At 76.0% G+C, this 218,386-nt stretch carries 200 protein-coding genes, 1 pseudogene and 1 riboswitch; of the genes and pseudogenes, 111 read left to right on the top strand and 90 right to left on the bottom strand.

Annotated features, from left to right (window positions below; genetic code table 11):
• Nucleotides 1–406: 406 nt before the first annotated feature.
• From WJX68_RS14540 to WJX68_RS14530, 3 genes are all read right to left on the bottom strand, one after another.
• On the bottom strand, nt 407–1,261 hold the full coding sequence (locus tag WJX68_RS14540; RefSeq protein ID WP_340290994.1) for an SDR family oxidoreductase: 855 nt from the start codon (nt 1,259–1,261) through the stop codon (nt 407–409).
• A 53-nt stretch (nt 1,262–1,314) separates the two neighbouring features.
• On the bottom strand, nt 1,315–3,066 hold the full coding sequence (locus WJX68_RS14535) for a P-loop domain-containing protein (protein ID WP_340290992.1): 1,752 nt from the start codon (nt 3,064–3,066) through the stop codon (nt 1,315–1,317).
• Nucleotides 3,067–3,166: 100 nt separating this feature from the next.
• Nucleotides 3,167–3,853 carry a DUF4232 domain-containing protein gene (locus WJX68_RS14530; RefSeq protein ID WP_340290990.1) on the bottom strand — a complete coding sequence of 229 codons (687 nt, stop codon included), beginning with the start codon at nt 3,851–3,853 and terminating at the stop codon, nt 3,167–3,169.
• Between the two features lie 151 nt (nt 3,854–4,004).
• On the opposite strand from WJX68_RS14530, the gene WJX68_RS14525 reads away from it, so the two are divergent.
• Nucleotides 4,005–4,931, top strand: coding sequence for a DUF368 domain-containing protein (locus WJX68_RS14525; RefSeq protein WP_340290988.1), 927 nt, complete (start codon nt 4,005–4,007; stop codon nt 4,929–4,931).
• 15 nt (nt 4,932–4,946) lie between these two features.
• On the opposite strand, the gene WJX68_RS14520 is transcribed toward WJX68_RS14525, so the two are convergent.
• Entirely contained in the window at nt 4,947–6,488 is a 1,542-nt protein-coding gene (locus tag WJX68_RS14520) for a CoA transferase (protein WP_340290986.1), read from the bottom strand.
• Nucleotides 6,485–8,230, bottom strand: a complete 1,746-nt coding sequence (locus WJX68_RS14515; protein WP_340290984.1) for an acyclic terpene utilization AtuA family protein — start codon at nt 8,228–8,230, stop codon at nt 6,485–6,487. The genes WJX68_RS14520 and WJX68_RS14515 overlap by 4 nt, the downstream gene beginning before the upstream one ends.
• A gap of 90 nt (nt 8,231–8,320) precedes the next feature.
• On the opposite strand from WJX68_RS14515, the gene WJX68_RS14510 reads away from it, so the two are divergent.
• On the top strand, nt 8,321–9,211 hold the full coding sequence (locus tag WJX68_RS14510) for a LysR family transcriptional regulator (protein ID WP_340290982.1): 891 nt from the start codon (nt 8,321–8,323) through the stop codon (nt 9,209–9,211).
• 67 nt (nt 9,212–9,278) lie between these two features.
• On the opposite strand, the gene WJX68_RS14505 is transcribed toward WJX68_RS14510, so the two are convergent.
• Nucleotides 9,279–10,646, bottom strand: coding sequence for an MFS transporter (locus tag WJX68_RS14505; RefSeq protein ID WP_340290980.1), 1,368 nt, complete (start codon nt 10,644–10,646; stop codon nt 9,279–9,281).
• A gap of 135 nt (nt 10,647–10,781) precedes the next feature.
• Complete coding sequence (locus tag WJX68_RS14500; RefSeq protein WP_340290978.1) at nt 10,782–11,438, bottom strand: TetR/AcrR family transcriptional regulator; 657 nt, start codon at nt 11,436–11,438, stop codon at nt 10,782–10,784.
• A 126-nt stretch (nt 11,439–11,564) separates the two neighbouring features.
• On the opposite strand from WJX68_RS14500, the gene WJX68_RS14495 reads away from it, so the two are divergent.
• Together WJX68_RS14495 and WJX68_RS14490 are read left to right on the top strand one after the other, a co-directional pair.
• Nucleotides 11,565–12,479, top strand: coding sequence for a shikimate dehydrogenase (locus WJX68_RS14495; RefSeq protein WP_340290976.1), 915 nt, complete (start codon nt 11,565–11,567; stop codon nt 12,477–12,479).
• A complete protein-coding gene (locus WJX68_RS14490) occupies nt 12,469–14,346 on the top strand; it encodes a sugar phosphate isomerase/epimerase and 4-hydroxyphenylpyruvate domain-containing protein (protein WP_340290974.1) in 1,878 nt (625 codons plus the stop codon). The genes WJX68_RS14495 and WJX68_RS14490 overlap by 11 nt, the downstream gene beginning before the upstream one ends.
• A gap of 39 nt (nt 14,347–14,385) precedes the next feature.
• Here WJX68_RS14490 and WJX68_RS14485 read toward each other — a convergent pair whose 3' ends face one another.
• Nucleotides 14,386–15,771 carry a chloride channel protein gene (locus WJX68_RS14485; RefSeq protein WP_340290972.1) on the bottom strand — a complete coding sequence of 462 codons (1,386 nt, stop codon included), beginning with the start codon at nt 15,769–15,771 and terminating at the stop codon, nt 14,386–14,388.
• 62 nt (nt 15,772–15,833) lie between these two features.
• Complete coding sequence (gene gcvP, locus WJX68_RS14480) at nt 15,834–18,716, bottom strand: aminomethyl-transferring glycine dehydrogenase (RefSeq protein ID WP_340290970.1); 2,883 nt, start codon at nt 18,714–18,716, stop codon at nt 15,834–15,836.
• A gap of 174 nt (nt 18,717–18,890) precedes the next feature.
• Nucleotides 18,891–19,000: riboswitch (glycine riboswitch) on the bottom strand.
• A gap of 72 nt (nt 19,001–19,072) precedes the next feature.
• Here gcvP and WJX68_RS14475 point away from each other — a divergent pair.
• On the top strand, nt 19,073–19,372 hold the full coding sequence (locus WJX68_RS14475) for a YiaA/YiaB family inner membrane protein (protein WP_340290968.1): 300 nt from the start codon (nt 19,073–19,075) through the stop codon (nt 19,370–19,372).
• Nucleotides 19,373–19,388: 16 nt separating this feature from the next.
• On the opposite strand, the gene WJX68_RS14470 is transcribed toward WJX68_RS14475, so the two are convergent.
• The 5 genes from WJX68_RS14470 to clsA form a co-directional block, all read right to left on the bottom strand.
• Nucleotides 19,389–19,967, bottom strand: coding sequence for a MerR family transcriptional regulator (locus tag WJX68_RS14470; RefSeq protein WP_340290966.1), 579 nt, complete (start codon nt 19,965–19,967; stop codon nt 19,389–19,391).
• Between the two features lie 239 nt (nt 19,968–20,206).
• Nucleotides 20,207–20,683 carry a bifunctional nuclease family protein gene (locus WJX68_RS14465; protein ID WP_010224693.1) on the bottom strand — a complete coding sequence of 159 codons (477 nt, stop codon included), beginning with the start codon at nt 20,681–20,683 and terminating at the stop codon, nt 20,207–20,209.
• Between the two features lie 373 nt (nt 20,684–21,056).
• Complete coding sequence (garA, locus tag WJX68_RS14460) at nt 21,057–21,494, bottom strand: glycogen accumulation regulator GarA (protein ID WP_340290950.1); 438 nt, start codon at nt 21,492–21,494, stop codon at nt 21,057–21,059.
• A gap of 169 nt (nt 21,495–21,663) precedes the next feature.
• Entirely contained in the window at nt 21,664–22,056 is a 393-nt protein-coding gene (gene gcvH / locus WJX68_RS14455) for a glycine cleavage system protein GcvH (protein ID WP_340290948.1), read from the bottom strand.
• Nucleotides 22,057–22,097: 41 nt separating this feature from the next.
• The gene (gene clsA, locus WJX68_RS14450; RefSeq protein WP_422785707.1) at nt 22,098–22,637 is read right to left on the bottom strand and encodes a cardiolipin synthase ClsA; all 540 of its coding nucleotides are present in this window, start codon (nt 22,635–22,637) and stop codon (nt 22,098–22,100) included.
• A 254-nt stretch (nt 22,638–22,891) separates the two neighbouring features.
• Between clsA and WJX68_RS14445 the strand changes: the two genes are divergently transcribed.
• From WJX68_RS14445 to WJX68_RS14430, 4 genes are all read left to right on the top strand, one after another.
• Nucleotides 22,892–23,419, top strand: a complete 528-nt coding sequence (locus WJX68_RS14445) for an OsmC family protein (protein ID WP_340290944.1) — start codon at nt 22,892–22,894, stop codon at nt 23,417–23,419.
• A gap of 293 nt (nt 23,420–23,712) precedes the next feature.
• Complete coding sequence (locus tag WJX68_RS14440; RefSeq protein WP_340290942.1) at nt 23,713–24,630, top strand: MEDS domain-containing protein; 918 nt, start codon at nt 23,713–23,715, stop codon at nt 24,628–24,630.
• The gene (locus WJX68_RS14435; RefSeq protein WP_340290940.1) at nt 24,627–25,577 is read left to right on the top strand and encodes an ATP-binding protein; all 951 of its coding nucleotides are present in this window, start codon (nt 24,627–24,629) and stop codon (nt 25,575–25,577) included. Before WJX68_RS14440 ends, WJX68_RS14435 begins: the two co-directional genes overlap by 4 nt.
• A 196-nt stretch (nt 25,578–25,773) precedes the next feature.
• Nucleotides 25,774–26,646: an AfsR/SARP family transcriptional regulator gene (locus tag WJX68_RS14430; protein ID WP_340290938.1), complete on the top strand. Its 873-nt coding sequence runs from the start codon at nt 25,774–25,776 to the stop codon at nt 26,644–26,646.
• An 84-nt stretch (nt 26,647–26,730) separates the two neighbouring features.
• Here the strand turns inward: WJX68_RS14430 and WJX68_RS14425 are convergent, their stop codons facing one another.
• Together WJX68_RS14425 and fgd are read right to left on the bottom strand one after the other, a co-directional pair.
• Nucleotides 26,731–27,492 carry an enoyl-CoA hydratase/isomerase family protein gene (locus WJX68_RS14425; RefSeq protein ID WP_340290936.1) on the bottom strand — a complete coding sequence of 254 codons (762 nt, stop codon included), beginning with the start codon at nt 27,490–27,492 and terminating at the stop codon, nt 26,731–26,733.
• Nucleotides 27,489–28,493 (bottom strand): glucose-6-phosphate dehydrogenase (coenzyme-F420), encoded by a 1,005-nt coding sequence (gene fgd, locus WJX68_RS14420; protein WP_340290934.1) that lies wholly within the window; start codon nt 28,491–28,493, stop codon nt 27,489–27,491. Before fgd ends, WJX68_RS14425 begins: the two co-directional genes overlap by 4 nt.
• 330 nt (nt 28,494–28,823) lie before the next feature.
• On the opposite strand from fgd, the gene recQ reads away from it, so the two are divergent.
• The 3 genes from recQ to WJX68_RS14405 are packed head-to-tail and all read left to right on the top strand — an operon-like array spanning nt 28,824 to nt 31,988.
• Complete coding sequence (recQ, locus tag WJX68_RS14415) at nt 28,824–30,671, top strand: DNA helicase RecQ (RefSeq protein ID WP_422785706.1); 1,848 nt, start codon at nt 28,824–28,826, stop codon at nt 30,669–30,671.
• A gap of 7 nt (nt 30,672–30,678) precedes the next feature.
• Entirely contained in the window at nt 30,679–31,434 is a 756-nt protein-coding gene (locus WJX68_RS14410) for a gamma-glutamyl-gamma-aminobutyrate hydrolase family protein (protein WP_340290932.1), read from the top strand.
• Complete coding sequence (locus tag WJX68_RS14405; RefSeq protein WP_340290931.1) at nt 31,431–31,988, top strand: DinB family protein; 558 nt, start codon at nt 31,431–31,433, stop codon at nt 31,986–31,988. The genes WJX68_RS14410 and WJX68_RS14405 overlap by 4 nt, the downstream gene beginning before the upstream one ends.
• Before the next feature lie 16 nt (nt 31,989–32,004).
• Here WJX68_RS14405 and WJX68_RS14400 read toward each other — a convergent pair whose 3' ends face one another.
• The 4 genes from WJX68_RS14400 to WJX68_RS14385 all read right to left on the bottom strand — a co-directional run bounded on the left by WJX68_RS14400 (nt 32,005) and on the right by WJX68_RS14385 (nt 39,698).
• Entirely contained in the window at nt 32,005–34,284 is a 2,280-nt protein-coding gene (locus tag WJX68_RS14400) for a HelD family protein (protein ID WP_340291011.1), read from the bottom strand.
• Between the two features lie 230 nt (nt 34,285–34,514).
• Nucleotides 34,515–36,890, bottom strand: a complete 2,376-nt coding sequence (locus WJX68_RS14395; protein ID WP_340290929.1) for a glycoside hydrolase family 65 protein — start codon at nt 36,888–36,890, stop codon at nt 34,515–34,517.
• Nucleotides 36,887–37,621: a beta-phosphoglucomutase family hydrolase gene (locus tag WJX68_RS14390; RefSeq protein ID WP_340290927.1), complete on the bottom strand. Its 735-nt coding sequence runs from the start codon at nt 37,619–37,621 to the stop codon at nt 36,887–36,889. The genes WJX68_RS14395 and WJX68_RS14390 overlap by 4 nt, the downstream gene beginning before the upstream one ends.
• 73 nt (nt 37,622–37,694) lie before the next feature.
• Complete coding sequence (locus tag WJX68_RS14385; RefSeq protein ID WP_340290925.1) at nt 37,695–39,698, bottom strand: histidine kinase; 2,004 nt, start codon at nt 39,696–39,698, stop codon at nt 37,695–37,697.
• A gap of 94 nt (nt 39,699–39,792) precedes the next feature.
• On the opposite strand from WJX68_RS14385, the gene WJX68_RS14380 reads away from it, so the two are divergent.
• The 4 genes from WJX68_RS14380 to WJX68_RS14365 all read left to right on the top strand — a co-directional run bounded on the left by WJX68_RS14380 (nt 39,793) and on the right by WJX68_RS14365 (nt 47,505).
• Nucleotides 39,793–42,339, top strand: a complete 2,547-nt coding sequence (locus WJX68_RS14380) for a DEAD/DEAH box helicase (RefSeq protein ID WP_340290923.1) — start codon at nt 39,793–39,795, stop codon at nt 42,337–42,339.
• A gap of 129 nt (nt 42,340–42,468) precedes the next feature.
• Nucleotides 42,469–44,613, top strand: coding sequence for a putative bifunctional diguanylate cyclase/phosphodiesterase (locus WJX68_RS14375; protein WP_340290921.1), 2,145 nt, complete (start codon nt 42,469–42,471; stop codon nt 44,611–44,613).
• 301 nt (nt 44,614–44,914) lie between these two features.
• Nucleotides 44,915–45,295, top strand: coding sequence for a hypothetical protein (locus tag WJX68_RS14370; protein ID WP_340290919.1), 381 nt, complete (start codon nt 44,915–44,917; stop codon nt 45,293–45,295).
• The gene (locus WJX68_RS14365) at nt 45,292–47,505 is read left to right on the top strand and encodes a hypothetical protein (protein ID WP_340290917.1); all 2,214 of its coding nucleotides are present in this window, start codon (nt 45,292–45,294) and stop codon (nt 47,503–47,505) included. Before WJX68_RS14370 ends, WJX68_RS14365 begins: the two co-directional genes overlap by 4 nt.
• 1 nt (nt 47,506) lies before the next feature.
• On the opposite strand, the gene WJX68_RS14360 is transcribed toward WJX68_RS14365, so the two are convergent.
• From WJX68_RS14360 to WJX68_RS14350, 3 genes are all read right to left on the bottom strand, one after another.
• Nucleotides 47,507–48,295, bottom strand: coding sequence for an LLM class F420-dependent oxidoreductase (locus tag WJX68_RS14360; protein ID WP_340290915.1), 789 nt, complete (start codon nt 48,293–48,295; stop codon nt 47,507–47,509).
• 41 nt (nt 48,296–48,336) lie between these two features.
• The gene (locus WJX68_RS14355; protein ID WP_340290913.1) at nt 48,337–49,113 is read right to left on the bottom strand and encodes a DUF742 domain-containing protein; all 777 of its coding nucleotides are present in this window, start codon (nt 49,111–49,113) and stop codon (nt 48,337–48,339) included.
• Nucleotides 49,114–49,296: 183 nt separating this feature from the next.
• Entirely contained in the window at nt 49,297–50,235 is a 939-nt protein-coding gene (locus WJX68_RS14350) for an alpha/beta hydrolase (protein WP_340290911.1), read from the bottom strand.
• A gap of 88 nt (nt 50,236–50,323) precedes the next feature.
• Here WJX68_RS14350 and WJX68_RS14345 point away from each other — a divergent pair, with 88 nt between their 5' ends.
• Complete coding sequence (locus WJX68_RS14345) at nt 50,324–51,241, top strand: hypothetical protein (protein ID WP_340290909.1); 918 nt, start codon at nt 50,324–50,326, stop codon at nt 51,239–51,241.
• Nucleotides 51,235–51,588 carry a GntR family transcriptional regulator gene (locus tag WJX68_RS14340; protein ID WP_340290907.1) on the top strand — a complete coding sequence of 118 codons (354 nt, stop codon included), beginning with the start codon at nt 51,235–51,237 and terminating at the stop codon, nt 51,586–51,588. Before WJX68_RS14345 ends, WJX68_RS14340 begins: the two co-directional genes overlap by 7 nt.
• Nucleotides 51,589–51,596: 8 nt before the next feature.
• Here the strand turns inward: WJX68_RS14340 and WJX68_RS14335 are convergent, their stop codons facing one another.
• Nucleotides 51,597–52,805, bottom strand: coding sequence for an acyl-CoA dehydrogenase family protein (locus tag WJX68_RS14335; RefSeq protein ID WP_340290905.1), 1,209 nt, complete (start codon nt 52,803–52,805; stop codon nt 51,597–51,599).
• Between the two features lie 273 nt (nt 52,806–53,078).
• On the opposite strand from WJX68_RS14335, the gene fdhA reads away from it, so the two are divergent.
• Nucleotides 53,079–54,293 carry a formaldehyde dehydrogenase, glutathione-independent gene (fdhA, locus tag WJX68_RS14330; RefSeq protein ID WP_340290903.1) on the top strand — a complete coding sequence of 405 codons (1,215 nt, stop codon included), beginning with the start codon at nt 53,079–53,081 and terminating at the stop codon, nt 54,291–54,293.
• A 37-nt stretch (nt 54,294–54,330) separates the two neighbouring features.
• Here fdhA and WJX68_RS14325 read toward each other — a convergent pair whose 3' ends face one another.
• Nucleotides 54,331–55,161, bottom strand: coding sequence for an NAD(P)-dependent oxidoreductase (locus WJX68_RS14325; RefSeq protein WP_340290901.1), 831 nt, complete (start codon nt 55,159–55,161; stop codon nt 54,331–54,333).
• Nucleotides 55,162–55,215: 54 nt separating this feature from the next.
• Nucleotides 55,216–56,223 carry an ABC transporter substrate-binding protein gene (locus tag WJX68_RS14320; RefSeq protein WP_340290899.1) on the bottom strand — a complete coding sequence of 336 codons (1,008 nt, stop codon included), beginning with the start codon at nt 56,221–56,223 and terminating at the stop codon, nt 55,216–55,218.
• Nucleotides 56,224–56,312: 89 nt separating this feature from the next.
• Between WJX68_RS14320 and WJX68_RS14315 the strand changes: the two genes are divergently transcribed.
• Nucleotides 56,313–57,053: an HpcH/HpaI aldolase family protein gene (locus tag WJX68_RS14315; protein WP_340290897.1), complete on the top strand. Its 741-nt coding sequence runs from the start codon at nt 56,313–56,315 to the stop codon at nt 57,051–57,053.
• Nucleotides 57,054–57,124: 71 nt separating this feature from the next.
• Here the strand turns inward: WJX68_RS14315 and meaB are convergent, their stop codons facing one another.
• The 3 genes from meaB to WJX68_RS14300 form a co-directional block, all read right to left on the bottom strand.
• Nucleotides 57,125–58,108 (bottom strand): methylmalonyl Co-A mutase-associated GTPase MeaB, encoded by a 984-nt coding sequence (gene meaB, locus WJX68_RS14310; RefSeq protein ID WP_340290896.1) that lies wholly within the window; start codon nt 58,106–58,108, stop codon nt 57,125–57,127.
• 83 nt (nt 58,109–58,191) lie between these two features.
• On the bottom strand, nt 58,192–60,402 hold the full coding sequence (scpA, locus tag WJX68_RS14305; protein WP_422785704.1) for a methylmalonyl-CoA mutase: 2,211 nt from the start codon (nt 60,400–60,402) through the stop codon (nt 58,192–58,194).
• Complete coding sequence (locus WJX68_RS14300; RefSeq protein ID WP_340290894.1) at nt 60,399–62,339, bottom strand: methylmalonyl-CoA mutase family protein; 1,941 nt, start codon at nt 62,337–62,339, stop codon at nt 60,399–60,401. Before WJX68_RS14300 ends, scpA begins: the two co-directional genes overlap by 4 nt.
• Before the next feature lie 260 nt (nt 62,340–62,599).
• Here WJX68_RS14300 and WJX68_RS14295 point away from each other — a divergent pair, with 260 nt between their 5' ends.
• From WJX68_RS14295 to WJX68_RS14250, 10 genes are all read left to right on the top strand, one after another.
• On the top strand, nt 62,600–63,085 hold the full coding sequence (locus WJX68_RS14295) for a DUF3237 domain-containing protein (RefSeq protein WP_340290892.1): 486 nt from the start codon (nt 62,600–62,602) through the stop codon (nt 63,083–63,085).
• Between the two features lie 43 nt (nt 63,086–63,128).
• A complete protein-coding gene (locus WJX68_RS14290) occupies nt 63,129–63,749 on the top strand; it encodes a molybdopterin-dependent oxidoreductase (protein WP_340290890.1) in 621 nt (206 codons plus the stop codon).
• A 2-nt stretch (nt 63,750–63,751) separates the two neighbouring features.
• Nucleotides 63,752–64,471: an FAD-binding oxidoreductase gene (locus WJX68_RS14285; protein WP_340290888.1), complete on the top strand. Its 720-nt coding sequence runs from the start codon at nt 63,752–63,754 to the stop codon at nt 64,469–64,471.
• A gap of 33 nt (nt 64,472–64,504) precedes the next feature.
• Complete coding sequence (locus WJX68_RS14280) at nt 64,505–65,440, top strand: alpha/beta hydrolase (RefSeq protein ID WP_340290886.1); 936 nt, start codon at nt 64,505–64,507, stop codon at nt 65,438–65,440.
• 60 nt (nt 65,441–65,500) lie between these two features.
• Nucleotides 65,501–66,967: a M1 family aminopeptidase gene (locus WJX68_RS14275; protein WP_340290884.1), complete on the top strand. Its 1,467-nt coding sequence runs from the start codon at nt 65,501–65,503 to the stop codon at nt 66,965–66,967.
• 132 nt (nt 66,968–67,099) lie between these two features.
• On the top strand, nt 67,100–68,584 hold the full coding sequence (locus WJX68_RS14270; protein WP_340290882.1) for a cytochrome ubiquinol oxidase subunit I: 1,485 nt from the start codon (nt 67,100–67,102) through the stop codon (nt 68,582–68,584).
• A gap of 32 nt (nt 68,585–68,616) precedes the next feature.
• On the top strand, nt 68,617–69,681 hold the full coding sequence (gene cydB, locus WJX68_RS14265) for a cytochrome d ubiquinol oxidase subunit II (protein WP_340290880.1): 1,065 nt from the start codon (nt 68,617–68,619) through the stop codon (nt 69,679–69,681).
• A gap of 5 nt (nt 69,682–69,686) precedes the next feature.
• Nucleotides 69,687–71,438 carry a thiol reductant ABC exporter subunit CydD gene (gene cydD, locus WJX68_RS14260; RefSeq protein ID WP_340290878.1) on the top strand — a complete coding sequence of 584 codons (1,752 nt, stop codon included), beginning with the start codon at nt 69,687–69,689 and terminating at the stop codon, nt 71,436–71,438.
• The gene (cydC, locus tag WJX68_RS14255) at nt 71,435–73,135 is read left to right on the top strand and encodes a thiol reductant ABC exporter subunit CydC (protein WP_340290876.1); all 1,701 of its coding nucleotides are present in this window, start codon (nt 71,435–71,437) and stop codon (nt 73,133–73,135) included. The genes cydD and cydC overlap by 4 nt, the downstream gene beginning before the upstream one ends.
• Before the next feature lie 193 nt (nt 73,136–73,328).
• Entirely contained in the window at nt 73,329–74,792 is a 1,464-nt protein-coding gene (locus WJX68_RS14250; RefSeq protein WP_340290874.1) for a GH39 family glycosyl hydrolase, read from the top strand.
• Nucleotides 74,793–74,862: 70 nt separating this feature from the next.
• Here the strand turns inward: WJX68_RS14250 and fabG are convergent, their stop codons facing one another.
• Nucleotides 74,863–75,621 carry a 3-oxoacyl-ACP reductase FabG gene (gene fabG, locus WJX68_RS14245; RefSeq protein ID WP_340290872.1) on the bottom strand — a complete coding sequence of 253 codons (759 nt, stop codon included), beginning with the start codon at nt 75,619–75,621 and terminating at the stop codon, nt 74,863–74,865.
• Nucleotides 75,622–75,776: 155 nt separating this feature from the next.
• Between fabG and WJX68_RS14240 the strand changes: the two genes are divergently transcribed.
• The 3 genes from WJX68_RS14240 to WJX68_RS14230 all read left to right on the top strand — a co-directional run bounded on the left by WJX68_RS14240 (nt 75,777) and on the right by WJX68_RS14230 (nt 78,413).
• The gene (locus tag WJX68_RS14240) at nt 75,777–76,535 is read left to right on the top strand and encodes a class I SAM-dependent DNA methyltransferase (RefSeq protein ID WP_340290870.1); all 759 of its coding nucleotides are present in this window, start codon (nt 75,777–75,779) and stop codon (nt 76,533–76,535) included.
• 126 nt (nt 76,536–76,661) lie between these two features.
• Nucleotides 76,662–77,642 (top strand): iron-siderophore ABC transporter substrate-binding protein, encoded by a 981-nt coding sequence (locus WJX68_RS14235; RefSeq protein ID WP_340290868.1) that lies wholly within the window; start codon nt 76,662–76,664, stop codon nt 77,640–77,642.
• Nucleotides 77,643–77,651: 9 nt separating this feature from the next.
• Nucleotides 77,652–78,413, top strand: coding sequence for an SDR family NAD(P)-dependent oxidoreductase (locus WJX68_RS14230; protein WP_340290866.1), 762 nt, complete (start codon nt 77,652–77,654; stop codon nt 78,411–78,413).
• On the opposite strand, the gene WJX68_RS14225 is transcribed toward WJX68_RS14230, so the two are convergent.
• Both WJX68_RS14225 and WJX68_RS14220 read right to left on the bottom strand, forming a co-directional pair.
• On the bottom strand, nt 78,406–79,518 hold the full coding sequence (locus tag WJX68_RS14225; RefSeq protein ID WP_340290864.1) for a cytochrome P450 family protein: 1,113 nt from the start codon (nt 79,516–79,518) through the stop codon (nt 78,406–78,408). The genes WJX68_RS14230 and WJX68_RS14225 overlap by 8 nt on opposite strands.
• Nucleotides 79,519–79,556: 38 nt before the next feature.
• Nucleotides 79,557–81,143 (bottom strand): Na+/H+ antiporter, encoded by a 1,587-nt coding sequence (locus tag WJX68_RS14220; RefSeq protein ID WP_340291008.1) that lies wholly within the window; start codon nt 81,141–81,143, stop codon nt 79,557–79,559.
• 101 nt (nt 81,144–81,244) lie between these two features.
• Here WJX68_RS14220 and WJX68_RS14215 point away from each other — a divergent pair, with 101 nt between their 5' ends.
• The 4 genes from WJX68_RS14215 (at nt 81,245) to WJX68_RS14200 (ending at nt 84,210) form a co-directional block, all read left to right on the top strand.
• On the top strand, nt 81,245–81,778 hold the full coding sequence (locus WJX68_RS14215) for a YbhB/YbcL family Raf kinase inhibitor-like protein (protein ID WP_340290862.1): 534 nt from the start codon (nt 81,245–81,247) through the stop codon (nt 81,776–81,778).
• 2 nt (nt 81,779–81,780) lie between these two features.
• Entirely contained in the window at nt 81,781–82,821 is a 1,041-nt protein-coding gene (locus tag WJX68_RS14210; protein ID WP_340290860.1) for a hypothetical protein, read from the top strand.
• A gap of 100 nt (nt 82,822–82,921) precedes the next feature.
• Nucleotides 82,922–83,410, top strand: a complete 489-nt coding sequence (locus tag WJX68_RS14205) for a nitroreductase/quinone reductase family protein (protein WP_340290858.1) — start codon at nt 82,922–82,924, stop codon at nt 83,408–83,410.
• A 44-nt stretch (nt 83,411–83,454) separates the two neighbouring features.
• Nucleotides 83,455–84,210 (top strand): LLM class flavin-dependent oxidoreductase, encoded by a 756-nt coding sequence (locus WJX68_RS14200; protein ID WP_340290856.1) that lies wholly within the window; start codon nt 83,455–83,457, stop codon nt 84,208–84,210.
• Between the two features lie 4 nt (nt 84,211–84,214).
• On the opposite strand, the gene WJX68_RS14195 is transcribed toward WJX68_RS14200, so the two are convergent.
• Nucleotides 84,215–85,864, bottom strand: a complete 1,650-nt coding sequence (locus WJX68_RS14195; protein WP_340290854.1) for a class I adenylate-forming enzyme family protein — start codon at nt 85,862–85,864, stop codon at nt 84,215–84,217.
• A gap of 135 nt (nt 85,865–85,999) precedes the next feature.
• Here WJX68_RS14195 and WJX68_RS14190 point away from each other — a divergent pair, with 135 nt between their 5' ends.
• Entirely contained in the window at nt 86,000–87,085 is a 1,086-nt protein-coding gene (locus WJX68_RS14190; RefSeq protein ID WP_340290852.1) for an AbrB family transcriptional regulator, read from the top strand.
• A gap of 7 nt (nt 87,086–87,092) precedes the next feature.
• Here WJX68_RS14190 and WJX68_RS14185 read toward each other — a convergent pair whose 3' ends face one another.
• Nucleotides 87,093–87,977, bottom strand: a complete 885-nt coding sequence (locus tag WJX68_RS14185; RefSeq protein ID WP_340290850.1) for a TroA family protein — start codon at nt 87,975–87,977, stop codon at nt 87,093–87,095.
• 42 nt (nt 87,978–88,019) lie between these two features.
• On the opposite strand from WJX68_RS14185, the gene pgm reads away from it, so the two are divergent.
• Together pgm and ppgK are read left to right on the top strand one after the other, a co-directional pair.
• On the top strand, nt 88,020–89,663 hold the full coding sequence (pgm, locus tag WJX68_RS14180) for a phosphoglucomutase (alpha-D-glucose-1,6-bisphosphate-dependent) (RefSeq protein WP_340290848.1): 1,644 nt from the start codon (nt 88,020–88,022) through the stop codon (nt 89,661–89,663).
• 14 nt (nt 89,664–89,677) lie between these two features.
• Entirely contained in the window at nt 89,678–90,424 is a 747-nt protein-coding gene (gene ppgK / locus WJX68_RS14175; RefSeq protein ID WP_340290846.1) for a polyphosphate--glucose phosphotransferase, read from the top strand.
• Nucleotides 90,425–90,427: 3 nt separating this feature from the next.
• Here the strand turns inward: ppgK and WJX68_RS14170 are convergent, their stop codons facing one another.
• Nucleotides 90,428–91,915, bottom strand: coding sequence for a carboxypeptidase regulatory-like domain-containing protein (locus WJX68_RS14170; protein ID WP_340290844.1), 1,488 nt, complete (start codon nt 91,913–91,915; stop codon nt 90,428–90,430).
• Between the two features lie 120 nt (nt 91,916–92,035).
• Between WJX68_RS14170 and WJX68_RS14165 the strand changes: the two genes are divergently transcribed.
• Nucleotides 92,036–92,665, top strand: a complete 630-nt coding sequence (locus tag WJX68_RS14165; RefSeq protein WP_340290842.1) for a TetR/AcrR family transcriptional regulator — start codon at nt 92,036–92,038, stop codon at nt 92,663–92,665.
• Here the strand turns inward: WJX68_RS14165 and WJX68_RS14160 are convergent, their stop codons facing one another.
• Together WJX68_RS14160 and WJX68_RS14155 are read right to left on the bottom strand one after the other, a co-directional pair.
• Nucleotides 92,666–93,211, bottom strand: a complete 546-nt coding sequence (locus WJX68_RS14160; protein ID WP_340290840.1) for a dihydrofolate reductase family protein — start codon at nt 93,209–93,211, stop codon at nt 92,666–92,668.
• A 71-nt stretch (nt 93,212–93,282) separates the two neighbouring features.
• Entirely contained in the window at nt 93,283–94,764 is a 1,482-nt protein-coding gene (locus tag WJX68_RS14155) for a mannitol dehydrogenase family protein (protein WP_340290838.1), read from the bottom strand.
• A gap of 228 nt (nt 94,765–94,992) precedes the next feature.
• On the opposite strand from WJX68_RS14155, the gene WJX68_RS14150 reads away from it, so the two are divergent.
• The 8 genes from WJX68_RS14150 to WJX68_RS14115 are packed head-to-tail and all read left to right on the top strand — an operon-like array spanning nt 94,993 to nt 103,239.
• Nucleotides 94,993–95,916 carry a TetR/AcrR family transcriptional regulator gene (locus tag WJX68_RS14150; RefSeq protein WP_340290836.1) on the top strand — a complete coding sequence of 308 codons (924 nt, stop codon included), beginning with the start codon at nt 94,993–94,995 and terminating at the stop codon, nt 95,914–95,916.
• Nucleotides 95,913–96,818, top strand: a complete 906-nt coding sequence (locus tag WJX68_RS14145) for a beta-keto acid cleavage family enzyme (RefSeq protein WP_340290834.1) — start codon at nt 95,913–95,915, stop codon at nt 96,816–96,818. Before WJX68_RS14150 ends, WJX68_RS14145 begins: the two co-directional genes overlap by 4 nt.
• A complete protein-coding gene (locus WJX68_RS14140; protein WP_340290832.1) occupies nt 96,811–97,776 on the top strand; it encodes a 3-hydroxyacyl-CoA dehydrogenase NAD-binding domain-containing protein in 966 nt (321 codons plus the stop codon). Before WJX68_RS14145 ends, WJX68_RS14140 begins: the two co-directional genes overlap by 8 nt.
• Nucleotides 97,773–98,234: a thioesterase family protein gene (locus tag WJX68_RS14135; RefSeq protein WP_340290830.1), complete on the top strand. Its 462-nt coding sequence runs from the start codon at nt 97,773–97,775 to the stop codon at nt 98,232–98,234. The genes WJX68_RS14140 and WJX68_RS14135 overlap by 4 nt, the downstream gene beginning before the upstream one ends.
• Nucleotides 98,235–98,286: 52 nt before the next feature.
• Entirely contained in the window at nt 98,287–99,837 is a 1,551-nt protein-coding gene (locus tag WJX68_RS14130; protein WP_340290828.1) for an ABC transporter substrate-binding protein, read from the top strand.
• A 5-nt stretch (nt 99,838–99,842) separates the two neighbouring features.
• Nucleotides 99,843–100,808: an ABC transporter permease gene (locus WJX68_RS14125; protein WP_340291006.1), complete on the top strand. Its 966-nt coding sequence runs from the start codon at nt 99,843–99,845 to the stop codon at nt 100,806–100,808.
• Complete coding sequence (locus WJX68_RS14120; RefSeq protein ID WP_340290827.1) at nt 100,805–101,671, top strand: ABC transporter permease; 867 nt, start codon at nt 100,805–100,807, stop codon at nt 101,669–101,671. Before WJX68_RS14125 ends, WJX68_RS14120 begins: the two co-directional genes overlap by 4 nt.
• Complete coding sequence (locus tag WJX68_RS14115; RefSeq protein WP_340290825.1) at nt 101,668–103,239, top strand: ATP-binding cassette domain-containing protein; 1,572 nt, start codon at nt 101,668–101,670, stop codon at nt 103,237–103,239. The genes WJX68_RS14120 and WJX68_RS14115 overlap by 4 nt, the downstream gene beginning before the upstream one ends.
• 19 nt (nt 103,240–103,258) lie before the next feature.
• Here WJX68_RS14115 and WJX68_RS14110 read toward each other — a convergent pair whose 3' ends face one another.
• From WJX68_RS14110 to WJX68_RS14095, 4 genes are read right to left on the bottom strand one after another with little or no spacing between them, the layout of a single operon-like run.
• A complete protein-coding gene (locus WJX68_RS14110) occupies nt 103,259–103,876 on the bottom strand; it encodes a malonic semialdehyde reductase (RefSeq protein ID WP_340290823.1) in 618 nt (205 codons plus the stop codon).
• 56 nt (nt 103,877–103,932) lie between these two features.
• On the bottom strand, nt 103,933–104,865 hold the full coding sequence (locus WJX68_RS14105; protein ID WP_340290821.1) for an aldose 1-epimerase family protein: 933 nt from the start codon (nt 104,863–104,865) through the stop codon (nt 103,933–103,935).
• A gap of 28 nt (nt 104,866–104,893) precedes the next feature.
• Nucleotides 104,894–108,433: an AAA family ATPase gene (locus WJX68_RS14100; RefSeq protein ID WP_340290819.1), complete on the bottom strand. Its 3,540-nt coding sequence runs from the start codon at nt 108,431–108,433 to the stop codon at nt 104,894–104,896.
• Nucleotides 108,430–109,647: a metallophosphoesterase family protein gene (locus WJX68_RS14095; RefSeq protein ID WP_340291004.1), complete on the bottom strand. Its 1,218-nt coding sequence runs from the start codon at nt 109,645–109,647 to the stop codon at nt 108,430–108,432. Before WJX68_RS14095 ends, WJX68_RS14100 begins: the two co-directional genes overlap by 4 nt.
• Nucleotides 109,648–109,877: 230 nt before the next feature.
• Between WJX68_RS14095 and WJX68_RS14090 the strand changes: the two genes are divergently transcribed.
• Nucleotides 109,878–110,060, top strand: a complete 183-nt coding sequence (locus WJX68_RS14090; RefSeq protein WP_340290817.1) for a hypothetical protein — start codon at nt 109,878–109,880, stop codon at nt 110,058–110,060.
• Nucleotides 110,057–110,284, top strand: a complete 228-nt coding sequence (locus WJX68_RS14085; RefSeq protein ID WP_340290815.1) for a hypothetical protein — start codon at nt 110,057–110,059, stop codon at nt 110,282–110,284. The genes WJX68_RS14090 and WJX68_RS14085 overlap by 4 nt, the downstream gene beginning before the upstream one ends.
• Nucleotides 110,285–110,288: 4 nt before the next feature.
• On the opposite strand, the gene nhaA is transcribed toward WJX68_RS14085, so the two are convergent.
• The 3 genes from nhaA to edd all read right to left on the bottom strand — a co-directional run bounded on the left by nhaA (nt 110,289) and on the right by edd (nt 114,474).
• Nucleotides 110,289–111,617 carry a Na+/H+ antiporter NhaA gene (gene nhaA / locus WJX68_RS14080; protein ID WP_340290813.1) on the bottom strand — a complete coding sequence of 443 codons (1,329 nt, stop codon included), beginning with the start codon at nt 111,615–111,617 and terminating at the stop codon, nt 110,289–110,291.
• Between the two features lie 334 nt (nt 111,618–111,951).
• The gene (gene eda, locus WJX68_RS14075; protein ID WP_340290811.1) at nt 111,952–112,569 is read right to left on the bottom strand and encodes a bifunctional 4-hydroxy-2-oxoglutarate aldolase/2-dehydro-3-deoxy-phosphogluconate aldolase; all 618 of its coding nucleotides are present in this window, start codon (nt 112,567–112,569) and stop codon (nt 111,952–111,954) included.
• Between the two features lie 60 nt (nt 112,570–112,629).
• A complete protein-coding gene (gene edd / locus WJX68_RS14070) occupies nt 112,630–114,474 on the bottom strand; it encodes a phosphogluconate dehydratase (RefSeq protein ID WP_340291002.1) in 1,845 nt (614 codons plus the stop codon).
• Between the two features lie 156 nt (nt 114,475–114,630).
• Between edd and WJX68_RS14065 the strand changes: the two genes are divergently transcribed.
• The gene (locus tag WJX68_RS14065; RefSeq protein ID WP_340290809.1) at nt 114,631–115,809 is read left to right on the top strand and encodes an ROK family transcriptional regulator; all 1,179 of its coding nucleotides are present in this window, start codon (nt 114,631–114,633) and stop codon (nt 115,807–115,809) included.
• A gap of 13 nt (nt 115,810–115,822) precedes the next feature.
• Here the strand turns inward: WJX68_RS14065 and WJX68_RS14060 are convergent, their stop codons facing one another.
• On the bottom strand, nt 115,823–116,545 hold the full coding sequence (locus tag WJX68_RS14060) for a GNAT family N-acetyltransferase (RefSeq protein WP_340290807.1): 723 nt from the start codon (nt 116,543–116,545) through the stop codon (nt 115,823–115,825).
• A gap of 112 nt (nt 116,546–116,657) precedes the next feature.
• Between WJX68_RS14060 and galK the strand changes: the two genes are divergently transcribed.
• Nucleotides 116,658–117,794 carry a galactokinase gene (galK, locus tag WJX68_RS14055; RefSeq protein ID WP_340290805.1) on the top strand — a complete coding sequence of 379 codons (1,137 nt, stop codon included), beginning with the start codon at nt 116,658–116,660 and terminating at the stop codon, nt 117,792–117,794.
• Nucleotides 117,795–117,944: 150 nt separating this feature from the next.
• Nucleotides 117,945–119,459: a glucose-6-phosphate dehydrogenase gene (gene zwf, locus WJX68_RS14050; protein WP_340291000.1), complete on the top strand. Its 1,515-nt coding sequence runs from the start codon at nt 117,945–117,947 to the stop codon at nt 119,457–119,459.
• On the opposite strand, the gene cobM is transcribed toward zwf, so the two are convergent.
• From cobM to cobT, 3 genes are read right to left on the bottom strand one after another with little or no spacing between them, the layout of a single operon-like run.
• Nucleotides 119,453–120,214 (bottom strand): precorrin-4 C(11)-methyltransferase, encoded by a 762-nt coding sequence (cobM, locus tag WJX68_RS14045; protein ID WP_340290803.1) that lies wholly within the window; start codon nt 120,212–120,214, stop codon nt 119,453–119,455. The two genes, zwf and cobM, sit on opposite strands and share 7 nt — an antisense overlap.
• Nucleotides 120,211–121,422, bottom strand: coding sequence for a precorrin-6y C5,15-methyltransferase (decarboxylating) subunit CbiE (gene cbiE, locus WJX68_RS14040; RefSeq protein WP_340290801.1), 1,212 nt, complete (start codon nt 121,420–121,422; stop codon nt 120,211–120,213). The genes cobM and cbiE overlap by 4 nt, the downstream gene beginning before the upstream one ends.
• The gene (cobT, locus tag WJX68_RS14035; RefSeq protein ID WP_340290800.1) at nt 121,415–123,133 is read right to left on the bottom strand and encodes a nicotinate-nucleotide--dimethylbenzimidazole phosphoribosyltransferase; all 1,719 of its coding nucleotides are present in this window, start codon (nt 123,131–123,133) and stop codon (nt 121,415–121,417) included. Before cobT ends, cbiE begins: the two co-directional genes overlap by 8 nt.
• Nucleotides 123,134–123,256: 123 nt before the next feature.
• On the opposite strand from cobT, the gene WJX68_RS14030 reads away from it, so the two are divergent.
• The 3 genes from WJX68_RS14030 (at nt 123,257) to WJX68_RS14020 (ending at nt 125,424) form a co-directional block, all read left to right on the top strand.
• Complete coding sequence (locus WJX68_RS14030) at nt 123,257–123,619, top strand: YchJ family protein (protein WP_340290798.1); 363 nt, start codon at nt 123,257–123,259, stop codon at nt 123,617–123,619.
• A gap of 66 nt (nt 123,620–123,685) precedes the next feature.
• Nucleotides 123,686–124,870, top strand: a complete 1,185-nt coding sequence (locus WJX68_RS14025; RefSeq protein ID WP_340290796.1) for a CaiB/BaiF CoA transferase family protein — start codon at nt 123,686–123,688, stop codon at nt 124,868–124,870.
• Between the two features lie 59 nt (nt 124,871–124,929).
• Entirely contained in the window at nt 124,930–125,424 is a 495-nt protein-coding gene (locus WJX68_RS14020) for a DUF4188 domain-containing protein (RefSeq protein WP_340290794.1), read from the top strand.
• Between the two features lie 37 nt (nt 125,425–125,461).
• On the opposite strand, the gene WJX68_RS14015 is transcribed toward WJX68_RS14020, so the two are convergent.
• Complete coding sequence (locus tag WJX68_RS14015; RefSeq protein ID WP_340290792.1) at nt 125,462–127,765, bottom strand: molybdopterin-dependent oxidoreductase; 2,304 nt, start codon at nt 127,763–127,765, stop codon at nt 125,462–125,464.
• Between the two features lie 131 nt (nt 127,766–127,896).
• Here WJX68_RS14015 and WJX68_RS25290 point away from each other — a divergent pair.
• Together WJX68_RS25290 and WJX68_RS14005 are read left to right on the top strand one after the other, a co-directional pair.
• Nucleotides 127,897–127,980: pseudogene (locus WJX68_RS25290) on the top strand (mycothiol transferase); the annotation flags it as partial.
• Between the two features lie 44 nt (nt 127,981–128,024).
• The gene (locus tag WJX68_RS14005; RefSeq protein WP_340290790.1) at nt 128,025–128,969 is read left to right on the top strand and encodes a LysR substrate-binding domain-containing protein; all 945 of its coding nucleotides are present in this window, start codon (nt 128,025–128,027) and stop codon (nt 128,967–128,969) included.
• A gap of 18 nt (nt 128,970–128,987) precedes the next feature.
• On the opposite strand, the gene WJX68_RS14000 is transcribed toward WJX68_RS14005, so the two are convergent.
• The 5 genes from WJX68_RS14000 to WJX68_RS13980 form a co-directional block, all read right to left on the bottom strand.
• On the bottom strand, nt 128,988–129,356 hold the full coding sequence (locus WJX68_RS14000; RefSeq protein ID WP_340290788.1) for a fluoride efflux transporter FluC: 369 nt from the start codon (nt 129,354–129,356) through the stop codon (nt 128,988–128,990).
• On the bottom strand, nt 129,353–129,757 hold the full coding sequence (locus WJX68_RS13995; protein ID WP_340290786.1) for a fluoride efflux transporter FluC: 405 nt from the start codon (nt 129,755–129,757) through the stop codon (nt 129,353–129,355). Before WJX68_RS13995 ends, WJX68_RS14000 begins: the two co-directional genes overlap by 4 nt.
• Nucleotides 129,754–131,013 (bottom strand): MFS transporter, encoded by a 1,260-nt coding sequence (locus WJX68_RS13990; RefSeq protein WP_340290784.1) that lies wholly within the window; start codon nt 131,011–131,013, stop codon nt 129,754–129,756. Before WJX68_RS13990 ends, WJX68_RS13995 begins: the two co-directional genes overlap by 4 nt.
• Nucleotides 131,010–131,450 (bottom strand): MarR family winged helix-turn-helix transcriptional regulator, encoded by a 441-nt coding sequence (locus WJX68_RS13985; RefSeq protein WP_340290782.1) that lies wholly within the window; start codon nt 131,448–131,450, stop codon nt 131,010–131,012. The genes WJX68_RS13990 and WJX68_RS13985 overlap by 4 nt, the downstream gene beginning before the upstream one ends.
• A gap of 106 nt (nt 131,451–131,556) precedes the next feature.
• Nucleotides 131,557–132,027, bottom strand: coding sequence for a MarR family winged helix-turn-helix transcriptional regulator (locus WJX68_RS13980; RefSeq protein WP_340290780.1), 471 nt, complete (start codon nt 132,025–132,027; stop codon nt 131,557–131,559).
• Nucleotides 132,028–132,129: 102 nt separating this feature from the next.
• Between WJX68_RS13980 and WJX68_RS13975 the strand changes: the two genes are divergently transcribed.
• Nucleotides 132,130–132,615, top strand: a complete 486-nt coding sequence (locus WJX68_RS13975) for a nucleoside deaminase (protein WP_340290778.1) — start codon at nt 132,130–132,132, stop codon at nt 132,613–132,615.
• A gap of 349 nt (nt 132,616–132,964) precedes the next feature.
• Nucleotides 132,965–133,378, top strand: coding sequence for a DoxX family protein (locus tag WJX68_RS13970; RefSeq protein WP_340290776.1), 414 nt, complete (start codon nt 132,965–132,967; stop codon nt 133,376–133,378).
• Nucleotides 133,379–133,390: 12 nt separating this feature from the next.
• Here WJX68_RS13970 and WJX68_RS13965 read toward each other — a convergent pair whose 3' ends face one another.
• A complete protein-coding gene (locus WJX68_RS13965) occupies nt 133,391–133,858 on the bottom strand; it encodes an SRPBCC family protein (RefSeq protein ID WP_340290774.1) in 468 nt (155 codons plus the stop codon).
• 63 nt (nt 133,859–133,921) lie between these two features.
• A complete protein-coding gene (locus tag WJX68_RS13960; protein ID WP_340290772.1) occupies nt 133,922–134,632 on the bottom strand; it encodes an IclR family transcriptional regulator in 711 nt (236 codons plus the stop codon).
• 79 nt (nt 134,633–134,711) lie between these two features.
• Here WJX68_RS13960 and WJX68_RS13955 point away from each other — a divergent pair, with 79 nt between their 5' ends.
• Genes WJX68_RS13955 through WJX68_RS13940 form a run of 4 tightly spaced genes read left to right on the top strand, consistent with a single transcriptional unit; the run spans nt 134,712 to nt 138,743 of the window.
• A complete protein-coding gene (locus tag WJX68_RS13955; protein WP_340290770.1) occupies nt 134,712–135,902 on the top strand; it encodes a CaiB/BaiF CoA transferase family protein in 1,191 nt (396 codons plus the stop codon).
• A complete protein-coding gene (locus tag WJX68_RS13950; RefSeq protein ID WP_340290769.1) occupies nt 135,899–136,636 on the top strand; it encodes an acetoacetate decarboxylase in 738 nt (245 codons plus the stop codon). The genes WJX68_RS13955 and WJX68_RS13950 overlap by 4 nt, the downstream gene beginning before the upstream one ends.
• Nucleotides 136,633–137,532, top strand: coding sequence for a 3-hydroxyacyl-CoA dehydrogenase NAD-binding domain-containing protein (locus tag WJX68_RS13945; protein ID WP_340290767.1), 900 nt, complete (start codon nt 136,633–136,635; stop codon nt 137,530–137,532). Before WJX68_RS13950 ends, WJX68_RS13945 begins: the two co-directional genes overlap by 4 nt.
• Entirely contained in the window at nt 137,529–138,743 is a 1,215-nt protein-coding gene (locus WJX68_RS13940) for an acyl-CoA dehydrogenase family protein (protein ID WP_340290765.1), read from the top strand. The genes WJX68_RS13945 and WJX68_RS13940 overlap by 4 nt, the downstream gene beginning before the upstream one ends.
• On the opposite strand, the gene WJX68_RS13935 is transcribed toward WJX68_RS13940, so the two are convergent.
• Nucleotides 138,697–139,581 (bottom strand): hypothetical protein, encoded by an 885-nt coding sequence (locus WJX68_RS13935; protein ID WP_340290763.1) that lies wholly within the window; start codon nt 139,579–139,581, stop codon nt 138,697–138,699. The genes WJX68_RS13940 and WJX68_RS13935 overlap by 47 nt on opposite strands.
• 42 nt (nt 139,582–139,623) lie before the next feature.
• Between WJX68_RS13935 and WJX68_RS13930 the strand changes: the two genes are divergently transcribed.
• The 7 genes from WJX68_RS13930 to WJX68_RS13900 all read left to right on the top strand — a co-directional run bounded on the left by WJX68_RS13930 (nt 139,624) and on the right by WJX68_RS13900 (nt 145,652).
• A complete protein-coding gene (locus tag WJX68_RS13930) occupies nt 139,624–140,010 on the top strand; it encodes an SRPBCC family protein (RefSeq protein ID WP_340290761.1) in 387 nt (128 codons plus the stop codon).
• 89 nt (nt 140,011–140,099) lie between these two features.
• A complete protein-coding gene (locus tag WJX68_RS13925) occupies nt 140,100–140,423 on the top strand; it encodes a hypothetical protein (protein WP_340290759.1) in 324 nt (107 codons plus the stop codon).
• A 47-nt stretch (nt 140,424–140,470) separates the two neighbouring features.
• Nucleotides 140,471–140,869 (top strand): hypothetical protein, encoded by a 399-nt coding sequence (locus WJX68_RS13920; RefSeq protein ID WP_340290757.1) that lies wholly within the window; start codon nt 140,471–140,473, stop codon nt 140,867–140,869.
• Between the two features lie 199 nt (nt 140,870–141,068).
• A complete protein-coding gene (locus WJX68_RS13915; protein WP_340290756.1) occupies nt 141,069–142,187 on the top strand; it encodes a polyprenyl synthetase family protein in 1,119 nt (372 codons plus the stop codon).
• Nucleotides 142,188–142,261: 74 nt separating this feature from the next.
• On the top strand, nt 142,262–143,020 hold the full coding sequence (locus WJX68_RS13910) for a class I SAM-dependent methyltransferase (protein ID WP_340290754.1): 759 nt from the start codon (nt 142,262–142,264) through the stop codon (nt 143,018–143,020).
• Nucleotides 143,017–144,621 carry an FAD-dependent oxidoreductase gene (locus WJX68_RS13905; RefSeq protein WP_422785703.1) on the top strand — a complete coding sequence of 535 codons (1,605 nt, stop codon included), beginning with the start codon at nt 143,017–143,019 and terminating at the stop codon, nt 144,619–144,621. The genes WJX68_RS13910 and WJX68_RS13905 overlap by 4 nt, the downstream gene beginning before the upstream one ends.
• Before the next feature lie 23 nt (nt 144,622–144,644).
• Nucleotides 144,645–145,652: a DUF5914 domain-containing protein gene (locus WJX68_RS13900; protein ID WP_340290753.1), complete on the top strand. Its 1,008-nt coding sequence runs from the start codon at nt 144,645–144,647 to the stop codon at nt 145,650–145,652.
• Here WJX68_RS13900 and WJX68_RS13895 read toward each other — a convergent pair.
• On the bottom strand, nt 145,631–146,437 hold the full coding sequence (locus tag WJX68_RS13895; protein ID WP_340290751.1) for an enoyl-CoA hydratase/isomerase family protein: 807 nt from the start codon (nt 146,435–146,437) through the stop codon (nt 145,631–145,633). The two genes, WJX68_RS13900 and WJX68_RS13895, sit on opposite strands and share 22 nt — an antisense overlap.
• Before the next feature lie 66 nt (nt 146,438–146,503).
• Here WJX68_RS13895 and WJX68_RS13890 point away from each other — a divergent pair, with 66 nt between their 5' ends.
• Nucleotides 146,504–146,899 carry a DUF3224 domain-containing protein gene (locus tag WJX68_RS13890; RefSeq protein ID WP_340290750.1) on the top strand — a complete coding sequence of 132 codons (396 nt, stop codon included), beginning with the start codon at nt 146,504–146,506 and terminating at the stop codon, nt 146,897–146,899.
• Here the strand turns inward: WJX68_RS13890 and WJX68_RS13885 are convergent.
• The gene (locus WJX68_RS13885; protein ID WP_340290748.1) at nt 146,884–147,927 is read right to left on the bottom strand and encodes an AraC family transcriptional regulator; all 1,044 of its coding nucleotides are present in this window, start codon (nt 147,925–147,927) and stop codon (nt 146,884–146,886) included. The genes WJX68_RS13890 and WJX68_RS13885 overlap by 16 nt on opposite strands.
• 125 nt (nt 147,928–148,052) lie before the next feature.
• Here WJX68_RS13885 and WJX68_RS13880 point away from each other — a divergent pair, with 125 nt between their 5' ends.
• From WJX68_RS13880 to WJX68_RS13870, 3 genes are read left to right on the top strand one after another with little or no spacing between them, the layout of a single operon-like run.
• Nucleotides 148,053–149,630 carry a flavin-containing monooxygenase gene (locus WJX68_RS13880; protein WP_340290746.1) on the top strand — a complete coding sequence of 526 codons (1,578 nt, stop codon included), beginning with the start codon at nt 148,053–148,055 and terminating at the stop codon, nt 149,628–149,630.
• Entirely contained in the window at nt 149,630–150,499 is an 870-nt protein-coding gene (locus tag WJX68_RS13875; protein WP_340290744.1) for an SDR family NAD(P)-dependent oxidoreductase, read from the top strand. Before WJX68_RS13880 ends, WJX68_RS13875 begins: the two co-directional genes overlap by 1 nt.
• A complete protein-coding gene (locus WJX68_RS13870) occupies nt 150,496–151,386 on the top strand; it encodes an alpha/beta fold hydrolase (protein ID WP_340290742.1) in 891 nt (296 codons plus the stop codon). The genes WJX68_RS13875 and WJX68_RS13870 overlap by 4 nt, the downstream gene beginning before the upstream one ends.
• Here the strand turns inward: WJX68_RS13870 and WJX68_RS13865 are convergent.
• Entirely contained in the window at nt 151,323–151,742 is a 420-nt protein-coding gene (locus WJX68_RS13865; protein ID WP_340290740.1) for an SRPBCC family protein, read from the bottom strand. The genes WJX68_RS13870 and WJX68_RS13865 overlap by 64 nt on opposite strands.
• A gap of 71 nt (nt 151,743–151,813) precedes the next feature.
• On the opposite strand from WJX68_RS13865, the gene WJX68_RS13860 reads away from it, so the two are divergent.
• The 3 genes from WJX68_RS13860 (at nt 151,814) to mtnA (ending at nt 155,067) form a co-directional block, all read left to right on the top strand.
• Complete coding sequence (locus WJX68_RS13860; protein WP_340290738.1) at nt 151,814–153,175, top strand: PQQ-dependent sugar dehydrogenase; 1,362 nt, start codon at nt 151,814–151,816, stop codon at nt 153,173–153,175.
• Between the two features lie 77 nt (nt 153,176–153,252).
• A complete protein-coding gene (locus WJX68_RS13855; RefSeq protein WP_340290736.1) occupies nt 153,253–153,951 on the top strand; it encodes a hypothetical protein in 699 nt (232 codons plus the stop codon).
• A gap of 72 nt (nt 153,952–154,023) precedes the next feature.
• Nucleotides 154,024–155,067, top strand: coding sequence for an S-methyl-5-thioribose-1-phosphate isomerase (gene mtnA / locus WJX68_RS13850; protein ID WP_340290734.1), 1,044 nt, complete (start codon nt 154,024–154,026; stop codon nt 155,065–155,067).
• On the opposite strand, the gene WJX68_RS13845 is transcribed toward mtnA, so the two are convergent.
• Nucleotides 154,997–155,608 (bottom strand): class II aldolase/adducin family protein, encoded by a 612-nt coding sequence (locus tag WJX68_RS13845; RefSeq protein WP_422785705.1) that lies wholly within the window; start codon nt 155,606–155,608, stop codon nt 154,997–154,999. The genes mtnA and WJX68_RS13845 overlap by 71 nt on opposite strands.
• A gap of 143 nt (nt 155,609–155,751) precedes the next feature.
• Between WJX68_RS13845 and WJX68_RS13840 the strand changes: the two genes are divergently transcribed.
• On the top strand, nt 155,752–156,282 hold the full coding sequence (locus WJX68_RS13840; RefSeq protein ID WP_340290730.1) for a hypothetical protein: 531 nt from the start codon (nt 155,752–155,754) through the stop codon (nt 156,280–156,282).
• Entirely contained in the window at nt 156,279–157,310 is a 1,032-nt protein-coding gene (locus WJX68_RS13835) for a hypothetical protein (RefSeq protein WP_340290728.1), read from the top strand. The genes WJX68_RS13840 and WJX68_RS13835 overlap by 4 nt, the downstream gene beginning before the upstream one ends.
• A gap of 31 nt (nt 157,311–157,341) precedes the next feature.
• Here WJX68_RS13835 and WJX68_RS13830 read toward each other — a convergent pair whose 3' ends face one another.
• Nucleotides 157,342–158,121, bottom strand: coding sequence for an SDR family NAD(P)-dependent oxidoreductase (locus WJX68_RS13830; RefSeq protein ID WP_340290726.1), 780 nt, complete (start codon nt 158,119–158,121; stop codon nt 157,342–157,344).
• Nucleotides 158,122–158,328: 207 nt separating this feature from the next.
• On the opposite strand from WJX68_RS13830, the gene WJX68_RS13825 reads away from it, so the two are divergent.
• Nucleotides 158,329–158,688 (top strand): hypothetical protein, encoded by a 360-nt coding sequence (locus tag WJX68_RS13825; protein ID WP_340290724.1) that lies wholly within the window; start codon nt 158,329–158,331, stop codon nt 158,686–158,688.
• Between the two features lie 3 nt (nt 158,689–158,691).
• Here WJX68_RS13825 and WJX68_RS13820 read toward each other — a convergent pair whose 3' ends face one another.
• The 3 genes from WJX68_RS13820 to WJX68_RS13810 all read right to left on the bottom strand — a co-directional run bounded on the left by WJX68_RS13820 (nt 158,692) and on the right by WJX68_RS13810 (nt 163,795).
• On the bottom strand, nt 158,692–159,540 hold the full coding sequence (locus tag WJX68_RS13820) for a CBS domain-containing protein (RefSeq protein ID WP_340290722.1): 849 nt from the start codon (nt 159,538–159,540) through the stop codon (nt 158,692–158,694).
• Nucleotides 159,541–159,595: 55 nt separating this feature from the next.
• Entirely contained in the window at nt 159,596–163,015 is a 3,420-nt protein-coding gene (locus WJX68_RS13815; protein WP_340290720.1) for a proline dehydrogenase family protein, read from the bottom strand.
• Between the two features lie 90 nt (nt 163,016–163,105).
• Nucleotides 163,106–163,795 carry a maleylpyruvate isomerase family mycothiol-dependent enzyme gene (locus WJX68_RS13810; RefSeq protein WP_340290718.1) on the bottom strand — a complete coding sequence of 230 codons (690 nt, stop codon included), beginning with the start codon at nt 163,793–163,795 and terminating at the stop codon, nt 163,106–163,108.
• 123 nt (nt 163,796–163,918) lie between these two features.
• On the opposite strand from WJX68_RS13810, the gene WJX68_RS13805 reads away from it, so the two are divergent.
• Nucleotides 163,919–164,602 carry a DUF4190 domain-containing protein gene (locus tag WJX68_RS13805; protein ID WP_340290716.1) on the top strand — a complete coding sequence of 228 codons (684 nt, stop codon included), beginning with the start codon at nt 163,919–163,921 and terminating at the stop codon, nt 164,600–164,602.
• A gap of 34 nt (nt 164,603–164,636) precedes the next feature.
• Here WJX68_RS13805 and WJX68_RS13800 read toward each other — a convergent pair whose 3' ends face one another.
• Entirely contained in the window at nt 164,637–165,794 is a 1,158-nt protein-coding gene (locus WJX68_RS13800) for an SGNH/GDSL hydrolase family protein (RefSeq protein ID WP_340290714.1), read from the bottom strand.
• Nucleotides 165,795–165,843: 49 nt separating this feature from the next.
• Here WJX68_RS13800 and WJX68_RS13795 point away from each other — a divergent pair, with 49 nt between their 5' ends.
• On the top strand, nt 165,844–166,266 hold the full coding sequence (locus tag WJX68_RS13795) for a hypothetical protein (RefSeq protein WP_340290713.1): 423 nt from the start codon (nt 165,844–165,846) through the stop codon (nt 166,264–166,266).
• A 14-nt stretch (nt 166,267–166,280) separates the two neighbouring features.
• Nucleotides 166,281–167,048, top strand: a complete 768-nt coding sequence (locus WJX68_RS13790) for a PIG-L deacetylase family protein (RefSeq protein WP_340290712.1) — start codon at nt 166,281–166,283, stop codon at nt 167,046–167,048.
• A gap of 26 nt (nt 167,049–167,074) precedes the next feature.
• Here WJX68_RS13790 and WJX68_RS13785 read toward each other — a convergent pair whose 3' ends face one another.
• Nucleotides 167,075–168,016 carry an ATP-binding protein gene (locus WJX68_RS13785; RefSeq protein ID WP_340290711.1) on the bottom strand — a complete coding sequence of 314 codons (942 nt, stop codon included), beginning with the start codon at nt 168,014–168,016 and terminating at the stop codon, nt 167,075–167,077.
• Nucleotides 168,013–168,933, bottom strand: coding sequence for an MEDS domain-containing protein (locus WJX68_RS13780; protein WP_340290709.1), 921 nt, complete (start codon nt 168,931–168,933; stop codon nt 168,013–168,015). The genes WJX68_RS13785 and WJX68_RS13780 overlap by 4 nt, the downstream gene beginning before the upstream one ends.
• A gap of 172 nt (nt 168,934–169,105) precedes the next feature.
• On the opposite strand from WJX68_RS13780, the gene WJX68_RS13775 reads away from it, so the two are divergent.
• Together WJX68_RS13775 and mdlC are read left to right on the top strand one after the other, a co-directional pair.
• Complete coding sequence (locus tag WJX68_RS13775) at nt 169,106–169,327, top strand: hypothetical protein (RefSeq protein WP_340290706.1); 222 nt, start codon at nt 169,106–169,108, stop codon at nt 169,325–169,327.
• A 38-nt stretch (nt 169,328–169,365) separates the two neighbouring features.
• A complete protein-coding gene (mdlC, locus tag WJX68_RS13770) occupies nt 169,366–170,967 on the top strand; it encodes a benzoylformate decarboxylase (RefSeq protein ID WP_340290703.1) in 1,602 nt (533 codons plus the stop codon).
• 10 nt (nt 170,968–170,977) lie between these two features.
• Here mdlC and WJX68_RS13765 read toward each other — a convergent pair whose 3' ends face one another.
• Nucleotides 170,978–172,780: an ABC transporter ATP-binding protein gene (locus WJX68_RS13765; RefSeq protein ID WP_340290700.1), complete on the bottom strand. Its 1,803-nt coding sequence runs from the start codon at nt 172,778–172,780 to the stop codon at nt 170,978–170,980.
• Nucleotides 172,781–172,855: 75 nt separating this feature from the next.
• Between WJX68_RS13765 and WJX68_RS13760 the strand changes: the two genes are divergently transcribed.
• On the top strand, nt 172,856–173,299 hold the full coding sequence (locus tag WJX68_RS13760) for a MarR family winged helix-turn-helix transcriptional regulator (RefSeq protein WP_340290697.1): 444 nt from the start codon (nt 172,856–172,858) through the stop codon (nt 173,297–173,299).
• Nucleotides 173,300–173,320: 21 nt separating this feature from the next.
• Here the strand turns inward: WJX68_RS13760 and WJX68_RS13755 are convergent, their stop codons facing one another.
• Nucleotides 173,321–174,562, bottom strand: coding sequence for an APC family permease (locus tag WJX68_RS13755; protein ID WP_340290694.1), 1,242 nt, complete (start codon nt 174,560–174,562; stop codon nt 173,321–173,323).
• Between the two features lie 63 nt (nt 174,563–174,625).
• Here WJX68_RS13755 and WJX68_RS13750 point away from each other — a divergent pair, with 63 nt between their 5' ends.
• Nucleotides 174,626–174,904 (top strand): YrhK family protein, encoded by a 279-nt coding sequence (locus tag WJX68_RS13750; RefSeq protein WP_340290692.1) that lies wholly within the window; start codon nt 174,626–174,628, stop codon nt 174,902–174,904.
• 5 nt (nt 174,905–174,909) lie between these two features.
• Here WJX68_RS13750 and WJX68_RS13745 read toward each other — a convergent pair whose 3' ends face one another.
• From WJX68_RS13745 to WJX68_RS13725, 5 genes are read right to left on the bottom strand one after another with little or no spacing between them, the layout of a single operon-like run.
• Nucleotides 174,910–175,587 carry a phosphonatase-like hydrolase gene (locus tag WJX68_RS13745; RefSeq protein WP_340290689.1) on the bottom strand — a complete coding sequence of 226 codons (678 nt, stop codon included), beginning with the start codon at nt 175,585–175,587 and terminating at the stop codon, nt 174,910–174,912.
• The gene (phnE, locus tag WJX68_RS13740) at nt 175,584–176,408 is read right to left on the bottom strand and encodes a phosphonate ABC transporter, permease protein PhnE (RefSeq protein WP_340290686.1); all 825 of its coding nucleotides are present in this window, start codon (nt 176,406–176,408) and stop codon (nt 175,584–175,586) included. The genes WJX68_RS13745 and phnE overlap by 4 nt, the downstream gene beginning before the upstream one ends.
• A complete protein-coding gene (locus WJX68_RS13735) occupies nt 176,405–177,166 on the bottom strand; it encodes a phosphonate ABC transporter ATP-binding protein (RefSeq protein WP_340290683.1) in 762 nt (253 codons plus the stop codon). The genes phnE and WJX68_RS13735 overlap by 4 nt, the downstream gene beginning before the upstream one ends.
• Nucleotides 177,163–178,074, bottom strand: coding sequence for a phosphate/phosphite/phosphonate ABC transporter substrate-binding protein (locus WJX68_RS13730; RefSeq protein ID WP_340290680.1), 912 nt, complete (start codon nt 178,072–178,074; stop codon nt 177,163–177,165). Before WJX68_RS13730 ends, WJX68_RS13735 begins: the two co-directional genes overlap by 4 nt.
• A gap of 50 nt (nt 178,075–178,124) precedes the next feature.
• Nucleotides 178,125–179,303: a TIGR03364 family FAD-dependent oxidoreductase gene (locus tag WJX68_RS13725; protein ID WP_340290677.1), complete on the bottom strand. Its 1,179-nt coding sequence runs from the start codon at nt 179,301–179,303 to the stop codon at nt 178,125–178,127.
• 124 nt (nt 179,304–179,427) lie between these two features.
• Between WJX68_RS13725 and WJX68_RS13720 the strand changes: the two genes are divergently transcribed.
• Nucleotides 179,428–180,162 carry a GntR family transcriptional regulator gene (locus tag WJX68_RS13720; RefSeq protein ID WP_340290674.1) on the top strand — a complete coding sequence of 245 codons (735 nt, stop codon included), beginning with the start codon at nt 179,428–179,430 and terminating at the stop codon, nt 180,160–180,162.
• Nucleotides 180,163–180,283: 121 nt separating this feature from the next.
• Here WJX68_RS13720 and WJX68_RS13715 read toward each other — a convergent pair whose 3' ends face one another.
• From WJX68_RS13715 to WJX68_RS13700, 4 genes are all read right to left on the bottom strand, one after another.
• Entirely contained in the window at nt 180,284–181,339 is a 1,056-nt protein-coding gene (locus tag WJX68_RS13715) for an alcohol dehydrogenase catalytic domain-containing protein (RefSeq protein ID WP_340290671.1), read from the bottom strand.
• A gap of 68 nt (nt 181,340–181,407) precedes the next feature.
• Nucleotides 181,408–184,263, bottom strand: a complete 2,856-nt coding sequence (locus WJX68_RS13710; RefSeq protein WP_340290668.1) for a molybdopterin-dependent oxidoreductase — start codon at nt 184,261–184,263, stop codon at nt 181,408–181,410.
• On the bottom strand, nt 184,260–185,066 hold the full coding sequence (locus WJX68_RS13705) for an FAD binding domain-containing protein (protein WP_340290665.1): 807 nt from the start codon (nt 185,064–185,066) through the stop codon (nt 184,260–184,262). Before WJX68_RS13705 ends, WJX68_RS13710 begins: the two co-directional genes overlap by 4 nt.
• A 5-nt stretch (nt 185,067–185,071) precedes the next feature.
• On the bottom strand, nt 185,072–186,421 hold the full coding sequence (locus WJX68_RS13700; protein ID WP_340290662.1) for an 8-oxoguanine deaminase: 1,350 nt from the start codon (nt 186,419–186,421) through the stop codon (nt 185,072–185,074).
• 92 nt (nt 186,422–186,513) lie between these two features.
• Here WJX68_RS13700 and WJX68_RS13695 point away from each other — a divergent pair, with 92 nt between their 5' ends.
• On the top strand, nt 186,514–188,064 hold the full coding sequence (locus WJX68_RS13695; protein WP_340290659.1) for a PucR family transcriptional regulator: 1,551 nt from the start codon (nt 186,514–186,516) through the stop codon (nt 188,062–188,064).
• A gap of 37 nt (nt 188,065–188,101) precedes the next feature.
• Here WJX68_RS13695 and WJX68_RS13690 read toward each other — a convergent pair whose 3' ends face one another.
• Nucleotides 188,102–189,961 (bottom strand): solute carrier family 23 protein, encoded by a 1,860-nt coding sequence (locus WJX68_RS13690; RefSeq protein ID WP_340290656.1) that lies wholly within the window; start codon nt 189,959–189,961, stop codon nt 188,102–188,104.
• A gap of 332 nt (nt 189,962–190,293) precedes the next feature.
• On the opposite strand from WJX68_RS13690, the gene WJX68_RS13685 reads away from it, so the two are divergent.
• From WJX68_RS13685 to WJX68_RS13660, 6 genes are read left to right on the top strand one after another with little or no spacing between them, the layout of a single operon-like run.
• Nucleotides 190,294–190,596 (top strand): urease subunit gamma, encoded by a 303-nt coding sequence (locus WJX68_RS13685; protein ID WP_340290653.1) that lies wholly within the window; start codon nt 190,294–190,296, stop codon nt 190,594–190,596.
• Nucleotides 190,593–190,919, top strand: coding sequence for an urease subunit beta (locus tag WJX68_RS13680; protein ID WP_340290650.1), 327 nt, complete (start codon nt 190,593–190,595; stop codon nt 190,917–190,919). Before WJX68_RS13685 ends, WJX68_RS13680 begins: the two co-directional genes overlap by 4 nt.
• On the top strand, nt 190,916–192,631 hold the full coding sequence (locus WJX68_RS13675; RefSeq protein ID WP_340290647.1) for an urease subunit alpha: 1,716 nt from the start codon (nt 190,916–190,918) through the stop codon (nt 192,629–192,631). Before WJX68_RS13680 ends, WJX68_RS13675 begins: the two co-directional genes overlap by 4 nt.
• Entirely contained in the window at nt 192,631–193,308 is a 678-nt protein-coding gene (locus tag WJX68_RS13670; protein WP_340290644.1) for an urease accessory protein UreF, read from the top strand. The genes WJX68_RS13675 and WJX68_RS13670 overlap by 1 nt, the downstream gene beginning before the upstream one ends.
• Nucleotides 193,298–194,008: an urease accessory protein UreG gene (gene ureG, locus WJX68_RS13665; protein ID WP_340290642.1), complete on the top strand. Its 711-nt coding sequence runs from the start codon at nt 193,298–193,300 to the stop codon at nt 194,006–194,008. The genes WJX68_RS13670 and ureG overlap by 11 nt, the downstream gene beginning before the upstream one ends.
• 1 nt (nt 194,009) lies before the next feature.
• Nucleotides 194,010–194,774, top strand: a complete 765-nt coding sequence (locus tag WJX68_RS13660; RefSeq protein WP_340290640.1) for an urease accessory protein UreD — start codon at nt 194,010–194,012, stop codon at nt 194,772–194,774.
• 76 nt (nt 194,775–194,850) lie between these two features.
• Here the strand turns inward: WJX68_RS13660 and WJX68_RS13655 are convergent, their stop codons facing one another.
• Entirely contained in the window at nt 194,851–196,485 is a 1,635-nt protein-coding gene (locus WJX68_RS13655; RefSeq protein WP_340290638.1) for a purine-cytosine permease family protein, read from the bottom strand.
• 424 nt (nt 196,486–196,909) lie between these two features.
• Between WJX68_RS13655 and uraD the strand changes: the two genes are divergently transcribed.
• Genes uraD through WJX68_RS13635 form a run of 4 tightly spaced genes read left to right on the top strand, consistent with a single transcriptional unit; the run spans nt 196,910 to nt 200,178 of the window.
• Complete coding sequence (gene uraD / locus WJX68_RS13650) at nt 196,910–197,416, top strand: 2-oxo-4-hydroxy-4-carboxy-5-ureidoimidazoline decarboxylase (RefSeq protein ID WP_340290636.1); 507 nt, start codon at nt 196,910–196,912, stop codon at nt 197,414–197,416.
• Complete coding sequence (locus WJX68_RS13645) at nt 197,413–197,715, top strand: hydroxyisourate hydrolase (RefSeq protein ID WP_340290634.1); 303 nt, start codon at nt 197,413–197,415, stop codon at nt 197,713–197,715. Before uraD ends, WJX68_RS13645 begins: the two co-directional genes overlap by 4 nt.
• A 4-nt stretch (nt 197,716–197,719) precedes the next feature.
• Complete coding sequence (gene pucL, locus WJX68_RS13640; RefSeq protein WP_340290632.1) at nt 197,720–198,646, top strand: factor-independent urate hydroxylase; 927 nt, start codon at nt 197,720–197,722, stop codon at nt 198,644–198,646.
• Between the two features lie 32 nt (nt 198,647–198,678).
• The gene (locus WJX68_RS13635; RefSeq protein ID WP_340290630.1) at nt 198,679–200,178 is read left to right on the top strand and encodes a nucleobase:cation symporter-2 family protein; all 1,500 of its coding nucleotides are present in this window, start codon (nt 198,679–198,681) and stop codon (nt 200,176–200,178) included.
• A gap of 116 nt (nt 200,179–200,294) precedes the next feature.
• Here the strand turns inward: WJX68_RS13635 and WJX68_RS13630 are convergent, their stop codons facing one another.
• The 5 genes from WJX68_RS13630 to WJX68_RS13610 all read right to left on the bottom strand — a co-directional run bounded on the left by WJX68_RS13630 (nt 200,295) and on the right by WJX68_RS13610 (nt 205,775).
• Nucleotides 200,295–201,170, bottom strand: coding sequence for a DUF559 domain-containing protein (locus WJX68_RS13630; protein WP_340290628.1), 876 nt, complete (start codon nt 201,168–201,170; stop codon nt 200,295–200,297).
• 113 nt (nt 201,171–201,283) lie between these two features.
• Nucleotides 201,284–202,099 (bottom strand): IclR family transcriptional regulator, encoded by an 816-nt coding sequence (locus WJX68_RS13625; protein ID WP_340290626.1) that lies wholly within the window; start codon nt 202,097–202,099, stop codon nt 201,284–201,286.
• Nucleotides 202,100–202,108: 9 nt separating this feature from the next.
• The gene (allB, locus tag WJX68_RS13620; RefSeq protein WP_340290623.1) at nt 202,109–203,506 is read right to left on the bottom strand and encodes an allantoinase AllB; all 1,398 of its coding nucleotides are present in this window, start codon (nt 203,504–203,506) and stop codon (nt 202,109–202,111) included.
• Complete coding sequence (locus WJX68_RS13615) at nt 203,503–204,237, bottom strand: aspartate/glutamate racemase family protein (RefSeq protein ID WP_340290620.1); 735 nt, start codon at nt 204,235–204,237, stop codon at nt 203,503–203,505. Before WJX68_RS13615 ends, allB begins: the two co-directional genes overlap by 4 nt.
• Nucleotides 204,237–205,775 (bottom strand): NCS1 family nucleobase:cation symporter-1, encoded by a 1,539-nt coding sequence (locus WJX68_RS13610; protein WP_340290617.1) that lies wholly within the window; start codon nt 205,773–205,775, stop codon nt 204,237–204,239. Before WJX68_RS13610 ends, WJX68_RS13615 begins: the two co-directional genes overlap by 1 nt.
• Before the next feature lie 197 nt (nt 205,776–205,972).
• Between WJX68_RS13610 and WJX68_RS13605 the strand changes: the two genes are divergently transcribed.
• The 6 genes from WJX68_RS13605 to alc are packed head-to-tail and all read left to right on the top strand — an operon-like array spanning nt 205,973 to nt 212,100.
• On the top strand, nt 205,973–206,365 hold the full coding sequence (locus WJX68_RS13605) for an allophanate hydrolase-related protein (RefSeq protein ID WP_340290615.1): 393 nt from the start codon (nt 205,973–205,975) through the stop codon (nt 206,363–206,365).
• 19 nt (nt 206,366–206,384) lie between these two features.
• Nucleotides 206,385–207,173 carry a hydroxypyruvate isomerase family protein gene (locus tag WJX68_RS13600; protein ID WP_340290612.1) on the top strand — a complete coding sequence of 263 codons (789 nt, stop codon included), beginning with the start codon at nt 206,385–206,387 and terminating at the stop codon, nt 207,171–207,173.
• On the top strand, nt 207,170–208,108 hold the full coding sequence (locus tag WJX68_RS13595; protein WP_340290996.1) for an NAD(P)-dependent oxidoreductase: 939 nt from the start codon (nt 207,170–207,172) through the stop codon (nt 208,106–208,108). The genes WJX68_RS13600 and WJX68_RS13595 overlap by 4 nt, the downstream gene beginning before the upstream one ends.
• Nucleotides 208,105–209,895 carry a glyoxylate carboligase gene (gcl, locus tag WJX68_RS13590; protein ID WP_340290609.1) on the top strand — a complete coding sequence of 597 codons (1,791 nt, stop codon included), beginning with the start codon at nt 208,105–208,107 and terminating at the stop codon, nt 209,893–209,895. Before WJX68_RS13595 ends, gcl begins: the two co-directional genes overlap by 4 nt.
• Nucleotides 209,892–211,094 carry a glycerate kinase gene (locus WJX68_RS13585; protein WP_340290607.1) on the top strand — a complete coding sequence of 401 codons (1,203 nt, stop codon included), beginning with the start codon at nt 209,892–209,894 and terminating at the stop codon, nt 211,092–211,094. The genes gcl and WJX68_RS13585 overlap by 4 nt, the downstream gene beginning before the upstream one ends.
• 13 nt (nt 211,095–211,107) lie before the next feature.
• Nucleotides 211,108–212,100: an allantoicase gene (gene alc, locus WJX68_RS13580; protein ID WP_340290605.1), complete on the top strand. Its 993-nt coding sequence runs from the start codon at nt 211,108–211,110 to the stop codon at nt 212,098–212,100.
• Between the two features lie 25 nt (nt 212,101–212,125).
• Here the strand turns inward: alc and WJX68_RS13575 are convergent, their stop codons facing one another.
• From WJX68_RS13575 to WJX68_RS13560, 4 genes are all read right to left on the bottom strand, one after another.
• Nucleotides 212,126–212,620 (bottom strand): sodium-independent anion transporter, encoded by a 495-nt coding sequence (locus WJX68_RS13575; protein ID WP_340290603.1) that lies wholly within the window; start codon nt 212,618–212,620, stop codon nt 212,126–212,128.
• A gap of 495 nt (nt 212,621–213,115) precedes the next feature.
• Nucleotides 213,116–213,571 (bottom strand): DUF2795 domain-containing protein, encoded by a 456-nt coding sequence (locus WJX68_RS13570; RefSeq protein WP_340290600.1) that lies wholly within the window; start codon nt 213,569–213,571, stop codon nt 213,116–213,118.
• Nucleotides 213,568–213,702, bottom strand: a complete 135-nt coding sequence (locus WJX68_RS13565; RefSeq protein WP_340290598.1) for a hypothetical protein — start codon at nt 213,700–213,702, stop codon at nt 213,568–213,570. The genes WJX68_RS13570 and WJX68_RS13565 overlap by 4 nt, the downstream gene beginning before the upstream one ends.
• A 263-nt stretch (nt 213,703–213,965) precedes the next feature.
• On the bottom strand, nt 213,966–214,865 hold the full coding sequence (locus WJX68_RS13560; protein ID WP_340290596.1) for an isocitrate lyase/PEP mutase family protein: 900 nt from the start codon (nt 214,863–214,865) through the stop codon (nt 213,966–213,968).
• Between the two features lie 126 nt (nt 214,866–214,991).
• Here WJX68_RS13560 and WJX68_RS13555 point away from each other — a divergent pair, with 126 nt between their 5' ends.
• The 4 genes from WJX68_RS13555 to WJX68_RS13540 form a co-directional block, all read left to right on the top strand.
• Nucleotides 214,992–215,648, top strand: coding sequence for a GntR family transcriptional regulator (locus WJX68_RS13555; RefSeq protein ID WP_340290593.1), 657 nt, complete (start codon nt 214,992–214,994; stop codon nt 215,646–215,648).
• Entirely contained in the window at nt 215,645–216,274 is a 630-nt protein-coding gene (locus tag WJX68_RS13550) for an isochorismatase family protein (RefSeq protein ID WP_340290590.1), read from the top strand. Before WJX68_RS13555 ends, WJX68_RS13550 begins: the two co-directional genes overlap by 4 nt.
• Nucleotides 216,275–217,357, top strand: coding sequence for an LLM class flavin-dependent oxidoreductase (locus tag WJX68_RS13545; RefSeq protein WP_340290587.1), 1,083 nt, complete (start codon nt 216,275–216,277; stop codon nt 217,355–217,357).
• Nucleotides 217,358–217,454: 97 nt separating this feature from the next.
• Nucleotides 217,455–218,386: acyl-CoA desaturase (locus WJX68_RS13540; RefSeq protein ID WP_340290584.1), on the top strand; the 932-nt coding region annotated here is incomplete at its 3' end.

Here is a 218,386-nt window from a genome sequence, read left to right as displayed (position 1 = left end):
GCCCGAAGTCGTCGGTGATGACGATGCGCCGCTCCGGCGCGGCGTCGTCGTCGACGTAGAGCTCGGGGCAGCCGCAGTTGCAGCTGCCGCAGAAGGTGGCGATGTGACGCACTCGGGCGCTCCTCGGGGTCGGTCGGGGCGGCGGGCGGTCGCCCGCTCCGTCGTCAGCGGTCGTCGGTCCGGACACCACGGTTCCCGACGTCACCCGATGGGGTCAACCCGTCACCGTCCGCTCCCCCGCTTCCCCGGCCCCACCCCCGCACTGCCCCCGCGCTGCCCCCCGCGGCTGCGCCGCGCTGCCCCCCGCGGCTGCTCCGCGCTGCCCCCCGCGGCTGCTCCGAGGGGCACTCTCGTTGCCCTCTAAGCCCCGAGGGTGCCCCTGGGAGCACCCGGAGGGTGCGGCGGATCAGTGCTTCGGCAGGTCCGCGGGGTCGGTGCCCTCGATGAAGAAGTCGATGTCGGGGGTGCCGGAGCCGCCGTAGGGGGTCAGGTCGGTGACGCCGTGCGCGGCGAGCACCTCGTCGTCGATGAAGGTCCGGCCGGTCGGGCGCGCGGCGTCGGTGAGCACGGCGACGGCCGCGTCGGCCATGATCTCCGGCGTGCGGGCGCGGTTCTCGACCTCGTCGCCGCCCAGCAGGTTCTTCACCGCCGCGGTCGCGATCGTGGTCCGCGGCCACAGGCAGTTGGCCCGGATCCCGGCCCCGGCGAACTCGTTCGCCCAGCCCAGGGTCAGCAGGGTCATGCCGTACTTGGACAGCATGTAGGGCGGGAAGACGCCCAGCCACTTCGGGTCCAGGTTGATCGGCGGGGACAGGGTGAGGACCTGCGCGTCGGGCGACTCGCGCAGGTGCGGCAGCGCCGCGCGGGTCAGGACGAAGGTGCCCCGCGAGTTGATCGACTGCATCAGGTCGTAGCGCTTGGGGGTGAGGTCGGCGGTGCCGCTCATGTTCAGGGCGCTGGCGTTGTTGACCACGATGTCGACGCCGCCGAAGGCGTCGGCCGCGGTGCGCACCGCGCGGTCGACGTCCTCCTCCACGCGCACGTCGCCGACGACGGCGACGGCCCGGCCGCCCGCCGCCTCGATCTCGGCGACGGCGGTGTGCACCGTGCCGGGCAGCCGCGGGTCGGGCTGGTCGGTCTTGGCCAGGATCACCGCGTCGGCCCCGCGGCGGGCGGCCGCCAGCAGGATGGCGAGCCCGATGCCGCGGCTGCCTCCCGACATCACGATGGTGCGGCCCTTCAGGTCCTGCTGCTCGGTCATGGGTCCTCCGGTGCCGGGTGCGACGGTGCACGATCTGCGCCGGACTGTAACAGTCACATCTGACTGTTTTCTGCGTGACCCGCCACACGTGCCGCGCGCAGCCGGTTGAGCGCGGCGGCGACCTCGTGGCGGCGCGGCACCGCGAGGTCGGCGAGCGAGCCGTGGGCGATCGCCGCCGGTCCGCCGCGCACGAGGTCCTCCTCCAGCCGGTCGAGCGCGACGGCCAGCGGCACGCCGTCGAGGTCGAGGTGGGCCAGTGCGAGCCCGACCCCGGTGGTCTGCGACGCGTCGGCGAGCTGGGCGACGGCGGACAGGTCGACGTCGTCGGCGCCGAAGGTGAGCCGCCCCCGTTCGCGGGCGGAGACGCGCCGCCTGCCCCGGGCGTGCGGGTCCACGCTGCGCGGGTCGAACACGCGGTGGCGGTGACCGGGGAACGCGACGTCGGCGGCCTCGTCGGCGTACCCGGCGATCTCCCGGGCGCGTGCGGTGATCTCCGAGACGGCGTAGTCCTGCAGCAGGATCACCGTGTCGGCGCGGTCGAGGTAGTCCCCCGACCCGCCCATCACCAGCACGCTGGACACCCCGCGGCCGCGGTGCAGCGGGCGGACCCGGTCGACGAACGGGATCAGCGGCTCGGCGGCGATCAGGGCGCGCATCCGCTCGTCGCGGATCATGACGTTGGTCGCCGAGGTGTCCTCGTCGATCAGCAGCACCCCGGCGCCGGCCTCCAGTGCCTCGACCGTCGAGGCGGCCTGCGAGGTCGACCCGGACGCCGACTCGGTGGAGAAGTCGCCGGTCGGGCGCCCCGAGGGCAGGTCGGCGACGAAGGCGCGCACGTCGACGCGGGTCACCGCGCGCTCGTCCTCGGCGCGCACGGACACCACGTCGGCCCGGGCGACGACCAGCTCCCGGCCGTCGCCGGGGACGTGGTCGTACACGCCGGTCTCCAGCGCACGCAGCAGCGTCGACTTGCCGTGGTAGCCGCCGCCGACGATCAGCGTGACGCCCTCGGGCACGCCCATCCCCGTGACGGGGCCCCGGTTCGGCGTGTCCAGGGTGACCCGCAGCGACTCCGGCGCGGCGAAGGGCACCGCGCCGGCGAGCGGGCGGTCGTCGACGCCGGAGGCACGGGGCAGGACGGCGCCGTCGGCGACGAACGCGACGAGCCCGCGGCCGGCCAGCGCGTCGCGCAGCGCGCCCGCGTCCTGCACCGTCGTGACGAAGTCCTCGGCCGCGCCGCGGTCGGCGCTCTCCCACCTCAGCGCGGTGCGCACCGCGCGCGGCAGGTCGGCGGTGAGGGCCTCGGCGGCGGCGTGCCCGGCGATGCGGCGCCCGCGCCCGGGCAGCGGCACCGCCAGCTCCGCGACGACGGTGCCGTCCGCCTCCACCCGCAGCGCACTGCGCTCCAGGACCTCCTGCCCGCCTGCGTCGACCCGCAGGCCGGTGCCGCCCAGGGCGCCACGCAGCGCCCGGGCCAGGAACCCGGACGCCGCCCGGGCGCGCACCGGCCCCGCGTACAGCGCCGCGGGCAGCCCGGCCGTCGCGGCGGGCACGGTCACCCGCAGCCGCGACGGCGGCGCGAACGGGTCGGACTGCACCGACCGGACCTGCAGGTCGAAGCCGTCCATCCGCCAGTGCCCGGCGAGGCCCTTGTAGGCGCCGTAGCCGGCCCCGTCGAGCTCGCGCAGCCGGGCGGCCAGTGCATCGGAGTCACCGCGGAGGGCCCCCGCGTCGGGACGACCGGCCCCCCGCCGGTCCGGCGGCCCCGGGTGGCGGCGCGGGCGGGAACGGTGCGGTCGGGTCATGCGGGTCCTCTCCGGACGGTGCGGGCACGGCGGCCCGCCCGGTGTACCCGCGCCGCCGGAGTCCGAATCGGACCGCGAACCGGGCTCCGGCGGGACCGGGTCAGCGCGCGGCGAAGGCCTGGATCACCAGCTGGTCACCGGGCGGGGTGGCGGCGCAGCCGGTGCCCTCCATCGGGACGAACAGCGAGTCGGTCTCGCCGGGCGGGTAGACGCGCAGGCCGCGCACGGCGGTCGGGCGGCAGGCCGCGGCGTCGTAGTTGGCGACGTTCACCATCCGCAGCGTGGCACCGGCGCTCCCGCCGGGGCCGAGCCGGACCGGGCTGCCGTGCCCGCCCTGCATGGCCGCGGACGGGCCGACCTGGTGCCCGTCGTCGCCCGCGACGTAGGAGACGCCGGGGAAGCCGCGCAGGTAGCAGGTGCGCGAGCCCTGGTTGCGCAGGCTCAGGGTGACGTACTGCGAGCCCGCGGCGCCACCGCCGGCGTCGCGCAGGACCGAGCCCGCGAGCTCGGAGGTGTGGCAGCGGTCGGAGCCGGTGTCGGCGCTCGCGCCGTTCCCGCCCCCGGTCCCGGCGGCGCCGCCCGTGCCGCCCGTGCCGCCCGCGTCGGACACCGGGGCGCTCGTGGTCGCCGGGGCGCTCGACGGCGCCGGCGTCGCCGAGCCGGACCCCGCGGCGCTGCCCGAGGCGCTCGGCCAGTCCCCGCCGGAGCCGCAGCCCGCGAGCAGGACCGCGCAGGCCGCGACCACGGCGGCCCGGCCGGCGGTGCGGCGTGTCGTACAGGCGTCCATGTCTTCTCCCCCGATCGTCATGGTGCGTACGTCCTGTCGGACGTCTCGGCACGCAACCGGTTGCCCGATTCTTGCCATCGCCAACGACGGTTCACCCGAGCGGCGGGACGCCCCACCCGGACCGGTACCGTTCCGTGCCGTGTTGTCGCGTATGTCCGGAATCAATCTGGCCCGGGGGGCGGCGATCGGCGTCGTCGAGGTCGTCCCCGGGGTCAGCGGCGGGACGATGGCGCTGGTCGTCGGCGTCTACGAGCGGGTGGTCGCGCAGGGGGCGCACCTGGTGGGCCGCGTGCGGGCCCTCCGGCCGGGCGCCCGGCCGGCCACGGACCCCGCCGGGGCGCAGCGGCTCGACTGGGGCCTGCTGGTGCCGGTCGCGGCGGGCATGGTGCTGGCCGTCCTCGCGGCCTCGCAGGTCCTCCCCGGGCTGATCGAGGCGCACCCGGTGGGGTCCCGCGCGGTGTTCCTGGGGATGGTCGCGGCCTCGGTCGCCGTGCCGCTGGGCGTCGTCGGGCGGCTGCGAGGCCTGCGGGAGTGGGCGCTGGTGTCCGCCGCGTTCGCACTCACCTACGCGGTCAGCGCCCTGCCCCCGGCCGCGGGCGAGGGCCGCCCGCCGATGCCGCTGGTCGCGCTGGCCGCGGCCGTCGCGGTGTGCGCCCTGGTGCTGCCGGGCTTCTCCGGCTCCTTCCTGCTGCTGGTGTTCGGGCTCTACGAGCCCACGCTGCGCGCGGTGCGCGACCTGGACCTCGCCTACATCGCGGTCTTCGGGCTGGGTGCGGTCCTCGGGCTCGCGACCTTCGTGTCGGTGCTGACCTGGCTGCTCGAGCACCACCGCCGCACCCTCATGGTGATCATGATCGGGGTGCTGGCGGGGGCACTGCGCGCACTGTGGCCCTGGCAGGACGACGCCCGCGCCGTCCTGGCGCCCGACCCCGGCTGGTGGTGGATGCTGGTGCCGGCGCTGCTCGGCGCCGCCGCCGTACTGGGGATCATGGCCGTCGAACGGCGGCTGACCGGCGGCGCGGACGCCGTCACCCGCCCGCTGCCCCGGGTCCCCCGGCGCGCCGGCCCGGGCGCGTAGGCCCGGGGCCGCGGCTCAGCGAGCCAGCCACTCCGGGCGCCCGGAGCCCCGCGGCACGAGCACCGTGCGGTACTCCCCCGGCGTGGCGCTCATCGTGACCTGGTCGGTCACGCCCTGGTAGTGGCCCAGCGGGGTCTGCGCGGTGAACGTCCACGGGTCGAGGTAGGCGTGCCGCTCGCCGGTCCCGGCGACCTCGCGGGCGTAGCCGAGGTCGACCACGCCCAGCTCGAGCATCCACAGCGCGGCCCGCACCAGCGACACCTCCACCGCCCACGACCCGCCCTCGACCGCGCGGCGGCGCAGCGCCGCGGCGATCCCGGCCGCGGTCAGCCAGGACACCACGTAGTCGTTGACGACGAGGATCGGCGAGAGCCGGGGCCGCACGCCCGGGTCGTCGGCCGAGCCGCCCTCCAGCGTCATCATCCCGACCAGGGTCCCGGCGGACTGGTCGAAGCCGACCCGGTCCGCCCACGGACCGGCCGGCCCGTGCAGGGTGTTCGACGCGTGCACGATGCCCGGGCGGACCGCGGCGGCCTCCTGCGCCGACAGCCCGATCCGCGCCAGGTAGCCGGGCCGGCGGTTGGCGTAGAAGACGTCGGCGCCGGCCAGCAGCTCGCGCAGCCGGGCCCGGCCGTCGTCGTCGTGCGGGTCGATCGTCGTGGAGCGGGTACCGACGTTGGCGGTGACGTAGGTGCTGTCGTGCTCGAACTCGGTGGGCCGCCAGACGTTGAGCACGTCGGCGCCGTGCAGCGCCAGCGCCCGCCCGGTGCCCGCCCCGGCGATGACGTGTCCCATCCCGAGCGCGCGCAGCCCGTCCAGCGGCAGGTCGGCCCGGTGTCGCTGCGGGAACGGCTCGGGCGGGGCGTCGCCGATGCGGCGCAGCGTGATCGGCGGGGTCCCGGCCAGCGCGGCGTGCTGCGGGGTGGCCAGCCACTCGCCGGGGGTGCGGGCCATCGGCATGACGATCCCGGCCTCGCTCGCGGCCTGCTCCAGGTCCGCGGCGTCCCAGCGGGCGATCGCCTCGGCCACCCGGCTCTCGGGGACGTCGAGGAAGGTCTCGGCGGCCGCCCGCAGCGCCGGGTAGGGGTTGAGCGGCATCACCCAGCGGTCGTCACGGGTGCGGTGGAAGGAGAACGCCAGCGCCTGCGAGGTGATCGCGGGACTGGCCGCGGGGTGCCCGTTCACCAGCTCCCAGCGGCGGTCGTAGAACGGGCAGAGCCGGTGCGGGGCGCGCCGGACGTCGACGGTGACGTCCTGGCCGTCGCCGCCGCGGTCGCGGTGCACCGCGGCCATCCCGACCGACTTGGCCGCCAGCGCGACCGCGGCGCCGCCGCCGAGGCGCAGCGCGCTGGGCACCACCGGGTCGGCGCCGAGGAACTCCACCCGCCCGCCGGCGTCGGCGGCGGCGAGCCCGACGCAGCCGAGCAGCTCGTCCAGGGCGGCGCCGGCGTCGAAGGCGTCGTCGGTCGCCGGGCGCGCGATCGCGGCGCGGACCCGGTCGGCGACGGGGTCGCCGCCCGGGCCGGTGGCCGTGGCGGCGGGGTCGGTGCGGGTCATGCGGGTCCCTCCACGTGCTTGGCCCGCAGGTACTCCCCCACGGACTTGCCGATCTGGTCGACGCGCAGGTTGGCCGAGCCGCCCGAGCCGAGCAGCCCGGTGAGCACGAGGTGCACCGCGCGCAGGTGCGGGAACTCGTGGCGCACGATCCGCCCGCCCGCCTCCGGCAGCAGCCGCGCGGCCCGCTCGGTGCTCAGTGTGGCGCGCAGCCAGTCCCAGTGCGCCGGGTCCGGCGCCCACACCCCGACGTTGGCGTTGCCGCCCTTGTCCCCGGCCCGGGCGAAGGCGAACGCGCCCAGCTCGACCGGGTCCCCGGCGGGGGCGGGCAGGTCCGGCTCGGGGTGCACCGGCTGGGCGAGCTCGTCCGGGGTCGCCACCCGGCTCGCGCGCGGTGCCTCGACGCGGGTGCCGTCGTCGAGCACGGCGTGGTGGTCGAGCTCGGTCGCGTCGAGCAGGGCGGGCCAGTACTCGATGCGCGGCCACGGCTCGCTCGCCCGCGGGGCGTGCCCGTCGTGGTGGAAACCCGGGAAGCCCTGCAGGTAGAGCGACCCGACGGCGGGGGCGAAGCGCCGCAGCGGCGCGGCCTCGCGCGCGGTGGCGATGACCCGGATCGGCACGGTCGCCGCCCACTGGGTCGGCGGGTCGGTCGCGGCGACCCCCAGCGGGGTCACGTCGAGCTCGTCGACGTGGCCCTCCAGCGCGGCGCGCAGCTGGGCGCGCAGCAGCTCGACCTTGCCCTCGACGTCCGGGGCGGTGGCGAAGAGCATCGTGGAGATCTCGTACCCGATGGGCGCGAACACCGCGACCTTCGCCGTCGGCGGCGGCGGGGACCCGGTGACCGGCGCGATCGCGACCCGGTCCGGGCCCTGCTGCGCCAGCCGGACGCTGTCGAGGTGCACGGTGACGTCGGGGTTGAGGTAGCGCGGGCCCTGGATCTCGTAGAGCAGCTGTGCGGTGACGGTGTCGACGGTGACCGCGCCGCCGTCGCCGCGGTGCTTGGTGATCACCGAGGAGCCGTCGGCGGCGACCTCGGCGACCGGGAAGCCGGGGCGGACCATCCCGGGCACCGAGCGGAAGCCGGAGAAGTTGCCGCCGGTGGCGTGCGCGCCGCACTCGATCACGTGCCCGGCCGTGACGGCGCCGGCGAGCGCGTCGAACTCGTCGGGGCCCCAGCCGTGCCACCAGGCGGCGGGACCGGCGGTCAGCGAGGCGTCGGTGACCCGCCCCGCGACGACGACGTCGGCGCCCGCGGCCAGCGCGGCCGCGATCCCGAAGCCGCCGAGGTAGGCGTTGGCCGCGATCGGGGTGAACCCCCAGTCCTTGAGCGGCGCGCCGGTGTCCAGGTGCTCCAGGCCGTGGCCGTCGGCGTGCAGCGCGCCGAGCCGGTCCGCGACGCCGTCGCCCGCGACGTGCGCGACCCGCAGGGTCACGCCGGCCTCGGCGGCGCGGCGGCGCAGCTCCTCGGCCATCCCGGCCGGGTCGAACCCGCCCGCGTTGGTGACGACGCGGATCCCGCGCCGGGCGATCTCGCCCAGGTGCGGGGTGAGCTGGTCGAGCGCGTAGCCCACCCAGCCGGGCTTCCCGCGCCCGGCCGCCGCGGCGAGCGCGGCCAGGGTGATCTCGGCGAGGTAGTCGCCCATCACGACGTCGACCGGGTCGCCGGCCATGACCTCGTCCAGGGCGGTGTAGCGGTCGCCGAGGTAGCCGGAGATGTTCGCGATGCGCACGGGCCGGGATGCCATGCCGGTCACGGTAGGCCGGTGATCACCGCCCGGACCAGCACCGGGACGGACCGATGCACGCACGCGTGCGTGACCTCTAGGGTCACGCCGGTGGAGCTGTCGCACCTGCGCTACTTCCTCGCCGTCGCCGACGAGCTGAACCTGACCCGCGCCGCGACGCGGCTGCACCTGGCCGCCTCGCCGCTCTCGCGCCGGATCCGGGACCTGGAGCGCGAGCTGGGCACGGTGCTGTTCACGCGCTCGGCCCGCGGCATGACGCTGACGGCGGCCGGCCGCGCGCTGCTGCCCCGCGCCCGCGACGTCCTGGCCCGGGTCGACGCGCTGCCCGGCGCGCTCGCCGCGGCCGACGGCCACCCGGTCGTCGTGGTGGGGATGGCACCGGACGTGACCGCGGCCGTGCGCGACGGGTTCCTCGCGCGCCTGCGTGCGGCGCACCCCGAGCTGGCCGTGCGGCTGCGGCCCGGGTCCACCGCCGAGCTGGCGCGCGCGGTCGCCCGCCGCGACCTGGACCTCGCGTTCGTGCACGGGCGGGTCGAGGACCCGGGACTCGCCGCGCGGCGGGTGGACACCCGCCCGGCCGCCGTCGCCGTCGGGCACGGGCGTGGCTTCGACGACCGCACCGAGGTGCGCCTGGCCGAGCTCGCCGACCTGCCCTACGTCTCGATCCGCTACGACGCCGCCCCCGCGGTCTACCGCGCGACCGGGGAGCTGCTGGCCCGCCACGGCGTGCACCGGCGCATCGAGCTCGACACCCACAACCCGGGCGACCTGACCCACGTCGTCGCGGCCGGGGAGGCGTTCACGCTGGTCGGGCTGGGGTCGGGGGCGACGCACAAGGCGTTCGTCGGTGAGCCGGTGCACGTCCTGCCGGTGACCGGTGCCGAGGTGCGGCTGAGCACCGACGCGGTGTGGCGTGCCGACCGCGCGGCCGACCCGGGCGACGTCGTCGGGCTGCTGGCCGCCGCCGCGGGCGGGAGCTGACCCGCCGCACCGACGCACGCCGGGCCCCGCGGCGGCTGCCACGGGGCCCGGCGGGGCGGTACGGGGATCAGACGCGGGCCGGTGCCCGCTCGCGCAGCTCCTGCTCGGCCTCGATGTCGGCGAGGCTCAGGTGCGCGGTCTCGCGGGCCGACCAGGCCGCCGCCGCGGAGACCAGGCAGATGACCGCGCCGAACACGGCGACCGGCAGCCAGCCGGTGGCGGTGTCCCCGGCGATCGCGGCGGCGATGGTGGGGGCGAACCCGCCGAAGGCGAAGCCGATCTGGGTGCCGACGGCCATGCCGGTGAGCCGGACCCGGGCCGGGAACATCTCGCCGTAGAACGACGGCCAGACCCCGTTGGCGGCGCTGTAGACCACGCCGGAGAGCAGGATCCCGGCGCCGAACACCAGGGCGAGCTCACCGGTGGACACGGCCCACAGGTACGCGGCGAGCAGCACGGCGCTGCCCAGTGCGCCGGCGATGAACACCGGGCGGCGGCCGATGCGGTCGGCCAGCGTCGCGAACAGCGGGATCGCGGCCAGCGCGACCACGTTGGCGCTCACGACGACCCACAGCATCGTCGAGCGCTCCATCCCGACGGTGTTGACCGCGAAGGACAGCGCGAACACCGTCATCAGGGTGCTGACCGAGGCGACGGTCGCGGCCAGGGTGACGCGCAGCAGGTTCGGCCAGTGCCCGCGCAGCAGCGCGGCGATCGGGAGCTGCTCGGCGGCCTTCGGCAGCGGCGCGCCGTCCGGGCCGGTCACCTCGGCGGTGAAGACGGGGGTCTCGTGCAGGGTGCGCCGGATCAGGACGCCGGCGACCATGACCAGCACGCTGGCCCAGAACGGCACCCGCCAGCCCCAGCTGAGCAGGGCGTCCTCGGGCAGCAGCGCGATCGGCAGGAACACCGCGGTCGCGATGATCTGCCCGCCCTGGGTGCCGGAGAGGGTGAAGCTGGTGAAGAACGCGCGCCGGTCCTGCGGTGAGTGCTCCAGCGTCATCGAGTTGGCGCCGGCCTGCTCGCCGCCCGCGGACAGGCCCTGCAGCAGCCGGCAGGTGACCAGCAGCGCCGGGGCCAGCAGCCCGACCTGGGAGTAGGTCGGCAGGAAGCCGATGGCCAGGGTGGCGACACCCATCATCATCAGCGTCGCGACCAGGACCTTCTTGCGGCCCATCCGGTCGCCGATGTGGCCGAACAGCACCGCGCCGAGCGGGCGGGCCACGTACCCGAAGCCGAACGTCGCGAGCGAGAGCAGGGTTCCGGCGACCGGGCTGGAGTCGGGGAAGAACACCTTGTTGAACACCAGCGCCGCGGCGGTGCCGTAGATGAAGAAGTCGTAGTACTCCAGGGCGCTGCCGACCCAGGCCGCGAGCGCGGCCCTCCTCGGTTGCGCCTGCGGCTCGGTGGACGAGGCGGTCGGATCAGGGCTCATGGCGACTCCCGGCGTGTGCGACGTTGCAAGGCACGTGATGACGGCGGCTCCCGGGCGGCGAACCGCTCGCTTATGTACCGTCTGGTTACGTACCGAATAGTGAATTGCGGGTCGCGCGCTGTCAAGCCCCCGGGCTCAGTTGCTGCCGACGTGCGCGGTCAGGTACTCCACGACCAGGTCACCGACCATGCGCCGGTAGTGCGCACGCCGGGCCGGGTCCAGCAGGTCGCGGCCGAAGATGGCCGCGACGGTGTGCCGGTTGGCCACCCGGAACACGCAGAACGAGCTGATCAGGACGTGGACGTCCAGCGCGTCGACGTCGTCGCGGAACAGGCCGGCGGCACGGCCGCGGGCCAGGATCGACTCCAGGACCCCGACCGCGGGCCCGGCCAGGCCCTCGCGCAGCGGCGAGGACCGCAGGTGCTCGGCGTGGTGGATGTTCTCGATGGCGACCAGCCGGATGAAGTCCGGGTGCGCCTCGTGGTGGTCGAAGGTCAGCTCGGCCACGGCACGCACCGCGCTCGCCGGGTTGAGCCCGGAGACGTCGAGCTCGCGCTCCAGCGAGCGGATCCCGGTGTAGGCGCGCTCGAGAACGGCCAGGTAGAGGCCCTGTTTCGAACCGAAGTAGTAGTAGAGCATCCGCTTGGTGGTGCGGGTGCGGGCGGCGATCTCGTCGACCCGGGCGCCGGCCAGGCCCCGGTCGGCGAACTCCGCGGTCGCCTCGTCGAGGATCTCCGCCCGCGTGCGCTCGGCGTCGCGCTGGCGCACGCCGTCCTCCGGTGCCACTGCCATGACCTCGCCCCCTCCACCCCGCCGTCCCCGACCGGACTGTACGGATCCGACCCCCGCCGGCCCTGGCCGACGCGGCCTCCGTCCGGTACAACTAACCGTACGGTACATAGATCTCGAGGAGTGATCATGCGGAACGGCGACGCGGCCGCCCCCACCCGGCCCCGTGTGCGGACCGGCCTGATCGGCGCGGGCATCGGCCCGTCGCTGTCGCCGGCGCTGCACGAGCGCGAGGGCGCCGCGCACGGGCTGGACCTCACCTACCGGCGCCGGGACCTCGACGTCCTCGGCGCCGCGCCGGAGGAGGTCGGCACGCTGCTGGCCCGGGCCCGCGACGACGGCTGGGCCGGGGTCAACGTGACCCACCCCTGCAAGCAGCTCGTGCTGCGCCACCTCGACGCGCTGTCCCCCGACGCGGCCGCCGTCGGCGCGGTCAACACGGTCGTCATCGGCCCGGACGGGTCGCTGACCGGCCACAACACCGACTGGACCGGGTTCCGCGACGGCTGGCGCGACGGGCTGCCCGGCGCGGGGACCGGGCGCGTGGTGCTGCTCGGCGCGGGCGGCGCGGGCGCCGCGGCCGGCTACGCACTGGCCCGTGCGGGCGTGCGCGAGCTGCAGGTCGTCGACGTCGACGCCGGCCGGGCGACCGCGCTCGCCGCGTCCCTGGCGCCGCACCTGGCGCCGGGCGCCGTCGCCACCGGACACCCGCGCACGGCGCTCGAGACGCTGCTGCCCGGCGCCGACGGGCTCGTGCACGCCACCCCGGTCGGGATGGCCGAGCACCCCGGCCTGCCGTTCGCCCCCGAGCTGCTCGCCGGCCGCCCGTGGGTCGCCGAGATCGTCTACCGGCCCCTGGACACGGCGCTGCTGGCCGCGGCCAGGGCCGCGGGCTGCCGGACCGTCGACGGCGGGCGGATGGCCGTGCACCAGGCCGCCGAGGCGTTCCGGCTGTTCACCGGGCTCACCCCCGATCCCGCCCGGATGCTCGCCCACCTCGCCGAGCTCGTGACGGCCGAGCAGGAGGCCACCCGTGTCGCCTGAGCCCACGCCCGCCGGGCCCGCTCCCCGGCTGGCCCTGGCCACGGTGTGCCTGTCCGGGACGCTGCAGGACAAGCTCGCCGCCGCCGCGACCGCCGGGTTCGACGGCGTCGAGATCTTCGCGCCGGACCTGCTCGCCGACCCCGCGCCGCCGTCGGAGATCGGCGCCCGCTGCCGCGACCTGGGCCTGTCGGTCGACCTCTACCAGCCGCTGCGCGACATCGACTCGACCGACCCGGACCGGTTCGCCGCGAACCTGCGCCGCGCCGACGCCACCTTCGAGGTCATGGCCGGGCTCGGCGCGGACACCGTGCTGGTGTGCTCCTCGGTCTCGCCCGACGCCGTCGCCGACACCGACCGGCTCGCCGGCCAGCTGCACACCCTGGCCGGGCGGGCACACGAGCGCGGGCTGCGCATCGCCTACGAGGCGCTGGCCTGGGGCCGCCACGTCGGCACCTGGGACGCCTCCTGGGACGCGGTCCGCACCGCCGACCACCCGGCGCTGGGGCTGTGCCTGGACTCCTTCCACGTGCTGGCCCGCGGCTCGGACCCCGCCCCCGTCGCGGACGTGCCCGGCGAGAAGCTGTTCTTCCTGCAGCTCGCCGACGCCCGCGAGCTGTCGATGGACGTGCTGTCCTGGAGCAGGCACCACCGGCTGTTCCCCGGCCAGGGCGGGTTCGACCTGCCCGGGTTCCTCGCCCCGGTGCTGGCCGCCGGGTACACCGGGCCGCTGTCGCTGGAGGTGTTCAACGACGTCTTCCGCCAGGCCGACCCGGTCCGCACCGCCGTCGACGCGCGCCGCTCGCTGATCGCGCTGGCCGAGGCGACGGCCCGCCGCGCCCCCGGCGGGGCCGGGACCGACCCGGTCGCCACGCCGGCCCCCGCGCTGACCGGCACCGCGTTCGTCGAGCTCACCGCCGGTCCCGAGCTCGGCCGGGTGCTGCGCGCGCTCGGCTTCAGCCGGACCGGGGTGCACCGCACCAAGCAGGTCGAGCGCTACGAGCAGGGCGGCGCCCGGATCCTGGTGAACGCGGCGGGCGCCGCGAACGGGGACGGCGCGGGCGGCAGCGCCGTCGCCGCGATCGCCGTCGAGTCCGCCGACCCGGTCGCGTCCGCGCGCCGCGCGGCCCGGCTGTGCGCCGCCCCGGTCCCCCGGGTCACCGGGCCCGGCGAGGCCGAGCTGGCCGGCGTCGCCGCCCCGGACGGGACCGCGGTGTTCCTGTGCCGCACCGCCGACGACGGCCCCGGCCCGGCCTGGCCGCACGACTTCGTCGCCGTCGACGAGCCCCCGGCGGCCGGGACCGGCATCACCGGCATCGACCACGTCGGGCTCACCCAGCCCTACGACGCCTTCGACGAGGCCGTCCTGTTCCACCGGGCCGTGCTCGGTCTCGACACCGTCGCCGACGGCGAGTTCGCCGCCCCGTTCGGGCTGGTCCGCAGCCGCGCGCTCGCCGACCCGGACCGCCGGGTGCGCCTGGCGCTGACGGTGTCGGTGCTGCGCCGCGGCGGGTGGAGCCCGGCCGTCGCCGACCCCCAGTACGTGGCCCTGGCCTGCGACGACGTCCTCGCGACAGCGGCCGCCGCGCAGGCGGCGGGGGTGCCGCTGCTCCCGGTGCCGGCGAACTACCACGACGACCTCGCCGCCCGTCTGGAGCTGCCCGCGGCGACGCTGGCCGCCTACCGCGGGCTCGGCGTCCTGCACGAGCGCGACGCGCACGGCGACTACCTGCAGGTGTGCACCGAGCTCCTGGGCGGACGGCTGTTCCTCGCCCTCGTGCAGCGCACCGGCGCCCACGACGGGCACGGCTGGACCGACGCACCGGTCCGGATGGCGGCCCACCGCCGGTCCCGGCTCGCCCGCGTCTGAACGGGCCCCGGCCGGCGGCGCCCACCGCCGGCCGGGTGCTCAGGTCGCCTGCTCCGAGGACGGCTGCGCGGCCAGGCGCGCGGAGTAGATCGAGTAGCCGTCGAGCCACCGGGCCACCGCCGTCGCGACGAGCGTCGCGACCACCAGCGGCACCGCGATGCCGAACCCGGTGCCGGTCAGCTCCAGCACGAGCACCAGCCCGGCCAGCGGTGCCTGCATCCCGGCGCCGATCATCGCGGCGGCCCCCACCATCGCGAACGCGCCGACCGGCGAGCCCGGCCACAGCAGCGACCACGCCCCGCCGAGCGCGGCCCCCGCGACGGCCCCGGTGCACAGCGTCGGGGTGAACAGCCCGCCGGACGCGCCGCTGCCCAGGCACAGTGCGGTCACCAGCGGCTTGAGCACGGCCAGGGCCGCGAACAGCAGCAGCGCGCCGCCGCCGAGGAACGCCTGCTCGGCGAGGTCGGCGCCGTTGCCGTAGAGCTGCGGGAACACCGTCCCGGCCAGGGCGAGCAGCCCGAACGCCACGAGCGGCGCGGTCAGGCGCCACCCGGTGCGGCGCGGGCCGCGGTGCGACACCAGGGCGATCAGCCGTACCCATCCGGTGGCCAGCACCCCGATGAGCAGGCCCGCCGGCAGGGCCCAGACCAGCAGCGACGGCGTCGTCGCCGGGGCGGTCAGGCCGGGGTAGACCGGCCCCGCGGGCAGGCCCGCCCACGCCGTGACGGTGGCGGTCGCCGTGCAGGCCAGCGCCGGCAGCACGACCGGCAGCCGCACCGTGCCGACCAGCACCTCGGCGACGAACAGCGCCCCGCCCAGCGGCACGTCGTACACGCAGGCCAGGCCCGCACCGGCGCCGCAGGCGACCAGCAGCCGCCGCTGCTCGACCGTGAGACCGGCCCCGACCGCGAGCAGCGCCGCCCACACCCCGCCCATCAGCTTCGGCGCGGCCTCGCGGCCCAGGGAGGCGCCGAGCCCGACCACGACCTCCGAGAGCACCGCGGTCCCGGCGCTGCGGCGCAGGCCGAGCCGGGCGTCACCGGTCCAGACGGCGTCGTCGACGTCGGTGCGCCCGGGCACGAACCGGCGCAGCAGGTACCAGCCCGGACCGGCGACGGCCCCGGCCAGCAGCAGCGGCCACACCCGTCCCCAGGTGTCGGCGCGCTCGACCGCGGCCAGCAGACCGGTGCCCGCGCCGGGCCCGTACGCCCACTCCGACACCGCGTGCAGCAGCGCCATGAGCGCGATGCCCGACAGCCCGGCCGCCACCCCGGTGAGGACGAGCAGCACCCAGAACCGCACCGTCAGCGGGGAGTCGCCGTCCCCGGTGACGTTGGGCTGGTCGGTCGCCGCCCGCTTCGACCCGATGCGGGTGCGCAGGACGGGGGCGGGGACCCGGCGGCGCTCGCTCGGTCTGCGTGGCACGCCACCATGATCCCCGCCCTGTCCGGACATTCGGCGTCCGGGGCCGTCGCGCGGGTGTCCGGTCAGGCGAAGGCGTCCGGCGGCGGGCAGGAGCAGACCAGGTTGCGGTCGCCGTGTGCGCCGTCGATGCGCCGGACCGGCGGCCACACCTTGCGGTCGTGCACCCCGGGCGTCACCCCCGCCGGGTACGCGGCCAGCTCCCGCGGGTAGGGGTGGTCCCACTTGTCGTCGGCCAGGCAGGCCGCGGTGTGCGGGGCCCCGCGCAGCGGGTTGTCCTCGACCGGCCACTCCCCCGCCGCGACGCGGTCGATCTCGCCGCGGATCGAGATCATCGCGGCGACGAACCGCTCGATCTCGGCGAGGTCCTCGGACTCGGTCGGCTCCACCATCAGGGTCCCCGCGACCGGGAACGACATGGTGGGCGCGTGGATGCCGTGGTCGATGAGCCGCTTGGCGACGTCGTCGACCGTCACGCCGGTCTCCTTGGTGATGGTGCGCAGGTCGAGGATGCACTCGTGGGCGACGCCGCCGTCGGCGCCGGAGTAGAGCACCGGGAAGTGCTCGCGCAGCCGCGCGGCGACGTAGTTGGCCGCGGCGACGGCGGTGAGCGTGGCCCGCCGCAGCCCGTCGGGCCCCATCATCCGCAGGTAGGCCCAGGAGATCGGCAGCACGCCCGGCGAGCCGTACCGGGCGGCCGAGACCGGCCCGACCTCGCCGCGGCCGGGCAGGAACGGGGCCAGGTGCTCCGCGACCGCGACCGGGCCGACCCCGGGCCCGCCGCCGCCGTGCGGGATGCAGAAGGTCTTGTGCAGGTTCAGGTGCGACACGTCGCCGCCGAACGCCCCGGGCCGGGCGATGCCGACCAGCGCGTTCAGGTTCGCGCCGTCGACGTAGACCTGGCCGCCCGCGTCGTGCACCGCGGTGCAGACCTCGCGCACCCCGGCCTCGTAGACGCCGTGCGTGGACGGGTAGGTGATCATCAGCGCGGACAGCCGCTGTCCGTGCTCGGCGATCTTCGCCCGCAGGTCGGCGAGGTCGACGTCGCCCTGGGCGTCGGTCCCGACGACGACCACCCGCATCCCGGCCATGATCGCCGAGGCGGCGTTGGTGCCGTGCGCGGACGCGGGGATCAGGCAGACGTCGCGCTCGTGCTCCCCGCGGCTGCGGTGGTACGCCGCGATGGCCAGCAGCCCGGCGAGCTCGCCCTGGCTGCCCGCGTTGGGCTGCAGCGAGACGGCGGCGTAGCCGGTCAGCTCGGCCAGCCAGGTCTCCAGCTGGGTGATCATCTCCCGGGTGCCGGCGGTGTCGGCCTCGGGCGCGAGCGGGTGCAGGTCGGCGAACTGCGGCCAGGTGACCGGCTCCATCTCCGCGGCCGCGTTGAGCTTCATGGTGCACGAGCCCAGCGGGATCATCGTGCGGTCCAGCGCGAGGTCGGCGTCGGCGAGGCGGCGCAGCCAGCGCATGAGCGCGGTCTCGGACCGGAACTCGTGGAAGGTCGGGTGGGTGAGGTACTCGCTGGTGCGCAGCAGGTCCGCCGGCAGCGCGTCGGCGGTCGCGCCGTCCAGCCCGTCGACGTCGACGCCGGTGACCCCGAACGCCTCCCACACCGCGCGCAGGTGCGCGACCGTGGTGATCTCCGAGGTCGCGACGCCGACCTCGTCGCCGGACGCGTGGCGCAGCGCGATCCCGGCGTCGTGCGCGGCGGCGACGACCCGTCCGGCGCGGCCGGGGACCCGGGCGAGCACGGTGTCGAAGAACCCGTCGTGCACGACCTCGACGCCGCCGTCGCGCAGGCCGGCGGCCAGCACCGCGGCCATCCGGTGGGTGCGGGTCGCGATGGCGCGCAGCCCGTCGGGGCCGTGGTAGACGCCGTAGCAGGCCGCCATCACGGCGAGCAGCACCTGGGCGGTGCAGATGTTGGAGGTCGCCTTCTCGCGGCGGATGTGCTGCTCACGGGTCTGCAGCGCCAGGCGCAGCGCGTAGTGGCCGTCGGCGTCGCGCGACACCCCGACCAGGCGCCCCGGCAGCTGGCGGGCGTGCTTCTGGCCCACCGACAGGTAGCCGGCGTGCGGGCCGCCGAAGCCCAGCGGCACCCCGAAGCGCTGGGTGGTGCCGACCGCGGCGTCCGCACCCAGCTCGCCGGGCGGGGTGAGCAGCGTCAGCGCCAGCAGGTCCGCCGCGACGGCGACGAGCGCGCCGCGCTCGTGCGCGGCCGCGACCAGCGCGGACGGGTCCGCGACCCGCCCGGAGGCGCCCGGGTAGGACAGCAGCACCCCGAAGAACCCGTCGGTGGGCAGCGCGTCCGGCCCCGCGGTCAGGTCGGTGACGACCAGCTCGATGCCCAGCGGCTCGGCGCGGGTGCGCAGCACGTCCACGGTCTGGGGCAGGGTGTCGGCGTCGACGACGAACCGGGGGCTGGTCGAGCGGTTCGCGCGGCGCAGCAGGGTCATCGCCTCCGCGGCGGCGGTGGCCTCGTCGAGCAGCGAGGCACCGGCGACCGGCAGCCCGGTCAGGTCCGAGACCATCGTCTGGAACGCCAGCAGCGCCTCCAGCCGGCCCTGGCTGATCTCCGGCTGGTACGGCGTGTACGCCGTGTACCAGGCCGGGTTCTCCAGGACGCTCCGCCGGATCACCGACGGGGTGCGCGTGCCGTGGTAGCCCAGGCCGATCATCGGCACGGTCACGGTGTTGCGGGCCGCCAGCTCGCGCAGCTCGGCGAGCATCTCCTCCTCGCCGGCCGGCTCGGGCAGCGAGGTCGTGACGGGCCCGGCGTCGCGGATCGCGGCGGGCAGGGCGCGCTCGGCCAGGGCGTCGAGCGAGTCGACGCCGAGTACCTCGAGCATCCGGGCGAGCTCGCCGGGGCGGGGCCCGATGTGCCGCTCGGCGAAGGGCAGGCCCCGCTCGAGCTCGGTCAGGGTCGGACGGTGCTGCTCGGTCGGGCTCACGGCGCCTCCGGAGGTCGGTACGCAGTACGGGCGGGCCGGGGACAGGGCGGTGCGCCCTCCCCCTCTGTCCGTACCCGTGTCCGGGCGCCTGAGAGATTCACCGGAGGCTTCCGGCTTTCCCCGTCGGCGGACGGGCTCCCCGTGTACGTTGCGCCCGTCGCTTTCCAGAGGCGTCTCGACCGTACGGTCCTGGGTGCCTGAGAGATTCCGGGAAGGGGTTGCTCCTTCGGCGCCCGGCCCGCCGCGCGTGTGCACGGCCACCGGGACTCTCCCGCACGGTGTCAACGACTGCCCGGCCAGTCTAGCTGCGTAGTTCTGCGGCGTCGCCGCCGACGACGGCTCGTCACACTTCTCCCATGTCGAACACCAGCAGCCCGAACACCACCCCGGCCACCACCGCCGCGTTCCACACGCAGGCGATGCTCTCCTTCGGCGTCTCGCTCGGCGCGGTCGTCGTCGGGACGGTCTACCTGCCCGTCGACGGCTGGGTGAAGGCCTTCCTCGCGATCGCGGTCCTGTACGCGATCACCTCGGCCTTCACCCTCGCCAAGTGCGTGCGCGACCGGCAGGACAGCCTGACGGTGGTCAACCGCGTCGACCAGGCCCGCATGGAGAAGCTGCTCGCCGAGCACGACCCGTTCCGGTCGGTCGCGTGACGCGCCGCCCGGGGGCTCAGGAGATGGCGCGCCGCGCGCGGCGGCGGGCCAGCTCGTCCTCCGGGGCCTCGTCCACGGTGCCGCCGTCGGCCCGCTCGGCCGGGAAGTCCTTGATCACGCCGGAGATCTCGCGCATCGCGCCGGACACGGCGATGCCGAACACGCCCTGGCCGCCCTGCAGCAGGTCGACGACCTCCTCGGGGGAGGTGCACTCGTAGACGGTGGTGCCGTCGGAGAACAGGGTGATCCCGGCGAGGTCGCGGATCCCGCGCCGGCGCAGGTGCTCGACGGCGATCCGGATGTTCTGCAGCGAGACGCCGGCGTCCAGCAGCCGCTTCACGATCTTGAGGACGAGGACGTCCTTGAACGAGTACAGCCGCTGGCTGCCGGACCCGGCCGCGCCGCGGATCGAGGGGACGACCAGGCCGGTGCGGGCCCAGTAGTCGAGCTGGCGGTAGGTGATGCCGACGACCTGGCACGCGGTCGGCCCCCGGAAGCCGACGAGGCGGTCGGACACCCCGTCGAGGCCCTCACCGACGAGCGGGTCCGGGAAGAGCTCTCCCTGACCCGGCCCCTCGGGTGGTGGCGTCTGCACCGCGCGGTCTCCCTCGGTCGGGACCGTGGACCGGGCCGTACCACATCACGATGGGTAGCGGCTGAGTTCCACGGATGTCATCAGTCGTGATGACGGTAGGCCCAGCGGCCGGGGTGGTCAACGCGGCTCGCCGACCCCGGCGTACCGGACACCCGCCCGGGTCGCAGCACGGGGTCGGTGACCCCCCGGCGAACGGTCGCCGACGTCGGCGAACGGTCGCCGCTGGGCCGTCCGGGTGATCATCCGGGCTGGGCGCCGCGGAAGTCCTCGGGGGACACGGAGTCGAGGAACTCGCGGAACTTCTCGACCTCGTCCTCCTGCTCGTCGGGGATCACGAGGCCGGCCTCGGCGAGCACGCTCTCGTCGGCGTGCACGGGGACACCGGTGCGCAGCGCCAGCGCGATCGAGTCGCTCGGCCGCGCCGACACGGTCACGCCGCCGTCGAAGATCAGCTCGGCGTAGAACGTGCCCTCCTGCAGGTCGGTCACCCGGACCTGCTCCAGCCGCCGCCCGAGCGCACCGATCACGTCCTTGAGCAGGTCGTGGGTCAGGGGACGGGCGGGCTTGACGCCCTGCTGCTCGAGGGCGATCGCGGTCGCCTCCACGGACCCGATCCAGATCGGGAGGTACCGGTCGCCGTTCGTCTCCCGCAGCAGCAGGATCGGCTGGTTCGCCGGGAGTTCGACCCGGACACCCACGACGCGCATCTCGCTCATCAGCCCGCCTCCCCGGCCCTGTCGGGCCTGTCGGACCGCCGGGTGGACCTGCCGGCCCGGCCGCCCTGATCGCCTTGCTCGCCCTGACCCGTGCGGCCGGATACCGCCGGGCCGTCGTCCCGGCCCGTTCCGTGCCACCCGGTCCGCACTGCCACGGACACGTTCCGACGCTACACGGACGAGGCCCCCGACGCGCGCCTCCGGACGGGGAGTGACGGGGTCCGTTCGACGATCGTCACACGCCCGTCGCGCACGGCGTGTCGGCTCGACATCCCCGTGGCACACGACGGCACGGCGCCGGGCTCGACGCCGTGCCGGTGTGGTGCCCGCACGGGCTCCCCGCGGGGTCCGTGCGGTGGTCGCGTGCGGGGTGTCAGCCCCGCGGGCCCGTCAGGAAGACGAGCCGGAACTTGCCGATCTGCACCTCGTCGCCGTTGGCGAGCACGGCCGTGTCGACCGGCTCGCGGTTGACGTAGGTGCCGTTGAGGCTGCCGACGTCGACCACGACGAACTCGCCCGCGTCACGGCGGAACTCCGCGTGCCGGCGCGAGACCGTGACGTCGTCGAGGAAGATGTCGCTGTCGGGGTGCCGGCCGGCGCTGGTGGTCGGCACGTCCAGCAGGAAGCGCGAGCCGGCGTTCGGACCGCGCCGGACGACGAGCAGCGCCGACCCGGCGGGCAGCCCGTCGACACCGGAGACCGACGGCTCGGCGGCCGGCTGCTCCACGTCGGCGAGGAAGTCCGCCCGGAAGACCGACGTGGTCTCCGGTGCGCGCTCCGGTGGCACGTCGCGCGGGTCGTTCGTGGTCACCTCGGGGACTCCTCCTCGCGGATGCGGTACGGGGGTGCGGGTCCGGCGGTCCGGTCCCTTCCGGACCACGGGTCCGGAAAGGTGAACCTACCGGTCGGAGGCGGCGCCGCGATACGGAGGTCGGCGCGCCGACACCGCGTCGTGCGGCGGGCGGTGGTGCGGGCGGTGGTCAGGACCCGTCGGCCAGCTGGCGGTAGGCCTCGGCGTCGAGCAGACCGTCCAGCGAGGCGCCCTCGGCGAGCCGGATCTCGGCGATCCAGCCGTCGCCGTAGGGGGCGGAGTTCACCAGCTCCGGGCCGGCGTCGAGACCGTCGTTGACGGCGACGACCTCCCCGCCCACCGGGGCGTAGATGTCGGAGACGGACTTGGTCGACTCGACCTCGCCCATCGCGTCGCCCGCGGCGAGGGTGTCGCCGACCGTGGGCAGCTGGACGAACACGACGTCCCCCAGCTGGGACTGGGCGTGGTCGGTGATGCCGACACGCACCACCCCGCCGCCGGTCTCGCGCACCCACTCGTGGGCGTCGGTGTAGGTCAGGTCAGACGGGATCTCCGAGCTCACGCGGCGAGCCTAGCCCCCCGGGGGCCCGTGATCGAACCGGGTCAGCGGGTGCGGGCGAGCGGCAGCGGGCGGCGCAGCGCCAGCCGGAACTGCGCGAGGTAGAGCACCCCGGACCACAGGTAGAGCGCCACGCCCCAGACCGCGAAGGCGTAGGCGATCACGCCGACCACGGCCTCGGCCGCCGAGGGGCCGTCGCCGAGCAGCAGCAGCGGGAACGCGTAGAGCAGCACGAACGTCGCGGCCTTGCCGAGGTAGACGACCTCGAACGGGCCGTAGCCGCGGTGGCGCAGCACGAACACGCACGCGGCGAGGACGACGTCGCGGGCGACCAGCGCCACCACCGCCCACCAGGGCACGACGTCGCGGACCGCCAGCCCGACGAGCGCGGCCAGGATGTAGAGGCGGTCCACGGCCGGGTCGAGCATCGCCCCGAACCGGCTGAACTGGTCCAGCACGCGCGCGAGCTTGCCGTCGAGCCAGTCGGTGAAGCCGCCGACGGCCAGCACCGCCACCGCCCAGGCGTCGGCCTCGGGACCGAGCATCAGCCAGAGGAACAGCGGTACCCCGGCCAGGCGCAGCATCGACAGCGCGTTGGGCACGGTCCAGAGGCGGTCGTCGTCGCGCGGGGGGCCCACGGTGTCGTGCACCGAGTCCCGCACCGTGTCCCGGACGGTGTCCCGGACCGTGTCGCGTGCCTCGCGGACCTGGTCGGCGGCCTCGCGGGCACTGCGGCGCACGGCCGCCGCCCGTCCGGTGTCGCTCTCCCCGCCCACGCGGCCAGCCTAGACGTCGTCCCGGGGTGTGCGGACCGCCACGTCGGGGTGAGGATGGGGGGGTGACCGACACCAACATCTCCCTCCGCGACATCCAGGCCCCGCTCAAGCAGCAGTACCGCGACGACCCGGAGTCCGCGGTCATCACGCTCTCCGCCGACGGCGAGCTGGGCGCCGGCGTGGCCTGCAAGGTCTCCACCGGCCAGGCGATGGCCGAGGCGGGCCTGCACCCGGCCACCGGCGGCGACGGCACCCAGCTGTGCTCGGGCGACATGCTGCTCGAGGCGCTCGTCGCCTGCGCCGGGGTGACCCTGCGCGCCGTGGCCACCGCGCTGGAGCTCGAGGTGGCCGGCGCCGTGCGCGCCGAGGGCGACCTCGACTTCCGCGGCACCCTGGGCGTGGCCAAGGACGCCCCGGTCGGCTTCCGCGCGATCCGGCTGTCCTTCGACGTCGACATCCGCGACGGCGACGCCCCCGCCGCCGAGGACAAGGTCGCCACCCTGGTCAAGCTGACCGAGCGCTACTGCGTGGTCCTGCAGACGATCCAGGGCAGCGCGACCACCTCGGTCGCGGTGAACCCGGCGGCCTGAGCCGGTCCGCCGCCGGCCACCGCCGGGAGACCCCTCCGTCCGGGGCACCGCCGTCCGGCGGGCACCGCGGTGCGCCGAACGGCGGTGGGGCGACACCGGCCCGTGTGGGCCGTCCGCGTCCCACCGCCGGTGGTGACCCGCTCGTCGCGTGTCACCGTCGGTTCGGCGCCCCGCACGCTCCGGGGTCTCGGGAGGTCGTCGGCGCCCTCCGTACGGTTGATCCGTCCTGGAGTTCGTGACGGGGCGTACCCGCCGCCGCTGCCGCGGTGAGGGGTGCGCGCGGCAGGTGAGACGTGATCAAGCTGGCGGACGCGCTGTCGTCCGGTGATCACGTGTGCGCGGTCCCGGACAGTGCCGAGCACCTGCGCGAGATCGGCGCGGCCTACGTCGCCCACGGCCTGGCGCGCGGCGAGCGGATCCTGTTCTTCGACGACGGCGGTGCCGCCGACCAGCTCCTGCGCCGCCTCGGCGAGGACGGCGTGGACGTCTCGGTCCCGATGCGCCGCGGCCAGATCGACATCGTGCCCGAGGAGCAGACCCGGGCCACGTTCCGCACCCCGCTGCCCGACGTGCACGCCGGGGTCACCGGTGAGGTCGTGCGCTCGCGCGAGCAGGGCTGGAACGGCACCCGGCTGACCGGGCAGATGCACTCGGTGCTCGCCCCGGGCGCGGCCGGGACGCTGCCGGAGTACGACGGCCTGCTCGCCCGCCTGGTCCGGGAGAGCGCCGGCGCGCTGACCGCGCTGTGCACCTTCGACCACGACCACTTCCCCGACGAGCAGATCGACATCATGCGGGCGCTGCACCGCGACCACGTCCCGGGTTCGACCGCCTACGACGACGGCCTGCTGCGGATCGTGCGCCTCGGCGTCGGGCACGCGCGCCTGGCCGGCGAGATCGACCACAGCAACCGCAGCAAGATCACCTCGCTGCTGCACGCCGCCCTGGACGGCGCGCTGCGCTCGGCCGACGCCGCCACCGACATCGGCCTGGACATGGGCTCCGTGCGGTTCCTCGACGTCGCGACCGCGGTCGCGCTGGTGCACGCCGCCGAGGGCTTCCCCGCGACCCACCGGCTGGTGCTGCACCGGGTCCGGCCCCGCGTGCTGCGCGTGCTGGAGCGCTGCGGCGCGGCCTTCTCCCCCCAGCTCGTGTTCGACGACGACGCGCCCTCCCCCGAGGTCGTGCGCCCGGGAGGCCCGCTCCGGTGAAGGTCAACGCCGCTCCGCGCCCGCCCGGCTTCCGGCACGCGCTGGTCCACGCCGACGACCCGGCCGAGCTGGCCGCCGCCGTCGCACCGGCCGCGCTGGCCGCGGTGCGCGAGTCCGGCGCGCAGGTGGCCCTCGACGTGTCGGCCGAGGCCGAGCAGGCACTGCGGGAGGCGTTCGGCGCCGAGCTCGCGCCGGTCCGGCTCACCGCTCTGACCAGCTCCGCGCGCGAGTCCGGGCAGACGGTGGCCGCCTGGCGGGCCCGCGAGCTGCGGGCGCTGTCGTCCTCGGGGCGGCCGGTGGTCGTGGTGAGCGCCCACGACCCCGACCTCGACGGCGTCGACGGCGGCTTCTGGGTCGAGCTCGAGGCGGCGCTGAACATCTCGCTGGCCGGGCTGCCGGTGACCCAGGTGTGCGCCTACCCGCGGCTGCCGCTGCACGCCGCGGTCGGCGAGTCCGCCACCGCCAGCCACCCGCTGGTGCTGCGCCGGGCCGGGGCGAGCGACAACCCGCGCTTCCGGCCGCCCGCCGAAGTGCTCGCGGCGCTGCCGGTCGCGCCGCCGCACCTGCTCGGCCCGCCGGACGTCACGCTGTCCTACAACACCTTCGAGCTGTCGCGGGTGCGCGACGCGGTCACCGAGGCGGCCCGCGTCTGCCGGCTGGACACGACACGCGGCGAGGACATGGTGCAGGCGGTCAACGAGGTCGCCACGAACGCCGTCGAGCACGGGTCGCCCGAGGCGGGACTGTCGGTGTGGGCCCGCGACGGCGAGCTCGTGTGCGAGGTCACCGACACCGGGGCGATCCCGCTGCCGCTGATCGGCCTGGCGCCGCCGCACCCGTCGCAGGCGCGGGGACGGGGCACCTGGATCGCCCGCCAGCTCTGCGACAGCCTGCACGTGTGGCGGGCCCCGGACGGGACCCACGTACGACTGCTGACCCGCGCCTGACCCGCATCTCACACCGTGGGCGCCTCTCGGCTATCCTCGGGTGCACTACACCGCACGGAGACGCCGCCCGCCGTCCGTGTCGGTGCGGTTCCGTCGTGCCCGCCCGCGTGCGAGACCCGTGGTCTCCCCCGCGCCTCCAGGCCGTGTGCGGAGCCGGCCGCGGGCCGCACGCCACGACCGATCCGGGGAAACGGCCATGTCCGACGATCACTGCCGATCCAGTGAGTCCAGCTCCGAGTCCGACGTCGTCCCGTACGTACGGGTGCTGGGGGCCTTCGGCCTGCGGGCGGGCGACCGCGCGATCCCGCTGCCGGTCGACTCCCGCCGCCTCGTCGCCTACCTGGCCGTGCACCCGCGTCCGCAGCCGACCGCCGCGCTCGCCGCGACCCTGTGGCCCGGCGTCGGCCCGGTCCCGGCCGCCCGGCTGCTCGACGAGGCCGTCGCCGGGGTCGACGTGGCGGGCCTGCTCGCCGCCGACGACCTGGGCCGGCTGCACCTGGGCGACGACGTCGTGGTCGACCTCGCCGAGGCCATGCTGCTGGTCCGCGGGCTGTCCGCGCCGAGCATGCTGCGCACCGTGCGCGAGATCGGCTGCCCGGAGACCGCGCTGCTCGAGGCCGACATCCTGCCGTCCTGGACCGCGCCGTGGATCGCCGTCGAGCGCGAGCGGTTCCGCCAGCTGCGGCTGTCCGCGCTGGAGGGCCTGTCGGGCACCCTGACCGCCGCCGACCGCCACGACGACGCGGTCGCCGTCGCCCGGCGGGCGGTGGCCACCGCCCCGAGCCGGGAGCGCTCGCGCCGCGCGCTGGTCGAGGCGCTGCTCGCCGGCGGCCACGTCGCCGACGCGCTGGCCGAGTACGAGGAGTTCCAGCGGCTGATGCGCAACAGCGTCGGTGCCACCCCGGACTCCGAGCTGGACCGCCTGCTCGCCCCGCTCGACGCCGGCTGGCCGCTCGGCCCGGGCCTGCACCGCCCGGTGCAGCGCTGGGGCGTGGGGATGCCGGGCGCCGCCCGCGGTGCGCAGCGCGGGCGCCGCCTCGCCGCCGGGAGCCCCGCCAGCGGGCGCTGACCCGCAGCACGTACGGGCAGGGGGCGCGGCCGGTGCGGCCGCGCCCCCCTGCTCGTCGCGGACCCTCGCGGGAGCCGCGGAACCTCAGTGGAACTGCGGGCGCCGCTTCTCCGCGAACGCCGCGAGCCCCTCGGCGCCCTCCGGCCCGGCCGCGCAGGTCGCGATCGAGTCGGCCTCGGCCTCCAGCTGGGCGTCCAGCCCGCGCTCCCAGGTCACCCCGAGCAGCCCGCGGATGCGGCCCAGCGCCGCGGTGGGGCCCTGGGCGAGACGGTGCGCGACGGCGGCCGCCTCGTCGGCCACGGCGTCGTCGTCGACGACCGAGGCGAGCAGGCCGAGCCCGGCCAGGGTGTCGGCGTCGAGCACCTCGTCGGTGAGCAGCACCCGGCGTGCCCGGGCCGCGCCGATCAGCCGCGGCAGGGTCCAGGTCATGCCGCCGTCGGGCGAGAACCCGATGCCGGGGTAGGCCGGGCGCATCCGGGTCGAGGTGCCCCCGACGGCCAGGTCGCACGCGAGCGCGACGCTCATCCCCGCCCCGGCCGCCCAGCCGGACACCGCGGCCACCGTCGGCACCGGCGAGGCCACGAGCGGGCGCAGCAGGGCGTGGAAGGTGTCGGCGAGGCCGTGCACGTAGGCGTGGCGGTCCTCGGCACCGGCGAAGGCGCGCACGTCGCCGCCGGTGCAGAAGTTCTCGCCGTCGCCGTGCACCAGCACCGCGCCGGTCCCGGTGGGGTCGAGCTTCTCCAGCGCCTCGGTGACCTCGAGCATCGCGGGGCCGTCGAGGGTGCCGTGGCGGCCGGTGGAGATCCGGCAGCGCAGCACCCGCCCGTCGCGGACGACGGCGCTCACGCGAGCGCCCGCAGCTTCGGCGCGACGTCGGTGGTGAACTGCTCCAGGAACCGGCGCTGGTCGTGGCCGGGCCCGTGCACGACGAGGTGGTTGAGCCCCGCGTCGAGGTAGGGCGTGATCTGGGCGACGGCCTCGTCGGGGTCGGAGGCGACGATCCAGCGCTTCACGACCTGCTCGATGGGCAGCTCGTCGGCCAGGCGCTCCATCTCCCGCGAGGAGTCGACGGAGTTCTTCTGGTCCGCCGTGAGGCTCAGCGGCGCCCAGAACCGGCAGTTCTCCCGCGCGGCGTCGGGGTCGCGGTCGTAGCTGATCTTGATCTCGATCATCTTGTCGATGCCGCCCGCGTCGCGGTCGGCCTTCTCCGCGCCCTCCTGCACCGCCGGGACGAGCTTGTCGGTGTAGAGGTCCATGCCCTTGCCCGAGGTGCAGATGAACCCGTCGCCGAAGCGGCCGGCGAAGCGGGCGACCATCGGCCCGCCCGCGGCGACGTAGATCGGGACGGGCTGCTCGGGCCGGTCGTAGACCATCGCGTCGACGAAGGTGTAGTACTCGCCCTCGGTGCTGACCGACTCCTCGGTCCACAGCGCGCGCATCATCTTCACCGCCTCGCGCAGCCGCGCGAAGCGCTCCTTGAACTCCGGCCACTCGCGGCCGGACACGGCGATCTCGTTGAGCGCCTCGCCGGTCCCGACGCCGAGCGCGACGCGGTTGCCGGTCAGCAGCGCCATCGTGGCGAACTCCTGGGCCAGCACGGCCGGGTTGTAGCGGAAGGTCGGCGTCAGCACCGACGTGCCGATCTGGACCCGCGACGTGCGCTCCCCCACCGCCGCCATCCAGGGCAGCGCGGCGGGGGCGTGCCCGCCCTCGTGCCGCCACGGCAGGAAGTGGTCCGACGCCCACACGCTGTCCAGGCCCAGCTCCTCGGCGAGCACCGCGTACTCGACGAGGTCGCGTGGGCCGAACTGCTCCGCCGACGCCTTGTACCCGATCTTCAGATCCACGCCATCCGTCCTTCTCGCGTGCTCGACCGGCGCCCGGTCCATCGGCGCCGGTGGTCCTGCAGGTCTTGCTACACCCCTCGGCCCTCCCGCGCAGCACCGCCGGGGCCGCGACACCCGGCGGCGGTGACCGGTACCACCCGCCGGCCGCGGTGGGCGGTGCCGCGACCGGCGGCCGGGCGGGGGCGCCGGGGCGCGACGCCTACGATCGACGGCGTGGTCGACCCGGACGAGATCCCCCTCCCGCCCGAGCCCGAGGACGACCCGGACGGCTACGAGGCCCCGCCCGAGGGCTGGGACGCCCCCGGTCCCGCGGCCGCGCCCGCCGCCGCGGTGCCGGTCGTCGAGCGCGTGCACTCGACCGACCCGCACGAGATCCTGCGCCGCGTCTTCGGCTACGACGCCTTCCGCGGCGAGCAGCAGGCGATCGTCGAGCAGGTCGTCGGCGGCGGCGACGCCCTGGTGCTCATGCCGACCGGCGGCGGCAAGTCGCTCTGCTACCAGGTCCCGGCGCTGGCCCGGCCCGGCACCGGGGTCGTGGTCTCGCCGCTGATCGCGCTGATGCAGGACCAGGTGGACGCGCTGCGGGCGCTCGGCGTGCGGGCCGGGTTCCTCAACTCCACCCAGGACGCCGACGAGCGCCGCCTCACCGAGCAGGAGTTCCTGGCCGGCGAGCTCGACCTGCTCTACCTCGCCCCGGAACGGCTGCGGGTGGAGTCGACGGTGCGGCTGCTCGAGCGCGGGCGGATCGCGCTGTTCGCGATCGACGAGGCGCACTGCGTCGCGCAGTGGGGGCACGACTTCCGCCCCGACTACCTGCTGCTCTCCGAGCTCCCGAAGCGCTGGCCGGACGTGCCGCGGATCGCGCTGACCGCGACCGCCACCGACGCGACACGCACCGAGATCGCCCAGCGCCTCGAGCTGACCGGCGCGCGGCACTTCGTCGCGAGCTTCGACCGGCCCAACATCCGGTACCGGATCGTCGCGAAGAACGAGCCGCGCCGCCAGCTGCTGGACCTGCTGCGCAGCGAGCACGCCGGGGACGCGGGCATCGTCTACTGCCTGTCGCGCCGCTCGGTCGAGCAGACCGCGGAGTTCCTCGGCACGCAGGGGATCCGGGCGCTGCCGTACCACGCGGGGCTCGACGCGGGCGTGCGCCGGGACAACCAGGCCCGGTTCCTGCGCGAGGACGGCCTGGTCATGTGCGCGACCATCGCGTTCGGGATGGGCATCGACAAGCCCGACGTGCGGTTCGTGGCGCACCTGGACCTGCCCAAGTCGGTCGAGGGCTACTACCAGGAGACCGGCCGCGCCGGGCGCGACGGCGAGCCCTCCACCGCGTGGCTGGCCTACGGCCTGGCCGACGTCGTGCAGCAGCGCAAGATGATCGACGACGGCGAGGGCGACGCCGCGCACAAGCGCCGCCTGGCCCAGCACCTCGACGCGATGCTCGCGCTGTGCGAGACCACCGAGTGCCGCCGCGCACAGCTGCTGCGCTACTTCGGCCAGAGGCCCGACGCGCCGAGCTGCGGCAACTGCGACACCTGCCTGACTCCGGTGTCGTCGTGGGACGGCACCGTCGCCGCGCAGAAGGTGCTCTCGACCGTGTGGCGGCTGAAGAAGGAGCGCAACCAGGAGTTCGGCGCCGGCCAGGTCGTCGACATCCTGCTGGGCAAGCGCACCCCGAAGGTCACCCAGCACCGCCACGACGAGCTGTCGGTGTTCGGCGTCGGGACCGAGCTGACCGACGTCGCCTGGCGCAACGTGCTGCGCCAGCTCGTCGCGCGCGGTCTGCTCACCGTCGGCGGCACGTACTCGACGCTGCGGTTCACCGACGAGTCGCCGCCCGTGATGCGCGGGGAGCAGAAGGTCATGCTGCGCACCGAGCCGGAGCGCCCCGCCCGCGCGGGCCGCTCCCGCGGCGGATCGTCGAAGCCGGCCGTCGAGATGCCGGCCGAGGTCGCCCCGGTCTTCGAGCGGCTGCGGGCCTGGCGGGCCGCGGCGGCGAAGGAGCAGGGCGTGCCCGCCTACGTGATCTTCCACGACGCGACGCTGCGCGAGATCGCCACCCGTGCGCCGGCCGACCGGGCCGCGCTCGGCACGATCTCGGGCATCGGCGAGGGCAAGCTCGCCCGCTACGGCGACCAGGTGATCGACGTGCTGCACGGCGCCGCCTCGTGAGGGCCCCGTGACCCGCCCGTTGATCGGTGTCAGCTGCTACGTCGAGCGCGCGGACTACTGGATCATGCGCGACGACGACGTCGTGCTGCTCCCGCGCACCTACGTCGACATGGTCGTCGCGGCGGGCGGGGTGCCGGTGCTGCTGGCCCCCGTCGCGGGCGCCGCGGACGCCGTCGACGCCCTCGACGGGCTCGTCGTCGCGGGCGGGCCGGACGTCGACCCGGCCCGCTACGGGCGGTCCCCGGGCCCGCACACCGACCCTCCGCGCACCGAGCGCGACGCCGCCGACCTCGCCGCGCTGCGCCGGGCGCTCCGGCGCGGCCTGCCCGTGCTGGGCGTGTGCCGCGGCCACCAGCTGCTGAACGTGGCCCTGGGCGGCACGCTGCACCAGCACCTGCCCGACGTCATCGGGGAGCGGGCGGCGGCCGTGCACGCGGCGGGCCCCGGGATCTACGCGCCGGTCGACGTGGCCGTCGAGCCCGGGTCGCGGGTCGGCGACGCGCTGGGCGCCGGCCCGGTGCGGGTGCGCTGCCACCACCACCAGGCCGTGGACCGGCTCGGCGACGGGCTGCGGGTCACCGCCCGCCACGGCGGCGTCGTCGAGGCCGTGGAGACCGCGCCCGGCGCCCCGTGGACGGTCGGGGTGCAGTGGCACCCCGAGCGGGTGCCCGGCGACCTGCGCCTGGCCCGCGCACTGGTCGCCGCCGCGGCCGCGGCACGAGGACCGGCGCTGTCCGCGTCCGCGCCTACCGTCGGGCCATGACCGCGACCTGGACCACCCGGCTGCTCGACCAGCTCGCCTTCCAGTGGGACACCGCGCTGCGCCCGCGGCTGGCCGGCCTCACCGACGACGAGTACCTGTGGGAACCCGCCCCCGGCGCGTGGAGCGTGCGCCCGCGCGCCCGGGCCCGCGGCTCGCACGCCGCGGGCGGCGGCGACCTCGTGATCGACTTCGCGTTCCCCGAACCGGACCCGCCCCCGGTGACGACGATCGCGTGGCGGCTCGGGCACCTGGTCGTCGGGGTGTTCGGGATGCGCAACCACGCCCACTTCGGCGGCCCGCCGACCGACTACCTCACCCACCACTACGCCGGCACCGCCGACGAGGCGCTCGCCCAGCTCGACGACGCCCACCGCCGGTGGGTCGAGGGCGTCGCCGCCCTCGGCGACGAGGGCCTGGAGCGCCCGTGCGGCCCGGCCGAGGGGCCCTACGCCGACGAGCCCCTCGCGGTGCTGGTCCTGCACATCCACCGCGAGGTCCTCCACCACGGCGCGGAGGTCGCGCTGCTGCGCGACCTGTACCGCGCCGGACGGTGAGCCCGGCGGCCTCGGGTCAGCCCGCCCGGCCGATCCGCTTGAGCACCGGCGGCAGCTCGCCGCGGTGCAGCACCCCGAGCCGCTGCGTGGCGCGGGTGATCGCGACGTAGAGGTCGTTGAGGCCGCGCGGGGACTCGTCGAGCATCTCCTGCGGCTCGACGACGACCACCGCGTCGAACTCCAGGCCCTTGGCCGAGGCCACCGGGAGCACGACGACCGGGGCCTCCAGCTCGGCGTCCGGGTCGTCGTCGGGGGTCGCGGCGCGGGTCACCCCGGCCGCGTCGAGCACGGCGCGGACCCGCTCGACCCGGGCCGCGGGCGCGAGGACGACGGTGCGGCCGTCGCCCACGGCGTCGCGCTCGGCGGCCACCCGCTCGGCCAGGACCCGCTCGCCCACGGCGCCGCCGGGCAGCGCCGCCGCCCACGGCGCCACGCCGGTGGAGCGCACCGAGGACGGCGGCGACAGCGACGCGTCGATCTCGGCGAGCACGTCGTCGGCGACGTCGGCGATCTCGGCCGGGGTCCGGTAGTTCACCGTGAGCTGTTCGAGCCGCCAGCGGCGGGCCACGAACGGCGAGAGCACCTCGTCCCAGGACCCGGCACCGCCGCGGTCCCCGGTCTGGGCGATGTCGCCGACCAGCGTCATCGAGCGGGCGGGGGCGCGGCGCATGACCATCCGCCACGCCATCGCCGACAGCTCCTGCGCCTCGTCGACGATGACGTGGCCGTAGGTCCACTCCCGGTCGGCGGCGGCGCGCTCGGCGGTGGAGTCGTAGCGCCGCACCTGCATGCGCTCGGCGAGCCGGTCGGCGTCGATGATGTCGGTGGCGCGCAGCAGCTCGGGGTCGAGGTCCTCCTCGAGGTCGAGGACGTCGAGCACGCCCTGGGCGTACTCGACCTCCTCGCGCAGCGCGGCGGCCTCGGCCGCGGCCTGGGCGGCGCCGTCGTCGCCGAGCAGCTCGGCGGCCTCGTCGAGCAGCGCCACGTCGGCCGGGGTCCAGCGCAGCCCGTGCGGCACGTCGTCGCCGGGGGCGTCGCGCTCCAGCAGCACCCGCTCGGCCGCCGGGATCCGCCGGGCCACCGAGTTGAGCCGGCGCCGGTCGGCGAACAGGTCGGTGAGCAGCTGCTCGGGCGACAGCGTCGGCCACAGCTGCTCCAGCTCCGCGGCGACCTCGGTGGACTCGGTGAGCTCGTCGCGGATGTCGTCGACGTCGCGGTGGTCGAGCAGGCCGGACTCGCCGCCCCCGACCCGGCGCGCGACCTGCTGGGCGAGCAGCCGCAGCAGCTCCTTGCGGAAGATCCGCCGGGCCTCGTTGTGCGGCTTGCGCGAGCGCCGGGCGCGGGTGCGGGCCTGGGCGACGGTGTCGCGGTCGAGCACCACGCGTTGCTGCTCGACGACGAGCTCGACCGGGCGGCGCGGGAGCTGCTGGCGGTCGCGCACCGCCGCCGCGACGACCGGCGCCATCTCCGCGCGGCCCTTCAGCTCCGCGGCCGCCGGGCTCTCGGTGCGCCGCGCGTCGAGCCCCGGGAAGAGCTGGGCGACGGTCCCCAGCACCACCGAGGTCTCCCCCAGCGACGGCAGGACCTGCCCGATGTAGCGCAGGAACGTCGGGTTCGGCCCGACGACGAGCACGCCGCGCCGGGCCAGCCGGTCGCGGTGGGTGTAGAGCAGGTAGGCCGCCCGGTGCAGCGCGACGGCCGTCTTCCCGGTGCCGGGCCCGCCCTGCACGACCAGCACCCCGGACGGCTTGGAGCGGATGATCCGGTCCTGCTCGCCCTGGATGGTGGCGACGATGTCGCCCATCCGCCCGGTGCGGGCCTGCGACACCGCGGCCAGCAGCGCGGCCTCGCTGGTCAGGCCGGACCCGGAGCGGTCCCGCTCGGCCTCGGTCATCTCGGCCAGGTTCAGCGGCTCGTCGTCGACGGCGACGACCTCGCGCAGCCGGGTGCGCAGGTGCCGGCGCCGGCGCATGCCCTCGGGGTTCGCGGCGGTGGCGGTGTAGAACGGACGCGCGGCCGGGGCCCGCCAGTCCATCAGCAGCGGCTCGTACTCGTTCTGCTCGTCGAGCAGCCCGATCCGGCCGACGTAGCGGACCTCGCCGTCGTCGGCGTCGAGCCGGCCGAAGGCCAGCCCGTGCTCGGCGGCCCGCAGCGCCGCGAGCCGCCCGGTCAGCATCTCCGCGGCGGCGTCGCGCTGCGAGATCGCCTGCGGGGTGCCGACGGTCTCCTCGCGCAGCGTGTCGGCGAGCCGGCGCGCGACGTCGCGGCGCCGGTCCTCCAGCTGCTCGTAGAGCATCGCCACGTAGCCCTGCTCGTGGACGAGCTCCGGGTCGTGCGACGGGTCACCGGGGGTGGGGACGGGAGTGGGCTCGGGCACGGCGCGGGGATCCTCCACCGAGGGGACGAACACGATCGCGCCACCGGGCCGGGACGGGTCCGGGCCCTGCCCCCGACCGGCGGCGCGACGTATGAACGTACCAGTGGTGCACGATCTTCCCGCGCGGACCGGGCCGCGCGGGGCGCGGCTCAGCCGCGCTGGCGGGGTGCCCTCCCGTAGGGCTGCTCGACCGGCTCCACCCACTCCGGGGTCGGCGTCGGCGCGGTCACCGGGGCCTCGCCGTCGAGCGCGATCGGGTCGCCGTGGTGGCGCAGCCGCAGCGGCGCCCCGTCGGTGAGCCGGTACTCGGTCTCCTCCGGGGTGATCGCGACCCGGATCCGGCGGCCCTGCCACTTCAGGCCGAAGGAGATCCGCGACAGCGACGCGGGCAGCACCGGCGCGAACGACAGGCCGTCGGCCTCGCAGCGCATCCCGCCGAAGCCCAGCACGACCGCGGTCCAGGTGCCCGCCATCGACGCGATGTGCATGCCGTGGTCGGTGTTGCCGGCGAGGTCCTGCAGGTCCACCAGGGCGGCCTCGGCGAGGTACTGGTGGGCGAGCTCCAGGTGCCCGGTGCGGGCGGCCATCACCGACTGGGTGCACGCCGAGAGCGACGAGTCCCGCACCGTGATCGCCTCGTAGTAGGCGAAGTTGCGGCGCTTCTGGTCCTCGGTGAAGGCGTCCGGGAAGATCTGCATGGCCAGCACGAGGTCGGCCTGCTTGATGACCTGCTTGCGGTACAGGTCGAAGTAGGGGTAGTTGAGCAGCAGCGGGTAGCGCTCGGCCGGGGTCTCCTCGAAGTTCCACCGCTGGTGGTCGGTGAAGCCCTCGGACTGCGGGTGCACGCCGAGCCGCTCGTCGAACGGGATGAACATCGCGGTGGCGGCGTCGCGCCAGGACGCGATCTCCTCCGAGTCCACCCCCAGCCGCGACGCCGAGCGCGGGTGCTTGGCGGCGACCTCGGCGGCGTAGCGCAGGTTCTGCTGCGCCATGAGGTTGGTGTAGACGTTGTTGTCGGCGATGGAGGAGTACTCGTCGGGGCCGGTGACGCCGTCGATGCGGAAGTTGCCGGCGGAGTCGTGGCTGCCCAGCGAGCGCCACAGCCGGGCGGTGGCGACCAGCAGGTCCAGGCCGACCTCCAGCTCGAAGGTCGTGTCACCGGTGGCGTGCACGTGCCGCTTGACCGCGTCGGCGATGTCGGCGTTGATGTGGAACGCCGCGGTGCCGGCCGGCCAGTAGCCGGAGCACTCGTGGCCGCGGATGGTGCGCCACGGGAACGCCGCGCCCTTGAGCCCGAGGGTCTCGGCGCGCTCGAAGGCCAGCGGCAGGATCGACTTGCGCCAGCGCAGCGCGTCCGCGGCGGCCTCCGGGGCGACGAAGGACAGCACCTGCAGGCAGAACGTCTCGGTGTCCCAGAAGGTGTGGCCGTCGTAGCCGTCGGCGGTCAGGCCCTTGGCGGGGATGCAGCGGCGCTCGGCGCGGGCCCCGGCCTGCAGGATGTGGAAGGTCGCCAGGCGCACGGCCTGCTGCAGCTCGGCGTCGCCGTCGATCTCGACGTCGGCGGTGGCCCAGAAGTCGTCGAGGTACTCGCGCTGCTCGCCGACCAGGCCGTCCCAGCCGGTGTAGCGGGCGGCGGCGATCGCGGCACGGACCTGGTCGTAGACGGCGGGCAGGCTGCGCCGCGAGGACCAGCCGTAGGCCAGGTACTTCACCACGCGCAGCGTCTCGCCCGGCTTGACCCGCGCGATGACGGTGGTGCGGGCGAGGTCCTCGTTGGCGTCGGTGGACACCTGGAACCCGTCCGGGCCGAACACCTCGTGCTCCATCGCCGCGCCGCAGCGCAGCTCGGACTTGCGGGTGCGGTGCACCAGGGTCGCCCCGGCGTCGCCGGCGCGGGACTGCTCGGGCTCCAGGACGTTGTCCAGGGCGGTGTCCAGGCGCGGGTCGTCGGCGTCGCGGCCGGGCAGCTGCTCGTTGGCGACGAGCTCGGACTGCAGCACCAGCAGGGCGCCGTCGCCGTTGTCGTCGCGCCCGGCGTGCACGACCTCGACCTCGTAGTTGATCGCGGCGACCGCGCGCTGGGTCAGCGACACCATGCGGGTGGAGCGGACCCGGACCCGGCGCCCGGCCGGGGACTCCCACTCGACCTCGCGGTGCAGGGTGCCCGCCTGCATGTCCAGCACCCGCTCGTGGCGGTGCAGGGTGCCGTAGCGCAGGTCGAACGGCTCGTCGTCGACCAGCAGCCGGATCAGCTTGCCGTTGGTCGTGTTGATGATCGTCTGCCCGGACTCAGGGTAGCCGTAGCCGCCCTCGGCGTAGGGCAGCGGGCGGACCTCGTAGAAGGAGTTCAGGTACGTGCCCGGCAGGACGTGCGGCTCGCCCTCGTCGAGGTTGCCGCGCAGCCCGATGTGGCCGTTGGACAGCGCGAACACCGACTCGGTCTGGCCCATCGCGTCCAGGTCGAGGCGCGGCTCGCGGACCACCCACGGCTCGACGGTGAAGGTGGGCAGGTGGTCGGGCTTCACGAACGCTCCAGCAGGTCGGCGAGATCGGTGACGACGACGTCCGCGCCGTGCTCGCGCAGCGCGGCGGCCTGGTCGAGACGGTCGACGCCGACCACGGCGCCGAAGTCCCCGGCGCGGCCGGCCTCCACGCCGGCCAGCGCGTCCTCGAACACGACCGCGGCGGACCGGTCGACACCGAGGTCGGCCGCGGCGGCGAGGAAGGTGTCGGGAGCGGGCTTGCCGGGCAGGCCGCGCTCGCGGGCGGTGACGCCGTCGACCCGGTGGTCGATGAACGTCTCCAGGCCGGTGACCCGCAGGATCTGCTCGGCGTTGGCGCTGGAGGACACGACCGCGGTGGTGAGCCCGGCGTCCTTGACCGCTTCCAGGTAGCGGCGCGACCCCGGGTAGACGTCGACGCCGTCGGTGCGGATCCGCTCCTGCACCAGGTCGTTCTTGCGGGTCGACAGGCCCCACAGGGTCTCGGTGTCCGCCGGGTCCTCCGGCGTGCCCTCGGGCAGCTCGATCCCGCGCGAGGCGAGGAACCCGCGGGTGCCCTCCAGGCGGGGCTTCCCGTCGACGTACGGGCCGTAGTCGGCCGACACGTCGAACGGGGTGAACCCGTCCCCGTCGCGTGAGCGCAGGTACTCGTCGAACATCTGCTTCCACGCGGCGGCGTGCACGCTCGCGGTGTCGGTCAAGACGCCGTCCAGGTCGAACAGGCACGCGCGTGTGCCCTCGGGCAGCCCCAGCATGGCGCGCACGCTATCCGGATCGATGAAGGTCCGTCGCCCCGGGCGGGGCCGGACCCCCCGGTCCGGACGGGCGTCACACCACGGGCGCGCCCAGCGGCAGCACCAACAGGACGAACGGGGCACCGGCGGCGGCGGTCCCCGGCTCGGCCCCGTGGCGGACCTCGACCCGGCAGACCGGGCCCTCGGCCGCGGCCGGGTCGAGCCGCACGTGCACCGCTCCCCCGCCGGTGAGCGGCTCGATCTCCTCGGCGACGCCGCGCCGCACCGCGGCCAGCACCGCCAGCGGCGCGACGCCGGCCGCCGGGTCGACACCGGCCGCGGACGGGTCGTCGAGCTCGGTGTGCAGCCGCGCCCCGAACCGGGTCCGCTCGATCTGCAGATAGGCCCGGACGGCGGCCAGCTCCTCGTCGAGCCGGATCGCGGGCTCGTCGGCCCGGTCCGCGGCCCGGGACAGGTCGGCGAAGCCGAGCAGCAGCTCGCGGGCCCGGGGCGGGTCGGTGCGCACCAGGGAGGCGATCGTGTTGAGGGTGTTGTAGACGAAGTGCTGTTCCAGACGGCGCGACAGCGGGCCGTGCCACGGGCCGTCCGGTGCGGGGGCCTGCGGCACCGCGGGCGGCACGGCCGGCCTCCCGGACGGCGGCGCGGACGGGGCCGCGGCGGGCGGGACGGCGTCGCGGACCCGGATGCGGACGGTCTCGTCGGCGACCGGGGCGCGGTGGGCACCGGGCCGCGCCCCGCGGGCACGCTCCGGGGCCGCCGGGGACCGCCCGGACGTCCCGGTGCCGGTCCCGGTGTCGTTCCGGCTGCCGTCCCCGGTGTCGTCGCCGGTGTCGTTCCGGCTGCCGTCCCCGGTGTCGACGGCGGTGCCGGCTCCGGTGTCGGCGCCCGGGGCCCGAGACGGGTCCGGGGGCCGGGCGGCGCCGGGTGCGGCCGGGTCACCGGTGCGCGGGAGCACCACGGTCCGCGGGCCGTCGTCGCCGGTGGGGCCGGAGGCGCCGGGGCGGCGCAGCGCGACGGTCGGGCGCGACGCGGCCTCGGCCCGGGCCGCCGACGCGGCCGCGACCAGGTCGTCGTCGTGCTCGTCGGGGGCGACCAGCCCGCGCCAGGACGGCAGCGCCAGCCGGCCGGCCGCCGTCCGGCCGCGGTGTTCCACGGCCGCGACCAGGCCCGGGCGCAGCCACCGGGCGTCCTCGGCGATGCCCTCGGGCACCCCGGCCGGCGCCGGTCCGCCCGCGGGGGCGCGCAGCACGGTGCGGGCGTCGCCGTCGGCCGAGCCGATGCCGACCCGCCCGACGTAGCGCAGCCCGTCGGGCTCGGGAAGGGCCAGCAGCACCGCGGCGATCCGCTCGCGCCCGGCGCCGCCCGCGGGCACCCAGCCCGCGACGAGCACCTGACGGTAGCGGCGCAGCGGCACCCGCAGCCAGTTCCGGGTGCGCCGGCCGGGCTGGTAGGGCAGGTCGAGACGCTTGAGGTGCAGCCCGTCGAGGCCGTAGCGCTCAGCGGTGCGCACCACCAGGTCCGCCTCGTCGAGCCCGAACGACGGCGGCACCAGGATCCGCGGGCCCGCCAGCTCCAGGGCCTCCAGCTCGGCGCGGCGACGCCGGTAGGGCAGCTCCAGGGTCCGCCGCCCGTCGCACCACAGCAGGTCGGTCACGACGTAGCCGATCGGCACCTCGGTCTGCAGCGCCGCGTCCGGCGCGACGGTCGCGGTGCGGCGCAGCAGCGGGCCGCGCGAGGGCCGCCCCGCCTCGTCGAGGGCGACGACGGTGCCGTCGAGCACCATCCCGCCCGCCGGCGCCTGCTCGCCGAGCACCGCGAGCTCGGGGAAGGACCCGGTGACGCTGCGCGCGGTCGAGGACAGCAGCCGCACCCGGCCGGGCCGGGCGTAGGCGACGCAGCGGTGGCCCTCCCAGCCGAACTCCACCGCCCAGCGGTCCGGGTCGACGGCGTCGGAGAGCTCGCCGGCCGCGGGCAGCATCGGCGGGACGAGCTCGGGCATGGGCGCGCGGGGGCCCGGCCCGGCGGCGCGGCCCGCGCCCGACCGTCCCGCGCCGTGCGACGCACCGCCCCCCACCACGGCTTCCACGCTATCCCCCGGCCGGGCGAGTGCGGGCGCCACCTCGGCCGTGCGGCGGCCGGTGCCGGGGGTGTCTGCGACGATCGGTGCCATCATGACGCTCACCGACAGGCTGCCGCGCACCTCCGACCCCGCGAACCCCCCGGACCCCGCCGAGCTGGTGGACACCTTCGCCGAGTGGGCGTTCGACGAGCGCGGCCTGTCGCTCTACCCGGCGCAGGAGGAGGCGCTGCTGGAGCTGGTCACCGGGGCGAACGTGATCCTGTCCACCCCGACCGGGTCGGGCAAGTCGCTCGTCGCGATCGGCGCGCACGCCGCCGCGCTGGCCCGCGGCGAGCGCAGCGTCTACACCGCGCCGATCAAGGCGCTGGTCAGCGAGAAGTTCTTCGCGCTGTGCGAGGTGTTCGGCGCGGACAAGGTCGGCATGCTCACCGGCGACGCCGCGGTCAACGAGAAGGCCCCGGTCCTCTGCTGCACCGCGGAGATCCTCGCCAACCTCGCGCTGCGCGAGGGCCCGGGCGCCGACGTCGGCTGCGTGATCATGGACGAGTTCCACTTCTACGCCGACCCGGCCCGCGGCTGGGCCTGGCAGGTGCCGGTCGTCGAGCTGCCGCAGGCGCAGTTCCTGCTGATGAGCGCCACGCTGGGCGACACGTCGTTCTTCGCCGAGGACCTCACGCGGCGCACCGGGCGCGAGACCGCCGAGATCACCTCGGTGGAGCGGCCGGTGCCGCTGCACTTCCGCTACGTGCTCGAGCCGCTGCACGAGACGATCACCGAGCTGCTCGCGACCCGCGAGGCACCGGTCTACGTCGTGCACTTCACCCAGCAGGCCGCCGTCGAGCGGGCGCAGGCGCTGATGAGCGTCAACGTCACCTCCAAGGAGGACAAGGCCGCGATCGCCGAGACCATCGGGGCGTTCCGCTTCACCTCCGGGTTCGGGCGGACCCTGTCGCGGCTGGTGCGCCACGGCATCGGCGTGCACCACGCCGGGATGCTGCCCCGCTACCGGCGGCTGGTGGAGACCCTGGCCCAGGCCGGCCTGCTCAAGGTCATCTGCGGGACCGACACCCTCGGCGTCGGGATCAACGTCCCGATCCGCACCGTGCTGTTCACCGCGCTGTCCAAGTACGACGGGCGCCGCGTCCGCCCGCTCAAGGCCCGCGAGTTCCACCAGATCGCCGGCCGCGCGGGGCGCGCCGGGTACGACACCGTCGGCACCGTCGTCGCGCAGGCCCCCGAGCACGACATCGAGAACGCCAAGGCGCTGGCCAAGGCGGGCGACGACCCGAAGAAGCGCCGCAAGGTCCAGCGCAAGCAGCCCCCCGAGGGGTTCGTCGGCTGGTCGCAGACCTCGTTCGAGAAGCTGCAGCACGCCCGTCCGGAGCCGCTGACCAGCCACTTCGAGGTCACCCACGCGATGCTGCTCAACGTGGTCTCCCGCGGCGGGGACACCTACGCCGCGATGGAGCACCTGCTCACCGACAACCACGAGCCCCGCACGCGCCAGCTCAAGCACATGCTGCGGGCGATCGCGATCTACCGGGCGCTGCGCACCTCGGGCGTCGTCGAGCAGTACACCGTGGACGGTGCGACCCGGCCACGGGCGCGGGTGGTCGACGAGCTGCAGCTGGACTTCGCGCTCAACCAGCCGCTGTCGCCGTTCGCGCTGGCGGTGTTCGAGCTCCTCGACCGGGAGTCGCCGACCTACGCCCTCGACGTGCTCTCGGTGATCGAGTCGACCCTCGACGACCCCCGCCAGATCCTCGCCGCCCAGCAGAACAAGGCCCGCGGCGAGGCGATCGCGGCGATGAAGGCCGACGGCGTCGAGTACGAGGAGCGGATGGCCCGCCTGGAGGAGGTCACCCACCCCAAGCCGCTGGAGGAGATGCTGCACGCCGCGCTGGAGACCTACCGCCGCGGCGCACCGTGGGTCGCCGACGCCGTCCTGTCGCCGAAGTCGGTGGTCCGGGACATGAGCGAGCGGGCGATGACGTTCACCGAGTACGTCTCGCACTACCAGCTCGCCCGCTCCGAGGGCCTGGTGCTGCGCTACCTGGCCGACGCCTACCGGGCGCTGCGCCAGACCGTGCCCGAGCACGCCCGCACCGAGGAGCTCACCGACGTCATCGAGTGGCTCGGCGAGCTCGTCCGCCAGACCGACTCCTCGCTGCTCGACGAGTGGGAGAAGCTCGCCGCGGGCGTCGACGCGGCCGGGGAGGTGCTCCCGCCCGGCGCGGAGGTCGCCGCGGCGCCCACCCCGGCCGGGGTCACCGGCAACGCGCGGGCCTTCCGGGTGCTGGTCCGCAACGCCCTGTTCCGCCGCGTCGAGCTGGCCGCGCTGGGCCGCTACCAGGAGCTGGGCGAGCTCGACGCCGAGGCGGGCTGGACCGCGGACCGCTGGCGCGACGCGCTCGAGCCCTACTACGACGTGCACGACCGGATCGGCTTCGGGCCCGACGCCCGCGGCCCCGAGCTGTTCGACCTGACCGAGGAGAGCGACCGGTGGCTGGTCCGCCAGGTCCTCGACGACCCGGCGGGCGACCGCGACTGGGCGATCACCGCCGAGGTGGACCTGGCTGCCTCGGACGAGGCGGGGGAAGCCGTCGTGTGGGTGACGGCCGTGACCGACGGGTCCTGACCGGCGCCACGCCGGGCGCGCCCGGACCACCAGGTGTAACCCGGTCGGCCCCACCGGGCGCACGGGATCGGTTACGGTGTCCCCCGATCACGAGGGAACTCCCTCCACCGGGACGAACGGGGGCGGTGGATGCAGCAGGCCGACGTCGCCGCTGCCCGGGCCGCCCACGGGCGGGCCCTCGTCCCCGCAGCACTGCCCGCACCGGAGGAGCTGACCCGGCCGTGGGCCGCGGAGCTGGCCCGTCGCTCCGTGCTCCCCCTGACCGAGCTGGCGCCCGTCGTGGCGCGGGCCGCCTCCGCGCTGCGCGGTGCCGCGCTCGCCGAGCGCTACGACCCGGAGGTCCCGGCGGCCGCGGGGGCCGACCTGGTGCGGTCGCAGCTCCACCAGCCCAGCTGCCTCGAGGTGGGGATGGAGCTGCTGGGGGCGCACCTGGAGCCTGCCGCCGACACCGCGGCCCGGGTCCGCCGGATCGCGGCCGTGCTCGCCGCGTTCGCCCGCGGGTTCACCGAGGCCACCCGCCGCCACGTCCTCGTCGAGCACGAGCAGGTCACCCGGGCCGCGCTGGAGGCCCGGCGCGCGGCCGAGGAGGCCCGCCGGCGCTCGGACCTGCGGCTGCGCACCGTCGTCGACTCGGCCGCCGTCGGGATCGTCATCTTCGAGCCGGACGGGCGGATCGTCGAGGTCAACGACGCCGTCGCGGCGATGTTCGAGCTCCCCCCGGCCCGGCTGCTGCGGATGAGCGTCACCGACTTCGTCCCGGTCGACGCGGCCCCGGAGGTGTGGGCCGAGCGCCCCCGCCTGCTCGACGGCTCGCTGGACCGGCTGCGGGTGGTCCGTCCCGTCCGCCGCGGCGACGACAGCGAGGTCTGGATCGATGCCGTGGTCACGACCCTCGGCCCGGCCGGCGGCGGTGAGGGCCTGCTCGTCGCGGTCGTCACCGACGTCACCGAGCAGCTGCTGCTGCAGGAGGACCTGTCCCACCAGGCCTCGCACGACCCGCTGACCGGCCTGCCGAACCGGTCGCTGTTCTTCGACCGGCTCACCGCCGCGATCGCCGCGGGGACCTCCGGCGCCCGCCCGGGCGTCTGCTACCTGGACCTCGACGGGTTCAAGGTCGTCAACGACACGCTGGGCCACCAGGCCGGGGACCGGCTGCTGCAGGTGCTCGCCGGGCGGCTGCGGGCCGCGCTCGAACCGGGCGGGCACCTGGTCGCGCGGATGGGCGGCGACGAGTTCGTCGTCCTCGTCACGGCCACCGCGGACCGCGCCGAGCTCGAGGACGTGGCGACGCTGGCGCTGGGCACGGTCCGCCGCCCGGTGCGCGTCGACGGCCGCGACATCGTGATCTCGGCCAGCGTCGGCGTGGTGCGCCACGACGGCGAGCTGGGCACCGACGAGCTCGTCGCCGCCGCCGACACCACGCTGTACTCGGCCAAGCGGGCCGGGCGCGGGAGGTTCGTGTCCTACGACCGCGAACGCCACCGCGACGAGGTCGCCCGCCTCGAGCTGTCCGCGCAGATGCCCGAGGCGCTGCGCCGCGACGACTTCGTGGTGGTCTACCAGCCGCTGGTGCGCCTGGCCGACGAGCGGACCATCGGCGTCGAGGCGCTGGTCCGCTGGCAGCGCCCGGACGGGCAGCTGCTCGGGCCGGACCGGTTCATCCCGCTCGCCGAGGAGACCGGGCTGGTCGTCCCGCTCGGGCGCCGGGTGCTCGACGAGGCGTGCCGCCAGGGCCGGGTCTGGGCCGACGCGCACCCCGAGCACCCGCTGACGGTCAGCGTGAACGTCGCCGCCCGCCAGGTGACCGAGTCCGACCTGGTCGCCGACGTCGCGGCCACCCTGGAGCGCCACGACTGGCCGCCGGAGCTGCTGCAGGTCGAGCTCACCGAGTCCGACCTCATGGGCTCCCCCGGCCGGCCGCTGGCCACGCTGCGCGCGCTCGACGCGCTCGGCGTGAAGATCGCGATCGACGACTTCGGGACCGGCTACTCCAACCTGGCCTACCTGCGCCACCTCCCCGTGCACCGGCTGAAGCTGGCCGGGCACTTCCTGGCCGGCAGCGGGGAGCGCGACGACGTCATCCTGCGCACCCTGATCTCGCTGGCCTCCGCGCTGGACCTGGAGGTCACCGCGGAGGCCGTGGAGACCCGCGAGCAGGCGGTACGGCTGCGCGAGTACGGCTGCGCGAACGCCCAGGGCTGGTACTACGCGCCCGCGGTCGTCGCGGCACGGGTCCCGGACCTGATCCGGGACCCGTTCCTGCGCGACCTGTAATTCTCGACGACATTCTGGTCGCCCCGCAAGCACCTCTACCAAGTTTCTAGTAAGTGCAGCCCGGGTCGAGTCATGCCCGAGCCGATGACATTCCAACAGCGAGCAGCCCATTCGCCACGCCCTATTGCCGTGCAGTGTCACACGTTCAGACCTTGTGCCTCGTGGGCCGCTCGGTCCCGTGCCACCCGAACGCGACCGTGTCAGTCCGGCACATCGTTCTCTCCACGCCCGGAAATCACTCGAGCGCAGCAGGAGTCGTTCGATCCCGATTTGTAATGTCGATCGGATCAAAGGGGGCGCCATGAGCATCTACAGCAACAACGCTTCGGGGAACTCTCGTGTCGGAATGCAGATCGGGTACGTCGGCGGAGACATCTCGGAGAACAGGGGCCTTCTAGCGGGTGACCCGGACAACGATCGCGCCCCAGACCTCTCTGACCACCTCGACCGACTCGAGATGCTCGTCACCGAACTGCGCGACACGGGCCAGATCGATGGGGACGCAGCCGAACTCGCTAGCGAGGACGTCACGAGCGCACGCAACGTACTGCCAGTGCGCGGGGACAAGGATGCGCGACGGTTCACCGCGCATCTGCGCCGTATCGGCGGGGCGATCACGGCGTCTGCAGCCGTCACGACGGCGGTCGCGGAGGCGGTCTCCGCTGTCCAGGAGCTCTTGTGAGCGCCTTCGACGGCAACAAGTCGGGGACCGAGGGCAACAGCCGGACGGTCAACAACACTGCCGATGGGAACGCGAAGGTCGACACCCAGATCGGGATCGTGCACGGTGACGCCAACTTCTACACGGTTGACGACGATGCCGACCCGAGCGAGAAGTTCGAGAAGGGAGTGAACTTCCTCGACGGAAGCATGCCGCGGCGGGCCGAGGAGGTTATCGAGGAGGCGTTCACCGAGGGTTTCCGATCGAGTCGTGTCTGCTACTACTGGATCATGGCCCTCTTCAGTGATCGATCACTCGATCTACTGACCGAGGACGTTCTCGATCGACTCGCTCTGGCAACGGAGCAAGCCGAACAGTATGCCGAGGATGAATGGACGCTGGCCATCGGGGTGACGACCGGTCTGGTCCGAAGGATCGCCGAGCTCGAGGGCTGCACGGATGTCGCCTACCACGCGGTCGACGATTCGATCCAGCAGTTCGACAGCTTGACACTCGCCCGCAAGAAGGAAGCGCGTCGCCATCTGGAGCGGATCCTGTCCGGAGTGATGCAGGACCGTCTCGAGGCGATGGACCGGGAGCGTGTGGATGCCGCTCGCATGGAGAACGGCCGTCGACGCCGTGCAAAGCTCTTCTTCCACCCCGTCCCGACACCTCCGGTGAGGTCGGAGGCTCCCTCCGACCTCTCAGCCGTCCCTATGCTCATCGTGGCCGGCCCGCTGGCGTCGGCCACGATCTACCTTCTAGGTTTGACCCTGCTGTCCAGTTCGATCGAGGTCGTCCTCATCGTGATGGTCGGCGTCACTCTCGCCGGCGCCGGGAGCGTCCGCTACGTCGCGTACAACTTCCCGCGCCTGATCGAATCCGCAGAAGCCAGTCGCACCCGAGACCGCTACTCGGGTCGGATCGCACGGGACTGGTCCCACCACCACGGTCCGTCCCGGCCCAAAGCAGGGGTGTTCGCCCGTCAGGTCGGCCACATCATCGACTGGTCGTTCTTCAATGAGGCCATCGTTCGGGACGTCGACACGAGCAAGTGGCTCAGGGACTCCAAGGGTATTCGCCGTACCCTGGCGTGTGAGTTGACCGAGCGATTCTGTCACCGCGCGATCATCCCGCAACCCAGATCTGTTGAGTGGCTCGCCAACCTCCACGCGAGCCGACAACTCGCCGCATGGCGCCTCGATGGGTTTCCGACCATCGATCGACCTGCGGAGTCGACGTCGTCCGGGGACGTAATGAAATCGGCGATCGGCCCGACGCTGATGATCATCGGCGCCGTCGCGCCGATCGTAGTACTACGTGCGGCGGCGTCCTCGCAGTCGGCGGCCGGGATGTTCGCCGTCGCGGTCACAGCGTCCGCCTCGGTTCTCATACTTCGTTCGGCCGCTGAGAGGATCACAGTCGGACGGCGGGTCCGGAAAGCGCTGGACCGGCGGTACGAGTTCGAGTCCGAGTCTTACCTGGGATGGGTCGAGAAACTTAAGGAACGACCGACCGACTCCGAGATGTCGGCGTGGCTCGGGCACGACAAGCTGTACATCAAGTCAGCCGCGATGCGCCAGTACGGCCTGTCCAACAGTGACCTGCTCGACCACTTCTTCATCCTGGGTGCGGCCGACGGAGCCCGTTCGGCCCGTATCGCGCACGGGCCTCCCCGTTACACGACATACGAGGTGTGGCTGTTCCTGCTCACCTCAGCAGGGGTTCGGAGGGTTCTTGTCGAACTGGATCTGGTCACCGGTGACCTCAACAACGAGTCACGAATGTCGTTCCGATACGATTCGATTACCTCCGCATTCCTCGATCAGCACGGCGTCGCACCGGGCGCCGGCGACGACCAGGAGGAGTCCGACCACTCGGACATCCTGAAAGCCATCCGATCGGTCAAGGGCAAGCTCGTCCTACACCAGGTCTTCGTCTTGTCGTTGAACAACGACGATTCGCTGCAGCTCGTCCTGGCTAACTTCGATGAATCGCTTTGGGACAAAGTACAGGAGGAGCCGTCGCGGATCGCGCAACTCACTCGGGATGCGTCCGGCGCCGACTCTGCCCTCCGCATCCTGGAGGCCGTCGCGGCGGAAGGCTCTGCGTGGGTAGAGGAGGAGAAGGCCCGTCGCCGCCGGCGCACACTGAACTACACCGGACGGCCACGGACACCTCGCCTTCTGACGACGACCAGCACCGACGGCGGTCTGGTCCCCGTCGCGTGAGTCAGCCCGCGTTGCGCTCGTCGCGCCAGGCGATCCAGTCCTCGAGCCGGGCGAGGTCGTAGCCGCCCTGCCCGTCCTGGCCGACGGTGAACAGCCGCACGCCGGCGTCGTACAGGGCCGGGCCGGAGTCCTGCGGGGAGCCCTCGACGGCGACCGACCGCTCGATCTCGGCGGGGTCGCGGCCGATGTCGCGGCAGTGCCCGTCGAGGACGGCGCTCTTGTGCGTGACGGTGTCGACGTCGCCGAAGCCGTGCCAGATCCCGGCGTGCTCGGCGGTGTAGCGCAGCGTCTTCTTCTCCCCGCCGCCGCCGACGAGGATCGGGATGTCGCGGGTCGGGGCGGGGTTGAGCTTCGTCCAGCGGTCGCGGATGCGGGGCAGCGCGGCGGCCAGGTCGTTCAGGCGCCCGCCCGCGGTGCCGAACTCGTAGCCGTACTCGTCGTAGTCGCGCTGGAACCAGCCGGACCCGATGCCGAGGATCAGGCGGCCGCCGGAGATGTGGTCGACGGTGCGGGCCATGTCGGCGAGCAGCTCGGGGTTGCGGTAGCTGTTGCAGGTGACCAGGGCGCCGATCTCGACGCGCGACGTGGCCTCGGCCCAGGCGCCGAGCATGGTCCAGCACTCGAAGTGCGTGCCGTCGGCGTCGCCGTAGAGCGGGAAGAAGTGGTCCCAGTTGAACACGATGTCGACGCCCGCCTCCTCGGCGGCGGCGACGGTGCGGCGGATCTCGGCGTAGTCGGCGTGCTGGGGCTGCAGCTGCAGCCCGATGCGGACGGGACGGGGGTCGGTCATGTCTCCATCCTGGACCCGCCGGCCGCGGCCCGCCGGTCGGCTCAGAGCCGCCGCAGGCCCGACAGCACGCGGTCCAGCAGCGCCATGCTCGGCCCGTCCTCGGCGGAGGAGACGCCGTGCACGACGAGCCGCCCCTCGACCGCGAGGTCGTCGATGAGCACCCGGGCCACGCCCAGCGGGACCGACGCGAGCGCGGCGACCTCGGAGACCGAGCGGGTCTGCGCGCACAGCCGCAGCACCGCGGCCCGTTCGACGGACTCGGCCTGGGCCGGTGCGGGCCCGGGCCGGGCCGACACCAGCGTCTCCAGCCGGAGCTCGGCACGGACGCGGGTCCGCCCGCCGGTCATGACGTAGGGCCGCACCGGGGCGAACGCGGGGACGGTCTCCGGCGGGGCCCCGGCGACGACGGGCAGCGGCGCGGTGTCCGACCCGCCGTCCGACCCGCCCTCCCGCCCGCGCGGGCCGGCGGGGCCCGCCGGTGCGGGGCCGGCCGCGGCCGCGCGGGCCGCGGCGCGCTCCCCGGCGGCGGCACGCTCGGCGGCCCGCCGGCGGCGGCTGGTCCGGGTCCGCCGGGTCGAGTGCCCGCCGAAGCGGGCGCCGGTGACCCCGACCAGGTCCTCCCCGTCGGCCGCGGTCCCGGCCGCCCCGCCCTCGGCGGTCCCGGGGCCGGTCGCTCCGGGGCCGGCCGGCCCGGGGCCGGTCGCGGGCCCGGACGGCGGGCCGGTCTCCCGGCCGTGCGGCTGCTCCGGGTCGGGCGCGTGCCTGGACCGGGGTGCCCCGAAGCGGGCCCCCGTCCGTCCGATCTCCGACCGTGCCATCCACCCTCCGATCGCCGCGGGCCGCGGCCCGCGGGCGCCGTCGCCGTCCGGTTCGTCCCGCGGCGCGGCGTTGATCACGGTGTGCGACCGGGGAGAGGCACAGGGTGGCGCGTGCCCGCTACCGGGTCGTGTCGCCCGTGTCACAGCCGTGTGACGTCGCCGCGGGCGGGCGGGCCGCACGGCTCAGCGGCGCAGCAGCCGCGCGAACGCGTCGAGGGCGCGACCGGCGGCCCGCTCGGCGGCGGGCACCGCACCGAGGAAGGCGACGTAGCCGTGGATCAGCCCGGGCCCGTCGACGGCGACCACCTCGACCCCGCAGCGCTCCAGGGCGGCCGCCCAGTCGCGGCCCTCGTCGCGCAGCGGGTCGAACTCCGCGGTCGCGACGACGGCCGGGGCCAGCCCGGACAGGTCGGCGGGCGGGTCCGCCCCCAGCGGCGCGACCTCGGCGTCGGCGGGGGCGGGCCCGGACAGCAGCTGCGCCCAGAACCAGGACATGTCCGCGGCGGTGAGGAAGTAGCCCTCGCCGTTGTCCCGGTGCGACGGGGTGGCCGGCTCCGGGGTCAGCGGCGGGTAGAACAGCAGCTGCGCGCCCAGCGGCGGACCGCCGCGGTCGCGCGCGCGCAGCGCGAGACCGGCGGCCAGGCCCGCCCCGGCGCTGTCCCCCGCGACGCCCACGACCCGGCCGGGGTGGCGGCCGGCGACGGCGAGCAGGGCCGCCCACGCGTCGTCGAGCGGGGCGGGGTGCGGGTGCTCGGGCGCGAGCCGGTAGTCCACCGCGACGACGACGGCGCCGGTCGCGTTCGCCACCCGGCGGCAGACCGGGTCGTGGGTCTCGAGGTCCCCGAGCACCCAGCCGCCGCCGTGCAGGTAGACCACGACCGCGTCGCCGCGGTCGGCGCCGGGGACGTAGGTGCGCAGCCCGACCGGGCCGCCCGGGCCGGCGACGGCGTCGTCCTCGACCCGGGCGACGGCCTCGGGCACGAACTCGCGACCCCGCCGGGCCAGCGCCAGCGACCGGTAGTGCGCCCGGCTGGCGACCGGGTCGCCGTCGCGGACCAGGGGCAGGGACCCGGCGGCGGTCAGGGTGTCGAGCAGGGTGCGGAACGCGGGATCGAGCGGCACGGCGTCGACGCTAGCCTCCCGGCCGGGGGTGCGCGGGTGTAGTTGTTCTAGTACATTGCAAACAATGATGTCCGGGGAGGGAGCCACGATGAGCACGTCCACCACCCGCACCACCCGCCGCAGGCTGCTGGCGGCCGCACCGGGGACCGCCCTGGCGGTCGCCGGGATCCTCGCCCTGGTCGCGACCGGCACCCCGGGCCGCGGCAGCGCCCTCGCGATCGTCCTGCTGGGGCTGCTCGGCCTGGGCCTGCCGCTGTGGCAGCTGCGGTCGGGCCGGCCCGACGTCCAGCGGCGCGCCGTGGGCAGCGCCTGGGCGTTCGCCGTGCTGATCTGGTGGGTGCCCGCGGCACGGCTCGCGCCGCAGCTGCCCGGCGCGGCCTGGACGGTACTGGTCCTGTCGGCCGCCGCGGCCGCGTACCTGCTGGGGTACCTGCTGGCCGGGCCCGACGCGTCGAACCCGCCCGCGCCCGCGGCCCGTCCGCCGCACGACGCGGTCCGCACCCCGCTCGCGCCCGGCGAGCGCTACCTGTGGTCGCGCACCGTGCTGTCCCGCCCGACCCTCGCCGTCGCCGCGCTGCTGCTCGTGGCGGCCGCCCTGCAGCTGCTGTCCGGCGCGGGCTCCGGTGTCGTCGTCGCGCTCGTCGCGGTGGCGGTGCTGACGACCGCGCTCTCGGCGTTCGCACGGGTCCGGGTCGACGGCGACGGCGTGCACGTCCGCCAGGCCCTGCTCGGCCGCACGCTCACCGACGCGCCGCTCGACGAGGTGCGGTCCGCGCGGGCCGAGCAGCTCGACCCCGACCGCTTCCGCTGGAACGACTACGGCCCGCTGCGCCGCTCCCCCGGCCTGCTCGGCTACCGGGCGCGCCGCTCCGGCGAGGCACTGGTCCTCGACCTCACCCGCGGGCGCGAGTTCGTCGTCACCGTCGCCGACGCGGCCACCGCCGCCGGTCTGGTCAACGCCGAGCTGGACCGGCGGGCCGAGCGAGGCGCGGTCCCCCCGTGCTGATCCGGGTCGACCCGTCCTCGACGGTCCCGCTCGGCGACCAGGTCGCGGCCTCGGTCCGCCGGGCGGTCGCCGAGGGCCGTGCCGGTGCCGGTGACCGGCTCCCCAGCGCCCGCGAGGTCGCGGGCGCACTGGGGATCAACCTGCACACCGTGCTGCGCGGCTACCAGCAGCTGCGCGACGAGGGGCTGGTCGAGCTGCGCCGCGGCCGGGGCGCGGTGCTGACCGAGCGGGCCACCGGCGGGCGGGCCGAACTGTCCCGGTCGGCGTCCGAGCTCGCCGCACTGGCCCGCCGGCTCGGCCTCGACGAGGCCGACGCCCTCGACGCGGTCCGCGCCGCCTTCCGCTGACGCCCCGCTCAGCCCAGCGGGCTGCGCGGCAGCAGCCGGTCGGCCACGATCTTCTGCTGGATCTCGCTGGTCCCCTCGAAGATCGTCGTCAGCCGGGCGTCGCGCCAGTGCCGCTCCACCTGGTGCTCGGTGGTGTAGCCGTTGCCGCCGTGCAGCTGGATGCCCGACGCGGTCACCTCCGCCGCCATCTCGGTCGCGACGAGCTTGACCATGGCGGCCTCGCGCTCACACGGCTCGCCGGCGTCGAGCCGGTGCGCGACGTGCTGGTAGAACGCGCGGGCCTGCTCCACCCGCGCCGCCATCGTGGCCAGGGTGAACCGGACGGCCTGGAAGTCGCCGATCGGGTGGGCGAACTGGCGGCGCCGCTGCAGGTAGAGGATGCAGTCCTCGACGGCGGCGCGGGCCAGCCCGACCGCGCGGGCGGCGGTGTGCACCCGGGCGACGTTGAGCCAGGCCTGCGCGTCGGCGAAGCCCTCGCCGCCGGCGCCGAGCTGGTCGGAGACCGGGACCCGCACGCCGTCGAACTCCAGGTCCCAGGTGACGAAGCCGTGGTAGCCGATCTTGTCGATCGGGCGCCCGGTGAGCCCCGCCGGGAAGGTGCCGCGCTCCTTCTCCAGCACGACGGTCGCCAGCCCCGCCGAGCGCTTCTCCCCCGGCCCGGGGTCGCCCGTGCGCACCAGGACCTGGATGAAGTCGGCCGCCTTCGCGTTGCCGGTCCAGCGCTTGTGCCCGGTGATCACGAACTCGTCGCCGTCGCGGACGGCACGGGTCTCCACCGCGGCCAGGTCGGAGCCGGCGTCGGGCTCGGACAGCGCGATCGCGCCGATCCAGCGGCCCGCGGCGCTGCGCCGCAGGAGATCGGCACGCCGGTCGGGGTCGGCGACCGCGGTGCCGGCGCCCTGGGCGCGCGCGATGATCGACCCGACGCTCATCCAGGCCCGGGCCAGCTCCTCGGCGACCATGCAGTACTCGAACGCGCCCAGCCCGAGACCGCCGTGCTCGCGGTCGACGGTGATGCCGAAGTACCCGAGCGCGGCCATCTCGTCGAGCAGCTCGCGCGGGATCTCGCCCTTGCGCGGGTCCAGCTCGTTCGCGACGGGCAGCACCCGGGTCGTCGCGAACTCCCGCGCCTGCTTCTGCAGGGCCTCCCGCTCGGGGGTGTGGTGGGGCGGGGTCAGCACCGGCACCGGCGGCTCGAGCAGATCGTCACGGGTCATGGGGCGCAGTATCACCGGCGCACGCGGCGCGGGCCCGCCGGACCTGACCGACCGTGCAGTGCAGCGCGGTCCCGGCGCGGTCCCGGCGCTGTCCCGGCGCGGCGCCGGGCCGATCGCCCGCGCGGATCCCGGGACCATCGGGACGTGCGCATGTGTGCACGGGCTGGGAGAGTCGTCGCTCGGCGGTGCGGCCGGAGCGGGGGCGGCCGGTGCGCGACGCCGAGTGCGCGGCCGTGACCGCGGCCGCGCCACCCGCGCCGAGGGAGGCACACCATGCCCGACAACCGCGTCGTCGTCTACAAGGGTCCCGGCCAGGTCGCCGTGGAGTCGATCGAGTACCCGAAGCTGGAGCTGCCGACCGACGTCGTCGACGGCCTGGGCATCCAGCGCAAGGCACCGCACGCGGCGATCCTCAAGATCGTCACCACCAACATCTGCGGCTCCGACCAGCACATGGTCCGTGGCCGCACCACCGCCCCGATCGGTCAGTCGCTGGGCCACGAGATCACCGGCGAGATCGTCGAGGTCGGTGACGACGTGCTGTTCGCGAAGGTCGGCGACATCTGCTCGGTGCCGTTCAACATCGCCTGCGGGCGCTGCCGGATGTGCAACGAGGGCAAGACCGGGGTGTGCCTCAACGTCAACCCGGCACGGCCCGGCGCCGCCTACGGCTACGTCGACATGGGCGGCTGGATCGGCGGGCAGGCCGAGTACGTGATGGTCCCGTTCGCCGACTTCAACCTGCTGCGCTTCCCCGACCGCGACCAGGCCCTGGAGAAGATCCTCGACCTGACGATGCTGTCGGACATCTTCCCGACCGGCTACCACGGTGCCGTCTCGGCCGGGGTCACCACCGGCTCGACGGTCTACGTCGCCGGCGCCGGTCCGGTCGGGCTGGCCGCCGCGCACGCGGCGCAGCTGCTCGGGGCGGCCGCGGTCGTCGTCGGGGACATGATCCCCGAGCGGCTCGCGCAGGCCCGCAGCTTCGGCTGCGAGACGATCGACCTGTCCGCCGACGGGACGCTGCCCGAGCAGCTGGAGCAGCTGCTCGGCGAGCCGGAGGTCGACGCCGCCGTCGACGCCGTCGGGTTCGAGGCCCGCGGGCACGGCCGCGACGCCGGGGAGGCGCCCGCGACCGTGCTGAACTCGGTCATGCAGGTCACCCGGGTCGGCGGCGCGCTCGGCATCCCCGGTCTGTACGTGACCGGCGACCCGGGGGCCGCCGACGACAACGCGAAGGAGGGCACGCTCGGCGTGCGGATCGGGCTGGGCTGGGCGAAGTCGCACTCGTTCACCACCGGCCAGTGCCCGGTGAAGAAGTACAACCGGCAGCTGATGCAGGCGATCCTGTCCGGCCGGGCGCAGATCGCGAAGGCGGTCAACGCGACCACGATCTCGCTCGACGACGCCCCGCGCGGCTACGCCGAGTTCGACGGCGGCGTGGCCCGCAAGTTCGTGATCGACCCGCACGGCTCCGTGGCGGCCTGACCGCCCGCGGGTGGGCGGGCCCGGCGTGCGGGCCCGCTCACCCCTCGGCGGCGCGGCGGTAGACCTCGGCGGCCGCCCGGGAGAACCCGTCCGGGACGCCCGCCGCGGCGAACGCGTCGGCGGCCTCGTCCATCTCCCCGGCCCACCGCCGGGCCCGCCCGGCCATCCGCTCGCGGGCCGCGGCCAGCGCGCCCGCGTGGTCGACCCCGCTGCGCGCCAGCTCCTCGTGCAGCGCCTCGGTGACCCCGAACGCCGCCGCGGCCTGCTCCAGCGCCAGCCACAGCGTCGGCGCGGCCTTGCTCTGCAGCGCGAAGCACGCCTTCAGCCCGCTCGCCGCACCCAGGTCGGTCCCGGCCGTGCCGAGCACCCTGGCCGCGAACGGACCCGCCTCGAACAGGCCCGCCGCCACGTCGGCGCCCGGACCGGACAGCCACAGGGTGGTCGTGCCCGCCGACCAGGCGGGCGGGCCGATGACCGCACCGTCGCACACCGTGGCCCGGTCACCGAGCAGGGTCGCGATGCCCCGCACGGTGTCCGGGGCGACGGCGTTGGCCTCGACGTACAGCGGCCGGTCGGTGCGCCCGGCCAGCCCGGCCGCGACCAGGGCCGCCAGCTCCCGGGCCGCCTGCGGCGGGCAGATCGCCACGATCACGTCGGCCCGGGCGGCCAGGTCGGCCACGGTCGGCACCGCCTGCAGGTCGGCCAGCTCGGCCCGCTTCGCGGTGGCGTGCGAGCGGCCGGCGTCGGCCCAGATCACCGCGCCCGCGCGGGCCTTGAGCGCCGACCCGAGCGCGGCGCCCATCGCGCCGGGGTGCAGGACCCCGACCACGGGGCGGGCGGGGAGCGGCGCGACGCTCGACGGTGCCATGCGCCGATGATGACACCCCGGTGCGGACCGTCCGGCGGCGCGTGCCGCGCCCGGTCAGCCGGTGGTGAGCGCCGCCGCCATGTCGTCGAGCACCACCCGCGCGGCCGCCGGGCCGGCGTTGAGGTACCAGGTGTCGTCGTCGACGGCGGTGGTCCGGCCCTCGCGCACGGCGGCGAGCCGGGCCCCGACCCCGCCGGTGAGCAGCGACGGCGGCGGGTCGCCCGGGCGGGCGCCGGCGACGCCGTAGAACACCCGGTCGCCGTCGGCGAGCGCCAGCTCCTCGTTCGACAGGTCCCGCGACGTCGCGGCGAAGCGCTGGCTCTGCGGGCGGGCCAGGCCGGCGTCGGCGACCAGGGAGCCGGCGAAGGACCCGACGCCGAACACCCGCACCCGGTCGGGCTGCACGCGCAGCAGCGACACCTCCACCGGGCCGGTCCGCGCGCCGACCGCGCGGGCCCGACCGGCCAGCTCGTCGAGCAGCGCCTGCGCGGCCCCGGCCCGGCCGACGGCGTGCCCGAGCAGCAGCAGATCGGACTTCCAGTTCACGCCGTTGCCCCGGGTCAGCACGGTCGGCGCGATCGCCGCCAGCCGCGGGTAGAGCTCCCCCGTGCCCGCCTCGTTGGCGAGGATCAGGTCGGGCCGCACCGCGGCGATCGCCTCGATCCCGGGATCGGTGCGCGAACCGACGTCGGTCATCGCGCCCAGCGCGGCGGCGTGCTCGCCGAACGCGGTCGCCAGGTAGGCGGGGACGAGGGTGGTGCGGTCGACCCGGGTGGACGCGACCGGGACGACACCGAGCGACAGCAGCCCGTCCAGCTGCCCGGTGGACACGACGACGACCCGGCGCGGCGCGGCGGGGACCACCGTCGTCCCGCCCTCGTGCACGACCGTGCGCGGGAACACGCCGTCGGGCTGCGGCGAGCCCTGGCCCGCGGGCAGCGCGACCGGCGCGGTGCCGTCGCCGCCCGCCGCGGCGGGGGTCTCGACGGCGGCCGCGCCGCAGCCCGCCGTCGCGAGGAGGCAGGCGACGGCGGCCAGGACCGGGATGAAGGTGAGCCTCACCTATCCATCTCAGCGGACGAGCGCCCCGCGCACAACGAGACGGTGATCTCGACTGGCGCGCCCCGACCGGGACACGGCACGGTCGGGCCATGACTTCCGACTCCCTGTTCACCGACGGCGCCGTCGGTGGCTGGCTGCAGCTGCCCTCGCCCGCCGTCGCCGAGATCGCCGGCTCGGTCGGCTTCGACCTGGTCTGCGTCGACACCCAGCACGGCCTGATCGGCGACGACACCGTGCTCGGCATGCTGCAGGCCCTGTCCGCCACCGGGACGCGCTCGCTGGTGCGGGTGCCCGGGCACGGCGGCGAGGCGATCGGGCGGGCCCTGGACCGCGGCGCCGACGGCGTGATCGTCCCGCTGGTCGACACCGCCGAGCAGGCGGCGGCCGCCGTCGCCGCGTGCCGCTACCCGCCCGAGGGGGTGCGCAGCTTCGGACCGGTCCGCCCGTCCTGGCACGGGCGCGACCCGCTGGCCCCCGGACGGGCCGTGGTGATGGTGGAGACGGTCGCGGCGGTGGCGAACCTCGCCGACATCGTCGCCGTCGAGGGTCTCGCGGCGGTGTTCATCGGCCCGTCGGACCTGGCGCTGGCGCACGGGTTCGCGCTGGCTGCGCAGGACGAGGACGGCCCCGACGCCGACCGCTACGCCGAGCTGGTCTCCGGGATCACCGCGCAGTGCACCGCGGCGGGGGTGCCGGTCGGCATCTACTGCGACTCCCCCGCGCACGCCCGGCGCTTCCGCTCGCTCGGCGCCACCTTCACCTTCCTGGCCGCCGAGCAGGCGCTGCTGCGCGCCACCCTGGCCGAGAAGCTGGCCGACGCCCGCGCCTGAGCGTCCACGTCCCGGCGGCGCCCCGTCCGTGTCGCCGGGCGGCGCCGGGCGGCGCCGGGGCGCGCCTGGGCTCAGCCCAGCACGTCGAGGATCCGCTGCGCGGCCAGGGTCGGGGTCAGCGCGCCGTCGCGCACGTCGGCGGTGAGCGACGGCAGTGCCTGCGACGTCCGCGGGTCGTGCAGCACCCGGTCCATCAGCCGGTCGCGCACCATCTGCCACATCCACTCGACCTGCTGGTCCGCGCGCCGGGTGGCGAGCTCGCCGCCCTTCTCCAGCGCGGCCCGGTGCTCGGTGACCTTCTCCCAGACCTTGTCCAGGCCCGCCCCGGTCTGCGCGGAGCACGACAGCACCGGCGTCCGCCAGTGCGCCGAGGTCGGGGTCATCATGTGCAGCGCACCGGCCAGCTCGCGGGCGGCGGCACGGGCGTCCTGCTCGTGCGGGCCGTCGGCCTTGTTGACGGCGACGACGTCGGCCAGCTCCAGGATGCCCTTCTTGATGCCCTGCAGCGCGTCGCCGGTGCGGGCGATGGTCAGGAACAGGAAGGTGTCGACCATCCCGGCGACCGCCGTCTCGGACTGGCCGACGCCGACGGTCTCGACGAGCACGACGTCGAACCCGGCCGCCTCCATGACCACCATCGTCTCGCGGGTGCGCCGCGCGACCCCGCCGAGCGTCCCGGCCGAGGGCGAGGGCCGCACGAACGCGTCCGGGTCGACGGCCAGGCGCGGCATCCGCGTCTTGTCCCCGAGGATCGAGCCCCGGGTGCGGGTGGAGGACGGGTCGACGGCGAGCACCGCGACGCGGTGGCCCGCGCCGGTCAGCCGCGTGCCCATCGCCTCGATGAACGTGGACTTGCCGACGCCGGGCACCCCGGAGATGCCGACGCGCACCGCGTGCCCGGCCTTCGGGGTCAGCTCCAGCAGCAGCTCCTGGGCCGCGCGCTGGTGGTCCGGCCGGCTGGACTCGACGAGCGTGATCGCCCGCGCCAGCAGGGTGCGGTCCCCGGTCAGGACGCCACGGGCGAGCTCGGCGGGGTCGGGGACGCGGGGGGCCATCGGCGGGGGTGTCTCCTCGGGGAACGGGGTCGGGCGCCCGGGCCCGGTGCGGGTCGCGCACCGGGCCCGGGCCGTCGTGCGGGTCAGTCGGCGTAGACGCTGCTGCCGGCCGCCGGGGCGTCCGGGTCGTCGTGGCCGAGCGCCGCGGACAGCTTGCCGAGCAGGTCGACCGCCGCCTCGGCGATGACCGTGCCGGGCGGGAACACCGCGGCCGCGCCCATCTCCAGCAGCTCCGGCACGTCGGCGGGCGGGATGACCCCGCCGACGACGACCATGATGTCCTCGCGGCCCAGCTCGGCGAGCTCGCGGCGCAGCTCCGGGACCAGCGTGAGGTGCCCGGCGGCCAGCGAGCTGGCGCCGATCACGTGCACGTCGGACTCGGCGGCCTGCTTGGCGACCTCGGCCGGGGTCTGGAACAGCGGCCCGACGTCGACGTCGAAGCCGATGTCGGCGAAGGCGGTCGAGATGACCTTCTGGCCGCGGTCGTGGCCGTCCTGGCCCATCTTCGCGACCAGGATGCGGGGCTGGCGGCCCTCGTGGGCGGCGAACCCGGACACGAGCTCGCGGGCGCGGTCGATCGCCGGGTTCTGCCCGGCCTCGGCGGAGTACACACCGGAGATGATGCGGATCTGACCGGCGTGGCGCCCGAAGACCTTCTCCAGCGCGTCGGAGATCTCCCCGACCGTGGCCTTGTCCCGGGCCGCGTCGACGGCCAGCTGCAGCAGGTTCTCCTCGTCCGCGCGCGGGGAGCCCTCGGCGATCTTCTCCGCGGCACCGGTGAGGGCGCGCAGCCGCTCGTCGACGGCCCGGTCGTCGCGCTCGGCCCGCAGCTTCTGCAGCTTCTCGAGCTGCTCGCGGCGGACGTTGGCGTTGTCGACCTTCAGGACCTCGATCTGCTCGTCGGCGTCGACGACGTACTTGTTGACGCCGATCACCGGCTGCCGGCCGGAGTCGATGCGGGCCTGCGTGCGGGCCGCGGCCTCCTCGACGCGCATCTTCGGGATGCCCGCGTCGATGGCCTGGGCCATCCCGCCGGCCTTCTCTACCTCCTCGATGTGCGCCCACGCGCGGCGGGCGAGGTCGTAGGTCAGCTTCTCGACGTAGTACGAGCCGCCCCACGGGTCGACGACGTCGGTCGTGCCCGACTCCTGCTGCAGCAGCAGCTGGGTGTTGCGGGCGATGCGGGCGGAGAAGTCCGTCGGCAGCGCCAGCGCCTCGTCCAGGGCGTTGGTGTGCAGCGACTGGGTGTGGCCCTGGGTGGCGGCCATCGCCTCGACGCAGGTGCGCACGACGTTGTTGTAGACGTCCTGCGCGGTCAGCGACCAGCCGGAGGTCTGGGAGTGCGTGCGCAGGCTCAGCGACTTGGCGTTCTGCGGCTCGAACCGCTGCACGAGCTTGGACCAGAGCAGGCGCGCGGCCCGCATCTTGGCGACCTCCATGAAGAAGTTCATGCCGATCGCCCAGAAGAAGCTCAGCCGCGGGGCGAACTTGTCGATGTCCAGCCCGGCGTCGACTCCGGCCCGCAGGTACTCCACGCCGTCGGCGAGGGTGTAGGCGAGCTCCAGGTCGTTGGTCGCCCCCGCCTCCTGGATGTGGTAGCCGGAGATGGAGATCGAGTTGAACTTCGGCATCCTGCGGCTGGTGAAGCCGAAGATGTCGGAGATGATCTGCATCGAGGGCTGCGGCGGGTAGATGTAGGTGTTGCGGACCATGAACTCCTTGAGGATGTCGTTCTGGATGGTCCCGGTCAGCTTCTCCGTGCTCACCCCCTGCTCCTCCGCCGCGACGATGTAGAGCGCCAGCACGGGCAGCACGGCGCCGTTCATGGTCATCGACACCGACATGCGGTCCAGCGGGATGCCGTCGAACAGCTGGCGCATGTCGAGGATCGAGTCGATCGCGACCCCGGCCATGCCGACGTCGCCCGCGACGCGCGGGTGGTCGGAGTCGTAGCCGCGGTGGGTGGCCAGGTCGAAGGCGATCGACAGGCCCTTCTGCCCGGCGGCGAGGTTGCGCCGGTAGAACGCGTTGGACTCCGCCGCGGTGGAGAACCCGGCGTACTGGCGCACCGTCCACGGCTGGTTGGTGTACATCGTCGGGTACGGCCCGCGCAGGTAGGGCGTGATGCCCGGGTAGGTCTGCAGGAAGTCGACCCCGGCGAGGTCGTCGGCGGTGTAGAGCGGCTTGACGGCGATGCCCTCGGGCGCCTCCCAGGCCGCGGCCGATCCGGTGCCCGCCGTCGCCGGCGCGGTGTCGCCGACGAGGGGCACGTTCGTGAAGTCGGGAATGCTCACTGCGACCCCTCCAGGTGGGTGTACACGTCGTCGAGCACGGCCAGGGCGTCGCAGCCGGCGTAGAGGCAGCCGTCGACCCCGGCGGGCAGCTCGGCCGGGCGCCCCGCGAGCAGGATGCGCGCGGCGCCGGCCTCGCGCAGCGCGGCGGCGGTGTCCGCGGCCCGCTCGCCGTAGACGGCGTCGGAGGAGCAGAGCACGACGACCGGCGTGCCGGCGTCGCGGAACGCGGTCACGACGTCCTCGGGCGACTCGGTGGGACCGGCGTCGGTGGCGTCGATCCCACCGGAGCCGAGCAGGTTGCGGGTGAAACCGGCCCGCGCGGTGTAGGCGGCCAGCGGCCCCAGCGTCGCGAGGAACACCGAGGGGCGGGAGCCGGTCTCGGCGAGCACCGCGTCGGAGCGGTCGCGGTGGGCCTCGTAGGCCTCGAACGGCCGGTACAGCGGCAGCCCGCCGCGCTGCACCGGAGGCGGCAGCGGGGTCCGCTCGACCGGCTTCTCGTGCAGGTCGGGGAACTCCGAGACGCCGGTGAGCGGGGCCTTGCGGCGCGCCACGTCGTTCTCGCGCCGGGCTCGGACCTCGCCGGTCCGCTCCGCGACGAGCCCGGAGTCCAGCGCGGCGACCGCGCCGCCCGCGCCCTCGATCTCCTGGAAGAAGGCCCACGCGACGCCCGCGAGGTCGTCGGTGAGGTGCTCGACGTACCACGAGCCGCCCGCGGGGTCGACGACCCGCGCCAGGTGCGACTCCTCGACCAGCAGGTTCTGGGTGTTGCGGGCGATCCGGCGGGAGAACGGCTCGGAGACCCCGATCGCCGCGTCGAACGGCGGCACGGTGACCGCGTCGGCACCGCCGACTCCGGCGGCGAACCCGGCGACGGTGCCGCGCAGCATGTTCACCCACGGGTCACGGCGGGAGAACAGCGACTCGGGGACGACCGCGTGCTGGCGCTGCGGCACGTCGGTGACCCCGCTGGCCTGCAGCACCCGCGCCCACAGCCGGCGCGCGGCGCGCAGGGTGGCGATCGTGGGGAACTGCTCGGGGGTGGCGGCGTAGCGGAACTCCAGCAGCCGCGCCGCGTCGGCGGTGCCGAGACCGGCGTCGGTGAGGGCGCGCAGGTAGGCGACGCCCGCGGCGAGCGACCAGCCGAGCTCCTGGGCGGCGGAGCCGCCGGCCTCGCGGATCACGGTGGCATCGACGGTCACGGCGGTGACGCCGGTGAACGTGCCGGCGACGCGGCGCGCGACCTCGACCACCGAGGAGACGTCCGGCCCGCTGCCGGCGCGGGCACGCAGGCCGATCGGGTCGACACCGAGCGAGCCGAGCAGCTCGGCGTCCTCGACGCCGTTGCGGGCGGCCAGGTCCAGGTAGGCCTGCGCGGCGGCGACCTGCTCGGTGCCGGCGTCGAGCGCGACACCGGCCAGGTCCAGGTGCACGCCCTCCAGGGCCCGTGCCAGGTCCGCGACCGGCACGCCGCCGTCGCCGACGCGCAGCCACACCGAGGTGACACCGCACTCCAGGTCGGCCAGGACGGCCTCGCGGACCGCGGCCGGGTCGGTGCCGGCGTGGCGCTGGCGGATGTCCCAGCCGTCGGGGACGTGGCCGTCGGCGCGGGCGCCGCGGGTGAACGGGAACGCCCCGGGCACACCGGTCGGCGGCAGGTCGGCGACGTCGCCGGCGTCGTAGAGGGGGGCGACCCGGATGCCGTCGGGCGAGGTGCGGGTCAGGGTGTCGACGCCGGCGCCGAGCTCGGCGTCCGCACCGATCCGCCCGGACTTCCGGACGACCGCGTCGGCGGCGGCGAGCCACTGCTCCCGGGTGACCGGGTCGAACTCCCCGGCCAGGACGAGCTCGTCGGGCTCCACCGGTCCGTCCGGACCGGTCCCGGGACCGTCCCCCGGGCCGGCTGCGCGGTCGACCGCGCCGCGGTCGCTGTCCGTCATCCGCTCTGCTCTCCTCACCGGCCCGCGGGGCGGCCACGTTGCCCGCCGGGTGCCGCCGTCGTCGACGTCACCGAAGTGCAGCGGAGTCTAGTGAGCGGGTGGCGCCCGGGGCATCGGCTGTGGTGAGGCGCGCACGGCCTGTGATGCACCCGACTGGCCCAGCGGGACCGTCCGGCGGCGCCGGTGCGGTCGTCCGGCCGTTCCCCGCCGGTAGTCCTCATGGGTAGCCCCGGTGGGTGCGGGTCGCGCATCCTTGCGGCGTGCCGCCCTCCCCCGCCGTCCCGGGACTGGTCCCGGTCGCCCACGTGCACGTGCTGCTGGACCCGCCGCTGGAGGTGGGGCGCACGCCGTTCGGCCGCGAGCGCGAGATCCCGATCGTCGGCGGGCGGGTCTCGGGCCCCGGCCGCGACGGCGAGGGGCTGCACGGGGCGGTCCTGCGCGGCGGGGCGGACCGTCAGCGGGTCCTCGACGACGGCACCGCGGTGATCGACACCCGCTACAGCGTCGCGCTGGACTCCGGGCACCTGCTGCAGCTGGCGACCAGCGGCTACCGCACCGGGCCGCCCGCCGTGCTCGACGCGCTGCTCGCCGGGGACGCGGTGGACCCGGCCGCGTACTACTTCCGGGTCGTGGTGGACGCGCGCACCGCGGACCCGGACCGGGCCTGGCTCAACACCGCGGTGCTGGTGGCCTCGGCGGTGCGCACGCCGGGCGCGGTCGCCTACGACGCCTACCTGCTCACCTGACCCGGCGGGAACATCGCCGCCCGGTGCGGCATTGTGCACTGACATGCCCCGCGTGACCCGAGGATTCGTCGGCCGCCGGCCGCGTGACCACCGGCTGCCGCCCGGCCAGTACGACGTCGGCGACCAGTGGCCGGTGCTGACCGCCGAGCGCGCCCCCACCCTGGACACCGCACGCTGGACCTTCCGCGTCGACGGCCTCGTCGAGCGGGCGGCGGAGTGGACCTGGGAGGAGATCCGCGCGCTGCCCCGCGAGCGCTGGGACGGCGACATCCACTGCGTCACCACCTGGTCGAAGTTCAGGATGACCTGGAGCGGGGTCCCGGTCGACGCGCTGCTGGAGGCCGCGGGCCCGCTGCCGCAGGCCCGCTTCGTCGTCGCGCACAGCCACTCCGGCTACACCACGAACATGCCGCTGTCCGACGTGACCGGCGGGCGGGCGTGGGTGGCCTTCGAGGCCGCCACCGCGCCCGCCGCGCCCGCCCCGCTGACCCGCGAGCACGGCGGCCCGGCCCGGCTGTTCGTGCCGCACCTGTACTTCTGGAAGAGCGCGAAGTGGGTGGCCGGGCTGCGACTGGTGGCCGACGACGAGCCCGGCTTCTGGGAGCGCAACGGCTACCACGACCGCGGCGACCCGTGGTCCGAGCAGCGTTTCCAGGGGGACTGAGGATGACCGCGACGACGTCCCGGCGGACCCTGCGCTGGCAGGCCGCCACCGTGCTGTCGGTGCACGACGAGGCGCCGAGGGTGAAGACCTTCCGGCTCGGCCTGGAGGAGCCCGCGACGCACCTGCCCGGCCAGTACTACGTGCTGCGCCTGACCGCGCAGGACGGCTACACCGCCCAGCGCTCCTACTCGGTGGCCTCCGCGCCCGACGGCCGCCCGGAGATCGAGCTGACGGTGGAGCGGCTCGACGACGGCGAGGTCTCGGAGTTCCTGCACGACGTGGTGGTCCCCGGCGACGTGCTGGAGGTCCGCGGCCCGGTCGGCGGCTGGTTCGCCTGGGACGGCGACGGCCCCGCACTGCTGGTCGGCGGCGGGTCCGGGCAGGTCCCCCTGGCCGCGATGCTGCGCCACGCCCGCGCCACCGGGCGCCCCGACCTGGTGCGGATGCTGGTGTCGGTGCGCACCCCGCGCGGCCTCTACTACGGCGACGAGCTCGCCGTCCCGCAGGTCGTCCCGGTGTTCACCAAGGTCGCCCCGGACGGCTCGGCGCGCCCCGCCGGGCGGCTGACCCTCGACGACGTCGCCCCGCTGGTGCGCGGCGGGGAGACCGCGTACGTCTGCGGGTCCCCGGCCTTCGCCGCCGCCGCGGCCGACCTGCTCGCCGCGGCCGGCGTCCCCGACTCCGCGATCCGGATCGAGCAGTTCGGCCCGACCGGGGACTGACCGGGGCACCGCCGGATGCGGCAGTATCCCGGCATGACCGTGATGCCCGCCGAGACGTCGTTCCGCAGCGCCGGGGTGCGCTGCGCCGCCTGGCACCTGGCCGCCGCCGACGACGGGCTCGCCGGGGGCCGCGGCCGCCCCTGCGTGGTGATGGCCCACGGGTTCGGCGCGACCCGCGACTCGGGGCTGCTGCCGTTCGCCCAGCGCTTCGCCGCCGCGGGCTGCGAGGTCCTGCTGTTCGACTACCGCGGCTTCGGCGCCAGCGACGGCACCGGCGACCCGGCGCTGGACCAGGACGTCCACCACGGCCGCCACCGCGCCGACTACCACGCCGCGATCGCGCACGCCCGGACCCTGCCCGGGGTGGACCCCGAGCGCATCGTGCTGTGGGGGTCGAGCTACTCCGGCGGTCACGTCGTGCCGGTCGCCGCCCGCGACGGCCAGGTCGCCGCGGTCATCTCGCAGGGCGCGGCGATGGACGGCGCCGCGGCGCTGCTGGAGATCCTGCGCTACGCCGGCCCCGGCCAGCTGGCCCGCCTCACCGGGCACGGCCTGCGCGACGCCGCCGCCGGTCTGCTGCGCCGCCCGCCGCACCGGATCGCGGTGTTCGGTCCGCCCGGATCGCTGGCCGCGATCACCTCCTCCGACGCCGAGGCCGGCTACTCCTCGATCACCGGGCCGTCGTTCCGCAACACCATGCGGGCCCGCGGGGCGCTGCGGATCCCGCTCAACCGGCCGGTGACCGCGGCCGCCCGGCTGCGCGCGCCGATCCTGGTCGTCGTGGCCGCGCGGGACTCGATCGCACCGCCGGCGGCGGTGCGCGCGGTCGCCGCCCGCGCCGGGGCCGGGTCGGAGGTGCTGGAGCTGGCCTGCGGGCACTTCGACATCTACACCGGCGCGATGTTCGAGCGGTCGGTCGCCGCCCAGGTCGACTTCCTGCGCCGCACCCTGGCGGTCGCCGCCACCTGACCGGGTGACACCCGCGCGGGCCGGTCGCCGGGCCCGTCACGCGTGGTTAGCGTGCGGGGCATGGTCGAGACGATCCGGCGGTCGCGGGCACTGGCCGGGGTCGTGGTCGTGCTGGCCGTGCTGGGCGGCTGCGCGGCCGGGGTGCCCGGCGCCGGGCGGTCCCCGGCCGGCACGGCCGAGCGGGCCGCCCCGTGGCCGCAGCGCCCCGTCGTCGACGCGACGCTGGACATGGCCCCGGACCTGTCCTCGGCCACCGGCCGCCAGACGGTGCGCCTCACCCCCGACACCGGGGTGTGCGAGCTGGTGTTCCGGCTGTGGAGCAACCGCCCCACCGTCGTCGCGAACGGCGGCTCCTCGCGGGTCACCGACGCCCGGGTCGACGGCACCCCGGTCACCCCGCGCACCGAGCGGGCCGGGGCCCCCGACGGCGCGCCGGGCACGCTCGTCGCGCTGCCGCTGCCCGGCTGCGCCGAGGCCGGGACGCCGGTCACCGCCGAGCTGGGCTTCACCCTCACCCTCGGGGCGGACTCCGACGAGCGGATCGGGTACTCGCCGTCGGCGGGCACCGCGTGGCTCGGCACGCCCCTGCCGGTGCTCGACCTGGTCCGCGGCCGCGGCTGGGTCCGCACCCCCGCGACGCGCATGTCCGGCGAGACCGTCGTGGCCGAGGACCAGCGGCTCACCCTGGCGGTCACGGCGCGGGCCGGGCAGCAGGTCGTCGGCGCCGGCACCGCGACCGGCACCCGCGACGCCGGCGGCGGGCGGGTCACCCACACCTTCGCCGCCGACGCCGTCCGCGACGTCGCGGTCGCCGTCGGCGCCTACGACCTCGGCACCACCACCGTCGGCGCCACCCGGGTGCACGTCGGCGTCCCTGCGCAGGGCCGCGCGGGGGCGCCGCGCGGGGGCGCGCTGCGCGGCTCCGCGCAGGACTGGCACGACGAGGTCGCGCGCCTCCTGCCCGCCCTGGAGCGCGTGCTGGGCCCCTACCCCTACCCCGACCTGTGGCTGGCGGTCGTGCCCACCCAGAGCGACGGCATCGAGTTCCCGACCCACCTGCAGTTCGGCGACGTCGACGCCGGTACCCGGCCGTCGCTGGCCGCGCACGAGCTCGCGCACTCCTGGTTCTACGCGCTCGTCGGCAACGACCAGGGGCGCGACCCCTGGCTCGACGAGGCGTTCGCCACCTGGGCGCAGGCCCTGGTCGCCGGGCAGCGCGACCTGTACCGCATCGAGGACTTCGGGCCCGGCGAGGTCGCGGGACCGATCGGGGCGCCGATGGCGTGGTGGGACCGCAACGGCGGGTTCGACGCGCTCGTCGACGGCGTCTACGACCAGGGCGCGGCGGCGCTGTTCGAGGGCCGCGACCGGGTCGGCGCGGACCGGTTCGACGCCGCCGTGCGCGGCTACGTCGCGGCGAACGCCCACCGGGTCGCCGCCCCCGCCGACGTCGAGCGCGCCTTCGCCGGGCTGCCCGAGGTCCTGGCGGTGCTGCGGGAGCACGGGGCGTTCGACCCGCCCCGCTGAGCGGCCCGGCGCCGCCCCGCCCGGGCCCGGCGGCGACACGCGTGGCCAGTGCCACCCGGCCCCGTTCCCCGACGATCTTCTACTTCCGGTAGAACTACTACTGGACGTAGAACTTCGAGGCGGAGGTCCGGAATGGACGCGCTCGACCTGGCCCGGTGGCAGTTCGGGATCACGACGGTCTACCACTTCCTGTTCGTGCCGCTGACCATCGGCCTGTCGGTGATCGTCGCGTCGCTGCAGACCGCCTGGTTCCGCACCGGGCGCACCGAGTACCTGCGCGCCACGAAGTTCTTCGGCAAGCTGTTCCTGATCAACTTCGCGATGGGCGTGGTCACCGGGATCGTCCAGGAGTTCCAGTTCGGGATGAACTGGAGCGCCTACTCCACCTTCGTCGGCGACGTGTTCGGCGCCCCGCTGGCGATGGAGGCGCTCATCGCGTTCTTCCTGGAGTCCACCTTCATCGGGCTCTGGATCTTCGGGTGGGACCGGCTGCGCCGGGGGGTGCACCTGGCGTGCATCTGGGCCGCGGCGATCGGGTCGAACCTGTCGGCGTACTTCATCCTCGCCGCCAACGCCTGGATGCGGCACCCCGTCGGGTACGAGGTCGACACCGCGACCGGGCGGGCCCGCCTCACCGACATCGGCGCGGTGCTGGCCAACCCGCAGGCGTGGTCGACCTACGTGCACGTCGTGTCCGCCGCGTTCCTCATCGCCGGGCTGTTCGTCGCCGCGGTGAGCGCGTGGAAGCTGCGGTGCGAGCGGTGGCCGCGGACCGGGCAGGACGCCCCGCCCGCCGGCGAGCACACCCTGTTCCGCCGGACCCTGCGCGCCGGGTTCCTGGTCACCCTGGTCGCCGGGGTGCTGGTGATCGCCTCGGGCGACCACCAGGCCAAGCTCGCCGCCACCTACGAGCCGATGAAGCTCGCCGCGGCCGAGGCGCTGTGGGAGGACGAGCAGTCCGCCGGGTTCTCGCTGTTCGCCGTCGGCGACGTCCAGGGCAGCCGCAACCACATCAACGTGCAGGTGCCCGGCGTGCTCAGCTTCCTGGCCACCGGCAGCCCGTGGGGCGAGGTGCAGGGCATCGAGAACGTGCAGGCGCAGTACGAGGCGCTCTACGGTCCCGGCGACTACCGCCCGAACATCGCCGTCCTGTACTGGTCGTTCCGGCTGATGATGGGCCTGGGCATGGCCGGGGTCGCCGTCGCCGCCGCCGGGCTGTGGCTGACCCGCGGCGGACGGCTGCCCGGCTTCACCCGCGACGGCGGTCCGGCCCCGGCCCGGTGGTGGCACCGGTGGGCCTACCGCGGCGCGATCCTCGCGCTCCCGGCGGCGCTGGCCGCCAACATCGCGGGCTGGGTGCTCACCGAGGTGGGCCGCCAGCCCTGGACGGTGCACGGCGAGCTGCTCACCGCGCAGAGCGTCTCCCCCGGCGTGAGCCTGGGCGAGGTCGCCTTCTCCCTGGCCGCGTTCACCGCCCTGTACGGGGTGCTCGCCGTCGTCGAGGCGCGGCTGCTGTTCCGCTACGTCCAGGCCGGACCGGCCGGCGCGCTGCCCCACCCCCCGGACGACCCCGCCCCCACCCGCGGCGACGAGCGCGCGCCCGCCTTCAGCTACTGACCGGCTCCCGACCCGCCCACAGGAGAGCGACGATGGACCTGCCCACGATCTGGTTCCTGGCCGTGGCCGTGCTCTGGACCGGCTACCTGGTCCTGGAGGGCTTCGACTTCGGCGTCGGGATGCTGCTGCGCGTGCTCGGCCGCGACAGCGAGGACGACCGGGAGGTCGCCCTCGGCGCGATCGGCCCGGTCTGGGACGGCAACGAGGTGTGGCTGATCGCCGCCGTCGGGGCCATGTTCGCCGCCTTCCCGGCCTGGTACGGCGCCATGTTCTCCGGGTTCTACCTGCCCGTGCTGCTGGTCCTGTTCGGTCTCATCGTGCGCGGCGTCGGGCTGGAGTACCGGCACAAGCGCGACGACCGCACCTGGCGGGCCCGCTGGGACGCCGCGATCGCGGTCGGCTCGCTGGCGCCGGCGTTCGTGTGGGGCCTGGTGCTCGCCAACCTGGTGCGCGGGCTGCCGACCACCACGAGCGCGCCCGGTCCCGGCCGCAACACCGTGGTGACGGCGTCGGTCCCGGACCTGTTCCACGGCTACGCCCTGCTCGGCGGCGCCGTCACCACGGCGCTGTTCCTGCTGCACGGCGCGGTGTTCCTCGCGCTCAAGACCGACGGCCCGGTGCGGTACCGGGCCCGCCGGTTCGCGCTGCGCGCGGTCGTCCCGGTGCTGGGGCTGACCGTGGCGTTCCTGACCGCGACGCTGGCCCTGCGCGATCCGTCCTGGACCACCGGTGTGGCCTGGACGTCGGGGCTGGCGCTCGTCGCGGCCGGTGCCGCCCTGCTGCTCGGCCGGGAGGGGTGGGCCTTCACCGCCACCGCCACGGCCGTCGGGGCGCTGTCGGTGGTCGTGTTCGGGCAGCTGTACCCGCAGCTGCTCGTCTCGACCACCGACCCGGCCCACACCCTGACCGTGGCGAACGCGGCCTCGGCGCCGTACACGCTGACGGTCATGAGCTGGGTGGCCGCGGTGTTCCTGCCGCTGGTGCTGGCCTACCAGGCGTGGAGCTACTGGGTGTTCCGGCGCCGCCTGGGCGGCGCGCGGGTCGCGCCCGCCGGGACCGACGGCCCTGGCGCCGGCGCCGTCACGGCGCCACGGTGAGCACCGTGGCCTCCCCCGCGCCCCCCGCCGTCCACGCCCCGCCCGCCGCGTCCGGGCCGCCGGTCGACCCGCGGCTGCTGCGGACCGCGAGCGCGGTGCGCCGCCACCTGGTGGTCGCCGCGGTGTGCGGGGTCGCCGCGACCGGCCTGATCCTGGCCCAGGCGTGGCTGGTGTCGCGGGTGGTGGCGGGGGCGACGCCGTCGTTCGCCCTCGACGGCGCCGTCACCGGCCCGGGCGCGGGGCTCGGCACCCTGGCCGGGCTCGTCGGGGCCCTCGCCGTCGTCGCGGTGGCCCGGGCGCTGCTGTCCTACGGCGCGGAGGCCGCGGCGCTGCGCAGCGCCGCACGGGCGAAGTCGCAGCTGCGCATGCAGCTGGTGCGCCGCCTCGCCGTCACCGGCGCCGACCCGGCCCGCTCGACGGGCGAGGTCGTCACGCTGGCCACCCGCGGGCTCGACGCGCTCGACGACTACTTCGCCCGCTACCTGCCTCAGCTCGTCCTGGCCGTGCTGGTCCCGGTCGCGGTGCTGGTCGTCGTGGGCGGCGCCGACTGGGTCTCCGCGGTCGTGATCGGGGTGACGCTGCCGCTCATCCCGCTGTTCATGGCCCTGGTCGGGATGCACACCCGGGCCCGCACCGACCGGGACTGGCGGCTGCTCTCGCGCCTGGGCGGGCACTTCCTCGACGTCGTGCAGGGCCTGCCGACGCTGGCGCTGTTCCGGCGCGCGCAGGTCGTGGCGGGCAAGGTCCGCGAGACCACCGACGAGCACCGCCACGCCACGATGGGCACGCTGCGGGTGGCGTTCCTGTCGGCGTTCGTGCTGGAGCTGCTCGCGACACTGGCGGTCGCGCTGGTGGCCGTCGAGGTGGGGCTGCGCCTGCTCTACGGCGACCTCGACTACGCCACCGCGCTGTTCGTGCTGGTCCTCGCCCCGGAGGCGTACCTGCCGCTGCGCGAGGTGGGCGCCCGGTTCCACGCCAGCATGGAGGGTGTCGCAGCCGCCCGGCAGGTGTTCGACGAGCTCGACCGCCCCGCCACCGGCGCCCCCGGCGGCACCGGCGCCGTGCCGCCGCCCGCCCCGGCGGGACGCGGGCTGGTCGTCTCCGGGCTGACGGTGCGCCACCCCGGCGCGACGACCGACGCACTGTCCGGGCTGTCGCTGCGCCTGGAGCCCGGCGAGTCGGTGCTGCTGCGCGGCCCGTCGGGCGCCGGGAAGTCCACGCTGCTCGGGGTGCTGCTCGGCACCGTCGCCCCGACCGGCGGCCGGGTCACGGTGTGCGGCCCCACCGGCGACGGCACCGACCTCGCCGATCTCGCCGGTCTCGACCTCGACGCCTGGCGGCGCGGGGTGGCCTGGGTGCCGCAGCACCCGCACCTGTTCGCCGACACCGTCGCGGGCAACGTGCGCCTCGCCGACCCCGGCGCGTCCGGCGCCGCGCTGGCCGCGGCCGCCCGCCGGTCCGGCCTGGACGCCGTCGTCGCGCGGCTGCCGCACGGCTGGGACACCGTGCTCGGGGAGGGCGGCGCGCAGCTGTCCTCCGGCGAGCGGCAGCGGGTCGCGCTGGCCCGCGCGTTCCTGCGCGACGCCCCGCTGGTGCTGCTCGACGAGCCGACCGCCCACCTCGACCCGGACTCGGCCGGCGCGGTGCGCGAGGCCGCCGCGGACCTGCTGCGCGGGCGCACCGCCCTGGTCGTCGCGCACGACGCGGGGTGGGCCGAGCACACCCACCGCACGGTGACCCTCGGGGGCCCGTCGTGACCGGGCCGTGGGCGGTGGCCGGTGCGGTCCTGCGGCCGCGGCTGCGCGGCGTCGTGGGTGGCGCGCTGCTGGGTGCGCTCGCCACCGCCTGCGGTGCCGGGCTGCTCGCGCTGGCCGCGTGGCTGCTCGCCACGGCCGCCCAGCACCCGTCGGTGACGGCGCTGTCGGTCGCGGTCGTGCTGACCCGCGCCCTGGGCGTCGGGCGCGGGGTGGCCCGCTACCTGGAGCGCCTGGTCGGCCACGACGCCGCGCTGCGGGCGCTGTCGGACATGCGCGGGCGCGTGTACGCCCGCCTCGCGGCCACCGAGCCGGTCCGCCGCTTCCGCTCCGGCGAGCTCGTCGCGCGGCTGGTCGGGGACACCGACTCGGTGCAGGACCTCGTCGTGCGCGAGGTGCTGCCGGTGGTCGCCGCGGCGGTCGCCGGGTCCGGTGCGGTGCTGCTGGCCGCGGCGCTGTACCTGCCCGGCGGGGCGCTGCTCGCGGCCGGGCTGCTGCTCGCCGGGGTCGCGGTCCCCGCGGCCGCCGCGGCGCTCTCGCGCGGGCCCGCCGCCCGCGCCGGCGCCGCCCGCGACCGGCTCGCGACCGGGCTGGTGGACCTGCTCGACGGGGCGGCGGACCTGCGGGCCCACGGCGCGACCGGGCGGGCGGTGGCCGCGGTCGCCGCCGCCGACGCCGAGCTCACCCGCACCGCGCGCCGCGACGCCGTCGTGCTCGGGCTCGGCGCCGGGGCCGGTGCCCTGGTCGCGGGCCTGACCCTGGCCGGGGCGCTGCTGCTCGGCGTGGCCGCCGTCGACGCCGGGACGCTGGGCGCGGTGCCGCTCGCCGTGCTGGTGCTGACCACGCTGGCCGCGTTCGAGATCGTCGCGCCGCTGCCGGCGGCGGCGGCCCGGCTCACCGCCGTGCGGACGGGCCTGGCGCGCCTGCTCCCCGTGCTGCACGCCGGTCCCGCCGTCGCCCCGCGCGAGCCGGGCCCGGAGCCGCTGCCGCGGCGCGGGGACCTGCGGGTGCGCGGCCTGACCGCGGCCTGGCCGGGTGCGGGCGGCCCGGGCCCGGTCGTGCTGCGCGACGTCGACCTCGACGTCGGGCGCGGCGAGGTCGTGGCGCTCGTCGGGGCCAGCGGCTCGGGGAAGTCGACGCTGGCCGCGGTGCTGTTCCGTTTCCTGGACCCGCTGGCCGGGACGGTCACCCTCGACGGCCGGGCGCTGACCACCCGCCCGCCCGGCGAGGTCCGCGGCGCCGTGTCCGGGGTCCCCGCCGACCCGCACGTGTTCGACTCGACCGTGCGGGAGAACCTGCGCCTGGCCGATCCGGCCGCCGGCGACGACGCCCTGACCGCCGTGCTGGGGCGGGTGGGACTCGGCGCGCTGGGACTCGACGACGAGGTCGGCGCGCACGGCGCCCGGCTCTCGGGCGGGATGCGCCGGCGCCTCGCGCTGGCCCGGGCCCTGCTCGTCGACCCGGCGGTGCTCGTCCTGGACGAGCCGACCGCCCACCTCGACCCCGGCACCCGCGACGCGGTCCTCGACGACCTGCTCGCCGCCGCGGACGGCCGGGGCGTGTTGATCATCACCCACGACCCGGCGGTCCTGCCGCGCGCCGATCGGGTGTACACCCTGCGCGACAAGCAGGTCCACCGGCGTGACGGGGCTGCGCGCAGCACGGGTGAACCGCAGCCCTACCCTGCTCCGAACGCCTGAACGCGATCCGCGGCCCGGGGTCACCCGGGCGGCCGGGCCCGCTCTCAGGTGGGTCACAGGAGTCCGCTGACACCCTGGGGCCCGGCCGTCGGGGACACCGTGTCGCGACGGCCCGCAGGAGTCAGTACGAAACCGCGCGCGCCGGGCACCGCCCGGACGCCGCGACCGTGTCAGAAACCGAGGTCACCACCCCGTGCGAGCGTCACGCCGTCCCTCCCCGACGACGTCCCGGCCGACACCGCGGCCGGGCGCGTCCCGGACCGTCCCCCGCCGCCGGCCCTCCGGCCTGCGCCGGGCCCCGGCCGTCGCCCTGCTGCTGGCGGGGGTGCTGGCCCTGGCCTCCTGCACCTCGGGCGGCACCGGGGACACCGCCGGTGGCACCGCGCCGTCCTCGGCGCTGGAGGCCTCCGCCCGCGCGGTGGACCTCTCGGGCTGGAGGTGGGACAAGCAGCCCGGCCCGATGGAGATCGGCGTCACCCACACCCAGAACAGCCTGGACGACACCGAGCCGGCCCAGGCCCGCCAGCGCGGCGTCGACATCCTGTCCAGCCTCGGCCAGGAGTACCAGAACCACCACCTCATGGGCTTCGGCACGCTCAACCCCGAGCCGAGGCCCGGTGAGTACGAGTGGGGCTCGCTGGACCGGCGGATGCAGCTGACCCAGGAGACCGGCGGCAAGGCGATGCTGACGCTGTGCTGCTCCCCGGACTGGATGAAGGGCGCACCGCGCGACAGCGGCGCCACCCGCTGGGACCGGCTGGAGAAGGCGCCGCTGCCCGAGCACTTCACCGACTTCGCCAACCTCGCCCGCGAGGCCGTGCAGCGCTACCCGCAGGTCGACCGCGTGCTGGTGTGGAACGAGATGAAGGGCTTCTACAACGAGGCCGAGAACCGCTGGGACTACGAGGGCTACACCACGATGTACAACGAGGTGTACCGCGCGGTGAAGTCGGTCCGCCCCGACGTGCAGGTCGGCGGCCCGTACGTGGTCATGAGCAGCGTCCCGGTCGACTCCGGTGACGCCTCGGACATCCGCGGCGCCTGGGGCGCGCTCGACCAGCGCCCGCTCGACGTCCTGGACTACTGGCTGAAGAACAACGTCGGCGCGGACTTCATCGTCGTCGACGGCTCCACCACCAACCGCGGCCAGCAGGACGCGATCTCCCCGGTCGACGTCGGCGCCGAGAAGTTCTCGGTGATCGACCGCTGGATCCAGGAGCGCACGCAGCTGCCGATCTGGTGGGCGGAGTTCTACGCCAACGTCCCGGCCGACGCCCAGGCCGGCTACGCCACCCCCGCCAGCGCGGTGTCGACGATCGCGGCGCTGCAGGCGATGGCCCGCTCGGGCACCCAGGGCTCGCTGCTGTGGGGTCCGGAGGGCAGCGACTCGCTCGCGTACTCCTCGCTGTGGACCCCCGCGACCGAGGAGAACGGCGGCCAGCCGACGCCGCTGACCGACGCCTGGCGCTGGCTGGTGCCCAAGCTGCGCGAGGGCACGGTCGAGCTGGGCCGGGCCACCGACGGCTCGTCGCTGGGCGGGTTCCGCGCGGCCGACGGCTCGGTGCTGCTCGTGAACTTCTCCGCCGACCCGGTCCCGGTCTCCGGCCAGGAGGACGTCCCCGGCTGGGCGGTCGTCCCGATGACCAGCACGTCCTGACCCCGACGGTCCCCGACGACGACGGGCCGGCACCGCAGCGCGGTGCCGGCCCGTTCGCGTCGGTGGCGGGTCAGGCCTTCGGGCCGCCCGCGACGTAGATGATCTGGCCGTTGACGAACGAGGAACGCTCGTCGACGAAGAACGACACCGTCTGGGCGATGTCCTCGGGCGCGCCGGGGCGCTGCACCGGGATCTCCTTGGCCCGCGCCGCCTTGAACTCCTCCCAGTCCACGCCGATCCGCTCCGCGGTCGCCTTGGTCATCTCCGAGGCGATGAACCCGGGCGCGATGCAGTTCGCGGTGACGCCGAACTTGCCCAGCTCGATGGCCAGGGTCTTGGTGAAGCCCTGCAGGCCGGCCTTGGCCGCGGAGTAGTTCGCCTGGCCCCGGTTGCCCAGCGCCGAGGTCGAGGACAGGTTGACCACGCGGCCCCACTGCGCGTCGACCATGTGCTTCTGCACCGCGCGCGTCATGAGGAACGAGCCGCGCAGGTGCACGCCCATCACGCCGTCCCAGTCGTCGACCGACATCTTGAACAGCAGGTTGTCCTTGGTGATGCCGGCGTTGTTGACCAGCACCGTCGGCGCACCGAGGCGCTCGGTGACCGCGTCCACGGCGGCGGCGACGGCCTGCTCGTCGGCGACGTTCGCGCCGAACGCGGCGGCGGTGCCCCCGGCGCTCTCGATGGCCTCGACGGTGGCCTTGGCCGCCGACTCCTCCAGGTCCAGGACCGCGACCTTGTGGCCGTCGGCCGCGAGCCGCAGCGCGGTCGCGGCACCGATACCGCGGGCGCCGCCGGTGACGATCGCGGTCCTCTGCTGCTGGGTCATGGTTCTCCTCGCTGATCGGCAGTGATCCTGCGTCCGATCGTGTCACCGGCGTGGCGCGGGTGCGTCACCGCATCCGTGCGACGTCGCTCACCCCCGGTCGGGGGCCACGGGTGCACTAGCGTCGGGGTGTCCGTTCCCGACCAGGAAGGCGATTCATGGCCGTCGAGCGTTCCGAACCGACCTACCGGCTGGCCCTGCCGGAGCCGACCACCTCGTTCGAGCAGGACGCCGAGTACTGCGTCCTGGACCTCGGACAGGGCTGGACCGAGTACCGCTTCCACGACTACGCCGCGCTCTACGAGATCCCCGGGCTCTACGAGAAGCTGTTCTACGACATCCTGCAGTGCCAGTCCCCGCCCGTGGTCTGCGACGCGCTGGTCGAGCAGCTGCGTGCCGAGGGGGTCGACCCGGCCGGGGTGCGGGCGCTCGACGTCGGCGCCGGCAACGGCATCGTCGCGCAGGAGATGCGGTCCCGCGGCATCGGCAAGGTCGTCGGCATCGACATCATCCCCGAGGCCCGTGCCGCGGCCGAGCGCGACCGGCCCGGCGTGTACGACGACTACCACGTCGTCGACCTCACCGCCCTGGACGACGAGCGCCGCGAGGCCGTCGCCGGCGGCGGTGTCGACGTCCTGACCTGCGTGGCCGCGCTCGGCTTCGGCGACATCCCGCCCGCGGCGTTCCGGGCCGCGTTCGACATGGTCGCGGTCGACGGCTTCGTCGCCATCACCCTGCGCGACGACTTCCTGACCGACGGCGACACCTCCGGCTTCGCCGGGCTGATCTCCTCGATGCTGGACTCCGGCGAGCTCGAGGAGCTGGGCGCGACGGTCTACCGGCACCGGCTCGCCACCAGCCGCGACCCGCTGCTGTACCGGGCCGTCGTGGCCCGCAAGCGGCGCCCGCGCGGCTAGCGACCCCCCGGCGCCCGTGCCGGCACCACGCCGGCGCGGGCCCCCGCGTCGCACCACCGGCCCGAACCGCCCGATCCGTACGAACCGGACCTCCAGGCTTAGGTAAGGCTGAGCTATCGTCCGGGGGTGATCCGACGCCTGCTCGCCGTGGCGGCCCTGACCGGCCTGCTCACCGCCTGCGCCTCCGACCCCGGGCCGGCCGCCGCGCCGGCCGGGGCGGACGGCGCCTTCCCCGTCCGCATCGACCACGTCTTCGGGACCACCGAGGTCCCGGACCGCCCGGCGCGGGTGGTCACCCTCGGCGTGACCGACGTCGACCCGGTGCTGGCCCTGGGCGTGACACCGGTGGCGACCGCGTCCTACGGCTTCTACCACCGCACGAACGGGCTCGGCCCGTGGGCGCGCGAGCTCGTGACCGGCGCGCCGCCGCAGGTCCTGACCGAGACCGAGCCGAACCTGGAGCGGATCGCGGCGCTGTCGCCCGACCTGATCGTCGCGGTGTCCGCGGGCATCGACCGGGCCGCCTACGACCGGCTCTCCGCGATCGCCCCGGTCGTCGCACGGCCGGCGGGCACGATCGCCTACGGCGTCCCGCGCGCGGACCAGACGCGCGTCGTCGCGGCCGCGCTCGGCGAGCGCGAGCGCGGTGAGGAGCTGGTGCGCCGCGCCGACGCCGCGTTCACCGACGCGACCGCCGCGCACCCGCAGCTGCGCGGCGCGGTGGGCGCCGCGGTGCTGCCCTTCGACGGGAAGTACGGCGCCTTCACCCCGGCCGACGCCCGGGGCCGGTTCCTCGACGGGCTCGGGCTGACCCTGCCGCCGCGGATCGCCGCGCTCGACGACGGCAGCAGCTTCTACGTCGAGGTCTCCGCCGAGCAGGCCGGGCTGCTCGACGGCGACGTGCTGGTGGTGCTGGCCGACGAGGGGCCCGCCCGCACCCAGGTCGACACCGACCCGGTGCTGCGCGGGGTGCCGGTCGTCGCGCGCGGCGACATGATCGTGCCGGACGCGGACACCCGCGGCGCGATGACCTACAACAGCGTGCTGTCGGTGCCCTACGCCCTGCAGCGGCTCGTGCCCGCCCTGACCGAGCGGCTCGCGGGTTAGGGTCGCGCCGTGAGCGTGATGGAGCGATTCCGACTGGACGGCAGGGTCGCCGTCGTCACCGGTGCCTCGTCGGGCCTGGGCGTGGCCTTCGCACAGGGTCTCGCCGAGGCCGGCGCGGACCTCGTGCTGGGCGCGCGACGGGCCGAGAAGCTGGCCGACACGGTGGCGCTGGTGGAGGCGGCCGGGCGGCGGGCGGTCGCGGTGGAGACCGACGTCGCGAAGCCCGCGGACTGCACGGCGCTGGCGCAGGCCGCCGTCGACGAGTTCGGCCGGCTCGACGTGCTGGTCAACAACGCCGGCATCGGCACCGCGGTGCCCGCCCTGAAGGAGACCCCCGAGCAGTTCACGCAGGTCGTGGACGTCAACCTGCACGGGTCCTACTGGATGGCGCAGGCCTGCGCGGCCCACATGGAGTCCGGGTCGAGCATCGTCAACATCTCCTCGATCCTCGGGCTGACGACGGCGTCGCTGCCGCAGGCGGCCTACTCGGCGTCCAAGGCCGCGATCGTCGGGCTGACCCGCGACCTGGCCCAGCAGTGGACCGGGCGCCGCGGGATCCGGGTCAACGCGGTCGCGCCGGGGTTCTTCGCCTCGGAGATGACCGACCAGTACCCCGAGGGCTACCTGGAGAAGATGGCCGGGCGCATCCCGATGGGCCGCAAGGGCGACCCGGAGGAGCTGACCGCGGCGGTGCTGTTCCTCGCCTCGGCGGCCGGCGGCTACGTGACCGGCCAGACCTGGGCCGTCGACGGCGGCATCACCATCACCTGAGCACCACCGGCAGCGACGCCACCCGCCCGCCCCCGGGACCGCCCGGGTGCACCTCGACGAGGTCGCCCGGCGCGGTCACCGGGCGGGCGGCCGGGAAGTCGTCGCGCAGCACCTCCAGCACCGTGCGCAGCTCCAGGCGGGCCAGGTGCGCGCCGGTGCAGAAGTGCGGGCCGTGACCGAAGGTCAGCGCGTGGCCGTCGGTGCCCGCGGCGTCGATGCCGCGGACGTCCACCAGCACCGGCGCCCCGGCCGGGAGCCGCTGCCCGCCGAGCACCACCGGCTCGCGGGCGAAGCGCCAGAGCGTGAACGGGGCGGGCGGGTGCACCCGCAGAACCTCGGCGACCAGCGCGTCGAGCTCGTCGGCGGTGCGCCCGGCCAGGCCGTCGGACAGGCCGCGGGCGATCACGAACCCGAGCGCGGCGTCGGTGGTGAGCTGGCCCGCGAACACCAGACCGAACACCAGGTAGCCGATCCCGGCGTCGGCCGGTCCGGGCAGCGCCGCGCGCAGCCCGGCCGCGACGCCGTCCGGGGTGCCCGCGGTGACGGCCGCGGTGCCGATGTCCTGCAGCCGCCCGTAGGCCGCCCCGGCCGTCGCCGGGTCCGGGCCCCACATGTCCCGGCACGCGGCGACGGCCTCGTCGAGCAGCCCGGGCGGGGCGCCGACGACGTCGAGGACCACGGCCAGCGGGTAGCGCGTGGTGAAGCCCGCGGCCAGGTCGACCTCCCCCGGGCCGAGCGCGTCCAGCAGGTCGCGGGCGGCGGCGCGGACCCGGCCGGCGTGCCGGGCGACGGCCCGGGCCGAGAGCAGCGGGGCGTGCGCGCGCCGCAGGCGGGCGTGCCCGGGGCCGTCGGCGGTCGTGAGCGAGACCCGTTCGGCGGCCGTCGGCTCCAGGTCGGTGACCCCGGGCGGGGCGAGCGCCGGGTCCTTGGCGAACACCGGGGCGGTCAGGACGTGGCGGGCCAGGATCTCGTCGGTGACGACCCACACCGCCGCCCCGCCGGGCAGCGCGGTGCGCACCACCGGTCCGCCGCGCACCGCGCCGGGATCGGGCTCGGAGAGCCGGCGTCGGCGGGCGGTGAACGGGCAGCTCGTCTCCTCGGGCACCGCACCAGCCTCGCAGCGGATGCGGACCGCCGCGGTCCTCAGTCGAGCAGGACCGTGCGCAGGTCGAGGCGGCGCAGCACCCGGTCCACGGCGTGCGGGTCCACCCCCGGCTCGCGGCGCGCGGCCAGCACCTCGGTGCGGGCCGCGGCGAGCGCGGAGGCCTGCGCGGCGGCGACCTGGCCCCGGACCTTCTTCACCGCGGCGAGGCGGGAGCGCTCCTCCTCCGACGGCGTCTCCCCCGACAGCACGCGTTCGAGCCGCTCGACGCGCTCGCGCATCGCGGTGCCGACCTCGTCGGGCAGCTCGCGCACGTGGCGTTCGAACTCCAGGGTGGCGACGGCGGCGCGGCGGGCCCGCAGCACGATCTCGCGTTCGGCGCGCTCCTCGGCGTCGGCCTCGTCGTCGACGTCGAGGGCGCGGACCAGGGCGGGCAGCGTGAACCCGGGTACGAGCAGCGTCACGAACAGCACCGACACGGCGATCAGCACCAGCTCGTCGCGGGCCGGGAAGGGCGCGCCCGACCCGGTCGTGACCGGCAGCGACAGCGCGAGGGCCAGCGTGGCGAGCCCCCGCATGCCGCACCAGGACAGCAGCAGCGCCTCGCGGCCCGACAGCGGGGCGGCGCCGGTGGCGACGGGGTCGGGCGCGCGGCGCAGCATCCGCCAGGCCGCCGTCATCCACAGCGCCCGCACCGCGACGACGACCCCGCAGACCACGGCGGCGTGGGCCAGCATCGCGGGCAGGTCGTCGCCCGCGGCGAGCACGACCTGGCGGACGTCGAGCCCGATCAGCCCGAACGCGAGCCCGGTGACCAGGAGCTCGACCACGTTCCACAGGGAGGACTGGGTGAGCCGCTCGGCGGCCTCGTCGGCGTCGGCGCCGGCCCGCAGCTGCAGGGCCAGCACCACCACCGCGATGACCCCGGAGGCGCCGAGCTCGTCGGCGGCGAGGTAGGTGGCGAAGGGCAGGACGAGGGTGAGCGCGCTGCGCCCGGTCGCGTCGGTGACCCGGCCGAGCACGCTGCGGGCCAGCCAGGCCGCGGCCAGCCCGATCAGCACGGCGCCCGCCGCGCCGAGCAGGAACCGCAGGCCCAGGCCGAGCGGGCTGAGCTCGTCGCCGGAGACGGTGGCGAGCACCGCGGCCTGGAACACGACCAGCGCGGTGGCGTCGTTGAACAGCCCCTCGCTCTGCAGCACCGCGACGACCCGGCGCGGGATCGGCACCTGCCCGGCGACGGCCTCCACCGCCACCGGGTCGGGCGGGGCGACCATCGCGCCCAGCGCGACCGCCGCGGTGAGCGTCAGCCCGGGCACGAGCAGCCAGACGGTGCCGGCGACGGCCGTCACGGTGACCAGCACCAGGGCGACGGCGAGCAGCGCGATGGTGCGCCAGCGCGCCCGGAACAGCGCCCACGACGTCCGCTGGGCGGTCGCGAACAGCAGCGGCGGCAGGAACAGCGGAAGGATCAGCCCGGGGTCCAGGGCGAAGGTGTCCGGCAGGCCCGGCAGCAGCGCGACGACCACACCGAGCACGACCATCAGCGCGGGCCACGGCAGCCGGAGCCGGTCCCCCACCCCGACCAGGACGACCGCGGCCACCATCAGCCCGACGAGCACCACCAGCATCTCCACGGCTCGACACCCTGCCCCGTCGGCGTCCGCACGGCATCCGACGCGCCGTGCCAGGATCACGCCGAGCCGTCCGTCCCGACGCGAGGAGGTCCCCCGTGCCCCGCAACCCCTACGACGAGCTGCCCCCGGTGCCGTCGTTCACCCTCACCAGCGACGACCTGTCCGAGGGCGGGACGCTCGCCGTGCCGCAGCGCTCCGGCATCCTCGGCGCGGGCGGCGAGGACGTCTCCCCGCAGCTGTCCTGGTCCGGCGCCCCCGACGGCACCCGGTCCTACGCCGTGACCTGCTACGACCCGGACGCGCCGACCGTCGCCGGGTTCTGGCACTGGGCGGTGGCGGGTATCCCGGCGTCGGTGACCTCGCTGCCCGCCGGTGCCGGCGACGAGACCGGCTCCGGGCTGCCCGGCGGCGCGGTGCAGCTGCCCAACGACGCGAGCCTGGCGCGCTACGTCGGGGCCGCGCCGCCGCCCGGTCACGGGCCGCACCGCTACTTCTTCGCCGTGCACGCCGTCGACACCGACGACCTGGGCGTCCCGGCGACGGCGACACCGACGTTCCTGGCGTTCGCGCTGTTCGGGCACACGCTGGGGCGCGCCGTCCTGGTGGGGACGTACGCGAACCTGAGCTGACCGTGGACACCGCCGCGGAGCTGGACAGGCTGCACCGGGTCCCGCCCGAGGAGTTCGTCGCGGCCCGCGACGAGGCCGTCGCACGGGCCCGGGCGGCCGGCGACCGCGACGCGGCCCGCGCGCTGGCCGCGGCCCGCCGTCCCACCCGGGCGGCGTGGCTGGCGAACCTGCTGGTGCACGACGCCCGCGACGAGGTCGAGGGCCTGCTCGCGCTGGCCCCGGTGCTGGCCGAGGCCCAGCGCAGCCTGGACGGCCCGGCCCTGCGCCAGGTGTCCGCTCAGCGCAACCGGCTGGTCGGGGCGCTGGCCCGGCGGGCCGCGGGGCTGGGCCGCGCGGCCGGGGGCCGGGTGGACTCCGGGCTGGAACGCGAGGTGCGCACGGTCCTGGAGTCCGCGCTGGCCGACCCGGAGCTCGCCGGGCGGGTGCGCTCGGGGCGCCTGGAGCGCTTCGAACGGCACAGCGGCTTCGGCCCGCTCGGCGGGGACGCGGGCTCCGGCCGGGCCCCCGACCCCGGTCGCCGGGACCCCGGCGACGCGTCCGTGGCCGCCGGCACCGGGCGCGGCTCCACCGACGGGGACGGGTCCGCAGGCGCCGACACCGACACCGACGCCGCCGACGAGGCGGGCGAGCTCGCCGGGCGGCGGCGGGAGAGCCGGCGTCGCGCCGAGGCGGAACGCGCCGCCGAGCGGGCGCAGGCGCGGCGCCGCGCCGAGCAGGAGCGCGAGCGGGAGCGGCTCCGGCGCGCCGTCGCCGAGGCCGAGGACGTCGTGCAGGGCGCCCGGCTCGCCGCCCACGACGCCGCCCGTGAGCGCGACGACGCCCACGACCGCGCCGAGGACGCCGCCGCCCGCCGCGACGACGCGCACCGCGCCGTCGAGGAGCTGGCCGCCGAGCTGGAGCGCGCCCGCGCCGCGGCCGGCGCCGCCGACACCGCCCGCGCCGGCGCCGGCAAGGCCCTGCGCGCGGCGGAGCGGCACGCCGAGCGCGCCGAGGCCGCGCTGGCCCGGGCCGAACAGGCCCTGGCGGACCTGCGGACCGACTGACCCGCCCCGCCGGCCCTGCGGACGCGGGGTCCCGACGGCCGCCGCCTCGAGGCCCGGACGTGGCATCCTGGCGCGCCCCGCACCCGTCCCGAGGAGCCCCGTGACCGACGACCCGCGCCGCCTCATCCGCGCCCCGCACCACATCAAGGAGATGAACGACGGCTTCCTCGCCCAGCGCGAGCGGGGCGAGCTGCCGTTCGACCTGCCCGTCCTCACCGTCCCGGGCCGCCGCAGCGGCACCCCGCGCCACACCCCGCTGACCGTGTACGCGACCGGCGGGCAGCGCTTCGTCGTCGGCGGGTTCCCGGCCGCGGACTGGATCGCGAACGTCCGCGCCACCGGCGGGCACGCGACGCTCAGCACCGGCCACGACGCCGAGCCCGAGGCCGTGGTGCTCGTCGAGCTGGGTCCGGAGCAGGCCCGGCCGGTGCTGGAGGCGTGGCCCGAGGTGACCCCGGACGGCGTCGGGATCATGGTGGAGAACGGTGTCGTCGCCGAGCCGACCCCGGCCGCGCTCGGCGAGCTGACGGGCGTCTGCCCGGTCTTCCGCATCGACCCGGCCGTCGACCCCGCCGTCGACCCGGCCTGAGCCCACCGGCTGCCGCGCGGCGGTGGCCGTGACACGGTGCGGGCATGGAGATCGGCGTCGTCGCCCGCCCCGAACTGCCGCCCGAGGAGCTGCCCGCGATCGCCCGCGCCGCGCAGGACGCGGGCGTCGCCCAGCTGTGGCTGTGGGAGGACTGCTTCCTGCACGGCGGGACGGCGGCCGCCGCGGTCGCGCTCGCCCGCACCGAGACGCTGCAGGTCGGGGTCGGGCTGTACCCGGCGCCGCTGCGCAACCCGGCCGCCGTCGCGATGGAGATCGCGACGCTGGCCAGGATCGTGCCGGGCCGGTTCCTGCCGGTGCTCGGGCACGGCGTGCTGGAGTGGATGGGCCAGGTCGGGAACCGGGTCGCCTCGCCGATGACGCTGCTCGCCGAGTACACGGCCGCGGTGCGCGCGCTGCTCGCCGGGGAGCGGGTCAGCACCTCCGGGCGCTACGTCCACCTCGACCGGGTGCGGCTCGACCACCCGCCGCGCACCGTGCCGCCGGTGCTCGTCGGGGCCCGCGGGCCGCGCACGCTGCGCCTGGCCGGCGACCTCGCCGACGGCGTGCTGCTCGACTCCGGGCTCACCCCCGCGCAGACCCGCGCCGCGCTGGCGGACTGCGGGCCGGGCGCGGCGGCGCCGGGCTTCCGGCGGATCGGCTACGTCGCCGTCCCCGACGACCCGGCCGCCCTGCCGGCCACCGTGCGCGCGCACGCCGACGCCGGCCTCGACACCGTCGTCCTCGTCCCGCCCGCCGCCGCGCCCGACCCGCGCCCCTGGCTGGCGGCGGCGGGCGGCTGAGCGGTCACGGCGCGGCCAGGCCCGCCCGCAGCTCGCGCTTGCGGATCTTGCCGGTCGCGGTGCGGGGCAGCGGCTCGTCGGTCCAGCGCACGTGGGCCGGCACCGCGAACCGCCCCACCCGCCCGGCGACGGCGGCGCGCACCGCGTCCTCGTCGCGCGCCGCGCCGGGGCGGACCCGGACCAGGGCCGCGACCTCCTCCCCCAGCCGCGCGTGCGGCACACCCAGCACCGCGACCTCCAGCACCCCGTCGACCTCGTGGATCGCGGCCTCGACCTGGGCGGAGTAGATGTTCTCCCCGCCGCGCAGGACCACGTCCTTGAGCCGGTCCACCACGTACACCAGCCCGCCGGTGACGTGCCCGAGGTCGCCGGTGCGGAACCAGCCGTCGACGAAGGCCTCGGCGTCGGCCTCGGGCCGGTTCCAGTAGCCGCGCACGACGTTGGGCCCGCGGAACCACAGCTCCCCGACCTCGCCCTCGCCGGCGTCGGCCCCGTCCGGCCCGACGACGCGCAGCTCGGCGCCCGGCGCCGGGCGGCCCACCGAGTCCGGGTGCGCCCGGTACTCCGCGCCGGTGTTCGCGCAGATCGCCGACGTCGTCTCGGTCAGCCCGTAGCCGTTCGCGGCGCCGGCGCCGAGCTCGCGCCCGATCCGGGTGACGAGCTCGGGGGGCACCGGCGCCCCGCCCATCCCGAGGGTGCGCAGCGACGCCAGGTCGGCCGGGTCGGCGCCGTCGAGGAGCTCGGCCGTCGTCGACGGGACGCCGTTGGAGCGGGTCAGCCGCTCGCTGCGCACGAGCTCGCGTGCGGTGGCCGGGTCCCACCGGTACAGCGTCGCGAGCTTCCCGCCGCCGAACACCGCCCCCACCAGGCCGTTGATCCCGGCGATGTGGAACATCGGGTACATGAGCAGCGTCCCCTGCTGCCCGGGCTGCGGGGCGGCGTCCGCGGCGGCGTCCGGCGGGGCCGCCGCGAGCCGCGCGGTCAGCGCGACGTTGAGCAGGTTGGTGACGTGGTTGCGGTGCGTCCCCACCGCGCCCTTCGGACGCCCGGTGGTGCCGGAGGTGTAGAGGATGGTCGCGTCGTCGTCCGGGCCGGGAGCGGGCAGCCCGTCCAGCCCGCCCGGGCCGTCGGCGCGCAGCCCGAGCTCGTCCCACTCGGTCACCGGCCCGGCCGCGGGCCCCGTGCCGCGCACCCGCACGACGGGCACGTCGGTCCCGGCGAGCGCGTCGCAGCGCTGCGGGTCCGCGACGACCACCCGGGCCCCGGAGTCCGCGACCGCCCAGGCCAGCTCCGGGGCGCTCCACCAGGCGTTGAGCGGCACCGCGACCAGCCCGGCGGCCTGCGCGGCGAAGAAGGTCACCGGCCACTCCGGCACGTTGCGCATCGCGATCGCGACGCGGTCGCCGGGGCGCAGCCCGAACCGGCCGGTCAGCGTGCGGGCCAGGTCCGCGACGAGCCCGCGGTGCGCGCCGTAGGTCAGCCGTTCGCCCTCGTAGACGGTGAACGTGCGCTCCGGCCAGGCCGCGGTGGCCTCCCACAGCTCGCGCAGCGTGTGCGGGCCGCGCCGGTAGACCCGCATCGGGACCCCGCGCACGTGCTCGGTGACCAGCTCGAACTCCCCGCCCGGCCCGGTCACGCCGGTGTGCTCCGCCATCGGCGCACCTCCTCGGGTCCGTCCTACCCCGACGGACCCCTCCGGCGGAAGTCGTTCGCTCGCCGCAACGACCACGGCCGGTCCCGGCGCGCCGCAGTACGCCTGTCCCATTTACCCTCGGGGGGTGATCCGTCGGTGACCGCCCGCCCCTCCCCCGCCACGTGGTGGCGCTGGCCGCTGCTCGCCGCGCTGACCGCCGCGGCGACGGCCGGGCTCGCCGTCCTCGACGTCCCCTCGCCCGCGCTGTTCGCCGGGCTCGCCGTCGCCACCGTGCTGGCGCTGTCCGGGCTCGGGCCCGCGCGCGTCGCCCGGCCCGCGACGTCCGGGGCGCAGGCCGTGATCGGCGTGGTCATCGGGCTGCTCGCCCGCCCGGAGACCCTGGCCGCCGTGGCCGGGGAGTGGCTCCCGGTCCTGCTCATCAGCCTCGGCACGCTGCTGGTCAGCATGGCCTCGGGCCTGCTCATGGGGCTGCAGCGCGGGGTGACGCCGCTGACCGGGATGCTCGCCCAGACCGCGGGCGGCGCCTCCGGCCTGGTCGCGATCACCCGCGAGCTGGGCGGCGACGAGCGCACCGTCGCCGTCATCCAGTACCTGCGGGTCGGGCTGGTCACCGCGACCATGCCGGTGGTGGCGGCGCTCGTCTACGGCGCGCAGCCCGGCGCCCCCGCCGTCGCCGCGACGGGCACCGCGGCCCCCGCGCCGTGGTGGGTGGGGCTCGCGGTGACCGCGGTGTGCGTCGTGGTCGGTGTCCCGCTGGGCCGTCTCGCCCGGGTGCCCGCCGGGTCGCTGCTCGGCCCGATGGTCGTCGCGCTGGTGCTGAGCCTGGCCGGGGTCTCCGCCGGCGCCGCCGTGCCGGTGCCGCTCGTCGACGTCGCCTACGCCGTGATCGGCTGGCAGGCCGGCCTGCGGTTCACCCGGGCCGCGCTGGCCACCGTCGCCCGGGTGCTGCCGCTGGCGACCGCGCTGATCCTCGCCGTCGTCGCGGTGTGCGCGGGGCTCGGGCTGCTGCTGTCGGAGCTGACCGGGATGACCCTGCTGGAGGGCTACCTCGCGACCACCCCCGGCGGGATCTACGCGGTGCTCGCGACCGCGATCTCCTCCGGCGTCGACGTCACCTCGGTGGTCGCGGTGCAGGTGCTGCGGGTGGTCCTGATGCTGCTGGTCGCGCCGTGGGTCGCCCGCCTCGTGGGCCGCCACGCCGGCGCGGGCGCGCGCCCCTGAGCCGCCCTCACCCGCGCACGGTCGCGACCCGCCCCGGGGGCGGGGCCGGCACCGCACCGGGGTGCAGCAGCGACGCGATCGCCTCCACGCCGTCGACCAGCCGGGGCCCGGCCCGCACCACGTAGGACGCCGAGTCGATCGCGTGCACCGCGACGCCGGGCGGGAGCCGGTCGAGCACCGCCCCGGCCTGGGCGACGGCGTCGGCCAGGCCGAACCCGCACGGGGCGACGAGCACGGCGTCGCAGCCCACGAGGTCGTCCGGGCCCGCGACGGTGCTGCGCCCGCCGGGCGCCGCGGCCACCGGCACCCCGCCCGCGGCGGTGACCAGGTCGGGCACCCAGTGCCCGGGCAGGAACGGCGGGTCGGTCCACTCCAGCACCAGCACCCGCGGCGCCGGGCGGCCCGCGACGGCGGCGGCGACCGCGGCGAGCCGGGCCCGCAGCCCGTCCACGAGCGCCGCGGCCCGGTCCGCGGCCCCGGCGGCGGCACCGACGTCGGTGACCGCGGTGAGCACGTCACCGAGGCGGCGCGGGTCCAGCGACAGCACCCGGGCCCGGGTGCCCAGCTCGGCCTGCACCTGCGCGACGGTCGACCCGGGCAGCGCGCACACCGCGCAGAGGTCCTGGGTGAGGATCAGCTCCGGGTCCGCCGCGGCCAGCGCGGCCCGGTCCACCTCGTAGAGCCCCAGCCCGGCCGCGGCGCGCTCGCGGACCGCCGCGTCGATCGCGGCGGGGTCCCCGCCGGGTGGCAGCGCGGTGCCGACGAGCACCGGCACCCGCTGCCGGATCCCCGGCGGGTCGTCGCACTCGAAGGTCACCCCGACCAGGTCACCGGCCAGGCCGAGCCGCCCGGCGATCTCGGTCCCGGCCGGGAGCAACGACGCGATCCGCACGGACGAGAGCGTAGGCGCCCCCCGTGTAGAAGGATGTCGCCCATGACCGTGCACGACCGCGCCGGCACCCCGGCCCGCCCCGAGGACCTCGTCGACGTCGACGCCCTGCTGGCCGCGTACGCGGGCACCCACCCGGACCCCGCGGTCGACGTCCAGCGGGTCGCGTTCGGCACGTCCGGGCACCGCGGGTCGGCGTTCACCGCGACCTTCAACGACGACCACATCGCCGCCACCAGCCAGGCGATCGTCGAGTACCGCGCCGCGCAGGGCACCGACGGGCCGCTGTTCCTGGGCCGCGACAGCCACGCGCTGTCCGAGCCGGCCTGGCTGACCGCGGCCGAGGTGTTCACCGCCAACGGGGTGGACGTCGTCGTCGACTCCCGCGACGGGCTCACCCCCACCCCGGCGATCTCGCACGCCGTCCTGGGCGCGAACGCCGGCGGCGGCCCGCACCCGGCCGACGGCGTGGTCGTCACGCCGTCGCACAACCCGCCGGCCGACGGCGGGTTCAAGTACAACCCGCCCGACGGCGGCCCGGCCGGCACCGAGGCCACCACCTGGATCGCGAACCGCGCGAACGAGCTGCTGGAGGCCGGGCTCGCCGGGGTGCGGCGCACCGCGTTCGACGCCGCCGCCGCGCACCGCTACGACTACCTCGGGACCTACGTCGGCCAGCTCGACCAGGTGCTGGACATGGCCGCGATCCGCGACGCCGGCGTCGTGATCGGCGCCGACCCGCTGGGCGGCGCCTCGGTGGACTACTGGGGCGAGATCGCGCAGCGCTGGGGCCTGGACCTCACCGTGGTGAACCCGGCCGTCGACCCCGCGTTCGGGTTCATGACCCTGGACTGGGACGGGAAGATCCGGATGGACTGCAGCTCGCCGTACGCGATGGCGTCGCTGCGGGACCGGATGAGCGCCGAGCCGCCGCCGTTCGTCATCGCGACCGGCAACGACGCCGACGCCGACCGGCACGGCATCGTCACCGCCGACGGCGGGCTGATGAACCCCAACCACTACCTGGCGGTCGCGATCGGCTACCTGTTCGCGCACCGGCCCGGCTGGCCGGCCGCGGCGGGGGTGGGCAAGACCGCGGTCAGCTCCTCGATGATCGACCGGGTGGCCGCCGACCTCGGCCGCACCCTGGTCGAGGTGCCCGTCGGCTTCAAGTGGTTCGTTCCCGGCCTGCGCTCGGGCGCGATCGGCTTCGGCGGCGAGGAGAGCGCCGGCGCGTCGTTCCTGCGCCGCGACGGGTCGCCGTGGAGCACCGACAAGGACGGCCTCCTGCTCGCCCTGCTCGCCTCGGAGATCACCGCGGTCACCGGGGCCACCCCCAGCGAGCACTACACCCGGCTCACCGGGCGCTTCGGCGCCCCGTCCTACGCCCGCACCGACGTCGCCTGCTCCCGCGAGGACAAGGCGGCGCTGGCCCGGCTGGACGCCGGTGCGGTCACCGCCACCGAGCTGGCCGGCGACCCGATCACCGCCCGCCTCACCCGCGCCCCCGGCAACGACGCCCCGATCGGCGGGCTCAAGGTCGTCACCGACGGCGGCTGGTTCGCCGCCCGCCCGTCGGGCACCGAGGACGTCTACAAGGTCTACGCCGAGAGCTTCCGCGGCGACGAGCACCTGGCCCGCATCCAGTCCGAGGCGCGGGACGTCGTCGCCGCCGCGCTGGGCTCCTGAGAGGATCGCCGACCGTGAGCACGCACCATCACCTCGGACTCGGCATCGACATCGGCGGCTCCGGCATCAAGGGCGCCCCCGTCGACCTGCACAAGGGCCGGCTGGCCGCGGAGCGGGTCCGGATCCCGACCCCGCAGCCCTCGACGCCGGAGGCGGTCGCCGGGACCGTCAAGGAGATCCTCGACGAGTTCGACTGGAACGGGCCGTTCGGCTGCACGTTCCCGGCCGTCGTCCAGCACGGGGTCACCCGCACCGCGGCCAACGTGGACGAGCGCTGGATCGACTGCGACGCCGCGGCCGTCCTGCGCCGGGTCACCGGCCGCGACGCGCTGGTGGTCAACGACGCCGACGCCGCCGGGGTCGCCGAGGCCGAGTTCGGCGCGGCGGGCGTGGGCGACGGCGTCGTCCTCGTCGTCACCCTGGGCACCGGCATCGGCTCGGCGCTGATCAACCACGGGCACCTGGTCCCCAACACCGAGTTCGGGCACCTGGAGATCGACGGGTTCGACGCCGAGTCGCGCGCCGCGGACTCGGCCCGCGAGCGCGACGACCTGGACTGGGAGCAGTGGGGCGAGCGCCTGACCCGCTACTTCACCCACGTCGAGAACCTGCTGTGGCCCGACCTGATCGTGGTCGGCGGCGGGGTCAGCAAGAAGTTCGAGAAGTGGTCCCCCCACGTGCACACCCGCACCCGGATGGTCCCGGCGGGGCTGCTGAACGAGGCGGGCATCATCGGCGCGGCGCTGCTCGCGCACCGGTGAGGCTCAGGCGGTGGGCGTCCCGGCGCCCGCCGCCCCCGCCGTGACCCGCTCGGCCGGCGGCGCCGGTGCCGGTCCCCCGCCGTCCCCGGCCGGTGAGCCGAGGACGAAGCTGCGGTGCGACACCGCTCCGCGCACGCGCAGCCGCTGCGACACCGGCCCGTGCCCGGGGGCGGACACCAGCACGGTGATCCAGGCGTCGTCGCGGCCGCGGACGGCGAACCGGCCGTCCTCCGAGCCCGCGGCGACGTCGACCTGCCGTCCGGCGTGGTCGACGACGGTGACCCGGGCCCGCGGCACGGGTGCGCCCCCGCCGTCGACGACCCGGCCGATCAGGGTCGGCACCGGGTGGGCGAGCAGTCGGGCGTCGGCGAGGGAGTCCAGGTGGGCGCCGCCGACGGACGCCTCGTCGGCGACGGCCTCGGCGATGCGGTGCTCGCGCGCGGCGTCGAGCGCACCGTCGGCCCGGCCGTCGGCTCCGTCGGCTCCGTCGTCCGTTCCGTCGGTGTCCTCGGTGCCCTCCCCGGCGGCGCGGCGGTCGCGCCACGCGCCGAGGGCGACGAGCAGCGCCCCGAACGCCCACCAGGCCAGCAGCCCGAGGATCGGTCCGGCGATCGCGGTGGAGTCGAAGTACAGGATCCCGCGGGCGGCGTCGATGGCCTGCCCCAGCGGCATCACGTGGTGCAGGACCTGGAAGAACGCCGGCACCATCTCCTTCGGGATGGCACCGCCGGAGGACGGGATCGACATCAGCACGAACAGGCCCATCGCGACCCCGGGCAGCGCCCGGCGCACGAAGGGGGCCAGCCCGAACGTCGTCCACGCCACGGCCTGCGACAGCAGGAACCCGACGACCAGCACCGCCGGGTGGAACGGGATCGCCTGGATCGAGGTCCCGATCGCCCAGCACACGAGCGTCGCGAACAGGCCGAACCCGGCGATCGCGGTGAGCTTGGTGCGCCGCGACAGCGCCGTGGCCTGCATCATCATCATGACCGCGATGTAGCCCGAGATGTTGCAGGCCATCGCGATGTAGAACAGCGAGGTGCCGAACCCGTCGCCGGGCGCGGTCGGCGCGAGGTCCACGACCTGCAGCGGGGCACCCGAGCCGGTGGACAGCGGCGAGAAGATGCCCTGCAGGATCTGCACGAGCTGCAGGCCGTCGGCGCGGGCGATGTAGAGCGTGTGCCCGGCGGGGTCGTAGCCCGCGACGACGTCGCGGTGGAAGATCGCGTCGCGCACGGCACCGGCGCCGCCGATGGGTGTGACCTCGAACCCGCCGGGCGAGACCCGGCCCAGCTCGGCGCCCACCGTGGCCGCGGCCTGCTCGCCGACGACCGCCACCGGGATCCCGTGCGGGGCCGGGGCGTGGAAGGGCAGCAGGTAGAACAGCATGAACCCGAGGACGAAGAACGCCGGGAACCACAGCGCGAGCGCGAGGTCCTTCGCCGTGCGTGTCCGGGTGCCCTCGGCCGTGTCCGCGTCCTGCGCCACGAGCCCTCCTGTCTTGCGTCGTGCAATAGTTGGTAGTGCTCACTACCGTACGCGGTGGCTGCAGGGACTGCACGACTGCACGACGCGCAGCGACGGACCCGGGAGCGGAGAGGTGGAGTGATGATCGGCGAGGTCCTGACCGACCAGGAGGCGCGCTGCCACGGGCTGCGCGCGCGCAAGAAGATGCGGACCCGCCAGGCGCTGCGGGCCGCGGCGCTCGAGCGCGCCCGCGCCCAGGGCCCGGACGCGTTCACCGTCGAGGAGATCTGCGCCGACGTCGACGTCGCACCGCGGACGTTCTTCAACCACTTCCCGTCCAAGGACGCCGTGCTCTTCGACTGGGACGCCGGCTCCCTGGAGGAGCTGGCCGCCGAGGTCCGCGACCGCCCGGAGACCGCGCCGCTCGCGGCCGCGACCGCGGTGCTCGGCGAGGTCGCCGAGGCCCTCACCACCAGCCCGATCTGGCACGGCCAGCTGGAGCTGCTGCGCACCCACCCCGAGCTCTCGGCCCGCATCGCGCACGTCGGGCGCACCGTGGAGCAGACCGTCGCCCGCGCGCTGGCCGAGCGCGACGGGGCGCCCGTCCCCGGGGTCACCCACCTCGTCGCGGCGGCCGGGGCGATGGCGGTGCTGCAGGTGACGGTCAGCGCCTGGCTGGGCGACCCGCACGGCCGCGACGCCCGCCGGGTGCACGACGAGGTCCTCGCGACCGCCCGTGACGCCTTCGCCGCGCTGCCCGCACGCGGGTGATCAGGTGATCGGCGGGCCGTAGCTCAGCCGGACCACGCCGTTGCCGTAGGCCTCGGACTCGCGCAGCCGCAGCGGCACCCGGTGCCCCTCGGCGAACAGCCGCAGCCCCGCGCCGAGCGAGACCGGGTAGACGAACAGGTTCAGCGTGTCGACCAGGCCGTCGTCGAGCAGGGCCCGGACCAGGGTGACGCTGCCGGAGACGTAGATCCCGCCGTCGGTGTCGTCCTTGAGCCGCTGGATGCGCGCCGGGTCGTAGGGCCCGAGCACCGTCGCGTTCTCCCACTCCAGCGGGTCGCGCAGGGTCGAGGTCACGACGTGCTTGGGCGCGCCGTTGAAGAACGCTCCCCCGGACTCGACGTCGTGCCCGCGGGCCGACCAGGCCGGGTGGAACATCTCGTAGGTGACCCGGCCGAGCAGGATCGCGGCGTCGGTGAGCCGCCCGATCGCCTCGCCCATCTCGTCGGTGAAGCCGTAGTCCGCGGTCCATGAGGGATCGGAGACGACGCCGTCGAGGCTGATGAACTCGTGCACGTCGATGGTGCCCACTGTGGTCTCCCGGGGTCGTGTGCGCAGGGTGTCAGAGGGTCCGACCGCGCGGCGGCCGCGGACTCATCGGTTCACGCGAGATCGGCGACGGTGGCCGCCGCCCCGCGCGCCCACAGCGACTCCAGCGCGCGGCGGAACGCGCCGGCGAACCGCTCGTCGGCGCCGAGGTCGCCGAACACCCCGCGGTGGGACAGGAACGAGCCCGGGGTGTCGCGCTCGGCGCGGGCCAGCGCGGTCATCTCCTCCGCGAGCCGGTCCTGCTGGGTGATCGGCTCGCCCTGCTCGTCGGCACCCTCGGCGTAGCGGCACCACCCCGCGACGACGGCGGCCGCCCGGTCGACCGGTCCGCCCGCGGCGAGCTGCTCGCGCACGACCGGCAGCAGGAAGATCGAGATGCGGTCGGAGCTGCCGTAGTTGATCCGCATCAGGGTGTCGGCGACGCCGGGGTTGGCGAAGCGCTCCAGCAGCGTGTCCTTGTAGGCGTCGAGGTCGATGCCGGGGACCGGGCGCAGCGTGGGGGTGGCCTCGTCGTCCATGTAGCCGCGCAGGAACGCCGCGAAGGCCGGGTCCCGGGCGACCTCGTGCACGTAGCGGTGCCCGGCCAGGTAGCCGAGGTAGCCCAGCGCCTGGTGGGTGGCGTTGAGCAGGCGCAGCTTCATGAACTCGTAGGGCACGACGTCCTCGACGACCTGCACGCCGACCCGCTCGAACTCCGGGCGGCCGGCGGCGAAGTGGTCCTCCAGCACCCACTGGGTGAACGGCTCGCACACGACCGGCCAGCCGTCGCGCAGGGCGAAGCGCTCGGCGAGCGCCTCGCGGTCGGAGTCGGCGGTGGCCGGGGTGATCCGGTCGACCATCGAGTTCGGGAACGTCACGTGCTCGGCGACCCAGGAGCCGAGACCGGCGTCGTGCAGCCGGGCGACGCCGGTGACGACCCGGCGGGCGGTGTCGCCGTTGCCCTGCATGTTGTCGCAGCTCATCACGGTGAGCGGGCCGGTGCCGCGCTCGCGGCGCCGGGCCAGTGCGGACACGAGCAGCCCGGACGCGCCGCCGGGCGCGCGGCCCTGCGCCATCGCGGCCAGGTCCTCGGCGATCCCGGGGAAGTCCGGGTCGAACTCGCCGGTCTTCTGGTCGATGGCGTAGCCGCCCTCGGTGATGGTCAGCGAGACGATGCGGGTGTCGGGGTGGGCGATCCGCTCGACGACGGCGTCCGGGTCGTCGGGCGCGTAGAGGTAGTCGACCAGGGAGCCGACCACCCGGGGGGCGAGCGTGCCGTCGGCCTCCTTCAGCACCAGGGTGTAGAGCCCGTCCTGGGCGGCCATGACGTCGCGCATGCGGTCGTCGGAGGCGAGCACTCCGACCCCGCAGATCCCCCATCCGCCGTCCCCGCCGGAGGCGAGCAGCGCGTCGGCGTACATCGCGAGGTGGGCCCGGTGGAACCCGCCGACCCCGAGGTGGACGATGCCGGCCCGCACCCCGGCGCGGTCGTAGCCGGGGACCTCCACGCCCTCGATCCCGTCGGTCCAGATCCCGGCCTCGTCCAGCGAACGCATGCTCCCCCTCGCACGTCCCCCGCACCCCGCGGCGCTGTCGGGTCCGGGTGACCCTACCGTCCCGCGGGCGCTGTGGCCCGCTCGCGCGCAAGCGGTTCCGCGAGCGGCACCTCGCCGGCCGGCCGACCGGCGCACCGGCCGGGACGGCGTCACACCCGGGTCGCTGCGCTGCACCGATGCGAAACCGTTGCTTGCGATGTTCGCAAGTCCCGGCCTACGGTCGCGGCGATGACCGACCTGCGCGCCGCCCGCCCCGCCGACGAGGCGGTCGCCGTGCGGGTGCGCGAGCTCCTGGCCCGCGACGGCTGGACCCAGCGCCGCTTCGCCGCCGCGATCGGGCTGGAGGAGACGAAGCTGTCGAAGTCCCTGGCCGGCCGGCGCCGCTTCGCCGCCGACGAGCTGGTGCGCATCGCCGACGTCACCGGCGAGACCGTGACCCGGCTGCTGCACGGTGCCGACCCGGGCCGGGCCCGCACCGCCGCGCCCACCGGCGCGGCCGCCGCGGCCGGGCGTCCGGACCCGGTGCCCGACGGCGACACCGGCCCGCAGGGCACCCGGCGCCGCATCCTCGACGCGGCCTGGACGCTGATCGCCGACCAGGGCTACCACCGCGTCCGCACGGCCGACGTCGCGCGGGCGGCGGGCACCTCGACCGCGGCCATCCACCACCACTTCCCGACCCGCTCGGAGCTGCTGGACTCCGCGCTGCGCCACAACGTGCGCCTGGCCTTCGACCGCCAGGTCGCCGAGCTCGACGCCGTGGCCGACCCGCACGCGCGGCTGCTGCGGCTGATCGAGCTGCAGCTGCCCGACGGCGCGCTGCTGGAGCGCGAGTGGTCGATCTGGATCCAGGTGTGGGCCGAGTCCGCGATCGACCCGGCCCGGCGCGCCCTGTACTGGCACGCCTACGACCGCTGGTTCCGCAGCATCGCGATGACCCTCGCCGAGGGCGCCGCGGCCGGGGTGTTCGTGCCCGACGCCGCGGAGCACACCCGCCGGCTCACCGCGCTGATCGACGGCCTGGGCATCCAGGTCATGGCCCGCACCCCCGGCACGTCGGTCGCGCAGATGCGCGCCGACCTGGCCGGGTTCCTCGACCGGGCCGTGCTCCGCGGCCCGGGCGGCCCCTCCACGGGAACGGAGAACGGATGAGTCCTGACAGCCACCGCGACGTGATCGTCACCTGCGCGGTGACCGGTGCCGGGGACACGGTGGGCCGCAGCCCGCACGTCCCCGTGACGCCCGCGGCCATCGCCGCCGACGCGGTCGCCGCGGCCCGTGCGGGCGCCGCCGTGGTGCACATCCACGTGCGCGACCCCGAGACCGGCAGCCCGTCGCGCGCGGTCGAGCTGTACCGCGAGACCGTGACCCGCATCCGTGACGCCGGCGTCGACGTCGTCCTGAACCTGACCGCCGGCATGGGCGGTGACCTCGTGCTCGACGCCGAGGACCCGCTGAAGCCGGTGGACGGCACCGACCTGGTCGGCGCCCTGGAGCGGCTCCCGCACGTCGAGGAGCTGCTGCCCGACATCTGCACGCTCGACTGCGGCTCGCTCAACTTCGGCGAGGGCAACCAGCTGTACGTGTCCACCCCGGACATGCTGCGCACCGGCGCGCGACGGGTGCAGGAGCTGGGGGTGAAGCCGGAGCTGGAGATCTTCGACACCGGGCAGCTGTGGTTCGCCACCGAGCTGGTCCGCGAGGGCCTGATCGACGCCCCGCCGCTGTTCCAGCTGTGCATGGGCATCCCCTACGGCGCCCCGGCCGACCCCGGCGTGCTCGCCGCGATGGTGGCCCTGCTGCCCGAGGGCGCGAACTTCGCGTCGTTCTCCATCGGACGCGACCAGCTGCCGTGGGTGGCGCGCTCGATGCTGGCCGGCGGGCACGTCCGCGTCGGGCTGGAGGACAACCTCTACCTCGCCCGCGGGGTGAAGGCCACGAACGCCCAGCTGACCGAGCGGGCGGTGACGATCGTCGAGGACCTCGGCGGCACCGTCGCGACCCCGGACCGGGCGCGGCAGATCCTCGGGCTGCGGGAGCGGGCCGGTGTCTGAGCCGCGCGCGCCCCACGAGATCGCCACCGTCGCCTGCATCGGGGCCGGGGTCATCGGCGGCGGCTGGGCGGCGTACTTCCTGTCCCGCGGCCTGGCCGTGCGGGCCTGGGACCCCGGGCCCGGCGCCGGGGACCGGCTGCGCCGCACCGTCGACGCGGCCTGGCCCGCGCTGACCGAGCTGGGGCTGGCCCCCGGCGCCGACCCGCAGGCGATCACGCTGCACCCGACCGCGGCCGAGGCCGTCGCGGGGGCGGACTTCGTGCAGGAGAGCGCGCCGGAGGACCTGGAGCTCAAGCGCTCGCTGCTCGCGGAGCTGGCCGCCGCGGCCGGGCCGGGGGTGGTCGTCGCCTCCTCGACCTCGGGGTTCCCGATGTCGGACATGGCCGTCGCCGCGGCCGACCCGTCGGCGCTGGTCGTGGGGCACCCGTTCAACCCGCCGTACCTGATCCCGCTGGTGGAGGTCGTCGGCGGGCGCGACAGCGCGCCGTGGGCGGTCGACGCGGCGGCCGCGTTCTACCGCCACATCGGCAAGTCGGTCATCGAGATGACCCGGGAGCTGCCCGGGTTCATCGCGAACCGGCTCCAGGAGGCGATCTGGCGCGAGGCGCTGCACATGGTCGCCGCGGGCGAGGCCACCCCGGAGGAGATCGACCGCTCGATCACCGACGGGCCGGGGCTGCGCTGGCCGGTCCACGGGCCGTGCCTGACCTTCCACCTCGCCGGCGGCGAGGGCGGGATGGCGCACATGCTCGACCACTTCGGGCCGTCGCTGAAGGCGCCGTGGACCCGGCTCGACGCCCCCGAGCTGACGCCGGGGCTGCGCGACGACATGGTCGCGGGCGCCGGGCGCAGCGCGGGCGGGCGGCCGATGGCCGAGCTCGTCGCCGAGCGCGACCGGGCGGTGATCGCGGTCCGCCGCGCCGTCGCGGCCGCGCGGGCCGCCGGGGACCGGGCGTGAGCCGCCCGGCGGTGCACCACGACGTCGTGCGTCCGGAGTGGATCGACTACAACGGCCACCTGTCCGAGCCGTACTACGTGCTGGTGTTCGGCGACGCGACGACCGCGCTGATGGAGCGCACCGGGATGGACGCCGGCTACCGCGACGCCACCTGCTGCTCGCTCTACACCGTCGAGGCGCACGTGCGCTACCTGCGCGAGATCGGCCCCGGCGCGGACCTGGAGGTCACCACCCGGGTGCTCGGCCGCGACGCCAAGCGGCTGCGGCTGTGGCACGAGCTGCGCAGCGGCGGGCGGCTCTGCGCGACCGAGGAGCTGATGTGCCTGCACGTCGGCCCCGAGGGCACGGTCCCGTTCCCAGACGGGGTGGCCGCCGAGCTCGACGCGCTGCTCACCGACGCGCCCGAGCCCGAGCACGCGGGTCGTGCGGTGCAGGGGGTGGCCCGGCCCCCGACCTGAGCCCGCGACCACGGTCCCGCGCCCGCGGGGCCCGCCACGAGGAGACCACGTCATGATCAGCCCGACCGGCGCGCCGCTGTCCCGGCGCCGCCTGCTCGGCGGCGCCGCGGGGCTCGCCGCGGCCACGGCCCTGGCCGGCTGCGGCGGCCCCGCCGCGGCCCGCGAGGCCGGACCACCGCGACGCGGCGGCGTGCTGCGGGTGGGGGTGACCGGCGGCGGCTCGTCGGACACCCTCGACCCGCACAGCCCGGCCACCAACCCCGACATCGCCCGCACGCTCAGCCTCTACGAGCCGCTGCTGCACTGGGACGACGCCTACACCCTGCAGCCGGCCGTCGCCGAGTCGGTGACCCCGGAACCCGGGGCGCGGGCGTGGACGGCGCGGATCCGCGCCGGGATCACGTTCCACGACGGGCGCCCGGTCACCCCCGACGACGTCGTCGCCACCTTCCGGCGGATCACCGACCCGGACGACCCCAAGTCCGGGGCGTCGCAGTTCGGGATCCTCGACGACGTCGTCGTGGCCTCGGACTCCTCGGTGCGCTTCGTGCTCTCCGAGCCCTCACCGGTGTTCGACCAGTACCTCGCCGAGTACTCCTGCGGCATCGTCCCGGCGGATTTCTCGCTGGAGGACCCGGTCGGGACCGGTGCCTTCCGCTACGCCTCGTTCACCCCGGGCCAGCAGAGCGCCTTCGTCCGCCACGACGGCTACTGGCGGCCCGGCCAGCCCTGGGTGGACCGGCTCGAGCTGATCAACTTCTCCGAGGACGACGCGCGGATCAACGCGCTGCTGTCCGGCCAGGTCGACGCGATCGACCAGGTCCCGCTCTCGCTCACCGAGGTCGTCGGGTCCTACGACTCGGTGCGGCTGCTCACCTCCGAGACCGGGTCGTGGCTGCCGTTCACCCTGCGCGTGGACGTCGCCCCCTTCGACGACGTGCGCGTGCGTCAGGCGCTGCGCCTGGTCGCCGGGCGCGGCGAGCTGGTCGAGCAGGTGCTGTCCGGGCAGGGCGCCGGAGCCGTCGACCTCTACGCCCGCTTCGACCCCGAGTACCTCGACCCGGCCCGCGAGCAGGACCTGCAGCGCGCCCGGGACCTGCTGGCCCGGGCCGGGAAGCCGAACCTGTCGCTGGAGCTGGTCACCTCCCCCATCCAGGCCGGCACCGTCGAGGCCGCCCAGGTGTTCGCCACCCAGGCCCGCGCGGCCGGGATCGAGATCGGGCTGCGCCGGGTCGACACCTCGACCTTCTTCTCCGACCAGTACCTGCAGTGGGAGTTCGCGCAGAGCTTCTGGAACACCCGCAACTACCTGCCGCAGGCCTCGCAGTCCTCGATGCCCGACTCCCCGTTCAACGAGACCCACTGGGACGACGCGCAGTACCAGTCCGTGGTCCGCCGGGCCCGCTCCGAGCTGGACCCGCGGGTGCGCGCGCAGCTCGTGCGGGCCGCGCAGCGGATCGAGTTCGAGCGCGGCGGCTACCTGATCTGGGGCTTCCCCGACCGGGTCGACGCCCACCAGGCCTACGTCGGCGGGCTGGTCCCCAACCGGACCGGCCTGTCGCTGTCGGGCTACGAGTTCCGGAAGGCGTGGGTGAGCGCATGAGCCCGCTGGCACGCATGATCCTGCGCCGCCTCGCGGTGTCGGTGCTGATCCTGGTCGTGGTCTCGGTCCTGATCTTCGCCGCGACGCTGCTGCTGCCCGGCGACCCTGCGCGGGCCATCCTCGGCCAGCAGGCCACCCCGGAGCGGGTCGCGGCGCTGTCCGAGCAGCTCGGCCTCGACCGGCCCGCGCCCGAGCGCTACCTGAGCTGGCTGGGCGGGGTCCTCACCGGCGACCTCGGCTACTCCGCCGCCACCCAGGGCCCGGTGACCGAGCTGCTCGGCGGCCGGATCGGCGCGTCGGCGCTGCTGCTGGTGCTGACCGCGCTGGTGTCCACCCCGGTCGCGCTGGCCCTCGGCGCGCGGGCCGCGGTGCGCCGCGGCACCCGCACCGACTCCGCGGTGTCCGGCACGTCGCTGGTGCTGGCGGCGCTGCCGGAGTTCGTGATCGGCGTGCTGCTGGTCGTGCTGTTCGCGACCTCGGTGCTGCGGATCCTGCCGTCGGTGACGATCGCGCGCCCCGGCGAGCCGGTGTGGGCGCGGCCCGAGCAGCTGGTGCTGCCGGTCCTGACGCTGGCGCTGGTGGTGATCCCCTACGTGGTGCGGATGATGCGCGCGACGCTGTCGGAGACCCTCGACGCCGGCTACGTGGAGATGGCCCGGCTCAAGGGCCTGCCCGAGCGGACCGTGCTGCTGCGCCACGCCGTGCCGCACACGATCGGCCCGGTCGCGCAGGTGATCGCGCTGCAGCTGGCCTGGCTCGCCGGCGGCGTGGTCGTCGTGGAGTTCCTGTTCCGCTACCCCGGGATCGGGCAGGCGCTGATCGACGCCGTCGCCAACCGGGACGTGCAGGTGGTGCAGGCGATCACGCTGATCATCGCCGCGTTCTACGTGCTGGTGAACCTCGCCGCGGACGTCGCCGGGATCCTGGCCGACCCGCGGATCCGCCACTCCTCGACCGGAGGTGGGTCATGACCGCCGCCACGTCCGCACCGGCCGGGCTGCTGCGCCGCACCTTCCGGCGCCGTCAGGCCCGCGTCGGCGCCGCCCTGACGCTGCTCGTCGTCGCCGTCGCGCTGCTGGGCCCGGTGCTGGGCCCGCTGCTGACCGGCTACGGCGTCGACGACTTCGCCGGGCGCCCGTTCCGCGCCGAGGGCCTGGCCGGCACCGACGACCTGGGCCGCGACGTGCTCACCCGCTTCCTCGCCGGCGGCGGGCCGGTGCTCGCCTCGGCGGTCGCGGCGACGGCGATCGGGATCGTCGGCGGCGCCGTGCTCGGCATGCTCGCCGGGTACTCCGGCACCACCGGCAGCCGCCTCGACCCGCTGATCATGCGCGGCGGCGACGTGCTGCTGTCGTTCCCGCAGCTCGTGCTGGCGCTGCTCGCGGTGGCCGTGCTGGGGTCCTCGGGCTGGCTGCTGGTGCTCGTCATCGGCATCACCCACATCCCCCGCGTCGCCCGGGTCGCGCGGCAGGCGACGCTGTCGGTCGCCGGGCAGGACTACGTGCTGGCCGCCCGGATGTACGGGATGCCGCGGCGCCGGATCCTCGCCACCGAGGTGCTGCCGAACATCACCGGGCCGCTGATGGTGGAGCTGGGGCTGCGCCTGACCTACTCGATCGGCTACGTGGCGTCGCTGTCGTTCCTGGGGCTCGGTGTGCAGCCGCCCGCCGCGGACTGGGGGCTGCAGATCAACGAGAACCGGATCGCGCTGACCGTCGCCCCCTGGGGGGTGCTGCTGCCGGTGCTCGCGATCGCGGTGCTCACCGTCGGCACGAACATGGTCACCGACGCGCTGGCCAAGGAGTCCGCGGACACGACGGGGGGCGTCGCATGAGCGCGACCATCGAGTGCACCGGGCTGCGGGTGGCGACCACCGGCGGCCGCGAGGTGCTGCACGGCGTGGACTGGGCGGTCGCCCCGGGCGAGATCCTCGCCCTGGTCGGCGAGTCCGGCTCGGGCAAGACGACCGCGGCGCTGGCCGCGCTCGGGCACTTCCGCGCCGGGCTCGCCCACACCGGCGGCACGGTGCGCTTCGCCGGGCACACCGAGTCCCACGACGACCTGCTCACGCTGCCCGTGGCGACGCTGCGCGGCGTGCGCGGGCGACTGGTGTCCTACGTGCCGCAGGACCCGGCCCTGTCGCTGAACCCGGTGCTGCGCATCGGCACCCAGGTCGCCGAGGTGCTCACCGCGCACGGCTGGGACGGCGACGTGACCGCCCGGGTCCGCGAGGCCCTGACCGACGTCGGCCTGCCCGGCGACGACGACTTCCTCGCCCGCTACCCGCACCAGCTCTCCGGCGGGCAGCAGCAGCGGGTCGGGATCGCCGCCGCGTTCGTGCACCGGCCCGACGCCGTGGTGCTCGACGAGCCCACCACCGGGCTCGACGTCACGACCCAGGACCTCGTGCTCGACACCGTCCGGGAGCTGGTGACCCGCTCGGGGACCGCGGCGCTCTACATCACCCACGACCTCGCCGTCGTCGCCGGGCTGGCCGACCGGGTCGCGGTGATGCAGGCCGGAGAGGTCGTCGAGACCGGTCCGGTGCGCGGGATCCTCACCGCGCCCGAGCACCCGTACACCCGGGCACTGATCGCGGCGGTGCCGGACCTGGCGCGGGTGCCCGACCGCGACCCGTCCCCGGCCGGGGAGCCGGTGCTGCGGGTGCGCGGCGCCGGGAAGCGCTACGGCGGCCGCGCCGTCCTCGACGGCGTCGACCTGGAGCTGGCCGCCGGGGAGTGCCTGATGCTGCTCGGCGAGTCCGGGTCGGGCAAGACCACCCTGGCCCGCGGCCTGTCCGGGCTGCTGCCGCTGGACGCCGGGGAGCTGAGCCTGCACGGCGAGCCGCTCGCCACCCCGCGGACCTGGGCGCAGCTGCGCAGCGTGCAGTACGTGTTCCAGAGCCCGTTCGCCTCGCTCAACCCGCGGCGGACGCTGGCGAGCTCGCTGGAGGTGCCGCTGCGCCACCTCACCGACCTCGACGCGGCGGCCCGGCGGGACCGGGTGGCCGACATGCTGCGCCAGGTCCGGCTCGGCGAGTCCTTCGCCCACCGCTATCCCGGCGGGCTGTCGGGCGGGGAGCGCCAGCGCGCGGCGATCGCCCGCGCACTGGTCACCGCACCGGACGTCCTGGTGTGCGACGAGGTGACCTCGGCATTGGACGTCTCGGTGCAGGCCTCGATCGTCGAGCTGCTGGCCACGGTGCGCCGCGAGCTGGGCACCGCGATGCTGTTCGTGACCCACAACATCGCACTGGCCCGCGAGGTCGCGGACCGGATCGCGGTGCTGCAGCACGGCCGGATCGTCGAGCAGGGGACGGTCGAGCAGGTGCTCGCCGACCCGCGCCACGACTACACGCGCGAGCTGCTGGCGCACACGCCGTCGATGACCACGCCGCGCTGAGGGGTTCGCGCTGAGGGGCTCAGGCGAAGGTGAGGACCTCGTCGGCGGCCAGGCGCGGGAGCCGCGGGTGCCAGGCGTCGGGGCCGGGGTGGCCCAGGTTGACCACGAGCAGCGCGCGGTGCCGCCCGCCGGGCAGGAACTCGGCGGTGACGGCGTCGGCGTCGAAGCCGGCCATCGGGCCGGTCGCCAGGCCGTGCGCGCGGGCGGCGAGCAGGACGTAGCCGGCCTGCAGGGTGCCGTTGAACCGCGCCATGCCCTCGCGGCCCTCGCGGCCCTGGCTCTCGAGGCCGTCGCGGAAGCCGGGCTTGACCGGGAAGGTGTGGTCGGAGTGGACGTGGAAGTCCAGGTCCGCGGCCAGGATCGCGACGACCGGCGCGGCCTCGGACTTCGCGCGGTTGCCCTCGGCCAGCAGCGGCAGCAGCCGGGCCTTCCCCTCGTCGCTGCGGACGAACACGACCCGCAGCGGCTGGGTGTTGGCCGCGGTCGGCGGCCACTGGGCGAGCTCCCACACCGCGCGCAGCGTCTCGTCGGTGACGGGCTCGTCGGAGAAGGTGTTCGCGGTGCGGGCCTCGGTGAACAGGGCGGCACGGCCGGCCTCGTCGAGGACGGGCAGGAGCGTCGGGGAAGCGGCAGTCACGTTCGGTGGAACGTTCAACCACTTCGCCGGTGTTCCGGCGCCGCCGGTGACCCGCCTCACCCGGTGGCGTGCACGCCCCAGCGCAGCACCTGGGTCTCCCCCGGCACCAGCTCGATGAGGTCGGTGCCGGAGTTCAGCGCGTCCGGCGGGCAGGTCATCGGTTCGACCGCGATCGCCCGCGACGCGGTCACCGCCCCGTCCGGGCCCTGGCGCGGGAAGTCGTCGGGGGTGAACACCTGCACCCAGCCGAACGCCGGGTCGGCCCACAGCTCGGTGCCGCCGCCGTCGCGGGCGCCGACACGGTGCCGGACGCGGCCGTCGGCGCCGCCGTCCGGGCCCGCCCCCGGGGTGCAGCCGCCGAACGTGCTGTCCAGCTGCAGCCCGGCCAGGCGGGTGCGGGAGATCGCCGCCTGCAGCGGCGCGGCCGGGCCGTCGGGCAGCTGGTCGCGCAGCGGCAGCTCGGTGCGCGCGGACAGGGTGAGCTCCAGCTCGTCGGTCGGGACGTCCCCGACCCGCAGGTACGGGTGGAAGCCCAGCCCGAACGGGACGGGTGCCTCGCCCAGGTTCTCGACCTCGGTGGTGACGGTCAGCCCGTCGCGGCCGACGGCGTAGGTGACCGTCACGCGCACCGGCTGCGGCCAGCCCGGCTGCACCGCGGCGACCGCGCAGAGGGTGACCCGGTCGCCCGCGCGCTCGACCAGCGTCCACGGCACGTGGCGCAGCAGGCCGTGGATGGCGTTGCCGGCGTCGGGCTCGGTGAGCGCGAGCCGGTGCCCGGCGCCGCGGTGCGACCAGCGCCCGCCGCGGACCCGGTTCGGCCACGGCGCCAGCACCGCGCCGGAGCCCTTCGGCGGGCGCGCGGTCGGCGGGTGCGGCTCGATCCGGACCCGGCCGCCCTGGGAGAAGCCCGCGAGCGCCGCGCCGACCTCGTCGACCTCGGCCCGGGCGTCCCCGCTGACGATCACGAACCGCTCACCGCACGCATCCATGCCGGGCAGTCTGCCCGGCCGCGGGTGATCAGCCCGCGAGCGGGGTGGCGCGCACGGAGTCGGCGTCGGCGACCGCCTCGACCGGGGCGGGCGGGCCCAGCTCGGCGACGGTGAACGCGACCCCGGCGGCGCGGGCCAGGCCGACGACGTGCTCGTGGTGGGTGAACAGCAGCACCTGCGCCAGCTGCGCGAGCTCCCCCAGGACGGCGACGGCGGCGGCGCCGCGCTCGTCGTCGAAGGTCATCAGGACGTCGTCGAGGACCACCGGGACGGTCGGCAGCCCGGCCGCGACCCGGTCGGCCTGCAGCTGCTCGATCCCGGCCAGGCGCAGCGCCAGGTGCACCTGGTCCGCGGTGCCCTCCGAGAGCCGGGTGGGGGCGAGCTCCTCGCCGTCGGCGCGGACCGCGACCAGGCTGCGCCCGCTGCCGCCGGCCTCGGCCGGGGGCCGCAGCGCGACGAACCGGCCCGCGGTGAGCCGCTCCAGCAGCGTCCCGGCGCGCACCAGCAGCGGCGAGGCGTGGCTGCGCTCGTAGGCCTCGAGCTCGCGGCGCAGGATCTCGCGCTGCAGGTGCAGCACCAGGTAGCGCTCCGCGGCGTCGGCGACGCCGGCCAGCTCGGACGCCGCGCGGGCGTGCAGCTCCGCGGCGCCCTCGGCCTCCTCCAGCTCGCGGCGCCGGGCCCGCAGCCCGCCCAGCTGCTCGCGGACCTCGTCCTGCTCGGTGCCGAGGTCGCGCTCGTGGGCCTCGGCCCGGTCGAGGGCCTCGGCCAGCGCGCCGGGCTCGGTGTCCGGCGCGGCCGCGACCTGCTCGGCCGCGTCGAGGTCGGGGGCGGCCGCGGCGAGCAGCCGGGCCTGCTCGGCGATGCGGGCGTCGAGCCCGGCGACGTGCGCGCCCCGCTCGGCGGCGGCCTCCAGGCCGCCGGGCTCGGGCGCCTCGGTCAGTGCCAGCTCGACGGCCAGCCGGTCGAGCACCGCGGTGGCGGCGGCGACGTCGCGGGCGGCGCGGGCGGCGTCGTCCTCGGCGGCGACGATGTCGTCGTCGAGGTGGCCGGCCGAGACCGCGGCCGTGGTGACCGCGCGGACCCGCTCGGCGAGCTCGCCGAGACGGTCGGCCGGCGCGGTGCCGGTGGGGGCGGGCTCCAGGTGGCGGGTGACGAGTGCGGCGACCGCGCGGGTGTGCGCGGCGACGGCGCGCTCCAGGCGGCGGGCCTCCTCGTCGTCCTGGCGGGCGAGCGCTCCGGCGGACTGGGCGTCGGCGACGGTGTCGCGCCGGGTGTCCCAGCCGGCCGGCTCCAGGTCGGTGGGCAGCCCGGCGCCGCGCAGCGCGAAGCGCCACCGCTGGGCGGCCAGCTCCCGCTCGTGCCGCGCGGCGTCGGCGGCGCCGCCGGCCCGCTCGGCCTCGCTGCGCAGGCGGGCCAGCAGGACCCGCCGGTCGCGGGCGTGCTCGGCCTCGGTGGCGAGGTCGGCCGCGGCGACGAGCAGCACGTCGAGCGGGGCGCCGTCGCGCGGGCGACCGGCCGCGGCCAGGGCCGCCCCCAGGGCGCGTTCCTGCTCGTCGGCCTGGTCGCGCAGCCGGGCGAGGCGCTCGTCGGCGCGGGCGGCCTCGTCCTCGGCGCGGGCGGCCTCGGCCAGCGCGGCGGCGACGGCGTCGGCGTCGTCGGGGTCCGGGACGGCGACGCCGTGTGCGCGCCACAGGGTGGTCCAGGCGGTCGTGGCGGCGGCGGTGCGCCCGGCCGCGGCGTCGGCGGCGGACGCGGTCCGGGCGGCCCCGGCGTCGGCCTCGGCCAGCTCGGCCTCGCGGTGGGCGAGCTCGGCGACCCGGTCCGCGGAGGCGATCATGTCGTCCGCGACGCGGTCGGCCGCGGCCAGCGCCCGGGAGAGCCGTCCGGCGGCCGCGCCGGCCCCGTCCGGGCCCGCGGCGAGCAGCTGCTCCAGCGCGGCGTCGCGGTCGGCGCGGGCCGCGGCCAGCGCGTCGGCGCCGACCGGGCGCCCGTCGGCGGCGACGCCGTCGCGGGCGGTGCGGGCCCGGTGGGCGCGGTCGGCGGCGTCGGCGGCGGCCCGGCGGGCGGCCCGCTCGTCCTGCTCGGCGGTGCGCAGCGCGGCACGGCACTCCCGGACCTCGCGCTGCGGCGGGGCGAGCACGCCGCGCGCGTGCGGCGCTGCCGGGTCGGGGGCGCCGCGGTACCCGGCGGCGGCGAGCGCCTCGGCGCGACGGGTGCGTGCGGCGTCACGCTCGACCACGGCGGCCCGGCACAGCGCGGCCGCCGAGCCCTCGGCCTCGATCGCGCGGCGCACCTCGGCGACCCGGCCGACGCGGTCGGGGTCGAGCCCGCCCGGCACCTCGGACTCCTCGCGGACCTCGGCGAGGGCGTCGGCGTGCAGCCGTTCGGCGCGCGCGGCCTCGGCCGTGGCCTCGGTGAGCGCGCGGGCGTGGACGTCGAGGTCGCGGGCCCGGTCGGCCGGCAGGTGGACGGCGGCGAGCCGGTCGGCGGGGCTGCGGCCGTCGTCGGCGACGAGCCCGGCGAGCGCGGTCTCGGCGCGGCGGTGGGCCTCGGCGGCGTCGGCACGCAGCCGGGCGGCGCGCTCGGCGTCGGCGCGGCGGGCCTGGGCGGCGGACTCCAGCTCGCGCACCCGGGTCGCGTCGGCCAGCAGGTCCTCGTCGAGGTCGAGCTCCGCGCGCCGGGCCCGCAGCGCGTCGGCGGCGGCGCGGTGCTCGTCGCGGGCGGTCTCGGCGGCGGCGAGGGCCGCGGTGGCCGCCGTGTACTCCTGCAGCGACGCGGCGTCGAGCGCGGCACCGTCGGCGCAGAGCCGGTCGCGCTCGGCGCGCAGCGCGGCCAGCTCGCGGGCGGGGTCGTGCGCGCGGACGGCCTGGCGGGCCGCGTCCGCGGCGACGGCGGCGGCGCGCCGGGTGCGCGACAGCTCGGCGGCCCGGCGCTCCAGACGGGCGATCTCCCCGGCCAGTGCGGTGACCTCGCCGGCCCGCGCGACCCGCTCCCCGACCGCCTTCTCGGTCTCGGTGAACCGGGCGAACGCCGCCCGCACCTGCACCGAGCGGTTCCCGCGGTGGTCCTTGAACAGCGCGTCGGCCTCGGCGTCCAGTGCCGCGACGAGCGCGCGGGCGTCGCGCCCGCTGCGCGCGGTGAACACCAGCTCGGCGAGGTCGCCCTCCCCCGCGCACAGCGCCCGCCCGCCCTCGCGCAGGTCCTCGTGGCCGAGCCCGAAGCCCTCGCGCCAGCGGCGCCGGGCGTCCGCACCGGAGGCGCCCCACGGCGGATCGGCGGGCGCACCGGCACCGTCGTGCAGGCCGCGGGTGGTGCGGCGCAGCACCGCCGGGGAGCCGGACCCGTCCTCGACCGTGGCCGAGACGGCGAGCCGCGACGGCCCCACGGCGTAGGCGTGGCGGACCGGGCGCGGCATCCCCCACAGCAGGTCCGACAGCGCGTCGAGCAGGGTGGTCTTGCCCGCCTCGTTCGGCCCGGACACGATCGTCAGGCCGGCGCCGAGGGTGAGCTCGCGGCCCTCGTAGGCGCCGTAGCGCTCCAGGACCAGGGTGCGCAGCGCGGCGGTCACGAGCCGGCCATCCGGGCCAGCAGCTGCTGCTCGGCCTGGCGGGCCAGCGCGGCGAGCCGCTCGTCGTCGCGCAGGTCGAGCAGGCCCGCCTCGCGCAGGCGGCGGCCGACCTCGCGCTCCAGCGGTGCGGCGAGCTCGCGGATGCGGTCCGGCTCGGCGGCCAGCCCGGCCGCGGCCGCGGACACGGCCGCGGTGAGCTCCGGGTCGACGGCGAGCGCCCCGGCCGGCGGACGGGTGCGGTTGCGGACCTTCTCCAGCACCGCCCCGCAGCGCTCGGCGATCAGCTCCAGCTCGGTGCGCACCCCCTCGGTGGCGGTCAGCGCGGGCGCGGCGGGGCCGGCGCCGTGCAGCGTCACCTGCGCGACGACGGTGCGCGGCGCGGCGGCGGCGCACCGCTCGGCCAGGGCGGCGGCGACGGCGTCGTAGACCTCGTCGGCGTCGGCGAGCCCGCCGATGTCGACCTCGACGAGCTCCCAGCGGGCGACGTCGAGCACCAGCGGCGTGACCGCGGCCCACCGTTCCGGGGCGGTGTCGACCAGCAGCGCGCCCTTCGGCCCGCGTTCCTGCGGGTGCCGGCCCTGCAGGTTGCCGGAGAACCAGGCCTGGTGCGGGCCGTCGCACACCGCCCGCTGCTCGTGCACGTGGCCGAGCGCGAAGTACTCGTACCCGCAGCCGGACAGGTCCTCCGGACGGCAGGGGGCGTAGGTGTCGTGGCGGTCGTCGCCCTGCACCGAGGTGTGCAGCACGCCGACGTTGACCATCCCGGGCACGCGGTCGGGGTAGGCGGGGACCAGGTTCTCCAGCACCGCGCGGCGGGCGAAGCCCTGCCCGTGCACGGCGAGGCCGAGGTCGTCGAGGACGACGGTCTCCGGTGCGTCCACCGACAGCCGGTGGGTGTTCGGGGGCAGGCGCAGCGAGCGGGTGATCTCGGACTCGGCGTCGTGGTTGCCGCTGATGAGGAACACCGGCACGCCCTCGTCGTGCAGCCGCGACAGCTGCCGCACGAAGAACGCGCCGGTGGCGTAGTCCTTCCAGTCGCCGTCGTAGACGTCGCCGGCCAGCACGAGCGCGTCGGCCCGGGAGTCGACGACGGCGTCGACGAGGTTCTCGCAGGCCCGCCGGGTCGCCGCACGCAGCGTGCCGGCGAGCTGGGAGTCGCCGAGCCGCGACAGCCCGCGCAGGGGGCTGTCGAGGTGCAGGTCGGCGGCGTGCACCAGGCGCAAGAAGGAGCTCCAACCGGTCGTGGTCCCGCGGAACCGCCGAGTCTAGGACGCGCCGGGTCCGGCACCCGCGAGCGACACCGCCGATCCGGATGTGGACCATGAAACCGCAGGTCAGGTGGTCCGCGACACACAGCGGCGCGGGTCACGTTCCGGTGTCCGGATCATGGCGTGCGGGTAGATGCTGGGCGTCCGATCCCGTCATCCCCGAGGTCGTGTTCCCCATGATCCAGCTCTGCGAACGTTGCTTCGCCCCGGTCGACCCCGCGACCGAGCGCGTCTACCGGCTCTCCCACATCGACCACGCCGACGCCGCGGGCGAGGTGCGCTGGCGCGAGGCCGTCGTGCACGTCGCGGCCTGTGTGCCCGCGGGCACCGGCGCGCCGGTCGAGCGGCGTGCCGCATGATGCGCGACGCGCTCTGCGAGCGCTGCTGGGGCCCGATCGACCCGACGGTCGAGCCGCTGCGCGTCCGCTTCCACGAGGGCACCGCCCCCGACGGCGGCCGGGCCCGCAGCGTGGTGCACGCGCTGCCGTGCCTGCGCCCGGACACCGGGGAGTGGGACCGCGGCCGCCGCGGCCTGTCCCCCGCCGCGGTGCGCCACGCGGCGGCCCGCGCCGACCACCGCTGAGGGTTCACCCCTCGCGGCGCGGCTCCTGGTAGACGTCCGGGACGCCGTCGTGGTCGTCGTCGCGGGTCTCGATCTCGGCGATGCGCCGGTAGTGGGCGTTGCGCAGCCGCAGGACCACCGTCGCCAGCAGCGCCGCGAGCAGCGACCCGGCGAGCACGCCGACCTTGACGTGGTCGTCCTGCGGGGTGCCGGTGCCGAAGGCGAGCTCGCCGACGAGCAGCGACACGGTGAACCCGATGCCCGCGAGCTGGGCCAGGCCGAGCAGGTCCCACCAGCTGAGCTCGTCGGACAGCTCCGCGCGGGTGACCCGCTGCACCAGCCAGGTCGCCCCGAGCACGCCGACGGTCTTGCCCAGCACCAGGCCCGCGACGATGCCGAGGGTGACCGTGTCGAGCAGGGCACCGCCGAACCCGCCCGCGTCGCCGCCCACGACCGTCACCCCGGCGGCGAAGAAGGCGAACACCGGCACCGCGACCCCGGCCGACAGCGGCCGCCACCGGTGCTCGAAGTGCTCGGACAGCGAGACGCCGTGCACGCGGTGGCGGCCCAGGACCGGCACGGCGAAGCCGAGCAGGACACCGGCGACGGTGGCGTGCACCCCGGACTCGTGCACGAGCACCCAGGTGATCGCGGCCAGCGGCAGCAGCACCCACCAGGACCGCACACCGCGTTGCACGGCGAGGGCGAACAGCGCCAGCGGCACGAGCGCACCCGCCAGCGGCAGCACCGACAGCTGGTCGGTGTAGAAGACCGCGATGATCGTGATGGCGAGCAGGTCGTCGACGACGGCGAGGGTCAGCAGGAAGGTCCGCAGTGCGGTCGGCAGGTGCGTCCCGATGACGGCGAGCACGGCCAGCGCGAACGCGATGTCGGTGGCCGTCGGGATGGCCCAGCCGACGAGCGCGTCGGGGTTCGCCGCGTTGACCGCGACGTAGATCAGCGCCGGCACGGCCATGCCGCCGACGGCGGCGGCGACCGGGAGCAGGGCCCTGCGCGGGTCGCGCAGGTCACCGGCGAGGAACTCGCGCTTGAGCTCGAGCCCGACGACGAAGAAGAAGATCGCGAGCAGGCCGTCGGCGGCCCAGGTGGCCAGCGAGAGGTCCAGGTGCAGCGCGGCCGGGCCGATCGTGAACCCGGCCAGGTCGGCGTAGGTGTCGCGCCAGGGCGAGTTGGCGAACAGCAGCGCCAGCGCCGCGGCGGCGACCAGCAGGACGCCACCGACGGTCTCGGTGCGCAGGACGTCCGCGACGCGGCGGGCCTGCGCCCAGGATCCGCGGGAGAACAGGCGGGTCGGTGCCGACGGGTTCGGTGACGGGTCGGGCGAGGTGTTCACGGGGCTCCGGGGAGGTCGGGCGGGCAGGGGTCACTGCACGCCGACCAGACTTCCCGGCACACCGGTACGGAATCCTAACGGTCGCGCCCACCCGGTGTCAGCACGATGAGGCGGCCCCCACCCCGCTCCCGTCCGGACGCGTCCGCGGCGCCGGGCGGCCCCCTCGCGCCGCCCGGCGCCGGGCCGGCGTCAGGATCGCGTCAGGACCGGGTCGTGCGCGGCCGCGGCGGGCGCACGATGGCGTCATGAGCGACATCGCCGGGTGGGCCCTGGTCCTGCTCTACCTGCTGCTCGCCGTGCTCGCGGCCCGGGCCGTGCTGCGCGACCGGGTGGGTCACCCCAGTGCGGCGGCCGCGGCGGCGAGCTCGCGGATCCGCCCGAAGTCGCCCGCGGCGACGGCGTCGGCCGGGGTGAGCCAGGACCCGCCGACGCACGACACGTTCGGCAGCGCGAGGTAGTCCGGCGCCGTCGCGGCGCTGATCCCGCCGGTCGGGCAGAACCGCAGGTCGGGCAGGGGCCCGGCGACCGAGGACAGGAACGGTCGCCCGCCGGCGGCCTCGGCCGGGAAGAACTTCATCGCCGTGTGCCCGCGCTCGGCGACGGCCATCATCTCCGAGATCGACGCGGTGCCGGGCAGGAAGTCCAGCCCGGAGTCCTCCATCGCGTCGAGCAGCCGCGGCGTGGCGCCCGGGCTCACCAGGAACCGCGCCCCGGCCGCGACCGAGGCGCGGACGTCGTCGGGGGTGCGCACGGTCCCGGTGCCGACGACGGCGTCGGGGACCTCCGCGGCGATCCGCCGCACGGCCTCGGCCGCGGCCGGGGTCCGCAGGGTCACCTCGATGACGGGCAGGCCGCCCCCGACCAGGGCGCGGGCCAGCGGGACCGCGGCCCCGGCGTCGTGCAGCACGACGACGGGGACGACGGGGGCCAGTTCGAGCAGCTTCTCGCTCACGGGGTCCTCTCGGTTCCTCCCGGTCCGTCCCGGGGGGCTCGGTCTGTGCGGCGGGCTCGGTCAGTACGGCAGGGCGACGGTGGCGCCGGTGTCGGCCGGGCCGACCGCGGCGCGGAACGCCGCGAACAGCTCGCGCCCGGTGCCGGTCGTCCCCCCGGACGGCCCGGTGGGCCCGGCGTGCTCGCGGGCGTCGAACTCGTCGGCGTCGACCAGCAGGGACAGCGTGCCGTTCAGGGTGTCGAGGCGCACGAGGTCCCCGTCGCGGACGCGTCCCAGCGGCCCGCCCTGCGCGGCCTCGGGGGTGACGTGCAGCGCGGCGGGGACCTTGCCCGAGGCGCCGGACATGCGGCCGTCGGTGACGATCGCGACCTGGTGGCCGCGGTCCTGCAGGACGCCGAGCGCCGGGGTGAGCTTGTGCAGCTCGGGCATGCCGTTCGCGCGCGGGCCCTGCCGGCGGACGACGGCGACGAGGTCGCGCCCGTCCAGCTCCCCCGCACCGAAGGCGGCGAGCAGCTGCTCCTGGTCCTCGAACACCACCGCCGGCGCCTCGACGACGCGGTGGTCCGGGTCGACCGCGGAGGTCTTGACGACCGAGCGGCCGAGGTTGCCGTGCAGCACGCGCAGCCCGCCGTCCGGGGAGAACGGGTCGGCGACCGAGCGCAGGACCTTCTTGTCCAGGCTCTCGGTGGGGCCCTCGCGCCACACCAGCTCGGTGGTGGCGCCGGAGGTGTCGAGGAACGGCTCGCGGGTGTAGCGGCGCAGGCCGGCGCCGTCGACGGTGCGGACGTCGTCGTGGGCCAGGCCCGCGTCGAGCAGCTCGCGGATCAGCAGCTGCATCCCGCCGGCGGCGTGGAAGTGGTTCACGTCGGCGTCGCCGTTGGGGTAGATGCGGGCCAGCAGCGGCACGACGGCGGACAGCTCGGAGAAGTCGTCCCAGGTGATCTGCACGCCCGCGGCGGCGGCCATCGCGACCAGGTGCATCGTGTGGTTGGTCGAGCCGCCGGTGGCCAGCAGCGCGACGATGCCGTTCACGACGGCCTTCTCGTCGACGACGCGGCCCATCGCGCGGTCCGGGTCCCCGGCCGCGTCCAGCGCGCGGCGGGCGACCTCCTCGGTCAGGGCGTCGCGCAGCGCGGTGCCGGGGTTGACGAACGAGCTGCCCGGCAGGTGCAGGCCCATGACCTCCATCAGCAGCTGGTTGGAGTTCGCGGTGCCGAAGAACGTGCAGGTCCCGGGGCCGTGGTAGCTGGCGGACTCGGCCTCGAGGAGCTCGTCGCGGCCGACCTCGCCCGCGGCGAAGCGCTGGCGCACCGCGGCCTTGCGCTTGTTCGCCAGGCCGGAGGTCATCGGGCCGGCCGGGGCGAGCAGCACCGGCAGGTGGCCGAAGGACAGCGCGCCCATCACCAGGCCGGGCACGATCTTGTCGCAGACGCCGAGCAGGACCGCGGCGTCGAACATGTCGTGGCTCAGCGCGATCGCGGTGGACATGGCGATGACGTCGCGGGAGAACAGCGACAGCTCCATGCCCGCGCGGCCCTGGGTGATGCCGTCGCACATGGCGGGCACTCCCCCGGCGACCTGGGCGACGCCACCGGCGGCACGGGCGGCGGCCTTGATCCGGGCCGGGTAGGTCTCGAACGGCTGGTGCGCGGAGAGCATGTCGTTGTAGGCGGTGACGATGCCGATGTTGCGGGCGGGCGACGCGGTGAGCGTCAGCTTGTCCGGCCCGCAGGCGGCGACGGCGTGGGCGAGGTTGGCGCAGCCCATGCCGTCGCGGTTCGGCCCGGTGGCCGGGGCGGCGGCGGTGGCGATGCGCTCGAGGTAGGCGGCCCGGGTGGTGGCGGAGCGGGCGACCACCCGCCGGGTGACGGCGTCGACGACGGGGTGCAGCGGTGCGGTGCCGATCGGTGCGGTGTCGGTCACGGTACGTCGATCTCCAGGTGGTGGGTGCGTGGCGGACCGTTCGATACGCACTCTATCCACTTGCTTCGGTACTCACAAGACGTAAGTGTGACGTGATCAGCGTTTTACCAGGTCGAAGCCCTGTGGTTCACTGGACGAATGCGAGGACGCACCCCGACCAGCGCGCCCGCGACCGCGGGCGAGATCTTCCGGCTGGTCCGGGACGGCGTGGCCGGCACCCGGACCGAGATCGGCCGCGAGACCGGGCTGTCCCGGACCGCCGTCGCCGCCCGCGTCGACCGCCTGCTCGCCGACGGCCTGGTGACCGAGGTCGTCGGCGCCGCCGCGACCGGCGGGCGCCCCGCCGCCCGGCTGGAGTTCAACGCCGCCGGCGGGACCGTGCTCGCGCTCTCGGTCGGCGTCAGCCGTTCCAAGGCGGCGGTGTGCGACCTGTCGGGCACGGTGCTGGCCGAGGAGGTCGTCGACATCGCGGCCTCGGCCGGACCGGAGCACCTGCTCGGCGAGGCCGTGGTCCGCCTGGAGAAGCTGCTGCTCACCGCCGGGGTCGACGACGCCTCGATCCGCGGCATCGGGCTGTCGGTCCCGGGCACGGTGGACGGCGCACGCGGCTGGTCGGTCGGCGTGCCCGCGCTGCCCGGCTGGGAGCGCATCGCGCTGCCGCCGCTGCTCACGACCCGCTTCCCCGCGCCGGTGCTGGTCGACAACGACGTGAACGTGATGGCGCTGGCCGAGCACGACGCGCACCCCGACGTCGACGACCTGCTCATGGTCAAGATCGGCTCCGGGGTCGGGGCCGGGCTGGTCTGCGGCGGTGCGCTGCAGCGCGGTGCCTGGGGCGCGGCCGGCGAGATCGGGCACACCCCCGTGCACGACGGGCCGGGCGTGGGCTGCGGCTGCGGCAACGTCGACTGCCTGGAGGTGCTCGCCTCGGGCCGCGCGCTGGTCCGCGACCTCGCCGCCGCGGGCCGCCCGGTGCAGTCGATCGCCGACGTCGTCGCGCTGGTGAAGTCCGGCGACCCGGACGCGGTCCGCCTGGTCCGCATCGCCGGGCGCCGGCTCGGCGAGGTGCTCGCCGCCGCGGTCAACCTGGTCAACCCGTCGCTGGTCGCGATCGGGGGCGACCTGGTGGGGGCGTTCGACCCCCTGGTCGCGGGTGTGCGCGAGGCGATCTACCGGCGCTCGATGGCCGCGGCCACGCAGAACCTGCGCATCGAGCCGGGCCTGCTCACCGGCCGGTCCGGCGTGATGGGCTGCGCGATCCTGGTGCTCGACGAGGTGCTGTCCCCCGGCGCCGTCGACGCCGCGCTGTCGGCCTGAGCCGGCGCGCGGGTCAGTGCGGCGTCCGCAGCAGGTCGAAGCGCATGTCGCGCGACAGCGTGAAGCCCATCGCGCGGTAGAGCCGGATCGCCCCGTGGTTGACGGCCGAGGCGTGCAGCACCGGCCGCTCCCCGCGCGCGACGATCCCGGCCGCGACCGCGTCGACCAGCCGCCGGGCCAGACCGCGCCCGCGGAACGCCGGGTCGGTGCAGACGGCACTGATCTCGGTCGCGCCGGCCGGGCCCTCGCCGCCCAGGCGCATCCGCTCGCCCGCCATCGCGACCAGGCGCCCCTCGTGGCGCACGCCGAGGTAGCGGCCCATCTCCGCGGTGCGCGCCAGCCACGGCCCGGGACGGGTCCGCCCGGTCAGCCGGGCCATCTCCGCGCGGTCGCCGGGACCGAGCTCGACGGCGTCGGGGTCGGGTGCGCCGCGCACCGCGGCGCCGTCCATCTGCACGCCCGGAAAGTCGCGCACGAGCTCCCAGCCCGGCGGCACCGCGGGCGGCCCGGCACCGGGCCGCACCAGCACGACCTCCGCGCCGGGGCCGCACAGCGCCGCGAGGTCGGCCCAGTCCCCGGGACCGGGCGCGGCCGGCAGCGCCCCGAACGGCGACACGTCCGCGTCGAAGCGGGCGGCGCCGCCGCGGGTGGCGCCGAAGGCGCGCAGCCGCCCGCGCAGCGCGGACGTCACCGGGTCGGTCAGGGCGAGGTCCACGGCGTCGGCGAGATCGGGCACGGTGACCATCGTGCCTCCCGCGGTCCCCCGGCCGCACGGACCCCGCCCGCACCGCCGTCACCGCACCGCCGTCACCGCACCACCGTCACCGCACCACCCCCACGGAGCCGCCATGTCCGCCGTCGCCGAGACCTTCGCCAGCCGCCACGGGAGCGCCCCGACCGGGGTCTGGTTCGCCCCCGGCCGGGTCAACCTGATCGGTGAGCACACCGACTACAACGACGGGTTCGTGCTGCCCTTCGCCCTGCCGCAGCGCGCCGTCGTCGCCGCGGCACCCGCGTCCGGCGCGCGCAGCCGCGTCCGGTCGGTGCAGGAGCCCGGCGCCGCCGTGGAGTTCTCCGCCGCGACCGTCGTGCCCGGGGAGGTGCCGGGCTGGGCCGCCTACGTGGCCGGGACCTGCTGGGCCTTCCGCGAGGCCGGCTACCCGCTCGGCGAGGTCGAGCTGGAGCTGGACTCCGACGTGCCGGTCGGCGCGGGACTGTCCTCCTCGGCCGCCGTCGAGTGCGCGGTCGGGGTCGCGCTGGCCGGGCTCGCCGGGTCCCGGATCGGCCCGACCGAGCTGGCCCGGATCGCCCGCCGCGCGGAGAACGAGTTCGTCGGCGCCCCGACCGGCGGCATGGACCAGATGGCGTCGATGCACGGCCGCGAGGGACGGCTGGTCTTCCTCGACACCCGCGACGACCGCGTCGAGCTCGTCCCGTTCGACCTGCCCGCGCACGGCCTGGAGCTGCTGGTGGTCGACACCCGCGCACCGCACGCGCACGCGGGCGGCGAGTACGGCGCCCGGCGCGCGGACTGCGAGGCCGCGGCCGCCGCACTCGGTGTCGCCGCGCTGCGCGACGCCGGCCCGCAGGACCTGGAGCGGATCGGCGACGAGCGCATCCGCCGCCGCGCGCGCCACGTCGTCACCGAGAACGCCCGGGTGCTCGAGGTCGTGCGGCTGCTGTCCGGCGGGGCCGACCCGCGCGCGATCGGCCCGCTGCTCGACGCCTCGCACACCTCGATGCGCGACGACTTCGAGATCACCGTGCCGCACGTCGACGTGGCCGTGGAGGCCGCCCGCGACGGCGGCGCGGCCGGGGCGCGGATGACCGGCGGCGGGTTCGGCGGCTGTGTCATCGCCCTCGCCGACACCGACCGGGTGCCGGCCGTGACCGCGGCCGTGACCGCGGCCTACGCCGAGCGCGGCTGGACCGAGCCGGTGGTGTTCGCCGGGACGCCGTCACCGGGGGCCGGCCGGCTGCTCTGAGCACCGTTCCCACGACCGCTCGGCGACGGGCCGCCCGCCGGTACCGGGTTCCGCTTTCGAAGTACGGATCCGAATCGGTACAGTACGGAAGTCCGCTGCCCGCGGACCGACAGGCCACCCGGTCCCGTTCGATCAAGGAGACGGCTCGTGATGCCGCACCCCCTGCCCGTCATGGATCCCGCCGACGTCGTCGTGTTCGGCGGCACCGGCGACCTCGCGATGCGAAAGCTGCTGCCCGCGCTCTACCTCCGTGACCGGGACGGGCAGCTGGCCGACGACACCCGCATCGTCGCGGTGTCCCGGTCCGGTCTCGACGACCCCGGCTACCGCGACAAGGTCGACTCGGAGCTGCGGCGCACCGCGCCGCGCTGGGCAGGCCCCGAGGCCTGCGCCGACGACGCGCAGCACCGCCGGTTCCTCGACCGCCTGCACCACGTGACCCTCGACGTCGCCGACGACGACTGGTCGCTGCTCGCGGACCTGCTCGGGGCCCCCGCCGGGCGCACCCGGGTCCTCTACCTCGCCTCCGCCCCGCAGCTGTTCGGGCGGATCTGTGTCGGCAGCGCGGCCGCCGGCATCGTCGACGAGCACACCCGCGTCGTGCTGGAGAAGCCGCTGGGCACCGACCTCGCGTCGGCGAAGGCGATCAACGACGAGGTCGGCTCGGTGTTCGCCGAGGAGCAGATCTACCGGATCGACCACTACCTCGGTAAGGAGACGGTGCAGAACCTGCTGGTCCTGCGCTTCGGCAACTCCCTGTTCGAGCCGCTCTGGAACGCCTCGCAGATCGACCACGTGCAGATCACCGTGGCCGAGTCGATCGGCGTCGGGAACCGCGCGGACTACTACGACGGCTCCGGCGCGCTGCGCGACATGGTGCAGAACCACCTGCTGCAGCTGCTGTGCCTGGTCGCGATGGAACCCCCCGCCAAGATCGACGGCGAGGGCGTGCGCGACGAGAAGCTGAAGGTCCTGCAGTCGCTGCGCCCGCTCGACGGCCCCGACGTCGTGCGCGACACCGTCCGCGGCCAGTACGCCGAGGGCCTGGTCGACGGCACCGCGGTGCCCGGCTACGCGACCGAGCTGGCCGAGTCCCGGGCCGGGACCCCGCGCGAGCGCGAGCGGTCCTCCACCGAGACGTTCGTGGCCCTGCGCGCCGAGGTCGCGAACTGGCGCTGGGCGGGCGTGCCGTTCTACCTGCGCACCGGAAAGCGGCTGGCGACCCACGCGTCGGAGATCGTGGTGCAGTTCAAGCCGGTCCCGCACTCGATCTTCCCCGCGTTCGGCGAGGAGATTCCGGCGAACCGGCTGGTGCTGCGGCTGCAGCCCGACGAGGGCGTCCGCCTGCACATGACGGCCAAGCAGCCCGGCCCCGGCGGGATCCGCCCGATCCCGGCGCCGCTGGACCTGTCCTTCGCCCGCGCCTTCGGCGACCGCCTGCCCGACGCCTACGAGCGCCTGCTGATGGACGTCCTGCGCGGCAACCCGACGCTGTTCATGCGGCGCGACGAGATCGAGGCCGCCTGGACGTGGGCCGAGCCGATCCTGCGCACCTGGGAGGCCACCGACCAGCGGCCGCGCCCGTACGCCGCGGGCAGCCACGGCCCGGCCTCGGCCACCGCGCTGATCGAGCGCGACGGCCGGGCCTGGCACGAGGACTACTGACCGGGCGTCTCCGGGCCGCGGCAGCGGCCGGAGCTGTAGAGGTGGGAGTCCGGGAAGTGCCGGGCCGCCAGCGCCTCGCCGACGATGATCACGGCGGTGCGCTGGATCCCGGCCTCGTCCACGGCCTTCGGGAGCTGCTCCAGGGTGCCGCGCAGCACGATCTCGTGCTCGCGTGAGGCGTGCGCGACGACCGCGGCCGGGCAGTCGCCGCCGTAGGCGGGGGCGAGGGCGTCGACGACCTCGGCGATGCGGTGCACCGCCAGGTGCAGCACGACCGTCCCGCCCGCCGTCCCCAGCTGCTCCAGCCCCTCGTGCTCGGGCATCGGGGTGGCCCGGGCCGCGATCCGGGTCAGCGTCACGGTCTGCGCGACGGTGGGGACGGTCAGCTCCCGGCCCAGCGCGGCGGCCGCGGCCGCGTAGGCGGGTACGCCCGGGCACACGTCGTAGGGCACGCCCTCGGCCTCCAGGCGGCGCATCTGCTCGGCCATCGCCGAGAAGACCGAGGGGTCGCCGGAGGCGAGGCGGGCGACGTCGAGACCGTGGCGGTGCGCGCGCACCATCTCGTCGATGATCTCGTCGAGGGTCATCAGCGCGGTGTCCACGGTGCGGGCGCCGGGCGGGCAGATCGCCAGCATCTCCGGCGGCACCAGGCTGCCCGCGTACAGGCACACCGGCGACGCCGCGATCAGGTCGCGGGCGCGCAGGGTCAGCAGGTCGACCGCGCCGGGTCCGGCCCCGATGAAGTGCACCGTCACAGGTCGTTCCTCCAGCTCCAGAGGGTCACCGGCATGGCGGGCCGCCATCCGTGGAAGCCGCCGACCGGCACGGCGCGGGCGACCTGCACCCGGACCAGCTCGCCGCCGTGCGCGGCGTGCGCGGCGGCCAGCGCCGCCTCGGTCGCGGTCGTGACCGCGTTCGCGACCAGCCGTCCGCCGCGGGGCAGCGCCGCGAGGCAGGCGTCGAGTACGCCCTCGCCGGTCAGCCCGCCGCCGACGAACACGACGTCGGGCGTGTCCAGCCCGGCGAGCGCATCCGGCGCCCGCCCGGTCACCACCCGCAGCCCGGGGACGCCGAGCGCGGCGGCGTTCGCCGCGACCCGCTCGGCGCGTCCGGGCCGGGACTCGACGGCGATCGCCCGGCACCGCGGGTGGGCGCGCATCCACTCGATGCCGACCGAGCCGGACCCGGCGCCGACGTCCCACAGCAGCTCGCCGGGGCGGGGCGCGAGGTGGGCGAGGGTGACCGCGCGGACCTCGCGCTTGGTGAGCTGGCCGTCGTGGTCGTAGCTCGCGTCGGGCAGGCCGGGGGTCTCCCCCGGCGGGACGAGGCCGTCGTCGGGGCGGCAGTCGAGGGCGACGACGTTGAGCGCGTCGGACTCGCCGCGCCAGGTCGCGGCGGTGCCGGTGACGGCGCGCTCGTCGTGGGCGCCGAGGCGTTCCAGCACGGTCATCCGGGTCCCGCCCCAGCCGGCGCCGGTGAGCAGCGTGGCGATCTCCTGCGGCGAGGCCGCGCCGGCCGACAGCACGACCAGCCGGGCCCCCGGCGCCAGCGCCCGGCGCAGCGCGTCGAGCGGGCGCCCGACGACGCTGAGCGCCGTGACGTGCTCGGCGCCCCACCCGAGCCGCGCACACGCCAGCGCGACCGACGACGGGTGGGTCAGCACCCGCAGCCGGTCCGGCCCGGCGACCCGGGCGAGCGTCGCGCCGATGCCGAAGAACATGGGGTCACCGGAGGCGAGGACCGCGACGCGGCGCCCGGCGAGGGAGTCCAGGACGCCCGGCAGCGCCGGGACCAGCGGCGACGGCCAGGCGCGGCGCTCGCCGCGGACCTCGGCGGGGACCAGGTCGAGCTGGCGGGGCCCGCCGAGCAGCACCTCGGCGTCGCGCAGCGCGTCGCGGTGGGTGGCGGGCAGCCCGGCCCAGCCGTCGGCGCCGATCCCGACGACGGTGAGCGGGTCACCCACCGGTCTTGTCCGTGACCCCGGCGGCGTCGAAGGTCGCGACGTCGGCCATCGCCCGCGCCGCGCCCTGCAGCACCGGCAGCGCGAGCAGCGCGCCGGTGCCCTCGCCGAGGCGCATGTCGAGCTCCAGCAGCGGGGCCAGCCCGAGGTGGTCCAGGGCGAGCGCGCCGCCCGGCTCGGCGGAGCGGTGCCCGCCGAGGCAGTACCCGGCGGCGGCCGGGGCGAGCGCGGCGGCGACGAGCGCGGCGGACCCGGCGATGACGCCGTCGAGCAGGACCGGGGTGCGCAGCGCGGCGGCGCCCAGGACGAACCCGGCGAGCCCGGCGTGCTCGAACCCGCCGACGGCGGCCAGCACCCCGAGCGGGTCGGCCGGGTCGGGGCGGTGGAGCTCCAGCGCCCGGCGCACGACCTCGGTCTTGCGGGCGAGGGTCTCGTCGTCGACGCCGGTGCCGCGCCCGGTGGCGACGGCGGGGCCGGCCCCGGTGAACGCGCACACCAGCGCGGCCGCGGCCGTGGTGTTGGCGATGCCCATGTCGCCGGTGAGCAGGCAGCGGTTCCCGGCGGCCACGAGGTCGCGGGCGACCTCGATGCCGTGCTCCAGCGCGGCCCGGGCCTGCTCGCGGGTCATCGCGGGCCCGGTGGTCATGTCGGCGGTGCCGCGGGCGACCTTGCGCGGCAGCAGGCCCGGCACCGGGTCGAGGTCGGCGGCGACCCCGACGTCGACGACGAGCACCTCCGCGCCGAGCTGGCGGGCGAAGGCGTTCACCACGGCGCCGCCCGCGGTGAAGTTCGCGACCATCTGCGCGGTGACCTCCTGCGGCCACGGCGTCACGCCCTGGGCGTGCACCCCGTGGTCACCGGCGAACACCGCGACTGCGGCCGGGGACGGCACGGGCGGCACCTCGGCGCCCGCGATCCCCGCCAGCGCGACGGCGACGTCCTCGACGCGGCCGAGCGCGCCGCGGGGCTTGGTCATGCGGTCGAGCCGGTCGCGGGCGGCGGCGCGGGCGGCGTCGTCGACGGGGGTGATCGCGGCCAGGGTCGAGTCCAGCAGCGCGACGGGCGCGGCGCCGGGCAGCCCGCGGGCGCCCCAGGTCTCCTGGTGCACGGCCCAGTCGAGCGGGCGGCGCCGCGCCCAGCCGTGCCCCTCCAGCTCGGGCCGGTCGGGGAACGCGTCGACGTGCCCGACGCACAGGTAGGCGACGACCTCGACGTGGGCGGGCAGACCGAGCAGCGCGGACAGCTCGGTCAGGCCGTCGTCGCCGAAGAAGGACACCCAGCCGACGCCGAGGCCCTCGGCGCGGGCGGCCAGCCACAGGTTCTGCACGGCCAGCGCCGCGGAGTAGGGGCCCATCTCGGGGCGCTCGTGGCGCCCGAGGGTGTGCCGGCCGCCGCGGGTGGCGTCGGCGGTGACGACGACGTTGAGCGGCGTCTCCCGGATCGCCTCGACCCGGATGCGGCGCAGCGCCTCCGCGCGCGGGGCCGGCAGGGACGCGGCGTAGCGCTCGCGCTGGGCCTCGACCAGCGCGTGCACCCGCTCACGGACGCCGGCGTCGCGGACCAGGACGAAGTCCCACGGCTGGGAGAACCCGACGCTCGGGGCGGCGTGCGCGGCCTGCAGGACCCGGGTGAGCGCGTCGTCGTCGACCGGGTCGGGCCGGAACCCGGTGCGCACGTCGCGACGGGAGTGCAGGACGTCGTAGAACTCCGTCACGTCGGTAGGACCTCCTGGCTGCGCGGCACGGCGGATGAGCCGACCACACGTCTGTGCGGATGGTCAACCGTCGTGACGGAGCCGGTCGGGCACCTCACAGGAGGGCTGGGGCATGCTCGGGCCGTGCGCTGTCCCTGCGGCACCGGCCGCCCCCTCGACGACTGCTGCGGACCGGTGCTCGACGGCCGCCCGGCGCCCACCGCGGAGACGCTGATGCGCAGCCGCTACACCGCCTTCGTGCGCGGCGACGCGGCGTACCTGCTGGCGTCGTGGCACCCCTCGACGCGGCCGCGGCGGCTGCGGCCCGAGCCGGGCTCGGTGTGGACCGGGCTGGAGATCGTCGACCGCGCGGGCGGGTCGATGTTCGCGACCGAGGGGGTCGTGGAGTTCCGGGCGCACCGGGTCGACGGCGTGCTGCACGAGCGGAGCCGGTTCGTGCGCGAGGACGGGCGGTGGTTCTACGTGGACGGCGACGTCACGCCCTGAGCCCCGGCCCGGCACGTGACCGGTGCGACTGTCGTCCCCGCCGGGGCGCGGCTAGCGTGCCGGGACGTGGATCATTCCCCGCTCGGCGACGAGCCCACCGGCGGACCGCTCGACGGCGTGCTGGTCGCCGACTTCTCGCGCGTCCTCGCCGGCCCCTACGCGACCATGATGCTGGCCGACCTCGGCGCGACCGTGATCAAGGTCGAGGGGCCCGGCGGGGACGACACCCGCACCTGGAAGCCCCCGGTGGTCAGCGACCCCGAGCAGGGCGAGATCGCGACGTACTACCTGTCGATCAACCGGAACAAGCGCTCGGTGGTCCTCGACCTCACCGACCCCGACGACCTCGCGGCGGCGCAGGAGCTGGCGCGCCGGGCCGACGTCGTCGTCGAGAACTTCAAGCCCGGCGGCCTGGCCCGCTTCGGCCTCGACCACCCCACCGTCGCCGCCGCCAACCCGGCCGTCGTCTACTGCTCGATCTCCGGCTTCGGCGCCCGCGGCGGCGCCCACCTGCCGGGCTACGACCTGCTCGTGCAGGCCGTGTCCGGGCTGATGAGCCTCACCGGGGAGCCGGACGGCACCCCGTACCGCGCCGGTGTCGCGGTGTTCGACGTCCTCACCGGGCTGCACGCCGCGCTCGCCGTCTGCGCCGCGCTGCGCCACCGCGAACGCACCGGTGAGGGCCAGCTGCTCGAGACGAACCTGCTGTCGGTCGCGATGTCGACCCTGGTCAACCAGACCGAGGCCGTCGTCGCCGCGGGCGCCGTCGGCACCCGGATGGGCAACGCGCACCCCAGCGTCTTCCCCTACCAGCCGATGCCCACCGCCGACGGGGACCTGATCGTCATCGCCGGCAACGACGGCCAGTTCCGCAAGCTCGCCACCGTCCTCGGCGACCCGGCGATGGCCGAGGACCCGCGCTTCGCGACCATGTCCGGCCGGATCGCCCACCGCGAGGAGATCGAGCAGCGGCTGCGCGCCCGCCTCGCCACCGGCACCGCCCGCGAGTGGTACGACGCGATCACCGCGGCGGGCGTGCCCTGCGGGCCGATCAACTCCGTCGACGGCGGCGTCGCCCTCGCCGAGGAGCTCGGCCTCGAGCCCGTCGTGCGCGCCGACGACGCCGCCGCCGTCCCGACCGTGCGCAACCCGGTGACCTGGTCGAGGACCCCGCCCTCCTACCGCCGCTCGCCCCCGCCGCTGGGCGCCGACTCCGCGGCGGTCCTGGCCTGGCTCCGCACCGACGGATAGCGTCGCTCGCCATAATCGGATAGCCTGGGTATCCACACACCCGGCGCAGGGAGCGGACGATGGCGCAGTACGACCGCACGACCAACGAGCCGACCGACGACGACGAGATCGTCGTGTTCCTGATCGGGATGCGTCTCAACCGCCCCTGGCGGGTCGACGCGTGGTGGCCGGTCTTCACCGCGATGCCACGGATGCTCGCCGAGCTGGAGCGCGACCCCGGCTCCGGCCTGCTCGGGCACCGCCTCACCGTCGGCGCGGGCGGGCCGCTGGTGGTCCAGTACTGGCGCGACCGGGACTCGCTCTACGCCTACGCGAACGACACCACCGCGCTGCACCGCCCTGCCTGGGCGGAGTTCAACCGCCGCGCCCGCGCGGTGCCCGGCGCGGTCGGGATCTGGCACGAGACCTTCGTCGTCCGCGAGTTCGAGACGATCTACGGCGACATGCCGCCCTCGGGGCTCGCCAGGGCACTGGGGGTGCGCCCCGTCGACGCCGGGTCCGAGGGCGGGAACCGGCGCCTGGCCGCGTCCCGGCGGGCCCCGCGTCCCGCCTGAGGTCCCGGCCCCGGAGCCCGCACCGGGCCCGGGCCGGTCACGGCGTGGCGGGCGCGACCGGCGCGGTGTGCGCCGTGACCTCCGGCGGGTCGTGCGGGTAGCGCGACACGGCCACCGCGCACAGCTGGCCGCTGCAGCCCTGGGCGTAGGCCGAGGTCCCGCGGTCTCGGGTGACGGCGTTCGGATTGCCGTGCACGCACAGCCCGTCGTCGCCGAGCTCGGGCCGCTCGGGGTCCGGGCGCGGGTCCCACCACGCCCCGGTGGGCAGCTGCAGCACGCCGGGGCGGATGTCGTCGCTGACCCGCACCGCGGCCAGGCAGGCGCCGCGGTCGTTGTGGATCCGCACGACGTCGCCGTCGCCGACGCCCAGCGCGGCCGCGTCGTCGGGGTGCACCCGGACCACCTCGCGCCCGGAGCGCTTGGCCCCCGCCGAGTGCGCCCCGAAGTCGAGCTGGGAGTGCAGCCGGGTGGCGGGCTGGTTGGACACCAGCCAGAACGGGTGGCGCCCGTCGGGGACCTCGGTCGGCTCCACCCAGGCCGGGTGGCCGGGGTGGTCGGGCAGCCCGAGCGCGGCGATCCGGGCCGAGGCCACCTGCACGCGCCCGGACTCGGTGGGCAGCGGGTGCGCCAGCGGGTCGGCCCGGAAGCGGGCGAGCACGCCGCCGTCGTCGGGGCGCTGCGGCAGCTCCAGCTCGCCGCGCTCCCAGAACTCCTCGAACGACGGCGCGTCCAGCCCCCGGTCGGCGAGCCCCTTGCGGGTGCGGTCGTACATGTGGACCAGCCACTCGTGCGACGAGCGGCCCTCGGTGAACGCGTCGCCGTGGCCGAGCCGGTGCGCCAGGTCGGACAGCACGTCGTAGTCGTCGCGGGCCTCGCCGTGGCGCGGCACGAGCTGTTTCATCGCGACGACGAGCGGGTCGGAGCTGGTGGCGCCGATGTCGTCGCGTTCCAGGGTGGTCGTCGAGGGCAGCACCACGTCGGCGTGGCGGGCCGTCGCCGTCCACATCGGGTCGTGCACGACGAAGGTGTCCAGCTCGGCGACCGCGCGGCGCATCCGGCGCAGGTCCTGGTGGTGGTGGAACGGGTTGCCACCCGCCCACCACGCCATCCGCACGTGCGGGTAGGTGTGCTCCTCGCCCTGGTAGAGGTAGCGCTCCCCCGGGTGCAGCAGCATGTCCGCGACGCGGGCGACCGGGATGAACGAGGTCTCCGGGTTCGGCGCGCGGGAGAACGTGGGCACCGGGACGGCGTTGCGCGGGCGGCCGTAGTGCCCGAGCGAGCCGAGGCCGTAGTTGAAGCCGCCGCCGGGCAGCCCGATCTGGCCGAGGACCGCGGCCAGCGCCGTCCCGCCCCAGACCGGCTGCTCGCCGTGCTCGGCGCGCTGCAGCGACTGCGCGACGGTGACCAGGGTGCGCCCGTGCGCGATGCGCCGGGCCAGCCCGCGGATCGACGACGCCGGGATGCCGGTGATCGACTCGGCCCACGCCGCGTCCTTCACCGGGGCCGCGACGAGGTGGCGGTGCAGCTGCTCCCAGCCGTCGCAGTGGGAGTCGAGGAACCCGGTGTCGGCCCACCCCGCCTCGACGACGGTGTGCATCAGCGCCAGCATCAGCGCGACGTCGGTGCCGGGCCGGATCGGCAGCCAGACCGCGTCGACCTCGGCGGGCAGGTCCGGGCGCAGCGGGCTGACCAGCACGAACACCGCGCCGCGGTCCTTGGCCGCGCGCATGGCGCCCCGCTCGACGTGCCGGCTGACCCCGCCGGCGGCGATCGCGGAGTTCTTCAGCGCCATGCCCCCGAACGCCAGCACGGTGTCGGTGTGGGCCGCGACCTGGTCCCAGGTGACGGCGTAGCGGGTGACCGTGTCGAACGCGCCCAGCACCTGCGGGAGGATCACCTCCGCGGCGCCGCCGGAGTAGGTGTTGACCGAGCGGGTGTAGCCGCCGGTGACGGCGAGGAAGCGGTGCAGCTGGCCCTGGGCGTGGTGGAACCGGCCGGCCGACGCCCAGCCGTAGGACCCGCCGTAGACGGCCGCGTCGCCGTGGGTCGAGCGGACCCGGTGGGTCTCCTCGGCGAGCCGGTCCAGCACCGCGTCCCAGGACACCGTCCGGTACCCGTCGCGGCCCCGGTCCGGGTCGCGGCCCGGACCGCGGTCCCACCACCCGCGGCGGACCGCGGGCGCGGCGACGCGTGCGGCGTGCCCGACCGCGGCGGGCACGTTGTCCAGCACCGGGGACGGGTCGGGGTCACCCGGGTGCGGGCGGACCCGCAGCCGTCGGCCGTCCCAGCGGGCGGTGAACACGCCCCAGTGCGCGCTGTGGGTCCTCGGATTCTCGGTCACCGCCGACCACCGTAACCCGCATGCCCGCCGCCGCCTACGGGAACGCAGGCGCCGTCAGGACCGCTGCGCAACTGCCGGCCGACCACGTCGGGCGCGTCGACGGGCTGGTGCGGGAGGTGGTGGACGGCCCGGGCGAGCGCCTGGTCAGCGTGCTCGGCGACGACCTGCAGCACGCCGGGCAGGCCGCCTACCTGCGCGGACTGCTCGGCGTCTGACCGCGGGCGCCGGACCCGCCGCGCGGCCCCATACGCTGGCCGCGATGGCATCCGCACCCGCACGCGTCCCCGACCTGACCGCGCTCACCCTGCTCCGCGACATCGCCTGCACCGGCAGCCTGGCCGCCGCCGCGGAGGGGCTCGGGCTGACGGTGCAGGCCGCGTCGGCGCGGATCCGGGCCGCCGAGCAGCAGGCCGGGGGCCCGGTACTGGAGCGCGGCCGGCGCGGGCGCCGTTCCAGCCGGCTCACCACCCGCGGGGTACTGCTCGTCGAGTGGGCCGGGCCGCTGCTCGACGCGGCCGCCGACCTCGACGTCGCCGTCGCCGCGTTGCGCACCGGGACCGCGCCGGACGCCGGCACCGGCGCGGGGGCCGACGCCGTCGTACTGGCCGCAGGGCCGGTCGTCGCCGAAGGGCTGCTGCAGGGCTGGCTGGTGGAGCTGCGCGACGGCCCCGGCGGGCGGGTCACCCTGCTCGACACCGACGACCCGGCGGCCGCGGTCCGCGACGGCGCGGCGGCGGTCGGCGTCGTCGCGACCCCGGGCCCGCTGCCGGACCTGCACGCCGCGACGGTGGTGTCCGACCCGCTGGTGCTCGTGGTGGCGCCCGGGCACCCCTGGGCCGGCGGCGACGGCGTCGAGGCCGCCGAGCTGGCCGCCACCGCGCTGCTGACCCGGCTGCCCCGCACCGGGGCGCGCCCCGCCCTGGAGGCCGCGCTGGAGCGGGCCGGGGTGGGCGCGCCCGCCGCACCGCGTCACGAGTACGCCGCCGACGCCGCCGTGCGGGCCGCGGTGCGCGCCGGTGACGGCGCGGCCGTGCTGGGCCGGGCCGTGGCCGCCGCCGACGTCGCCGCGGGGTCGCTGGTGACCGTCGCGGTGCACGGCCTCGACCTGACGCGGGAGTTCCGCGCCGTCTGGCGCGACGGCACCTCCCCGCGCGGCACCGCCCGGGACCTGCTGCGCATCGCCACCGGCGGCCGGATCCGCTGACCCGGCCGCGGCGCGCCCTCAGCCGAGCAGCGCGCCGGCGACGGCGTGCCCGGCCAGGGCCGCGCCGACCCCGGCGACCGCGCTGGCCGCCGCGTAGCCGGCGCCGAGCCCGATCCGGCCGCGTTCGAGGAGCGACAGCGTCTCCCAGCCGAACGTGCTGTAGGTGGTGAACGCCCCGCAGAAGCCGGTGCCCGCCAGGGCGGCGGTCCCGGGCCCCAGCAGCGGGGTCAGCGCGACGACCCCGCCCAGCAGGAACGACCCGGACACGTTGATCACCCAGGTGCCCCACGGCCACGCCGAGGGCGTGCGGGCCTTCACCGCGGAGTCGACGAGGTAGCGCAGCGGGGCCCCGGCGGCCGCGCCCAGTGCCACGAGCAGCGCGGTCACCGGGCCCCTCCCCCGCCGGGCGTCCGGGTCAGCGCCCGGGTCGACGCCGCCCCGGCCGCGGTCGCGGCGAGCGCGAGCACCGGGGTGGCGGCCATCAGCGCGATCGAGGCGGGCGAGCCGAACGCCGGGGTCGCGACGTCGACGGCGTAGGTGGAGAACGTCGTGTACCCGCCGAGCACCCCGACCCCGAGGGCCGGGCGCACCAGCGGGTGTGCGGCGTACCGCTCGGTGACCAGCACCATCAGCACCCCCATCAGCAGGCAGCCGGTCACGTTGATCGTCAGCGTCGTCCACGGGGCGGGCGGTCCGGCCAGCCCGAGCGCCCAGCGCGCCTCGGCGCCGACGACACCGCCGGCGGCGATCACCGCGAGGGTGGGACCCCGGCCCGGTGCCGCGCTCACGACGCCGCCGCCGCGGCGCGCTCGGCGCGGGCCGCCCGGCGGGCGGCGGGCCACCCGATGGCGGCCGCGGCCAGGCAGGCCGCGGCGCCGAGCGCCAGCCCGCCGCGCCCGCCGAGGTGCTCGCTGACCCAGCCGGCGACCGGCCCGCCGACCGGGGTGGAGCCCAGGAACGCCACCGACCACAGCGCCATCACCCGCCCGCGCATGTGCGGGGCCGACGCGAGCTGCAGCGTGGAGTTGCCGCCCGCCATGAACGCCACGCTCGCCATCCCGACCAGCGCCATCGCGACCAGCGCCACCCACAGCGACGGCGCGGCCGCGGCGAGGGCCAGGACCAGCGCGAACAGCAGCGCGCTGCGCACCAGCGCGGGCACCCCGGTGCGTCCGCGCCCGGCGACGACGAGCCCGCCGGCCACGGCGCCGACGCCCATCGCGCCGGTCAGCCAGCCGTAGGTCCCCGCGTCGCCGCCGAACGTCTGCGAGGCCACCACCGGCAGCACCACCGGGAACTCGTAGGCCAGGCAGCCGACCAGCGCCATCATCACCAGCGGGACCAGCAGCTCGGGGTTGCCGCGCACGTGGGCGAACCCCTCCCGCAGCTGGCCGGGCCCGCGCCGGGCGGGCTCGGTCGGGGTGAGCGCGGAGACGTCCAGGCGCAGCAGCGAGGCCACCACGGCGACGAAGCTGACGGCGTTGAGCGCGAAGCAGATGCCCGTCCCGCCCGCGACGATCACCGCGCCGGCGACGGCCGGTCCGACCGCGCGGGCCGCGTTGACCAGCACCGAGTTGAGCGACACGGCGTTGCGCAGGTCGTCGCGCCCGACGAGCTCCTGCACGAACGCCTGCCGGGCCGGGTTCTCGAAGGCCTTGTTGAGCCCGAGCACCGCGGCCAGCACGTAGACGTGCCACAGCGCGACCGTCCCGGTGAGGGTGAGCGCGGCCAGCGCGGCGGCCTGCAGGCCCATCATCGTCTGCAGCCCGACCATGAGCCGGCGGCGGTCGACCCGGTCCACCCACACCCCGGCGTAGGGACCGAGCAGCAGGGTGGGCAGGGTCTGCACGGCGACGACGGTGCCGAGCACGGCCGCGGAGCCGGTCAGCTCGTACACCAGCCAGGACTGGGCGATCGACTGCATCCAGGTGCCGACCAGCGAGACCGACTGGCCGCCGAACCAGAGCCGGTAGTTGCGCCCGGACAGGGCGGCGAAGGTGCGGGCCAGCAGCGGCCGCGACGCGGCGGCGGGGGCGGCGCTCACCGCGCGTCCCGCAGGGCCGCGGCGAGCGCGTCGAGGGCGGGCAGCGCCGCCCGCAGCCGGTCGACGTGCTCGGGGGCCAGCGCGGCGACGTGCGCGCCGAGCAGCCGGGTGCGCTCCGCGCGGCGCCGGGCGTGCTCGGCGGCGCCGGCCTCGGTGACCGCGACGCGCACCGCGCGCCCGTCGGCGGGGTCGGCGTCGCGCACCAGCAGCCCGGCCGCCTCGAGCTTGCCGGCGAGGCGGGACAGCATCGTGGGGTTGAGCCCCTCGACGGCGGCGAGCTCCCCCATCCCGATCGGCCCGCGCACCGCGACGGTGCCCAGCACCGACGTCGCGCTGCGGGTGAGGTCGGCTCCGCGGGTGGCGCGGTCGAGGCCGCGCGAGATCCGGGCGAGGTCCACGCGCAGCCGCGCCAGCTCGTCGGGGTCGAGGTCGCTCATCGCACTCCATACGCTTGCCTGTCGGCAAGCATATACCCGTGCAACGGTCGGCCCACACCTGCGACCGGCGCGGACCGGCGCGGACCGGCCCGGACCGGCGCGGGGCTCAGGAGACCGCGGCGGTCCCCGCGTCGCCCGCGCGCAGGTGCGCGGCGAGGCGCTGCAGGTCGTCGCGCATCCGGAAGAGCTCGTCGCGGGACATCCCGGTGGCCGCGATGACCTCCTCCTGGGCGGCGGCGGCCTGCTCGCGCAGCGCCTTGCCCTTGTCGGTCAGCGAGACCTGCACGGTCCGCTCGTCGTCGGGGCGGCGGGCGCGGGTGACCAGGCCGTGGCCCTCCAGGCGGGTCAGCATCGGCGAGAGCGTGCCGCTGTCGAGGAACATCCGCTCCCCGAGCTCGCGCTGGGGCACCGTCTCCTCGACCCACAGGACCAGCAGCACCGCGTACTGGCTGTAGGTGAGACCGATCGAGTCCAGGATCGGGCGGTAGCACCCGGTCATGGCCCGGGACGCCGAGTGGAGCGCGAAACAGAGCTGCTCGTCGAGCGCCAGCGGCGCAACGGTTCCGGGCTCGGTCATTCCCACAGGGTAAGCGCTCGACGTCCGGAGTTCATCCGAACCCGTCGTCCGGCGCGCCACGGCTACGCTCGGACACGGCGGACGTCTCGGCAGGGAGGACCCATGGACGAGCGGGACAGGGAGCACCTGCGCCGGTGCGTGGAGCTCGCCGAGCAGGCGCTGGAGGCGGGCGACGAGCCGTTCGGCTCGGTCCTCGTCGACGCCGGCGGGACGGTGCTCGCCGAGGACCGCAACCGCGTGGCGGGCGGTGACGCGACCCGGCACCCGGAGTTCGAGCTGGCCCGGCGCTCGACCGGGCTGCTGGACCCCGCGGGGCGTGCCGGCGCGACGGTCTACACCTCCGGCGAGCACTGCCCCATGTGCGCGGCCGCGCACGCCTGGGTCGGCCTGGGCCGCATCGTGTACGCGAGCTCCACCGCCCAGCTGACGAGCTGGCGGTCCGCGCTCGGCGGGCCGGAGTCCCCGGTGCGCCCGCTGTCGGTGACCGACGTGGCGCCCGGCGTGCGGGTGGAGGGCCCGGACGAGGAGCTGGCCCCGCGGGTGCGGGCGCTGCACGAGCGGCACGCCGCGCGGCACCGGGACACATAGCGATCCGGGGTGCGACCACCCCCGAAGCGGTCGCACCCCGGACCGGGGAAGTACGGACCGGAAGGCTCCCCAGCACCCGGTCCGCATGGTGGTTCGCGGGTAGGGACCGGGTACCCGGCAACTGCGCGAGGGAATCGCAAGAGTTCTGCTTTCACCCGCTCCGAGCAGCGACGACCCGGTGGGTGACCCGGTCGTGCGACTGCCGTTCCGGCATCGGGGTGACCCGAGGGTCCCGGGCGACGCGCGGCGGGTCCCGCGGCAGCGCAGCGTGTCACGTCCCGGGGCGGACCCGGCACCGTCGTGGGAGGGTGGCCGCGGCCGGAGCCGACGACGCGGACGGGGGTGGGCCGTGGCCCGCACCGCGGCCCGGCTGCTGCTGGGCGCCTTCCTGCTCCTCGCGGGCGTCGCGCACCTGGTGGCGCCGGAGCCGTTCCTCGCCCAGGTCCCGCCGTTCCTGCCCGCGCCGGGCGCGGTCGTGCTCGTCTCCGGGCTCGTGGAGATCGCGGCCGGGGGCGCCGTGCTCCTCGCGCCCGCCCGGCTGCGGCCGCGGGTGGGGCTCGCCGTCGCGGCGCTGTTCGTGGTGGTGTTCCCCGGCAACGTGTCGCAGTACCTGACCGCGACGCCGGCGTTCGGCCTGGACACCGACGGCGCCCGCGCCGTGCGGCTGCTGTTCCAGCCGGTGCTCCTCGCGTGGGCGCTGTGGTCGTGCGCGGCGTGGGGCCCGCTGCTCGCCGCGCTGCGCAGGCGGTCCCGGCGGGCCTGAGCGGCCGGGCGCTCAGGGGTGCTGCACGGTCCGGGCGAGGATGCCGAGGCTCGCCCGCAGCGAGGCCGCGGAGATCACCGGGAACAGTCCCGAGCCGCGGTACTGCGGGTGGATGTCCGACCAGTCGCACCAGGACGTGACGCGGGTGGCGGCGCCGTCGGGTTCGAGCCGGTAGCCGTAGACGTGGCCGACCGGCGGGCGCAGCACGCCGACGATCGACCAGGAGATCTCGCGGTCGGGCTCGTAGCTGCGGATGTGCACCGTGACGTCGTAGCGGCCCATCGGCCGGTCGCCGAGCGCCTCGCGGTCCATGTGCACGACGAAGGTGTCCCCGACCGCCGAGACGGGCTCGCCCTCGGCCGACATCAGCATGCCGGAGCTGTCGATCGCGACGTGCCCGCGCGGGTCGCGCAGGACCGAGAAGATCTCGCCCGGGCCCGCCTCGATCACGCGCGTGGTCTCGATGCGTTCCTCGCTCATGGGGTGATCATGCCCCGTCCGGGCCGGTCCGGCCGGGACCCGGCGGCACCGGGCCGGGCGCGCTCAGGTGGACCAGGCCGCCGCCGCGTCGGCGAGCGCCGCGGTGACCTCACCGGGCAGCGGCGCGGTGCCGCGGGCGGCGGCGGACAGCGCCCCGGTGACGCGCCCGTCGTGGCGCAGCGGGACCGCCACCGCCACCGCGCCGGGCAGCAGCGCCCCGCTGGCGCCCCGTTCGCCGCCCCGTTCGCGGATGCCCGCACAGCCCTCCAGCAGCGCGGCCGCGGCGCCGGGGTCGCCCTCGTGCGCGGCCAGCGCGACCCGCTTGCGCTCGGCCGCGGGCAGGTGGGCGAGCAGCACGCGTCCGGCCGCGGTGTCGGGCAGCGGGGCGCGGACCCGGGCCGAGAGCGCGACGTCGAAGGCCTCGTCGGCGCCGGCCCAGTCGAGGTAGACGGCGTCGTCGCCGATCCGGGCGGCGAGCAGGACCGGCATCCCGGTGTGCCGGGCGAGCTGGTCGAGCGCCTCGTGCGGGATCGCGGGGACGGGCGGCTCCCCCGCCCGGGCGGCGAGCATCCACGGTGCGGGCCCGAGGGTGTAGCGGCGCTCGCGCTCGTCGAGGTAGCCGGTGGCGACCAGGCCGTCGACCAGCTTCTGCACCGAGGACACCGGCGCCCCGACCCGTCGCGCCAGCGACGAGAGCGTGCTGCCCCCCGGACGGCGCGCGACCGCCTCCAGCAGCCCGGCGACCCGGTCCACGGTCCGGTGGTGATTACGCATATGGGTAAGCCTAGCTCGCCCCGGGGCGAAAAGTTAGCCATGCTCATGGAGTACGTGATCGCGAGCGAGGAGGCACGAGATGAGCGGGGCACTGCACGGGCTGCGGGTCGTCGACCTGGCGTCGGTGGTCATGGGCCCGTACGCCTGCCAGATCCTGGGCGACCTGGGCGCGGAGGTGGTGAAGGTCGAGCCGCCGGCCGGGGACATGACACGCCGGACGCTGCCGCAGCGCAACCCGGGGATGGGCGCGCTGGCGCTCAACGTCAACCGGAACAAGCGCTCGGTCGCGCTCGACCTGAAGACCGACGCCGGGCGCGCGGTGCTCGACGACCTGCTCGACTCCGCCGACGTGCTCGTGACCAACATGCGCCCCGGGGCGCTGGAGCGCCTCGGGCTCGCCCCGGACCGGGTCTCGCAGCGGTTCCCGCGCCTGGTCCACGTGCGCGCCCAGGGCTTCCGCAGCGACTCCGAGCTGGCCGACCGCGCCGCCTACGACGAGATCGTGCAGGCGTCCTCGGGGATGGTCGACCTGATGCGGCGGGCGACCGGCACGGCGTCCTACGCGCCGACGATCCTCGCCGACAAGGTGTGCGCGCTGACCATCGTCTACGCCACCCTGGCCGCGGTGATCCACCAGCGCGCCACCGGCGAGGGGCAGCTCGTCGAGGTCCCGATGACCGACACGCTGCTCGCGTTCAACCTCGTCGAGCACCTGTCGGGGCACACGTTCGTCCCCGCCGAGGGCCCGACCGGGTTCAACCGGTCGATGGCCGCCGGGCACGAGGCCGTCGCGACGAAGGACGGGTGGGCCTGCATCCTGCCCTACACCCCGCGCGACGTCGCGGCGTTCTTCACCGCCGCCGGCCGTGACGACCTGGCCGCCGACGAGCGGTTCGCCTCCTCGCCGGCCATGGCCGCGCACCAGCCCGACCTCTACGCGCTGATCCGCGAGATCGCGCCCGGGCGCACCACCGAGCAGTGGGCGGCGCTGTGCGCGGAGCACTCGATCCCGTTCGCGCCGGTGCTGGCCGTCGACGACGCCGAGAACGACCCCTACGTCACCGGCGGCGGGCTGCTCACCGAGGCCGAGCACCCCACCGAGGGCCGCTACCGCTCGATCGGCTCCCCCGTGCGCTTCGGCGCGACACCCGCCGGGATGCGCAGCCCCGCACCGAACCTGGGCGCCGACGGCGCCGACGTGCTGCGCGAGCTGGGCCGCACCGAGGACGAGATCGCCGCGCTCGTCGAGCAGGGGGTGCTGGCGCGATGAGGGCCGCCGACGTCCTGGCCGCCGGGACCACCCCGCTGACCGCGCCCGCCTTCCCGCCCGGGGCGCACCGCTTCACCGACCGCGAGTACCTCAACATCGTCTACCGCACCGACCCCGACGCGTTCCGCCACGCGCTGCCCGAGCCGCTGGCCGCCGGGGACCCGCTGGTCCGCTTCGAGGTCATGCACATGGGCGACGTCGACGGGTTCGGCCCCTACACCGAGTCCGGCCAGGCGCTGGCCTGCTCCTTCGACGGCGAGCAGGGCGAGTACCTGCACGGCATGTGGCTCGACAACTCGCCGGCCACCTTCGCCGGACGCGAGCAGAGCGCCTACCCCAAGGCGTTCGGCACCCCGCGCCTGCACGTGGAGGACGGCGCCCTGGTCGGGACCCTGCACAAGGGGTCGCTGCCGGTCGCCGTCGCCACGATGGCCTACCAGCACGCCCCGCTCGACCCGGCCGAGGCCGCCGCGCAGATCGGCGTCCCGACGTTCATGGTCAAGCTCGTCCCGGGCCGCTCCGGCCCGGTCGACGCCCGGCTGGTCCGCACCCGGATCACCGACCTGACCGTGACGCGCGCCTTCACCGGGCCCGCGCGGCTGCAGCTGCACCACCACGTCCTCGCGCCGCTGGCGGACCTGCCGGTGCGCGAGATCGTCTCCGCCTCGCACGTGCTGACCGACCTGACCCTGGCCCCGGTCACCACCGTGCACGACTACCTGGAGGAACGGTGAGGATCACCGAGATCGGCGCCGGCACCATCGGCGTCTCCTGGACGGTGCTGCTGGCCGCGGCCGGGCACGACGTCGTCGTCACCGACCCGCGGCCGGACCTGGCCGAGGTCGTCGACACCGGCGTGCGCCGGTTCGGCTCCGCGGACCTGCTCGCGCGGGTCACCTGCGAGCCGGACCTCGCCACCGCCGTCGCCGGCGCCGACGTGGTGCAGGAGCAGGGCCCGGAGAACCTCGACGTCAAGCGGGAGATCTGGGCGACGGTCGCCGCGCACGCCCCGGCCGGGGCGCTGCTGCTCAGCTCCACCTCCGGCATCCTGCCCAGCGACATCGCCGCCGGGCTGCCCGACGACGCCGCGGCCCGCCTGCTCGTCGCGCACCCGTTCAACCCGCCGCACGTGCTGCCGCTGGTCGAGCTGGTCCCCGGCACGCGCACCGGCCGCGACGCCGTCGCGGCGGCCGCGGAGTTCCTGCGCGGCGTCGGCAAGGACCCGGTCGAGATCCACCGCGAGGTCTACGGCTTCGTCGGCAACCGGCTGCAGTCCGCGCTGTTCCGCGAGGCCGTCTCCCTGGTCGGGGACGGGGTCGTCTCCCCGGCCGAGCTCGACCGCGTCGTCACCGGCGCGCTCGGGCCGCGCTGGGCCACCGGCGGGCCGTTCCTGTCCTTCCACCTCGGCGGCGGCGACGGCGGCCTGCGCCACCTGCTCGAGCACCTCGGTCCCGGCATGGCGCGTCGCTGGGCCGACCTCGGGAACCCCGCCCTCGACGCCGCGACCGTCGAGGCGATCAGTGCCGCCACCGAGGACGCCTACGGCCCCAGCCGCCCCGAGCTCACCGCCGCCCGCGACCGCGCCGAGACCGCCGTCCTGACCGCACGCTCCGCACAGGAGGAATCATGAGCACCCTCGAACCGCTGCCCGCCGACCTCTACGGCTACCTCGGCCTGCTGACCGACGAGGAGCGCGAGATCCTCGCCCGGGTCCGCACCTTCGCCGAGACCCGGATCGCCCCGGTCGCCGACCACTACTGGGACCGCGCGGAGTTCCCGCACGAGCTGATCCCCGGCTTCGCCGAGCTCGACGTCGTCGGGCTGGCACGCGAGTGGCCGGACCGGCCGGCGTACTCGCGGCTGCTGACCTCGTTCGTGTCGATGGAGCTCTCCCGCGTCGACCCGTCGATGGCGACGTTCTTCGGCGTGCACGCCGGGCTCGCCCTCACCTCGATCGACCTGTGCGGCTCCGAGGAGCAGAAGCAGCGCTGGCTGCCCGCGATGCGCCGGATGGAGCTGCTCGGGGCGTTCGCGCTGTCCGAGCCGCACGGCGGCTCCGACGTCGCCGGCGGGCTGGAGACCACCGTGCGCCGCGACGGCGACGACTGGGTGCTCGACGGCGCCAAGCGCTGGATCGGCAACGGCACCTTCGCCGACCTGGTCGTCGTGTGGGCACGCGACGTCACCGACGACCCGACCGGCGGCCCGGTCAAGGGGTTCGTCGTCGAGAGGGGCATGCCCGGGTTCACCGCGACCAAGATGGAGGGCAAGCTCGCCCTGCGCACCGTGCAGAACGCCGACCTGACCTTCGACGGCGTGCGGGTGCCGGAGGCGAACCGGCTGCCCGGCGCGGAGACCTTCGCCGACACCAACCGCGTGCTGCGGGTGACCCGCGGCGGCGTCGCCTGGAACGCCGTCGGCGCGATGGCCGGGGTGTACGAGCTGGCCCGCGACTACGCCGTCGAGCGCGTCCAGTTCGGGCAGCCGATCGCGTCGTTCCAGCTCGTGCAGGACCACCTGGTGTCGATCCTGGGCGGGGTCGTCGCCTCACTCGGGATGGCCGTGAGGGTCGCGCAGATGCAGGACGACGGCACCTTCCGCGACGAGCAGGCCGCACTGGCCAAGCGCCAGGCCACGCTCATGCTGCGCGACGCGGTCGCCCGGGCCCGCGAGGTGTTCGGCGGCAACGGGATCCTGCTCGAGAACAAGGTCGGCCGCTTCTTCAACGACGCCGAGGCGCTCTACTCCTACGAGGGCACCAAGGAGATCAACACCCTGGTCGTCGGACGGGCGGTCACCGGGATCGGGGCGTTCGTGGGGCGCAGGCCCGCGAGGTCCTGAGCACGCCCAGCGCGTCGCGCAGCGCCCGCAGCCCGGTGACGGCACCGTCGTCACCGGGCAGCGCCGCGAGGTGGGCGTCGACGCACTCGCGGTACAGCCCCGCGAGGTGGTCGGTGAGCAGCGTCCACGCCGCGACGCGCTCCCCGACCGACCCGTCGCGCCACCGGGCCGCGGCGGTGACCAGGCCGGCGTGCGGGCCGTCGTAGCCCGCCGCGGCCTCGTCGTTGCGCCCGGGCCGGCCGGTGCGCAGGGTGTGCAGGAACCGGACCGGGAACAGCACCGCCTTGGACACCGGTCGCACGCCGCGGGCGAGCAGCGCCGCGGGGTCGGCGATCCCGGCGAGCCAGGTGTCGTCGACCCGCTCCACGAGGAACTCCGCCGACCCGTGCACGAGCTCGTCGCGGGTCGGTGCGACGGCGCCGGCGCGGACGTCGGTGCCGTGGCGCAGCACCCCGGACACGAGCAGGTCGTACCGGTCGGCGGCCGGCAGCCGGGCCGTGCCGGTGCCGGTGCCGGTGCCGGTGCCGGTGCCGGTGCCGGTGCCGGTGCCGTGGCGGACCGTGTGCGGGTCGGCCCAGAACACCGACAGCCGCTCGGCGAGCCCGTCGGTGGCCGCGGCGGCGTCGCGCACGGCGGCGACCACGTCGTGCACCCGCGACGCCGTGCCCTGCGACGTCGTGGCCAGGACCAGGGCCAGGTCGACGTCGCTGACCGCGGGGGCGAACCCGCCGTGGGCCAGGCTGCCCAGGGTGTAGGCCGCGACGAGCTCGTCGCCGAACTCGCGCCGCGCCGCGCCGGTCGCCGCGGCGAGCACGGCCTCTCCCCCGCCGGTCCCCATGCGTCCAGGGTGACACCCGCCCGCCCCGGGTACCCGGCGACCATGGCCGATCTCGAGGACCGCATCCTGCTGACCGTCGGACCCGACGCCGCGTTCACCCACCTGTCGGACGTGTCGAACCTGCCCGGGCACTTCGCCGCCCTGCGCGACGCCCGCCTGGTCGCCGCCGACCGGGTCGAGGTGACCGCCGAGGTCGGCGGCGAGACGGTGGCCGGCGAGGCGTGGCTGCACGTCGACCCCGACCGTCGCCGGATGACCTGGGGCGCACCGGGACCGCACGACTACCGCGGCGAGCTCACCGTGACCGGCGCCGGACCGGGCTGCGAGGTCGTGGTCCGGCTGCACACCGAGCAGGCCGGCGGCGCCGGGGTGCAGGAGGGCCTGCGGGAGTCGCTGCGGCTGATCGGCGAGCAGCTCGGGGCGGCCTGAGCCCGGCCGCGGACCGCCGGGCGCGGCACCGGGTCCGCCCGGCCCACCACCCGTACGCCCCCGCCGGGCCACGGTGCAGAATCCCGCCCGTGCTCTACATCGGACCCGACGACGTCCCGGGGTCGGACGACCACGAGGGCTACGTCGCCGGCCGCACCGCCGACGGCGCCCGGACCGGCATCTGGACCGACCCCCGTCACCGCGCCGTGCTCGCCTACCACGCGGCCTGCGAGTGCGGCTGGCACGACGACGTCGAGCATCCCCCGGACGCCGCGGGTCACGCCGCGGCGCTGCGGGCGTTCGTGCTCCACCACTTCGCGCCGGTCACCGGCCGTCCCGGCGCGGACCCGGCCCGGCACTTCCTGCCGCCCTGGTCGGCGGCCGTCCCGGCACCGGCGCCCGCGTTGACCTGAACACCCGGTTCGTGCACGCGCGTCCGGTTGTCGGCAGACTGGCCCCCATGTCCGCCCAGCACCGCCACGCCGCGCCGCCCGCACCGGCCACCTCCCCGCCCGCGCTCGCGCTGCGGGTGCTCGCCACCGCCTCGGTCGTGGTCCTGGCCTGGCAGTTCGTGACCGCGGCCGGCCTGTTCAGCGGCGGCGACGCCGGCCCGCACGGCACCGGCGCGATCGTGCTGCACGTGGTCGCCGGGCTCACCGCCGTCGCGGCGGTGTGGCTGCGCGCCACGGCGGGCGGCCCGTGGTGGCCGACGGTCGTCGCCGTCGCGGTGTTCGCGTTCACCTTCGTGCAGGCGTGGTTCGGCGAGATCCCCGGCCTGGTCGTGCACCTCCCCGGGGCGATGGCACTGGTCGCGGGCTCGACCTGGCTGGCCACGTGGTCGTTCCTGCGTGCCCGCTGACCCCGGTGATCCGGATCACCCGAACCGGACGGTCCCGGGGTCCGTACCCGACCGGGGCCGACCGTCCGATTCGGCGCGCGGGTTCGGGGTGACGCCCATACCCTCGACAGGACCCGGCCCGGACGGCCACACCGCGGCCGGGCCCGGACGCCGACGTCCGGCCGCTGCACACCCAGGCGACCCGGCGGGAGGCCGCGCGATGTTCGTGGAGACCGGACAGGCCCAGCGACGGGAGCAGGCTCCCACCCACCCGGGCTGGGCCGAGGACGTCCGGGCGCGGGTCCGCTCGCACGTCGACGACACCGTGCGGCGGCGCTGCGACGAGCACGTGCACTCGATGCGCGGGTCGGACTTCGTCGCCGGGGTCCTCGCCGACTTCGTCGGCCGGGGCAAGTACCTGCGCTCGATGTTCGGCTACCTCGGCTGGCGGGCCGCCGCGCCCGAGTCCCCGGCCGCGTTGCAGGCCGTCTCGGGGCTGGAGCTGCTGCACGCCTTCGCCCTGCTGCAGGACGACGTCATGGACCGCTCGCTGCTGCGCCGCGGCCGCCCGACCGTGCACGTCCAGCTCGCCTCCTGGCACCGCGGTCAGGGCATGTCGGGCAGCCCGGAGCGGTTCGGCGAGTCCGGCGCGGTGCTGCTCGGCGACCTGTGCCTGGTGTGGGCCGAGCAGGCGATGCGCGAGAGCGGGCTGCCGCGCGCGGTGCTGGAGCGCGGGTGGCCCCGCTACGACGAGATGCGTTCCGAGCTCGCCGTCGGCCAGTTCGCCGACCTGCTCAACGAGGCCCGCCGCGTCCCCACCCTCGACGAGGTCATGGACGTGCTGCGCCGCAAGTCCGGCAACTACACCGTGCGCCGCCCGCTGGAGCTCGGCGCGGCGATGGCCGGCGCGTCGCCCGAGCTGCTCGCCGTGCTCGGCGACTACGGCACGATGGTCGGCGAGGCGTTCCAGATGCGCGACGACGTGCTGGGCGTGTTCGGCACCGACGCCACCGGCAAGACCACCGGCGACGACCTCGCCGAGCGCAAGGCGACCAGCCTGGTCGTACTGGCCCGCGAGCTGGCCGGGCCGTCGACCCGCGGCGCGCTCGACGCCCTGCTGCACGGCTGCGACGAGACCGACGGTCCGGTCGACGTCGTCGCCGCCCGCCTGGCCATCGAGTCGACCGGCGCCCGGCGCCGCCTCGAGGAGCTCATCGGCACCCGGGTCGAGGGCGCGCTGCGCCTGGTCGACGGCGCGGTCGCCGACGGGATCCTCGGCGAGGACGTCGCCGCCGTGCTGCGGGCGATGGCGGTGCGCTGTGCCGACCGGATCTCCTGAGCCGGACGCGGCTGTCGCGCAACGGGTCCCGGCCCGCCGCGCCGGGCACGGCACGCGGTCCTAGGCTCGCGAGCATGGCCGACCGCTCCCCGTCCCCCGCTCCCCGCACCGGCACCGTCGGACGCGCCGGCCTCCCCCGCGACGAGGTCCCGACCCACTTCGACGACGGCGCGGGCGACTACGACCGCCTGGTCGGGATGAACCCCGGCTACCACGACCACCTGCGCGCCTCGGCGATGCGCATGCGCCTGCCGCGCGACGGCGCCGGGCTGCGGCTTCTCGACGCGGGCTGCGGCACCGGGGCCTCCACCGCGGCCCTGCTGGGCGTCGCCCCGCGCGCCGAGATCGTCGCCGTCGACGCCTCGGCCGGGATGCTGGAGCGGGCGCGGACCAAGCCGTGGCCGGCGTCGGTGCGGTTCGTGCACTCCACCGCCGAGGCACTCGCCGAGAACGGCGTCGACGGTCCGTTCGACGGGATCCTGGCCGCCTACCTGCTGCGCAACCTCGACGACCCCGACGCCCAGCTCCGGCGCTTCCACGACCTGCTGCGCCCCGGCGGGGTGCTGGCCCTGCACGAGTACTCGGTCGCCGACTCGCTGCGCGCCCGGCTGTCCTGGCACGCGGTGTGCTGGGGGATCATCGTCCCGCTGGGCCGGGCGACGACCGGCGGGACCGCGCTCTACCGGCACCTGTGGCGCAGCGTGAACACCTTCGACGGCATCGGCCGGCTGCGCGACCGGGTCCGCGGCGCCGGGTTCGACGCCGTGTGCTCCGAGACGATGACCGGCTGGCAGAACGGCGTCGTGCACACCGTGCTGGGGACGCGTCCGTGACCGCCCGCCCGACCGACCCCCGCCGGGTGCGCCACGAGCCCGCCGGCGGGCTCGGCGACGCCGGGCAGCTGGGACGGCGCCCGCGCGCGGTCGTCGTCGGCGGCGGCATCGCCGGGCTGGCCGCGGCGACCGGGCTGGCCGAGCGGGGCGTCGTGGTCGAGGTCCTCGAACGCGAGCCCTACCTGGGCGGGCGGGTCGGCGGCTGGTCGGAGACGCTGCCCGACGGCACGCGGGTGTCGATGAGCCGTGGCTTCCACGCGTTCTTCCGCCAGTACTACAACCTGCGGGCGCTGCTGCGCCGCGGCGACCCCGGCCTGGAGCGGCTGGTGGCGCTGGAGGACTACCCGCTCGTCGACGCCGACGGCCACCGCGACACCTTCCGCGGGCTGCCGCGCACGCCCCCGTGGAACGCGGTCGCGTTCGCGCTGCGCAGCCCCACCTTCCGCCCGGCCGACCTGGTGCGGCTCGACGCGCGGGCCGCGGCGCCGCTGGCGAACGTCAGCGTGCCCGGCATCTACGAGGCCATCGACGGCGTCGACGCGCAGAGCTTCGTCGAGTCGATCAACTTCCCGCCCGCCGCCCGGCACCTGGCGTTCGAGGTGTTCTCGCGCAGCTTCTTCGCACCGCCGTCGCGGATGTCGGCCGCCGAGCTCGCGACGATGTTCCACATCTACTTCCTCGGCTCCTCCGAGGGTCTGATGTTCGACGTGCCCGACGACGGCTTCGACACCGCGCTGTGGGAGCCGTTGCGGCACTACCTGACCACCCGCGGCGTGACGTTCTCGACCGGGGTGACGGTGTCCTCGCTGGAGCGCGGCGGGACCGTCGAGGGTGGACGGTTCCACGTGAATCATTCCGACGGCGGTACCGACGCCGACGCCGTCGTCCTCGCGACCGACGTGCGCGGGCTGCGCTCGGTCGTGGCCGCGTCCTCCGACCTGGGCGAGCCGGTCTCCACCGTCGACGGACCCGGCGCGCTGGAACGCTGGCGCGCCGACGTCGCCGCGCTGGGCAGCGCGCCGCCGTTCCTGGTGCAGCGGCTCTGGCTCGACACCCCGGTCGACGCGTCCCGCCCGCCGTTCCTGGGCACCGGCGGGCTCGACCCGCTCGACAACGTCTCCGTGCTCGACCGCTACGAGCACGACGCCGCCGCCTGGGCCGCCCGCCACGGCGGCTCGGTGGTGGAGCTGCACGCCTACTCCGCGGCACCGCCGCCCGGCGTCGACGACGACGCCTGGACCGCCGGGCTGCGCGAGCGCTGCGTCGCGCGGCTGCACGAGCTCTACCCGGAGACCGCGCGGGCCCGCGTGGTCGGCGAGCTCGTGCAGTGGCGCGAGGACTGCCCGATGTTCGGCGTCGGGGACTTCGCCCGCCGCCCGACCGTCGCCACCCCCGTCGACGGCCTCGTGCTCGCCGGCGACGGCATCCGCATCGACCTGCCGGTCGCGCTGATGGAACGCGCGGCCAGCACCGGGTGGCAGGCCGCGAACCGGCTGCTCGCCGGCTGGGGCCTGGCCGGCCACCCCCTCGAGACCGTCCCCACCACGGGCCGCCTGGGCCCGCTGCGCCGCGCCGCGCAGTACGCGATGCGCGCGCGCTGACCCACCCGCGAAGGAACCCCGCCATGACCCTGCTGACCCGACTGGCCCGGAGCTGGCCGTCGCACTGGCCGCTGCAGCCGCTGCCGTCCCAGGCGTGGGCGGCGCAGAGGCCCACCTACGCCGGCGCCGACCCCAAGCTGATCTCCGCGGCGCTGGAGCGGGCGCAGGCCCGGCCGTCGGGGAACTGGTTCGTGCTCGCCGCGAGCCGGGAGGTCCGCGGCGACCGGCCGTTCGGCACCCGGATCGGCGGGGTCGAGCTCGCGGCGTGGCGCGAGCAGGACGGGACGGTCCGGGTCGGGCCCGGTGCCTGCCCGCACCTGGGCGCGCCGATGGCGCTGGCCGCGGTGGACTGCGGCGAGCTGGTGTGCCGCTGGCACGGTCTGCGCCTGGGTGCGCGGTCCGGTCCGGGCTGGGCGGTCCACCCCGCGCACGACGACGGCGTGCTCGTCTGGGTGCGCCTGGACGAGGTGGGCGGCGAGGAGCCGACCGACGCGCCGGTGGTCCCGGCCCGCCCGGACGGCGCGGTGCTCGACGCCGTCACCACGCTGACCGGGGTGTGCGAGCCGGAGGACATCGTCGCCAACCGGCTCGACCCCTGGCACGGGGCGTGGTTCCACCCGTACTCCTTCCAGCACCTCACGGTGGACTCCGCACCCGGGGTGACCGACGTGGCCGAGTCCGAGGACCGGTTCCTGGTGACCGTGACCTTCAAGGTCGGGCCGGGTGTCGGCGTACCGGTGCGGGCGGAGTTCGTGTGCCCGGAGCCGCGCACGGTCGTCATGCGGATCGTGGAGGGCGAGGGGCTCGGCTCGGTCGTCGAGACCCACGCGACGCCGCAGGGCCCCGGGCCCGACGGGCGCCCGCGCACCTCGGTGATCGAGGCCGTCGTCGCGGGGTCGGAGCGGCGCGGCTTCGCCGTGGCGGCGCGGCTCGCGCCGGCGATCCGCCCGGCGATGGCCGCGGCGGCGACGAAGCTGTGGCGCGACGACCTCGACTACGCCGAACGCCGCTACGAGCTGCGCGCCCGCTGACCGAGCTGCCACTCGCCCCGGAAGTCCGGCTCGGTGCGCTCGGCGAACGCGGCGAACCCGGCCGGGGCGTCGGTGGCGAAGTTGACCGCCTGCGAGACCGCCTCGGCGTCGAGCGCCTCGGCGAACGACGAGCGCGACCCGGCGTGCAGCATCGCCCTGGTCCGGGCGAGCGCGACGGGCGGGCCCGCCGCCAGTCGCCCGGTGAGGTCCTCGACGAAGCCGGTGAGCTCGTCCGGGTCGACGACCCAGGTCACCAGGCCCAGCTCGCGCGCCTCGTCGGCACCGATCGTCTCGGCGAGCAGCGCCAGGCGCTTGGCCTGCTGCATCCCCACCAGGCGCGGCAGCAGCCAGGACCCGCCGAAGTCCAGCGACAGGCCGCGCCGGGCGAACACCTGGGAGAACCGCGCCGCCGGGGTGGCGACGACGAGGTCGCAGCCCAGCGCGAGGTTCCAGCCCGCGCCGACCGCGACGCCGTCGACGACCGCGACGGTCGGCACGGGCAGCTCGTGCAGCAGCAGCGCGACGTCGTTGACCCGGCGCATCGACCGGGTCGGGTGCTCGGTCCGCGCCCGCGGCGGGGTCCCCAGGTCCGCCCCGGCGCAGAACGCGCCCCCGGCGCCGGTGACGACCAGCACACGGACCGACTCGTCGGCGGTGGCGTCGGTGAGCGCGGCCCGCAGCGCGTCCCAGAGCGCGCGGTCGATCGCGTTGCGCCGGTGCGGCCGGTTCAGGGTCAGCGTCAGCACCGCGCCGTCGTGGCGGGTCAGCAGCACCGGGTCGGACACGGGCGGCCCCCTTCGTCGTGCCCCGCTCCGTCGCGGGGCACCGGTCACCCTGCCACGATGGAGGTCATGACCGACTCCGGTACCCGCGCCGAGGCAGCCTTCACCGTCGACTCCTGGGAGGAGGCCCCCTACGACGAGCCCGGCCAGGGCCCACGGCTCACCCGCGTGACGGTGCGCAAGACCTACGCGGGACGTATCGACGGCACCGGGGTGGCCGAGGTCCTGACCAGCCAGGGCGACGCGGGCAGCGGCTACGTCGCCTCCGAGCGGGTCGTGGGGACCCTCGACGGCCGCGCCGGCACCTTCGTCGTGCAGCACGGCGGGCTTGCCCACCCCGACGGAACCCTGAGCACGTTCGGCAGCATCGTGCCGGGGTCGGGGACCGGTGGGCTCGGCGGGCTGTCCGGGACGGCGGGCGAGGGCGCCCGGGGGGTCCTGACGCTGGACTACCGGCTCGGCTGAGATCCGGCCGGTCCCGCGGGCCCCGCCTGGCGCACCGCGCGCGGTGGCGCCCCGAACCAGCGGCGCGCCGCGCGCGAGAGCGCCGACTGCTCGGCCAGCCCGACCATGGCCGCGACCTGCGTGAACGGCAGGTCGGTGCGCACGATGAGCCGCTCGGCGGTGTCGCGGCGGGCGTCGTCGACGACCTGCTCGAAGGTCGTGTCCTCCGCGGCGAGGTGGCGCTGCAGGGTCCGCGGGTGCACGCGCAGCAGCCGGGCGACGTTGTCGATCCGGACCGGGCCGGACCCCAGGGAACGGTCGACGGCGGCCCGGACGCGGTCGGTGACGGTCCGGCCGGGCCGGTCGAAGTGGGTCTCCAGGTACTCGATCGCGATCGCGCGCACGGTCTCGTCGCCGCCGGCCAGCGGGCGCCGGACGAGGTCGGCGGGCACCCGCAGCACCGCGGCCGGCCGGGCGAAGCGCACCTCGGCGCCGAAGAACTCGCGGAACCGCGCGGGGTCGGCGGGCTCGTCGTGCGGCAGGTGCACCGAGCGCAGGCCGTACGCCCCGCCCGACAGCAGCGCGACGATCCGGTGCAGCACGCCGACCCCGAGGTCGGCGACCTGCGGCGGCAGCGGGTCGGTGCTGCCGTACTCCAGCCCGGTCACCCCGGCCACGCCCTCCGGGTCGGGCACCGCGCCGATCGTCAGGGCCGGGCTGTGCACGTAGAGGTAGCGCGACGCGCAGTCCAGCGCGTCGCCCAGCGTCGCGGAGTTCTGCACGGCGACGGCGAGCGGGCCGAGGATCTCCGGGCCCTGGCGCTGGGCCAGCCGCAGCCCGAGGTCGGCGCAGCCCAGCTCGGCGGCCGCGGTCTCCAGCACCCGGGCGACCGAGCGGGTCGGGACCAGGGCGTCCGGGTCGGAGCCCTCGACGGCCTCGACCGGGATCCGGAACCGCGCGAACAGCTCGGCTCCGTCGCCGCCGAGCTCCCCGACCAGCGCGGGCAGGCCGCGCAACGCCCTCGCCCGGGTGAGTGATCCCGTCCCCATGTCGTACGAAGGTAAGTTCTTGTCGCGCGAAGTCAAGTTACTCCGGGTAGGTTCAGTGCAGACTGGAGCCCGGTCGACAGAGTCACGTTCGCCGGCGCGGACGGCGCCCCGATGAGGAGGACCCCATGACGCAGGCCAGCACGTCATCCGGGACGGAGGGCGTCGCCCCCGCCCCCGAGCACCGCGACGTGATCATCGTCGGCGCCGGGCTGTCCGGCATCGGTGCCGCGGCCCGGCTGCACCAGGAGCTCCCCGGCAAGGACTACGCCATCCTCGAGGGCCGCGAGAACATCGGCGGCACCTGGGACCTGTTCCGCTACCCGGGCATCCGCTCGGACTCGGACATGTTCACCCTCGCCTACCCGTTCCGGCCGTGGCGCGAGCCGAAGTCGATCGCCGACGGCGCCGACATCCGCCGCTACATCACCGAGACCGCCCGCGAGTACGGCGTCACCGAGCGGATCCGCTTCGGCACGAAGGTCGTCGGCGCGTCCTGGGACTCCGCGACCGCGCGCTGGACCGTCGACACCACCACCGCGCAGGGCCCGAAGCGCTACACCTGCTCGTTCCTGTTCATGTGCTCGGGCTACTACGACTACGACCAGGGCTACCAGCCGGAGTTCCCGGGCCTCGAGGACTTCGCCGGCACCTGGGTGCACCCGCAGTTCTGGCCCGAGGACCTCGACCACACCGGCAAGAAGGTCGTCGTGATCGGGTCCGGCGCCACCGCCGTCACCCTGATCCCCTCGCTGGCCGACAAGGCCGAGCACGTGACGATGCTGCAGCGCTCGCCGTCCTACCTGACGGTGCTGCCCAGCAAGGACCCGGTCGCCGACCAGCTGCGCCGCTTCCTGCCCGCGAAGGTCGCGCACGCGATCCTGCGCCTGCAGTACGTCACCCTCACCCAGGCCTTCTACCAGCTCGCCCGGCGCCGCCCGGAGCGCGTGAAGAAGGTGCTGCGCGGGCTCGCCCTGAAGTTCCTCAAGGACGAGTCCTACGTCGACGAGCACTTCACCCCCAGCTACGACCCGTGGGACCAGCGCCTGTGCGTGATCCCCGAGGGCGACTTCTACAAGTCGATCAACCGGGGCGAGGCGTCGGTGGTCACCGACCACATCGACCGCGTCACCGAGAAGGGCATCCGGCTGCGGTCCGGGCAGGAGCTCGAGGCCGACGTGATCGTCTCGGCCACCGGGCTGTCGCTGAGCCCGCTCGGCGGCATCACGATCCACGTCGACGGCGAGCAGGTCGACATCGGCAAGACCGTCACCTACCGCGGGCTGATGCTGTCGGGCATCCCGAACCTCGCGTTCTGCATCGGCTACATCAACGCGTCCTGGACGCTGCGCGCCGACCTCGTCGCCCGCTACGTGCCCAAGCTGCTGGCGCTGATGGACCGCGAGCGGATCGCGATCGCCACCCCGGCGGCGACCGTGTCCCCGGACCGGCCGCTGCTCGACATCGAGTCGAACTACGTCAAGCGCTCCGAGCACCTGTTCCCGCGCCAGGGCCGCAAGGACCCGTGGCGGCTGCGCCAGAACTTCTTCCTCGACGCCGTCGGCCTGGGCCGCGCGGACCTGCGCCGCGACATGATCCTCACCCCGGCCTCGGCGCTCGGCGCCCGCGACGCGGTCGTCACCAGCCCGTCGCAGGCGGGCATCGCCGCCGACGCGCCGGCCGCCCCGACGGAGGTGGCTTCCTGATGGCCCGCGCCCCGTTCCGCTTCGCCGAGGGCACCGCGGTCGTCACCGGTGCCGCCGGTGGCATGGGCGAGCACGTCGCGACGCTCCTGGGCGAGCGCGGCAGCGACCTCGTGCTCGTCGACCGCGACGGCGAGCGCCTCGACGCCGTCGCCGCCACGATCCGGGCCAAGCACCCGGGCCTGTCGGTGACCACCGAGACCGTCGACCTGGCCGACCGCGACGCCGTCGACGCGCTCGCCGCACGCATCCTCGCCGGGCACCCGGAGATCCGGCTGCTGGTCAACAACGCCGGCGTCGCGCTGGGCGGCGACTTCGCCCGGCTGACCCTCGACGAGTTCGACTGGGTCATGGACGTCAACTTCCGCGCCCCGGTGCGGTTGACCCACGCCCTGCTCCCCGCGCTCACCGCGCGCCCCGGCGGGCACGTGGTCAACGTGTCCAGCCTGTTCGGGCTGATCGCCCCGCCCGGGCAGTCGGCGTACTCGTCGTCGAAGTTCGCGATCCGCGGCTTCTCCGAGGCGCTGCGCGCCGAGCTGGCCCAGGTCGGCGCGACCGTCACCACCGTGCACCCGGGCGGCATCCGCACCGGCATCGCGGCGAGCGCCCGCGTCGGGGTCAACATCCCCGCCGAGGAGGCCGAGCGCGGCAAGCGGGACTTCGAGAAGCTGCTGACCTTCCCCGCCGAGAAGGCCGCCGCGCTGATCGTCGAGGCGATCGAGAAGCGCCGCCCGCGGCTGCTCATCGGCATCAGCGCGAAGGTCCCCGACCTGCTGGCCCGGCTCGCCCCGGCGAACAGCCTGGCGATCTTCGGGAAGATCGTCGGTGCATCGGGGAACGCGAAGAAGGCGGCGGGAGCGCGGGCCCGATGAGCACCGGCCCCACCGACCGCACCGTCGACGTCGGCGGCACCCGGATCCGCGTGCGCGAGTCCGGTGACCCCGCCGGCGAGCCGGTGCTGCTGCTGCACGGCATCGGCCGCAGCCTGGAGGACTGGGACCCGCAGCACCCGTACCTGTCCGAGTACCGGGTCGTCGCCGTCGACCTGGCCGGCTTCGGGTACTCCGACCGGGTTCCCGGCCCGGCGACGCTGGAGAAGCTCGCCGACACCGCGCTCGCCACGCTCGACGCGCTCGGCGAGACCCGCCCGGCGCACGTGCTGGGCAACTCCCTGGGCGGCGCGGTCGCACTGCTGATCTCGACCCGGCACCCGCAGCGGGTCGCGTCGCTGGTGCTGGCCGACCCGGCCGGCTTCGGCGCCGAGGTCACCCCGTCGCTGCGCGTGCTCGGGGTGCCCGTGCTGGGCCGGTTCCTGCTCGGCCACCTCGACGCCCGCGCCGCCCGGCGCGCGGAACGGTCGCTGTTCGTGGACGGCTCGCTGGTCACCGACGAGCGGGTCGCCCGCGCCGTCGAGATCGGGAAGCGGCCCGAGTTCGTGCAGACCTTCGCCGAGATCGCCGCCGAGCTGGGCACCGTGCGCGGCGTCCGTCCGGGCTGGCGCCGCGCGCTGCTCGACGCGGCCGCGCGGGCGCCGAAGCCGACGCTGGTCGTGTGGGGCGAGCGGGACCTGATCCTGCCCGCCGCGCAGCTGCGCACCGCGGCGCGGCTCCCGCAGGTCACCACGCACGTGTTCGGCCGGGTCGGGCACATGCCCCAGATCGAGGTGCCGGAGGCGTTCGCGACGCTGGCGCTCGATCACCTCGCCCGGGCGGGCCGCCGGACCAGCATCTCCAGCGAGAACCGCGCGGGCACCAGGTAGGGCAGCACCACGGCGGGCGCGCCGCGCACGGTCAGCCAGGTCCGGGTACCGGCCCCGGAGGCGCGCACGCCGTGGTCCAGGGTCAGCCGCTCCGCGTTCAGCACCGACGACGCCGCACCGAGGGAGACGTCCCAGCTCCAGGTGCGGGCCGCCTCGTCGACGCCGGTGACCGCGAAGGTCACCCGCACCCCGAGTGGCCCGCGCACGTGGCCGGTCGAGCCGGGCCGGATCCGGCCGTCGGAGCAGTCGACGCCGAGGATGTAGGGCGCCCACTCGGGCCAGCGGGCGGGCACGGCGTAGCGCTCCCAGACCTCGTCGGCGGGCAGCGGGCCGCGGGCGTGCAGTGTCAGGCGCATCGCCGTCGATCCTGGTGGGTCGGCGGGTTCGTCGCGCGGCGACCCCGGCACCCCGCGTAGCGTCACCGATCATGCGGATCGTCCGGATCGCCCCCTGGGCCGCCGCCCTGGCCACCGCGGCCGTGCTGGCCGGCTGCGGGACGGGCCCCAACCCGGTGACCAACGTCCTGTCGGGCGCCGAGGCACCGGTGGCCGCCGCGGCGGCGGGTCTCGTGCCCGTCCCGGTGACGGTGCCGCCGGGCGCCGGGACCGCCCCGTTCGACCAGCCGCGCGAGGCCCTCGTACCGGCCGGCTGGACGGTGTCGGTGTTCGCGCGCGTCCCCAACGCCCGGCTGGCCGTGTGGACGCCGCAGGGCGAGCTGCTGGTCTCCGTGCCCGACGACGGCCGGGTGCTGGCCCTGTCGCGCACCGGGCAGCAGCGCACCCTGCTGGAGGGGCTGACCCAGCCGCACGGCCTGGCGTTCTCCCCCGGCGGCGGCACCCTCTACGTCGCGGAGTCGAACCAGGTGTCGGCGTACCGCTGGGCGGACGGCGCCGCGAGCGCCGCCCGGGTCGTGGTGCCCGGCCTGCCCGACGCGAACTCCCCCGACCTGCGCGGCGCCTACGGCCACGAGCTGAAGTCGGTGACGGTCGGCCCGGACGGCGCCGTCTACGTCTCGGTCGGGTCGACCGGCAACATCTCGGTGGCCGACCGGGACGCCACGCCGCAGCGGGCCTCGATCCTGCGGATGCCGCCCGGCGGCGGTCCCGCGCGGCCCTTCGCCACCGGGGTCCGCAACGGCACCGGGCTCGCCACCGCCCCGGACGGGTCGATCTGGACCGCGGTCAACGGCCGCGACAACATCCCCTTCCCCTACGACCGGCCCTACGGCGACGCGAGCGGGTCGTCGTACGGGACGGTGATCGACGCCTACGTCTCCGACCACCCGGCCGAGCCGCTCGCCCGGCTGAGCGCCGGCCGCGAACTGGGCTGGCCGTTCTGCAACCCCGACCCCGACGTCGAGCCCGGTGTCGCCGGCAGCGCCCGCGACCTCACCGACGTGCCGCTGGTCGCCGACGCCGAGCTGAACCCGGGCGGGCGGGCCATGGACTGCGCGGCGCTCGCGCCGGTGGAGCAGTCCTTCCCGGCGCATTCGGCCCCGCTGGGACTGTCGTTCACCCGGGGCGTGCTGCCCGCGCCGTACGCCGCGGGTGCGCTGGCCGGGGTGCACGGCTCGTGGAACGCCGACCCGCCCCGCGCGCCGGAGGTGTCGTTCTTCCCGTGGTCGGACGGGCGGCTCGGGCCCCAGAAGACCCTGGTCGGCGGGTTCCAGGACCCGTCGGGGAGCCGGTGGGGGCGCCCGGTCGCGGCCGTCGCCGGACCGGACGGTGCGGTCTACGTGACCGACGACGACGCCGGCGCCGTCTACCGGGTGGCGCCGCCCGGCCGGTGAGCCGGCCGGGTCTGCACGGCCCGTAACGACGCGGCAGCGCGGTGCGAGATCGCTGCACGACGGGGACGGGGGCCGGTATGGGTGAGCTGGACGAACAGCGTGCCGGAGACGTCTCGCACGACGAGCTGGCACGTCCGTCGCGGGCCGGCCGCCGGGCGACCAGCCATGAGCGCCGGGCCCTGCTGATGTCGGCACTCGCACTGGCCGCAGCCGTGGTCGGCACGGCGTTCTCCGGTGCGCAGACCCTCGTCGCGACGCAGTCGTTGCGCGACGCTCAGCGGCTGTTCGACGCGGCAGGGCCACAGCTCCGGGTCACCAGCAAGATCCTCGTGTGGAACGACGCCACGCCGCAGGACGTGTCCCATCTGAGTACCGACACCGATCCCGTGGTACCCGTCACCGACCCCGGGCGCGAGAGCTACCTCTACGTGCAGTTGCAGAACGTGGGTCGGGAACCGACCACGATCGTTGACATCGCGTACGACGTGGGCTTGCCCCGGCCGTGGCGGGCGAGCGATCTCAGCCCTCCCGGACAGACGTACAACGGGTGCAGCATCACCGGGATCGTCGGGCCGGGGGTGGAGCCGCCGCGACCGTGCTCGGTCGCGCTTCCCCACACGCTCGAGCCCGGGACCATCTACACGGTCACGCTCTACCTGCCGGTCACGGCTTCGACACTGCCCACGTCCTGTCCGGAGGGGGTCACGACCCGCATCGACGCGGTCGGTGTGGCCGGCTCGCCGGTCACTCACCTCGCCCGCTTCCGGCCACGGTGATCCCGGGGTGACGGGTCGGCGCGGGGTACCGTCCCGGGGGCACCCGCGGAGGGTTCCGAGGGGGGGCGACGCATGCGGATCGTGGACTGGGCCGGCGACGACGAGGGCGGCCCGGCGGTCGTGCTGCTGGACCAGCGGGCGCTGCCCGAGCGCACCGAGCACCTGTTCCTGCGCGGCGTCGACGAACTGGTCGCCGCGATCCGCTCGCTCGCGGTGCGCGGCGCCCCCAGCCTGGGCATCGCCGGCGCGTTCGGGGTGGCGCTCGCCGCGCACCTGCACGGCACCGCCACCCCGGTCGCCGTCGCCGCGGTCGGCGACGCGGCGCAACGGATCGCCACGGCCCGGCCCACCGCCGTCGGGCTGGAGCTGGGGGTGCGGCGTGCGCTGGACGCGCTCGGCGGCGGTCCGGCCGCGGTGCTCGCCGAGGCCCGCGCCGTCGCCGCGGACGCCGCCCGGGTCAACGACGCGGCCACCGTGCGCGCCGCCGACCTCGTCCAGGGGCTGTGCCCGGACCGGCCGCTGCGGGCGCTGACCGTCTGCAACACCGGTCCGCTCGCGACCGGCGCGGGCGGCACCGCGCTCGGGGCGATCCTGCGGCTGCACGAGCGCGGCGCACTCGCCGAGGCACTGGCGTGCGAGACCCGGCCGCTGCTGCAGGGCGCACGGCTGACGGTGTGGGAGCTGGCCGCCGCCGGCGCGCCGCACCGGCTCTGCGTGGACTCCGCGGGCCCGGCGGCGATCGCGTCCGGGCTGGTCGACGTGGTGTTCGCCGGGGCGGACCGGATCGCGGCCAACGGCGACGTCGCCAACAAGATCGGCACCTACATGCTGGCCTGTGCCGCGGCCCGCTCCGGGATCCCGTTCCTGGTCGTCGCCCCGGAGGAGACGATCGACCCGCACACCGCGACCGGCGCGGACATCGTCGTGGAGGAGCGCGGGGCCGACGAGGTCCGCGAGCACGGCGGCGTCCTGCGCACCCTCGCGGGGACGCCGGTCTACAACCCGGCGTTCGACGTGACGCCGTTCGAGCTGGTGACCGCGGTCGTCACCGAGTCCCGGGCGTGGTCGCCCGCACCGTCCGCCGCTGCCGGGCGAAGCGTCGCAGCGCCTCGCTGATCTCCTCGGCCGACAGCAGCCGCGGCTCCCCCACCGGCCGGGCGCGCAGCCAGACGTCGCACAGCCACTCCAGCTGGCGGGCGCCGTCGTAGGCGGCGCCGAGGGTGTCGGCGAGCACCAGCGTGCCGTGGTGGCCCAGGACGACCGCACTCGCGTCGCCGAGGGCGGCCATCGTGTTCGCGACGAGCTCGTCGCTACCGAACGGGGCGTAGTCGGCGACCCGCACGGCGCCGCCGAACATCGCGATCTGGTAGTGCACCGGAGGCACGTGGTCGGTCAGCAGCGACAGCGCGACGGCGGCCGGCGAGTGGGTGTGCACCACCGCCACGGTGCCCGGACGGCGGTGCGCGGCCAGGTGCAGGGCGAGCTCGCTGGTGGGGGCCCGGGTGCCTGCGACGACCGCGCCGGAGTCGTCGACGAGCACGACGTCCTCGGCGGTCATGGTCTCGTAGTCCACACCGGACGGGGTGAGCGCGACCAGCTCGCCGGTGCGCAGCGACAGGTTGCCCGAGGTGCCGACGACCAGGCCGTCGCGGACCATCCGGCGCGAGACGGTGCAGAGCAGCTCGCGGGCGGGGTCGTGCTCGGAGGTCACCGGGCCAGCATCGCACGACGGGCCGCGGCCGATCGTCACTTCTGTGGACGTGGAGTCCGCAGCCGCCTCCGTTCGGTGACCATGTGGGCATGCCTCCCGCCGCCGACGCCCCGATTCCCACCGACGCCCGCGACCGTCTCCGTGAGCTGCACGCACGTCTGCCCGCCGGCGCGGCCCCGGACCCGGTGGACCTCACGCGGATGCTGGAGCTGACCGACCGGGTCCTCGCCGACGACGACGCCGCGGAACGGGCACGGGAGGACGCGGCCCACGGTCGCAGCACCCTCGTCGTGCTGGCGGCCGCGGCCACCATGGCGGGCGTCGCGCTCACCGTGCTCGCGCTCGCCGCGATCGGTGCGGTCGCCTCGTCCACGGCGACGGTGATCGCGGGGACCCTGGTGCTGCTGCTCGCCGCGGTCGTGGCGCTGACCCACCTCCGCTCCGGACCGGTCGGCCACCGCCGTCGTGCCGCGCTCGCGCCGGCCGCCGCGGGCGCGGGCGTCGCGGGTGCGGTGGCCGCGGCCGCGGGGACACCGATGCCGGTGTGGGTGCTGCTGCTCCTCGCAGCGGTGGCCGGAGCCGGGCTGGTCGCCGGGACCGCCACCCGGGCCGCGCGGTGATCCGCCGCGATGCCGACGAGAGGTCGGTCCGGACGCTGCACCGCACCGTCGGGCGGCTCGAGGGCGAGCTCGTCGGCCGGCCCACCGGCAAGGACCTCGACCGGCTGCGCGACGGGCAGGGAGCACAGGCCCGGCGGGTCGACGCCCACGACCGCGCCATCCGCGAGCTGACCGAGCAGGTCGGGGAGCTCGCGACGGCGTTGCGGGAGGTGCGTTCCCGCGCCAGGGCGGACGCCGGCGCCGCGACCGCGCGGATCACGGAGCTGACCGGCACCGTGACCGGGCAGGCACGTCGGATCGAACGGCTCCACCGCGAGCTCCACCGGGTCGAGGACGCGCTACGGGCCGCCGCGGGCGTCCCGCTCGCGGACCTCGCCCCCACCGGCGACGACGACGATCTCGCCGCCGCCGTACGACGCGGGCGGCGGTGCGCCCGCGACCGCCTCGACGACGTGCAGCGCGCCGGCCACGAGGACGCCGTCGCGGCACCGCAGCGCTGGGAGCGGGCGCACGGCGAGATCGTCCGCGCCGTCGTGGCGGCCAGTCGCGCCGTCGCCGAGGCCCCGCCCGGCCGTGCGGACGCGGGGGCGGTCGCACGCTTCCGCGAGGCCCGGGACCGTCTCGTCGTGACCCGTGGGCAGCAGGGCGCGGTCCGGTCGGCGGCGGAGGCCTCCCGCGCGGTGCTGGACGCCGACGCCGAGCGCGAGCTGCTCGACGCGCCGGTGGTCGCGGCGGGCCGGCGCGCCCGGGACGAGCTGACCCGCACGTGGCGTGCGCGGCTGGACACCGCCGTCGGCGCCGGTCACCGCCTGCCCCCGTGGTTCGTGGCCGTGCTCGGGTCGGGGCCGCCACCGGACGCGGGCCCCTGGTACGACGCGGCCACGGCGTTGCTCGTGCACCGGACGGTGTTCGGGATCGGTGACCCCGTCGCCGCGCTCGGGGACGGGCCCGGCGACGGCTCCGACGAGGAGTACGCGGCCGAGCACGCCGCACTGGCCCGGCGGCTGGAGCCGTTCGGGCTGCCGTGAGGCGGCCCGCAGTGAGGCGGTGGCCGGGTGCTCAGTACATGACCTGCCCCGCCGTGACGTTCAGGTCCTGCCCGGTCAGCCCGCCGGCCTCCGGTGAGGACAGGAACGCGACGGTGGCGGCGACGTCGCCCGCGGTCACCAGCCGCCCCAGGGGCGACTCCGCGGCGAAGGACGCGCGGACCGCGGACTCGGCGAGTCCGCGGGCCGCGGCCTGGGCGGCGACGACCCGGTCCAGCCGCGGCCCCTCGACCCCGCCGGGCGAGACGAGGTTGACCCGCACCCCGTGCGGCCCGGCCTCCGCGGCGAGGGTGCGCACGAGACCGATGAGCGCGGCCTTCGACGCCGCGTAGGGCGTGCGCGCGGGCAGCGGGCGCTTGCCGGTCATCGACCCGACCACCACGACCGACCCGCTGCCCGCGGCGTACATGGCGGGCAGGAACTCGCGGGCGCACAGGAACACCCCGGTCAGGTTGACGGCGAGGGTGTCGGCCCAGTCGGCGGGGTCGACCTCGTGCAGCGGCGCCGTCGGCCCGGCGACACCGCTGTTGCACACCAGGGTGTCGACCCGGCCGAACTCCGCACCGGCCCGGCGGGCGGCCGCGGCCACCGACGCCGGGTCGCGCAGGTCCAGCGGGACGACCGCGGCCGCGCCGCCGTCGCCGGTGACCCGGGCGGCGACCCGCTCCATCTCGGGCACCGACCGTCCGGTGAGGACCACGGCGTCGCCGCGCGCGGCGAGCCGCAGCGCGATCTCCCGCCCGATGCCCGCGCCCGACCCGACCACCACCGCGACCCGCCGTCCGTCCGTCACCGGTCCAGGCTGGACCGGTGACGCGCGGTGCGCATCCGCGGGGCGGCCACCGACCGGGGGTCACACCTCCGGGTCGGACCGCGGGCGCCGGGGCGGTCCGGGCCGCAGGATCGTCGCACCGCGGGCGCGCCGGACCGGCCGGGCGCCGCGCGGACGGCGGTAGGAACCCGACCGCGCCGGTGCGCCGGCGCAGGAAGCGAGCACATCGTGAGGACCGCCCTGCGTGCCGCCGCCACCGCGGCCGCCACCCTGACCGCCGCCGTCGCCCTGGCCGCGGTGACCGCCGGCAGCGCCTCGGCGCAGCCGCTGCCCCCGGCCGAGCCGCCGCTGTCCCCGGCCGACCAGGCCGCGCAGTACGCCTGCCTGCAGCAGTACCTGAACTTCGCGACGCTGCCCGGCGACGCCCTGTCCGACCCCACCGGCTTCTCGGCGAAGGTCGGGCAGGCGGCCGCGGCGTGCGAGAAGGTCCGCGCCCCCGCCACGCCCGCCGTGCCCGCCGCGCCTGCCGTGCCCGCCGCGCCGGTCGTCCCGCCGGTCACGCCGCCCCTGGCGACGCCGGCGGGCTGAGCCTCAGAGCAGGTCGCTGCGGCTGAGCATCCCGACGAGCACGTCCTCGTCGTCCACCACGGGCACGACCCGGAAACCGCGCCGGGACAGCAGGTCCTCCGCGGCGGTGAGCGGGTCCCCGGGCTGGACGACCTGGACGTCGCGGGTCATCACCTCGGACACGGTGCGGGCGCGCAGCCGCCGCCCGCCGTCGACCGAGCCGTGCATGAGGTCGGCCTCGGAGACGATGCCGAGCAGGTGATCGTCGTCGTCGACGACGGGGACGGCGGTGAACCGGTAGGAGAGCAGGACCTCGGCGGTCTCGTCGAGGGCCAGCTCCGGCGGGATCGCGACGAGCCCGCCGTCGGTCATGACGTCGGAGACGCGCAGCGACGCGACCGGGCGCCCGCCGACCCGGCCGGCCCCGCGCGGGGCCATCGCCTCCGGCAGCGGCATCACCGGGACGACACCGCCGATCCGGCGGGCGGTCCGTCGCAGCCGCCCGCCGGAGTGGCGGGGCCGCAGCAGGTCGCTGCGGGTGATGACCCCGACCAGCACGCCGCGGTCCACGACGGGGACCAGGCGCAGCTCGCCGTAGACCCGCATCCGGTGCGCGACGATGGACACGTTGGTCGTCGGCAGCACCGACACGACCTGCTCGGTCATGGCGTCGCCGACGACGGCGTGCGGGTCGTCGCGGTGGCGCAGCACGTCGACCAGCGAGATCACCCCGACCAGAGAGAACCGCCGGTCGACCACCGGCAGGGCGGAGAACCGGGACTCGGCCATCCGTTCCTGCGCCCGGGCGAGCGGTGCGTCCGCCCAGACGGTGACGACGCGTTCGGTCATGACATCGCGCGCACGCACCACCATGGACGCACCGTAACCGCGTGACCGTTCCGCCCGCCAACGCCGGACGGCCCCGGTGTCAGCGTCGCTCGAGGTGCCCGAAGCGGTGCCGGGTCCGGCTGATCGCCTGCTCGCGCAGCACGCTCAGCAGCTCGCGGCGGCCGTCGAGCAGCACCGGTCCGTCCACCAGGGACGCCCCGGCCGCGGCGACGTCCGCGCGCAGCGCGTCGGGCACCGCGCCGAGTGCGCGGATCCGCTCGCCGGTCGACGGGGCGAGCCCGTCGCCGCCGTGCACCCCGCCGGGCAGGGCGCCGGCGGGCACGCCCGGGCCGTGCAGCCGCAGCACCGTGCCGGTCGTGGCGGCGGCGAGCAGCAGCCGCAGCACGTCGGCGCGGGCGGTCCCCCGCCCGCACCAGACGGTCAGCGTGGGCAGCGGCCGGTAGCGGAACACGTTCGACTCCGCGGCCAGCCCGGTCGGGTCGTGCTCGGGGGCGAACTCGGTGCGCCAGGCGGCCGCGTCGGACGCGGCGGCGCGGGCGAGCCGGTCGGCACAGGCCGGGTCGGGGCCGGCCGCGGCCAGCACCCGATCCGCCGCCGGGCCGGAGGTCGGTCCGGGCTCCGGGGCCGTCGCGGGGTCGGTCCAGGTCCCGAACTGGGCGACGTAGTTCGGGCCGCCGGGCTTGGCGCCGGGGCCGAGCACCGAGCCGTTCCACCCGCCGAAGGACTGGCGCTGCACGATCGCGCCGGTGATGTGCCGGTTGACGTAGGCGTTGCCGACCTCGACGCGGTCGAGCCAGTGGGTGATCTCGTCCTCGTCGAGGGAGTGCAGGCCGCCGGTGAGGCCGAACCCGGTGTCGTTCTGCCAGGCGATCGCCTCGTCGAGGTCGCGGGCGGCCATCAGCCCCAGCACGGGCCCGAAGCACTCGGTGCGGTGGAACCAGCTGCCCGGTGACACCCAGGCCCGCACGCCGGGGGTCCAGACGGTCTCCGAGACCCGGCGCGGGCGCACCAGCCACCGCTCCCCCGGCTCCAGGGTGGTCAGCGCGCGGTGCAGCTTCGCCGAGGGCGCCTCGATGAGCGGGCCCATCGTCGTCGCGAGGTCGGTGCCGGGGCCCACGCGCAGGGTGGTGACGGCGTCGGCGAGCTTGCGGCGCAGCCGCCGGCCGAACGCCGAGCCGGTGGCGGCGGGGCCGACGAGGATCGCCAGCGACGCCGCGGAGCACTTCTGACCGGCGTGCCCAAACGCCGAACGCACCAGATCGGCGACGGCGAGGTCGGGGTCCGCGGCGGGGGTGATCACGAGCGCGTTCTTGCCGCTGGTCTCCGCGACCAGCGACAGGTCGGGCCGCCAGGACCGGAACAGCGCCGCCGTCTCCGACGACCCGGTCAGGACCACGCGGTCCACCTCGGGGTGGGTGACGAGGCGCCGGCCGGCGTCGGACTCGTCGGTGGGCAGCAGCTGCAGGGCGTCGCGCGGGATGCCGGCGCGGTGCAGCGCCGCGACCCCGGCCTCGGCGCACGCCCGCACCTGCGGGGCGGGCTTGAGCAGCACCGGGGCGCCCGCGGCGAGCGCGGCGAGGCACCCCCCGAGCGGGATGGCGACCGGGAAGTTCCACGGCGGGGTCACCGCGACGACCCGGTCGGCGACGAACGGCGCGCCGTCGAGCTCGGCGGCCCGCTCGGCGTAGTAGGCGGCGAAGTCGACGGCCTCGGAGATCTCGGGGTCGGCCTCGGCGACGGTCTTGCCCGCCTCGTCGAGCATCACCGCGAGCAGGGTGCCGCGGGCGGCGGCCAGGGCGCGGGCGGCGCGGCGCAGCAGCGCGGCCCGCTCGGCGGCGGGCACGTCGCGCCAGCCCGACCCGCGGGCCCGGCGCACGGCGGCGTCGACCTCCGCCGGGTCGGTGACGACCGCGAGCGCGGGCCGCGGCGCGGTCGCCGTGGCGGCGCGGCGGGCCCACTCGCGGTTCGCGGGCAACGACGGGTCGGTGTCGGGCTCGTTGACGAACCCCGCGGGGAGCTCGCCGGCGGGCAGCGGGCCGTCGGCGAGGACGGGGGCCTCGGCGCGCCGGTCCTGGGTGCGGCGCGGGCCGTCGGCGACGAGGTCGCGGTCGCGCACCGAGGCGAGGAACCGGTCGAGATAGCTGTCCGGCCCACCGGAGTCCGGGGCGAACAGCGTGTAGAGGTAGCCCTCCGGTGAGGCGTTCTCCTCCAGCCGCCGGACCAGGTAGGACACCGCGGTGTCGAAGTCGCCGCGGTGCACGACGGGGGTGTAGAGCACGAGCTGCGAGCCGGGCCCGGCGGCGGGCAGGTCGGCGGCGACGGCGTCGGCGAACGCGGGCGCCATGCCCTGCAGCATCTCCAGGTCCAGCTGGGCGCGGGCCCCGCGCGACGCGGCCAGCTCCAGGGCGAGCGCGACGTGGTGCAGGTGGTGCGAGGCGACGCCGAGGCGCATCCCGGCGGCGTGCGGGCCGCCGATCCCGCGGTCGAGCAGGCGGACGTAGTTGGCGTCGACCTCGGCCTTGGTCGCGTACGGCGCCCGCGGCCAGTCGTGCAGCTCGGCGTCGACCCGTTCCATGGCGAGGTTGGCGCCCTTGACCAGGCGGACCTTGACGGGCGCGCCGCCGCCGGCCGCGCGCCGGGCGGCGAACTCCCCGAGCTCGTCGAGGGCCGCGACGGAGTCCGGCAGGTAGGCCTGCAGCACGATCCCGGCGGGCAGGTCGTGGAACTCCGGCCGGGACAGCAGCGTGGTGAACAGCGCGACGGTGAGGTGGAGGTCCTTGTACTCCTCCATGTCGAGGTTCACGAACACGCCGTGCTCGCGCGCGGCCCGGTAGAGCCCGAGCAGGCGGGTGACGAGCCGGTCGCGGCTGCCCTCGAGGTCCCAGGGCACGAGCTGCGCGGCCACCGAGGACGCCTTGACCGACACGTGGTCGACGCCGGGGCGGCGCAGCAGCGCGATCGTGCGCTCCAGGCGGCGGTCGGCCTCCTCGTCGCCGAGGACGGCCTCGCCGAGCAGGTTCAGGTTGAGCCGGTGCCCCTCGCGCCGGGCCCGCTCCAGGCGGCGGTCCAGCGACCGCCCGGAGGCGTCGACGACCAGGTGCCCGACCAGGCTGCGCAGCCGCGACCGGGCGGCCGGCACGACGACGTGCGGGAGCACCGTCGCCAGCCGGCCGCCGGCACGCAGCAGCAGCCGGTCGGCGCCGGAGACGAACCCGGGCAGCTCCGCCCCGGCCCCGGCCAGCCGGGCCAGCTCGCGGGCGGCGACGCGGTCGTCGGCGGGGCGGGCGACCCGGTCGACGAAGCGCAGCGTGAAGTCGACCCCGGCGGGGTCGTGCATCAGCGCGGCCAGCCGCTCGGTGGGGTCGGTGCCGCGGCCGGCGGGCCCGCCGTGGCCGGGGGTGGTGCCGGTGCGCTCGGTCCAGCGGCGCACGCGCTCGACGGCGCGCCGGGTCAGGGCGTCGTCGAGGGCGGGGACGGGGTGGGTGGGGTGCACGCTCACGCCGCCAGTCTGGACCGATGTCAGGACCGTGTCACGTCTACGGTGCTGACAATTCGGTGACGGGCGCGGCCGGGCCCGCCCGCGGGCGGGTCAGGACTCGGTCAGGTCCCGCTCCGGCAGGGACCCGAGCAGTGCGAACGCCGGCAGGTAGGGCTCGACGTCACCGCGTTCGGTCCAGGACCGCAGCTGGGCCGCGGACCGGCGGGTGACCAGCGCGCGGGCCAGCTCGAAGTCCGGGGCCCGCACGACGACGGCCGCACCGGCCTCGTCGGCGTCGCCGGAGACCCAGCGGCGCCCGTCGCCGAGCAGCGCGATCGGCGGGAGACCGTCCAGGGCGGCGGCGAAGCGCCCGAGGAATCGGTCCATGATCGCGTAGAGCCCGGGGGTGTGCTGCCCGCCGGGCGCACCGAGCGCCCCGCGCAGGTCCTGCTCGTGGATGATCACGTCGCCCAGCGGGCGGGTGTTGTGCGCGGCCATCCAGTCGCGCAGCGGGCCGGTCAGCGACTCCCACTCCGCGACCAGGGCGGCCACGTCGTGGTCGCGGCGGGCCTCGACCTGGCGCTCGGTCCACTCCTCGTTGTGGTCGTCGGGCTCGTCGCCGCGCACGACGTCGGCCCCCAGGCCGACCATGTGCGAGAACAGGTCGCGCACCGTCCAGTCCGGGCACGAGGGGACGCGCAGCTGCGACCGCTCGGGCGGCAGGTCCCGCACCAGGTCGATCACCCGGCGCTGGGCCCGGGTCCACTCCTCGATCTCGTCGATGCCGCTCACGGGGCGCATCCCATCACGACCGGGGCGACCGTGCCGCCCCGTGGGTGTTTTGCCTGGACCGGGCCGGGGCACGTGGGGATCATCGACCGTGAGACCGAGACCCTCACCGGGGTCGGCGAGGAGAGGACCAGCGTGAGCAGCCCACCGCCCTACCCGGGACAGCCCGGCGACCCGCACGACCCCGACCGGCAGCAGGGGTGGCAGGACCGGCCCACCCGGCAGGAGCCCGCCGGGGAGCCGGGGCAGCAGTACGGCGGGCAGCCGTACGGGCAGCAGCCGCAGTACGGCGAGCAGCAGTACCCCCCGCAGCAGCAGTACGGACAGCAGGGTCAGCAGCAGTACGGACAGCAGCCCTACGGCGCCCAGCAGCCCTACGGGCAGGCCGGCTACCCGGACCGTCCCCCCGCGGGCGGGGGCCAGGGCTGGTCGGGGGGCGGGGCGGCGGCGCAGCCGCGCAACGGCATCGGGATCGCGGCCCTCGTGCTGGGGATCCTGGCGTTCCTGACCGGCTTGGTCTTCGTAGGAGCCCTGTTCGGCCTGTTCGCGATCGCGCTGGGGATCATCGGGATCAGCCGCGCGTCCAAGGGGCTGGCGACCAACCGCGGGATGGCGATCACCGGTCTCCTCCTCGGTGTGGTCGGGGTGCTCATGGCCGTCGCCGTCGGCGTCCTCTTCGCCAACCTGTACGACGAGATCGGCGGAGGCCAGTTCGTGAGCTGCGTGCAGCAGGCGGGCGCCGACCAGGCCGCAGCCGCCCAGTGCCAGCAGGAGCTCGAGGAGCGGATGCGCGATCGGATCGACCAGGTCGGCGGCTGAACCGGTTCCTTCCGGGCGGCCCGGCCCCGCCGCCTCAGCCGCCGACCGCCAGGCCGTCGAACGGCCCGCCCGGGCCGAAGGCGAGGCGGGCGAACCGCTCGCCCATGCGCTCGTGGGCGGACGGGCACGGGTGCAGCCGGTCCGGCAGGGGCAGCTCGGCGTGGTCGGCCTCGCCGTAGAGCTCGCGGCCGTCGAGCAGGGCCAGCGCCGGGTCGTCGGAGCGGGCCGCGACGACGGCGGCGAGCTCCTCGCGCACCACCGACAGCGTGAGCGTCCCGGCCGCCACCTGCGCGGGGTCCCCGGTCGCCCGGAAGCGCAGCACGCCGTCGACGACCTCGGGCGCGCCGGGGCCCGGGGTGTGCTCGTGGATCGGGCAGAGCACCGGGGACACGACCAGCAGCGGGACGTCGGGCCGGGCGTCGCGGATGGTGTCGAGGAACCCGTGCACGGCGGGCCCGAACGCGCGGCGGCGCATCAGGTCGGCGTTCACGACGTTGATGCCGAGCTCGAGGGCGATCGCGTCGGCGGGGACGTCCCGGATCGCGCGGGCGACGAACGGGTCGAGCAGGGCGCTGCCGGAGAACCCCATGTTGACCAGGTCGACCCCGGCGGCGCGGGCGGCGAGCGCGGGCCAGGTGGCGCTCGGCCCGGCGGCGTTGCTGCCCTGGCTGATCGAGCTGCCGTGGCACAGCCAGACCGGTCGCCCGCCCGGCGCGACGGCGACGACGGGTGCGTCGGTGCGCAGCGCGATCACCTCGGTGATCTCGTTGTGCGGCAGCCAGATCTCGACCAGCACGTCGTGCCCGGGCAGGGTGAACGCGACGGTGCCGGGGCCGCCGTCGGTGGTGGTGGACTCCCCCGTCGCCGGGTCGGTCATCAGCACCGTCCCGCCGGTGGTGACCGCGCGGGCGACCGGGCGGCCGTCGATGTGCAGGTCGTAGGAGCCGTCGGGCCGCAGCGGGGCACCGACCAGGCCGATCCGGGTGCGCAGGGTCGCCAGCTCCACGGTGCGCGCCGCGGTGCGGAACACCACGCGCACGCCGGAGGGCTGGCTCTGCGCGCCGGCCAGCTGCGGGTCGGTGTTGCGGGCGCGGGCGGCACCGGGCAGTCGCTGCGGGAGGAGCCCGGCGCGGCCGGGGACGGTGTCGAGCGCGCCGTGCAGCAGGTCGGGCCGGACCGGGGTGGTGATCACCCCCGCAGCCTGGCACGCGGACGCGCCGGAGTCCGGTGAGAATCGCGGGGTGCTGATCGCCGCCGTGGTCCAGGCCGTCGCGACCCTGCTGCTGGCCGGGGTGGCCTGGACCGTGCAGGCGGTGGTGTACCCGGCGTTCGCGCTGGTCCCGGCACCGGCGTGGCCCCGGTACCACGCGGCGCACTCCCGCGCGGTCACGCTGGTCGTCGGGCCGCCGTGGGTCGCGCAGGGTCTCGCGACGGCGGCGCTGCTGCTCCTCGCGCCGGGCGAGCCGCTGTCCTGGGCGGCGGCCGTGCTCGCCGCGGCGGGGGTGGCGGTGACCCTGCCCGCGGTGTCGCTGCACGCGCGGCTGGACCCGGCGGCGCGGCCCGGCGACCTGCGCCGGCTGCTGCGGGTGAACCTCGTGCGGGCGCTGGTGTGGACGGCCGGGTCCGCGGTGGGGGTCCTGGCCGTGCTGTCCGCGCACGGATGACCCAGGATGGCCGGGTGACTGCGACCGAGGACGAGCGGACGGCGGCCGACGACCGCGCGCACACCGCGGTGGGGCGCGTGCTGGTGATCGCCGCCCACCCCGACGACATCGACTTCTCTTGCAGCGGCACCGTCGCGGTGTGGACCGCGGCCGGGGTCGCGGTGACCTACTGCCTGGTCACCGACGGCGACGCCGGCGGGTTCGACCCCGCGGTGCCCCGCAGCGAGATCGCGGGCATCCGGCGCAGCGAGCAGACCGCCGCCGCGGCCGTCGCCGGGGTGACCGACCTGGTCTTCCTCGGCTACCCCGACGGGCGGCTGACCGTGACCCTGGAGCTGCGCCGCGACCTGGCCCGGGTCATCCGGCAGGTGCGGCCGGACCGGGTCGTCGTGCCGCCCCCGGTGCGCGACCTGCGCAGCATGTACGGCAGCCACCCCGACCACACCGCCACCGGCGAGGCCGCGCTGTGCGCGGTCTACCCCGACGCGCGCAACCCGTTCGCCTTCCCCGAGCTCGCCGAGGCGGGCCACGAGGCGCACAGCGTCGCCGAGGTGTGGGTGACCGGCCCCGCTCCCGCCGACGACCCGGACGGCGCCCGCCACGTCGACGTGACGGACACGATCGACGTGAAGATCAAGGCGCTGCGGGCCCACGAGAGCCAGACCGCGCACATGACCGAGCTCGAGGACATGATCGGGAAGTGGGCCGGGTCGCTCGCGAAGCGGGCCGGGTTCCCCAGCGGCAGGCTCGTGGAGTCCTTCCACGCCCTCGACACGGCCTGACCTGCGGCCCGTCCCCGGACCCGCGCTCAGGCGGCGGCGCGGATCCGCACATGGGTCCCGGTGTCGTCGCGCCACACGTGGAGCAGGTCGCACAGCTGGCGGGCGATCCACATGCCGCGCCCGTGCGCGCGGCCCGGGTCGGGGGTGGCGAGCCCGGGCAGCGGGTCGGCGAGGCGGCCGCCGTCGTGGATCTCGCACACCACGTCGTGCTCGGGGGTCCACAGCATCAGCTCGGCGGTGCGGCTGCCGTGGTGCACCGCGTTCGTGGCGACCTCGTTGACCGCGACGGTGACGTCCTCGGCGCGGGAGCCGGGGAATCCCTGGCCGCGCAGGGCCTCGCCGACCGCGCGGCGGACCTCGCGCAGCCGGGCGGCGTCGAACCGGAACGCGACGGCCGGGGCACCGAGCTCCGCGGGCACGGCGGCGGGCACGTCGTCGAGCAGCCGGCGCGGGTCGGCGGGCTCGCCGGGAGACAGCGACCCGTCGGCGTCGCGCACCCAGGGGTGGGCCCGTCGCACGACCTCGGCGACCGGGGCGGGCAGGCGGTCGGGGAAGAAGCAGTGCAGGTGCACCGGCAGGTCGGCCAGTGCGAGCGCCACGGCGGCCTCGACCTCGCCCCAGTAGGCGCCGCGGGGGTCGTCGAGGTCGGCGGAGTACTCGACGACGACGGTCACCGGCCCGTCCCCGCGCCGTACCCGCTCCCGCACGTCACGGGCGAGCAGCCCGGCGACGGTCTGGCCCGACGGGCCGTCCGGGCCGCTGTCGCGGCGCAGCCGCAGCAGCCCCGCGACGGCGTCGGCGCCGAGCGCACCGGCGACCCGGCCGCGCAGCGCGACCTCGGTGACCGGCCGGAGCAGGGTCGCGACCGTGCCGCCTGCGGCCAGGGCGTCGAGCACGGCGGCCGACAGCCGGCCGGCGAGGTCCTCGTCGTCGCGGGCGCGGCACAGCGCGTGGACGAGACCGCTCACGCCCCCTGCCCTCCGGCGGCGAGGCCGAGGGCGTCCGCGGTGCACAGCGGGTGCCGCTCACGGACCACGAGCTCCAGCTGCGGGGCGAAGCCCGCGCCGCAGCGCTCCAGCAGCCGCGCGACGCCCGGGCGCAGGTTCTCCAGCCGCAGCAGGACGCTGACCGGGAGCTCGTCCGCGGCGTGCACGAGGCTGACGGCGCCGGCCACGTCGACGAAGCGCAGCGCCGACAGGTCCGCGGTCAGCGTGCCCTCGCCGACCTCGCCGCGCACCACCTTGTCGATCAGCCGTGCCAGCACCCGGCGGACCTGCGGCCGGTTGGCGTGGTCGATCTCCCCGGCCAGCCGGACGCGGGCCGGGCCGGTCGTGGTGATGCGCAGCAGGCTGTCGTCGTGCAGCGGGGCGGCGGGCGGCTCGGCCGGATGCAGGGCGCGCATCGTGGCGATCAGGTCGTCGGGGTAGCGCAGGTGGTCGTAGACGCACAGCGCCCGCAGCGGGTGCGCGCGGACCGCCTCGTCGAGCAGGCGGTCGTACTCGTCGAGCACGACCCCGCCGGGGCGGCGCAGGCCGTGGTCCATCTGGCCGCTGAAGCGCAGCCCGGACCAGCCGGCGCCGAGCGCGTCGCCGACGTTCTGCTCCATCAGCCCGGCGAGCTCGTCGATCGGGGCGTGCAGCGCGGCCCGGGTGAACTCCTGCGGGACGAGCTGGAACTGCCCGCTGCGCAGCGGCCCGGTGACGTCGACGCCGTCGTCGGCGAGGCGGGAGAGCACGAGGTCGGCGGTGTCGTCGTCGAAGTAGGCGACCCGCTCACCGGCGACGAGACCCTCGGCCAGGAACACCGCGACGTCCTCGGCGAGCTGCTCGTCGCTCACCGGCACGGTCAGCACGTGCCGGACGGCCTCCTCCACCGGTGCGGTCACGCGCCACCCCCGTCCGCGCCGCACGTCGACGGGGCGCCGGACCACGATAGGTGATCACGGGCACCCGGGCATCCCGGCGCTTCCGCACAGGCGCGCCGAGGCGTAGAGTTAGCCGGACCGAACTTCGGTGTTCGGGGCGCGTGATCCACGCGCCGATCGGGAGGTGGTCACCGTGTTCCGAGCCGCTCCGGAGCCGCAGCGGACCGAGGCGCGCACCGTCGTGCTGGCCGGGCTGCTGATGCTCCTGCTCGCCGCCGCCACGGTCGTCTCGGTGTCGCTCGGGTCGCCGGCGGTCACCGTGGCCCTCGCGGCCGCCGCGGTCGCGGTGCGGCCGCTGGTCCGTCGCGGGCTCGCCCGCTCCCGCCGCGCCGGACGGGCGCTCGCCCGGCGCTGAGCCCGTCTACCGTGGGCCTCCCGACCCCTGGAGGCACCATGGCGACCGTCGGCGAGGCCGGCTGGCAGGTCCTGACCGCCCACGGCATCGACACCGTGTTCGGCAACCCCGGCTCCAACGAGCTGCCGTTCCTGGCCGCGATGCCGCAGGGCGTGCGCTACGTCCTCGGCCTGCACGAGGGCGCCGTGCTGGGCATGGCCGACGGCTACGCCCAGGCCGGCGGCGGTCCCGCGCTGGTCAACCTGCACGCGGCGTCCGGGTCGGGCAACGCCATGGGGGCGCTCACCAACGCGGTCTACTCGCACTCCCCGCTCGTGCTCACCGCGGGCCAGCAGGTCCGCTCCACGATCGGCCAGGAGGTCATGCTGACCAACGTGGACGCCGCCGCGCTGCCGCGTCCGCTGGTCAAGCACTCCGCCGAGCCCGCGAGCCCGCAGGACGTGCCGCGCGCGCTGTCCCAGGCGGTGCACACCGCGCTGCTGGAGCCGCGCGGACCGGTCTACCTCTCCGTCCCCTACGACGACTGGGCCGCGCAGGCCGGCGCGGACGCCGCGTACCTGCCGTCGCGGCGCACCCGCACCGCCGCCGCCCCGGACGAGGACGCGCTGACCGAGCTGGCCGGGGCCCTCTCCGGGGCCGCGGACCCGGTCCTGGTGCTGGGCCCGCAGGTCGACGCCGACCGCGCGAACGCCCACGCCGTCGCGCTCGCCGAGTCCCTGGCCTGCCCGGTGTGGATCGCGCCGTCGGCGTCGCGCTGCCCGTTCCCGACCCGGCACCCGGCGTTCCGGGGGATCCTGCCGCCGTCGGTGCGCGGGGTGTCGCAGCACCTCGCCGGGCACGACGTCGTGCTCGTCGCGGGTGCCCCGGTGTTCCGCTACCACCAGTGGATCCCCGGCGACCTGCTGCCGGACGGGACGCGGCTGCTGCACCTGACCGCCGACCCGGCCGAGGCCGCACGCGCGCCGATGGGCGACGCCTGGGTCGGCCCGGTCGGCGCCACCCTCGCCGCACTCGCGCAGCGGGTCCCCGACGCGGGCCGCCCGCCGCTGCCCCCGCTGCCACCCCCGCCGGTCCCCCACGGCGCGCAGGACCACGTCCCGCCGCAGCAGCTCGCCGCGCTGGTGCGCGACGCGGCGCCGGCCGGGACGGTCCACGTCTGCGAGTCCACCTCGACCATCGACGACGTCATCGCCCAGGCCGACTTCACCGAGCCGGGCAGCTACCTGTTCCCCGCCTCGGGCGGGCTCGGGTTCGGCCTGCCCGCCGCCGTCGGCGCCCAGCTCGCCCACGGCTGGGGGTTCGACGGGGCCCGCCGGGTCGTCGCCCTGGTCGGCGACGGCTCGGCCAACTACGGCATCACCGCGCTGTGGACGGCGGCGCAGTACCGGGTGCCGGTGGTGTTCGTGATCCTCAAGAACGGCACCTACGGCGCGCTGCGCGGCTTCGCCGACCTGCTGGGCACCGGGGAGACCCCCGGCCTGGACGTGCCCGGGCTCGACTTCGTGAAGATCTCCGAGGGCTACGGCGTCCCTGCGGTGTCGGTGCGCGACGCCGCGGGTGCCGCGGCCGCGCTGAAGGAGGCGTTCGCCGCCGACGGCCCGCGCCTGGTGGAGGTCGTCACCGCGCCCGGGGCCGGCTGAGCCGCGGCACTCACGCCGCGGCCAGTGCGGCGTAGCGCCCGGCGCCGGCGACCAGCTCGTCGTGGGTGCCGGACTCGACGATCCGGCCGTGGTCGACCACGGCGATCCGGTCGGCGTCGCGCACGGTGGACAGCCGGTGCGCGATCGTGATCGTCGTGCGGCCGGCCGACAGCGCGTCGAACGCGGCCTGTACGGCGCGCTCGGTGCGGGTGTCCAGCGCGCTGGTGGCCTCGTCGAGGACCAGCACCTTCGGGTCGCGCAGCAGCGTGCGGGCGATCGCGATGCGCTGCTTCTCCCCGCCGGAGAAGCGGTGCCCGCGCGAGCCGACGACGGTGTCGTAGCCCTCGGGCAGCGCGACGATCGCGTCGTGGATCTGCGCGGCGCGCGCGGCGGACTCGATCTCGGCGTCGGTGGCGCCGGGCCGGGCGTGGCGCAGGTTCTCCCGCACGGTGGTGTGCAGCAGGTAGGTGTCCTGCCCGACGACGCCGACGATCCGGGTCAGGTCGGCCGCGGCGACGTCGCGCAGGTCGACGCCGTCGATCGTGACCCGGCCCGACGTGGGGTCGTGCAGCCGGGCGACCAGGCCGGCCAGCGTCGTCTTGCCCGACCCGGTCTCGCCGACCAGGGCCAGCGTGGTCCCGGCGGGCACGTCGAGGTCGATCCCCGCGACGGCGGCGGTGTCGGCGCCCGGGTAGGCGTAGGTGACACCGGTGAACTCCACGTGGCCGCGGACGCGGTCGTGGTCGACCGCGACCGGGTGCTCGGGCTCGGCGACGTCGACGGTCAGGTCGAGGTACTCGAAGATGCGGGCGAACAGCGCGAGCGAGGCCACGATCTGCACCCCGACCGAGAGCAGCCCCATGACCGGCCGGAACAGGCCGGACTGCAGGGCGGTGAACGCGACCAGGGTGCCGATGCTCATCGTGCCGGCGGCGAAGGGCAGCCCGGCGGAGAGGTAGATGACCGCGGGGACGGCGGCGAACACGACCTGGGTCACGGCCATCGTCCAGCGCCCGGCGAGCTGGCTGCGCAGCTCCAGCCCGATCAGCCGCGACGACGAGTCGGTGAAGCGGCGGGTGAGCTCCGGGCCGCTGCCGAGCGTCTTGGACAGCGCGACGCCGTCGACCGACAGGCTCTCCTCGACCGTGACGTTGAGGTCGGCGAGCTCCCGCTGCTGCGCCGCGGTGATCGCGCGGCGGGTGCGGGCGACCCGGCGGGTCAGCAGGACCGCGGGCGGCAGCACGACCACCGAGACCAGCGTCAGCTGCCAGGACAGCGCCAGCATCGCGACCAGGGTGGCGACGGTGGTGGTCAGGTTCGACGCGACCGAGGTGGCCGTGGTCGTGACCACCGACTGCATGCCGCCGATGTCGCCTGAGATGCGCGACTGCACCTCACCGGTGCGGGTGCGTGTGAAGAAGGCCAGGCTCTGCCGCTGCAGGTGGGCGAAGACGCCGGTGCGCAGCCCGTGCATGACCTCCTGGCCGATGCGGGTGGAGATCCAGGTCTGGACGACGCCGAGCGCGGCGGTGACCGCGGCGACGGCGACCATGCCGGCGGCGAGCCAGGCGAGCAGCACGACCTCGCGCTGCGGCAGGGCGACGTCGATGACCTCGCGCAGCAGGAACGGCGAGGCCATCCCCACGACCGAGGACGCCACGATCGTCACGACGACGACGGCGAGCGGGCCGCGGTGCGGGGCGAACAGCCGGCCGATGCGGCGCAGCGAGACGTCGCGGGCCTGCGCGCGTTCCTCGGGGGTGGCGGTGCGGGGGTCCGGCCGTCCGGGCCGGTTCGGGGGTCGGGTCTCCAAGGGGCGCCTCCGGGTCGAATTACTGTGGTTGCCTCACTATGAGGCAGCAACAGCGTCAGGCGCTAGTCTGTTCCCGTGCCGGACCGGGAACCGAGGACCGACCTCGTCGACGCGTTCTGGGCGGTGGCGCGCTCGCTGCGCCACGCCTCGGCCGGGCGGCTGGCCGGGTGGGGGCTGACGCCGTCGCAGGCGCGGGCGCTGGGGACGCTGGTGCGCCATGGCGAGATGCGCCCCGGCGCCCTGGCCGCCCACCTGCGGATCACCCCGCGCTCGGCGACCGAGGTCGTCGACGCCCTGGCCGGGCTGGGGCTGGTGGAGCGCGGGACAGACCCGGCCGACCGGCGGGCGGTGCTGGTCCGGGTCACCGACGCGGGCGCGGCCACCGCGCGCGACGTGCGGGCGGCGCGGGCGGACGGCGCCGAGGCGCTGTTCGGGCGGCTGTCGGACGCCGACCGGGCGGAGCTGGGCCGGATCCTGGCCGTGCTGCGCGCCGGGATCGACGACGAGCGCCGCTGCTGAGCCCCGGCGCCCGCCGGCGGGTCAGCCCCCGCCGGGCGCCGCGCGGCCGCGCCGGCCCCGCAGCACGGCGCGCGCCGCCATCGCGACCAGCAGGACCGCCGTACCGGACAGCACCGCCACCGGCGGCAGCAGCGCCGCGAGCCCCACGCAGCCCAGCAGACCCAGCGCCGACAGCGCGCGGCGCCACGGCCGGGCGCGGTGCAGGGTGAGCGCCGCGGCGTTCGCGACGGCGTAGTAGAGCAGCACCGCGAACCCGGACAGCCCGATCGCGGTCACCGGGGCCGCGGTGAGCACGAGCAGAAGGACGACCGCGCCCACCGCGAGCTCGGCCCGGTGCGGCACCGCGAACCGGGGGTGGACGGCGGCCAGCGCGCCGGGCAGCTCCCGGTCGCGCGCCATGGCGAGCACGGTGCGCCCGACCCCGGCGACGAGCGCGAGCAGCACCCCCGCCGACGCGAGGGCACCCCCGGCCCGCACGAGCACGGTCGTGCCGTCGCCGGCGGCGGTCGCGAGCGGCGCGGCGGAGGCCGCCAGCGCGTCCGGCCCGGCCGCCCGCAGCGCGACGACGGCGACGACGGCGTAGACGGCGAGCACCAGGGCGAGCGCGACCGGGACCGCGCGCGGGATCGTGCGGGCCGGGTCGCGGATCTCCTCGCCGAGCGTGGCGATGCGGGCGTAGCCGGCGAAGGCGAAGAACAGCAGCCCGGCGGCCTGCAGCACCGCGAGCGGGCCGGCGTCGCCCCAGCCGGCGAACGGGTCGGTGACCGCGGGGCGGGCGGACGCGGCGACGACCACGACGGCCAGCACGGCCAGCACGGCCACGACGAGCACCCGGGTGGCCGCCGCGGTGCGGGTGATGCCCCGCAGGTTCACCGCCACGACGGCGACGACCGCGGCCGCGGCGACCGCGCGGGCGTGCCCGGGCCAGGCGTACGAGCCGAGCGTGAGTGCCATCGCCGCGCACGACGCCGTCTTGCCGGTGACGAACGCCCACCCGGCCAGCGCGCCCCAGGCCGGTCCCAGACGGCGGCGGCCGTACACGTAGGCGCCGCCGGACTCGGGGTGGCGGGCCGCGAGCCAGGCCGAGGACATCGCGTTCGCCGTCGCCACCACCGCGGCGACGAGCAGCGCCGGGAGCAGCGCGGTCCCCGCGACGGCCGCGGCCGGCCCGAGCACCGCGAACACCCCCGCGCCGAGCATCGAGCCGACGCCGAGGACGACGGCGTCGCCGGTGCCGAGCCTGCGTTGCGGGGTCGTGTGCACGTGTTCGTCCTCCGTGGTCGGGACGCGGGTGGGATCGGCGCGACGGCGGGTACCCGCAGCGGCATGGGACCCACCGCGCCGCTGACCTTCACCATCGGCCACGAGGAGCTCGTCGTCCGGCGCCGCTACGAGGTGCTCAGCATCGTCAACGACATCCTCGTCGCCCTGTGGTTCGTGGTCGGCAGCGTGCTGTTCTTCTCCGAGTCCACCACCTACGCGGGCACCTGGCTGTTCCTGGTCGGGTCGGTCGAGCTGATGGTGCGCCCGGTCATCCGGCTGACCCGCCGGGTGCACCTGCGCCGGATCTCCGGACGGCCGCCGGAGGCGGACCACGACTTCTGACCCGCTCAGCCGGCGGCGCGACCGGCGACGCCGAGCAGGGCGGGCAGCGCCGCGACGCCGTCGACGACGTCGGTCGGCCCCGCGGCCGTGAGCTCGGCGCGGGTCTGGGCGCCGCTCAGCACGGCGACGACCCGCCCGGCACGGGCGCGCCGCCCGGCCTCGACGTCGAGCACGGTGTCGCCGGCGGCCAGCACCTCGGAGGGGTCGGTGACCCCGGTCAGCGCCATGGCGCGGTGGATCATCGCCGGGTCCGGGCGTCCGGCGCCGACCTGTTCGGCGCACACCACGGCGTCGAGCTCGGCGGTGAACTCCGCGGGCAGCGCGGCGAGCAGCGGGTCGGCGACCTGGCGGTCGAACCCGGTGGTGAGCACGACCGCGGTCCCGGCCGCGCGCAGCGCCGCGAGCGCGGCGGGCACCCCGGGCAGGGGGCGGGGCGGGGCGGCGGCGTAGGCGGCGGCGAGCCGGGCGACGAAGGCGTCGTGCAGCTCCTCGACGGCCACGGCGTCGGCGGTGCCGGTGAGCGCGGCGAGCGCCTCGCGCTTGTCGGCGCCCATCCAGCGGCGGACCGCGGTGTCGTGGGCGGGGTGCCCGGCGTCGGCGACGACGCCGGCGAGGACCCGGTAGACCGCGCCCCCCTCCTCGACGGTGGTCCCGGCGACGTCCAGTGCGGCGAGGCGGATCATGCGTCACTCCCGAGGTGGCGGCGGACCAGCGCGGACAGCCGGTCGACGGCGACGATCAGCACCAGCACGACGAGCAGGTGCGTCGCCATCTCGTCGAAGCGGAACAGCTGGATCGACTGGTTGATGAGGAACCCGATGCCGCCGGCGCCGACCAGGCCGAGCACCAGCGACGAGCGGACGTTGACGTCGAAGCGGTAGAGCAGCAGCCCGACCAGCTGCGGGGTGACCGAGGGCAGCAGCGCGTGCGTGGCGACCTGCAGCCGTCCGGCGCCTGCGGAGCGCAGGGCGGTGGGCGGGCCGGGGTCGGCGTCCTCGATCGTCTCGGCCCACAGCTTGCCCATGACGCCGACGTTGTGCAGCAGCAGCGCCAGCACGCCGGGGAACGGGCCGAGCCCGACCGCGGTGACGAAGACGAGCGCGAACACGACGTCGGGGACCGCCCGCAGGAACGACAGCAGCCCGCGGGCGACCTGGTAGGTGACCGGCCCGGGGGCGGTGCCGCGGGCGGCGGCGAGTGCCCCCAGCAGCGCGAACGGGACGGACAGGGTGGTGCCGAGCAGACCGATCCAGAGCGTGACGAGCGCGCCCTCCAGGCTCGGCCCGAGCACCTCGGGCGACAGGTCGGGCGGGACGGCCTCGGACAGGAACCCGGCCATGCCGTCGGCGCCGCCGACGAGCGTCGCGAAGGACATCTCGGTGGTGCGCCAGGCGATCACGTGCACGACGAGCAGCCCGGTGACGACCACGGCGGCCAGGGCGAGGGTGCGGCGGTCGCGGTGCCGCGGCGGGACGGCGACGCGGCGGACGTCGGTGGTGGTCACGGGACGTTCTCCGGGAGGCGGGCCGCGGCGGGCGCGGCGGCGGTCGGGGGCTCGGGGGCGCGGTCGGGGTAGAGGGCGCGGACGTCGGTGCCGGGCGGCCCGTCGAGGGCGACGGTGCCCGCCCGCAGCCCCAGCACCCGGTCGGCGTGGCGGGCGGCCAGCTCGGGCTGGTGCAGCACGGCCAGCACCGCGAGGCGCTCGGTGTGGGCGAGCTCGGCGAGCAGGCCGAGCACCTGCTCGGCGGCGGCGGGGTCGAGCGCGGACACCGGCTCGTCGGCGAGCAGGACCCGGGCCCGCTGGCAGAGCGCCCGCGCGACGGCGACCCGCTGCTGCTGGCCGCCGGACAGCGAGCCGGCGCGGTCGTGGGCGCGCTCGGCGAGCCCGACGCGCTCCAGGCAGCCCATCGCCTCCTCCCGTACCGCGCGCGGGAACAGGGCCGGGACCAGCGAGGACCGCAGCGGGAGCCGGCCGAGCGCACCGGCGCAGACGTTGTCGAGGACGCTGCGCCGGGCGACGAGGTGGATCCTCTGGAAGACCAGGGCGACGTCGAGCCGCCCGCGCGGGCGGTCGCCGACCAGGACGTCGCCGTCGCAGGGGGTCAGGCCGGCCGCGGCGCGCAGCAGGGTCGACTTGCCGGAGCCGTTGGCGCCGAGGACGGCGAGCAGCTCCCCCGCGGCGACGTCGACGTCGACGCCGTGCAGGACCTCGCGGTCGCCGTAGCGGACGCGGGCGCCGCGCACCCGCAGCAGGGCGCTCACCCGGCGTCCTTCTCGGTCAGGCCGAGCGTGCGGGCGAGGTCGAACAGCGGGGCGTAGGTGTCGCGGGTGACCGGGACGAGCCTGCCGGGCGGGCTGACGTCGAGCAGCGCGCCGATCTCGCCGACGGCCTGCGCGTCGAGCTGCAGCAGCGCGTCGGCCACGGCGGCCTTGAACGCCGGGTCGAGGTTCCCGCGCACGGTGATCGGGTCGTTCGGGATCGGCGGGGACGTCCAGAGCGGGCGGAACCGGGCCGGGTCGAAGATCCCCGACGCGGTGGCCGCGGCCTGCTGCTGGGTGTTGATCTCGGCGGCGTCGACGGTGCCGTTGGTCAGGGCGAGCAGCGCCTCGGGGTGCCCGCCGGCGTAGTCGACGCGGACCTCGCCCGGCGCGAGCCCGGCGTCGAGCAGCGCCTGGCGCGGCAGCGCGTCGCCGGAGGTGGAGCCGACCGCGCCGAGGGCCAGGGTGCGCCCGCGCAGCTGCGCGACGGTGGTGACGTCGGAGTCGCGGGGCACCCAGATGGCGGCGGTGTAGGTGGACAGCGCGCCGTCGGCGGTCCCGAAGGAGGCGACCGGCTCCGCGCCGGCGCGCTCGCTGGCGAAGACGTAGCCGAGCGGGCCGAAGATGCCGAGCTCGAGCCGGTCGTTGCGCATCGCGAGGACCTCGGCGGAGTAGTCCTCGGTGACCTGGACCTCGACGGGGCAGCCCAGGCGGCGCTGCAGCGCGTCGCCGAGCACGCGGGCGGCGGGGACGAGCACGGCGGGATCCTCGAAGGGCTCCACGCCCATCCGGATCTGCCCGCCGGGGCAGGTGGGCGACGCGGCGGCGGTGTCGCCGGGCGGTCCGGCGCAGGCGGTGAGGGCGAGGCTCGCGGCCAGCACGGCGGCGGCGAGCAGGCGGGGGCGGCGCATGGGGGTCTCCCGGGATGGGCGGGTGCGGCGGGATCGGCGGGGCGGTCGGATCAGGCGGGTCGGTCGGGCCGGGCGGACGGGTCGGGCCGGGCGGACGTGTCGGGCCGGTCGAGCCGGTCGAACACGGCCGGGGCGAGGCCGAAGGCGGTGGTCATGCCGATCCCGGAGGTGACGGAGACGGCGGTGGTGGCCGCAGCGGCGGGGCGGACGAGGAACTCGCCGGGGGCGTCGGCGTAGACGCCCCGCCAGCGGCGGACGACGTCGGCGCCGGTGCCCAGCAGGGCCCGGGTCTCGGCGAGCAGCAGGTCGTCGAGGCGCTCGTCGGACCAGGGCTCGGGGGTGCGGTCGTAGGCGTGGGTGTCACCGACGACGAGGTCGCCGCCGGGGAGCTGGGTGAGCATGTGGTTGACGACGGCGTCGAGCAGCTCCGGGCGCTCGGCCCGCCAGCGTGCGCGCAGCGCGGCGGCGCCCGTGGTCGCGGCGAGCGCGGGGTAGCGCAGCATCGAGGTGCCGGTGAGGAGCGCGGGCCCGACGGTGAGCGGGGTGTGCGGGCGCAGCTGCAGCATCCGCAGCGTGCAGCGGCGCAGGCCGGCGTCGTCGGCCAGGGCGGGGAACAGCCGGTCGACGTCGTGGCCGACGCAGACCAGCACGCGGTGGGCGCGGACGTCGCCCCGGCCGGTGCGCACGACGATCCCGCCGCCGGTGGCGTCCGGGTCGACGCCGAGCACCGGGCAGCCGAACCGGACCTCGGCGCCCGGCCGTGCGTGCAGCCACGCCGCGATCGCACCGGCGGCCCGGCGCTGCTCGACCCGCAGGTCCCGCGGCAGGAACGCTCCGCCGTGCAGCCCGGCGGCCTCGACCGGCACCCGGGCGGTGACCTGCGCGGGGTCGAGCAGGACGACGTCGTCGCCGCGCAGGCCGGCCAGCTCCTCGAGCGCGGCGCGCTCCTCGGCGGAGCGGGCGATCACGACGGTGCCGCACTCGGCGACGCCGAACCCGGCCGCCGCCCCCAGCCGCAGCCAGGTGCCGCGGGCGCGGGCGGCGTACCCGAGCGCCTCGCCGGTCTGCGCGGTCAGGCAGCCGTGGCCGAAGTTGCGCACCGACGCACCGACCGCGCGCTCGTCGCGTTCGAGCACGGTCACCGACAGCCCGCGGTCCAGGGCCTCGACCGCGTGGGCGAGGCCGACGATGCCGGCCCCGACGATCACGACATCACTCGTCCGGGTCACGGCACCGACGCTCGCACCGCTGTCCGGGCCGGCGCAACGACTTGTAGAGACAAGTTGGTATCTGTTCACCGGCCAGACGCCTGGACGCCCAGTTGACGCGGCATCCGCTTGTAGAGTCATCGTGGTGGGAACACCGTTGCACCGGACACTGGCCGACGAGCTGCGCGCCCGGATCCGCGGCGGCGCACTGGGCGTCGGCGAGCTGCTGCCCTCCGAGGCCGAGCTGTGCCGGGAGTTCGCCGCCTCGCGCGGCCCCGTCCGCCAGGCGCTGGCCGCGCTGCGCGACGAGGGCCTGATCGGCGGCGGGCAGGGCAGGCGGGCGGTGGTGCTGGACGCGGTGCCCGCGCAGCCGTTCGAGTCGTTCCTGTCGTTCACCCGGCGGGCCGAGCTGACCGGGCACGTCCCGGGCCAGCGGCTGCACGAGATCGCGCTGCGGCACCCGTCGCCCGCGGTGGCGGCGGCGCTGCAGCTGGAGCCCGAGGACTACGCGGTGCAGCTCGTCCGGCTGCGCCTGCTCGACGACCGGCCCGCGATGCTGGAACGGATGACCTACGTCGAGAAGGTGGGCCGCCCGCTGCTGGAGGCCGACCTGAACGCGGGCTCGATCTACGCGCTGCTCACCGCGCACGGCGTCGACCTGCACTCGGCCCGCCACACCTTCGACGCCGTCGCCGCCGACGAGCTCGACGCCCGGCTGCTCGAGGTCGCCGTCGGGCATCCGCTGCTGCGCGAGCGGCGCCTGACCCGCACCAGCGCCGGCGAGGCGCTGGAGTGGTCGGAGGACCGCTACCGCCCGGACGTCGCGACGGTGACGATCACCAACCTGCGGTCCGGGCGCGGCGGCTTCGCCCGCGAGTGACGGCACCCGCCGCGGCCCGGGCCCGGACGGCCGCGGCCCGGGACCCGACGGCCGCGGGCCGGGAGCGGGCGGCCCCGGGTCGGGAGCGGGCAGCCGCGGGTCGGGAGCGGGCGACCCGCGGTCAGGGCCGGACGGCCTGGCGCGGCGCGGCCCCGGGGCGACCCGCGGCGGCGACGGCGGCGTCGAGGTCCGCGAGCGCCCAGGGCCCCGCGGCCAGCCCGGCGAACGGGGCCCGGTCGTGCTCGGCGGCCAGGAACGCGACCGCGGCGGCCAGGTGGCGCGGCGCGTAGTTGTGCACCCCGACGACGGTGTGCAGCCCGCGGACCAGGCGCTCCGGGTCGAGCCCGACCTGCGGGCCCGGCGACACCGACCCGGCGAGGACGGCGACGCCGCCGACGTCGAGCGCGTCCAGGCAGGTGCGGACGGCGGCCGGGGCGCCGGACAGCTCGCACGCCACGTCGAACCGGTCCCCGGCGGCGACGGCGTCGGCGTCCACGGCGGCCGCCGCGCCGAAGCGCAGCGCGCGCTCGCGGCGGTCGGGGTGCGGGTCGGCGACGACGACCTCGGCACCGGCGCGGGCGGCCATGGCGGCCGCGGTCACCCCGAGCATCCCGGCCCCGGTCACCAGCACGCGCTCGCCCGGGCCGGGCGAGCCGGCCGCCTCCAGGACCGCGGCCACGGTCGCCGTCGCGCAGGATGCGGGGGCGGCGACCGCGTCGGGCACCGGGTCCGGGACGACGACCGTCGCGGTGCCCGGCGCGAGCAGGCAGTGGGTGGCGAACCCGCCGGTGAACGGGCGGGCCTCGTCGAGCGGGGCGTGGCCGTACTTGTGCAGGTCGGTGCACTTCTGCGGGATCCCGCGCCGGCAGCGCAGGCACCTGCCGCAGGACGCCGCGACCGACCACACGATCCGGTCGCCGGCGCGGACCGGGGTCCCGTCGACGTGGCGCGGGCCCGGTGCGGTGGCGACGACGTGCCCGACCTGCTCGTGCCCGAGCACCCCGGGGACCGGCGAGGGCCGCCGGCCGCGGGTGGTGTGCAGGTCGGACCCGCAGACCGTCGCGAGGTCCACCGCGACCAGGACCTCACCCGGTCCCGGCTCGGGCAGCGGGGCGTCGACCAGGCGGAACGGGATGCCGACGCCGTCCCAGCGGGCGTAGCGGGCGGGAGCGGTCATGCCCCCACCGTCGCACCACCTCGCCGCCCGGTCCACCAACCTGTCAAGACAAGTCGGTGAACGCCGGGTCAGCCGTCGGAGCCGCGGGCCAGCCGCCAGACCCGGTCCCGGCTGAACGGCTGGTGGTACGGCCGCACCCCCAGCGCGCGCCGGATCGCGTTGCCGACCGCGGGCGCGACCGGGTTGTAGGGGGCCTCGCTCATCGACTTGGCGCCGTAGGTGCCGAGCGCGTCGTGGGTCGTGGCGCAGCGGACCTCGGTGACCGGGACGTCGGCCATCTGCGGCACCCGGTAGGTGCGGAACGCCGGGTTCAGGATCTCGCCGGACTCCCCCACGTAGACCTCCTCGTAGAGCGCGCTGCCCAGCCCCATCGCCGCGCCGCCCTCGACCTGGCCGCGCAGCTGCTCGGGGTTGAGGACGGTGCCGGCGTCGACGGCCTGCACCGACCGCAGGATCCGGACCTCGCCGGTCGCGGCGTTGACCGCGACGCGCACGCCGTGGCAGTTCGCCGTGATCGCCCGCGCGGTGCCGGGCTCCTCCCCGGTCGCCACCAGCCCGGCCGGCTCGCCGGCCGCGGCCAGCACGTCGTCGAGCGTCCAGTCCCCCGTCGCGGTGCCGACGCCGCCGGCGTGCAGGGTGCCGCCGCCGGTGACCTCCAGGATCCGGGCCCGCAGCGCGGTGGCGGCCGCGTGCAGCGCCTTCCCGGCGACGGTGGTGCCGGCCGAGGCGAACGCGCCGGTGTCGTATCCGCAGGCGTCGGTGTCGCCGTGGTGGGCGTCGACGCGGTCGGGGGTGGTGCCGAGCACGGTCGCGACGACCTGGCGGTGGGTGGTCGTGGTGCCGTTGCCGAACTCGACGGTGCCCGCGCCGAACCGGTAGCGCCCGCCCGGGAGCAGGGTGACCGTCGTCGTGGCGGCGTGGCCGAAGGGCGCCATCGTCGTCATCATGCCCAGGGCCATGCCCTCGCCGACCCGCCAGGCCGGGCCCTCGGGCGCGGGGTCCCCGGTGCCGTCGGCCAGCGCGTCCTGCACGAGGTCCAGGCACTGGTCCATGCCGTAGCTGGTCCAGTGCAGGTCGTGCTCGGGCTCGGGGTGGTGCGCGACGTGCAGCGGGTCCCCGGCCCGGACCATGTTCGTCCGCCGCAGGTCGAACGGGTCGACGCCGACGGCGATCGCCAGCTCGTCCATCGCGGACTCGACGGCGAGCATGACCTGGCCGAGGCCGTAGCCGCGGAACGCGCCGCTGGGCACGTTGTGGGTGTAGACGACCTCGGCGTCGAGGTGCTTGACCGGGCAGCGGTAGACGCTGACGGACTCGGCGACGGAGTGGAACAGCACGCCGCGCGAGTGGTTGCCGTAGGCGCCGGTGTCGGACAGGACGTCGAGCTTCATCGCGGTGAGCCGGCCGTCCGGGTCGGCGCCGAGGGACACCGTGACGCGCATCGGGTGGCGCAGCGCGGTGCGGGTGAACTCCTCGGCGCGGGTGAACTCGTGGACGACGGTGCGCCCGGTCCGCAGCACGGCGAGCCCGACGAGGTCCTCGGCGAACATCTCCTGCTTGCCGCCGAAGCCGCCGCCGACCCGGGCGGTGTGCACGCGCACCCGGTCGGGGTCCAGGCCCAGGACGCGGGCGAGCTCGTCGCGGGTGAGGAACGGGACCTGGGTCCCGGCGCGCACGACGAGGCGGCCGTCGTCGTCGAGGGAGCCGACGGCGCCGTGGCACTCGAGCTGGGCGTGCGCGACGCGGCTGGTGCGCCAGGTGCCGGAGACGGTGTGCGCGGACGCGGCGAGCACCGCGTCGGCGTCGCCGCCGTGGCCGCCGTGCACCGCCAGGACGACGTTGCGCGAGGCGTCGTCGACCCGGTCGGCCCGGGTGCGGTCCGGGTGCACCAGCGGCGCGCCGGGGGCGCGGGCGGCCTCCGGGTCGAGGACCGCGGGCAGCACCTCGTACTCGACGTCGATCAGCGCGCACGCCGCCTCGGCCTGCGCCGGGCTCTGCGCCACGACGGCGGCGACACGCTGCCCGACGTGGCGCACGACGTCGTCGAGCATCCGGGTGTCGTCGGGGTCGTCGGTGCGGTGCTCGTGGCGCGCGGTGGAGTAGCGCAGGTCCGGGACGTCGTGGTGGGTGAGCACCAGCGCGACGCCCGGCGCGGCCGCCGCGGCGGCGGTGTCGATCGAGCGGATGCGGGCGTGGGCGTGCGGGGAGCCGAGGATCCGCAGGTGCAGGGCCCCGGTTAGGTCGGTGTCGAAGGTGAACGGCTCGGCCCCGGTGACGATCCGCTCCGCCGCCTCCGGTCGCGCGGAGCACCCGACGGCGCCCACCGCCCCCGCGCCCCGCTCTCCGGCACCCCGCTCTCTCGCGCCCCCTCCCGGCTGCTCCGAGGGGCACCCTCGTTGCCCTCTAGGCCCCGAGGGTTCCCCTGGGAGCACCGCCGGGGCCGGGGCCGGGAGCACCTCCGGGGCCGGAGAGACGGCGGCGGGGGCGGTCGGGGCGAGGGCGGTCTCGATCGCCTCGCGGATGCTCCGGTAGCCGGTGCACCGGCAGAGGTTGCCCTTCATCCGGCGCGGCAGGTCGTCGAGGTCGTCGGCGCTCAGCGCGCTCGCCGTCACGATCTGGCCCGCGGTGCAGAACCCGCACTGGAACCCGAACCGGTCCACGAAGGCCTGCTGCACCGGGTGCAGGGTCCCGTCCGGACCGGCGAGCCCGGCGACGGTGGTGACCCGCGCGCCGTCGAGCCGCTGGGCGGGGATCAGGCAGGAGTGCACCGGCCGGTCGTCGAGCAGCACCGTGCAGGCGCCGCAGTCCCCCGCGTCGCAGCCCTTCTTCACCTCGTGGTGCCCGTGCTCGCGCAGGAACGTGCGGGTGCACTGGCCGGGTGCGGGCTCGGCGTCCAGCTCGACGTCGTTGACGTGCAGTTTCACGACAGCTCCTCCCGGACCTGTTCCAGCAGGACCGCGCTGACGCCGTGGCGCCAGTCGGCGGTGCCGAGCGGGTCGGTGTACCAGCCCCCGACGGCGTCGACCCCGGCGCGCAGCCGGGCCGCGGACGGCACGCCGCCGGGGTGGCGCAGGACGGTGGGCGCCGCGGTCGCGGCGGTGATCACGAACGTGGCGGCGCCGCCGTCGCCGGGGGTGTCGGCCCGCCCGGTCAGGACGGCGCCGGAGCGGCCGAGCTCGGCGAGCGCGATCTTGCGGAACGCGGTGCGGGCGCGCAGCGCGTGCCCGGGGATCTCGACGGCGCGCAGCACCTCGCCGGGCCGCAGGGCGGTGGTGCCGTTGCCGGTGACCAGCTCGGCGACCGGGGTGCGGTACTCGCCGCCGTCCGGGGTCCAGACGAGCGCGACCCCGTCGAGGGTGACGGCGAGCGCGACCATGCCGGCGGCGGCGTAGGCCCGGCAGACGTTGCCGCCGACGGTGGCGGTGTGCCAGATCTTCCACGACGCCAGCAGGGCGTGCGCGCACTGCGCGAGCAGCGGCAGGCCGCGGGCGTCGCCGTACGCGGCGAGGTCGGCGATCGGGCAGGTCGCCGCGATCGACAGGCCCCCGCCGGGCAGCTCCGTCAGCGGCTCCCAGCCCATCGTCGTCAGGTCCACCAGGCCGGTGACGCCGGGCTGCGGTTCGGAGAACAGCCACGTCCCGCCGGCGAGGATCCGCTCGCCGGGGGCCAGCGCCAGGTCGGCGCGCTCGCGGGCCCGGCGGAAGGCGGTGACGGTGTGCAGGTCCACCCCGCTCACCCCGCTCTGGCGACGAGGTCGCGGTGCACGGCGGCGCACTCCGCGGCGACGGCGTCGGTGTCGACGGTGACGACGGCGTCCCGCTCGACGACGGTGCGCCCGTGCACGAGCAGCAGCTCCAGCGGCGGCGGGGTGCCGAGGACGAGCGCGGCCACCGGGTCGGCGACGTCGCGGTAGCGGAACCCGTCGAGGCGCCACAGGGCGAGGTCGGCGAGCTTGCCCGGCTCGACCGAGCCGATCTCGTCCTCGCGGCCCAGTACGCGGGCGCCGCCGAGGGTGCCGAGCTCCAGCGCCTCGCGCACCGACAGCGCGCGCGGCCCGCCGGCGGCGCGGGCGAACAGCACCGCGTGCTTGACGTCCTCGAGCAGGTGGGTGCCCTCGTTGGACGCGGCGCCGTCGACGCCGATCCCGACCCGGGCGCCCGCGTCGACCAGGTCGCGGACCCGCGCGATGCCGGCGCCGAGGCGGCCGTTGGAGGTGGGGCAGTGCGCGACACCGGTGCCGGTGGCACCGATCGTCTTCACGGCGTCGTCGTCGAGGTGCACGGTGTGGGCGAACCACACGTCCGGGCCGGTCCAGCCGAGCTCGGCGACGTACTCGGTGGGGGTGCAGCCGAAGCGCTCCCGGCAGAAGTCCTCCTCGTCGTCGGTCTCGGCGAGGTGGGTGTGCATCCGCACGCCGAGCTCGCGGGCCAGCGCCGCGGACTCGCGCATGAGCTCCCCGGTGACCGAGAACGGCGAGCACGGCGCGAGCGCGATCCGCAGCATCGACCCGGGCGCGGGGTCGTGGTGGCGGGCGACGGCGTCGGCGCAGGCGGCGAGGATCGTGTCGCGGTCCTCGACGACGTGGTCGGGCGGCAGCCCGCCCGCGCTGCGCCCGAGGTCCATCGACCCGCGGGTCGGGTGGAACCGCAGCCCGACCTCGGCGGCGGCGCGGATCTCCGCGCCCAGCACGTCGCCACCCTCGCGGGGGAAGACGTAGTGGTGGTCGGTCGTGGTGGTGCACCCGGACAGCGCGAGCGCGGACAGCGCGCCGGTGGCGCCGGTGTGCACGGCGTGCTCGTCGATGCCGGCCCACACCGGGTACAGGGTGGTCAGCCACTCGAACAGCGTGTGGTCCACCGCGAGGCCGCGGGTCACCCACTGGTAGAGGTGGTGGTGGGTGTTGACCAGGCCCGGGGTGAGCAGGCAGCCGCGCGCGTCGACGCGGCGGTCGTAGGTCCCCGCCGGGGCGGGCCCGGGCCCGACGGCCTCGATCCGCTCCCCCGCCACGACGACGTGGCCGCCGGGGATCTCCTCGCCGGTGACGGTGACGACGTGCGCGCCCTCGATCGCGATCCGCTGCATGACCCCAGTGCACCGCTCCACGGTCACCGCGAGAAGGCACGGCCGTGACGAATCGGCGTCACACACGGGTGCGGCGGTTGTAGGTTCCTCCCATGTTGCTCTCCGAGCTGGTGGCCCGCCGCGAGCTGCGGCTGCGCGTGCTGCACGGCTCGGCCGCCGACCTGGCGCGCCCGGTGCGCTGGGTGTACACCACCGACCTGCCGGACCCGTCGCGGTACCTGGGCGGCGGCGAGCTGGTGGTGTCGGGCCTGGTGTGGCGGCGCGGCCCGCAGGACTCCGAGCGGTTCGTCGCGGCCGTGGCCCGCTCCGGTGCGGCGGCCCTCGTCGCCGGGGAGGCGGTGTTCGGCGACGTGCCCGGCGACGTCGTGGCCGCCTGCCGCCGCCACGACCTGGTGCTGATCGCGGTGCCGGTGGACGTGTCGTTCGGCGCGGTCACCGAGGCCGTGGTGGGAGCGCTGTCCGCGGCTCGCGGGGACCGGCTCGCGCACACCCTGGGGCGGCACCGGCGGCTGCTGGCCGCGTTCGCCGGGGGCGCGGACCTGGCGGACCTGGCCGCGTCGGTGTCGGCGGGGACCGGGCTGACCTGCCGGGTCCTGACGGCCGGGGGCGGGCTGCTCGCCGGGCCCCCGCTGCCCGCGGCCGGGCGCGACGCCGTCGTCGCCGGGTTCCTCACCGCGTCGCGGCTGCCGGTGACGGTGCCCGGGCCCGGCGCGTCGCACCTGGTGGTGCCGGCGGCCCCGGGGACGGCGCGGGCCACCGCCTGGCTGGTCGCCGCGCAGCTCCCGCCGGGGGACGCGCAGCCCGGCACCGAGGCCGTCGACGCCGTCGGGGAGCTGGCCGCGATCGCCGCGCTGGACCGGTCGCGACGCCGCGAGGGCGCCGCGGTGACCCGCACGATCGCCGACGACGCGCTCGCCCGCATCGCCGCCGACCCCGGCGACCGCCCGGAGACCCGGGTGCGGCTGCGCCAGGCCGGCGTCGAACCGGACGGGACGCTGGTCGTGGTGGTGCTGCGGGCGAGCGGGACGCCCGACCCGGCCGACACCGCGCACACCGTGCTGACCGACGCCCTGGTCGGGGCCGGACCGGCCGCGGTCGGGGTGCTCGACGGCGACGCCGTCGCGGTGCTGTCCGTGCCCGACGCCGGGCAGGGGGCGGCCGACCCGGTCGACGGGGTGCTGGCGGCGGTGCACCGGCTGGCGCCGGGCCTGTCCGGCGGGCGGCTGGCGGCCGGGGCGTCGCGGCCCGCCGCGGCCGACGCGCTGTCCGGGGCGCTCGGGGAGGCCGGGCACGCCGCGGGCCTCGCCGCGGCCCGCCCGGGCCCGGTGACCTCGGTGCGGGCCGGGGAGATCACCTCCCACGTGGCGCTGCTCGCCGGGGTCCCCGACGACGTGCGGCGGGGCTTCGCCGCGCAGGTCCTCGGCCCGGTGCTCGACCACGACGCGCGGTCGGGCACCGGGCTGGTGGAGACCCTGGAGGTGTTCCTCGACGAGTCCGGCTCGTGGAACCGGACGGCGGTGCGGCTGCACCTGCACGTCAACACCGTCCGGTACCGCATCGGGCGGGTGGCCGAGCTGACCGGGCGGGACCCGTCGTCGTTCGCCGACCGCGTCGACCTGTACCTGGCGCTGCGCTCGCGCTGAGCGGGCCGGCCGGCGGCGGGCGCCGGCCGGCCCGGCCTCAGCCGGACACCAGGTCGTCGAACCGGCGCCCGGCGACCTTCGCGATCTCGACCAGGGCCGTGGCGTGCTCCTGCGCGGACGGGTGCTCCAGCCTCCGCCGCGCGGTGGCCAGCAGGGTGCGGGTGTCGCCGGCGTCGCGCAGGCAGACGATCAGCGGGAACCCGAAGCGCTCCCGGTACGCCCCGGCCACGGCGGCGAGCTCGGCACGGTCGTCGTTGTCGAGCAGCGCCAGCCCGGCCCGGTCGCGCAGCGCGGCGGCGGCGGTACCGGCGGCCGGTCCGCCGGCGTCGGGGCGGCGGGGTGCCGGGGCGCCCGTGCCGCCCGTGCCGACGAGTCCCCCGAGGTCGGGGTAGTGGGCCATCAGCTCCCGCTGCTCGTCGGCCGGGGCGGCGAACAGCTCGTCCTGCACGGCGGCGCGCACCGCGGTGGCGTCGCCGAACGGGCCGCGCACGTGCACCCGCGCGGGCACCGGTGTCGGCCCCTCGAACAGCCGTCCGAGCACCGCGGCGAACTCCTCGGGCCCGGCGGCGGCGAGCCGGTCGAACGGCACCGTGTCCGGAGTCGTGGGGGCGGGCGCGCTGCGCCGTCCGGTGTCCAAGAACAGCAGGTTCAGCCCGATCGCGACGACGCTGCCCGCGGTGATCCCGGAGCCGAGCACGATGCCGGCCCACTCCGGCAGCGCCTGCGCGACGTCGGGCTGCACGGTCACGAACAGCGCCACCCCGAGCCCGGACCCGACCACGACGACGTTGCGGTGGTCGCGGAAGTCCACCCGCGACAGCGTCTGGATCCCGACGACCGCGACGGTCGCGAACATCGCCAGGGCCGCGCCGCCCAGTACCGGGTGCGGCACCGCGGCGACCAGCGCACCGGCCTTGGGCACCAGCCCGATGAGGATCATGAAGACCCCGGCCGCGGCGACGATCCAGCGGCTCGCGACGCGGGTGAGCCGCACGAGGCCGACGTTCTCGGCGAAGCAGGTGTAGGGGAAGGAGTTGAGGACGCCGCCGAGGGTGGTGGCCACGCCGTCGGCGCGCAGGGCGCGGGCCACGTCGTCGGGCCCGACCCGCTTGCCGACGATCTCGCCGGTGGCGATGACGTCGCCGGTCGTCTCGACCGCGGTGATCATCATGACGACGACCATCGAGAGGATCGCGGCGATCGAGAACTGCGGCCAGCCGAAGTGGAACGGCGTCGTGACGCCCACCCAGTCCGACTCCCCCACCGCGGACAGGTCGACCAGCCCGAACGGCACCGACGCCAGCGTCCCGAGCACCAGCCCGGCCAGCACCGCGACGGTCGCGAGGAACCCGCGGAACAGCCGCTGGATCAGCACGATCACCGCCAGCGTGCCCAGCGCGAGCCCCAGGTAGAGCGGGTTGCCGGGGTCCGGGGCGTTCGCGCCGCCGACGGCGTCGGTGGCCGCGACCGGCAGCAGCGCCAGGCCGATCACCGTGATGACGGTGCCGGTCACGACGGGCGGGAAGAACCGCAGCAGCCGTGCCACGTACGGGGCGGCGAGGAAGGTGACCAGCCCCGCGACGATGACCGCGCCGTAGATCGTGGTCAGCCCCTGCGTCCCGCCGCCCGCGGCGAGCCCGATCGCGATCATCGGCGAGACCGCGGTGAAGGTGACGCCCTGCAGCAGCGGCAGCCGCACCCCGACCTTCCCGATCCCGACCGACTGCAGGATCGAGGCGATGCCGCAGGTGAACAGGTCGGCGTTGATGAGATGGATGAGCTGGCGCTCGTCGAGTCCGATCGCGTTGGCGAGCAGGATCGGCACGACGACGGCGCCGGCGTAGAAGGCCAGCACGTGCTGCAGGCCGTAGACGGCGAGGCGCCCGGGTGGGGGCACCCGGTCGACGGGATGGACGGGGACGGCGGGGTCGGCGGCGGAGCGGCGCAGGCGCATTCGGACCTCACGGGAGGGACGGACCAGGGGCGGACGTGCTCGCCGCGGCGCACGGGTGGGCGCCGGCTGCGGCAGGGGCCGTGATTGCGACGTGCATCACGATGCGCCCGCGGCGGGGGCCACCGGCACGGCCCCGGACGACGAACCCCGGGCCGTCGCGACCGGCCCCTTTCGTGGGATCCGACAGTCGACCCGGACGGACCGGGCGCCGGGCGTCACCGTTCGCAACAGCACGGCAACGAGTCCGAAACGCGGGTCCGGAGAGAATGCGGGGCATGCACCTGAGCCCCCAGGAGCGCGACAAGCTCCTCGTCCACGTCGCCGCCGACGTCGCCCGCCGGCGCCGCGAGCGGGGCCTGCGGATGAACTACCCGGAGGCGGTCGCGCTGATCACCGAGCACGTGCTGGAGGGCGCCCGCGACGGCCGCGGCGTCGCCGAGCTGATGTCGTCCGGGCGCGAGGTGCTGACCCGCGCCGAGGTCCTCGACGGGGTGCCGGAGATGCTGGACTCGGTGCAGGTCGAGGCCACCTTCCCGGACGGCACCAAGCTCGTCACCGTGCACGGGCCGATCGCATGACCCCCGGCGAGATCCTGGTCGGCGACGAGCCGGTGCAGCTGCACCCGGGCCGGGCGCGGGTGACCCTCACCGTGGTCAACGCCGCGGACCGGCCGGTGCAGGTCGGCTCGCACTACCACTTCGCCGCGGCCAACCCGGGTCTGGAGTTCGACCGCGACGCCGCCTGGGGGCACCGCCTCGACGTGCCCGCCGGGACCTCGGTGCGGTTCGAGCCGGGCGTCGAGCGCGAGGTGACGCTGGTGCCGGTCGCCGGGGCGCGCCGCGTCCCCGGCCTGCGTCCCGAGTCCGCCGGTGCCCTCGACGGACGGAGCCACCGGCCGTGAGCATCGACCGCGCCCGCTACGCCGACCTGTACGGCCCGACCGTCGGCGACCGGATCCGCCTCGCCGACACGAACCTGGTCGTCGAGGTCACCGAGGACCGCTCCCGCGGGCCCGCCTCCGGCGACGAGGTGCTCTTCGGCGGCGGGAAGGTGATCCGCGAGTCGATGGGCCAGGCCGCCGTGCTCGCCGCGGACTGCCCGGACCTGGTGATCACCGGCGCCGTCGTGCTGGACCACTGGGGCGTGGTCAAGGCCGACGTCGGCGTGAAGGACGGGCGGATCGTCGGCATCGGCAAGGCCGGCAACCCCGACACCATGGACGGCGTCGACCCGGCCCTGGTCGTCGGGCCCGGCACCGAGATCCTCGCCGGCAACGGGCGCATCCTCACCGCCGGTGCGGTCGACGCCCACGTGCACCTCATCTGCCCGCAGCTGGTGGAGACCGCGCTCGCGTCCGGGGTGACGACGCTGTTCGGCGGCGGCACCGGCCCCGTCGACGGGTCCAAGGCCACCACCGTCACCCCCGGCCCGTGGAACATCGGCCGGATGCTGCAGGCCATGGACCACCAGCCGGTGAACCTGCTGCTGATGGGCAAGGGCAACACCGTCTCCTCCGCGGCGCTGCACGAGCAGCTGCGCGCCGGGGCCGGCGGGTTCAAGCTGCACGAGGACTGGGGCACCACCCCGGCGGCGATCGACGCCTGCCTGCGCGTGTGCGAGGAGACCGGCGTGCAGGCCGCGATCCACACCGACACCCTCAACGAGGCCGGGTTCCTGCAGTCCACGCTGGAGGCGATCGCCGGGCGGTCGATCAACGCCTTCCACACCGAGGGCGCCGGAGGCGGGCACGCCCCGGACATCATCGAGGTCGTCGGCACGTCGCACGTGCTGCCGTCGTCGACGAACCCGACCCGCCCGCACACCGTCAACACCCTCGACGAGCACCTCGACATGCTCATGGTGTGCCACCACCTGAACCCGTCGGTGCCCGAGGACCTGGCCTTCGCCGAGTCCCGGATCCGGCCGACGACGATCGCCGCCGAGGACGTGCTGCACGACCTCGGCGCGATCTCGATGATGAGCTCGGACTCGCAGGCGATGGGCCGGATCGGTGAGGTGGTCGTCCGGACCTGGCAGACCGCGCACGTCATGAAGGCCGCCCGCGGGCCGCTGCCCGGGGACTCCGAGCGCGCGGACAACCTGCGGGCGCAGCGCTACGTCGCGAAGTACACGATCAACCCGGCGCTCGCGCACGGCGCCGCGGAGCACATCGGCTCGGTCGAGGTCGGCAAGCTGGCCGACCTGGTGCTGTGGGAGCCGAAGTTCTTCGGGGTGCGCCCGGAGGTCGTGCTCAAGGGCGGGTTCGCGGTGTGGGCGCAGATGGGCGACGCCAACGCCTCCATCCCGACGCCCGGCCCGGTGTACGGCAGGCGGATGTTCGGCTACGCCCACACCCCCGCCGCGCTGGGCTCGCTCACGTTCATGGCCGCCTCGGCCCTGGACGACGGCGTCCCGGACCGGCTCGGCCTCGCGACGCCGGCGGTCCCGGTCGCCGACACGCGCTCGGTCCGCAAGGCGGCCATGCTCCACAACGACGCCACCCCCGACGTCCGGGTCGACCCCGACTCCTTCCAGGTGAGGATCGACGGGGCCGTCGTGGAGCCGGCGCCGGTGAGCGAGCTGCCGATGGCGCAGCGCTACTTCCTGTTCTGATGGCCGGGCTCGCGTCGCTGGTGCTCGCCGACGCCCGGTTCCCCGGCGGCGGGCACGTGCACTCCGGCGGGCTGGAGGAGGCGGCCGAGCGGGGGCTGGTCACCGGGACCGCGTCGCTGCACGCGTTCCTGCGCGGGCGGCTGCGCACCGCGGGCCGGGTCGCGGCCTGCGCCGCCGCGGCCGCCGCACACCCCTCGGGGCCCGACCGGCTCGGTGCGCTCGACGCCGCGCTCGACGCGCGGACCCCGTCGCTCGCGCAGCGCGAGGCGTCACGCGCGCAGGGGCGGGCGGCGCTGCGCGCGGTCCGTGCGGCGTGGCCGTCACCGGCGCTCGACGCCCTGGTCGCGGTGCACCGGCGGCCGCACCACCCGCTGCTCGTCGGCGTCGTGGTCGGGGCCGCCGGGGAGCCGCCGGCCGCCGCCGCCCGCTGCGTCGGCTACCTCGCCGTGTCCGGGCCCGCGTCGGCGGCGGTCCGGCTGCTCGGGCTGGACCCGTTCGCCGTCAACGCCGCGATCGTCGCGCTCGGCGACGACCTCGACGCCGTGACCGACGAGGCCGCGGCCCTGGCCGGCGGCGACCCCGGCGACCTCCCGGCGCCCGGCGCGCCGCTGCTCGACCTGATGGCCGAGTCCCACGTCCACCACCACCGCGAGAGGGTGCGTCTCTTTGCCTCCTGACTCCACCGGCCACGGCCACGGCCACGTGGTCAGCTTCGACCCCACCGTCGCCGAGCACGACCACCACGACCCCGCCCCCACCGGCGGGCGCGCGGTCCGCATCGGCATCGGCGGCCCGGTCGGCTCGGGCAAGACCGCGCTGGTCGCGGCGCTCGCCCGCAGCCTCGCCGGGCGGGTCCGGCTCGCCGTGGTCACCAACGACATCTACACCACCGAGGACGCGGACTTCCTGCGCCGCAACGCCGTCCTGCCCCCCGAGCGGGTCGAGGCGGTGCAGACCGGCTGCTGCCCGCACACCGCGATCCGCGACGACATCACCGCCAACCTCGACGCGATCGAGACGCTGGAGGAGCGGTTCGGGGACCTCGAGCTCGTGCTGGTGGAGTCCGGCGGCGACAACCTCACCGCGGTGTTCTCGCGCGGTCTGGTGGACCGCCAGATCTTCGTCGTCGACGTCGCGGGCGGGGACAAGGTGCCCCGCAAGGGCGGGCCGGGCGTCACCACGGCCGACCTGCTGGTGATCAACAAGACCGACCTGGCCCCGCTGGTCGGCGCCGACCTCGGCGTCATGACCGGCGACGCCGCCCGCATCCGCGGCGAGCTGCCGGTGATCGCGCAGTCGCTGGTCCAGGACCCGGGCGCGGCCGAGGTCGGGGCGTGGGTGTGCGCGCAGGTCGACGCCGTCCGCGCCGCGGTCTGACGTGCGGGCGCGCGCCGAGCTGGTCGTGGCCGCCCGCGACGGCCGGACCGTCGTGGAGCGCCTGCGCGCCGGGGCCCCGCTCGCGCTGGTCCCCCGCCGCGGCGCCGCCGGGGCCGCGACGGGCGACGCCGTGGTGCACCTGGTCGGGTCGGCGTCGACCCCGCTGGCCGGCGACGACGTCGAGCTCGCCGTCAGCGTCGGGGCGGGGGCGCACCTGACGCTCACCGGTGTCGCCGCGGCCGTCGCCCTGCCCGGGGCGGGCACCCGGCCCAGCCGGACCGTGCTCCGCTGCACGGTCGCCGACGGCGGGTCGCTGACCTACCTGCCCGAGCCGACGGTGGTCACCGCCCGCGCCCACCACGAGACCCTGCTGGACGTCGCGCTGGCCCCGACCGCCCGCCTGCACGCCCGCGACGTGCTGGTCGGCGGGCGCACCGGCGAGCGACCGGGCCGGCACCGGGGCACCGTGCGGATCGCCGAGCAGGGCCGGCCGCTGCTGGTGCAGACCCAGGAGATCGGGGACCCGCTGCTCGACGGCTCCCCCGCGCACCTCGGCGGGCACCGGGTGCTGGGCACCGAGGTGCTCGTCGGCGCGCCCGGCGCGGTCCCCGCGGCCTCCGGGGACGGCTGGAGCCTCTCCCCGCTCCCCGTCCGCGGGGTGCTCGCGACGGCGGTCGGGCACGACGCCGTCACCGCCGCCCGGCGGCTCGCCGCGGCCGTCGCGGCGGCCGTGGCCGTGCCGGGCCCGGAGACCGCGCCGGTGTGAGCGCGGGGTCGCGGTGGCCGCCGCGGGCGGTCGGCGGCGGCCACCGCGGGCACGGCCGGGAGCCCGGCCGCGGGCCTCAGTGCTGCGCGGGCAGCACGTGCTCCCCCGCACGGTCGGTCGCCAGGCACAGCGAGCAGACGTGCCCGCCGGCGGCGCTCGCCGTCATGTCCGGGCGCTCGAGGTCCTGGCCGCACGCCACGCAGCACAGCACGGCCGCCGACGGGTTCCCGTGCTCGTCGTACATCGGCTCGTCGATGCCGTCGTCGCGGCGGCGCAGGTAGTAGCGGCCCCGGGTGGCGACGGCGAGCACCGGCGGCAGCACGAACCCGAGCACGATGGCGACCAGCGGCGAGAACGGCTGGACCGCCGGCCCGAGGGCGCCGAAGAACGTCGCGATGGACAGCCCGCCCGCGACCACGACCGACCCGAACCCGACCGGGTTGACCGGGTACAGCATGCCGCGGCGGAACTCCGGGGTCTTCGGCGAGATCCCCAGCAGGTACTTGTTCACCACGATGTCGGTCGCGACGACGACGATCCAGGCGATGCCCATGTTGGCGTAGAAGCCGAGGACGGTGTTGAGGAAGTCGAACATGTTCGCCTCCATCAGCACCAGCGCGATCGCCAGGTTGACCCCCAGGAACACCAGCCGGCCCGGGTAGCGCCCGGTGACCCGGGTGACGGAGTTGGTCCAGGCCAGCGAGCCGGAGTAGGCGTTCGTGACGTTGATCTTGATCTGGCTGATGACGACCAGCACGACCGCGAGGGTGACCGCCAGCCAGCCCGGCACGAGGTCCTCGTAGATCAGCAGGAACTGCTGGACGGGCTCGTTCGCGACCCGCGCGCCACCGGCGACGGTGGCGATGACGTAGACGGCGAGGAACAGCCCGACGACCTGCTTCACCGCGCCGAACAGCACCCAGCCGGGGCCCGCGAGCAGCGTCGCGGCCCACCAGCGACGCGCGTTCTCCGGGGTCTTCGGGGGCATGAACCGCAGGTAGTCGATCTGCTCGGCGATCTGGGCGATCAGCGACAGGCACACCCCGGCCGCGAGCATGACCGCGCCCAGGCTCGGCGCGCCGTTGCCGTCCTCGCCCCGGTAGGCCAGGAACGCCGTCACCGACTCGGGGTGGGCGGCCACGAGGTAGCCGAACGGCAGCACCATCAGGACCAGCCACAGCGGCGTCGTCCACAGCTGCAGCGTCGACAGCAGCGACATCCCGTGGACGACCAGCGGGAAGATGATCACCGTGGACAGGGCGTAGCCGAGCCACACCGGGATGCCCAGGCCGAGCTCGAGGCCCTGGGCCATGATCGAGCCCTCGAGCGCGAAGAAGATGAACGTGAACGTCGCGAAGATGACGTTGGTCAGGATCGAGCCGTGGTAGCCGAAGCCGCTGCCGCGGGTGATCAGGTCCAGGTCGAGGTTGTAGCGGGCGGCGTAGTAGGCCACCGGTGTGCCGGTGGCGACGACCACGAGCGCGAAGACGGCGATGCCCCACAGCGCGTTCGTCGTGCCGTAGGCGATGCCGATGTTGGCCCCGATCGCGAAGTCGGCGAGGTAGGCGATCCCGCCGAGCGCGGTCACCCCGACCACGCCCGGGGACCAGCGCCGGTAGCTGCGCGGCGCGAACCGCAGCGTGTAGTCCTCCAGCGTCTCGCGCGCGGCGCCGACGGCCGTCGGCGCGGGCGGCGTCATCTCCTGTGTCATGCCGTCTCCCCCGGTGGCCGGGTCGGTGACCACCGGTGACCGATGCTCCGTCGTGCACCCGTCGGCACGGGTTGCCCGGCCGTGACGACTGCGTGACGCCCCATCCCGGCGAACAGGACCTTCCGGGCGTCGCGTGACGCGCGGTTGTCCGGGCGGGACGACTGCGTGACGATCCGGGCGCGGCGGGTGTGGAACCCCGCCGTCGCGGTCACCGTGGACGCCCCGGAACCCGCGCCGGCCCCTCGTCCGGCCCTCCCGGTTCCGATCACGCCCGGCGCCGGGTCCGGCCCCGGGCGCCGGCGCCTGCCGGGATGCGGTCGCGGTGACCCTTGACACAGCGTCTCCCCGACGCCAACACTGTCGTTGTTCGGAACCACGATTCCGCATTGTGAAATCTGCGGAGTCCCGCACGGAAGCAGGGCCCATGCCGGACGCACTCCCGCTCCACCGCCTCAATACCGCCGCACCGGACGAGCTGCGCGCCGTCCTGCGCGCGGTCGTCACCTCGCCCGCCTGGGCGGACCGGTTCCTGGCCGGCCGGCCCTACGCCGGTGTCGACGACGCCGTCGCCGCCGCGGAGAAGGCCGTCCTCGCCCTCGGCACCGCCGAGATCGACGCCGCGCTGGCCGGGCACCCCCGGATCGGCGAGCGCCCGGGCGGCGCGCACGCCGAGGGCGCCGCGTTCTCCCGCTCCGAGCAGTCCGGGGTGGACACCGGCGCCGACACCGCGGCGCGGCTGGCGGCCGGCAACGCCGCCTACGAGCAGCGCTTCGGGCACGTCTTCCTGATCCGCGCGGCCGGTCGCGACGCCGGCGAGGTCCTCGCCGAGCTGCGGCGCCGGCTGGACAACGACCCGGCCACCGAGCGGGCCGAGGCCGCGGGCCAGCTCGCCGAGATCACCGCGCTGCGGATGCGGCAGGTGCTGGCATGAGCAGCTTCTCCACCCACGTCCTCGACGCCGCCGCCGGCCGCCCCGCCGCGGGCGTGCCCGTCACGCTCACCGCCGGGGACACCGTCCTCGCCTCCGGCACCACCGACGACGACGGCCGCTGGCGCGCCCCGGACACGGCCGCGCTGACCGCGGGCGTCCTGCACCGGATCACGTTCGTGACGCCCGGCCCCTTCTTCCCGGAGGTGTCGATCGCGTTCCGCCCGGAGCGCACCGACCGCCACCACCACGTGCCGCTGCTGCTGTCGCCCTACTCCTACTCCACCTACCTCGGGAGCTGACCCCATGTCCGTCTCGGTCCACCTCGGCGACAACAAGTACGGCAAGGCGGAGGTCCGCGTGGTGCGCGTCGTGCGCGACACCGACCGCCACGAGATCGCCGACCTGAACGTCACCAGCCAGCTGCGCGGCGCCGCGCTGGAGAGCAGCTACCTGACCGGCGACAACGCGAAGGTCGTCGCCACCGACACCCAGAAGAACGTCGTCTACGCCTTCGCCTCCGAGCACGGCATCACCTCGCCCGAGGAGTTCCTGATGCTGCTCGGCGACCACTTCACCGGCGAGTTCGACTGGATCACCGGCGGGCTGTGGCAGGCCGAGCAGTACGAGTGGGAGCGGATCCTCGTCGACGGCGCCGGGCACGACCACTCCTTCGTCCGCAAGGGCCGCGCCACCCGGCTGGCCACGGTGCAGAAGGTCGCCCACGGCGACGGCTGCGCCACCCACGTCACCGCCGGGCTCAAGGACCTCACCGTCCTCAAGTCCACCGGCAGCGAGTTCCACGGCTTCCCCCGCGACCGCTACACCACGCTCGTCGAGACCGACGACCGCATCCTCGCCACCTCGGTCACCGCGCGCTGGCGCTACCTGCCCGAGGCCGTCGCGGCCGGGATCGACTACAACGCCGTCCACGACGCCGTCGGCGCGGCGATGCTGGCCGCCTTCGCCTCGACCCACTCGCTGGCGCTGCAGCAGTCGCTCTACGAGATGGGCCGCGCGGCGATCGAAACGTGCGACGGCATCGCCGAGATCCGCTTCGCGATGCCCAACAAGCACCACTTCCTGTCCGACCTGTCCCCGTTCGGCCTCAAGAACCCGAACGAGGTGTTCTACGCCGCGGACCGCCCCTACGGCCTCATCGAGGGCACCGTCGTGCGCGACGGCGTGACCCCGGCGCCGGAGGCGTGGACCGACGTGCCCTCGTTCGTCTGACCCCACCACCGCACACCCGAGGGGAAGCGCGCATGAGCACCGCACCGAGCACGGAACCGAGTACGGGGCACGCCCGGCGGCCCGAGGACGAACGGCTCGGCCTCGGCCCCACCGTCGGCTACGGCGTGCAGCACATCCTCGCGATGTTCGGCGGCGTCATCGCCGTCCCGATCATCATCGGCGGCGCGGCCGGGCTCGACCCGGTGCAGAGCGCCGTCCTCGTGGCCTGCGGGCTGTTCGTGAGCGGGCTCGCGACGCTCCTGCAGACGCTCGGCCTGCCGTTCTTCGGCTCGCAGCTGCCGCTGGTGCAGGGCACCTCGTTCGCGTCGGTGTCGACGATGATCGCGATCGTCGGCGACGACGGCACCGACGGCCTGCGCACCGTCTACGGTGCGGTGCTCGTCGCCGCGCTGGTCGGGCTGCTCATCACGCCGTTCTTCGCCAAGGTCGTGCGGCTGTTCCCGCCGGTGGTCACCGGCTCGATCATCACCGTGATCGGGCTGTCGCTCATGCCGGTGGCGACGGGCTGGATCACCGGCCGGGAGACCGTGACGGTCGCCGGCGCGACGGTGCCCAACCCGGCATTCGCGTCGCTGCCGAACATCGCGCTGGCCGCGTTCACCTTCCTGGTCGTGATCGTGGCCAGCCGGATCCGGGCGGTCTCGCGGCTGTCGGTGCTGCTCGGGCTCGTGGTCGGCACCGTGGTCGCGCTGGCGCTGGGCCTGAGCGGCTTCTCCGCGGTCGGGCGGTCGAGCGTGCTCGCCCTGCCGACGCCGTTCGCGTTCGGGGCGCCGCTGTTCGAGATCGGCGCGATCGTCTCGATGGTCATCGTGGTCCTGGTGATCATGGTGGAGACGACGGCGGACATCCTCGCCGTCGGCGAGGTGGTCGAGACCGAGGTGGACTCCCGCCGGGTCGGCGACGGGCTGCGGGCCGACATGGCCGCGTCGCTGCTCGCGCCGGTGTTCAACTCCTTCCCGGCGACGGCGTTCGCCCAGAACGTCGGCCTGGTCGCGCTCACCGGGATCCGGAGCCGCTTCGCCGTCGCCGCCGGCGGGGCGCTGCTGCTGCTCCTGGGGCTGTCCCCGATCGCGTCCGCGGTGTTCTCCGCGATCCCGCAGCCGGTGCTCGGCGGAGCCGGGATCGTGCTGTTCGGGACGGTCGCCGCGAGCGGCATCCGGACGCTGGCCACCGTGGAGTACCGCAACACCAACAACATGGTGATCGTGGCCGCGTCGGTGGCGTTCGGGCTGGTCCCGGTGGTGTCGCCGGACTTCTGGGAGAACTTCCCGGCCTGGTTCTCGACGATCTTCCACTCCGGCATCAGCTCCGCCGCGATCGTCGCGGTGCTGCTGAACCTGTTCTTCAACGTCCTCGGGGCGGGACGGCCGGCGCCGTCGATCGTCGCCGCGGGACCGCCGGTCCTCGTGCAGACCGGCGAGATCCGCATCCTGTCCTCGGGCGAGGTGCTCGGCCCGGACTCCTACGAGCCGGTCGAGGCGAAGCCGGGCACGCGCGTCCGGGAGGAGTGAGCTCCCGGACGGCGTGACCTGACGGCCGTGGGGCCGGTGCCCGGTGCACCGGCCCCACGGTCGTGTCCTGATCGCGACGGTCGAGGGTCTCGGTGCCGGATCCGGCACCGAAACCCTCACGCGGCTCGGTCACGGACCGCCTGCCGGACCCGGCGGACCGTGAGGTCCGGGGAATCGTAGACGTCGGACCAGGTGAACCGCAGCACCGTCCACCCCGCCGTCGACAGCGCGTTCTGCTTGCGACGGTCGGCACGGAACCGGTCGGGGTCGCTGTGCCACGCCCAGCCGTCGACCTCGACCGCGATGCGCAGCGACGGGATCGCCAGGTCGATCGTCCACGGCCCGAACGCCACCGCACGCACCAGCCCGGCGATGCCGGCGCGGCGCAGCAGGCGCAGCAGCCGGCGCTCGAGCCCCGAGTCAGCGCGGTCCCCGGCGGCGACGAGGAGCCTGGCGCTCCGTGCGATGCCCGGGGTGCCGGCGACACGGCAGTACGCGGCGTGCAGGTCCGGCAACGAGACCCACCGCTGTTGCAGTGCGCGGTCGAGGAACGCGGCGCCGTCGCGGAGCGTCCCCGCCGTCTCCAGGACGGTCAGCGCGGGCCCGGTGACGGTGACACCGCGGAACGCCGCCCGGTCGAGCGGGTCGAGGTCGCGCCGGCGCAGCCGCACATCGTCCCGGCGCGCCCGCTGCACCACGGGCGGGACGGCGAGCACGATCTGCGACGGCGCCTCCGCCCGGAAGCCGAGCCAGAACGCCGCGGCGGATCCGGACACCGTGCTGCGGGCCCCGCCCCACAGCCATGCCGCGCGGACCCGGACCTCGTCGGTGATCCGGTGGCCCCCCACGAGGTAGACACCGGGGTGGAGCGCCCGCCACGCCCCCGACGACACACGCCGGGCGACGGTCCGGGCCGGCACGCCGTGCGCGATCGCCTGCGCTCGGGACAGGACACCGGCCTGACCCGTCAGCAGGTGGTCGAGAGCCGTCATCCGCGCAGCCTGCGGCACCCGAGGACGCCTGCGGGCCGGAACAGCCGCCCCCGTTCGCGCGAGCGATCACACTCCCCGGCCACTGCCGGCACCGGTGGTGATCACCGGCGCCCTCAGCCGCCCGCGGCGTCCTGGCGGGCCAGCTCGGCCACGAGCGCGTCGGCCGCGGCCTGCAGCTTCGGCACGGCCGAGTCGAGCAGCGCGTCGGTCATCCGCGTCGTCGGCCCGGAGATGGAGACGGCGGCGGGCAGCGGACCGTCCAGCGCGACGGCGACGCAGCGCACCCCGAGCTCCTGCTCCCCCTCGTCGACGGCGTAGCCCGCGGCACGGACCTTGTCGAGCTCGGCGGCGAACTCCTCCGGGGAGGTGATCGTGTTGTCGGTGTGGCGCACGAAGTCGGTGTGGCGCAGGATCTCGCGCGCCCGCTCCACCGGCATCCGCGACAGCAGGGCCTTCCCGACGGCCGTGCAGTGCGGGGACACCCGGCGTCCGACCTCGGTGAACATCCGCATCGAGTGCCGGCCGGGCTCCTGGGCGACGTAGACGACCTGGTTGCCCTCGAGCAGGGCCAGGTTCGCGCTCTCGCCGATGTCGTCGACGAGCTCGACCAGCCGCGGCCGCGCCCACACCCCGACCAGCCGGCCCGCGGTGTCGCCGAGGCGCACCAGTCGCGGGCCGAGCGCGTACTCCCGGGAGGACTGCTGGCGGACGTAGCCGCGGCCCGCCAGCGTCCGTACGAGCCGGTGGATCGTGGGCAGCGGGAGGCCGGAGGTCGCCGCGAGGTGGGACAGGCTGACCGTCCCGCCGGCGTCGGCCATGGCCTCCAGCAGGTCGACGGCGCGTTCGACGGCCTGCACGGTCCCCGAGCGCGCCGGGGCGGCGACGACGCCGGGACCGGCCACGCCGTCGTCGGGATCGTTCTTCCGCATGACGGAAGTCTAGCCCTGATCGTCCGTAGGACCGGGCATCTCGCCCGGAACGGCGCCGGTCACCCGCTCGACCGAGCCGCGCCGCAGCAGCCGTCCGTGCGGCTCCCCCGTGACGTCGACGTCGCGCCCGCCCAGCACCGTGCGCCGGACCACGCCGGACAGCGAGCGGCCCGCGTAGGCGCTCACCTTGTTCTTGTGGTGCAGCCGGTCCGGGTCGACGACGTAGGCGGCGTCGGGGGCGAAGACGGCCAGGTCGGCGTCGTAGCCCAGCGCGATGCGGCCCTTGGACCGCAACCCGACCAGGTCGGCGGGCTTCGACGCCATCCACTGCACCACCTGTGCCAGCCCGATGCCGCGCCGGCGCGCCTCGCTCCACACCAGCGACAGCCCCAGCTGCAGCGAGGACACCCCGCCCCAGGCCAGTCCGAAGTCACCGGAGTCGAGCAGCTTCAGCTCCACCGTGGACGGCGAGTGGTCGCTCACGATGCAGTCGATCGTCCCGTCGAGCAGGCCCTCCCACAGCAGCTCGCGGTTGGACGCCTCGCGGATCGGCGGGCAGCACTTGTGCGTGGTGGCACCGTCGGGGATCTCCTCGGCGAACAGCGTGAGGTAGTGCGGGCAGGTCTCGGCGGTGATCCGGACGCCGTCGCGGCGCGCGGTCGCGATCATCGGCAGCGCGTCGGAGCTGGACACGTGCAGCACGTGCGCCCGCGCGCCGGTCCAGCGCGCCCGCTCGATGACCTCGGCGATCGCGAGGTTCTCCGCGCCGCGCGGGCGCGAGCGCAGGAAGGTGTCGTACCGCGCGCCGTGCGGGGTCGGGGCCTTCTCGATGGCGCGCGAGTCCTCGGCGTGCACGATCATCATGGCGTCGAACGTGGCCAGCTCGGCCATGTCGCGTTCCATCTCGTCGGCGTCGAGCGGCGGGAACTCGTCGACGCCGGAGTGCAGCAGGAAGCACTTGAAGCCGAAGACGCCCTCGTCGTGCAGCCCGCGCAGGTCGCCGAGGTTGCCCGGCACCGCGCCGCCCCAGAACCCGACGTCGACGAACGCCTGGTGCTCGGCGACCTTGCGCTTCACCTCGAGCGCGGCGACGTCGACGGTCGGCGGGATCGAGTTCAGCGGCATGTCGACGATCGTGGTGACCCCGCCGGCCGCCGCCGCCCGGGTCGCCGACGCGAAGCCCTCCCACTCGGTGCGGCCGGGCTCGTTGACGTGCACGTGGGTGTCGACGAGCCCGGGCAGGAGCACCTCGTCGTCGGCCAGCTCGATCACGCGGGCGCCGTCGAGGGCGTTGCCCAGCGGCTCGATCGCGACGATCCGCCCGGCCGTCACACCGATCTCGCGGGGCTGCTCGCCGGCCGTGGTCATGATCCGCTTCCCGCGGACCACCAGGTCGTAGCTGGTCATGACATCTCCAGGGGGAATCCGGTGATCTTCTTCCTACGGGGGGCGGCGTAGGTGCGGGCCTTGGACGTCGACAGTCCCAGGCGGACCAGGGACTCGGCCACCGTCACCGCGGCCTGCACGCCGTCGACGACGGGCACCCCGGTCTCCGCGCGCACCGTCGCGTCCAGCCCGGCCATGCCGCCGCAGCCGAGGCAGATCACCTCGGCGTGGTCGTCCTCGACCGCGAGCCGGGCCTGCTCGACGATGGCGGCGACCGCCCGGTCGGGGTCCTGCTCGAGCTCCAGCACCGCGAGCCCGGAGGCGCGCACCGAGGCGCAGCGCCGGTCCAGCCCGGCCAGCAGCAGGCGGTCCTCGATCAGCGGCACGGTGCGGTCCAGCGTGGTCACCACCGCGTAGCGGTGGCCGAGGTACATCGCGGTGGCCGCGGCGGCCTCGGTGATGTCGACGACGGGGACGTCGAGCATCTCCTGCAGGCCCTCGCGGCCGTGCTCGCCGTAGCCGGCCTGGATCACCGCGTCGAACGGCTCGCCGGAGTCGCGGTGGCGCGCGACCGCGTCCGCCACCCCGACGGCGGCCAGGTAGCTCTCCAGGTTCCCCTCGACGGACTCGGCGCCGAAGCGCGGCGTGAGCCCGACGATCTCGGTGCCGGGCGCGGCGACCGAGCGGGCCGACGCGGCGATGGCGTCGGTCACCGAGGCGGTGGTGTTGACGTTGACGACCACGATCCGCATCAGTGCCCCCCGGCCGGCTCGACGGCGATCGACTCGCCGGACACCGCGTGATAGGTCCGCCCGCGGGGCGCGACCAGCACGGTGAGGATCGCGGCGATCCCGGCGCCGAGGAACCAGCTGAACGGCGCCACCGGGCCCAGTGCGGGCACGAACCCGACCGCGACGGCGACCAGCGCGGAGGGCACGAACACCGCGACCGCGCGCCGGTTGACCCCGCCGCGGTAGTGATAGGCCCCGGTGCTCGCCTCGGAGTAGAGCGCGGGCACGTCGATCCGCCCGCGCCGGACCAGCCAGTAGTCGGCCATGACGATGCCGAACAGCGGGCCGAGCAGCGCGCCCAGCACACCCAGGAAGTAGGTGATCACGACCGGCGAGTCGTAGAGGTTCCACGGCAGGATGAGCAGCCCGATCAGCGCGCTCACCACCCCGGCCCGGCGGAAGTCGAGCATCTTCGGGAACAGGTTGGACAGGGCATAGCACGGCGCGACGAAGTTGGCCATGAGGTTGACCGCGATCGTCAGCACCAGCAGGGCGGCCGAGGCGAGCAGCAGCAGCGGCGTGTTCGGGATCGTGTTCACGACGTCGGCCGGGCTGGAGACGACCTGCCCCGAGATCCGCAGCTGCCCGCCGGCGAGGACGACGACGATCACGCCGAAGAACAGCGTGTTGGGCAGGATCCCCCAGAAGCTCCCGCGCCGGACCGCGCCGGTGGAGACCGCGCCCCGGGTGAAGTCGCAGAAGTTGAGGACGAAGGTGCCGTAGATCGCCGTCCACAGCGCGGCGCCGGCGAGGATCTCCACCCACATGGCGCCGCCGGTCAGCGCGCCGGGCACCGACAGGGCGATGTCCCCGCCGGTCTGCCACAGCATCCAGCCGGCCAGCACCGCGAGGGTGAGCAGCACGATCGGGCCCGCGACGGCCTCGTAGCGGCGGATGCCGTCCATGCCGCGCAGCAGGATCGCCACCTGCACCACCCACAGCACGACGAAGCAGATCCACCCCAGCGCCGACAGCCCCAGGAAGGACACCTGCTCCAGCGCGGCGGCGCCGGGCGCGACGGCCAGCACCATCACCGTCAGGACGCGGGTGGCGAGGTAGGTCTGGATGCCGAACCAGGCGATCGCGACCGCGCCGCGGACCAGGGCGGGCAGCTGCGCGCCCCGGATGCCGAACGCGATCCGGCTCATCACCGGGAACGGCAGGCCGGTGCGGAAGCCCATGTAGCCGGCGACGGTGAGCAGCACCAGCAGCAATAGCGCGCCGATGCCCAGCGACACGAGGATCTGCCAGGCGCCCAGGCCGAGGGCGAACAGGCCGAGCGCGAAGCCGTAGTTGCCCAGGCTGTGCACGTCGACGGCCCAGAGGGTGAAGATGTTGTAGGCCTTCCAGCTGCGCCCGTGCACCGTGGTCGGTGCCAGGTCGCGGTTGTAGAGCCGCGGGCTGGGCGCCGCGGTCCCCGGCGGGGACGGCGGGCCGCCGGTGGTCGGTGCGGTGGACCGGCTCTCGCCGGTGGCGTCGGTCGTTCCGGGTCCCGTCATGGGGCCACCTCGGTTCCCACTGTTTTCCGCGATGTGAAACGAATCTCTTGCCTCGTGGAATCACGCTATGGCGCGGGTCACGACTGCGTCAAGGGGTCGCGGTCGACGGCGAGGCTTGACAGCCCCCGGCGCGCGTGGTCCGATTCACATCACACAACGGAATCATATTTCCGCATCGCGGAATTACGGAGGCTCCGGTGACGGCTCTCTTCTGCTCGGGCGACGCGATGCGCGGCGGTCGGCTCCACCACAACGTCTCGGCCCACCCGTTCCTGGGCGCCGTGCGCACCGCACCGCACTACCGGATGTACTCGGTACGCGACGCCTTCCCGGCGCTGGTCGAGGACCCCACCGGGGCGGTCGCACTGGCCGGGGAGATCTACGACGTCCCGCTCTCGGCGATCCGCACCGACTTCCTGCCCGACGAGCCGCCGGAGCTGGAGCTCACCGTCATCGAGCTCGACGACGGGCGCGACGTGCTCGCCGTCGGGCTCCGGCCGGGCGTGCTGCAGCGCCAGGCCGACGAGCTCACCGACATCACCACCCACGGCGGGTGGCGGGCCTACAAGGGGCTGCCCGACCCCAGCTGACCTCAGACGAGGAGACACCGTGCGCTACACCGTCAACTGCTCCATCGTCCTTCCCGCGCTGCCGCTGCTGCAGCGGCCCGCGGCCGCCGCGGCCGCCGGCTTCGACGCCGTCGAGTTCTGGTGGCCCTTCGCCGAGCCGGTGCCCGCCGACCGCGAGGTGGACGCGTTCGTCGCCGCCGTCGCCGACGCCGGGGTCACCCTGACCGGCCTCAACTTCGCCGCCGGGGACATGCCCGCCGGCGAGCGCGGCATCCTGTCCGACCCGGCGCGCTCGACCGAGTTCGCCGACAGCGTCGCCGTCGCCGTCGGGATCGGTGAGCGGCTCGGCACGCTGGGCTTCAACGCCCTGTACGGCAACCGCCGCGACGACCTCGACCCGGTCCGCCAGGACGAGACGGCCGACGCGAACCTCGCCATGGCCGCCGCGGCCGCCGCCCGGATCGGCGCGGTCGCGCTGCTCGAACCGGTCAGCGGTGTGGAGGCCTACCCGCTGAAGACCGCCGACGACGCCGTCGCCGTGCTCGACCGGGTCGGCTCGCCGGACCTGCGCCTGCTGCTCGACGTCTACCACCTCGCCGTCAACGGCGACGACCCCGCCGCGGCGATCGACCGCCACGCCGGGCGCATCGGCCACGTGCAGATCGCCGACGCCCCCGGGCGCGGCGAGCCCGGGACCGGCACGCTGCCGATCCACGACCTGCTCGCCCGCGTCGTCGCCGCCGGCTACCGCGGCCCGGTGAGCCTGGAGTACTCCCCGGCCACCGACGACCCGTTCGCCTGGCTCGCCGCCGCCCGCACCGGCGCCTGAGCCACCCCGCACACCACCTCCACGACCCTCCACGACACAGCAGGAGGCACGTCATGACCACCGTCGCGTTCGTCGGACTCGGGATCATGGGTGACCCCATGGCCCGCCACCTGGTGGCCGCCGGCCACGAGGTCACCGGCCACAACCGCAGCCCCGAGAAGACCCGCCCGCTCGTCGACGCCGGCGGCCGCGCCGCCGCGACCGTCGCCGAGGCCGTCGAGAAGGCCGAGGTCGTGGCGCTGATGCTGCCCGACTCGCCGGACGTCGCCGACGTCTGCACCGGAGCGGGCGGCGTCTTCGACACCGCGCAGCCGGGCACCCTGGTGATCGACTTCTCGACCATCCGCCCCGACGTGGCGCGCGAGCTCGCCGGGCGGGCCCGCGAGCGCGGGCTGCGCATGGTCGACGCCCCGGTCTCCGGCGGGCAGGCCGGCGCGGAGAACGCCGCGCTGTCCATCATGGTCGGCGGGGCGGCCGACGACGTCGAGGCCGCCCGCCCGCTGCTCGACGCCGTCGGGAGGACGGTCGTGCACGTCGGGCCGTCCGGCGCCGGGCAGACCGTGAAGGCCGCGAACCAGCTGATCGTCGCGGGCAACATCGCGCTGCTCGCCGAGGCCGTCGAGTTCCTGCGGGCGCACGGCGCCGACCTCGAGGCCGCCGTCGAGGTCCTGGGCGGCGGGCTCGCCGGCTCGAAGGTCCTCGACCAGAAGGCCGCGAAGATGCTGTCCGGGGACTACGCCCCCGGTTTCCGGATCGACCTGCACCACAAGGACATGGGCATCGTCGCCGAGTCCGCCCGGGAGGCCGGGGTCGTCACCCCGGTGGCCGCGCTGGTCGCCCAGCTCGTGGCCGCCACCCGGGCCGCGGGCGACGGCGCTCTCGACCACTCCGCGCTGCACCGCACCGTCGCGCGTCTGAACGGGGCCGCATCGTGACCCGCATGACCGCGGCCGAGGCCGCCGTCCGCATCCTGGAGCTGGAGGGCGCGACGCAGGCCTTCGGCGTCCCCGGCGCGGCGATCAATCCGTTCTACGCCGCGCTGCGCGCCCGCGGCACCATCGGCCACGTGCTGGCCCGCCACGTCGAAGGCGCCTCGCACATGGCCGAGGGCTACACCCGCTCCGGGCCGGGCAACATCGGCGTCTGCATCGGCACCTCGGGGCCGGCGGGCACCGACATGGTCACCGGCCTGTACTCGGCGTCGGCGGACTCGATCCCGATCCTGGCGATCACCGGGCAGGCGCCGGTCGCGCGGCTGCACAAGGAGGACTTCCAGGCCGTCGACATCGCGGCCATCGCGGCGCCGGTCACGAAGATGGCGATGACCGTGCGCGAGGCCGCGCAGGTGCCGGGCGCGTTCGCGCAGGCGTTCCACCTGATGCGGTCCGGGCGTCCCGGCCCGGTTCTGATCGACCTGCCGGTCGACGTGCAGCAGACCGAGATCGACTTCGACCCCGACACCTACGCGCCGCTGCCGGTGCACCGCCCTGCGATGACGCCGCCGCAGGCCGCGAGGATCCTCGACCTGCTGGCCTCGGCCGAGCGGCCGCTGATCGTCGCGGGCGGCGGGATCGTCAACGCCGACGCCTCCGCGGAGCTCGTCGAGCTGGCCGAGCTGCTGGGCGTGCCGGTGGTGCCGACCCTGATGGGCTGGGGCACGATCCCCGACGACCACCCGCTCGCCGCGGGGATGGTCGGCCTGCAGACCGCGCACCGCTACGGCAACGCCACCTTCCTGGAGTCCGACCTCGTCGTCGGCATCGGCAACCGGTGGGCCAACCGGCACACCGGCGGGCTCGACGTCTACCGCAGCGGGCGGCGCTTCGTGCACGTCGACGTCGAGCCGACCCAGATCGGGCGGGTCTTCGCCCCGGACTACGGCGTCGTCTCCGACGCCGGGGCCGCGCTGCGGTCGCTGCTGGCCGAGGCCCGCCGCCGGAGCGACGACGGCGGCCTGCCGGACCGCTCGGCGTGGGCCCGCTCGTGCCGGGAGCGGAAGGCGACGCTGCTGCGCCGCACCGACTTCCCGCACGTGCCCATCAAGCCGCAGCGCGTCTACCAGGAGATGAACCGGGCCTTCGGCCCGGAGACCCGCTACGTGACCACGATCGGGCTGTCCCAGATCGCGGCCGGGCAGTTCCTGCACGTCTACCGGCCGCGGCACTGGGTCAACTGCGGGCAGGCCGGGCCGCTGGGCTGGACCATCCCCGCCGCGCTGGGCGCCGTCGTCGCGGACCGGTCGACGCCGGTGGTGGCCCTGTCGGGCGACTACGACTTCCAGTTCATGCTCGAGGAGCTCGCCGTCGGCGCCCAGTTCGGGCTCGGCTACGTGCACGTCGTGGTCAACAACTCCTACCTCGGGCTGATCCGGCAGGCCCAGCGCGCCTTCGGGATGGACTACGAGGTGTCGCTGGCCTTCGACAACATGCACGCCGACGAGGAGGCGACCGGGCTGCCCAAGGGCTACGGCGTCGACCACGTCCGCGTCGCCGAGGGGCTGGGCTGCGTGGGTCTGCGGGTCACCGACCCCGACGAGCTCGCGAGCACCCTGCGCCGGGCCACGCAGCTGGCCGGCGAGCACAAGGTGCCGGTCGTGGTCGAGGTCGTGCTGGAGCGGGTCACCAACATCGCGATGGGCACCGAGATCGACGCCGTCACCGAGTTCGAGGACCTCGCCGAGAGCCCGGCGGACGCACCGACGGCGCTGGCCCACCGGCCGTGAGCAGCAGCGACGGGCCCGGCGGCCGGCCCGGTGGCAGGCCGGGTGGCAGGCCCGGTGGCACCGTCCTGCTGGCCCCGGACAAGTTCAAGGGCTCGTTGGACGCGGCCGCCGTCGCCGCGGCGCTGGCCGCCGGCATCGCCGACGCCGACCCGCACCGCCCGGTGCGGTGCTGCCCGGTCGCCGACGGCGGCGAGGGCACGGTCGCCGCCGCCCTCGCGGCGGGCTGGACCCCGGTCACGACGGCGGCGACCGGCCCGACCGGCGCGCCGCTGGCCGCGACCTGGGCCCGGCACGGCGCCACCGCGCTGGTGGAGCTGGCCGCGACCTCCGGGCTCGCGGTGCTTCCCGGCGGGGAGCCCGACCCGGGCGGGGCGGGCACCGAGGGGCTGGGCACCGTGCTGGCCGCGGTGCTCGACGCGGGCTGCACCGACGTCGTCGTCGGGCTGGGCGGCAGCGCCACCACCGACGGCGGCGCGGGGCTGCTGCGCGGGCTGGGCGCCCGGGTCCTCGACGCGGCCGGGGCCGAGGTGGGCCGCGGCGGGCTCGCGCTGGCCCGCGCCGACCGGCTCGACCTGGCCGGGCTGCACCCGCGGCTGCGCGGGGCCCGGGTGCGGGTGGCCGCCGACGTCGACAACCCGCTGCTCGGCCCGCGTGGCGCGGCCGCGGTGTACGGCCCGCAGAAGGGGGCCGACGCCGGGCTGGTGGCCGCGCTCGACGCGGCGCTCGCCCGCTGGGTGCGGGTGCTCGGCGACGCCACCGGCGCCGACCCGGACGTCCTGGCCGGCGCCGCCGGGGCGGGCGCCGCGGGCGGGGCCGGGCTCGCCCTGACCGCCGTCTGCGGGGCGCGCACCGCCCCGGGCGTCGGTACCGTCCTGGAGCTGACCGGGTTCCACGACGCCCTGTCCGGTGCCGGCCTCGTCGTCACCGGGGAGGGCAGGCTGGACACCCAGACCCTGCACGGCAAGGCCCCGGCCGGGGTCGCCGCGGCCGCCCGCGCGGCCGGGGTGCCGGTCGTCGCCGTCGCCGGGCAGGTGACGCTCGACCCCGGGGCGCTGCGGGCGGCCGGGTTCGCCGCCGCGCACGCACTGACCGACCTGGCCCGCGACCCCCGCGACGCCGTCGCCCGCGCGGCGGAGCTGCTGCGCCGGGCCGGGGCCCGCATCGCCACCGACCACCCGTCCACCGTTCCCACGACGTGACCAGGAGCAGACCGTGTCCGACCCCTCGCTCATCGACCTGGCCTCCCGCGCGCTCGGCGGCTCCGTCGTCGCCGCCAACGACGAGTTCTTCGCCCAGCGCGAGAACCTGATCACCGCCGCCCCGCCGCGGTTCGACCCCGACGAGTTCGGGCTGAAGGGCAAGGTCTACGACGGCTGGGAGACCCGCCGCCGGCGCGAGCCCGGCCACGACTGGGCACTGGTCCGGCTCGGGGCGCCCGGTGCGGTGGACCACGTCGTCGTGGACACCTCGTGGTTCCGCGGGAACTACCCGCCGGAGATCGCGGTGCAGGGCGCCGCGGTGGAGGGGCACCCGTCGCCGGAGGAGCTGCTCAAGGCGGACTGGTTCGAGCTGGTGGGACGCTCGGCGTGCGCCGGGGACACCGCGAACGTCTACCCGGTGGCGTCGGGGCGCCGCGTCACCCACGTCCGGCTGGTCATGCACCCCGACGGCGGCATCGCGCGCTTCCGGGTGCTGGGTCGGGTGCTGCCCGACCCGCGGTTCCTGGAGGGCACCGTCGACCTGGTCGCGGCGGAGAACGGCGGGCACGTCACCGGCTGCTCCGACGAGTTCTACTCCTCCCCCGGCAACCTGATCCTGCCCGGGAAGGCCCGGCACATGGGCGAGGGCTGGGAGAACGCGCGGCGTCGCGACGGCGGCAACGACTGGGTCGAATTCGCCCTCGCCGCCGGCGGGGTGCCGCGCCACGTGGAGATCGACACGACCTGGTTCGTCGGCAACGCCCCGGGGTGGGTCTCGGTGAGCACCCGCGACGAGCGCACCGGCGGGGCCCCGCGGGTCCTGCTCGAGCGCGAGCGCGTGCAGCCCGACACCCGCCACCGGTTCCTGCTGCCCGGCGCCGGCGGGGCCACCCACCTGCGCCTGGACGTGTTCCCCGACGGCGGGCTGTCCCGGCTGCGGCTGCCCGGCGAGCTCGACGCCGACGGTGCCGCCGCCCTGCGCCGCGCCGTCGAGGAGGCCGGCTGAGCCGGCGCCGCACCGCGCGGCCGGCTCAGGAGCCCGAGGCCACCGGACGGGTCCCGGACGGCCGGGGCACCCCCGGGGCCGCGTCCCCGGCGGCCGGGGCGCGGTCGTCGTCGGCGGGGCGGCGCGGCGGCGGCAGCGCCGCCCCGGGCGTGCTCGCGACGAGTGCCCGCACCGCGACCTCGGCCGAGGGGAACGCGCTGCACCGCTGCAGCACCTGGCGGGCCCGCAGCGGCAGCAGCTCCGCGCGGCCGCCGCAGCCGGCCAGGTGCAGCCGGACCCCCTCGGTCCGTGACCGCGCCACGACCGCGCCCAGGCGCTCGACCGCGGCGCCGTCGAAGGAGCTGACCCCGGCCAGGTCGACGACGACGTGCCCCGGCGTCCGCCCGCAGCGGGCCTGGGCGTCGAGCATCCGCGCCAGCGCCTCCACCCCCGGCCGGTCCAGCCGCCCGGACACCCGGACCAGACGCACCCCCGGTCCCGCCGTCTCGACCGCCAGCCCGATCGCCGCGTGCCCCACCACGTCCGCCTCCTGTTCGCCCGCGGGCCCGCGCCGGGCCCGGCACCGGAGGCCTTCCCGCCGGGGTGCCGGCTACACGTCCGGGTGCGGCTTGACCGATCCGGCCGCCGGGATCGGGCGAATCCGTCCACATCCGGCGACGCCTGTGATATACATCACTTGACGCGCCACGGTGGCCGTGCCGTTCGGGACCTCCGGCCCTGGCGACGACCCCGCCCCGAGGCGCATCCTCGACGTCGTGCCGCCGGTACCGCCCCCGCGTCCGGCACCGCACGGCACGCCTCGACCCACCACCCGTCGCTGGGGAGCGGACGGGTGGCCACACCGGCCGGGGCCGGCGGATTCGGGACCGCCGGCCCCGGCCGACATGGCCGGACCCTCCCGGCGCGGACCCCGCACCACCTTCCCCGGACACACGACCGCACGCCGCGGATCCGGGTGGATCCGCGGCGCGCGGCAGGTGTCCGGGGTGGTCGCACGACCCCGGTGGTCCGGGACTCAGGCGGGGCGGCGGCCCGGGCCCGGGCCGGGTCCGCCGCGGGGCAGCGGACGGGTGAAGCGCGGCGGGACACCCGCGCGCTCGGCCGGGTGGATGCGGTCCGGGGCCGGCGCGGGGCGCACCGGCAGCGGGCGCAGCCGTCCGCGGGCGGCCGCGGTCAGCACGTCCACGACCGACTCGAAGGACGGGTAGCGGCCGTCGGGCAGCGGCAGGATCTGCTGGCGGACCACGCCGCTGACCCCCCAGGCCTCGGCCTCGGCGAGCACCTGCCAGCGGTGGGCCGGCCAGCGCAGGCCGGCCAGCACCCGGGCCAGGTTCTCGCGCAGCCGCTCCAGCTCGGTCGAGGGCGGGAGCGTCCGGTCGGGCGGCACGGGCAGCGACGGCAGCGCCGCCTGCGCGGGGGTGCCCGGTGCGACCGCACCGATCCGGCGTCGGGGGGCCGAGGGGGCGCTCATGCGGCCCATCCCTTCTCGAGCTCGGGCTGCTGCGCGCCGCTGCACGCCGGGTCGCCGTCGAGATGCCGGTAGGAGAACACCGGGGTCTCCAGCGGGGACGCGGGGTCGGTGTGCCGGAAGATGCGGCACACCGAGCCGTCCGCGACCGATGACCAACATCGTTCGCAGATGCGGAGCCGGGGAGTGTTCTGCTGCACGATTCACCGCCTGGGGCGAACTCGGGACCCCGCCGCCCTGTCCCGTTCCGAGCGACGTCCGCAGGTCAGCGGGGCGTGTGCGACCGAGTGTGGGCGAGGACATATCGACCCGCCACTCGTGACCGTGTAGTGCCAACTCGTCCGGTACCGCAGGGTTCGGGGGGCCAGGTTTGTCCCGTGAGCGCGACGGGTAGGCCTCACCCCCCGTCGTGGCGGTAGCGCTCCTCCAGCTCCCGGATCTCGCCGATGCCGGCGAGCTCGGCGAAGGCGTCGAGACCGCCCAGCTCGCCCAGCAGGGCCTGCGGGGTGCCGTCGGCGCGCAGCCGCTCCAGCAGCGCACGCATGCCGGCCGTCGCGGCGAGCAGCGTGCCGACCGGGAAGAGCACGAGGGCGAACCCGAGCTCGGCGAGGCGCTCGCGCGACAGCGGCGGTGTCCGTCCGCCCTCGGCCCAGTTGAACACCAGCCGGTGCCCGGCGAGCGCGGTCGCCACCGTCTCGATGTCGCGCTCGGAGGTGGGCGCCTCGACGAAGAGCAGGTCCGCACCCGCGTCGGCGCAGCGCCGCGCCCGGTCCAGTGCCTCGTCGAGACCGTGCACGGCCGCGGCGTCGGTCCGGGCGATGACCAGCAGGTCGGGGTCGCGGCGGGCGTCGACGGCGGCGCGCACCTTCGCCGCCATCTCCGCGGCGGGCACGACCTGCTTGCCGGCGAGGTGCCCGCAGCGCTTGGGCATCACCTGGTCCTCCAGGTGCAGCGCGGCGACGCCGGCCCGCTCGTAGTCGCGCACCGTGCGGACGACGTTGACCGGGTTGCCGTAGCCGGTGTCGGCGTCGGCGATCAGCGGCAGGTCGACGGCGTCGGCGAGCCGCCCGGCGTGCGCGGCCATCTCGGCCCCGCCGAGCAGGCCGACGTCGGGCCGGCCCAGCAGCCCCGCGGTGGTGCCGAACCCGGTCATGTAGACGGCGTCGAACCCGGCCTGCTCGACCAGGCGGGCGGACAGCGCGTCGTAGGCGCCGGGGGCGAGCACGGGGCCGCCGGCGTCGAGCAGCTCACGCAGCCGGGCGCGCCGGTTGCCGGGGCGGCTGAGGAGGTCGGCCACGGGGCATCCTTCCGTCGTTGTGTACAACGTGGTCCACTCTGCCCGTAACCCCGCCGTCACAACAGGCCCGATGCCTTGTGCATCCCACCCGTCGCTCCTACGTTGCATACAGCGGAGGTGAGGTCGATGGTCGACACGGCACCCCGGCGCGCGTCCGAGCGCGCCCAGGCCACGCTGCGGGAGGAGATCCTCTCCGGCGCGCTGGCCGCGGGCGCCCGGCTGGGCGAGGTCGAGCTGGCCGACCGGCTGGGGGTCTCGCGCACACCGGTCCGGGAGGCGCTGTCGCGGCTCGCGGCGGAGGGGCTGGTCGAGCTGCACCCGCACCGCGGGGCCCGCGTCTCCCGGTTCACCGAGGCCGACCTCGACGACATCTTCGACGTCCGCCGGGCCCTGGAGCCGCGGGCCACCGAACGGGCCGCGGCCCGGGCCACCGCCACCGACCTCGACGAGCTCGACGACCTCGCCCGCCGGATGCACGCCGTCGGCGCCCCCGGGCCCGGGCAGGACCTCGACGCGCTGGTCGAGCTGAACCGCGAGTTCCACGCCCGGCTGCTGGCGGTGGCCGACACCCCGGCCCTGACCTCGGCGCTGGCCGGCGTGGTGCACGCCCCGGTGGTGCTGCGGACCTTCCACACCTACGACGCGGCGTCGCTGGCCCGCAGCCTCGCCCACCACACCGAGATCGTCGCCGCCCTGCGCGCCCGCGACGGCGTCTGGGCCGCCGCGGTGATGGTCAGCCACATCGCCAACGCCCGCGCCGTCATGACCGGGGACCGCCGGTGAGCGGCCCGCACGGCGCCCCGTTCTCCGGGCGGGTCGGCTGGGGCCGTGCCCCGGCGGTGCTCGTCGTCGACCTCGTGCGCGCCTACACCGAGCCCGCCGGGCCGTTCTTCCTCGGCGCGCCCGCCACCGCCCGCGACGTCGTCGCCGGGACCGCCGCGGTCGTCGAGGCCGCGCGGGCGGGTGGCCACCCGGTCGTCTGGACCGTGGTGCGCTACGCCGCCGACCTCGCCGACGCCGGGTTCTTCGCCGCCAAGGTGCCCGCACTGGCGTGCTTCGCCGACGGCGCACCGGGCGGCTGGGGCGAGCTCGTCCTGTCCCCCGCCCCGGGCGAGGCGGTGCTCGCCAAGCAGCACGCCTCGGCGTTCGCCGGGACCTCGCTGGCCGCCACCCTGCGCGCTCGCGGGACCGACACGGTCGTCGTCACCGGGGTCTCGACCTCGGGCTGCGTGCGCGCGAGCGCGACCGACGCGCTGGCGGCCGGGTTCCGCCCGGTCGTCGTCGACGGCGCCTGCGCCGACCGCGACCCGGCCGTGCACGCGGCCAACCTCGCCGACCTCGACGCCAAGTACGCCGACGTCGTCGATCTGCCCCGCACCCTCACGCAGCTGTCCCCCCAGGAGGTCTGAGTGCACTACGGCGTGTTCATCCCCAACGCGACCAACGGCTACATCCTCTCGACCGGCAGCCCGCAGTACCGGCCGAGCTTCGCGCACAACGTCGCCATCACCCAGGAGGCCGAGCGTCAGGGCCTGGACTTCGTGCTGTCGATGATGAAGCACCGCGGGTCCGGCGGTCCCAGCGACTTCTGGGGCGAGTGCCTGGAGTCGTTCACCCTGTTCGGCGGGCTGGCCGCGGTCACCGAGCGGATCGGGCTCTACCCGTCGGTGACGACCCTGGCCACGCACCCGGTCATGGCCGCGCGGATGGTTGCGACCATCGACGAGATCTCCGGGGGCCGGTGCGGCCTCAACATCGTGACCGGCTGGAACAAGCCGGAGTACACCCAGATGGGCCTGTGGCCCGGCGACGACTACTTCGACCGCCGCTACGCCTACGCCGCGGAGTACGTCCAGGTCCTGCGGGCGCTGTGGAGCGAGGGGCCCACCACGTTCTCCGGCGAGTTCTTCACCTTCGACGAGGCGGACATGCGGCCCAAGCCGCTGCACACGCCCACCGTCGTGTGCGCCGGGCAGTCCCCCGCCGGTCAGGCGTTCACCGCCGAGCACGGCGACCGCAACTTCATCATGGCCGAGCGCTCCAAGGTCGGGGACATCGCCGCCGGCGTGCGGCGGCTCGGCGACGAGCGCGGCCGCGACGTCGGCACCTACGCGCTGTACTGCGTCATCGCCGAGGAGACCGACGCCGAGGCGGACCGGCTGTGCCGCCACATCGTCGAGAACGCCGACCTCGAGGCGATCAGCTACATGACCACCGGGGCGTCGCTGGACACCAACCCCGACGGCACGTCGGCGCAGCTGCTGGCGTCGCTGGAGCGACCGGCCGAGGAGGGGAACATGGCGTTCCTGTCGCTGCCGGTGGTGAAGGGCTCCTACGAGCGGGTCGCCGCCCAGCTCGACGAGATCGCGGTGACCACCGGCATCGACGGCGCACTGCTCACCTGGCCGGACTTCGTCGACGGCGTCACCAAGTTCGGCGAGCGGGTGAAGCCGTTGCTGAAGGAGGCGGCGCAGCCGGTCGCGCCGGCCTGAGCGGAGGCCCCGGCGGGGCCGGGCCGCGGGCGCGTACGCACGGTGAGGGGGGTTGTCCCCACTGTCCGTTCTGGTGCGAGCCGGAACCATCGCAGGGGTGACCGACTCCCGGCCCGCGGCCCGGCCCGACCTCTCCGACCGGCTCCGCCATCCCGTCCCGCACCTGTTCGTCTACGCGTTCGCGATCGTCCCCGCGCTCGCGCTCGTCGCCGCCGTCCCGCTCGCCTGGGGCTGGGGCCTGACCTGGCTCGACGCCGGTCTCGCCCTGGGCCTGTACGTCGTGTCGATGCTGGGTGTGACCGTCGGGTTCCACCGCTACTTCACCCACGGCTCGTTCACCGCGAACCGGGGGCTGCGGATCGCGCTGGCCGTCGCGGGCAGCCTCGCCGTGCAGGGTCCCGTCCGGCACTGGGTGGCCGACCACCGTCGTCACCACGCCTACGCCGACGCCGAGGGCGACCCGCACTCGCCGTGGCGCTACGGCACCTCCCCCGCCGCGCTGGTGCGCGGGTTCTGGCACGCCCACATGGGCTGGATCTTCGACCGCTCGCTCACCGACCAGCGCCGGTTCGCCCCCGACCTGCTCGCCGACCCCGACATCGACCGCGTGCACCGCGGCTTCACCGTGCTGACGATCCTGTCGGTGTTCGGGCCGGGCGTGGTCGGCGGCCTGGTGACGTGGTCCTGGTGGGGCGCGTTCACCGCGTTCTTCTGGGCCGGGCTGGTCCGGGTCGCGGTCTCGCACCACGTGGCGTGGTCGACGAACTCGATCTGCCACCTCGTCGGCGAGCGGCCCTTCCGGTCGCGTGACCGCTCCACGAACGTCTGGCTGCTGGCGATCCCGAGCATGGGCGAGTCGTGGCACAACCTGCACCACGCCGACCCGACCTCGGCGCGGCACGGCGTGGGCCGCGGCGAGATCGACATCTCGGCCGGGGTGATTCGGCTGTTCGAGCGGCTCGGGTGGGCGTGGAACGTGCGCTGGCCGAGCGAGAAGCGCCTCGCCCGGCTCGCCGCACGGCCGGACGA

The organism is Pseudonocardia spirodelae (genome assembly GCF_037727765.1).
GTDB lineage: Bacteria > Actinomycetota > Actinomycetes > Mycobacteriales > Pseudonocardiaceae > Pseudonocardia > Pseudonocardia spirodelae.
This window is presented reverse-complemented; position numbering and strand designations above follow the sequence as displayed.

What these genes read in the sequence shown, in the direction of transcription:
- WJX68_RS13700 (WP_340290662.1), bottom strand. Translation starts at nt 186,421, where the DNA reads ATGCAGCGGATCGCGATCGAGGGCGCGCACGTCGTCACCGTCACCGGC.
- WJX68_RS14520 (WP_340290986.1), bottom strand. Translation starts at nt 6,488, where the DNA reads ATGACCCGCACCGACCCCGCCGCCACGGCCACCGGCCCGGGCGGCGAC.
- meaB (WP_340290896.1), bottom strand. Translation starts at nt 58,108, where the DNA reads ATGGCCCCCCGCGTCCCCGACCCCGCCGAGCTCGCCCGTGGCGTCCTG.
- WJX68_RS14465 (WP_010224693.1), bottom strand. Translation starts at nt 20,683, where the DNA reads ATGAGCGAGATGCGCGTCGTGGGTGTCCGGGTCGAACTCCCGGCGAAC.
- WJX68_RS13915 (WP_340290756.1), top strand. Translation starts at nt 141,069, where the DNA reads ATGTTCGTGGAGACCGGACAGGCCCAGCGACGGGAGCAGGCTCCCACC.
- WJX68_RS13985 (WP_340290782.1), bottom strand. Translation starts at nt 131,450, where the DNA reads ATGAGCGACCTCGACCCCGACGAGCTGGCGCGGCTGCGCGTGGACCTC.
- WJX68_RS14505 (WP_340290980.1), bottom strand. Translation starts at nt 10,646, where the DNA reads ATGAGCCCTGATCCGACCGCCTCGTCCACCGAGCCGCAGGCGCAACCG.
- mdlC (WP_340290703.1), top strand. Translation starts at nt 169,366, where the DNA reads ATGGCGACCGTCGGCGAGGCCGGCTGGCAGGTCCTGACCGCCCACGGC.
- zwf (WP_340291000.1), top strand. Translation starts at nt 117,945, where the DNA reads ATGCCGCACCCCCTGCCCGTCATGGATCCCGCCGACGTCGTCGTGTTC.
- WJX68_RS14315 (WP_340290897.1), top strand. Translation starts at nt 56,313, where the DNA reads ATGACTTCCGACTCCCTGTTCACCGACGGCGCCGTCGGTGGCTGGCTG.
- WJX68_RS13715 (WP_340290671.1), bottom strand. Translation starts at nt 181,339, where the DNA reads ATGACCGCTCCCGCCCGCTACGCCCGCTGGGACGGCGTCGGCATCCCG.
- WJX68_RS13880 (WP_340290746.1), top strand. Translation starts at nt 148,053, where the DNA reads ATGACGCAGGCCAGCACGTCATCCGGGACGGAGGGCGTCGCCCCCGCC.
- WJX68_RS13935 (WP_340290763.1), bottom strand. Translation starts at nt 139,581, where the DNA reads ATGGGGACCGGCGGGGGAGAGGCCGTGCTCGCCGCGGCGACCGGCGCG.
- WJX68_RS13635 (WP_340290630.1), top strand. Translation starts at nt 198,679, where the DNA reads ATGAGCACCGCACCGAGCACGGAACCGAGTACGGGGCACGCCCGGCGG.
- WJX68_RS13685 (WP_340290653.1), top strand. Translation starts at nt 190,294, where the DNA reads ATGCACCTGAGCCCCCAGGAGCGCGACAAGCTCCTCGTCCACGTCGCC.
- fabG (WP_340290872.1), bottom strand. Translation starts at nt 75,621, where the DNA reads ATGACCCAGCAGCAGAGGACCGCGATCGTCACCGGCGGCGCCCGCGGT.
- galK (WP_340290805.1), top strand. Translation starts at nt 116,658, where the DNA reads ATGTCCGCCGTCGCCGAGACCTTCGCCAGCCGCCACGGGAGCGCCCCG.
- WJX68_RS14535 (WP_340290992.1), bottom strand. Translation starts at nt 3,066, where the DNA reads ATGACCCGACCGCACCGTTCCCGCCCGCGCCGCCACCCGGGGCCGCCG.
- WJX68_RS13930 (WP_340290761.1), top strand. Translation starts at nt 139,624, where the DNA reads ATGGCCGATCTCGAGGACCGCATCCTGCTGACCGTCGGACCCGACGCC.
- WJX68_RS14300 (WP_340290894.1), bottom strand. Translation starts at nt 62,339, where the DNA reads ATGACGGACAGCGACCGCGGCGCGGTCGACCGCGCAGCCGGCCCGGGG.
- WJX68_RS14090 (WP_340290817.1), top strand. Translation starts at nt 109,878, where the DNA reads ATGATCCAGCTCTGCGAACGTTGCTTCGCCCCGGTCGACCCCGCGACC.
- uraD (WP_340290636.1), top strand. Translation starts at nt 196,910, where the DNA reads ATGCCGGACGCACTCCCGCTCCACCGCCTCAATACCGCCGCACCGGAC.
- WJX68_RS14280 (WP_340290886.1), top strand. Translation starts at nt 64,505, where the DNA reads ATGACCGTGATGCCCGCCGAGACGTCGTTCCGCAGCGCCGGGGTGCGC.
- WJX68_RS13555 (WP_340290593.1), top strand. Translation starts at nt 214,992, where the DNA reads ATGGTCGACACGGCACCCCGGCGCGCGTCCGAGCGCGCCCAGGCCACG.
- WJX68_RS13610 (WP_340290617.1), bottom strand. Translation starts at nt 205,775, where the DNA reads ATGACGGGACCCGGAACGACCGACGCCACCGGCGAGAGCCGGTCCACC.
- WJX68_RS14500 (WP_340290978.1), bottom strand. Translation starts at nt 11,438, where the DNA reads ATGGCAGTGGCACCGGAGGACGGCGTGCGCCAGCGCGACGCCGAGCGC.
- WJX68_RS14005 (WP_340290790.1), top strand. Translation starts at nt 128,025, where the DNA reads ATGGCATCCGCACCCGCACGCGTCCCCGACCTGACCGCGCTCACCCTG.
- WJX68_RS13920 (WP_340290757.1), top strand. Translation starts at nt 140,471, where the DNA reads ATGTCCGCCCAGCACCGCCACGCCGCGCCGCCCGCACCGGCCACCTCC.
- WJX68_RS14430 (WP_340290938.1), top strand. Translation starts at nt 25,774, where the DNA reads ATGTCCGACGATCACTGCCGATCCAGTGAGTCCAGCTCCGAGTCCGAC.
- WJX68_RS14085 (WP_340290815.1), top strand. Translation starts at nt 110,057, where the DNA reads ATGATGCGCGACGCGCTCTGCGAGCGCTGCTGGGGCCCGATCGACCCG.
- WJX68_RS14220 (WP_340291008.1), bottom strand. Translation starts at nt 81,143, where the DNA reads ATGCTGGTGGTGCTCGTCGGGCTGATGGTGGCCGCGGTCGTCCTGGTC.
- WJX68_RS14405 (WP_340290931.1), top strand. Translation starts at nt 31,431, where the DNA reads ATGACCGCGACCTGGACCACCCGGCTGCTCGACCAGCTCGCCTTCCAG.
- WJX68_RS14105 (WP_340290821.1), bottom strand. Translation starts at nt 104,865, where the DNA reads ATGGATGCGTGCGGTGAGCGGTTCGTGATCGTCAGCGGGGACGCCCGG.
- WJX68_RS14240 (WP_340290870.1), top strand. Translation starts at nt 75,777, where the DNA reads ATGGCCGTCGAGCGTTCCGAACCGACCTACCGGCTGGCCCTGCCGGAG.
- WJX68_RS13745 (WP_340290689.1), bottom strand. Translation starts at nt 175,587, where the DNA reads ATGATCCGCCTCGCCGCACTGGACGTCGCCGGGACCACCGTCGAGGAG.
- WJX68_RS14525 (WP_340290988.1), top strand. Translation starts at nt 4,005, where the DNA reads ATGTCCGGAATCAATCTGGCCCGGGGGGCGGCGATCGGCGTCGTCGAG.
- WJX68_RS13820 (WP_340290722.1), bottom strand. Translation starts at nt 159,540, where the DNA reads ATGGTGGTGCGTGCGCGCGATGTCATGACCGAACGCGTCGTCACCGTC.
- fdhA (WP_340290903.1), top strand. Translation starts at nt 53,079, where the DNA reads ATGCCCGACAACCGCGTCGTCGTCTACAAGGGTCCCGGCCAGGTCGCC.
- WJX68_RS13750 (WP_340290692.1), top strand. Translation starts at nt 174,626, where the DNA reads ATGGGACCCACCGCGCCGCTGACCTTCACCATCGGCCACGAGGAGCTC.
- WJX68_RS14020 (WP_340290794.1), top strand. Translation starts at nt 124,930, where the DNA reads ATGGCGCAGTACGACCGCACGACCAACGAGCCGACCGACGACGACGAG.
- WJX68_RS13940 (WP_340290765.1), top strand. Translation starts at nt 137,529, where the DNA reads ATGAGCACCCTCGAACCGCTGCCCGCCGACCTCTACGGCTACCTCGGC.
- pgm (WP_340290848.1), top strand. Translation starts at nt 88,020, where the DNA reads ATGACCGTGCACGACCGCGCCGGCACCCCGGCCCGCCCCGAGGACCTC.
- WJX68_RS13845 (WP_422785705.1), bottom strand. Translation starts at nt 155,608, where the DNA reads ATGGTCCGCGACGGCCTGGTCGTCGGCACCTCGGGCAACCTGTCGCTG.
- WJX68_RS13840 (WP_340290730.1), top strand. Translation starts at nt 155,752, where the DNA reads ATGCCTCCCGCCGCCGACGCCCCGATTCCCACCGACGCCCGCGACCGT.
- WJX68_RS13615 (WP_340290620.1), bottom strand. Translation starts at nt 204,237, where the DNA reads ATGCGGATCGTGGTCGTCAACGTCAACACCACCGCCTCGGTGACCGAC.
- WJX68_RS13630 (WP_340290628.1), bottom strand. Translation starts at nt 201,170, where the DNA reads ATGACGGCTCTCGACCACCTGCTGACGGGTCAGGCCGGTGTCCTGTCC.
- WJX68_RS13625 (WP_340290626.1), bottom strand. Translation starts at nt 202,099, where the DNA reads ATGCGGAAGAACGATCCCGACGACGGCGTGGCCGGTCCCGGCGTCGTC.
- WJX68_RS14375 (WP_340290921.1), top strand. Translation starts at nt 42,469, where the DNA reads ATGCAGCAGGCCGACGTCGCCGCTGCCCGGGCCGCCCACGGGCGGGCC.
- WJX68_RS13890 (WP_340290750.1), top strand. Translation starts at nt 146,504, where the DNA reads ATGACCGACTCCGGTACCCGCGCCGAGGCAGCCTTCACCGTCGACTCC.
- pucL (WP_340290632.1), top strand. Translation starts at nt 197,720, where the DNA reads ATGTCCGTCTCGGTCCACCTCGGCGACAACAAGTACGGCAAGGCGGAG.
- WJX68_RS13655 (WP_340290638.1), bottom strand. Translation starts at nt 196,485, where the DNA reads ATGACACAGGAGATGACGCCGCCCGCGCCGACGGCCGTCGGCGCCGCG.
- WJX68_RS14165 (WP_340290842.1), top strand. Translation starts at nt 92,036, where the DNA reads ATGATCGGCGAGGTCCTGACCGACCAGGAGGCGCGCTGCCACGGGCTG.
- WJX68_RS14335 (WP_340290905.1), bottom strand. Translation starts at nt 52,805, where the DNA reads ATGACCCGTGACGATCTGCTCGAGCCGCCGGTGCCGGTGCTGACCCCG.
- WJX68_RS13730 (WP_340290680.1), bottom strand. Translation starts at nt 178,074, where the DNA reads ATGCGCCGCCCCCGCCTGCTCGCCGCCGCCGTGCTGGCCGCGAGCCTC.
- WJX68_RS14540 (WP_340290994.1), bottom strand. Translation starts at nt 1,261, where the DNA reads ATGACCGAGCAGCAGGACCTGAAGGGCCGCACCATCGTGATGTCGGGA.
- WJX68_RS14200 (WP_340290856.1), top strand. Translation starts at nt 83,455, where the DNA reads ATGGAGATCGGCGTCGTCGCCCGCCCCGAACTGCCGCCCGAGGAGCTG.
- WJX68_RS13950 (WP_340290769.1), top strand. Translation starts at nt 135,899, where the DNA reads ATGAGGGCCGCCGACGTCCTGGCCGCCGGGACCACCCCGCTGACCGCG.
- WJX68_RS14195 (WP_340290854.1), bottom strand. Translation starts at nt 85,864, where the DNA reads ATGGCGGAGCACACCGGCGTGACCGGGCCGGGCGGGGAGTTCGAGCTG.
- allB (WP_340290623.1), bottom strand. Translation starts at nt 203,506, where the DNA reads ATGACCAGCTACGACCTGGTGGTCCGCGGGAAGCGGATCATGACCACG.
- WJX68_RS14380 (WP_340290923.1), top strand. Translation starts at nt 39,793, where the DNA reads ATGACGCTCACCGACAGGCTGCCGCGCACCTCCGACCCCGCGAACCCC.
- mtnA (WP_340290734.1), top strand. Translation starts at nt 154,024, where the DNA reads ATGCGGATCGTGGACTGGGCCGGCGACGACGAGGGCGGCCCGGCGGTC.
- clsA (WP_422785707.1), bottom strand. Translation starts at nt 22,637, where the DNA reads ATGCTGCGCCTGGCCGGGGTACCGCTGTTCCTCTGGCTGATGCTCGGT.
- WJX68_RS13695 (WP_340290659.1), top strand. Translation starts at nt 186,514, where the DNA reads ATGTTGCTCTCCGAGCTGGTGGCCCGCCGCGAGCTGCGGCTGCGCGTG.
- WJX68_RS14275 (WP_340290884.1), top strand. Translation starts at nt 65,501, where the DNA reads ATGGTCGAGACGATCCGGCGGTCGCGGGCACTGGCCGGGGTCGTGGTC.
- WJX68_RS13885 (WP_340290748.1), bottom strand. Translation starts at nt 147,927, where the DNA reads ATGGGGACGGGATCACTCACCCGGGCGAGGGCGTTGCGCGGCCTGCCC.
- WJX68_RS14285 (WP_340290888.1), top strand. Translation starts at nt 63,752, where the DNA reads ATGACCGCGACGACGTCCCGGCGGACCCTGCGCTGGCAGGCCGCCACC.
- WJX68_RS13860 (WP_340290738.1), top strand. Translation starts at nt 151,814, where the DNA reads ATGCGGATCGTCCGGATCGCCCCCTGGGCCGCCGCCCTGGCCACCGCG.
- WJX68_RS13980 (WP_340290780.1), bottom strand. Translation starts at nt 132,027, where the DNA reads ATGACCGAGCCCGGAACCGTTGCGCCGCTGGCGCTCGACGAGCAGCTC.
- WJX68_RS14115 (WP_340290825.1), top strand. Translation starts at nt 101,668, where the DNA reads ATGAGCGCGACCATCGAGTGCACCGGGCTGCGGGTGGCGACCACCGGC.
- WJX68_RS14155 (WP_340290838.1), bottom strand. Translation starts at nt 94,764, where the DNA reads ATGCGTTCGCTGGACGAGGCCGGGATCTGGACCGACGGGATCGAGGGC.
- WJX68_RS13875 (WP_340290744.1), top strand. Translation starts at nt 149,630, where the DNA reads ATGGCCCGCGCCCCGTTCCGCTTCGCCGAGGGCACCGCGGTCGTCACC.
- WJX68_RS14475 (WP_340290968.1), top strand. Translation starts at nt 19,073, where the DNA reads ATGTCGAACACCAGCAGCCCGAACACCACCCCGGCCACCACCGCCGCG.
- WJX68_RS13900 (WP_340290753.1), top strand. Translation starts at nt 144,645, where the DNA reads ATGACCCTGCTGACCCGACTGGCCCGGAGCTGGCCGTCGCACTGGCCG.
- WJX68_RS13965 (WP_340290774.1), bottom strand. Translation starts at nt 133,858, where the DNA reads ATGAGCGAGGAACGCATCGAGACCACGCGCGTGATCGAGGCGGGCCCG.
- WJX68_RS14515 (WP_340290984.1), bottom strand. Translation starts at nt 8,230, where the DNA reads ATGGCATCCCGGCCCGTGCGCATCGCGAACATCTCCGGCTACCTCGGC.
- WJX68_RS14495 (WP_340290976.1), top strand. Translation starts at nt 11,565, where the DNA reads ATGCGGAACGGCGACGCGGCCGCCCCCACCCGGCCCCGTGTGCGGACC.
- WJX68_RS14530 (WP_340290990.1), bottom strand. Translation starts at nt 3,853, where the DNA reads ATGGACGCCTGTACGACACGCCGCACCGCCGGCCGGGCCGCCGTGGTC.
- WJX68_RS14065 (WP_340290809.1), top strand. Translation starts at nt 114,631, where the DNA reads ATGCGAGGACGCACCCCGACCAGCGCGCCCGCGACCGCGGGCGAGATC.
- WJX68_RS14355 (WP_340290913.1), bottom strand. Translation starts at nt 49,113, where the DNA reads ATGGCACGGTCGGAGATCGGACGGACGGGGGCCCGCTTCGGGGCACCC.
- WJX68_RS13645 (WP_340290634.1), top strand. Translation starts at nt 197,413, where the DNA reads ATGAGCAGCTTCTCCACCCACGTCCTCGACGCCGCCGCCGGCCGCCCC.
- WJX68_RS13865 (WP_340290740.1), bottom strand. Translation starts at nt 151,742, where the DNA reads ATGCGCCTGACACTGCACGCCCGCGGCCCGCTGCCCGCCGACGAGGTC.
- WJX68_RS13955 (WP_340290770.1), top strand. Translation starts at nt 134,712, where the DNA reads ATGAGCGGGGCACTGCACGGGCTGCGGGTCGTCGACCTGGCGTCGGTG.
- WJX68_RS13670 (WP_340290644.1), top strand. Translation starts at nt 192,631, where the DNA reads ATGGCCGGGCTCGCGTCGCTGGTGCTCGCCGACGCCCGGTTCCCCGGC.
- WJX68_RS14345 (WP_340290909.1), top strand. Translation starts at nt 50,324, where the DNA reads ATGAGCACGTCCACCACCCGCACCACCCGCCGCAGGCTGCTGGCGGCC.
- WJX68_RS13975 (WP_340290778.1), top strand. Translation starts at nt 132,130, where the DNA reads ATGGACGAGCGGGACAGGGAGCACCTGCGCCGGTGCGTGGAGCTCGCC.
- WJX68_RS13910 (WP_340290754.1), top strand. Translation starts at nt 142,262, where the DNA reads ATGGCCGACCGCTCCCCGTCCCCCGCTCCCCGCACCGGCACCGTCGGA.
- WJX68_RS14270 (WP_340290882.1), top strand. Translation starts at nt 67,100, where the DNA reads ATGGACGCGCTCGACCTGGCCCGGTGGCAGTTCGGGATCACGACGGTC.
- WJX68_RS13810 (WP_340290718.1), bottom strand. Translation starts at nt 163,795, where the DNA reads ATGCGCCCCGTGAGCGGCATCGACGAGATCGAGGAGTGGACCCGGGCC.
- WJX68_RS14130 (WP_340290828.1), top strand. Translation starts at nt 98,287, where the DNA reads ATGATCAGCCCGACCGGCGCGCCGCTGTCCCGGCGCCGCCTGCTCGGC.
- WJX68_RS13870 (WP_340290742.1), top strand. Translation starts at nt 150,496, where the DNA reads ATGAGCACCGGCCCCACCGACCGCACCGTCGACGTCGGCGGCACCCGG.
- WJX68_RS14390 (WP_340290927.1), bottom strand. Translation starts at nt 37,621, where the DNA reads ATGCTGGGGCTGCCCGAGGGCACACGCGCGTGCCTGTTCGACCTGGAC.
- WJX68_RS14150 (WP_340290836.1), top strand. Translation starts at nt 94,993, where the DNA reads ATGACCGACCTGCGCGCCGCCCGCCCCGCCGACGAGGCGGTCGCCGTG.
- WJX68_RS14290 (WP_340290890.1), top strand. Translation starts at nt 63,129, where the DNA reads ATGCCCCGCGTGACCCGAGGATTCGTCGGCCGCCGGCCGCGTGACCAC.
- WJX68_RS13855 (WP_340290736.1), top strand. Translation starts at nt 153,253, where the DNA reads ATGGGTGAGCTGGACGAACAGCGTGCCGGAGACGTCTCGCACGACGAG.
- WJX68_RS14325 (WP_340290901.1), bottom strand. Translation starts at nt 55,161, where the DNA reads ATGGCACCGTCGAGCGTCGCGCCGCTCCCCGCCCGCCCCGTGGTCGGG.
- cydB (WP_340290880.1), top strand. Translation starts at nt 68,617, where the DNA reads ATGGACCTGCCCACGATCTGGTTCCTGGCCGTGGCCGTGCTCTGGACC.
- WJX68_RS14120 (WP_340290827.1), top strand. Translation starts at nt 100,805, where the DNA reads ATGACCGCCGCCACGTCCGCACCGGCCGGGCTGCTGCGCCGCACCTTC.
- WJX68_RS14360 (WP_340290915.1), bottom strand. Translation starts at nt 48,295, where the DNA reads ATGACCGACCCCCGTCCCGTCCGCATCGGGCTGCAGCTGCAGCCCCAG.
- WJX68_RS13680 (WP_340290650.1), top strand. Translation starts at nt 190,593, where the DNA reads ATGACCCCCGGCGAGATCCTGGTCGGCGACGAGCCGGTGCAGCTGCAC.
- WJX68_RS13960 (WP_340290772.1), bottom strand. Translation starts at nt 134,632, where the DNA reads ATGCGTAATCACCACCGGACCGTGGACCGGGTCGCCGGGCTGCTGGAG.
- WJX68_RS14400 (WP_340291011.1), bottom strand. Translation starts at nt 34,284, where the DNA reads ATGCTCTACGAGCAGCTGGAGGACCGGCGCCGCGACGTCGCGCGCCGG.
- WJX68_RS14145 (WP_340290834.1), top strand. Translation starts at nt 95,913, where the DNA reads ATGAGTCCTGACAGCCACCGCGACGTGATCGTCACCTGCGCGGTGACC.
- WJX68_RS13570 (WP_340290600.1), bottom strand. Translation starts at nt 213,571, where the DNA reads ATGAGCGCCCCCTCGGCCCCCCGACGCCGGATCGGTGCGGTCGCACCG.
- WJX68_RS14370 (WP_340290919.1), top strand. Translation starts at nt 44,915, where the DNA reads ATGAGCATCTACAGCAACAACGCTTCGGGGAACTCTCGTGTCGGAATG.